217 protein-coding genes, 1 tRNA gene and 6 pseudogenes (2 of these 224 only partly in view) are annotated in these 226525 nt (G+C 57.0%); 114 read left to right on the top strand and 110 right to left on the bottom strand.

Going from position 1 to position 226525, the window contains the following annotated elements:
* The 7 genes from BMZ32_RS12785 to BMZ32_RS12755 form a co-directional block, all read left to right on the top strand.
* A protein-coding gene (locus tag BMZ32_RS12785) for an alpha/beta hydrolase (RefSeq protein ID WP_090242548.1) crosses the window boundary here: on the top strand, positions 1-348 show its final stretch. The gene continues 582 nt to the left of window position 1, outside the view; the window shows 348 of its 930 coding nt (coding positions 583-930); the start codon falls outside the window, past its left edge; the stop codon is at positions 346-348.
* A complete protein-coding gene (locus BMZ32_RS12780) occupies positions 348-1109 on the top strand; it encodes an SDR family oxidoreductase (RefSeq protein ID WP_090242546.1) in 762 nt (253 codons plus the stop codon). Before BMZ32_RS12785 ends, BMZ32_RS12780 begins: the two co-directional genes overlap by 1 nt.
* Before the next feature lie 338 nt (positions 1110-1447).
* A complete protein-coding gene (locus BMZ32_RS12775) occupies positions 1448-1783 on the top strand; it encodes a ribonuclease E inhibitor RraB (protein ID WP_090242544.1) in 336 nt (111 codons plus the stop codon).
* A 282-nt stretch (positions 1784-2065) separates the two neighbouring features.
* Positions 2066-2773, top strand: a complete 708-nt coding sequence (locus BMZ32_RS12770; protein WP_090242542.1) for a type 1 glutamine amidotransferase — start codon at positions 2066-2068, stop codon at positions 2771-2773.
* Between the two features lie 167 nt (positions 2774-2940).
* A complete protein-coding gene (locus BMZ32_RS12765; RefSeq protein WP_090242540.1) occupies positions 2941-4359 on the top strand; it encodes a circularly permuted type 2 ATP-grasp protein in 1419 nt (472 codons plus the stop codon).
* The gene (locus tag BMZ32_RS12760; RefSeq protein WP_090242539.1) at positions 4353-5303 is read left to right on the top strand and encodes an alpha-E domain-containing protein; all 951 of its coding nucleotides are present in this window, start codon (positions 4353-4355) and stop codon (positions 5301-5303) included. The genes BMZ32_RS12765 and BMZ32_RS12760 overlap by 7 nt, the downstream gene beginning before the upstream one ends.
* Positions 5300-6097 carry a transglutaminase family protein gene (locus BMZ32_RS12755; protein ID WP_090242538.1) on the top strand — a complete coding sequence of 266 codons (798 nt, stop codon included), beginning with the start codon at positions 5300-5302 and terminating at the stop codon, positions 6095-6097. The genes BMZ32_RS12760 and BMZ32_RS12755 overlap by 4 nt, the downstream gene beginning before the upstream one ends.
* A 392-nt stretch (positions 6098-6489) precedes the next feature.
* Here the strand turns inward: BMZ32_RS12755 and BMZ32_RS12750 are convergent, their stop codons facing one another.
* On the bottom strand, positions 6490-7299 hold the full coding sequence (locus tag BMZ32_RS12750) for a cytochrome c (RefSeq protein ID WP_090242537.1): 810 nt from the start codon (positions 7297-7299) through the stop codon (positions 6490-6492).
* Positions 7296-7655 carry a rhodanese-like domain-containing protein gene (locus BMZ32_RS12745; protein ID WP_090242536.1) on the bottom strand — a complete coding sequence of 120 codons (360 nt, stop codon included), beginning with the start codon at positions 7653-7655 and terminating at the stop codon, positions 7296-7298. Before BMZ32_RS12745 ends, BMZ32_RS12750 begins: the two co-directional genes overlap by 4 nt.
* Before the next feature lie 671 nt (positions 7656-8326).
* Between BMZ32_RS12745 and BMZ32_RS12740 the strand changes: the two genes are divergently transcribed.
* Both BMZ32_RS12740 and BMZ32_RS12735 read left to right on the top strand, forming a co-directional pair.
* A complete protein-coding gene (locus BMZ32_RS12740; RefSeq protein WP_090242535.1) occupies positions 8327-9532 on the top strand; it encodes an acetyl-CoA C-acetyltransferase in 1206 nt (401 codons plus the stop codon).
* Between the two features lie 164 nt (positions 9533-9696).
* Positions 9697-11841: a 3-hydroxyacyl-CoA dehydrogenase NAD-binding domain-containing protein gene (locus BMZ32_RS12735; RefSeq protein ID WP_090242534.1), complete on the top strand. Its 2145-nt coding sequence runs from the start codon at positions 9697-9699 to the stop codon at positions 11839-11841.
* Between the two features lie 98 nt (positions 11842-11939).
* Here the strand turns inward: BMZ32_RS12735 and ptrC are convergent, their stop codons facing one another.
* Complete coding sequence (gene ptrC / locus BMZ32_RS12730) at positions 11940-12134, bottom strand: type III secretion system co-regulatory protein PtrC (RefSeq protein ID WP_090242533.1); 195 nt, start codon at positions 12132-12134, stop codon at positions 11940-11942.
* 26 nt (positions 12135-12160) lie between these two features.
* Positions 12161-12295, bottom strand: coding sequence for a hypothetical protein (locus BMZ32_RS19655; RefSeq protein ID WP_279626728.1), 135 nt, complete (start codon positions 12293-12295; stop codon positions 12161-12163).
* A 221-nt stretch (positions 12296-12516) separates the two neighbouring features.
* On the opposite strand from BMZ32_RS19655, the gene BMZ32_RS12725 reads away from it, so the two are divergent.
* Positions 12517-13245 carry an amidotransferase gene (locus BMZ32_RS12725; RefSeq protein ID WP_090242532.1) on the top strand — a complete coding sequence of 243 codons (729 nt, stop codon included), beginning with the start codon at positions 12517-12519 and terminating at the stop codon, positions 13243-13245.
* A 118-nt stretch (positions 13246-13363) separates the two neighbouring features.
* Here BMZ32_RS12725 and BMZ32_RS12720 read toward each other — a convergent pair.
* The 3 genes and pseudogenes from BMZ32_RS12720 to BMZ32_RS12710 all read right to left on the bottom strand — a co-directional run bounded on the left by BMZ32_RS12720 (position 13364) and on the right by BMZ32_RS12710 (position 16078).
* Positions 13364-14335, bottom strand: a pseudogene (locus BMZ32_RS12720) (magnesium and cobalt transport protein CorA).
* 144 nt (positions 14336-14479) lie between these two features.
* On the bottom strand, positions 14480-15205 hold the full coding sequence (locus BMZ32_RS12715; RefSeq protein ID WP_090242531.1) for a 1-acylglycerol-3-phosphate O-acyltransferase: 726 nt from the start codon (positions 15203-15205) through the stop codon (positions 14480-14482).
* 183 nt (positions 15206-15388) lie between these two features.
* The gene (locus BMZ32_RS12710; RefSeq protein WP_090242530.1) at positions 15389-16078 is read right to left on the bottom strand and encodes a crotonase/enoyl-CoA hydratase family protein; all 690 of its coding nucleotides are present in this window, start codon (positions 16076-16078) and stop codon (positions 15389-15391) included.
* 400 nt (positions 16079-16478) lie between these two features.
* Between BMZ32_RS12710 and BMZ32_RS12705 the strand changes: the two genes are divergently transcribed.
* Positions 16479-16568, top strand: a tRNA-Ser gene (locus BMZ32_RS12705).
* Between the two features lie 1196 nt (positions 16569-17764).
* Here the strand turns inward: BMZ32_RS12705 and BMZ32_RS12700 are convergent.
* The 6 genes from BMZ32_RS12700 to BMZ32_RS12675 all read right to left on the bottom strand — a co-directional run bounded on the left by BMZ32_RS12700 (position 17765) and on the right by BMZ32_RS12675 (position 25948).
* On the bottom strand, positions 17765-19852 hold the full coding sequence (locus tag BMZ32_RS12700) for a tape measure protein (protein WP_090242526.1): 2088 nt from the start codon (positions 19850-19852) through the stop codon (positions 17765-17767).
* A 381-nt stretch (positions 19853-20233) separates the two neighbouring features.
* On the bottom strand, positions 20234-20794 hold the full coding sequence (locus tag BMZ32_RS12695; RefSeq protein WP_090242524.1) for a recombinase family protein: 561 nt from the start codon (positions 20792-20794) through the stop codon (positions 20234-20236).
* Positions 20795-21111: 317 nt separating this feature from the next.
* Positions 21112-21426 carry a hypothetical protein gene (locus BMZ32_RS12690; RefSeq protein ID WP_090242523.1) on the bottom strand — a complete coding sequence of 105 codons (315 nt, stop codon included), beginning with the start codon at positions 21424-21426 and terminating at the stop codon, positions 21112-21114.
* Complete coding sequence (locus BMZ32_RS12685) at positions 21423-21671, bottom strand: hypothetical protein (protein ID WP_090242521.1); 249 nt, start codon at positions 21669-21671, stop codon at positions 21423-21425. The genes BMZ32_RS12690 and BMZ32_RS12685 overlap by 4 nt, the downstream gene beginning before the upstream one ends.
* 1 nt (position 21672) lies before the next feature.
* Positions 21673-22143 carry an SPFH domain-containing protein gene (locus BMZ32_RS12680; RefSeq protein WP_090242519.1) on the bottom strand — a complete coding sequence of 157 codons (471 nt, stop codon included), beginning with the start codon at positions 22141-22143 and terminating at the stop codon, positions 21673-21675.
* A 2347-nt stretch (positions 22144-24490) separates the two neighbouring features.
* On the bottom strand, positions 24491-25948 hold the full coding sequence (locus BMZ32_RS12675) for a DUF6538 domain-containing protein (RefSeq protein WP_090242517.1): 1458 nt from the start codon (positions 25946-25948) through the stop codon (positions 24491-24493).
* Between the two features lie 348 nt (positions 25949-26296).
* On the opposite strand from BMZ32_RS12675, the gene BMZ32_RS12670 reads away from it, so the two are divergent.
* Genes BMZ32_RS12670 through efp form a run of 3 tightly spaced genes read left to right on the top strand, consistent with a single transcriptional unit; the run spans position 26297 to position 28653 of the window.
* Positions 26297-26869, top strand: a complete 573-nt coding sequence (locus BMZ32_RS12670; RefSeq protein WP_090242516.1) for a hypothetical protein — start codon at positions 26297-26299, stop codon at positions 26867-26869.
* A gap of 31 nt (positions 26870-26900) precedes the next feature.
* The gene (earP, locus tag BMZ32_RS12665; RefSeq protein WP_090242515.1) at positions 26901-28034 is read left to right on the top strand and encodes an elongation factor P maturation arginine rhamnosyltransferase EarP; all 1134 of its coding nucleotides are present in this window, start codon (positions 26901-26903) and stop codon (positions 28032-28034) included.
* Between the two features lie 46 nt (positions 28035-28080).
* A complete protein-coding gene (efp, locus tag BMZ32_RS12660; RefSeq protein WP_090242510.1) occupies positions 28081-28653 on the top strand; it encodes an elongation factor P in 573 nt (190 codons plus the stop codon).
* Between the two features lie 144 nt (positions 28654-28797).
* On the opposite strand, the gene BMZ32_RS12655 is transcribed toward efp, so the two are convergent.
* Entirely contained in the window at positions 28798-29754 is a 957-nt protein-coding gene (locus tag BMZ32_RS12655; protein WP_090242508.1) for a LysR family transcriptional regulator, read from the bottom strand.
* Between the two features lie 106 nt (positions 29755-29860).
* On the opposite strand from BMZ32_RS12655, the gene BMZ32_RS12650 reads away from it, so the two are divergent.
* Complete coding sequence (locus tag BMZ32_RS12650; protein WP_090242507.1) at positions 29861-30616, top strand: sulfite exporter TauE/SafE family protein; 756 nt, start codon at positions 29861-29863, stop codon at positions 30614-30616.
* On the opposite strand, the gene BMZ32_RS12645 is transcribed toward BMZ32_RS12650, so the two are convergent.
* Complete coding sequence (locus tag BMZ32_RS12645) at positions 30606-31460, bottom strand: LysR substrate-binding domain-containing protein (RefSeq protein ID WP_090242506.1); 855 nt, start codon at positions 31458-31460, stop codon at positions 30606-30608. The genes BMZ32_RS12650 and BMZ32_RS12645 overlap by 11 nt on opposite strands.
* Positions 31461-31557: 97 nt before the next feature.
* Here BMZ32_RS12645 and BMZ32_RS12640 point away from each other — a divergent pair, with 97 nt between their 5' ends.
* The 4 genes from BMZ32_RS12640 to queF all read left to right on the top strand — a co-directional run bounded on the left by BMZ32_RS12640 (position 31558) and on the right by queF (position 34113).
* The gene (locus tag BMZ32_RS12640) at positions 31558-31791 is read left to right on the top strand and encodes a DUF1127 domain-containing protein (RefSeq protein ID WP_090242505.1); all 234 of its coding nucleotides are present in this window, start codon (positions 31558-31560) and stop codon (positions 31789-31791) included.
* 100 nt (positions 31792-31891) lie between these two features.
* The gene (locus BMZ32_RS12635; RefSeq protein WP_090242504.1) at positions 31892-32362 is read left to right on the top strand and encodes a DUF3291 domain-containing protein; all 471 of its coding nucleotides are present in this window, start codon (positions 31892-31894) and stop codon (positions 32360-32362) included.
* Positions 32363-32486: 124 nt separating this feature from the next.
* Positions 32487-33185: an orotidine-5'-phosphate decarboxylase gene (gene pyrF / locus BMZ32_RS12630; protein ID WP_167376756.1), complete on the top strand. Its 699-nt coding sequence runs from the start codon at positions 32487-32489 to the stop codon at positions 33183-33185.
* Positions 33186-33282: 97 nt separating this feature from the next.
* Positions 33283-34113, top strand: coding sequence for an NADPH-dependent 7-cyano-7-deazaguanine reductase QueF (gene queF / locus BMZ32_RS12625; RefSeq protein ID WP_090242502.1), 831 nt, complete (start codon positions 33283-33285; stop codon positions 34111-34113).
* Between the two features lie 106 nt (positions 34114-34219).
* Here the strand turns inward: queF and BMZ32_RS12620 are convergent, their stop codons facing one another.
* Both BMZ32_RS12620 and pcrP read right to left on the bottom strand, forming a co-directional pair.
* The gene (locus BMZ32_RS12620) at positions 34220-34486 is read right to left on the bottom strand and encodes a DUF4404 family protein (protein ID WP_090242501.1); all 267 of its coding nucleotides are present in this window, start codon (positions 34484-34486) and stop codon (positions 34220-34222) included.
* Positions 34487-34621: 135 nt separating this feature from the next.
* Positions 34622-35332 carry an HAD superfamily inactivated hydrolase PcrP gene (pcrP, locus tag BMZ32_RS12615; RefSeq protein ID WP_090242499.1) on the bottom strand — a complete coding sequence of 237 codons (711 nt, stop codon included), beginning with the start codon at positions 35330-35332 and terminating at the stop codon, positions 34622-34624.
* A gap of 233 nt (positions 35333-35565) precedes the next feature.
* Between pcrP and BMZ32_RS12610 the strand changes: the two genes are divergently transcribed.
* Positions 35566-36267, top strand: coding sequence for an MlaA family lipoprotein (locus BMZ32_RS12610; protein WP_090242497.1), 702 nt, complete (start codon positions 35566-35568; stop codon positions 36265-36267).
* Positions 36268-36331: 64 nt separating this feature from the next.
* Here the strand turns inward: BMZ32_RS12610 and BMZ32_RS12605 are convergent, their stop codons facing one another.
* Positions 36332-36631, bottom strand: coding sequence for a PilZ domain-containing protein (locus BMZ32_RS12605; RefSeq protein WP_090242496.1), 300 nt, complete (start codon positions 36629-36631; stop codon positions 36332-36334).
* Positions 36632-36846: 215 nt separating this feature from the next.
* Here BMZ32_RS12605 and rssB point away from each other — a divergent pair, with 215 nt between their 5' ends.
* A complete protein-coding gene (gene rssB, locus BMZ32_RS12600) occupies positions 36847-38031 on the top strand; it encodes a two-component system response regulator RssB (protein ID WP_090242495.1) in 1185 nt (394 codons plus the stop codon).
* Between the two features lie 8 nt (positions 38032-38039).
* Positions 38040-38522 (top strand): anti-sigma factor antagonist RssC, encoded by a 483-nt coding sequence (gene rssC / locus BMZ32_RS12595; RefSeq protein WP_090243060.1) that lies wholly within the window; start codon positions 38040-38042, stop codon positions 38520-38522.
* A 48-nt stretch (positions 38523-38570) separates the two neighbouring features.
* Here the strand turns inward: rssC and tal are convergent, their stop codons facing one another.
* Both tal and dusA read right to left on the bottom strand, forming a co-directional pair.
* Positions 38571-39497: a transaldolase gene (gene tal, locus BMZ32_RS12590; protein ID WP_090242494.1), complete on the bottom strand. Its 927-nt coding sequence runs from the start codon at positions 39495-39497 to the stop codon at positions 38571-38573.
* A gap of 41 nt (positions 39498-39538) precedes the next feature.
* Positions 39539-40519, bottom strand: a complete 981-nt coding sequence (gene dusA, locus BMZ32_RS12585) for a tRNA dihydrouridine(20/20a) synthase DusA (protein ID WP_090242493.1) — start codon at positions 40517-40519, stop codon at positions 39539-39541.
* A gap of 264 nt (positions 40520-40783) precedes the next feature.
* Here dusA and BMZ32_RS12580 point away from each other — a divergent pair, with 264 nt between their 5' ends.
* From BMZ32_RS12580 to mobV, 4 genes are all read left to right on the top strand, one after another.
* On the top strand, positions 40784-41821 hold the full coding sequence (locus BMZ32_RS12580; protein WP_167376755.1) for a tyrosine-type recombinase/integrase: 1038 nt from the start codon (positions 40784-40786) through the stop codon (positions 41819-41821).
* 104 nt (positions 41822-41925) lie between these two features.
* Positions 41926-42201 carry a hypothetical protein gene (locus BMZ32_RS19350; protein ID WP_139213957.1) on the top strand — a complete coding sequence of 92 codons (276 nt, stop codon included), beginning with the start codon at positions 41926-41928 and terminating at the stop codon, positions 42199-42201.
* A 365-nt stretch (positions 42202-42566) separates the two neighbouring features.
* Positions 42567-42986 carry a hypothetical protein gene (locus tag BMZ32_RS12575; protein WP_090242488.1) on the top strand — a complete coding sequence of 140 codons (420 nt, stop codon included), beginning with the start codon at positions 42567-42569 and terminating at the stop codon, positions 42984-42986.
* A 5-nt stretch (positions 42987-42991) separates the two neighbouring features.
* Positions 42992-43972: a MobV family relaxase gene (gene mobV / locus BMZ32_RS12570; RefSeq protein ID WP_090242484.1), complete on the top strand. Its 981-nt coding sequence runs from the start codon at positions 42992-42994 to the stop codon at positions 43970-43972.
* 24 nt (positions 43973-43996) lie between these two features.
* On the opposite strand, the gene BMZ32_RS12565 is transcribed toward mobV, so the two are convergent.
* Entirely contained in the window at positions 43997-44374 is a 378-nt protein-coding gene (locus BMZ32_RS12565) for a hypothetical protein (RefSeq protein WP_090242483.1), read from the bottom strand.
* 107 nt (positions 44375-44481) lie between these two features.
* A complete protein-coding gene (locus BMZ32_RS12560; RefSeq protein ID WP_167376754.1) occupies positions 44482-45906 on the bottom strand; it encodes a replication endonuclease in 1425 nt (474 codons plus the stop codon).
* Between the two features lie 456 nt (positions 45907-46362).
* Between BMZ32_RS12560 and BMZ32_RS12555 the strand changes: the two genes are divergently transcribed.
* The 4 genes from BMZ32_RS12555 to BMZ32_RS12540 all read left to right on the top strand — a co-directional run bounded on the left by BMZ32_RS12555 (position 46363) and on the right by BMZ32_RS12540 (position 51104).
* Entirely contained in the window at positions 46363-48228 is a 1866-nt protein-coding gene (locus BMZ32_RS12555) for a DUF7380 domain-containing protein (RefSeq protein WP_090242476.1), read from the top strand.
* A gap of 289 nt (positions 48229-48517) precedes the next feature.
* Positions 48518-49255, top strand: a complete 738-nt coding sequence (locus tag BMZ32_RS12550; RefSeq protein WP_090242474.1) for a hypothetical protein — start codon at positions 48518-48520, stop codon at positions 49253-49255.
* A gap of 35 nt (positions 49256-49290) precedes the next feature.
* Entirely contained in the window at positions 49291-49752 is a 462-nt protein-coding gene (locus BMZ32_RS12545; protein ID WP_208598717.1) for a hypothetical protein, read from the top strand.
* Positions 49753-49907: 155 nt separating this feature from the next.
* Positions 49908-51104 carry a hypothetical protein gene (locus BMZ32_RS12540; protein WP_090242473.1) on the top strand — a complete coding sequence of 399 codons (1197 nt, stop codon included), beginning with the start codon at positions 49908-49910 and terminating at the stop codon, positions 51102-51104.
* A 58-nt stretch (positions 51105-51162) separates the two neighbouring features.
* On the opposite strand, the gene BMZ32_RS12535 is transcribed toward BMZ32_RS12540, so the two are convergent.
* From BMZ32_RS12535 to BMZ32_RS12495, 9 genes are all read right to left on the bottom strand, one after another.
* Positions 51163-51987, bottom strand: a complete 825-nt coding sequence (locus tag BMZ32_RS12535; protein WP_090242471.1) for a hypothetical protein — start codon at positions 51985-51987, stop codon at positions 51163-51165.
* A gap of 507 nt (positions 51988-52494) precedes the next feature.
* The gene (locus BMZ32_RS12530) at positions 52495-53274 is read right to left on the bottom strand and encodes an IclR family transcriptional regulator (protein WP_090242469.1); all 780 of its coding nucleotides are present in this window, start codon (positions 53272-53274) and stop codon (positions 52495-52497) included.
* 58 nt (positions 53275-53332) lie between these two features.
* The gene (locus BMZ32_RS12525) at positions 53333-53890 is read right to left on the bottom strand and encodes a sarcosine oxidase subunit gamma (RefSeq protein WP_244153985.1); all 558 of its coding nucleotides are present in this window, start codon (positions 53888-53890) and stop codon (positions 53333-53335) included.
* A gap of 128 nt (positions 53891-54018) precedes the next feature.
* A complete protein-coding gene (locus BMZ32_RS12520; RefSeq protein ID WP_090242465.1) occupies positions 54019-56925 on the bottom strand; it encodes a 2Fe-2S iron-sulfur cluster-binding protein in 2907 nt (968 codons plus the stop codon).
* Positions 56922-57233 carry a sarcosine oxidase subunit delta gene (locus BMZ32_RS12515; protein ID WP_090242463.1) on the bottom strand — a complete coding sequence of 104 codons (312 nt, stop codon included), beginning with the start codon at positions 57231-57233 and terminating at the stop codon, positions 56922-56924. The genes BMZ32_RS12520 and BMZ32_RS12515 overlap by 4 nt, the downstream gene beginning before the upstream one ends.
* A 10-nt stretch (positions 57234-57243) precedes the next feature.
* Positions 57244-58485 carry an FAD-dependent oxidoreductase gene (locus BMZ32_RS12510; protein WP_090242461.1) on the bottom strand — a complete coding sequence of 414 codons (1242 nt, stop codon included), beginning with the start codon at positions 58483-58485 and terminating at the stop codon, positions 57244-57246.
* A complete protein-coding gene (folD, locus tag BMZ32_RS12505) occupies positions 58467-59390 on the bottom strand; it encodes a bifunctional methylenetetrahydrofolate dehydrogenase/methenyltetrahydrofolate cyclohydrolase FolD (RefSeq protein WP_090242460.1) in 924 nt (307 codons plus the stop codon). Before folD (BMZ32_RS12505) ends, BMZ32_RS12510 begins: the two co-directional genes overlap by 19 nt.
* Positions 59387-60253 (bottom strand): formyltetrahydrofolate deformylase, encoded by an 867-nt coding sequence (gene purU / locus BMZ32_RS12500; protein WP_090242458.1) that lies wholly within the window; start codon positions 60251-60253, stop codon positions 59387-59389. Before purU (BMZ32_RS12500) ends, folD (BMZ32_RS12505) begins: the two co-directional genes overlap by 4 nt.
* 384 nt (positions 60254-60637) lie before the next feature.
* Complete coding sequence (locus tag BMZ32_RS12495; RefSeq protein ID WP_090242456.1) at positions 60638-61234, bottom strand: helix-turn-helix domain-containing protein; 597 nt, start codon at positions 61232-61234, stop codon at positions 60638-60640.
* Between the two features lie 376 nt (positions 61235-61610).
* Here BMZ32_RS12495 and glnT point away from each other — a divergent pair, with 376 nt between their 5' ends.
* The 5 genes from glnT to BMZ32_RS12470 all read left to right on the top strand — a co-directional run bounded on the left by glnT (position 61611) and on the right by BMZ32_RS12470 (position 66481).
* Complete coding sequence (gene glnT / locus BMZ32_RS12490; protein ID WP_090242455.1) at positions 61611-62945, top strand: type III glutamate--ammonia ligase; 1335 nt, start codon at positions 61611-61613, stop codon at positions 62943-62945.
* A 72-nt stretch (positions 62946-63017) separates the two neighbouring features.
* On the top strand, positions 63018-63923 hold the full coding sequence (locus BMZ32_RS12485) for a class II glutamine amidotransferase (RefSeq protein WP_090242454.1): 906 nt from the start codon (positions 63018-63020) through the stop codon (positions 63921-63923).
* Between the two features lie 11 nt (positions 63924-63934).
* On the top strand, positions 63935-64618 hold the full coding sequence (locus BMZ32_RS12480; RefSeq protein ID WP_090242453.1) for a GltB/FmdC/FwdC-like GXGXG domain-containing protein: 684 nt from the start codon (positions 63935-63937) through the stop codon (positions 64616-64618).
* A gap of 15 nt (positions 64619-64633) precedes the next feature.
* Positions 64634-65971: an FMN-binding glutamate synthase family protein gene (locus tag BMZ32_RS12475; protein WP_090242452.1), complete on the top strand. Its 1338-nt coding sequence runs from the start codon at positions 64634-64636 to the stop codon at positions 65969-65971.
* Positions 65972-66139: 168 nt separating this feature from the next.
* Positions 66140-66481 carry a DMT family transporter gene (locus BMZ32_RS12470; protein ID WP_090242450.1) on the top strand — a complete coding sequence of 114 codons (342 nt, stop codon included), beginning with the start codon at positions 66140-66142 and terminating at the stop codon, positions 66479-66481.
* Positions 66482-66670: 189 nt separating this feature from the next.
* Here BMZ32_RS12470 and BMZ32_RS12465 read toward each other — a convergent pair whose 3' ends face one another.
* The 13 genes and pseudogenes from BMZ32_RS12465 to BMZ32_RS12415 all read right to left on the bottom strand — a co-directional run bounded on the left by BMZ32_RS12465 (position 66671) and on the right by BMZ32_RS12415 (position 79536).
* Positions 66671-67315 (bottom strand): phenylalanine--tRNA ligase beta subunit-related protein, encoded by a 645-nt coding sequence (locus BMZ32_RS12465; protein WP_090242448.1) that lies wholly within the window; start codon positions 67313-67315, stop codon positions 66671-66673.
* 49 nt (positions 67316-67364) lie between these two features.
* On the bottom strand, positions 67365-67538 hold the full coding sequence (locus BMZ32_RS19450) for a hypothetical protein (RefSeq protein WP_167376753.1): 174 nt from the start codon (positions 67536-67538) through the stop codon (positions 67365-67367).
* A gap of 57 nt (positions 67539-67595) precedes the next feature.
* On the bottom strand, positions 67596-68969 hold the full coding sequence (locus tag BMZ32_RS12460; RefSeq protein WP_090242446.1) for an ammonium transporter: 1374 nt from the start codon (positions 68967-68969) through the stop codon (positions 67596-67598).
* 282 nt (positions 68970-69251) lie between these two features.
* Positions 69252-69506 (bottom strand): annotated as a pseudogene (locus BMZ32_RS19845) (methyl-accepting chemotaxis protein); the annotation flags it as partial.
* Positions 69495-70037, bottom strand: a pseudogene (locus BMZ32_RS19840) (PAS domain-containing protein); the annotation flags it as partial. The pseudogenes BMZ32_RS19840 and BMZ32_RS19845, both read right to left, overlap by 12 nt.
* Before the next feature lie 281 nt (positions 70038-70318).
* A complete protein-coding gene (locus BMZ32_RS12450) occupies positions 70319-72664 on the bottom strand; it encodes a trimethylamine N-oxide demethylase (RefSeq protein ID WP_090242442.1) in 2346 nt (781 codons plus the stop codon).
* A 47-nt stretch (positions 72665-72711) separates the two neighbouring features.
* Positions 72712-74082 (bottom strand): flavin-containing monooxygenase, encoded by a 1371-nt coding sequence (locus BMZ32_RS12445; protein WP_090242441.1) that lies wholly within the window; start codon positions 74080-74082, stop codon positions 72712-72714.
* Positions 74079-74981: a bifunctional methylenetetrahydrofolate dehydrogenase/methenyltetrahydrofolate cyclohydrolase FolD gene (gene folD / locus BMZ32_RS12440; RefSeq protein WP_090242440.1), complete on the bottom strand. Its 903-nt coding sequence runs from the start codon at positions 74979-74981 to the stop codon at positions 74079-74081. Before folD (BMZ32_RS12440) ends, BMZ32_RS12445 begins: the two co-directional genes overlap by 4 nt.
* Positions 74978-75844 (bottom strand): formyltetrahydrofolate deformylase, encoded by an 867-nt coding sequence (gene purU / locus BMZ32_RS12435; RefSeq protein ID WP_090242439.1) that lies wholly within the window; start codon positions 75842-75844, stop codon positions 74978-74980. Before purU (BMZ32_RS12435) ends, folD (BMZ32_RS12440) begins: the two co-directional genes overlap by 4 nt.
* 39 nt (positions 75845-75883) lie before the next feature.
* Positions 75884-77014, bottom strand: coding sequence for an aminomethyl transferase family protein (locus BMZ32_RS12430; protein ID WP_090242438.1), 1131 nt, complete (start codon positions 77012-77014; stop codon positions 75884-75886).
* A gap of 34 nt (positions 77015-77048) precedes the next feature.
* On the bottom strand, positions 77049-78065 hold the full coding sequence (locus tag BMZ32_RS12425; protein ID WP_090242437.1) for a heme-dependent oxidative N-demethylase family protein: 1017 nt from the start codon (positions 78063-78065) through the stop codon (positions 77049-77051).
* A gap of 11 nt (positions 78066-78076) precedes the next feature.
* Positions 78077-79006 (bottom strand): PDR/VanB family oxidoreductase, encoded by a 930-nt coding sequence (locus BMZ32_RS12420; RefSeq protein ID WP_090242436.1) that lies wholly within the window; start codon positions 79004-79006, stop codon positions 78077-78079.
* Positions 79003-79536, bottom strand: a complete 534-nt coding sequence (locus BMZ32_RS12415) for a dimethylamine monooxygenase subunit DmmA family protein (protein ID WP_090242435.1) — start codon at positions 79534-79536, stop codon at positions 79003-79005. The genes BMZ32_RS12420 and BMZ32_RS12415 overlap by 4 nt, the downstream gene beginning before the upstream one ends.
* A gap of 260 nt (positions 79537-79796) precedes the next feature.
* On the opposite strand from BMZ32_RS12415, the gene BMZ32_RS12410 reads away from it, so the two are divergent.
* Positions 79797-80468, top strand: a complete 672-nt coding sequence (locus BMZ32_RS12410) for a LuxR C-terminal-related transcriptional regulator (RefSeq protein WP_090242434.1) — start codon at positions 79797-79799, stop codon at positions 80466-80468.
* Between the two features lie 186 nt (positions 80469-80654).
* On the opposite strand, the gene BMZ32_RS12405 is transcribed toward BMZ32_RS12410, so the two are convergent.
* The gene (locus BMZ32_RS12405; RefSeq protein WP_090242433.1) at positions 80655-81611 is read right to left on the bottom strand and encodes a LysR substrate-binding domain-containing protein; all 957 of its coding nucleotides are present in this window, start codon (positions 81609-81611) and stop codon (positions 80655-80657) included.
* 151 nt (positions 81612-81762) lie between these two features.
* Here BMZ32_RS12405 and BMZ32_RS12400 point away from each other — a divergent pair, with 151 nt between their 5' ends.
* The 8 genes from BMZ32_RS12400 to BMZ32_RS12365 all read left to right on the top strand — a co-directional run bounded on the left by BMZ32_RS12400 (position 81763) and on the right by BMZ32_RS12365 (position 89919).
* A complete protein-coding gene (locus BMZ32_RS12400; RefSeq protein WP_090242432.1) occupies positions 81763-82326 on the top strand; it encodes a TRAP transporter small permease in 564 nt (187 codons plus the stop codon).
* The gene (locus BMZ32_RS12395; RefSeq protein ID WP_090242431.1) at positions 82319-83617 is read left to right on the top strand and encodes a TRAP transporter large permease; all 1299 of its coding nucleotides are present in this window, start codon (positions 82319-82321) and stop codon (positions 83615-83617) included. The genes BMZ32_RS12400 and BMZ32_RS12395 overlap by 8 nt, the downstream gene beginning before the upstream one ends.
* Positions 83618-83659: 42 nt before the next feature.
* Positions 83660-84661, top strand: a complete 1002-nt coding sequence (dctP, locus tag BMZ32_RS12390; protein ID WP_090242430.1) for a TRAP transporter substrate-binding protein DctP — start codon at positions 83660-83662, stop codon at positions 84659-84661.
* 107 nt (positions 84662-84768) lie between these two features.
* Positions 84769-85893: an NAD(P)/FAD-dependent oxidoreductase gene (locus BMZ32_RS12385; RefSeq protein WP_090242429.1), complete on the top strand. Its 1125-nt coding sequence runs from the start codon at positions 84769-84771 to the stop codon at positions 85891-85893.
* Positions 85871-86203 carry a (2Fe-2S)-binding protein gene (locus tag BMZ32_RS12380; protein ID WP_244153968.1) on the top strand — a complete coding sequence of 111 codons (333 nt, stop codon included), beginning with the start codon at positions 85871-85873 and terminating at the stop codon, positions 86201-86203. The genes BMZ32_RS12385 and BMZ32_RS12380 overlap by 23 nt, the downstream gene beginning before the upstream one ends.
* Complete coding sequence (locus BMZ32_RS12375) at positions 86200-87600, top strand: FAD/NAD(P)-dependent oxidoreductase (protein WP_090242427.1); 1401 nt, start codon at positions 86200-86202, stop codon at positions 87598-87600. The genes BMZ32_RS12380 and BMZ32_RS12375 overlap by 4 nt, the downstream gene beginning before the upstream one ends.
* A gap of 40 nt (positions 87601-87640) precedes the next feature.
* Entirely contained in the window at positions 87641-87994 is a 354-nt protein-coding gene (locus BMZ32_RS12370; protein WP_090242426.1) for a RidA family protein, read from the top strand.
* Positions 87995-88470: 476 nt separating this feature from the next.
* A complete protein-coding gene (locus tag BMZ32_RS12365; RefSeq protein ID WP_090242425.1) occupies positions 88471-89919 on the top strand; it encodes a PucR family transcriptional regulator in 1449 nt (482 codons plus the stop codon).
* Positions 89920-89974: 55 nt separating this feature from the next.
* On the opposite strand, the gene BMZ32_RS12360 is transcribed toward BMZ32_RS12365, so the two are convergent.
* The 4 genes from BMZ32_RS12360 to BMZ32_RS12345 all read right to left on the bottom strand — a co-directional run bounded on the left by BMZ32_RS12360 (position 89975) and on the right by BMZ32_RS12345 (position 94741).
* On the bottom strand, positions 89975-91486 hold the full coding sequence (locus BMZ32_RS12360; RefSeq protein WP_090242424.1) for a CoA-acylating methylmalonate-semialdehyde dehydrogenase: 1512 nt from the start codon (positions 91484-91486) through the stop codon (positions 89975-89977).
* Between the two features lie 61 nt (positions 91487-91547).
* Entirely contained in the window at positions 91548-91898 is a 351-nt protein-coding gene (locus BMZ32_RS12355; protein ID WP_090242423.1) for a cupin domain-containing protein, read from the bottom strand.
* 12 nt (positions 91899-91910) lie between these two features.
* The gene (locus BMZ32_RS12350; protein WP_090242421.1) at positions 91911-93293 is read right to left on the bottom strand and encodes an NAD(P)/FAD-dependent oxidoreductase; all 1383 of its coding nucleotides are present in this window, start codon (positions 93291-93293) and stop codon (positions 91911-91913) included.
* Positions 93294-93352: 59 nt separating this feature from the next.
* A complete protein-coding gene (locus BMZ32_RS12345) occupies positions 93353-94741 on the bottom strand; it encodes an amino acid permease (protein ID WP_090242419.1) in 1389 nt (462 codons plus the stop codon).
* Between the two features lie 742 nt (positions 94742-95483).
* Between BMZ32_RS12345 and BMZ32_RS12340 the strand changes: the two genes are divergently transcribed.
* The 8 genes from BMZ32_RS12340 (at position 95484) to BMZ32_RS12305 (ending at position 103112) form a co-directional block, all read left to right on the top strand.
* A complete protein-coding gene (locus BMZ32_RS12340; protein WP_090242417.1) occupies positions 95484-96260 on the top strand; it encodes a transporter substrate-binding domain-containing protein in 777 nt (258 codons plus the stop codon).
* Between the two features lie 34 nt (positions 96261-96294).
* A complete protein-coding gene (locus BMZ32_RS12335; protein WP_090242415.1) occupies positions 96295-96972 on the top strand; it encodes an amino acid ABC transporter permease in 678 nt (225 codons plus the stop codon).
* Complete coding sequence (locus BMZ32_RS12330; protein WP_090242413.1) at positions 96969-97703, top strand: amino acid ABC transporter ATP-binding protein; 735 nt, start codon at positions 96969-96971, stop codon at positions 97701-97703. Before BMZ32_RS12335 ends, BMZ32_RS12330 begins: the two co-directional genes overlap by 4 nt.
* Positions 97704-97721: 18 nt before the next feature.
* A complete protein-coding gene (locus BMZ32_RS12325) occupies positions 97722-98969 on the top strand; it encodes a cysteine desulfurase-like protein (RefSeq protein WP_090242411.1) in 1248 nt (415 codons plus the stop codon).
* 6 nt (positions 98970-98975) lie between these two features.
* Complete coding sequence (locus BMZ32_RS12320) at positions 98976-99863, top strand: MurR/RpiR family transcriptional regulator (protein WP_244153966.1); 888 nt, start codon at positions 98976-98978, stop codon at positions 99861-99863.
* Positions 99864-99908: 45 nt separating this feature from the next.
* Positions 99909-100820 (top strand): allantoinase PuuE, encoded by a 912-nt coding sequence (locus tag BMZ32_RS12315; RefSeq protein ID WP_090242407.1) that lies wholly within the window; start codon positions 99909-99911, stop codon positions 100818-100820.
* 112 nt (positions 100821-100932) lie between these two features.
* Positions 100933-102369 carry a dihydropyrimidinase gene (gene hydA / locus BMZ32_RS12310; RefSeq protein ID WP_090242405.1) on the top strand — a complete coding sequence of 479 codons (1437 nt, stop codon included), beginning with the start codon at positions 100933-100935 and terminating at the stop codon, positions 102367-102369.
* A 2-nt stretch (positions 102370-102371) separates the two neighbouring features.
* Complete coding sequence (locus tag BMZ32_RS12305) at positions 102372-103112, top strand: fumarylacetoacetate hydrolase family protein (protein ID WP_244153964.1); 741 nt, start codon at positions 102372-102374, stop codon at positions 103110-103112.
* Positions 103113-103164: 52 nt separating this feature from the next.
* Here the strand turns inward: BMZ32_RS12305 and BMZ32_RS12300 are convergent, their stop codons facing one another.
* Entirely contained in the window at positions 103165-103296 is a 132-nt protein-coding gene (locus BMZ32_RS12300) for a 6,7-dimethyl-8-ribityllumazine synthase (protein ID WP_090242401.1), read from the bottom strand.
* Between the two features lie 409 nt (positions 103297-103705).
* Here BMZ32_RS12300 and BMZ32_RS12295 point away from each other — a divergent pair, with 409 nt between their 5' ends.
* From BMZ32_RS12295 to BMZ32_RS12285, 3 genes are all read left to right on the top strand, one after another.
* On the top strand, positions 103706-104443 hold the full coding sequence (locus tag BMZ32_RS12295; protein ID WP_167376752.1) for an AraC family transcriptional regulator: 738 nt from the start codon (positions 103706-103708) through the stop codon (positions 104441-104443).
* 442 nt (positions 104444-104885) lie between these two features.
* Positions 104886-105629, top strand: a complete 744-nt coding sequence (locus BMZ32_RS12290) for a metallophosphoesterase (protein ID WP_090242397.1) — start codon at positions 104886-104888, stop codon at positions 105627-105629.
* Positions 105630-105672: 43 nt separating this feature from the next.
* A complete protein-coding gene (locus BMZ32_RS12285; RefSeq protein WP_090242395.1) occupies positions 105673-106446 on the top strand; it encodes an ABC transporter ATP-binding protein in 774 nt (257 codons plus the stop codon).
* A 129-nt stretch (positions 106447-106575) separates the two neighbouring features.
* Here the strand turns inward: BMZ32_RS12285 and BMZ32_RS12280 are convergent.
* The 3 genes and pseudogenes from BMZ32_RS12280 to BMZ32_RS12270 all read right to left on the bottom strand — a co-directional run bounded on the left by BMZ32_RS12280 (position 106576) and on the right by BMZ32_RS12270 (position 108508).
* Positions 106576-107725, bottom strand: a pseudogene (locus tag BMZ32_RS12280) (IS3 family transposase).
* Positions 107726-107928: 203 nt separating this feature from the next.
* Positions 107929-108216, bottom strand: a complete 288-nt coding sequence (locus BMZ32_RS12275; RefSeq protein ID WP_090242394.1) for a DUF3509 domain-containing protein — start codon at positions 108214-108216, stop codon at positions 107929-107931.
* A gap of 70 nt (positions 108217-108286) precedes the next feature.
* Positions 108287-108508: a hypothetical protein gene (locus tag BMZ32_RS12270; RefSeq protein ID WP_090242392.1), complete on the bottom strand. Its 222-nt coding sequence runs from the start codon at positions 108506-108508 to the stop codon at positions 108287-108289.
* Between the two features lie 460 nt (positions 108509-108968).
* Between BMZ32_RS12270 and dnaX the strand changes: the two genes are divergently transcribed.
* The 4 genes from dnaX to BMZ32_RS12245 all read left to right on the top strand — a co-directional run bounded on the left by dnaX (position 108969) and on the right by BMZ32_RS12245 (position 113341).
* Positions 108969-110987, top strand: coding sequence for a DNA polymerase III subunit gamma/tau (dnaX, locus tag BMZ32_RS12260; RefSeq protein WP_090242389.1), 2019 nt, complete (start codon positions 108969-108971; stop codon positions 110985-110987).
* 17 nt (positions 110988-111004) lie between these two features.
* Positions 111005-111331: a YbaB/EbfC family nucleoid-associated protein gene (locus BMZ32_RS12255; RefSeq protein WP_090242388.1), complete on the top strand. Its 327-nt coding sequence runs from the start codon at positions 111005-111007 to the stop codon at positions 111329-111331.
* 154 nt (positions 111332-111485) lie between these two features.
* Positions 111486-112085, top strand: coding sequence for a recombination mediator RecR (gene recR, locus BMZ32_RS12250; RefSeq protein WP_090242387.1), 600 nt, complete (start codon positions 111486-111488; stop codon positions 112083-112085).
* A 107-nt stretch (positions 112086-112192) separates the two neighbouring features.
* Positions 112193-113341: an acyl-CoA dehydrogenase family protein gene (locus BMZ32_RS12245; RefSeq protein WP_090242385.1), complete on the top strand. Its 1149-nt coding sequence runs from the start codon at positions 112193-112195 to the stop codon at positions 113339-113341.
* 75 nt (positions 113342-113416) lie between these two features.
* On the opposite strand, the gene BMZ32_RS12240 is transcribed toward BMZ32_RS12245, so the two are convergent.
* From BMZ32_RS12240 to BMZ32_RS12225, 4 genes and pseudogenes are all read right to left on the bottom strand, one after another.
* Complete coding sequence (locus tag BMZ32_RS12240; protein ID WP_069516724.1) at positions 113417-113629, bottom strand: cold-shock protein; 213 nt, start codon at positions 113627-113629, stop codon at positions 113417-113419.
* Between the two features lie 323 nt (positions 113630-113952).
* Entirely contained in the window at positions 113953-114381 is a 429-nt protein-coding gene (locus BMZ32_RS12235; RefSeq protein WP_090242383.1) for an organic hydroperoxide resistance protein, read from the bottom strand.
* A 233-nt stretch (positions 114382-114614) separates the two neighbouring features.
* On the bottom strand, positions 114615-115064 hold the full coding sequence (locus BMZ32_RS12230) for a MarR family winged helix-turn-helix transcriptional regulator (RefSeq protein ID WP_090242381.1): 450 nt from the start codon (positions 115062-115064) through the stop codon (positions 114615-114617).
* A gap of 153 nt (positions 115065-115217) precedes the next feature.
* Positions 115218-116101, bottom strand: a pseudogene (locus tag BMZ32_RS12225) (SDR family NAD(P)-dependent oxidoreductase).
* 374 nt (positions 116102-116475) lie between these two features.
* Between BMZ32_RS12225 and BMZ32_RS12220 the strand changes: the two are divergent.
* Complete coding sequence (locus BMZ32_RS12220; RefSeq protein WP_090242379.1) at positions 116476-118035, top strand: cation:proton antiporter family protein; 1560 nt, start codon at positions 116476-116478, stop codon at positions 118033-118035.
* Between the two features lie 98 nt (positions 118036-118133).
* Here BMZ32_RS12220 and BMZ32_RS12215 read toward each other — a convergent pair whose 3' ends face one another.
* The 16 genes from BMZ32_RS12215 to ccoN (BMZ32_RS12140) all read right to left on the bottom strand — a co-directional run bounded on the left by BMZ32_RS12215 (position 118134) and on the right by ccoN (BMZ32_RS12140) (position 133310).
* Positions 118134-118682: an adenine phosphoribosyltransferase gene (locus BMZ32_RS12215; protein WP_090242377.1), complete on the bottom strand. Its 549-nt coding sequence runs from the start codon at positions 118680-118682 to the stop codon at positions 118134-118136.
* 28 nt (positions 118683-118710) lie between these two features.
* Positions 118711-119445, bottom strand: coding sequence for a fumarate/nitrate reduction transcriptional regulator Fnr (gene fnr / locus BMZ32_RS12210; protein ID WP_090242375.1), 735 nt, complete (start codon positions 119443-119445; stop codon positions 118711-118713).
* Positions 119446-119586: 141 nt separating this feature from the next.
* A complete protein-coding gene (hemN, locus tag BMZ32_RS12205; protein WP_090242373.1) occupies positions 119587-120969 on the bottom strand; it encodes an oxygen-independent coproporphyrinogen III oxidase in 1383 nt (460 codons plus the stop codon).
* A gap of 104 nt (positions 120970-121073) precedes the next feature.
* Positions 121074-121757, bottom strand: coding sequence for a sulfite exporter TauE/SafE family protein (locus BMZ32_RS12200; protein WP_090242371.1), 684 nt, complete (start codon positions 121755-121757; stop codon positions 121074-121076).
* Entirely contained in the window at positions 121750-121968 is a 219-nt protein-coding gene (gene ccoS, locus BMZ32_RS12195; RefSeq protein WP_090242369.1) for a cbb3-type cytochrome oxidase assembly protein CcoS, read from the bottom strand. Before ccoS ends, BMZ32_RS12200 begins: the two co-directional genes overlap by 8 nt.
* 39 nt (positions 121969-122007) lie before the next feature.
* Complete coding sequence (locus BMZ32_RS12190; RefSeq protein ID WP_090242367.1) at positions 122008-124407, bottom strand: heavy metal translocating P-type ATPase; 2400 nt, start codon at positions 124405-124407, stop codon at positions 122008-122010.
* Positions 124408-124415: 8 nt separating this feature from the next.
* Positions 124416-124940 (bottom strand): FixH family protein, encoded by a 525-nt coding sequence (locus tag BMZ32_RS12185; RefSeq protein WP_090242364.1) that lies wholly within the window; start codon positions 124938-124940, stop codon positions 124416-124418.
* A 12-nt stretch (positions 124941-124952) separates the two neighbouring features.
* Positions 124953-126365: a cytochrome c oxidase accessory protein CcoG gene (gene ccoG, locus BMZ32_RS12180; RefSeq protein WP_090242362.1), complete on the bottom strand. Its 1413-nt coding sequence runs from the start codon at positions 126363-126365 to the stop codon at positions 124953-124955.
* A gap of 136 nt (positions 126366-126501) precedes the next feature.
* Positions 126502-127491: a cytochrome-c oxidase, cbb3-type subunit III gene (gene ccoP / locus BMZ32_RS12175; protein WP_090242360.1), complete on the bottom strand. Its 990-nt coding sequence runs from the start codon at positions 127489-127491 to the stop codon at positions 126502-126504.
* On the bottom strand, positions 127488-127688 hold the full coding sequence (locus BMZ32_RS12170) for a cbb3-type cytochrome oxidase subunit 3 (RefSeq protein WP_090242358.1): 201 nt from the start codon (positions 127686-127688) through the stop codon (positions 127488-127490). The genes ccoP (BMZ32_RS12175) and BMZ32_RS12170 overlap by 4 nt, the downstream gene beginning before the upstream one ends.
* Positions 127689-127694: 6 nt before the next feature.
* Positions 127695-128303, bottom strand: a complete 609-nt coding sequence (gene ccoO / locus BMZ32_RS12165) for a cytochrome-c oxidase, cbb3-type subunit II (protein ID WP_090242354.1) — start codon at positions 128301-128303, stop codon at positions 127695-127697.
* Positions 128303-129745 carry a cytochrome-c oxidase, cbb3-type subunit I gene (gene ccoN / locus BMZ32_RS12160; protein WP_090242352.1) on the bottom strand — a complete coding sequence of 481 codons (1443 nt, stop codon included), beginning with the start codon at positions 129743-129745 and terminating at the stop codon, positions 128303-128305. Before ccoN (BMZ32_RS12160) ends, ccoO (BMZ32_RS12165) begins: the two co-directional genes overlap by 1 nt.
* A gap of 380 nt (positions 129746-130125) precedes the next feature.
* A complete protein-coding gene (ccoP, locus tag BMZ32_RS12155; RefSeq protein ID WP_090242350.1) occupies positions 130126-131064 on the bottom strand; it encodes a cytochrome-c oxidase, cbb3-type subunit III in 939 nt (312 codons plus the stop codon).
* Positions 131061-131246 carry a cbb3-type cytochrome oxidase subunit 3 gene (locus BMZ32_RS12150; protein ID WP_208598716.1) on the bottom strand — a complete coding sequence of 62 codons (186 nt, stop codon included), beginning with the start codon at positions 131244-131246 and terminating at the stop codon, positions 131061-131063. The genes ccoP (BMZ32_RS12155) and BMZ32_RS12150 overlap by 4 nt, the downstream gene beginning before the upstream one ends.
* 4 nt (positions 131247-131250) lie before the next feature.
* Positions 131251-131859 (bottom strand): cytochrome-c oxidase, cbb3-type subunit II, encoded by a 609-nt coding sequence (ccoO, locus tag BMZ32_RS12145; protein WP_090242348.1) that lies wholly within the window; start codon positions 131857-131859, stop codon positions 131251-131253.
* A complete protein-coding gene (gene ccoN, locus BMZ32_RS12140) occupies positions 131859-133310 on the bottom strand; it encodes a cytochrome-c oxidase, cbb3-type subunit I (RefSeq protein ID WP_090242346.1) in 1452 nt (483 codons plus the stop codon). Before ccoN (BMZ32_RS12140) ends, ccoO (BMZ32_RS12145) begins: the two co-directional genes overlap by 1 nt.
* Positions 133311-133416: 106 nt before the next feature.
* On the opposite strand from ccoN (BMZ32_RS12140), the gene BMZ32_RS12135 reads away from it, so the two are divergent.
* Together BMZ32_RS12135 and nfuA are read left to right on the top strand one after the other, a co-directional pair.
* On the top strand, positions 133417-134097 hold the full coding sequence (locus tag BMZ32_RS12135; protein WP_090242343.1) for an alpha/beta family hydrolase: 681 nt from the start codon (positions 133417-133419) through the stop codon (positions 134095-134097).
* A 110-nt stretch (positions 134098-134207) separates the two neighbouring features.
* Entirely contained in the window at positions 134208-134792 is a 585-nt protein-coding gene (nfuA, locus tag BMZ32_RS12130; protein WP_090242341.1) for a Fe-S biogenesis protein NfuA, read from the top strand.
* Positions 134793-134889: 97 nt separating this feature from the next.
* On the opposite strand, the gene BMZ32_RS12125 is transcribed toward nfuA, so the two are convergent.
* Positions 134890-135921 (bottom strand): RNA methyltransferase, encoded by a 1032-nt coding sequence (locus BMZ32_RS12125; RefSeq protein WP_090242338.1) that lies wholly within the window; start codon positions 135919-135921, stop codon positions 134890-134892.
* Between the two features lie 154 nt (positions 135922-136075).
* Between BMZ32_RS12125 and BMZ32_RS12120 the strand changes: the two genes are divergently transcribed.
* From BMZ32_RS12120 to BMZ32_RS12075, 10 genes are all read left to right on the top strand, one after another.
* The gene (locus BMZ32_RS12120; RefSeq protein WP_090242335.1) at positions 136076-136378 is read left to right on the top strand and encodes a DUF1883 domain-containing protein; all 303 of its coding nucleotides are present in this window, start codon (positions 136076-136078) and stop codon (positions 136376-136378) included.
* 324 nt (positions 136379-136702) lie between these two features.
* Positions 136703-136957, top strand: a complete 255-nt coding sequence (locus BMZ32_RS19345) for a hypothetical protein (RefSeq protein ID WP_139213956.1) — start codon at positions 136703-136705, stop codon at positions 136955-136957.
* Positions 136958-137079: 122 nt separating this feature from the next.
* Positions 137080-137394, top strand: coding sequence for a hypothetical protein (locus BMZ32_RS12110; protein WP_090242331.1), 315 nt, complete (start codon positions 137080-137082; stop codon positions 137392-137394).
* A gap of 10 nt (positions 137395-137404) precedes the next feature.
* On the top strand, positions 137405-138808 hold the full coding sequence (locus BMZ32_RS12105) for a TolC family protein (protein ID WP_090242329.1): 1404 nt from the start codon (positions 137405-137407) through the stop codon (positions 138806-138808).
* A gap of 15 nt (positions 138809-138823) precedes the next feature.
* Positions 138824-140236 (top strand): multicopper oxidase family protein, encoded by a 1413-nt coding sequence (locus BMZ32_RS12100; RefSeq protein WP_090242327.1) that lies wholly within the window; start codon positions 138824-138826, stop codon positions 140234-140236.
* A gap of 70 nt (positions 140237-140306) precedes the next feature.
* Positions 140307-140807, top strand: a complete 501-nt coding sequence (locus BMZ32_RS12095) for a cupredoxin domain-containing protein (RefSeq protein ID WP_090243055.1) — start codon at positions 140307-140309, stop codon at positions 140805-140807.
* Positions 140808-140834: 27 nt separating this feature from the next.
* Positions 140835-141155, top strand: a complete 321-nt coding sequence (locus BMZ32_RS12090; RefSeq protein ID WP_244153963.1) for a copper-binding protein — start codon at positions 140835-140837, stop codon at positions 141153-141155.
* 390 nt (positions 141156-141545) lie between these two features.
* Positions 141546-141803 carry a heavy-metal-associated domain-containing protein gene (locus tag BMZ32_RS19645; RefSeq protein ID WP_090242325.1) on the top strand — a complete coding sequence of 86 codons (258 nt, stop codon included), beginning with the start codon at positions 141546-141548 and terminating at the stop codon, positions 141801-141803.
* 85 nt (positions 141804-141888) lie between these two features.
* Entirely contained in the window at positions 141889-142308 is a 420-nt protein-coding gene (locus BMZ32_RS12080; RefSeq protein WP_208598715.1) for a hypothetical protein, read from the top strand.
* Positions 142309-142353: 45 nt separating this feature from the next.
* Positions 142354-144750, top strand: coding sequence for a heavy metal translocating P-type ATPase (locus tag BMZ32_RS12075; protein WP_425272877.1), 2397 nt, complete (start codon positions 142354-142356; stop codon positions 144748-144750).
* A 55-nt stretch (positions 144751-144805) separates the two neighbouring features.
* Here the strand turns inward: BMZ32_RS12075 and BMZ32_RS12070 are convergent, their stop codons facing one another.
* The 4 genes from BMZ32_RS12070 to BMZ32_RS12055 all read right to left on the bottom strand — a co-directional run bounded on the left by BMZ32_RS12070 (position 144806) and on the right by BMZ32_RS12055 (position 152859).
* On the bottom strand, positions 144806-147079 hold the full coding sequence (locus BMZ32_RS12070; protein WP_090242323.1) for an ATP-dependent DNA helicase: 2274 nt from the start codon (positions 147077-147079) through the stop codon (positions 144806-144808).
* A complete protein-coding gene (locus BMZ32_RS12065) occupies positions 147076-148716 on the bottom strand; it encodes a VRR-NUC domain-containing protein (RefSeq protein WP_090243047.1) in 1641 nt (546 codons plus the stop codon). The genes BMZ32_RS12070 and BMZ32_RS12065 overlap by 4 nt, the downstream gene beginning before the upstream one ends.
* A gap of 154 nt (positions 148717-148870) precedes the next feature.
* Positions 148871-151321: a YbcC family protein gene (locus BMZ32_RS12060; RefSeq protein WP_090242320.1), complete on the bottom strand. Its 2451-nt coding sequence runs from the start codon at positions 151319-151321 to the stop codon at positions 148871-148873.
* Positions 151318-152859: an NADH-quinone oxidoreductase subunit L gene (locus tag BMZ32_RS12055; RefSeq protein WP_090242318.1), complete on the bottom strand. Its 1542-nt coding sequence runs from the start codon at positions 152857-152859 to the stop codon at positions 151318-151320. The genes BMZ32_RS12060 and BMZ32_RS12055 overlap by 4 nt, the downstream gene beginning before the upstream one ends.
* A gap of 103 nt (positions 152860-152962) precedes the next feature.
* On the opposite strand from BMZ32_RS12055, the gene BMZ32_RS12050 reads away from it, so the two are divergent.
* Positions 152963-153835, top strand: a complete 873-nt coding sequence (locus BMZ32_RS12050) for a LysR family transcriptional regulator (RefSeq protein WP_090242316.1) — start codon at positions 152963-152965, stop codon at positions 153833-153835.
* Between the two features lie 80 nt (positions 153836-153915).
* On the opposite strand, the gene BMZ32_RS12045 is transcribed toward BMZ32_RS12050, so the two are convergent.
* The 5 genes from BMZ32_RS12045 to BMZ32_RS12025 form a co-directional block, all read right to left on the bottom strand.
* Positions 153916-154659, bottom strand: a complete 744-nt coding sequence (locus tag BMZ32_RS12045; protein WP_090242313.1) for an ABC transporter permease — start codon at positions 154657-154659, stop codon at positions 153916-153918.
* Entirely contained in the window at positions 154652-155638 is a 987-nt protein-coding gene (locus BMZ32_RS12040) for an ABC transporter ATP-binding protein (RefSeq protein ID WP_090242311.1), read from the bottom strand. The genes BMZ32_RS12045 and BMZ32_RS12040 overlap by 8 nt, the downstream gene beginning before the upstream one ends.
* Positions 155635-156762: an ABC transporter permease gene (locus BMZ32_RS12035; protein ID WP_208598714.1), complete on the bottom strand. Its 1128-nt coding sequence runs from the start codon at positions 156760-156762 to the stop codon at positions 155635-155637. Before BMZ32_RS12035 ends, BMZ32_RS12040 begins: the two co-directional genes overlap by 4 nt.
* Before the next feature lie 111 nt (positions 156763-156873).
* Positions 156874-157794, bottom strand: a complete 921-nt coding sequence (osmF, locus tag BMZ32_RS12030) for a glycine betaine ABC transporter substrate-binding protein OsmF (RefSeq protein WP_090242307.1) — start codon at positions 157792-157794, stop codon at positions 156874-156876.
* Positions 157795-157958: 164 nt separating this feature from the next.
* Positions 157959-158495, bottom strand: a complete 537-nt coding sequence (locus tag BMZ32_RS12025) for a DUF3087 domain-containing protein (protein ID WP_090243044.1) — start codon at positions 158493-158495, stop codon at positions 157959-157961.
* 129 nt (positions 158496-158624) lie between these two features.
* On the opposite strand from BMZ32_RS12025, the gene BMZ32_RS12020 reads away from it, so the two are divergent.
* Positions 158625-159197 (top strand): COG3904 family protein, encoded by a 573-nt coding sequence (locus BMZ32_RS12020; RefSeq protein WP_090242305.1) that lies wholly within the window; start codon positions 158625-158627, stop codon positions 159195-159197.
* A gap of 146 nt (positions 159198-159343) precedes the next feature.
* Here BMZ32_RS12020 and BMZ32_RS12015 read toward each other — a convergent pair whose 3' ends face one another.
* Entirely contained in the window at positions 159344-159886 is a 543-nt protein-coding gene (locus tag BMZ32_RS12015; RefSeq protein WP_090242303.1) for a hypothetical protein, read from the bottom strand.
* 309 nt (positions 159887-160195) lie between these two features.
* Between BMZ32_RS12015 and BMZ32_RS12010 the strand changes: the two genes are divergently transcribed.
* The 4 genes from BMZ32_RS12010 (at position 160196) to BMZ32_RS12000 (ending at position 161884) form a co-directional block, all read left to right on the top strand.
* On the top strand, positions 160196-160426 hold the full coding sequence (locus tag BMZ32_RS12010) for a CsbD family protein (RefSeq protein ID WP_090242301.1): 231 nt from the start codon (positions 160196-160198) through the stop codon (positions 160424-160426).
* A gap of 36 nt (positions 160427-160462) precedes the next feature.
* On the top strand, positions 160463-160603 hold the full coding sequence (locus BMZ32_RS19445) for a hypothetical protein (protein ID WP_167376751.1): 141 nt from the start codon (positions 160463-160465) through the stop codon (positions 160601-160603).
* Positions 160604-160709: 106 nt separating this feature from the next.
* The gene (locus tag BMZ32_RS12005) at positions 160710-161114 is read left to right on the top strand and encodes a DUF4398 domain-containing protein (RefSeq protein ID WP_090242299.1); all 405 of its coding nucleotides are present in this window, start codon (positions 160710-160712) and stop codon (positions 161112-161114) included.
* Positions 161111-161884, top strand: a complete 774-nt coding sequence (locus BMZ32_RS12000; protein WP_090242297.1) for an OmpA family protein — start codon at positions 161111-161113, stop codon at positions 161882-161884. The genes BMZ32_RS12005 and BMZ32_RS12000 overlap by 4 nt, the downstream gene beginning before the upstream one ends.
* A 124-nt stretch (positions 161885-162008) precedes the next feature.
* Here the strand turns inward: BMZ32_RS12000 and cysW (BMZ32_RS11995) are convergent, their stop codons facing one another.
* The 4 genes from cysW (BMZ32_RS11995) to BMZ32_RS11980 all read right to left on the bottom strand — a co-directional run bounded on the left by cysW (BMZ32_RS11995) (position 162009) and on the right by BMZ32_RS11980 (position 165570).
* Positions 162009-162839 carry a sulfate ABC transporter permease subunit CysW gene (gene cysW, locus BMZ32_RS11995; protein ID WP_090242295.1) on the bottom strand — a complete coding sequence of 277 codons (831 nt, stop codon included), beginning with the start codon at positions 162837-162839 and terminating at the stop codon, positions 162009-162011.
* Positions 162836-163684 (bottom strand): sulfate ABC transporter permease subunit CysT, encoded by an 849-nt coding sequence (gene cysT / locus BMZ32_RS11990; protein ID WP_090242294.1) that lies wholly within the window; start codon positions 163682-163684, stop codon positions 162836-162838. The genes cysW (BMZ32_RS11995) and cysT (BMZ32_RS11990) overlap by 4 nt, the downstream gene beginning before the upstream one ends.
* Before the next feature lie 68 nt (positions 163685-163752).
* Positions 163753-164766 carry a thiosulfate ABC transporter substrate-binding protein CysP gene (gene cysP, locus BMZ32_RS11985; protein WP_090242293.1) on the bottom strand — a complete coding sequence of 338 codons (1014 nt, stop codon included), beginning with the start codon at positions 164764-164766 and terminating at the stop codon, positions 163753-163755.
* Positions 164767-164988: 222 nt separating this feature from the next.
* Positions 164989-165570, bottom strand: coding sequence for an alpha/beta hydrolase (locus tag BMZ32_RS11980; protein WP_090243042.1), 582 nt, complete (start codon positions 165568-165570; stop codon positions 164989-164991).
* 364 nt (positions 165571-165934) lie between these two features.
* Between BMZ32_RS11980 and BMZ32_RS11975 the strand changes: the two genes are divergently transcribed.
* The 4 genes from BMZ32_RS11975 (at position 165935) to BMZ32_RS11960 (ending at position 169787) form a co-directional block, all read left to right on the top strand.
* Entirely contained in the window at positions 165935-166933 is a 999-nt protein-coding gene (locus tag BMZ32_RS11975) for a sulfate ABC transporter substrate-binding protein (protein ID WP_090242291.1), read from the top strand.
* Between the two features lie 156 nt (positions 166934-167089).
* The gene (gene cysT / locus BMZ32_RS11970; protein WP_090243040.1) at positions 167090-167908 is read left to right on the top strand and encodes a sulfate ABC transporter permease subunit CysT; all 819 of its coding nucleotides are present in this window, start codon (positions 167090-167092) and stop codon (positions 167906-167908) included.
* A gap of 10 nt (positions 167909-167918) precedes the next feature.
* Complete coding sequence (cysW, locus tag BMZ32_RS11965) at positions 167919-168791, top strand: sulfate ABC transporter permease subunit CysW (protein ID WP_090242289.1); 873 nt, start codon at positions 167919-167921, stop codon at positions 168789-168791.
* A gap of 3 nt (positions 168792-168794) precedes the next feature.
* A complete protein-coding gene (locus BMZ32_RS11960; RefSeq protein ID WP_090242287.1) occupies positions 168795-169787 on the top strand; it encodes a sulfate/molybdate ABC transporter ATP-binding protein in 993 nt (330 codons plus the stop codon).
* Between the two features lie 61 nt (positions 169788-169848).
* Here BMZ32_RS11960 and BMZ32_RS11955 read toward each other — a convergent pair whose 3' ends face one another.
* The 3 genes from BMZ32_RS11955 to BMZ32_RS11945 are packed head-to-tail and all read right to left on the bottom strand — an operon-like array spanning position 169849 to position 173016.
* Complete coding sequence (locus BMZ32_RS11955; RefSeq protein WP_090242285.1) at positions 169849-170193, bottom strand: YdbL family probable chaperone protein; 345 nt, start codon at positions 170191-170193, stop codon at positions 169849-169851.
* Between the two features lie 11 nt (positions 170194-170204).
* Positions 170205-170396 (bottom strand): YnbE family lipoprotein, encoded by a 192-nt coding sequence (locus BMZ32_RS11950; RefSeq protein WP_090242284.1) that lies wholly within the window; start codon positions 170394-170396, stop codon positions 170205-170207.
* A gap of 22 nt (positions 170397-170418) precedes the next feature.
* Positions 170419-173016: an intermembrane phospholipid transport YdbH family protein gene (locus tag BMZ32_RS11945; RefSeq protein ID WP_090242282.1), complete on the bottom strand. Its 2598-nt coding sequence runs from the start codon at positions 173014-173016 to the stop codon at positions 170419-170421.
* A gap of 585 nt (positions 173017-173601) precedes the next feature.
* Here BMZ32_RS11945 and BMZ32_RS11940 point away from each other — a divergent pair.
* Positions 173602-174009, top strand: coding sequence for a tetratricopeptide repeat protein (locus tag BMZ32_RS11940; RefSeq protein ID WP_090242280.1), 408 nt, complete (start codon positions 173602-173604; stop codon positions 174007-174009).
* Positions 174010-174186: 177 nt separating this feature from the next.
* Positions 174187-175551, top strand: a complete 1365-nt coding sequence (locus tag BMZ32_RS11935; protein WP_167376763.1) for a DNA recombination protein RmuC — start codon at positions 174187-174189, stop codon at positions 175549-175551.
* 68 nt (positions 175552-175619) lie between these two features.
* On the opposite strand, the gene BMZ32_RS11930 is transcribed toward BMZ32_RS11935, so the two are convergent.
* Positions 175620-176876, bottom strand: coding sequence for an MgtC/SapB family protein (locus BMZ32_RS11930; RefSeq protein ID WP_090242276.1), 1257 nt, complete (start codon positions 176874-176876; stop codon positions 175620-175622).
* 149 nt (positions 176877-177025) lie between these two features.
* On the opposite strand from BMZ32_RS11930, the gene BMZ32_RS11925 reads away from it, so the two are divergent.
* The 4 genes from BMZ32_RS11925 (at position 177026) to BMZ32_RS11910 (ending at position 181073) form a co-directional block, all read left to right on the top strand.
* Complete coding sequence (locus tag BMZ32_RS11925) at positions 177026-177742, top strand: AzlC family ABC transporter permease (protein WP_090242274.1); 717 nt, start codon at positions 177026-177028, stop codon at positions 177740-177742.
* Positions 177739-178068 (top strand): AzlD domain-containing protein, encoded by a 330-nt coding sequence (locus tag BMZ32_RS11920; RefSeq protein ID WP_090242272.1) that lies wholly within the window; start codon positions 177739-177741, stop codon positions 178066-178068. Before BMZ32_RS11925 ends, BMZ32_RS11920 begins: the two co-directional genes overlap by 4 nt.
* A gap of 107 nt (positions 178069-178175) precedes the next feature.
* Positions 178176-180050 (top strand): MFS transporter, encoded by a 1875-nt coding sequence (locus BMZ32_RS11915; RefSeq protein ID WP_090242270.1) that lies wholly within the window; start codon positions 178176-178178, stop codon positions 180048-180050.
* A gap of 237 nt (positions 180051-180287) precedes the next feature.
* On the top strand, positions 180288-181073 hold the full coding sequence (locus BMZ32_RS11910; RefSeq protein ID WP_090242269.1) for a dienelactone hydrolase family protein: 786 nt from the start codon (positions 180288-180290) through the stop codon (positions 181071-181073).
* A 281-nt stretch (positions 181074-181354) separates the two neighbouring features.
* Here BMZ32_RS11910 and BMZ32_RS11905 read toward each other — a convergent pair whose 3' ends face one another.
* The 3 genes from BMZ32_RS11905 to BMZ32_RS11895 form a co-directional block, all read right to left on the bottom strand.
* The gene (locus BMZ32_RS11905; protein ID WP_090242267.1) at positions 181355-182146 is read right to left on the bottom strand and encodes a DUF4394 domain-containing protein; all 792 of its coding nucleotides are present in this window, start codon (positions 182144-182146) and stop codon (positions 181355-181357) included.
* A gap of 152 nt (positions 182147-182298) precedes the next feature.
* Complete coding sequence (locus BMZ32_RS11900) at positions 182299-183012, bottom strand: anti-sigma factor (protein ID WP_090242265.1); 714 nt, start codon at positions 183010-183012, stop codon at positions 182299-182301.
* The gene (locus tag BMZ32_RS11895; RefSeq protein WP_090242263.1) at positions 183009-183557 is read right to left on the bottom strand and encodes a sigma-70 family RNA polymerase sigma factor; all 549 of its coding nucleotides are present in this window, start codon (positions 183555-183557) and stop codon (positions 183009-183011) included. The genes BMZ32_RS11900 and BMZ32_RS11895 overlap by 4 nt, the downstream gene beginning before the upstream one ends.
* Positions 183558-183774: 217 nt before the next feature.
* Here BMZ32_RS11895 and BMZ32_RS11890 point away from each other — a divergent pair, with 217 nt between their 5' ends.
* From BMZ32_RS11890 to BMZ32_RS11880, 3 genes are all read left to right on the top strand, one after another.
* The gene (locus BMZ32_RS11890; protein WP_244153961.1) at positions 183775-184797 is read left to right on the top strand and encodes an amidohydrolase family protein; all 1023 of its coding nucleotides are present in this window, start codon (positions 183775-183777) and stop codon (positions 184795-184797) included.
* Positions 184798-184859: 62 nt separating this feature from the next.
* Entirely contained in the window at positions 184860-185324 is a 465-nt protein-coding gene (locus BMZ32_RS11885) for a DUF3859 domain-containing protein (RefSeq protein ID WP_090242259.1), read from the top strand.
* Positions 185325-185500: 176 nt separating this feature from the next.
* The gene (locus BMZ32_RS11880; protein WP_090242257.1) at positions 185501-187126 is read left to right on the top strand and encodes a methyl-accepting chemotaxis protein; all 1626 of its coding nucleotides are present in this window, start codon (positions 185501-185503) and stop codon (positions 187124-187126) included.
* 150 nt (positions 187127-187276) lie between these two features.
* On the opposite strand, the gene fabB is transcribed toward BMZ32_RS11880, so the two are convergent.
* From fabB to BMZ32_RS11855, 5 genes are all read right to left on the bottom strand, one after another.
* Positions 187277-188497 (bottom strand): beta-ketoacyl-ACP synthase I, encoded by a 1221-nt coding sequence (gene fabB, locus BMZ32_RS11875; protein ID WP_090242255.1) that lies wholly within the window; start codon positions 188495-188497, stop codon positions 187277-187279.
* Between the two features lie 12 nt (positions 188498-188509).
* Positions 188510-189025, bottom strand: a complete 516-nt coding sequence (gene fabA, locus BMZ32_RS11870; RefSeq protein ID WP_090242253.1) for a 3-hydroxyacyl-[acyl-carrier-protein] dehydratase FabA — start codon at positions 189023-189025, stop codon at positions 188510-188512.
* Between the two features lie 176 nt (positions 189026-189201).
* A complete protein-coding gene (locus tag BMZ32_RS11865) occupies positions 189202-191145 on the bottom strand; it encodes an ATP-binding protein (protein WP_090242252.1) in 1944 nt (647 codons plus the stop codon).
* Positions 191142-192023, bottom strand: a complete 882-nt coding sequence (locus BMZ32_RS11860; RefSeq protein ID WP_090242251.1) for an ABC transporter substrate-binding protein — start codon at positions 192021-192023, stop codon at positions 191142-191144. Before BMZ32_RS11860 ends, BMZ32_RS11865 begins: the two co-directional genes overlap by 4 nt.
* Positions 192024-192061: 38 nt before the next feature.
* Positions 192062-194185 carry a TonB-dependent receptor plug domain-containing protein gene (locus tag BMZ32_RS11855; RefSeq protein ID WP_341862937.1) on the bottom strand — a complete coding sequence of 708 codons (2124 nt, stop codon included), beginning with the start codon at positions 194183-194185 and terminating at the stop codon, positions 192062-192064.
* A 154-nt stretch (positions 194186-194339) separates the two neighbouring features.
* On the opposite strand from BMZ32_RS11855, the gene BMZ32_RS11850 reads away from it, so the two are divergent.
* The 10 genes from BMZ32_RS11850 (at position 194340) to BMZ32_RS11805 (ending at position 203030) form a co-directional block, all read left to right on the top strand.
* Positions 194340-195362: an NAD(P)H-dependent glycerol-3-phosphate dehydrogenase gene (locus BMZ32_RS11850; RefSeq protein WP_090242249.1), complete on the top strand. Its 1023-nt coding sequence runs from the start codon at positions 194340-194342 to the stop codon at positions 195360-195362.
* A 32-nt stretch (positions 195363-195394) separates the two neighbouring features.
* Positions 195395-195742, top strand: a complete 348-nt coding sequence (locus tag BMZ32_RS11845) for a DUF4389 domain-containing protein (RefSeq protein WP_090242247.1) — start codon at positions 195395-195397, stop codon at positions 195740-195742.
* A gap of 25 nt (positions 195743-195767) precedes the next feature.
* Positions 195768-196226: a phosphohistidine phosphatase SixA gene (gene sixA, locus BMZ32_RS11840; protein ID WP_090242245.1), complete on the top strand. Its 459-nt coding sequence runs from the start codon at positions 195768-195770 to the stop codon at positions 196224-196226.
* Between the two features lie 120 nt (positions 196227-196346).
* On the top strand, positions 196347-198014 hold the full coding sequence (locus BMZ32_RS11835) for an AMP-binding protein (protein WP_090242243.1): 1668 nt from the start codon (positions 196347-196349) through the stop codon (positions 198012-198014).
* Positions 198015-198078: 64 nt separating this feature from the next.
* Positions 198079-198525, top strand: coding sequence for a hotdog fold thioesterase (locus BMZ32_RS11830; RefSeq protein ID WP_090242241.1), 447 nt, complete (start codon positions 198079-198081; stop codon positions 198523-198525).
* A gap of 144 nt (positions 198526-198669) precedes the next feature.
* Entirely contained in the window at positions 198670-199479 is an 810-nt protein-coding gene (locus BMZ32_RS11825; RefSeq protein WP_090242238.1) for an alpha/beta fold hydrolase, read from the top strand.
* Complete coding sequence (locus BMZ32_RS11820; protein ID WP_090242236.1) at positions 199476-200339, top strand: alpha/beta fold hydrolase; 864 nt, start codon at positions 199476-199478, stop codon at positions 200337-200339. Before BMZ32_RS11825 ends, BMZ32_RS11820 begins: the two co-directional genes overlap by 4 nt.
* A 49-nt stretch (positions 200340-200388) precedes the next feature.
* Positions 200389-201051 (top strand): glutathione S-transferase family protein, encoded by a 663-nt coding sequence (locus BMZ32_RS11815; RefSeq protein ID WP_090242235.1) that lies wholly within the window; start codon positions 200389-200391, stop codon positions 201049-201051.
* Entirely contained in the window at positions 201048-201860 is an 813-nt protein-coding gene (locus BMZ32_RS11810) for a DUF4892 domain-containing protein (RefSeq protein WP_090242233.1), read from the top strand. Before BMZ32_RS11815 ends, BMZ32_RS11810 begins: the two co-directional genes overlap by 4 nt.
* A 90-nt stretch (positions 201861-201950) precedes the next feature.
* Complete coding sequence (locus BMZ32_RS11805) at positions 201951-203030, top strand: AI-2E family transporter (RefSeq protein ID WP_090242231.1); 1080 nt, start codon at positions 201951-201953, stop codon at positions 203028-203030.
* A 71-nt stretch (positions 203031-203101) separates the two neighbouring features.
* On the opposite strand, the gene BMZ32_RS11800 is transcribed toward BMZ32_RS11805, so the two are convergent.
* Positions 203102-204127 carry a patatin-like phospholipase family protein gene (locus BMZ32_RS11800; RefSeq protein WP_090242228.1) on the bottom strand — a complete coding sequence of 342 codons (1026 nt, stop codon included), beginning with the start codon at positions 204125-204127 and terminating at the stop codon, positions 203102-203104.
* 231 nt (positions 204128-204358) lie between these two features.
* On the opposite strand from BMZ32_RS11800, the gene BMZ32_RS11795 reads away from it, so the two are divergent.
* On the top strand, positions 204359-204637 hold the full coding sequence (locus tag BMZ32_RS11795; protein ID WP_090242226.1) for a hypothetical protein: 279 nt from the start codon (positions 204359-204361) through the stop codon (positions 204635-204637).
* Entirely contained in the window at positions 204637-205242 is a 606-nt protein-coding gene (locus BMZ32_RS11790; protein WP_090242224.1) for a flavin reductase family protein, read from the top strand. Before BMZ32_RS11795 ends, BMZ32_RS11790 begins: the two co-directional genes overlap by 1 nt.
* On the opposite strand, the gene BMZ32_RS11785 is transcribed toward BMZ32_RS11790, so the two are convergent.
* A complete protein-coding gene (locus tag BMZ32_RS11785) occupies positions 205239-207929 on the bottom strand; it encodes an HAD-IC family P-type ATPase (RefSeq protein ID WP_090242222.1) in 2691 nt (896 codons plus the stop codon). The genes BMZ32_RS11790 and BMZ32_RS11785 overlap by 4 nt on opposite strands.
* Before the next feature lie 166 nt (positions 207930-208095).
* On the opposite strand from BMZ32_RS11785, the gene BMZ32_RS11780 reads away from it, so the two are divergent.
* From BMZ32_RS11780 to BMZ32_RS11760, 5 genes are all read left to right on the top strand, one after another.
* A complete protein-coding gene (locus BMZ32_RS11780) occupies positions 208096-209013 on the top strand; it encodes an AAA family ATPase (RefSeq protein WP_090242220.1) in 918 nt (305 codons plus the stop codon).
* On the top strand, positions 209013-209966 hold the full coding sequence (locus tag BMZ32_RS11775; RefSeq protein WP_090242218.1) for a DUF58 domain-containing protein: 954 nt from the start codon (positions 209013-209015) through the stop codon (positions 209964-209966). The genes BMZ32_RS11780 and BMZ32_RS11775 overlap by 1 nt, the downstream gene beginning before the upstream one ends.
* On the top strand, positions 209963-211957 hold the full coding sequence (locus tag BMZ32_RS11770) for a transglutaminase TgpA family protein (protein WP_090242216.1): 1995 nt from the start codon (positions 209963-209965) through the stop codon (positions 211955-211957). Before BMZ32_RS11775 ends, BMZ32_RS11770 begins: the two co-directional genes overlap by 4 nt.
* 71 nt (positions 211958-212028) lie before the next feature.
* A complete protein-coding gene (locus tag BMZ32_RS11765) occupies positions 212029-212802 on the top strand; it encodes a CHAD domain-containing protein (protein WP_090242214.1) in 774 nt (257 codons plus the stop codon).
* Positions 212803-212900: 98 nt separating this feature from the next.
* Positions 212901-213698 (top strand): acyl-CoA thioesterase, encoded by a 798-nt coding sequence (locus BMZ32_RS11760; RefSeq protein WP_090242212.1) that lies wholly within the window; start codon positions 212901-212903, stop codon positions 213696-213698.
* An 18-nt stretch (positions 213699-213716) separates the two neighbouring features.
* Here BMZ32_RS11760 and BMZ32_RS19835 read toward each other — a convergent pair whose 3' ends face one another.
* The 3 genes and pseudogenes from BMZ32_RS19835 to BMZ32_RS11750 form a co-directional block, all read right to left on the bottom strand.
* The gene (locus BMZ32_RS19835; RefSeq protein WP_425272880.1) at positions 213717-214472 is read right to left on the bottom strand and encodes a methyl-accepting chemotaxis protein; all 756 of its coding nucleotides are present in this window, start codon (positions 214470-214472) and stop codon (positions 213717-213719) included.
* A gap of 114 nt (positions 214473-214586) precedes the next feature.
* Positions 214587-214748, bottom strand: a pseudogene (locus BMZ32_RS19830) (HAMP domain-containing protein); the annotation flags it as partial.
* A 552-nt stretch (positions 214749-215300) separates the two neighbouring features.
* The gene (locus BMZ32_RS11750; protein WP_090242208.1) at positions 215301-216119 is read right to left on the bottom strand and encodes a TatD family hydrolase; all 819 of its coding nucleotides are present in this window, start codon (positions 216117-216119) and stop codon (positions 215301-215303) included.
* 237 nt (positions 216120-216356) lie between these two features.
* On the opposite strand from BMZ32_RS11750, the gene BMZ32_RS11745 reads away from it, so the two are divergent.
* Together BMZ32_RS11745 and BMZ32_RS11740 are read left to right on the top strand one after the other, a co-directional pair.
* Positions 216357-217742 carry an MltF family protein gene (locus BMZ32_RS11745; protein WP_090242206.1) on the top strand — a complete coding sequence of 462 codons (1386 nt, stop codon included), beginning with the start codon at positions 216357-216359 and terminating at the stop codon, positions 217740-217742.
* A 122-nt stretch (positions 217743-217864) separates the two neighbouring features.
* The gene (locus BMZ32_RS11740) at positions 217865-218299 is read left to right on the top strand and encodes a DoxX family protein (protein WP_090242204.1); all 435 of its coding nucleotides are present in this window, start codon (positions 217865-217867) and stop codon (positions 218297-218299) included.
* 58 nt (positions 218300-218357) lie between these two features.
* Here BMZ32_RS11740 and BMZ32_RS11735 read toward each other — a convergent pair whose 3' ends face one another.
* The gene (locus BMZ32_RS11735; protein ID WP_090242202.1) at positions 218358-219383 is read right to left on the bottom strand and encodes a lipase secretion chaperone; all 1026 of its coding nucleotides are present in this window, start codon (positions 219381-219383) and stop codon (positions 218358-218360) included.
* Between the two features lie 81 nt (positions 219384-219464).
* Positions 219465-220409, bottom strand: coding sequence for a triacylglycerol lipase (locus BMZ32_RS11730; protein WP_090242199.1), 945 nt, complete (start codon positions 220407-220409; stop codon positions 219465-219467).
* 537 nt (positions 220410-220946) lie between these two features.
* Here BMZ32_RS11730 and BMZ32_RS11725 point away from each other — a divergent pair.
* The 3 genes from BMZ32_RS11725 (at position 220947) to BMZ32_RS11715 (ending at position 224103) form a co-directional block, all read left to right on the top strand.
* A complete protein-coding gene (locus tag BMZ32_RS11725) occupies positions 220947-221255 on the top strand; it encodes a hypothetical protein (protein WP_090242197.1) in 309 nt (102 codons plus the stop codon).
* Positions 221256-221332: 77 nt separating this feature from the next.
* Positions 221333-222820 (top strand): polyphosphate:AMP phosphotransferase, encoded by a 1488-nt coding sequence (pap, locus tag BMZ32_RS11720; RefSeq protein ID WP_090242195.1) that lies wholly within the window; start codon positions 221333-221335, stop codon positions 222818-222820.
* A 98-nt stretch (positions 222821-222918) separates the two neighbouring features.
* On the top strand, positions 222919-224103 hold the full coding sequence (locus tag BMZ32_RS11715; protein WP_090242193.1) for a thiolase family protein: 1185 nt from the start codon (positions 222919-222921) through the stop codon (positions 224101-224103).
* 149 nt (positions 224104-224252) lie between these two features.
* On the opposite strand, the gene BMZ32_RS11710 is transcribed toward BMZ32_RS11715, so the two are convergent.
* The gene (locus tag BMZ32_RS11710) at positions 224253-224462 is read right to left on the bottom strand and encodes a DUF6316 family protein (RefSeq protein WP_090242191.1); all 210 of its coding nucleotides are present in this window, start codon (positions 224460-224462) and stop codon (positions 224253-224255) included.
* Positions 224463-224749: 287 nt separating this feature from the next.
* Between BMZ32_RS11710 and BMZ32_RS11705 the strand changes: the two genes are divergently transcribed.
* Positions 224750-225712 (top strand): DMT family transporter, encoded by a 963-nt coding sequence (locus tag BMZ32_RS11705; protein WP_090242189.1) that lies wholly within the window; start codon positions 224750-224752, stop codon positions 225710-225712.
* A 16-nt stretch (positions 225713-225728) separates the two neighbouring features.
* Here the strand turns inward: BMZ32_RS11705 and BMZ32_RS11700 are convergent, their stop codons facing one another.
* Complete coding sequence (locus tag BMZ32_RS11700) at positions 225729-226349, bottom strand: NAD(P)H-dependent oxidoreductase (RefSeq protein ID WP_090242188.1); 621 nt, start codon at positions 226347-226349, stop codon at positions 225729-225731.
* Positions 226342-226525: the end of a class II fumarate hydratase gene (locus BMZ32_RS11695; protein WP_090242187.1), read on the bottom strand. It continues 1211 nt past the right edge of the window; 184 of the gene's 1395 nt are visible here — the last part of the coding sequence; its start codon lies off the right edge, out of view; it ends in the stop codon at positions 226342-226344. The genes BMZ32_RS11700 and BMZ32_RS11695 overlap by 8 nt, the downstream gene beginning before the upstream one ends.

The raw sequence follows: 226525 nt of genomic DNA, 5'->3' as shown, positions 1-226525 counted from the left end.
CAGTTGCATGAGCCGCCAGCCGGTGACCCGCTGATTCACCCTAAGTGGATAGAGCAGGCGCTGGCGTTGTATTGCCCGGCCGACGTGGCACATGACGACCCCGGCTTGTCGCCGCAGTTTGCCGACCTGCACGGCCTCGCTCCACTGCTGATTCAGGTGGGCGAAGACGAAATTCTGCGCAATGACAGCCTGCGTTTTGCCGACAAGGCCCAGGCCGCCGGTGTTGATGTGCAGCTGCAGCGTTACCCAGGCCTGTGGCACGTGTTCCAAGCGCACGCCGGTATGCTCAATGCAGCGGATTTTGCCCTGGCTGAAGTGGTGAGCTTTCTGCGCGCGCGGGGCTGCTGATGAACAATATTCTGATTACCGGTGCAGCCTCTGGCATCGGTGCCGCAACGGCCCGGTTGTTTCATCAACAGGGCTGGCAGGTGGGCTTGCTGGATATAAACCCGCAAGCCCTGGCCGAGTTAGCTAGCGAACTGGGCAATGCTTGGCATGCCCAGCTGGATGTGACTGACGCGGCGGCGGTTAAGGTTGCCCTGGCAAACTTCTGTGCCTTGCAGAGCGGCCAGTTGCGCCTGCTGTTCAACAGCGCCGGTGTTCTGCAGTGCGGTCACTTTGAGGCAATTGAGTTGAGCGAACATGCGCGTATTTTGCAGATCAATGTGCAGGGCACGCTAAACATGACCCATGCGGCGTTTGCCTACTTAAAAGCCACACCGCAGGCCCAGGTGATTAATATGGGCTCGGCCTCCGGGCTGTATGGCGTGCCGCATTTGGCCAGTTATTCGGCGTCCAAGTTCGCCATACGCGGGCTGACCGAGGCGCTGGAGTTGGAGTGGGCCAAACATGACATTCGCGTTGGCGACCTGATGCCGCCCTTTGTCAGCACGCCGATGCTCAACAACCAGCGTTTCCAAGCGCCAGTGCTGCGCCGCCTGGGCGTCAAGCTGGAGGCTGAGGCAGTGGCGCAGGCGGCTTGGCTGCAGGCGCAGCGTAACCATGTTCACCGGCCGATCAGCCTGCAGTTTCAGTTTTTGTATTGGTCGGGGCAGTTAACCCCGTCATGGCTGACGCGGCGCATCATGGCCTGGCTGGGGCGTGAGTGATGTTTCAGTCAGGCGGAGTTAAACCCATGATGCATAGGCGCTTACAAGTTTCGCTGGGCAAGCGCCGTGTGATAGGACTAGTCTGCAAATAACGCTCCTGACTTGCTCGCTCTGAGCAAGCCTGCGTTGGCCAGCCTTGGTTTCAGGTCTGGCTTATGACACATCAAGCGGCGTGATCGCTTGATTCTCGGGCGGCACTGCCACTGGTGCCGCGACATCGCTGAAGCTCAAGCGGTAGCAATGGGAAAGCGTTTAACAGGTCTTCGCACTGCAGTATCGACATCGAGTTGGTTCTTTAGCGTCCTGTAAATTTATCCATCGCCTGAGGAGTTCACTTCATGAGCACAGCCTTGCACGACGATGTTAGCAATGGGGTTCTACGGCGGATGAAGGAAGGTGGCTTCGACTTCGCCAGCTTCCATCCCATCGAGTTCTACGCCCTTTTCCCTGATGAGGCGCGAGCCCGCCAGGCCACCCGTAAATTTCGCGGTGAGTCGTTACACGCCTTGGTGACCGAGCGCGATGACGGCGTTTGGCACCTGCAAGTCAGTAAAGTGATGTTTGCCACCTGTTATGGGATTGATGACTTTGAGCATGACCTCGGGTCAGTCGTGATCCCTCTCGGCGGCAAGTTGGATGGGTGGGGCGTAACCCAGGAGGTGAGGCAGCCCTGAGAACCGGCTTACGGTCTGCTGCGCGTCGGCCTTGCTGGGTTAAAAACAGGTTCGGAATGCTCATTTACAACCCGTAAACTCCGCTTGGTCGTCGTTTTGACCAGCCGGAGGCTGTTACTAACGTAGCGCCTTGCATGACTCTAGCTCGCGAGATCGTAAACAGGTTCTGCAATCCATACACCGGCCAGCCATACGCTGGCCGGTGTCATTTCTACCTCGCTAACTCACGCCTCAATCAATCGCCCCTCGACCCCAACCTGCGCTTTGCTTCAGACTTGGCGCATGACCGACATCCTGATTTTTACCCATATTGATTACTGCCCACCGGCCCACCTCGGCAAGGTGCTGGAGCAAGCAGGCCATGCCTTTACGGTGTTACGCGCTGATCTTGGCGAGCTGGAGGGCATCGACCTCGACCGCCCCAAAGCCGTGGCCATTATGGGCGGGCCGATGAGCGTGAATGACCCGCTGCCCTGGATAGCCACTGAAGTGGCGGCGCTGCAGCATTTAATCCGCCGCGATATCCCGCTGATCGGCCATTGCCTGGGCGGTCAGTTGCTGGCCAAGGCTTTGGGCGCGCAAATCCAGCGCATGCCCTTTACCGAAAGTGGCTGGCAGCCGCTGAGGCGGCTCGATCAGGCCGCACCAAGCCCGTGGCTGGCGCATTTGCCCGACAGCTTTGCGGTGTTTCAGTGGCATGGCGACAGTTTCGCCATCCCGGCCGGTGCGCAGCCGTTGCTCAGCAGCCCCTGGTGCAGCAATCAGGCGTTTGCCTGGGGCGATAAAGTGCTGGCCCTGCAAGGCCACCCGGAAATGAATGAAGCCCTGGTACGCCAGTGGCTCGGCGATTGGCACCACCTGCTGGATGACACCCAGGCGAGCCAGCAGAGTAGGGCGCAGATGCTCGACGACCTGCCGGCTAAGATCGCTGAGCTGAATCGCGTGGCCGAAGGCTTCTATCGCCACTGGCTGCATTTGGCCGGTTTGTAGGCCGCCGCCATAAAATGGCGCGGCCTGTCATGGGCAAATCAGTGGCGCGTCTCATCTTGGTGCGTAATGAACACGAGTTTTATTTAACCGATTGAAACGTAAGGTTTTTAAGTAGTGGCGCGGGCTTTGCAATGTTGACTCCATGACCGGCTGACAAGGAGTACGGCATGGCCCGCACCTTTTATGATGAGATGTACGACGCGAGTGGTGCAGTCCGCCCGCACTATCAGGCCTTTTCCCGTTGGCTGGCGGACACCCCGGAGGAACTGCTGGCCCAGCGCCGCCGTGAAGCTGACCTGCTGTTCCACCGCGCGGGGATCACATTTACCCTTTATGGCGATGATCAGGGTACCGAGCGCCTGATTCCATTCGATATCATTCCGCGCAGTATTCCGGCCAGCGAATGGCGCATCGTCGAACGCGGCTGCATCCAGCGCGTGCAGGCGCTGAATATGTTCCTTGGCGACCTCTACCACGACCAGCGCATCATCAAGGCCGGCATTGTGCCGGCCGAGCAGGTGCTGGCCAACGAGGGTTACCAGATCGCCATGCAGGGCCTCAACCTGCACCGCGACCTCTACGCGCACATCGCCGGGGTCGATCTGGTGCGTGATGGCGACGGCAGCTACTACGTGCTGGAAGACAACCTGCGCACCCCCAGCGGCGTCAGCTACATGCTCGAAGACCGCAAGATGATGATGCGTCTGTTCCCCGAGCTGTTCGCTGCCCAGCGCGTGGCACCGGTCGACCACTACCCCAACTTGCTTCTCGACACGCTGAAATCCTCCAGCCCGCTGGATAACCCCAATGTCGTGGTGCTGACGCCGGGGCGCTTCAATAGCACGTACTTCGAGCATGCCTTCCTCTCCCGCGAGATGGGCGTGGAGTTGGTCGAGGGCGCGGACCTGTTTGTGCGCGACGACAAGCTCTTTATGCGCACCACCTCCGGGGCTGTTCAGGTGGATGTGATCTATCGTCGCCTCGACGATGCCTTCCTAGACCCATTGGCGTTCAACCCGGGCTCCATGCTCGGTGTGCCCGGCTTGCTGGCCTGTTACCGCAGCGGCAACGTGGTGCTGGCCAATGCCGTCGGCACCGGCGTGGCGGACGATAAATCGGTCTACCCCTATGTCGACGACATGATCCGCTTCTACCTGAGTGAAGAACCGATCCTGAAAAACGTGCCGACCTTTCAATGCCGTAAACCGGCCGAGCTGTCCCACGTGCTGGCCAATCTGGAACAGCTGGTGGTCAAGGAAACCCAGGGTTCCGGCGGCTACGGCATGTTGGTGGGTCCTGCGGCCAGCAAGGCTGAGATCGCAGAATTCCGCACGCGGCTGATCGCCCGCCCAGAAGCCTATATCGCCCAGCCGACCCTGTGCCTGTCGACCTGTCCGACCTTTGTTGAGCGCGGTATTGCACCGCGGCATATCGACCTGCGCCCGTTCGTGCTGTCGGGCAAGGAAACCCGCATCGTCCCTGGTGGCCTGACCCGCGTGGCATTGCGCGAAGGCTCGTTAGTGGTCAATTCGTCTCAAGGTGGCGGTACTAAAGACACCTGGGTCGTGGAGGATTCATCATGCTGAGTCGAACGGCCTCTGACCTGTACTGGATGTCGCGCTACCTGGAGCGTGCGGAGAACCTGGCGCGCATGCTGGATGTCAGCTACTCGCTGTCGTTGATGCCGCAAGACGGTCGCGGCGACGGTCTAGAAGAACTGGCCCTGCCGCTGCTGATTACCGGCACCCTGGATGACTACCTGGAGCGCCACGGCCCGATGCACGCCGAACGCATGCTGAATTTCTTCGCCTTGGATGCGAGCAATCCGGGCAGCATTTATTGCTGCCTGCAGGCCGCACGCAGCAACGCTCACGCCGTGCGCGGGCGGATCACCGCCGACATGTGGGAAAACATCAATGCCACCTGGCTGGAGATTCGCGGCATCGCCGAACAGGGCCTGGGCCGTTACGGCATCAGCCGCTTCTGTGAGTGGGTTAAGGAACGCTCGCACCTCTTTCGTGGCGCCACTTTCGGCACCATCATGCGTGGCGACCCCTACCGTTTTATCCGTTTGGGCACCTTTATTGAACGCGCCGACAACACCCTGCGCCTGATCGATGCACGCTATGAAATGCTCGGTGAAGACATCGATGAAGTCGACGGCCGCCCGGCCCGCAGTTACTACCAGTGGACCGCGCTGTTGCGAGCCTTGTCGTCATTCGAGGCGTTTGCCGAGATCTACCGTGGCTCGCCTGATACGCGCAAAGTCTCCGAACTGTTGCTGCTGCGCGCCGATATACCGCGCTCGCTGCGCGCTTGTATGGACGAGCTCAACCTGATGCTCGCCAGCCTGCCCGGCGATAACGGCCGCCCAGCCCAGCGCCTGGCCGCTGAGCTGGAAGCACGGCTGCGTTACACCAGCATCGAAGAAGTGCTCGACGAGGGCCTGCACGCCTGGCTCACCGATTTCATCCTGCTGGTTCGCCAGTTAGGTCAAGCCATCCAAAGCTCCTACCTGGAGGTCGCATGAGACTGTCAATTAGCCACGACACTACCTATCGCTATGAAGATCAGGTACGCAACAGCATTCAGTATTTGCGCATGACCCCGCACGACAGTGAGCGCCAGCATGTGCTCAGTTGGACGTTAAGTTTGCCGCGCCCAGTGCGTGCGCAGATTGACCCCTACGGCAATATCCTGCATGTGCTGACCCTGGATGAACCGCACGAATCCATCGTCATCGGTGCCCGTGGCCAGGTGGAAATTGACGAGTCGCGCGAAGCCGAGCACGAAAGCCAGTCGGCCTGGCCGTTTCTGCGCTTTACCCGCCTCACCGAAGCCGACGCCGCCCTGCGCGAGTTCGCCCAGTTGCAAAGCCACAGCCGCGCTGACCGCAGCGGCCTAATCGACCTTATGTACGCGCTGAATGCGCACATCAGCTACCAGCCCGGCACCACCGCTGTGGAAACCAGCGCCAGCGAGGCCTTCGCCGGCGGCAGGGGCGTCTGCCAGGACCACGCCCACGCCTTTCTCGCCTGCGCGCGCAGCCTGGGTGTTCCGGCGCGTTATGTGTCGGGCTATCTGTTTACCGACAGCGAAGACCATCTGGCCAGCCACGCCTGGGCCGAAGCCTGGCTGGATGGTGCCTGGTACAGCTTTGACGTAACCAACTGCCTTGCCAGGCCGGAGCGGCATTTGAAGTTGGCAGTAGGCCTGGATTATCTGGATGCCTGCCCGGTACGCGGCATGCGCCGCGGTGGCGGCATCGAGCAGATGCACGCACAGGTGGATGTAGCGCCGTTGTTGCAGGTGCAACAGCAGTAAAGGCGCTGCGCTGGCTTCGTAGGGTGGGTTAGTGGCGCTGATTCGAGCTTAATCAAACCGCACGGTATTTGTGCGACACGTAACCCGCCGAGCGATGGTCGCCGCTATCCCGCGGTGCCTGCTGGAGTTTTTAGTCCGTAGGGTGGGTTGAGCGCAGCGATACCCATGCTGCATGGCAATTTGATAAGTATCGTGTTAATCAACCTGCGCGGCCCGCCACATCCTTCGAGCTGGCAGGCTCTGCAAAACCTTTAGGAACGGCAGGAACGCCTAGTTATTGGCCGCGCTGTTTTTTTATTCAGCTCGATTTGCCGGTAAGCCCGCGCCTACAAAAACACAGCGTGTCGAAAACTGTTGGTGGTTAAACAACGTGCTGTCCACGGGTGAAGCCCTCAAGGCTTCACCTTCCGGCCCGCCATATGCCGCAAATACTCAACCAACTCCCCCAATGCCTTATCACTCAACACTTCAACCGCAAATCCCGACATTTTGCCTTGCGGCCAGCGCCGCAAGCTCTGTGGATCGCGGATATAGCGGGTTAGAAAGTCACTGCTGAAGTACTCCGTCGGGTTATGCGGAATATTCAGGTCCGGGCCGAACTGCGAGTCGCCGGCACCGTTAAGGCGGTGACAGGCCATGCAGTTCTTCTGGTATTGAGCAAAGCCCGCTGTCGCCGCCGGGCTGGCGGCGACAGCGGGGAGGAGTTGCGGGAAGCGCTGCGCCACGGGGGGCAGTTTGCGAATGGCGGCCAGCTGGAACGGCCATTGCTCCGGGCCGATATGGCTGGCGGCTGGTTTTAGCCAAACCAGGTAGAACGGCCCGGCACTGGGTTTACCTTTACCCAGAGGCGGCCAGGGTTGTGCCGGGTCTTCAATAGCCAGCCAGGCTTGGCTGCCGGTTTTACTCAGCACAGGCGCAGCGGACAGTTCGGCGGCAAAGCCGTCGCTGGCCACCAACTGCAGGTGATCACCCGGCTGCACGCCTTCCAGCAGCGCCGCCAGTGGTATGGCGCGGTAGTGCATGCGGCGTTTGTAGCTGACGTCGTTGTTGATCTCGACGGTTTGCGCCTGTGGGTGGGCGAGCAGTTGGGCGCTGCTCAGGCGCTGGCTGCCGTTGCCCAACTCCAGGGTCAGTTCGGCGGCGTGCAGCTGGCTGAAGGGCAACAGACTGAGCAGGGCAATGCAGGCGATGCGGGGATTCAATCCTGCGACTCCAGGGCGAATTTCAGCTCATCATAGCCGCCGGCGTTGATCAAGTTGGTGTAACCCATAGCCTGCAGGCTTTTTTCGGCGATGCTGGAACGGCGACCGCTGCGGCAATAGAGGACGATGGGGGTGTCTTTGTCTGGAGCCAGGGCGCTGATTTGGCTGGCGATCTGCTCGTGACCAATTCGCTCGGCGTTCGGCAACGCGCCGGCTTCGAATTCCTCTGCGGTGCGTACATCGATCAGCAGCGTGTTAGGGGATTGCAGGGCGGTGACCGCGGCGTTGAGTTCAGCTTCTCCGGCCATCAGCGGCATGCAAATGAGTAAACCCAGAGTGGCAATTAAACGGCGCATGGCAAGCTCCTAGGATGATTGTGGCAACCCTAGCATAGGCGCTGGTCTTCTCGCTTTAGTGAGGTTTGTGCTGCCGCTGCCAGCGCACTCCACGGTGGCGGGCAGGGCAGGAACGCTGATGATTAGCTGACCAGGCGGGTCAGGTTGGGAAGGATCAGGATCACGGTGGTGGCAAAAACGATCATGCCTGCCTGACGCATTTTTATCGAATTGAGCATGGCGATTGGCCTTGTTGTTTTTTGCGGCGGGCGGTCACTGTCCGATTGACTGCGCGGATGTACCGTCTCGCCTCATGCGATCATTCAAAACATCCCGGCAAAACCCGGCGACGACACCTACAACGGCCGACCTGCAGAGCATTTCAGGTGGCTTGAATCAACTGTAGGAGTGAGCAGTGCCCTCCTATAGACGTCTTAACTCCTAAGGTGCACGGGCTAGTTTCAAGCAGTTATTACGCCAGCCTTGTCGCCGACTGGCGGGCCTTGAGCTAGACGCCCTTAGGCGCACTTGCTCAGTGATTGACCGTTGGTCTGAGCTGAGTGGTCAATAGGCCTGAGCATTTCGGTCATTGAGACTGTGTTGGTGCGGCGTATGGTGGGGCCACTTAACAAAAACAGGTGCAGGTTCAACCTGCGCCGCCAGCCACCCTCCATTGGAGGTCTGAGGACGCCATGACCGAAGCATTTATTTTCGATGCGGTGCGCACGCCCCGCGGTAAGGGCAAGAAAGACGGCGCGCTTTACAGCGTCAAGCCCGTCGACCTTGTCGCTGGCCTGCTCAAGGCGCTGCAAGCGCGCAATAACCTCGATACCAGCCAGGTCGATGACATCGTGCTCGGCTGCGTAACGCCCGTGGGCGATCAAGGTGCTGACATCGCCAAAACCGCAGCCATGGTCGCCGATTGGGATGTCAGCGTATCGGGCGTGCAGCTCAACCGTTTCTGCGCCTCAGGTCTTGAAGCGGTGAACCTCGGCGCAATGAAGGTGCGTTCCGGTTTTGAGGATTTGGTGGTGGTCGGTGGCGTCGAGTCGATGTCGCGCATCCCTATGGGCTCCGACGGCGGCGCTTGGGTGATGGACCCGGCCACTAATATGGCCACCCACTTCACCCCGCAGGGTATTGGTGCGGATCTGATATCCACCCTCGAAGGTTTCAGCCGCAGTGACGTCGACAACTACGCCCTGCGTTCGCAGCAAAAAGCGGCCCGTGCCAGCAAAGACGGTTCCTTCAAAAAGTCGCTGATTCCGGTCACGGATCAGAATGGCATTGTGCTGCTCGATCACGACGAATTTATCCGTGGAGACTCCACCCTCGAAGGCCTTGGCAAACTCAAACCGAGCTTCGAGATGATGGGTCAGATGGGCTTCGACAGTACTGCGCTGCGCGTTTATAGCCATGTTGAGCAGATCACTCACATGCACACACCAGGCAACAGCTCGGGCATCGTCGATGGTTCGGCGCTGATGTTGATTGGCTCCGAAGCCAAGGGCCGTGAGCTGGGCCTCAAGCCGCGCGCACGTATTGTTGCTACTGCAGTCACCGGCACCGACCCTACCATCATGCTCACCGGCCCCGGGCCGGCCACGCGTAAAGCACTGGCCAAGGCCGGGCTGAACATTGCGGACATCGATCTGTTCGAGGTCAACGAAGCGTTTGCCTCGGTGGTGATGAAGTTTATGAAGGACATGGGCGTTAGCGAAGACAAGGTCAACGTCAACGGCGGCTCCATCGCCATGGGCCACCCGCTGGGTGCTACTGGTTGCGCCATCCTCGGTACCTTGCTCGACGAGATGGAGAAGCGCCAGTTGCGTTACGGCCTGGCCACCCTCTGTGTGGGCGGCGGTATGGGTATTGCCACCATCATTGAACGAATTTAAGGCGCTATCACGGGCTGCTGCGCTCGGCCATGCTGCGTTGGAAATCCCCCGGGAATGCTCATTTGCATCAGCAAACTCCGCTTTCCGAATGCTTTCCGCCTTGCCTGACCTTGACTCGCGACGCCCCTGAAGCGCTCCCCCGACACCTGGGAAGAGAATTTAAAATGACTGACGCCATCCGTTACGAAAAAGGCCAGGACAACATCGTTGTACTGACCATGGATATGCCCGGCCAGAGTGCCAACACCATGAACGCGGTCTACCGCGAGGCCATGGGTGCGATCGTTGCCCGTTTGGAAGCCGAGAAAGAGTCCATCGCCGGGGTGATTGTTACCTCGGCGAAGAAGACCTTCTTCGCCGGCGGCGATCTGGGTGAGCTGATCAAGGTCACCAAGGCCGACGCAAAAACCTTCTACGAGATGATCCTCAACATCAAAGGCCAGCTACGCCGCCTGGAAACCCTGGGCAAGCCTGTAGTGGCTGCCATCAATGGCGCAGCACTGGGCGGCGGCTGGGAAATTGCCTTGGCCTGCCATCACCGTATTGCCTTGGACAATCCCAGCGTGCAACTGGGCTTGCCGGAAGTGACCCTTGGCCTGCTGCCGGGCGGCGGCGGTGTGGTGCGCATGGTGCGCCTGCTCGGTCTGGAAAAAGCTCTGCCGTATCTTGTCGAAGGTAAGAAGGTGCGCCCGGATGCTGCGCTCAAGGCTGGGCTGATTCATGAGCAGGCCTCTGACAAAGATGACCTGATGGTCAAGGCGCGTGCCTGGATTACCTCCAATCCAAACGCGGTGCAGCCTTGGGATGTTAAGGGTTACAAGATTCCTGGTGGCACGCCGTCCAGCCCTAACGTGGCGCAGATGCTGGCCATCGCTCCGAGCGTGCTGCGCGACAAAACCAAGGGCTGCTTCCCCGCGCCGGAGAAAATCATGTGCGCCGCTGTCGAGGGCGCTCAGGTCGACTTCGACACCGCGCAGATCATCGAAGCGCGCTATTTCACCGAGCTGACCACCGGGCAAGTGGCGAAGAATATGATTGGTACCTTCTGGTTCCAACTTAACGAAATCAATGCAGGTGGTTCGCGCCCGCAGGGCTTTGAACCCTACGTGACCAAGAAGGTCGGTGTGCTCGGTGCCGGCATGATGGGGGCTGGGATTGCCTATGTGTCGGCGGTGGCAGGCATCGACGTGGTGCTCAAGGATGTCTCCATCGAAGGCGCCGAGAAGGGTAAGGACTACTCAGCCAAGCTGCTAGAGAAGAAGGTCGGCCGTGGCCAGATGAGCGCCGAGAAACGTGATGGCATCCTGGCGCGGATCAAACCGACCATCAGTGATGCTGACTTTGAAGGTTGCGACCTGATCATCGAAGCGGTCTTTGAGGATCGCGACCTCAAAGCCAACGTCACCGCTGCGGCTGAGCGTGCGGCGATGTCTGATGCGGTGATCGCGTCCAACACCTCGACCTTGCCGATCACCGGCCTGGCTGGCGCGGTGCAGAAGCAGGACAAGTTTATCGGCCTACATTTCTTCAGCCCGGTAGACAAGATGCCGTTGGTGGAAATCATCAAGGGCGAACACACCAGCGACGAAACCTTGGCGCGCGGCTTCGATTACGTCATGCAGATCAAGAAAACCCCGATTGTGGTCAACGACAGTCGCGGTTTCTTTACTTCGCGGGTGTTTGGCACCTTCACCAATGAAGGCTTGGCCATGCTGGGTGAAGGCGTAAGCGCCGCGATGATCGAGAACGAAACGCGCAAGGCCGGTATGCCGGTCGGACCGCTGGCGATCAGCGATGAAGTATCGATGAGCCTGATGAACCATATCCGTCAACAGACCATCAAGGACCTGGCCGCCGAAGGCAAACAGATTCCCGCGCACCCAGCGTATGCGGTGATCGACATGATGCTCAACGAGTACAAACGCCCCGGCAAGGCAGCCGGTGCAGGCTTCTACGACTACCCCGTGGGCGGTAAGAAGCACCTGTGGCCAGAGTTGAAGGCGCGTTTCGAGAAGGCCGATGCACAGATTTCACAGCTCGACGTGCGTGACCGAATCCTATTTATCCAGGCTATCGAAACCGTACGCTGCATGGAGGAGGGCGTATTGAAGTCGGTCGCCGACGCCAATATCGGTTCAATATTCGGCATTGGCTTTGCCGCCTGGACCGGCGGTGCGCTGCAGTTCATCAACCAGTACGGAGTTAAAGATTTCGTCGCTCGCGCCCAGTACCTGGCCGAGCAGTACGGCGAGCGCTTCCTGCCGCCGGCATTGCTGCTGGAAAAAGCGGCGAAGAACCAGCTGTTCTAAGGCTGCGTTGGTGATGCATATAAGAGCCGGCTCCCTGTGAGCCGGCTTTTTTATAGGCCGGCAAAGGGCCGTAGCAGCGAAGAAGGTGAAGCCTAATTTCAGCAGACTTGGCGACCGCAAACCAGCTGCTGGATAGCCTGGCGCTCGTTCAGCTCAGTCGGCATGCGTAAGGTGGTCAGGCTGCCATTACTAAGCTGGATGGTCAGCTCGGACTCAAAGTGGATGCCACTGCTGTCGACCGTGGCGTAGGTCACGCCGTAGACGTTCTGATTGCTCAGTGATGGGCTGTTCATGACAATGCTCCTGGCGAGATACGCAGTTATTTGCCGGCGCGTTGGTCTGCGTTGAGTTGTGCGGCTTGCAGGTTGCGGGTTTGGCGTTGGCTGCTGGTGCTGAGGCGGCTATTGAAGGCCGAGGCGGCCAGCAGGCTGGCGATAGCGGAGAAACGGCTCATGCGGGTGTTCTCTTAAGTGGTAGGGCGATGTGCCCGATGCCCCGATCATCCGCGCCTACTGCTATCGACAGAAGTAAAGGGTGCTCATGATGACTATCGAGGCCGCTGATGGGGGGAGGCTAATTGGTCGGGTTTAGCCCTGAGCTATTGCCTTGCGGGCTGTCAGCAGGCACGCTGGCGCGCTGAACAACAACCCTCCTGCGCCCTAGGTAACCGCCCATATGCCGCTGCAGATCTGCATCCTAGAAACCGATGTTCTTCGCCCTGAATTGGTCGACCAATACGACAGCTACGGTCGTATGTTCGAGCAGTTGTTCGCCCGACAGCCGATTGCTGCCGAGTTCAAGGTGTACAACGTGATGGAGGGGTACTACCCGTCAGACAGTGAGCGCTACGACGCTTATCTGGTGACGGGCAGTAAGGCGGACTCCTTCGGAAGCGACGCCTGGATTCAGACACTGAAAACCTACCTGCTGGAGCGCTACCGCTGTGGCGAAAAGCTGTTGGGCGTATGTTTCGGTCATCAGATTTTGGCGCTGCTGCTCGGCGGCAAGGCTGAACGCGCCGTGCAGGGCTGGGGCGTAGGCATTCACCAGTACCACATGGCCAACAAGCCGGGCTGGATGAGCCCCGACCTAGAAGACCTGACCCTGCTGATCAGTCATCAGGACCAAGTCACTCAGCTGCCGGAGAATGCTACGCTGCTGGCCAGCAGTGAGTTCTGCCCGATTGCTTCTTACTGCATTGGCGATCAGGTGCTGTGTTTCCAGGGCCATCCTGAGTTTGTCCATGACTACTCGCGTGCGCTGCTCGACTTGCGCCAACAGCACATCGGTGAGGCGGCCTACACCAAGGGTGTTAACAGCCTGCAGCATGACCACCAGGGCCACACCGTTGCTGAGTGGATGATGCGTTTTGTTGCGCAGGGTCGTGCCGGCCTTGCTGAGTAATAGCTGATTGAATGAAAAAGCCCGGTCAGTGACTGGGCTTTTTTATGGCGTGCCATCCATGGCCGCCACCCTTCGGGCCGCGGCTACGCGACGTTAAAAAATCGCTCCAGACGATTTTTTATAGCCAGCCTGAACGCTTGAAGCTGGCGTAGAGCCCGACGCAACCGGTGGCGATCAGGCCAAGCACGGCGAAGTAACCGTATTGCCAGGCGAGCTCTGGCATGTTGTTAAAGTTCATCCCATAGATACCCGCCACCGCGGTGGGAAACGCCAGGATAGCTGCCCAAGCGGCGAACTTGCGCTGGGTCACGCTTTGCCGGGAGGATTCCAGCAACAGGCCAATTTCAATGGCATGGTCAGCCATCTCACGCAGCGCAGTGAGGTCTTCCAGCAGGCGATTCACGTGGATTGCCACGTCACGGAAATAGGGGCGCATGTTTTTATCGATAAACGGAAAGTCGAGGCGCTGCAGTTCCTGACAGATTTCCGCCAGAGGCCCGATATAACGGCGCAGCCGAAGCAGATCACGGCGCAAACCCTGAATGCGCTCGACATCGGCCTGGCTCAGCGGGTTTTTCAGCACGCGCTGCTCCACGTCCTCCAGTTCGCTGTAGTAGTTGTCCATCAGTGGACGATAATTTTCTATGACGAAACTGAGCAGGGCGTACAGCACGAAATCTTCGCCATGCTCAAGCAGTAGCGGGCGTGCCTCGCAGCGCTGGCGTACCTGCGATTAGGGCGCGGATTCACCGTAACGGGCGCTGATGATGTAGCCGTTGCCGGCAAACAGCTGGGTTTCCACAAAGCTCAGTTCGTTGTTAACCAGAACCGGCGAGTAGAGCACCAAAAATAGCGCATCGCCGAAGGTCTCCAGCTTAGGCCGGGTGTGCCGCTGCAGGGCGTCCTCTAGCGCCAACTCATGCAGATCAAACTGTTGCTGCAGCTTGCCCAGCTCTTCGCTCGCAGGATCATGCAGGCCAATCCAGACAAAGTGTCCAGGCTTTTTTGCCCATGGTTTGCCTTCATCAAGGCTAATAGTGGCGACCTTCAACCCCTTGCTGTACACGGCGGCGGCAACGACGCGACCCATGATGCATCCCTTATTAGCGGTAATTTTGGCACCCAGCTTAGCGGTTTGTCCGTCCTTGATGTGACTCAACCTTTGCATTCAACCCGCCGCGAAAGATAAAAAAATGCCCGGCATTAACCGGGCATTTGGATTGCTAGCAGGCCGTTAGGCGTGACCTTCAATCTCGGCATCAAGGCTGTCGATGCAGGCACGCATCTGTTGCTGACACTGCTCCATCAACGCGGGCAGATCAGCTTGGGTTAAGCCGCAGGTGGGGATCGGTGCGAGGGAGCGAATCTTGACAGTGCCGCTGTTCCAGCGATTCAGCTGCATGTGTTTGACGTAGGTGCTGGTACACACCTGAATAATAGGTACGCCGGCGGCAATGGCCATTTGAAAGGCGCCTTTCTTCAGCGGCAACAGCCCCTTGCCCAAATTGCGCGTGCCTTCGGCAAACACCCATATAGAGGTGTCTTTATGCTGCAGGGTATCAGTGGTGGTGAGCATCGCCTGCTTGGCCCGCGCTGGATTGCCACGGTCGATAAGGACATTGCCCGACAGCCAAAACAGTTGGCCGAAAAAAGGTACCCATTTCAGGCTTTTTTTACCCAGGCACACCGTACGCTCAGGTACTACGCTGCCGACCACGAACAGGTCGTAGTTGGACTGGTGGTTGGCGACTATCACTGCGCTGCGCACGTGGTCACGCAAGCTGGTGGTGTCGGTTTCAACCCGCAGGCCGAGAATGCACAGGGCTGGCCAGGAATAGAACCGTGCACACAGGCGGCTGTTATCCGGGTTGAACGGCCGGCAAATACCAAGTAACAAGCCGAGGATGCCAGCAATGATGAAGTGAACGCCCATGGCGAGCATGCGCAGAAGAAAAAGCATTTGGTACGCCCGTCATAGGAAAAAGGCGCGCAGTGTACGGGCGTGCACTGCTTTCGGCAATTTATGCTGATTAGCGGATGTTGCCTGTTGCGCCAGCCTAAGAATTACCTGGGTTGGCGACGGTTTTTCTTTAAATAAAAAGCCCGGCGTTTGGCCGGGCTTCAGGGTGTTGCGCAGGGTGTTTTACAACAGCTGCTGCTTATCCAGCTCAACAGCTCGGTCGAGGGCTTCGAGCAGCGCCTTGCGCACTTTCAGTTTGGTGTTCTTGTGCGCGGTCATGTTGATCTTCTTCATCTGCTGAGCAACCGCCAGCGCAGTGGCCTGCAGTTGATCGGCTGGCACCACCTTGTCGAGGAAGCCCGCGTCCACAGCACTTTGTGGGTCGAACATCTCACCGTTGATCACAGAGCGGTGGAACGCCGACTTACGCAGGCGGTCACGGGCCAGTTCGATGCCGGCGTGGTGCATGGTCATGCCTATTTGCACTTCATTAAGGCCGATACTGAACGCACCTTCGACGCCGATGCGGTAGTCGGATGACAGCAGAATAAAAGCACCCTTGGCCACCGCGTGGCCTGGGCAGGCGACGATGATCGGGAAGGGGTGGGCGAGCATACGCCGCGCCAGGGTCGAGCCGGCGGCAACCAAGTCGATGGCGTTCTGCGGGCCGGAGGTCATCACTTTGAGGTCGTAACCACCAGAGAGAATGCCCGGTTGGCCGGTGATAATAACGATAGCCTTATCTTGCTCGGCGCGGTCCAGCGCGGCATTAAAGGCCGTGATCACATCCGGGGAAATGGCATTTACCTTGCCATTACACAGGGTCAGGGTGGCAATGCCATTGTCGAGTTGGTAGCTGATCAGGTCGCTCATGCTGGGTTCCTTATGCTGAAGTGCAGCAGACGTTACTCATCCGCACCGGCCAGGTAAAGCGCGGCGGCTGACTGCTCGGTCAGTGATATTCTCTTGATCGCGCTATAGAGCGACCAGCATCGACACTGAGTCGGCGTTACCGGCACGCACTAAGGTCAGCGCTTTATTATTAAGAGAGCCGCTTGCATGACATAACTCGCCTTATCTCGTTATGGCGTGTCTTACTGGTCTTACTGTTGTCGGATGCTTTGCTCTGGTTGGCCATCAACCCATACAACCCAAGCCCTTATGGCGTGCATCGAGCTTAAGCGCATGAATTTTTTGAAAAAATATTTTGCCTTTGGGCGGCTGTTCGGCTACATTTGCGCGCCTCGACAGACAGCAATGACCGTCGAGACCCGGTGAAGTGTCCGAGCGGTTGAAGGAGCACGCCTGGAAAGTGTGTATACGAGAAATCGTATCGTGGGTTCGAATCCCACCTTCACCGCCAGATAAAAAAAGCCCTGTAAATTCAACGATTTACGGGGCTTTTTGCTTTTCGATTGTACGTACCAATTGTACGTAATCCCTCCCCATATTTTCGTCTGCTTTGATGTAGTGCCCGACTGAGTCTTTGAGCTGCTCAGTTGGCGCTTTGCCGTGCAATTTATTCGGGTCATCTCGGCTAGGTGGTAATCATTTTGGACAGTAAGAATGTGCCAGTTTTTGAGGGGAAGAAGGCTAGCGCCACGAGCCCGGGTATAGTGCCTGAGCAGGCCTAGCACGCCCGGGGGGCGGGCTTCTATCTGCCATTGCAGAAAAATTCAGCAAAACACATGCCACGGCGACGAACGGTATATAGGAGGCAACCCTAACAACTGCGTGGCCTTGCGACAGTTAACCCGAAGTAACCCCCAAAGTTATCCACAGGCGGCGCAGATTTAGCGACTTGCCTTCCCTCAGATGGCCCTTTATCGTGAGTGAACTTTTCGGAGAGCCAAAGAGTACGGGGCTTTGAGGGCTGAACTACAGTCTGTCGGACGTGTTTGCGGGCTGTGCTTTACTGGCTCATTTTTGGCTGGAATTTGCTGTTACTATGCGCGAACTGCCGTATGTAACCAGCTTATTGAACGCTAGGCCTTTTCAGTGGGTATGGCAGTTTTCCAGCGTCAAAGAACACTGTTCAGCCGTACAGTAAAAAGAGCTTGAATCTTGCAAGGAATGCAGGGAGAATTTCTACTGGCAGCATTTTTTGTGCCAATAGAGAAACACTGGCCCTTACGGGCCAGAGCAGTACTCAACGTCAAATTAGGGCCGGAATCTTCTCACGGACTAGCTCTAAGACGACAAAACCCCAGACCAGAAGCATGAGGTTTAAGCGAAACGAAGTATAGGTTCACACCATAACTTAATACAACAGCGTGTTGTCAGTTGCTGATGATTGGTGTGGGCTGGCCTTGTGCCATGGTGATTCGTAGGAACGCATCATGAGCCACCGCAGCAGCAGTACCCGTCGCACCCGTCGTAGCAGCCCGCGTAGTCTTAGGACTGTGCACGTTAATCCTTATTACCGCTGGCGTTTTCAGCGGTGGGAAACAGTCTGTGAACACTGGCGCACACACCCGGGGCAAATGGCATTTGATTTCAATGTCTAGTGTCTAGGGCGCTGTAACGCTAACGGGAGCCTTTGGGCTCCCGTTGGTTTTATCAACCCCCGGCGTCTAGTACGTTGATCGCTGCTCCCTGAAGCAGGATGCCAACGGTGTTCTTGGCGGCGCTTTCCATTTCACCACGAACCACCCGCAACACGTCATCAGCTACGGCTTTGCTGTCTGTGGCGTTACTGTGGACAACGATATCTCCCACCGTGAACGTGTTGCTTTGATTACTGGCCGTAGGGATTGGGAAAGGGACGGCTGCGCCTTGCTTAGAGAGCCCAACTAGAAGCCGGGACTGCGACGCAAGCAACACGTTTAGCTGGGATTGGAACGTGTTTGCCAGTGCCTGTACGTCTGACTGGCCTACGCCTCTTAGAGGGTCATCAGCAACGCGCTTGATAGCATCCATGCCCAATGTATTACGTAGGAAATTAATCCACGCGTACATTGCATCTAGCAGCGTATCAACGGCCATGCCTAACGCATCAAATCCAACTGTTAGCACTGGGAAGGCTTTACCTAAACCATCTGCTAGACGGCTGAACAACTCCACCAACACCTCGAAGCTACCCGACCACAGGGTGTTCACATCTTGAACAAAAGACGTCTGTCGCAACTCGTCCAACCAATGCACTGCGTCGGCTGCCAAATCAACGAATGAAGTGTTGAGATTGAGCGCGCTTGTCTCGAGATCGCTGAAGCGAGGTACAAGGGTTTCTAGGGATTTCTGGAAGCGCTCCTTGGCTTGGAATAACTCTGTGGAAGCTTGCTTGAGTTGAGAAGCATTGTATTCAGCTGTGGCAATGCTTCGTTCTACGGCCATGTTAGTGATGCGTGCTTGGCTGCTTTCAGCGCTGGCGCTGGCAATGTCTAAGCGACCTTCTAGGTTGGCATTTCCTGCCATTTTCTTACCGAGAGTGATTAGGAAGGCATTCAACACCTCACCACTGATAACACCGTCTGCCATATCGCTTGTGAAGGCTGTCTTGGCGGCTTTGCCTTTGAGCTTGCCCCCTGTGGCTTCTTGATAGGCTTCAATGCCTAGCTTATCGGCCCCGCTGATACGTTCTGCGAATTGGCCCTTCCACTCTTCGGCGTACAGCTGCCCCTTGCTCACCATCTGCTGAATGGCCCTTAACGCTCCCGCCATATCGTCTGTGGTGGTGCCTGTACCTTTGGCAAAGCTCATAATTCCTTGAATCAGCTCTGTGGCTTGGGTGCGTTCAATCCCTCCGTCTTTGAGGTTGATAGCTGCCATGGTGTAAGGCTTGGCGATGCTGGTGCGTAGAACACCCAACTTATCCGCGAACTTGGTTAGCTCAGCTTCTGCCTTCAGGGCTGCTGAAGTATCACCCCCAGTAAGAACGCGCATGTTCGCCCGCTCTACGTTCCTTGTATCACTCGCAGCGACATCCACACCGGCTAGCTGTGTAAGTTTCATTTGTAAGAGAATTGCAGCACCTGCAACACCGGCAAAAGCAGCAACTACAGGGTTTACCGCCATTGGAATAGCAGAAAGGCTACCTGCTAGGCCACCTGCTGCACCTGCTGGGAGAACACTTCGAAGGTGATTGAGGGTTTCACGCATAGCTCCATAACTTGGGCTGGCTGCAACACCACTACGAATACGGGCGCTTTGCTGTTGCGCTCGCTGGGCAAGCATTTGGCCCCTAACAACAGTTTGACTTAGGCGATGCTGGGCGGCTGTTGTCTGGAGTTGGGATCGCTGTAATGCAAATGCCTGTTGCTGGCCTAGGTGTTGCTGGCGCTGTGTGCTGGTGACAAGGCGGGACTGAGCCAGGGCGGCTTTATATTGCTGGGTTTGTAGTGCGGCCTGTTTGGTTTGGGTGGCAAGGGTGAGTTTGCTGCCTTCTAGCTGCGTTTTAAATTGCTGAGCTGTCAATTTAGCTTGAGCTGTCTGGAGGCGTAGTGCTTGGGCTTGGTTTGCTACGGAGGCTTTACTCGCCTTCAGTGCTGCGGGGGATAACCCTGCATTGGCCATAGCTTTATTAGCATTAACTTGGAAGGCTTTGAGTTTGGCTTGCAAGGCTGTCAGGCGTTTTTCAAAGGCGATTAGGCCGCTCTGATCCACCTTGAAGCCTAGGGTTGCGTACAGAGACGCGATGTTCTGTGTCATTTTTATTGATCCATTTTCTATGGATATCCCTTCCCCGCGAAAATTTGCAGATGTGTTTTTAGAGAACACCCTGTAAGCGCAGAGGAGAAATATCGGGGGGGAGTTGCTGGGGAATTGCTGAAATTTGCCCGGGGTGCTTAACAACCCGCCAAGGGGCACTGCCAAGCGCTGGATGATTCTGAAATATCACAGGCTATATGCTTGGCATGCTCTGTAAGCTCCTAGGAGGCTGTTACAGAGGCTTTGCTAGCAAGGCTATGGCAGTGGTGCTGTTATTCGTAAACGTTGCACAGAGAGCCTTGTAGGAGCTTACAGGGCTTCTGTGCTACTGGGAGGGGATGCTAAGAGGGCTTGAGGCTAAACACAGAGGGCCATAGAGGGTTAAGCCCATAACCGTTTTACTGTGGAAAGGCTAACCCCTAGCTTCTCTACCACCTGACTCTGGCTCAGTCCCTCAAGCTTCAAGGCTTGCACAGCGTCCTTTGAGGTGGCCTGTGGACGGCCTAGGGTTTTACCTTCTTGCTTGGCACGTTCAAGCCCGGCTTGGGTGCGCTCTATCAATAGGTCACGCTCAAACTCTGCCACAGCAGCCAGAACGCCCATAGTCATCTTACCGGCTGCACTCGTGAGGTCTACGCCACCAAGGGCAAGGCAGTGAACACGGATGCCCTGAGATTCAAGCTTCTGCACTGTCTGTTGTACGTCGATTGCGTTACGGCCTAGGCGGTCTAGTTTGGTCACAACCAACACATCACCACTTTCCAAGCGTTCCAGAAGCTTCTGAAAGCCTTTGCGCTCGCTGGCGCTGGTGCTGCCTGAAATAGTCTCTTCAACTATGCGCTGGGCTTCAATGGCAAACCCTGCTGCCTTCACTTCCTGCACTTGGTTGGCTGTGGTTTGGTCACTGGTGCTAACACGGCAGTAAAGGAAGGTGCGGGACATGGTGGCTACTCCTAGGTGGTATCAATAACGTGGTGTCATTATACATACTAGGTTCAGAATTGAAATCCCTACTTTGTGACACCAGAAGAAACTGGTTTTGAGCTAGGGCCATAAACACTCGTATTTGACACCATAGCTAGCGAGGGCATTGCACCAACGTAGCTAGGGAAGCTTCACACACATCTGATTCCAGTCTTAGGAGGCGTACAGCCTGCTGGCGCTGTTCCAGCTCAACACTGGCTTGGGGCTGAAGCTGAGGGGCTTCTACTGAAGACGTACAGGCTGACACGAGAAGGAACATCACCACGGCCAAGGCCTTAGCCAACGTGAGCACCTTCTAGGAGGATGCTAGCCGCTCCTAAGAGCGAAACTTGCAGGGCGTCACGCTCAGAGCGCAATGCTTGGGCTTCTTGTTCCAATTCTGAAATAAGGAGATTGGTTAGAACACCTGCCACTGTCTGACTTAAGCAAACACCGCCTTCATTGTTAGCGAGAAGGATAGCGATAGTTTCGCGGATAACTTTGCGTGTGGCTTTCTCTGAACCAATATATTCAATGAGAGAGGCGTAAATGTAATCAGGGATGGTTACTGTGCTACGTGTCTTGTTTGGTGTGATGTATGTGATTCTCATTTAGTTGATTTCTCCTTTGATTGATTGATCAAGCGGGACACCATATCGAGTTGAATCTGCATGGTGTTGAGGGATGACTCAGTTGTAGGCGCTGCTAAGTTATGTTCGGCAATAAGTTTGTGTGCCAAGTCTTTGGCTTCGTCTGGCGTTAAGTGTGTTGTGCGTTCTGGGCTTGCTGTTTGTTTGGTCTTTCTGGCTTTGGCTTTGGCTTTAGCGATGCTTCCTGCGTTGTAATTGATAGGCATGTTAGTCGCTCTCTTGAATGTTTAGAATACGCATAGCTTCAGCTCTGGCTTCAGCTCGAGTTTCTTCTGCTTCTTGTGTTCGGGCTTTAGCTTTTTTTGCTTCAGCCTCACCAATCAAGCGATTCGTCATAGCGTCTACAGCTCGTAACTTCTCAGCTTCTAAGTGTGAGGTATATTCAGCAGTCACTTGTTCGGTTATAGCGGCCAACTCCTTCTTCACTAGAGTAGCTGGTTTTAACAGACGGGCGTGGATGATGGCAAAGCCACTCTGTGTAGGGATAAGCAATGGAAGGTACGACCAGTCGATTTTGTATCCGGCTGATTCCTTCTCTTTTAGGTCACGCAGGAAGGTTGCAATATCTGCTGCTTCGAGGAGGATTGTATTGTTGTAACGTGTGTGAGCTGAGGCTATACGCTTATCAAGTTCTTCTTGGTTGAAGGTGGAAGGGATGAATGTGTCATATTTTTTCATATATTCTATTTCCTTTAATTAAAGTGTTATGCAGTGTGTTATCTGGAAACACCTAGCAAAAGGTGAAATCCGGGTATTGAGGCCACGGGAGACTAAGTCTGTAGAGGTGCAAAAGTGGCAAGCCATAGGGTAGCTAGGGGTGGCAGAATTAACGCTCTACAAGCCCCTGAATACGTTGTTAGCGTAGGCGTGTAAGTACAGGCTTAGTTGTGCCTGATCTATCACCTGTCACAATATCGAGGGTATAAGGTGACACAGCCATTAATTGGCCAATGTCGGGGAATATTCCGGGGGAGTGTTCTAGGAGCTTGTAGTAAGAGTCTAAAGCTTTGTCAGAGGCTTTGATAAACCGTACGTCTTGACTGTCTGTAGGAGTGAAGCTTGAAGCGATAACACCAACAACTAGGTTGCTGGCTCTGTCTAGTACAAAGTAATTCATTGTTTGTATTGTTCCTTTCTTTCGTTCCTCTTGTCGCCATGGGGAAGTGGTGGTGTTGCTTGTGTGTTGTGTAGGGGATACTTTTATTAAGTGTGGGGTGTATATATCTGTATATCTTCTTCTTTAAGCTTCCCCCTAAGAGAATCTTAAAAGAGACTTGAGAACTACCTGAAGAACATTTAGTGAGGAGTATTAGCTTTGATACTCCGTATCTTCAGCTACTACTTGGAACGCTTCGCTCCACTCCCTTCGGTCGTATACACCGATCTAACGTTATGAACCTTTCGACCATCCGGTCTCAGATTCGTATGCCACAGGAAGCCTGTAAGTTACCCTGTAACAGAAAGATAAATAGATACATATAGACGAATACCTACTCACGATGCTTACGCATAGCTACTAGGTAGAGAGAATAGATGAATATATATGGTGTTAAGATTAAAGGGTAATGGGCACCTTTAGACACCACTCACCAATAGCTATGCACAAACCCTCTAAGGAATGTTATTCCGCGTCAGAAAGTGTAATGCACTTTCTACTACCCTTAAAGAGTAGTCCAAAAAGTGCATTTAGTCAGGTGCCTGAAGAGTAGCCTCTCCTATCCGACGTTTAATTCGTAACCCCTTAATTATATCCGGCGTTTAATTCGTAACCCCCGAGATAGAGCGGTTTGCTGTTGTTTCTAGTCGCCAGATTCTCTAGTCGGCTTCTAACCTCTGGGTTTCGCTCTAGGTATAACTCGATTCCACCTAGTGCGTGTCTAGCCACCTGTGCCGTCCTTTGTTTGGCTCTTAGTGAACAACCAAGTCCAAAGCCCACGGTTTCTATGCTGATGCTGGGGCGTGTTAGCGTTCGTAGCACGTGGCGTGGGCAGCAGTTCATCTTGCCATTTGACACCCCTCCAGACGTTACGCATGCGCCATAGACAATATCCTCCAGCCACGGGAGACCTAAGTCAGCTGCTTCGCTGATCAGTGCGTAAAGAGGATTAGGAGTGCTGGTGATTGCTCCAGCTGGCCTACCACGCTTAGCGGGGCGATCAGTGGAAGGTGTTGCGCTTGGTGTTTCGTCCGGGGCGTAACAGACAAGGTCACCGAAATCGTTAACTAGGTAGGTGTAACTGCCGATTGTCTTCCTTTGCATGGTTCCTCTTATGGGTGACTGGGAGCGCTGTGTGGGCGCTGGCTTCTTTACTGCTGTAGTAGTTGTTTCTGCTTCGCCCTGTAGGCCACTGACTGGCAGCGGCTAGAGCAAACTTTCTTTTGTGCTGATTTGGTTTCCATGCGCTTACCGCAAATGCAGCAGGCACGGAGAATCACGATTGCCAATAAGGCCTCCTTGTGAGTGCGTGAATTGTTTTTTGGAGCCAATAAAAAAGCCCCTGAGTTTGGGGCTTCTTAAGAATGGGGCTGTAACCAAAACGGAGGGAAGTGGCTACAGCGGTCTGTTGCCTCTTTCGAGGTGCGTTACCGCAACAGAAACGGCCTAAAAGGAACGCGATAAGCAGAAGCGAGGAAGACATGAATATTCCTGATCTACATATACAAGTATAGCACGAATCACTGATTTGTCAAGGTAAATCTGTTAATATTTCACACTTGAATGTGTTTTACAAGAAATTTCTTTGATTTGGGAGAAATAAATCACCCTGTGAGTGGTGTTTAGGGGCTGCTGTTCGAGAAATCCAAGGGCCACGGAGGCGGGAGAATTGCTGGAATTTTCTTCAAAACGATAAGAAGGGCGCTACGGGTGTGCTTGAACCTGAGGCAGGCAACGCTAGGAAACTCGGGGCTTGGAACTGGGAGGGCGTTAGATATCCTGACTACTTGGTCAAGTATTTAGGGGGAATTTCTAGTATTTAGGGTATTAAAACAATGATTTATATATCATTTGGTTATGTTGTAACGTTTAAAACTCAGGCAGCTTTGAGATAGCTTCCAGCTTCTGTTTGGAGCTTGCCCCTTGGCTGTACACGTCGAAAGTGACTGTCCCTGTTTCGTGGCCCACCAGTTCAGCAATGAGGGTGCCTACCACGTCAGCCTGCACGAGCTGAGTGATGGTGGTCATTCGTAAACTATGGAACACATAGTTGGAGCTGAACCCTAGCGAGGTGCGAAGTCTGCCGAATTTTTTGGACAGGGAATCAGAGCGCTTACCGTATTTGTTAAGGGCTTTGATTGATAGCAGCCAGCCGTCCTTGGAGGCCTCAGTTAGCCGATCTACTACAGGCAGTAAGGCGGGATGTACAGGAACCTGACGAATACCTGCTGCTGTCTTACTGTCTGTGATGTCGAACGTGAGTACCCCTGCGACCTTAATCAAGTGCTCTTGGCGAAGCTGGCAAAGTTCTTCAATGCGAGCGCCCGTGTAGTAACCCAGAGAAATTAGATCGGCCAGCACGGGTTGATCGGTAGAGAGTGCGCCAGCGTGGAGCTTGGAGATTTCAGCTAGTTCGTAGTGTTTGCGGCTGGCTTCAACCTTTGCTTTGCCCTTGAGCTTCGGGAAAGCATGATTGGCAAAAGGGGACGGGGAGTTCTTGAATTCGGCTCGCCAACTATCGCTGTATCTCATAGCCCATTTCCAAAATGCACCACCAGCCAAAACGTATTGCTGCTGCGTTGCGGGGGAGCGTTCGATGGTTTGGATAAAGCTCGCCACACTATTAAAATTCAGTTCTTTGCCTTCTTTGGCTAGGTAGGAACTGAGCTGATTCAGTCGTGACTCTTGAGTATCAATGTTCTTGGCTGAAATATTGTGAGCTGTCCTGTACTCCCGAAACTGGCGAAGTAAAGCCTTCGTAATGGGTGAGCGGTGCTTAAAGTCTGCTGGGTCTGACAGTACGGCGTTCACTTCTTCCTGCTGCTCGGCAGAGAGATTGAAGTTGCGGATATAGGCTTTTGGGATCATTCCTTGAAAGGCCTTAGCCAGCGTGTTCATTAGCCTAACCTTGCCCTCAAGCCCATCTTTCAGATGTTCCTCAGCTAGGTTTTCAAATGCAGCAACGAGTCTGGGGTTGCTCTTCATTCGAGCTTCAATATCTGGATTGATAGTTGGGAGTGGTGGGGCGGGTACACCAACAAGAGCAAGTTTTTGGTTCGAGAACATCTGACCTATATCGGTGTGGAGGGATATGAGGTCGTTCTGCCAGCCTTCTGGTAGTGGGATTCCTTCTCTGGCTGCCTTTATCTTGGCTTTCCATTCAGCAAGGATAGGGAGGCGACGATCAAGAGCTTCTTTGCGACTACCAGTCTTCAGGGATTGGGACAGTATCCGACGACCGCCGAACGCCTTCTGTACGTCCTTAGGGACTGCCAAGCGCACGTGGTAGGTTCCGCCTTGAAGTTCGAGATTGTTTGCCTTTGCCATGCGCCACCCTAGAGCTAAATTGTACGTAACAATTGTACGTAAAAACTGTATGATAGCCAGCAATATAGGGGCTTATAGGGGTGTGGGGGTGTTTGGTTCGAATCCCACCTTCACCGCCAGATAGATTCAGCTAAAGCCCTGATGACTAACAAGTTGTCGGGGCTTTTTGCTTTCTGGCGTTTGGCTAAGTCGGTGGCGTGTCGAACCGACTATCCGGCCTTTGGCTTTACGCAGTGTACAGCAGGGTAACTTGCCGGTTACTTCAGGCTGCATAGAGGGTTCAGGTTCAGCGTGAGCAGCAGGTGCCGTAATATTTACTGACGCCGGACTTACTTCAAGGAAGAGGATATGAAATCAGATTGGGAAGATGCACCCGACTACATACGCTACAAGAAGAAGGAGTCCCCCTGGCAGATGGTCGCGATCCTGGGCGTTGGTTCAGTCATCACGTTGGGGCTGATCGCGCTGTTGGCTAAGCCTATGGTGATCGACCTTAACCAGCTTAAGCAGGGCATCCGTATTGGCGGTCAGCCGATCTTCAGCCAGCAGAGAGCCCAAACGTATAGCGCGCCTTTGCACACCATTAAAGAGGTGCCGGCACCTTTCGAACCTGCGCCACAAGTGGCGGGAACGCCGCTTAGCCAAGCGGATATTGAGTGGTCTAAAAAACAAGCTGAGTTTGCTGTAGAGCGGATGCAGAACGCTTTCAACGATAACAACTACACGCCCAAAGGTGCTACCAACATTGTGCCTGCGACGCCGGTGACGAGAGAGCCCGTGGCGAGGCAACAAAAGCGGCATGAAATCGTAGTAGTAGGTAAAGAACAAATACGGCTTCGGGACTACTGCCCATACCCCAGAGGGAGTATCGAGCACCGAAACTGCAAGATGCGGGCGGATCTGGATAGCAGGAATCGTTAAGCAGCGAGTTCAGCATTTAACGGGGCGGTATATGCGCGCGACATGGGATATTTTCTGCAGCGTTGTCGATAACTATGGGGACATAGGCGTGACCTGGCGTCTGGCCAGACAGTTGGTGGCCGAGCATGGCTTGGCGGTGCGGCTGTGGGTGGATGACCCGGCTGCCTTTGTGCACCTGTGTCCACAAGCGGATAGCCGACTGTTGAGGCAGGAGCAGCAGGGCGTTGAGGTGTGTGCCTGGGCCGCTGATTGGCATGCCGTTGAGCCGGCGGATGTGGTGATTGAGGCCTTTGCCTGTGAGCTACCGGCGGTTTATATCGCGGCGATGGCCGGGCGTGAGCAGAAAGTCCTCTGGCTTAACCTGGAGTACCTCAGCGCCGAGGATTGGGTCGAGGGTTGCCATGGCTTACCGTCGATGCAATCCAACGGGTTGTCGAAGTTTTTCTTCTTTCCTGGGTTTACGTCGGGCAGCGGTGGTTTGCTGCGTGAGCGGGGGCTGTTAACGCAGCGGCGAGCATTTCAGGCTGATGAAGGTGCGCGTGAGGACTTCCTGCGCCGCCTGGGTGTTGAGCCGGTGGCCGGGGCACTGCTGATTTCGTTGTTTGCCTATGAGAATGCAGCCTTGGGTCGGTGGCTGCAGGTATTGGCGGCTGGGCCGCAGCGCGTTCAACTGTTAGTGCCTGAAGGACGCATTTTGAGCAGCTTGCAAGATTGGCTGGGCGGCCCGGCATTGCAGGTCGGTGATACTCGCCAGCGTGGCCAGTTGCATATCCAGGTGCTGCCGTTTATCCCGCAGGACCAATACGATCGGTTGCTGTGGAGTTGCGATTTCAATGCGGTGCGTGGCGAGGACTCTTTCATTCGTGCGCAATGGGCCGGGCGGCCGTTGCTTTGGCATATCTATGAGCAGGCGGATCATGCACATCTAGAAAAGCTCGATGCGTTTCTGGCGTTCTATAAGGAAGGCTTATCTGCCGATGCGCAGGTAGCGTTGGTTGCGTTATGGCATGCCTGGAATAGCAACGGGCCGATAGGCGAATGCTGGACGCAGCTGCTGAAAAGCTGGCCAGAGCAGACCACACATGCCGAGGACTGGTGTCTAGAGCGGGCCTCGCAGGCCGATCTTGCTGAGGCGCTGGTGCAGTTTTACCTAAATTGGCTATGATACGCGGCCAAGAATTCTGTAATTCCATCCAAACCCGGATATTCGTATGAAAACCGCACAAGAAATGAAGCCCAACAGTGTGGCCCTGATCGACGGCCAGCCTTGGCTGATCCAGAAGGCCGAATTCACCAAGTCCGGTCGTAACAGCGCCATCGTTAAAATGAAGCTGAAGAACCTGCTGAGCGGTTCCTCGACTGAAACTGTGTACAAAGCCGACGACAAGCTTGAGCCGGTTATTCTGGACCGCGTAGATGTGACCTACTCCTACTACAGCGAGCCGAACTATGTCTTTATGGACAACGAGTTCAACCAGTACGAGCTGAACAAAGACGACCTGGAAAGCGTAATGCCGTACATCGTTGATGGCATGACCGACGTCTGCGAAGCCGTCTTCTTCGAAGGCAAAGTGGTTTCGGTCGATCTGCCGACCACCATCGTTCGCCAGATCACCTACACCGAAGGTTCCGCTCGCGGCGATACTTCCGGCAAGGTGATGAAGCCAGCCAAGCTGAGCAACGGTACTGAAGTTAAGGTTGCTGATTTCTGCAACATTGACGACTGGATCGAGATTGACACCCGTACCGGCGAGTACAAATCCCGCGCTAAAGCTCCGGTCTAAGACTGGCTTTAACGGCGAGAAGAAAAGCCCGACCTGGTGTCGGGCTTTTTTATGGCCAGCCATCCATGGCGGCCCCCCTTGGGTCGTCGCTGCGCGACGCTAAAAATGATTCCCGATCATTTTTTCTGCCTGCTGTTTTTGTGCTCAGCTGCGTTGTAGGCCGCTCTGCAGCGCCAGGTCCCAGGGCGCTATTGGGCCAAAGCGAGCTTTGAGAAACTCCAATAACAAGCGGCTGCGCGAGTCGGTTTCGCGCTCCAAGCGCAGGGCGTAGATGCCGCTGGGTTCGGGCGCGGGCAAGCCGTTCTCGCAGAACAGGGGGAGCAATTCACCGCGAACCAGATAGTCGCTAATCAGCCAGGTGGGTAGGTGGGCGATACCCAGGCCGGCGAGGGCGCTGAATAGCAAGGCTTCGGCGTTATTTGCGGTCATGCGCAGGCGCTTGGGGCGGCACAATTGCAACTTACCGTTCTGCTCGAAACGCCATGCATAGGGCGGGGCGAGGCTGTCCCAGTCGAGGCCGTCATGCTCCAGCAGTTCTGCAGGTGTGCGCGGTACGCCGCGCTGTGCCAGGTACGCGGGGCTGGCGCAAACGATTCGCACCATCGGTGATAGCGCGGTAGCAACTAGGCGCGTATCGGCCAGCGGGCCGATGCGCAGCACCAGATCGACTTCGCCCAAATGCGTGCCGTGCAGATCGACGAAGCTGTCGATCAAACGCAGTTGTACATCCAGCCCCGGATAGGCAATGAGAAACTCGGCAATCGCCGGCGCGAGATGTCGGCGACCGAACGGTGCGGGTGCATCGATGCGGATCAACCCTTCCGGGGCGCTGCTCAGTGATACCGCTTCGGCGCGGGCCAGGTGCAACTCAGCAAGAATGCGCTTGGCTCGCTCGGCAAACGCCAGGCCGGCGGAGGTGGCGCGCACGGCATGGGTGCTGCGGCTAAACAGCTGGCTGCCCAGTGAGCGCTCCAGCGTATCAATGCGCCGTGCCACGGCAGAGGGCGTGAGTGGATGGCGACGAGCGGCGGCGGAAAAGCTGCCCGTTTCCAGCACATCGAGAAACAGGCTGAGCTGGTCGGTTAGGTAGTCAGGGTTCATGCGTTGCTTCTGCTGTGCGTTTGAGGCATAGCCATTTTGCTTCGCTATGCGTTTCGCGGCCAGTGGCGAAATACTAAGGTGTGCAACATCTTTGTGGAGCGTGCCGATGACCGTGCTCGATTTTGTCTTGAACCTGCTGCTCGGACTCGCCCTTGGCACCTTGGGTGGTTTGTTTGGGATTGGTGGTGGGCTGATCGCCATTCCTGCGCTGGGCGTGTTGTTTGGCCTGGATCAACAGTTGGCTCAGGGTACGGCGCTGGTGATGGTGGTGCCCAATGTATTACTGGCGTTGTGGCGCTATCACCAACGCAATCGAATCGCATGGCGGCATGCATGCGCGTTGGCGGCCACGAGTCTGGTTTTTGCTGTGCTGGGTGCGGGGTGGGCGGTCACTTTGGAGGCGGAGCGCATGCGCCTAGGCTTTGTGATTTTCTTGGTGTTACTGGCGGCGTACAACTTCTCGCGCCTCTACAGTAAGCCCGTCATGTTGTCGGTGGGGCTGCGCTACCCCTGGCCCTGGCTGACGCTGCTGGGCAGTGGTGCAGGTTTGCTGGGTGGGTTGTTCGGCGTCGGCGGCGCGGTGCTGGCGACGCCCGTTTTAACCACGGTTTTTGGCACCAGCCAAGTGGTGGCGCAGGGGTTGTCCCTGGCACTGGCGGCGCCGAGCACAGCGGTGACCCTGGTCACCTATGCGGCCCATGACCATGTTGATTGGCTCCTGGGGGCCCCCTTAGCATTGGGCGGTTTGTTGAGCATCAGCTGGGGTGTGCGTTTGGCGCATGCGTTGCCCGAGCGCTTGCTGCGTGCGCTGTTCACGGTCTTTCTACTGCTCTGTGCCGTGTCGCTGGGGCTTAAGCTTTAAAGCCTTCGGCGATCTGCTCGGCCAAGGTTTCGGTAACATGGGTTTGCGTGTTGCTGTTACGCAGCAGCACGATGCTGGCCGAGGGCAGGGCTGGCATGCCTTGCGCTTCGCCAATGACCTGCAAGTCCGGAGTAATAAGACTTTGCAGCTGGGCGGTAATGGCCAGGCCGGCGCTGACTGCGGCCATGATGGCCGACAGGCTCGGGCTGGTGTAGGCGATACGGAAGTTACGGCCCATCGCATCCAAGCCATTGCTGGCCCAAGAGCGGCAAAAACACTGTGAGTTGAACATCGCCAGGGGCAGGGTTTCCAGTTCATGCAGGTTGCTGTTGCGGGCCTGGGCCCACACTAGGTGCTCCTGACGCAGCAATTGACCGATCTCAGTACCAGGCTCGCGGGTGACGATCGTCAGGTCGAGATCCTGGCGTTGCAGCAGCTGGAATGACGGTTCGCAATGCAGCTCTACCTGCACCAACGGATAGGACTGAGCGAAGCGCACCAGAATGCCCTGCATAAAGCGCATCACATAATCATCTGGCGTGCCGATGCGCACGGTGCCGACCATGTGTGGCTCGCGCATGCTGTTCATCACTTCGGCATGTAATTTCAATATACGTCGGGCGTAGCTCAGTAGCAGTTGGCCTTCGGCGGTAAGACTGAACTGGCGACCATCGCGAATAAATAGCGCGCGCTGCATCACGTCTTCTTCCAGGCGTTTCATCTGCATGCTGACGGCCGACTGGGTGCGGTTAACCATCTCCGCGGCGCGGGTAAAGCCGCCCTGATCAGCAATTGCAACAAAGGTGCGCAGCAGTTCACTGTCGATACTCGGATAATTGGCCATTCATCAATCTCTGAGATGTATTGCATAAGAAACATTCGTTGGATTGATCATAAGCCCAGCGCGAGACTGTCGCCAACCCCACAAGGAGGGCGACGAGATGAAAGGTCAAAAAGGTTGTGCGTTAGTTGGAACTGGGCGCTTGCTGGGTCGGCGGCCGCTTGAAGTGTTGCGTGCAGTCGGGCGCCAGCTCTATCGTTGGTGGCAGTTGTCAGAGCAGCGCCGACGTTTATCCATGCTCGATGAGGCGGCGTTGAAGGATCTCGGCCTGAGCCGTGGCGATGTACTGCAGGAAAGCGAGCGGCCCTTCTGGGATGATCCGCTTTCGCGTTGAACCGCTGAGTTGCAGCCCTACGTTGTACGGCTGCACGGCGTTGGGACTGTGCGCTAAGGGCAATGGTTAATCAGGAAACTACTTAAAAAGGAGCGTGTCGATGTCTGCCTACCAACTTGCGCAGTTGAATATTGCAACGATGAAGGAGCCGCTGGAGTCGCCGAGCATGGCCGATTTCGTCGCCAATCTGGAGCGCATTAACGCGCTTGCTGAAGCATCGCCAGGCTATATCTGGCGATTGCAGGACGAGGCGGGCGACGCCACGGCGCTGCGCCCGTTTGGTGATGAGGTGCTGGTGAATCTGTCGGTGTGGCGCGATGTACAGGCGCTGAGCGATTACGTGTACAAGTCCGCGCATACCGAGATGCTCAAGCGCCGCCAGGAGTGGTTCAGCAAGGTCAGTGCGGCGCATATGGTGTTGTGGTGGGTGCCGGCGGGGCATCGTCCGTCAGTGGTCGAAGCGGCCGAGCGTTTGGCCCTGCTGCGCGACCAAGGTGCGAGCGAAGACGCGTTCAGTTTCCGTCAGGTATTTGCGGCGCCCAATGCGCCTGTGGCTCAGCCTGTCGAATAACCGCAACTCATATCTTTTGCGTGCTGCTTTAGCCGTGAGCGAGGCTGGCGGATCACCGGAGCGGCAAGCGCGCTGTGCATCCGCTACAATGCGCGCCGAATTTGTCATGCCCGAGAGCCCGCCCATGTCCGCTTGCCAGACCCCGATCATCGTTGCCCTGGATTTCCCGACCCGTGATGCCGCGCTGGCATTGGCTGATCAGCTCGATCCTGCGCTGTGCCGGGTCAAGGTCGGCAAAGAGCTGTTCACCCGCTGCGGGCCGGAGATCGTCAACGTGCTGGCCGGTAAGGGCTTCGAGGTGTTCCTCGACCTGAAGTTCCACGACATCCCCAACACCACGGCTATGGCCGTCAAAGCGGCGGCCGAGATGGGCGTGTGGATGGTCAATGTGCACTGCTCGGGCGGCCTGCGCATGATGGCGGCTTGCCGCGAAACCCTGGATAAGCTCGCCGGCGCCAAGCCACTGCTGATTGGCGTGACTGTGCTGACCAGCATGGAACGTGAAGATTTGGCGGGTGTTGGCCTTGATGTTGAGCCGCAGGCCCAGGTGCTGCGTCTTGCCGGGCTGGCCGCGCAAGTCGGATTGGATGGCTTGGTGTGCTCGGCCCAAGAAGCGCAGGCGCTAAAGGCCGCTCATCCGGCGTTGCAGTTGGTGACCCCCGGGATTCGTCCGGCCGGCAGCGCTCAGGATGATCAGCGGCGTATTCTGACCCCGCGTCAGGCATTGGATGTGGGCTCGGATTATCTAGTGATTGGCCGCCCAATCAGCCAAGCCGCCGACCCGGCGCAGGCCTTGGCCGCTGTTGTCGCCGAGCTGGCCTGAGGCATTGCCGTGTGGCAGAAGCTTTAATGCGCCTGCCGCGCTGAAGTCACTTTCAAGCTCTACTCACTATCGCGTTTCGACTAACCAGGTTCTCTCTATGCATCCCGCCGCCGAAGATTCGCCACTGGGTAAATCCAGCGAATATATCGCTACCTATACGCCCGCATTGTTGTTCCCCATTCCGCGTGCGGCGAAATGGGCCGAGCTGGGGCTGAGCGCTGAAACGCTGCCGTATCAGGGCGTGGATTTCTGGAATTGCTTCGAGCTGTCCTGGTTGCTGCCGTCGGGCAAACCGGTGGTGGCCATGGGCGAGTTCGCGATTCCCGCCGACTCGCCGAATATCATCGAGTCGAAATCATTCAAGCTCTACCTCAACTCATTGAACCAGTCGGTGTTCAACACGGCTGACGAACTGGTGGTCGTGCTGGTGAAGGACCTCTCGGCAGCGGCGGGCAAGCCAGTGGGCGTGCGTGTGCGCAGCCTAGCCGAGGTAACGGCTGACGGTGTGACCGCTGCGCCCGGTACCTGCATTGATGAGCTGGACGTGAGCATCAGCAACTATGCGCAGCCGCAGCCTGAGTTGCTGCGTTGTGACTCCGCGCGAGTGGTTGAGGAAAGCCTGCATAGCCATCTGCTCAAGTCCAACTGCCCGGTCACCGGTCAGCCGGATTGGGGCACGCTGGTGGTGCAATACCGTGGCCTAGCGCTGGATCACGCCAGCTTGCTGGCCTACCTGGTGAGCTTTCGCCAGCATGCGGATTTTCACGAGCAATGCGTTGAGCGGATCTTTCTCGACCTGCAACGCTTGCTTAAGCCCGAGCATTTGACGGTGTATGCGCGTTACGTGCGCCGCGGTGGGTTGGATATCAATCCCTATCGCAGTACTGGGCCTATCAGCCCGGATAATCAGCGCTTGGCGCGCCAGTAACGAAAAACCCCAGCCGTTGAGCTGGGGTTTTCTTGGCGTCGCTCTCGGCAGTTTTGCCTCGACCCGCATGAGCTTGCGATGTACGCCCCGCGCTTACTGATAGCGCTTAAATGCCCATGTTAGCTAAGCTCTGCACGATGTTGCGCAGGGTGCCCGCAATGGTCGGATGGCTAGCTTCGAAGCGCTCTACCGCCAGGTTGACCCCGTCGATCAGCGTCGCATCGGGAGCCGCGGCGGCCTGGCGGGCCAGTTGCAGTTCAATTTCCTGGGTCAGCACAAACAGCTCGGCGCTTTCTTCTTCGGTCAGTGGCGGTTGCTGCGCCAGTTGGTCGCGGAGGTCTTGCAGTTGTTGCTGGAGGCGGCTTGCAGGCATGGAGTTCTCCCTTAAATGATCGACAGGTTGACTGACCTTGCGCAGAGGCGAAAGGTTCTGCATACGTTTAGGGTAATCCAAGCACGCAGGCTTTGCTTGCTTTGGATCAAGCGTCGGCCCTGGCTTGGCGCTGGATCAGGGTCTCTCGCCCTTGTGCCGACGCAGGCTGAGGTCTGCTAGGCAGGTGGGCAGATCGCTGAGTTGATCAATCACCGAGTGCACACCGAGTCGGTACAGGCTTAGGGTGGCCTGGCTGCGCAATCGATCACGTTCAGTCATGGTCAGGCTCTGCCAGTCCGCCAGCGCCAGTCCGCACAGCGGGCCGCTGATGGCCAGTCCTATGGTCCAGATGCCGGCATTAAGCGCCGCCTGTAACAAGCGTGGTTCGCCACTGACCAGTACGCAGCCTTCGAGCTGATTCACCTGCAGTTCCATCAGGCTAAGCCAAATTGCGTCCGGCGCTGGCCACGGGCGGCAACCGCGGCTGGGTGTGCCGCGCAGCCAGCCCGGTAACACGCTGGCCAGGCAAGTGCTGGCATTGAGTGGCAGTTCATCCAGCCAGGCGCAGGGCACGCCTTGCTGTTGCAAGTGCTCCAGCAAGGGTAAGGCTGCGTGCGCGGCTTGCGCATGCGCGCGCGCGGTCTCGCAAAGTGCTTGTTGGTAAGCCAGGTATTCATCGGGCAGGGCTTCGCGCCCCAATACTTGTTCAAGACTCTGGGGATTATGTGCATTGGGATAGAGGCGTTGCAGGGCCAGCGCAATGGTGCGTGCGCCAAAGTCAGCCAGGCAGCCGGATAGACTAAATAATAGGGCGTTGAACGCGGGCGAGGTGGTAGGCGTTTGCATGGGCCTTCCTTGAAATGATCTAGTCCAGGCTATTCCTCGCAGGTTACAGGCAGATGAATAGATTATTTTCGTGCAGTGTCGCTGCCAGTCAGCACGGTGTAAGGCCTTACCAGGTCGGTTTTTCAGGTGCTTGTTCGTCCGCTATGCTGCCCATTTAGCCAGCTGTCGCCTTATACTGCGCCACCTGATTTGGCCGCCTGCGGCAGCCTGAGCATTTTCAAGGAGTGACTGTGATGCGTATGACCGGTGCGAGCTGGATTAAACGATTGAGCCTATTGGTTGCCTGTACCGGCGTGCTATCGCTGCCTGTACTGGCGCAAGCCAACGAAGAAGACCCTTGGCAGGGCTACAACCGTTTTATGTTCCGCATCAACGATAACGTTGATATGTATACCCTCAAGCCTCTGGCCAAAGGCTATCAGGCTGTAACGCCGCAGTTTCTCGAAGACGGTGTGCATAACGTCTTCCGCAACATCGGTGATGTTGGCAACCTGGCCAACAACCTGCTGCAAGCCAAATTTCATGATGCCGGGGTTGATAGCAGCCGTTTGATCTTTAATACCACCTTCGGTCTGCTGGGCTTCTTTGATGTCGGCACCGCCATGGGCCTGCAGCGCAGTGATGAGGACTTCGGGCAGACCATGGGCGCGTGGGGGCTCAACAGTGGCCCATACGTAGTGCTGCCACTTTTGGGCCCCAGCACCGTGCGTGATGCCTTCGGTAAGGTGCCAGACAGCATGCTTGTCGCGCCTGCGTTTATCGATCATGTGCCGACACGCAACGTGGTGCGTGGAGTTCAGTTGGTCGACCTACGCGCCAGCTTGCTCTCGGCAGAGCGCCTGATTAGCGGCGATAAGTACATCTTTGTCCGCAATGCCTACCTGCAGAATCGCGAATTCAAAGTAAGTGATGGTGAGGTTGAGGACGATTTCTGATTCGTCTGTGCATAATAAAAAGGCGGCCATCTGAATGGCCGCCTTTTTATTAACTGAGTACCTGTCAGTTCATGGAGATAATCGCCAGGCCCAGCGCCTGACGGCCGTCGTCCATGGGGCTGACGCGAACCACCTCAGCTTGTGCGTCAAGTCCGCGCAGTTCGTTGTGATCGGACGCGATGTGAATGCGTACCTTGTCACCCATCTTCACAGCGCTTTCGGCCTCTAACTGCATGCCGGTGCTGGATAGGTCGAGGCACAGTGCGGGAATCTCTTTGCCGTCATGGTGCAAGGTGACCGGGGCCTCAAGGCGCATACGGATGTAATCGCGTTTTTCGCTGTAGTCTCGATCATTTTGGCTCATGGGCATTTTCCTCATGTTGTCAGGGCTATCCTACCGTTCTTATAACCTTGGCTGATTTGAGGTGTAAAGGCGTGTTTCGACGGCCGGCGTGCGCTTGAATCACTTAGCGGATGGGAGTACCGTCTGCGCCTTGAAGCAAGCTGAGTTCGCGCGTCCAGGCAGTTGCCCTGACGTATAAGCCAACCCATACCCGGCGCAGTTTGCCTGGATACCTCATGCACAAAACCAGTGCCACGCTGCTGATAATCGACGACGACGACGTAGTGCGTGCAAGCCTCGCCGCCTACTTGGAAGACAGTGGTTTTCATGTGCTCCAGGCCGCCAATGGCTTGCAAGGGCTGGAAGTCTTTCATGCCGAGTCGCCGGATCTGGTGATCTGTGATCTGCGCATGCCGCAAGTCGACGGCCTTGAGCTGATCCGTCGTATCAACGCCCTGCATGTGGAAACCCCGGTGATCGTGGTGTCCGGTGCGGGTGTCATGAGTGATGCCGTTGAGGCTTTGCGCCTGGGTGCCGCCGACTACCTGATCAAACCATTGGCGGATCTCGCGGTACTTGAGCATTCAGTTCACCGGGCGCTTGATCGCGCTAATTTGCGCTTGGAAAACCAGCGCTACCGTAACGAGCTGGAAACCGCCAACCGCGAGCTGCAAGCCAGCTTGCACCTGTTGCAAGAAGACCAAAACGCCGGTCGCCAAGTACAAATGAACATGCTGCCCATGACGCCCTGGCAGGCTGACGGCCTGAACTTCGCGCACCAGATAATTCCTTCGTTGTATCTCTCTGGCGACTTTGTCGACTATTTTCGCGTCGACGACAGCCGTATCGCTTTTTATCTAGCGGATGTCTCCGGTCATGGCGCCTCTTCAGCTTTTATCACCGTGCTGCTGAAGTTTATGACCACCCGTTTGCTTTACGAGTCGCGCCGCGCTGGCAGCTTGCCGGACGTCAAACCGTCCGAAGTGCTCGGCCATATCAATCGCGGCCTGATCGACTGTAAGTTGGGCAAGCACGTGACCATGCTCGGCGGTGTGATTGATCATGTCAGCAATCGTCTGACCTACAGCATTGGTGGGCATTTGCCGCTGCCTGTGTTGTACAGCGAGGGCCAAGCGCATTATCTGGAAGGCCGTGGCTTACCGGTCGGGTTGTTTGTGGAGGCCGAGTACAACGATTTGGAGCTGGAGCTGCCTGATGCCTTCAGTTTGACGTTGCTCTCCGATGGCATCCTTGATCTGCTGCCGGGCGATACCTTGAAAGACAAAGAAGCGCTGTTGCCGCAATTAATCAGCACGGCAGGCGGCACTCTAGATGGCTTGCGCAAGGCTTTTGGGCTGGCCAATCTAGGGGATATGCCGGATGATATTGCCTTGCTGGTGTTAAGCAGGAACCTTGCATGAGCCTTGGGATAAGCCCCGGTAGAATTCAGTTTGCTGAGCAAGATGGCACCTTCATCTTGAAGTTCGTCGGTGAAGTGCGCCTGACCCTCTGCTCGGCTCTGGATTCGACCATTGAGAAGATTTTCACCGCGCTGAATTTCTCAGCCATCGTGATTGATCTAACCGAAACCCGCAGTATTGATAGCACTACGCTTGGACTATTGGCCAAGCTGTCGATTTTATCGCGGCAGAAGGTCGGCCTATTGCCGACTGTGGTGACCACCCACGCCGACATTACCCGGCTGCTGCAATCCATGGGCTTCGATCAGGTATTCAATATCGTCGACACGCCGTTGCCATGCCCAGATTGTCTGGATGACTTGCCATCGCAGGATCAGTCCGAAGAGCTGGTGCGCGCCAAGGTGCTCGAAGCGCACCGTATTCTGATGGGCTTGAATGAGTCCAACCGCGAAGCCTTCCACGACCTGGTCAGCGCCCTCGAGCATCACTGATGCTTGCTTGGCAAAGAAACGGGGCGCTTATAGGCGCCCCGTTTGCATTTAGCCTCGGCCAGTTAGGAGTTTTTCCAGCTTTTCCTGATCACGAGCAAACTGGCGAATACCTTCGGCAAGTTTTTCCGTGGCCATGGCGTCTTCATTCATACCCCAGCGGAATTGGCTTTCACCGAGGCTCTGCTTGGCCTCAGCGGGCTGATCTGGTGTGAGTAGACGAGCCAGCGGCTGTTGATCATCGGCCAGTTGCTGTAACAGCTCAGGGCTGATGGTCAGGCGATCACAGCCGGCCAGTTGTTCGATCTGGCCGATATTGCGAAAGCTCGCGCCCATCACCACGGTTTGGTAGGCGTTGGCCTTGTAGTAGTTGTAGATGCGCGTGACTGACTGCACGCCGGGGTCTTCTGCGCCGACAAAGTCACGACCTTCGGCCTTCTTGTACCAGTCATAAATGCGCCCCACAAAAGGCGAAATTAGAAACACGCCGGCATCGGCGCAAGCCTGAGCTTGGGCGAAGCCGAATAGCAGCGTCAGGTTGCATTGAATGCCGGCCTTTTCCAGCTGCTCGGCGGCACGGATGCCTTCCCAGGTTGAGGCGATCTTGATCAGCACGCGTTCGCGGCCGATGCCAGCCTCTTCATACAGGCCTATCAAGCGTTCGGCGCGGCGTAGCGTGGCTTGAGTGTCAAAGGACAGACGTGCATCCACCTCAGTGGAAATCCGCCCGGGGATGACCTTGAGGATTTCGCCACCCACCGCCACGCCAAAATGGTCGCAGGCCATGCCCAGGTCGCCTTTGCTGGCGGTGACGGCGTTTTTTAGCAGCTCGCTGTAGCCTGGCATGGCTGCGGCTTTAAGCAGCAGGGAAGGGTTGGTGGTGGCATCGACCGGCTTAAGGCGGGCGATGGCATCAAGGTCGCCGGTATCGGCGACCACGGTGGTGAACTGCTTGAGTTGATCCAGCTTAGAGGTCATGACACGGCCTTGTCGTTGCAGATGCACCGACCTTACCCGAGTCAGCGACCTTGCAGCAATTGCGCCGCTTGATCGAACAACGCCAGCGGCTCGCTGGTCTTATGAATATCCACCGAGAGCAGCTGGCGAAAGCGTCGCGCGCCGTTAAAGCTCTGACCCAACCCGAGCAAATGGCGGGTGATGTGGTGCATGCTGCCGCCCTCGGCGAGATGAGCGGCGATGTAGTCGCGCATGCTATGCATGGCTTCGAAACGGCTCATCACCGCGCGCTCCGAGTCGAACAGCAATTGATCTACCTGAGCGAGCAGGTAAGGGTTGTGATAAGCCTCGCGGCCGAGCATCACACCGTCAAAGGTTTGCAGGTGTTGCTGGCAATCCCCCAAGGTCTTGATACCGCCGTTGAGGATGATCTCCAATTCCGGAAAGTCCTGCTTGAGCTGGGCGGCTACGTCATAACGCAGTGGCGGTACCTCGCGGTTTTCCTTGGGCGATAGCCCTTCGAGAATGGCGATACGTGCATGCACGGTGAAACTGCGGCAGCCTGCATCACGTACCGTACCGACAAAATCACACAGCTCGGCATAGCTGTCGCGACCGTTGATGCCGATGCGGTGTTTCACCGTTACTGGGATCTCGACGGCATCCTGCATCGCCTTAACGCAATCAGCCACCAGTTGTGGATGGCCCATCAGGCAGGCGCCGATCATGTTGTTTTGTACCCGATCACTGGGGCAACCGACGTTAAGGTTCACCTCGTTATAGCCCGCTTCTTGTGCCAGCTTGGAACAAGCCGCCAGATCTGCAGGCACGCTACCACCTAGTTGCAAAGCCAACGGGTACTCCGCCGCGCTATGACGTAAAAAGCGCGCGGTATCGCCATGCAAGATGGCGCCGGTGGTAACCATCTCGGTGTACAGCAAAGCGTGATGTGAGAGCTGGCGCAGGAAAAACCGGCAATGGCGATCCGTCCAATCCATCATCGGCGCGACGCTGAATTTCCTGCTTATATGTCTTTGATTCATATGGATATTTTTCAAATTGACGACCAGGGAAAAAGCTATGTTTTGCTGTATTGGTGCACACGAGGTGCACACAAGGTGCATAGCGGATACAAGTGCTAGGCATTATACAGATGCACCGTAGCGCACACGCTGGTTGGGTCGAGTGCTGGAGGTTCAACGGGGGAAATGGAGTTTTTTTCTGGATTTCCCTCCTCTTCGGATTTAGCAAGTTTTCTCAGAATCATGGCGGCAGGCAGTTAACCGTTAATGAATGAGGAATTGAATATGGCAACTTTCAATAAACTGAAGAGTGGGAAATGGCGCGCGCAGATCAGGAAGTTTGGCGTCTATCGAGGGGCGACATTTACGACAAAAACAGAAGCTAAGGCTTGGGCCGAATTGGTTGAGCGGCAACTAATGCATATGGCTACTGTAGGCTACTCTCAGCCGCCGAAGGATGCGACTGTCAATGATTTGATTTGCAAATACATTGAAATTTCGGTTGCTCGCTTTGGAAAAACTAAAGCAGCCACTCTCGATATGCTAATTAAGAAAGTTGGTCATGTCCGCTTGAGGGAATTGAATGCGCTGGTTATGCGTGACTTTGTGGACTCTAGGATTGAGGACGGAGCCGGTGGGGTGACAATTGCGGGGGATTTGTCTTTTCTGTCTTCCGTACTTAAGTGGGCACGATACTCGCGGCGGCTTGATATTCCTGTTCGGCTAGCGCTTGAAGCTAGAGAAAGTCTTAAGCATATGGGGCTTATGACGAGAAGCTCTGAGCGGTCAAGGGAGCCCACAGATGCGGAACTTGATCTACTTTATGCACACTGGGCGCAAAATTCCAGGCAGATTATTGATATGACTATCATGGTGAAATTTGCACTTGCTACCGGGATGAGGCAAGGGGAAATAGCCCGAATTAAAGTTGAGGATGTTAATAAGAAATTAAGGACTGTTTTAATCAGGGATAGGAAAGATCCCAAGAAGAAACATGGCAACAATCAATTGGTTCCATTGCTCGGTAATGCTTGGGAAATACTGGAGCCCTATTTCTCTAATAGGACGCGCGGCAGTATTTTTGGTGTTAAGGAGGCTTCAGTTAGTGCGGCATTTACTCGTGCCTGTAAACAGCTGGGAATCCAGGACTTGAGGTTCCATGACCTACGGCATAAGGCTACAGCGGATTTCTTTCGTCATGGGCTGGGAATTCCGCATGTGGCGCTTATGACGGGGCACAAGACCTGGGCAATGCTTAAGCGCTATACCGAGATAAACGCAGCGGATGTGCACAGCGCTAGCGCCCGTCTGACAAAGGCCTAAATGACGAGGAGGGAAAACTTGGATTTTTTCTGAATTTCCCTCCTCTGCCTACAGCGGCTGCTTGGTTAAATTGGGGCCATCAGATCGAGTTAGGGTGAGATAAGATGGTAAATGAGCCGAATTTTAATATTGAGAAGCGCCAAGAAATTGCTCGATCACTAGGATTTCTGACAGCTAGTGAACTGGCTATTCTGGGAGGGGTTAAAGTTACTACTATTGAGGCTTGGAGAAAGAGAAGGCAGGGGCCAAAATACGTACAGTTTGGTAATGAGCCCCTTTATCCGATCAATGGGGTTAAAGAATTTCTTGATGAAATGTATTCAGCAATTGAGGGCGTCAAGGAAAGTGCTAGACGTCATCGTGTAAGGGCTGTTCTGTAACCTGTCACGAATATTGCATTTAGTGATTGATGTGGTCAATGACAGGCTTTCTGTTCTTTTCCTGATCAACCTCGAAGCCGCTTTTAAAAACATCACAATACAAAGACGGCACGCAGTGGCGTCGCGTAGTAGCACCGGGGCTTTCCCCGGTCGCCGTGTGGGGGCGATACCCCACGCCGGCTGCGCACAAGGAGCGCGACCTTGCAAGGAGCATCGCTCCGCGCAGATACCCCAGCGGCACGCTGGCCCACCATCGGCTTGCCGATGTGTAGTGGGTTACACATTTGTGTAATGTTTTTAAAGCGTTGTACTTCTCTCGGATCATAATCATAATACTGTATATATACAGTCGACGGAGAAGCGACATGAATAAAGATATATCCTACCTAACCATTTCTGATACTCATTTGTTCACTCAAGCAGCTTTAGAAATTCGGCTCAGTGAGCTTAAAGAGTTAATCAATAACTGTATTCAGCATGGCCCAGCTATTTCATTGAGCGGGCGGTTGCATCGTATTGATCAGAAGGTAATCCCTCCATTGTGCTGGGAGGCACTTATGGAGTTTGTAGATTGGGGCGCTGGGATTATCGCTTGTGATCCGAATGACCAATTTAATTATCTACTGGCCGACTCAAATCACATAGAGGGCGTTCTACGGTTAATCATGAAGCGGCTCGATAGCGATTCGGGCCAGAGTGAAGAACAGGCATCACTGAAGCGCCAGAGGCAGATTCCGTCAATTAGGCCGTCAAAAAAACATGACGACTCACTAGCGTTAGGGTGAGCGATATGTACGCAATACTTCGCGCTCAAAAGCACAAATCCTTGGCTGGGGTCGCACGTTCGGCACGCCATACATTCCGTGAGCAGTTGACGTTTAACGCCGACAGTAACAACACATATAAGAATCGATTTTCCGGTTGTCGAGGCACGAAAGACTTACTCAACAAGCTCACAGATCGGCTCCCAGCATTACGACGGCGGGATGCTGTCTTGTGCATCGAATACTTGATCACAGCATCGCCAGAGGCTTTCAGCAGGCATGGCGGCCATCTGGACGACCTAGGCTCAGGCTATTTTGCAGATGCGCTTAATTGGCTTCGGGCGCGGCATGGCGAAGAAAATGTGATTAGTGCTGCACTGCATCTTGACGAGACAACGCCGCACCTCGTCGCTTATGTGACCCCGATAACTCGTGATGGACGCCTCTGCGCGCGTGAGTACTTGGGTGGGCCAAAAGTCATGCGAGGGATGCAGGATAGCTTTCATCTTGTTTGCGGAGAGCCGCATGGGCTAGTGCGTGGTGTTCAAGGCTCGAAAGCGCATCACACAGAAGTTGCGCAATTTTATACAGCGCTTCACGGGCATACCCCAACCATTAAATTGACCGCTCGGGACTATGCAGCCAAGGCTCTGGGACATGAAACTGAAGTCTGGAGGCAAGCCCAGGCACTGGCAAACCAGCACGCTCAGCAAGCAGCGGTTGTATCTCTACAGCGCAAGGCATTGAGCTCACGCTTTCAGGCCCTAGCTGACGCAGAGCAACAGGCCGAACAGGCTGTACGCCGATTGGATCAGTTCGCTCGGGATCTGGAGAAACGTGACCGGTCATTAGCGCAGCGCGAGCGGGAGCTAATGAGGCGTCAACCAGCGCTAGATATAGCTATTGCAAGGGCCGAGTCATTGGAGCGGCTGTGGGGCGAGCGTGAGAAGAAGGCCGAGCCTGAAAAGTATCTGAACTTTCCCAGGCCCGCTCCATGCCCTAGCTGAGTCAGAAATACTTCTCAGGGAGCCTTACAGAGGTTTGACTATAAGCTTTGAAAATACGTTGTTTAGCCCCTCGATCATTAGTGCCATGTGCTCTACATAGCCTTCTTGTATCATGTTTTTTTGCTCGATAAAGTCATTATCTATGACGATAGTATTTCCATCTCCGATTGAAATCGGGAGTCCAGATACTATTTCGTACGAGTCTCCATCCCTGCTCAAGAAAAATAATTCTTCTATGGCGTGTGACATGGACTTTATTGATAGAGACCCCGTAATGGCTCGGATATTTGACTTCTTTGTTTCAATAGAATCCCTCTGCTCAACGTTAAGGCATTCAAGGTTGACCTGATCTAGCACTTGAAGTCTGATTTCCAGATGATGCTTTTTGTAGAGTGCTTGCATGTTGGTTTCCTTGTGGTGGTGTGACGTTATTGCGTCTGGTTAGCTTTCACACTGCTTTTTGCTGGAGAGGGTTTTCCCTCTCCAGCCTTGGATAACTATGTGTAACTCTAATTATTCATTTGGCTGATCCTTTCGATCTTGTATTCGGATTCGGTGCTAACCACCATGCTTCCTATTTTGATAGCTATTACCCTCTTCGTCGGTTCGCCATAGCTATTGCGTGAAGGTTCAGTAACTAGGCTTATGTTTCCTCCGTTTTGAAATGGCTCGTTATTTTTTAGCATGTAGTAAAAGCCAAGCTTGTTCCTCCAGATTTTTTCCTTTATTAGCTCTGCTAGGCTTCCTGTGGGTATGTCTAGCTTGTCCATATTTAGCTTATTTATTTTCCTGTACATTGTGATTAGGTTGTTTACTCCAATTGATTGATACTGTCGCGCCCCGATTGCTTTGATTGCTGCTTGTACTCGATGTTTGTTTCTTATGGTTGCCAAGTCACTTTTTTCTCGGGTGTCGTCGTCTATATCATTTTGTGCACTTTTTGCTTGTTCTTTTTTGGACAGTGATTTTGAGATATATTTGTAAATATATGACGCTGCTTTTGCGCTTCCTTTTTCCGCATGTTCTCTGCCGATCACAATTGTTGCTGATGCTTTGGTCTTGAATTTTTCTCTTATAGCTTTAATTATTTTTTCAATCAGTTCTGCATTTACGAATAACAGCATGTGCCAATGCATGCTTCCGTCTTTGTGAGGCTCCACTGTTCTTAATCCAAAATATGTTTCAGGTGATGCAGGAATGCCTCGTGTGTTAAGTACTGACTGAATTCGTGCCCATTGGCATTTTATATATTCGTGGCTTGCGCCTACTGATAGCTTATAGTCATATCTTCTTTTTCCTTTTGCAGGGTTGGGGTGGTACTTGGCCGGTGCTGTTAAGGTGATAAATACCCATTTAAAGCCTATTTCATCTGCAAGGTGTTCAAGGTTTTTGACTATGTGGTACGTTTCCGAAGCTCTGTTTTCTTCGTTTCTTTTTGCAACCTCCAGAAGGTTTTCGGTTTTCCCAGTTTTTATGTGAGTTACAAAGCATTTGGAAAGTGTTTTTTCGTTTCTATCTGACTTTTCTTTGGTTCTTTTAAGGGTTTTGTCAGAGCAGTAGAGCTGGGTTTGTTTATTAGAACTGTTTTTTTCATTTTGTTGTTCCCCTACGATTTTATTTCTTGCCTCATAATTTAGGCGACTTTCGTTTACCTTTTTCTCGATTGATCTTGTCCAGAATTTTTTGCATTTTGCACGTGCAATTACGCCTTCTGGATTTTTTGACTTTATGGTTATCCCATATATTCCACTATTATATTCATAGGTTTTTTTAATTTCTGTAGGTGTTGGTGGTCGGGTAGTAAAGTGTTCACTGATTCTGTGCGCATACATACGGACAAAATCTATGGAAAGATGTCGTGCGTCTGGAAGATCATATGTCTCTAGCGAGATTAGAAATTTTTCAAAATTATATTTGAAGATAGGATTTGTCATTGCTGTGAGCTCCGTCTGTTGAACGGCTCTTACAGTGATGTTTCTTTGAGATATTGCAGAGAAGTGAGAACTAGGAAAAAATCCTGAAAATCCTTCTTCCATACTTGTCGACGAACAGATTGAAAATTTGGGTTGTGTGGGTAATTGCACGAATCGCCCACCCGCTAGCATCGGATTTGACCAACTCGTCTCGTGGCAGTGACGGGCTGAAAGCGATCATTAACTGTCGGTGGTGTCAGACCCAAAACGGCAAAAGCTGCTGGTCGAGTCCGGGGCCTTAAGGCCAGAAGTAGGCACTCAAGAACTCTTCAGGTTGGCATCTCCGTTGTCAGCTTGACCTTCTGCATCGGGATTAATTTGTCTCGATCAGAATCCAATAGGGATTTAGAATCATTTATGGCTGGTTTGGCCACTGAAGAGACCCAGTAAATCAACCGGGGCGAGTGAGGTGAGTTTGTGTCGATCAAGGATGAAGATAAAAAGAAGTCGCTGATGGATCTGGCGACTCTGGAAGATTTCTCACATATCAATCCAGCCTCAATTATGGCGATGAGCAACTCGTTGCACTTTCATACGCTGGAGCAGGCGTTTAGAGAGGCGGCTCAGACCGCAGAAAGCTCTGGCGATGCCGCTGCTTTTAGGGCGTTCAACGTCTTGGCGGTTGTCTGTAGCTACCACTTCAATCCCAGCAGACCAGACACCTTCTCTCCCCAGATCATTTTTAAGGGCAAGCGGACGCTTATCCCGAGTGATTTCCTGGGCGAGCAACAAGGAATTCTTGTCCAGATAGCAGAGCAGATTGACCACCCATTGATTCGGGCTCGGATCGCCGATAGCTGTTGGTACGTCAACCGAAGGCTCCATGCTGTCGCCGCGCTTGCCGCGAGATCGTATTTGAATGCGGTAGAGCTCTTTTTCAAAAGAGAGCTACTTGATCAGTACGAAACAGACTTTGCAGTTCCATTCAAGGTAGCTGATCTAATTGATCGGGCTTTCGCTATCTACGCCTCTGCTGGCAAGCGTAAAGAGATCCCGGACAGTGCCAAGGAGGTGCTTAAACTGGCTTATGAAACGGCCAAGGACAATGAGTGCCTTGTCACCTTCGTGAGGTTGTCATCAATTGCCCAGTCCAATGGACTGCTTGAATGGCAGCAAATCGCGGCTGCGGCCGAAGCATTGGCGCAATCGACGAAAGATAAACAATATGCTGAGGCCGTGAAGAGAGTATGGCTTCATGCGGCTCGTGCTTATCTCAAGGTGGGCGACAAGGAATCTGCTGTCAGATGCAGGGTGAATGCCGTCGAGCAGACGTTACGGATGCGGGACGCAGTCAGCACCGCCATGGCGAAAGCCTCATGGACGCGCAGTGCAATCGGTGAACTCCGTGCAATTGGTGGTATGACGCAGAGAGTCGAGAGCCTCAAGACGGAGCTCCAGCAACATGAGGAGGATTCGCTTTCCGAATTTGGCTCGTTCAGTGTGCCGATGGACTTAACGGATGAGCGTCGGGCGACGATAGAAGAATTCGAGCCCCTTGATGTTCACGAAATGCTGCTGCGGCTGGCATTCACAAGTCGCGCCCCAGACAAAATAGCGCTTCATAAAAACTGCCTGGAGAAGAGAGACAAATACTTTTTTTTGTCGATGTCCGGCAAGTCCTATACCGATGAACGAGGAAAGGTGATCGCGACAGCGGCGCACTTGCCGCATGGCATAGAACCGCCAGGGGAGTGGTTTGATCACGAAAGCCTTAGTGAGGCGGGACTTCATTACCATATAGCGACAGAGGCTTTTATTCGGCCAGCCTGCATCACGATGAGCCGTTGTCAGCTCATTGATGATCGGCATTTTGAGCCAATTGTCTGTAGCAGTGAATTCGTGCCGCCAGGGTTCGAGGCAATTTTCTCCCAGGGTTTTTCTAAGCTTGTACAGGGGGACATGGTCTCGGCAGCTCACCTGTTGATCCCGCAGATTGAGAACGCCCTTCGACATGTGCTGAACAATCGCAGATCGAATACCGCCAAGCTAAATGTGGATCTCACGCAGGAAGATCAGTCACTCAAACAGTTGCTCTCGAACTACTGGGGGGAAATAGAGCAGGTGTTCGGGGTAGATAACACGTATCTATTCCATATCCTGTTCAACCTAAAAGGTGGCCCCATGCTAAGGCACGTAGTGGCGCACGGTAAGCTCTCAACGGCGCAATGCTATGAGCCTTCATGCATTTATGCGTGTTGGTTTATTTTCCACCTTACGTGTGCCCCTCTCGCCCAGCAGTGGAGCTCAGCAATAGCGGGAGCGATTCAAGAATTTGCGAGCTAAGAGGCGGTGCTTAGGAGTTGCTAAATCTGAATTTTGCAATGAGCTCCACTTCGTTTGCGCCCCAAAGCTTGTGAAGTTGAGCCTGCCTTGCTTGAATGCTTCCGTACGAAACAAGCATTCAAGCTGGGAATCGATCCAAGCTAATCCAAGTCAGCTGAAAATTATAATTTCATGTATGTATTTTGAAACTAAAAGGTCACCTGAATGGCTAAGAAATTTGAAATATCGTTTGACGGCGTAAATAGCGAAGCGAAAGTTAAAAGAACAAAGAAAGGTCTGGTTGTAATTTATGGCCAAGATACGACATTTTTGTCGAAGCTTATTCTTATCGCTTTTTTTTGTTTTCTTGTTCTACTCTGCTTTTAAAAACGGGAACACCAATATTCTCCTGACGTCAGTTGTCTCTCTTTTTGTCTGCGGAATAGCTTATTTAGTTTTGAAGATTCTAGCTTTTATGCTCGGGCCTGTAGGCAGGTTCTTCATCAATCCATCAAAAATTACTATTGAAAAAGATCTTATTTTTGCAAGCGGTTCTTCCGAAGAGTCAGATAAGCTTTCAAAGTTGGGAGTGGCGACGAAGTTTGCTTCGCTTGCTATGGCCGGAGCTATGTCTGAGAAAGGAAGGAAGATCGGTAGAAATGTTTACTTGGGTGCTGCAACTATGATCCCCAGCTCTTACAAGAAAACGAATAATTTCATTACTTTTTTCCATAAAAATGGGTTGTCCGGTAGTTTTTCAGCAGACGCGAAAACTTGCGAAAGTATAATTACAGCGGTAAATCAAGAAGATATTAAGCTGGTTGCTGAGTATACGATTTATCTCAAGGACGCTAAGGTCAATCCAGTGCTTGTCAAAGAGGAAGTAAAAAATGAGTTACAAGCGCTGATGCTGGAAATAACTAAGCAGGCTGATATTGCTAAATCTGGTTCTAGTGCAAAGTCCAGGCAAGGTGCTGTTTCAGTGCACGAAAGCCTTCTAAAGAAGTCTAGAAATCTTAATATGCTTCTAGATTTTATAAGTGCATAGGTAGCTAACGTTAAGCAAAAATAAAGAGAGTAATTGTGCAAAGATACCAGTGGTCACATCTGAATAGGCAGCAGGTCGGCGCTTACGCTGAGTATTTCGTTAAAATGGAATTAACAATGTATGGCTTTCAAGTGTATGAGACAGAAGTTGATGATCGAGGAATCGATTTTATCATAAGATTTAATGAGCTTCCATTTCTGGAGATTCAAGTAAAATCACTCCGGTCATTAGGGTATGCTTTCGCACAAAAAGAAAAATTTAAGATTCGTGATAATATATTCATGGCGTTAGTTTTGTTCAAAGAGGGTGAGGCGCCATCACTTTTTATTATCCCGGCTACTGCTTGGCTCGAACCAAACGAACTTATTGTGAGTCGCGATTACACCGATCTAAAGAGCAAGCCGGAATGGGGCATAAATATCTCGCAGCGAAACATGCCAATATTGGAGCAGTATCAGTTTGAAAATATGATTTCAGTTATTCGCGGTGAGCTTTGACGTTCACGGATGGCCGGGGCATCTCGCTCATCAGTTTTGTTGGCGGCCAGTTTGTCTTGATTACATAAACTTTGAGTGACCGTCTTTCGCTGATTAGTGCTGGTCGGGAAGGGTTGCATTGGTAGCGCTCAGTTCAATCATCTTGGGTATTTCGCATGACCAGTGCCCTGGTTACAGTAAAACTTGATGGCAGTCTGCTTGTGAATGGTATCGTTCAGGATCTTGTTACGCCTGGCATAACGCCGGTTCTTGCTATTGAGCGCGCCCTGGAAATTTATCTTTATCAAGCGTTCTCGCGCGCATTCTCTGAGCTTCTGATCAAGCCGCCGAAGGTCAAGTTTCACTCGATGTACTTTAAGCAACGTTTCGCATCGCTTGCTGAGCTGCTTGAAACCGGCTACGAGACTTGGTATCCGGAAGTCACAATAGCAACAAGGCCAGAGGATTGTTTTGACGAGCTTATTCTCGACTCGAAAGATCTTGAGTTGCTCCCGATTAGCTACGGCTGGGGAATATCCAGAATTCACCAGGTCAAGGTTAAGGAGATGAAGAAGCAGACGAATCATGTTGTACGGATCAATCATATCCGTATCGGCGAGGCAGTCATTCGGATGATTTTGGACGGACTGATTGAGAGTCCACCGGTACAACCACTGATTGCCAATTTTGATTCTATGGCCAGCTGTTCGGGGATGCGGATCGTTTCGTTCGATCACATGCTGTCTGGCCAAAAGTTACTTTGCGAATGCGCAAGACCTTTTCATTTATCTGCTGCTGCACCAACAGATAATGACGGCAATTTCATCAAAGCATTACGCGCCTATCTTGTTCAGTGTGATTACAAGCTGGGTATTTGCCATCTCTGCATTGCTAAGTCTTCACCAGAAGACGAACGGTATGGCACGAGCATAGAGACGAGTTTCAAGGCATACGTTGATCAGGTGATGTTCGACCTTGGTGTTGACGGCCGAACAGCTCAAGCAGAAGTGATGCACATCCTCGGGCTGAGTCGCTGGCAGCGCGAGTCCGAGCTTTACGGCATTGTGCGTGACCTTTTCCCCGACTATAGAGTACTTCGTGAAGCTTCACCGGATTGGTTAGGTAGGATGCGTATAGATATTTACGTGCCAGATTTAGGGTTGGCTGTAGAGCATCAGGGTGAGCAACACTACCGGCCAATCGCTGTTTTTGGTGGGGAAGAAGCGCATCGTAGAGTGGTTGAGCGCGATGGGCTAAAACGTAGGCTGTGCGCCGAAAATAGTGTTGAGGTCTTTGATTTCAGGTTTGATGCACCAATAACTAAAGCATCAGTGAAAAACAGACTCAAACGGTTCCTGGCATTAGATAAATAAAAACGCCTATCTCGGGCACTGCCGCTTTGACGGTGGCACTTTAGAGTGCGGCTTAGCTTCAATTAGAGTCATCAAGCTTCAAGCGTGTTTCGAACCAGCTTGGATCAGCTGTCAGGCAGGGATTTGGGCTTTTCTTGAGAGAGAGGTTTGCTTTCCTGATGATGTCGGTGTAGCTGGAGCGCTCACTGGTATCGCCCCCAACCTTAGTGTGTCTGAAATAGGTATCGACGATTTCAGTAAATCGGCTGGTAGTTGTGGGGGAGGGGTCGATGCCATAAGTCTGGCACTGTTCCGCGATGTACATGACCGCATAAAGAGTGGGGTCTATCTTTGCGCTTTTTTCTGGTGCTTCGAACTCAATCCATCTCTGAGCTGCGCCAACTAAGAGATCTAGCATCTCTGTATCTAGTCCCCACCGCTCATGTTTGCGTTGCCTCAATGCTGCCGAGCGCCATGGCGCAATGTCTTGGGTTAGCCTGAAAGATGTGAGGAGGGGCTCAAGCCCGATCTCATCAATAATGGCGTGACCTGAGTCGATCTCTGACATGCATTTTGTCAGGGCGTGTTGGTCGTCATTCTCCATCTCCATCCAGATATCTCTAGCCTTTTTAAGCGCGTTCAAATAGCGCTCGCCAAGTTCATTGCGCTCACGGGAGGGAAGGAATTTGTTCAGTTGTTCAGCTCGTATTTGCTCGTCCAGCGTACTTTGGTGAGCTATCAGCGCGGCCAGCTGGTTTTTGTAACCTATGAGTACTTTGGGTGTGTACCCAGTGTCGTTGGGCTCGCCTTCGCCGATGCCTCCCCAGTTGTGGAAAAGTTCCGCGAGGTCTTCATAGAGGATGTGATTAACAGTGACGTTCTTGTGGTTGATGAGGCGAGGCATACGGGGGTGTCCGTGAGGGCATTATCGGGGCATTATAGAGTAGTGCGGGTGTGCACACCTTGCGCACACGCCAGCTTGTAAGCTATTGATTTATGAGGAGTTTGCTAACGATCCATCATGGGGGCACAGGAAAAACGGCGGGAAAGGGAGGTAGGTTGCTGCATTGAAAATGCCGGTAATAAATGTTGGAGAATTTTATCAGCCTACGCTGTGCCTGTCCGCGTCCTGCTCTGGCTCAACGGTAATTAACCACGGGTAATTCTCGACCCACAGCGGTTATTGGGTAAAAGCTGAGAGCAGCAAAAATAGTCACCTACATCAGGCTATTTTCGACCCGCGTGTGTAAAAAGCCGCTGAAACTAATTAGCCGACAGAACCAGCCCTAGAAGCGAAAAGAGGCTAGCCAGTGGCGACTCATCGGTCAGATTGAGACGTTAGGTTTGTTGGATCATCCCATCAACCAGAAGAAGCCTGGCCAGTTTTTCAGTGCATGCATCCAACCGATCTCTAGCGTTTACCTGCGCCAAGCTCTTTAGATATAGCTTTTGCCGTGTCTAGCAGATGCTCTGTATAGCTGAGTTGAGTTTTCGGGTTGTCGAGAATGGCTTCTGGCCCGGATAGATTGATTGCCGCAACCACCTTACCGCTGTGATCGTTTATGGCGCAGGCGATGGCGGTGGAGTAATCGGAGCGGTGCAATACCCAACCGTTTTCGCGGTCGCTGGCGAGCATGTTGATCAACTCAGGCAGTGTTTTCGGTGCGGGTGGCGGGTAGTCGTCCAAGCGCACGTGGCGGTATAGGTTATCGAGTTCGAGTTGCGACAAGTCACTGAGCAGCACGCGGCCCATCGCCGTGCAGTGGCAGGGCAGGCGCGAACCAATCGGGATGTTGACCGAGAGGCGTTGTGCGGCGAAGGCACGGTAGATATAGAGGCTATCCGTTTGCTCACGGATGCTTAAGTGGCAGGTCATAGAGGTGCGGTCGCGCAGGTTGTTCAGGTGCGGCATTGCGATTTCGACAATGTCACGGCTGGCTAAGTAACTGAAGCCGTTGCACATCACCTGAGGCCCAAGCTCGAAGGTGTTCTTGCTGATTTTGTTCAGGTAACCCATCTCTAACAACGTGTGCAGAATGCGATAGATCGCTGAGACGCTAAGGCCCAAGCGTTCTGCAATGTCGTTACTGCTCAGTTGGCGCTGCTGGCTGCTGAACATTTCCAGCACCATCAGGCCGCGTTGCAGGGCGGGTACGCGATAGTCAACGTCGCGCTCAATGTCGAGGTTCATAAGGGCTCATCCCTTCCATGATTTACCGACGTGTTTCACAACACGCCAGTTTCTGGCCTCAGTCGAGGAGGACTGCGATACCTGCTGGCTTACCACCAAACTCCAGCATGGCATCCAATACGGCGTCCCAGAAGTAACTCGCAGAAGCGCGATCGCAGAGGATGTGAAAACTAGGCAGCGCTGTAGCGTGATTATTGATGACGATCACGTTGATTCGCGCTGCCGACGTTTGCGCCACTGCACCCTGCGTGAAATTGCCATTGCGCAGGTCAACGCCACAGAGTTTGGCCATTACCGCGGCGCAGTGTTCGCCGGTGAGGAGCAGCCACGCGTGGCTGTCCTGACGAGGGAGCAAATAGTTTGCCTGTTCGCTCAATTGCCACTGCGCCTCCAAATCCGCCACCCGAGTGCCGGCATCGCGCAGGCTACCCAATACTAGGTACTCGGTTTGCGATAAGCGCGCGACCATGCTGCCGTCATCCTGCGCGTTGGCACGGTTAGGTGTTTCTGGCAGGTCGTAGCCTTTGCTGTGCAGAAAATCTGCAGTATCAGTGCCACGAAAACAGACGCGGGGCAAATTGCTGAGGTCGACCAGCGCACAGCGCGCTAATTGCATGTTTTCTGCAGCCTTGCTGTAGCGTGCGACGGCTACAGTGTCAGCAAGCGCTACCAGCGAAGCATCCTGATGCTTGGCGTATAGCGGGCTGCGTTCTTTGAAGGCTTCTGCTGTCAGGCTGTTCATGCTTACAACTCCTGGCGTTGATTAGCGGGGTCGAAGAAGGGCAGTTCGACAACGGTGGCGTGCACCATTGCCCCGCCTTCCACGCGGATCGGCAGATGGCTTCCGGGGATACTCTGGTTGGCGCCGGCATAGGCCAGGCCGATGATCTGGCCGAGGGATTCGCTGAACTCGCACGAGCTGACATTGCCTGTAATGTCATTGCCATCAAGTACCAGATGACCCTCCAGCGGTTGGCGACTGCCTTTTTCCAGGGTGAAACCCACCAATTTACGGTGCTGGGGTTGCTGCTCGAGAATCTCAACCGAGCGCTTACCAACGAAGAAAGGCTTGGTGCGGCTGATTGCCCAGGTCATGTCGATCTCGCCCGGGGTGGTCATGCCGTCGGTGTCTTGGCTGATGATCACATGGCCTTTCTCCAGGCGCAGCAAGCGTTGTGTCTCGACACCAAACGGACGGATGTCCTCCGTTGCGCCGGCCTCCATCAACACGTCCCAGAGGTATTCGCCGTAGCGCGCGGGAACGTGGATTTCAAAGCCCAGCTCGCCGACAAAGCCCACGCGCATCAGACGCGCCGGGATACCTGCAACCGTGCCCGTGCGCACGCCAAGATAGGGGAAGCCCTCTGGCGAGAGGTCAACATCGCTACACAGCTTTTGCAGCACGTTGCGTGACAAGGGGCCTGCCAGGTTGACGGCTGCCAGTGCCGCGGTGACGTTGGTCACATCGACATTCAGGCGCCACTGGGCATTCCACTTGAGCATCTGTTGGTAGATACGGTCGACACCGCTGGTGGTAGCGGTGACATAGAAATGGTTATCGGCGAAACGTGCGCACACACCGTCATCAATCACCACACCGTGCTCGTTGGTCATCAGTGCATAGCGCGAACGGCCAACGGGCTGCTTAAGGAACGCAAAGGTGTAGATGCGATTGAGGAACTCAGCAGCATCTGGCCCACGCACATCCAGCCCGCCCAGCGTCGATACGTCAATCAGGCCAACTTTGTTGCGCACATGTTTAGCTTCCGCCTGCATGCACTTATCGCGCTCTGCGCTAGCGCCGTAGTAGGCCGGACGCTGCCAGACGCCCGCCGGCATCATCTTCGCCCCAGCCGCCAAGTGGCGACGATGCATAGGCGTTTGACGGTAAGGGTCAAAGCCGCGACCCGCGACATGCGCCAGCTTTTCCGCAACGAAAGGCGGGCGAGCAGTGGTCACCCCGGTTTCGCTGATATTGCGTTGGGTCGATTGAGCGACTAAGCGGGCGGTCGGTAGGGCTGAATGGCGACCCTGCGACGGGCCCATGCCGACGGTTGAGAAACGCTTGACCAGCTGTACATCGCGGTAGCCGATTTTGGTGGCATTGATAATGTCGCGTACTTGCAGGTCTTCATCGAAGTCGACGAAGTCCTTGCCTTTAGGGTGGGCAAAGATAGGCCACGGGAAATTGACCTGCGCTTCCGCTTTCAGCTGGGCGCGGCCAGGGTCGTCGTTCAGGCCCAGTGCCGCGATGATATCGAGTGCGCAGTTCGTCGCATCAGCCAGCACGTTATCCAGTGCATGGCAGCCGTTGGCCGAACCGCTCACGTGGAGAATCTCCGGTAGGCCGCTGAGGGTGAACTCGGCCAGTTGATCGTCATACGCCAGCTTGCCGCCCGCCTGACACAACAGTTGGTAGACCGGCATATAACCGCCAGACATACACAGCAGGTCGCAACCGAGTGTCAGTGAATCACTGGCCACTTCGCCCTGACTGGTGATTTTGCGCAGATCGACGCCGCTGACATGACGCATGCCTTTTGTGTGCAGGGCCTCAAATACGGTGGTGCTCAAGTGGCAAGTAATGCCGCGCGTTTGCAGGAGCGTGAGCAGTTTCGGGTCAGCGGGCTGGGCACGCATGTCGACCAAGGCTGCTACTTCTACGCCTTGCTCGTGCAAGTCGAGAGCCGCCAGATAGCCGTCGTCGTTGCCGGTCAAAACGACTGCACGCTTGCCTGGCTTCACGGCATACAATTTCATCAGTCGTTGTGCCGCGCTGGTCAGCATCACGCCCGGCAGGTCATTGTTGCGGAAAATCACCGGCTGATCGAACGAGCCGCTGGCGACCAGGCATTGCTTGGCGCGCACTTTGTAAAGGCGCTTACCCTGAATCACCGGCAAGTAGTTGTCGGTGAACCAGGCGTTGCAGGTCGCTTTTTTCAGAATCTGGATATTGCAGTGGCCTTCAACTGCGGCGATCAGTTCCTGGCGCAGGTTTTCAGCACGCACGCCTTCGGCGTCGAAGCGGGCATAGGTCAGCGAGCCGCCGAGAATCGCCTGTTCTTCTACCAGCAGTACCTTGGCCCCGGCATTGGCAGCGGTCAGTGCGGCCTGCAAGCCTGCCGGGCCAGCGCCTACTACGGCGAGGTCGACGAACAGAAATTGTTTGTCGTAGTACTCAGGTTCGAATTTTAAGTCGAGCACACCGAGGCCGGCCTTTTTGCGAATGATCGGCTCCCAAACCTTCCACATGCCCTTTGGCTTATAGAAGGAGCGGTAGTAAAAGCCCACCGGCATAAACTTGGAAAACTTGCCCAGGTAGGCGTCGCGGTCGTTGTCCAGTGAACCGGACACATTCTGTGCGCTGACCTGCATGCCGGCTTCAACGTTAGTGATGTCGGCCAGAACATTAGGTTCGCTGGGCAGTTGCACCAGGGTGTTAGCGTCCTGTCCGGCTAGTGTCAGCGGGCCACGCGGGCGGTGGTACTTGAACGAGCGAGACATCAACCAGCGACCATTGGCGATCAGGGCACTGGCGATGCTGTCACCGTCCAGAGCGCTAAATGATTGACCGTCGAACTGAAAGTTGAGCGCCTGGTTACGGTCGATCAGCAGGCCCATAGGGGCGGGCAAACGGTTCGAAGAACTCATGCTGTGACTCCCTTGAGCGCGGTGCTATTGGTGTGAAAATCGATGCGCTGGTTGAATACTTCTTTCGGGTCGAAGGTGCGAATGATCTGGTCTGTCACGGTGTGACGCTCGGCCAGAAACCAGTAGCTCGAGGGTGTGTGCATCCACCATTCAGTCACTACGCCGGCAGCGTTATCGCTGTTGAACACATAGTCAGCCCACTCGATATCGCTGCAGGTAGCCGAATCGGGCATGGCTTTGAGTTCGCCGCCATAGGTGAATTCACTGATGTTGCGCGGCCCGTTGAGCGGGCAATTCATGATTTTCATTGTCCGGTCCTCAATGGCTGGCGGCGGTTGCGCCCATTTCGTTGACTTGCTGAAAGCGCGAGAAGCGTTCCAGGGCAAAAGGCTTGATCAAGTCAGGCACCTTGCCGCCGCTGGCAATCAGTTCAGCCATGGTCTTGCCGCAGATCGGCGTGGCCTTGAAGCCCCAAGTGCCCCAGCCCGCGTCGAGGTAATAGTTCTTCACTGGCGACAGCCCCATGATCGGGCTGTAGTCCGGCGTCATGTCGGTGATCCCGGCCCACTGACGCATCAGTTTGGCGTTGGCCAGGAATGGGAACATTTCGATGGCATGGGCCAGCAGACTTTCCTTGAGATCCAGGGTCGAGCGGCTGTTGTACAGCGGGTAGGGGTCGGAACCGCCGCCAAACACCACTTCGCCACGGCTGGTTTGCTGCACATAGCAGTGCAGTGCCGAGGAACTTACCAGGGGGTCAAGGAACGGCTTGAATGGCTGCGTAACCATGGCTTGTAATGGGAAGGTCTGGATCGGCGAGCGGATACCGGCCTTGGCCATCATCAGCGAGCTGTGCCCGGCGATGGCTTGTACCGCACAGCCGCACTTGATGGTGCCACGGTTGGTTTTAACCGCGGTAATAGCACCATTTTCGATGACCAGGTCTTGCACGTCGGTCAGTTGGTGGATTTCCACGCCGCGCTTGGCCGCCTGCTTGGCGTAGCCCCACGCCACGGCATCGTGACGCGCGGTGGCGCCGTCCATGTGCCATAGCCCGGCGAGTACTGGCAGGTGACCTGGGTCGAGATTGAGGCTCGGTACCAGTTCGCGAATTTGCTGGCGGTCGATCATTTCGGTGCGTCCACCGAAGTGCTTATTAACCTCGGCGCGCTGGCGGAATGCGCGCACGGTTGCATCCGTGTGGGCCAGGGTCAGCTGGCCGCGCTCGGAATACATGATGTTGAAGTCGAATTCGTTGGACAGGTTCTGGAACATCTCCACCGACTCGGCGTAGAAGCGCACGCCCTCGGAGGTGAGGTAGTTGGAGCGGATTACTGCGGTGTTCCGTGCAGTATTACCGCTGCCGAGGTAGGACTTTTCCAGCACGGCGATGTTAGTAATGCCGTGATATTTCGACAGGTAGTAGGCGATGGCCAGACCGTGGCCGCCAGCACCGATGATCACCACGTCGTAGGAGCTCTTCAGCTCTTTTGGCGCGGGAAGATCCACCTCAACCGGGTATTCGGAACTTAGGCCGTATTTCAGGAGATTGAAAGGCATGGTGCCTCCGCACGTGTGGAGTGGGTGGACAGGGCAGGTTGCTGCAATTGGGTTGCGCTGACGGTGTTCTTCATCAATAGCGCAATGGTCATTGGGCCTACACCGCCGGGAACCGGAGTGATGGCCGAGACCACGCTCAACGCGCTGTCGAAGTCGACGTCACCGACTAAGCGTGTTTTGCCACCTTCGTCGATCCGGTTGATGCCGACATCGATCACCACGCTCCCCGGTTTCAACCAACTGGCATCGAGCATGCGCGGGCGGCCGACGGCAGCGACCACAATGTCGGCCTGACGGCAGAGTTCACGGGCGTTGACGCTGCGTGAGTGGAGTACGGTAACGGTGCAGTTGGCCTGTAGCAGCAGTGCTGCCATCGGTTTACCGACGATGTTTGAACGCCCGACCACTACGGCGTGTTTGCCGTTCAAGTCACCGAGTGTGTCGTGCAACAGGTGCATGCAGCCGCTGGGTGTGCAGGGCGTAAGCACGTCACGGCCCTGGCTGAGGCCGCCGACGTTTTCACTGTGAAAGCCGTCAACGTCTTTCAGTGGATCAATGGCTTGCAGTACGCGGTTCTCGTCAATGTGCGCGGGCAGCGGAAGTTGCACGAGGATGCCGTTAATCGCTGGGTCCGCATTGAGGCCTGCGATCAGATCAAGCAGTTCGGCTTCTGTCGTGTCGACCGTTAGCTTGTGCTCGACTGAGCGAATGCCAGTCTCTTCAGCGCGCAGCACCTTGTTGCGTACATACACCTGGCTGGCCGGATCATGGCCGACCAGCACCACGGCCAGAGCCGGGTGCAGATCGTATTCCTTGAGGGCGCTGACAGCGTCGCGAACGTCGTTCAATACGCGGGCGGCGGCGGCTTTACCGTCGATGATGGTGACACTGGAAGGGCTGTTCACCGGAATATCACCGTACGGTCCTGGTTGAGGAAAACCCGGTGCTCGAGGTGATATTTCACCGCCTTGGACAGGGCCACGGTTTCGGTATCACGGCCGATGGCCACAAGGTCGTCGGGCAAATAAGCGTGATCAACGCGCTGCACTTCCTGCTCGATGATTGGACCTTCGTCGAGGTCGCTGGTGACGTAGTGGGCGGTGGCACCGATCAGTTTCACGCCTCGTGTATACGCCTGGTGGTAAGGCTTGGCGCCTTTGAAACCAGGTAGGAAGGAGTGGTGGATGTTGATCGCGCGACCGGAGAGCTGCTTGCACAGGTCGTTTGAGAGGATCTGCATGTAGCGGGCGAGCACCACCAGCTGGGTCTGGGTCTCGTCGACGATCTTCATCAGCGCAGCTTCCTGCTCGGCCTTGGTGTCCTTGGTCACTGGCAGGTAGATGAAGCGGATGCCCTCACGTTCGGCCATTGGGCGTAGGTCGAGGTGGTTGGAGACAATCGCGGTGATCTGCATGTCGATTTCGCCTTTCTGGTGGCGATACAGCAAATCTGTCAGGCAATGGTCGAACTTGCTCACCATCAACAACACGCGCATCGGCTGTGAGGTGTTACTCAGTGACCATTCCATATCAAAGCGTGCGGCTACATCAGCGAAGCCTTGTTCAATCTCGGCGATGTCGCCCTCTATACCCTGGTTAAAGCGGAACACGGCACGCATGAAAAAGCGGTTGCTGATGTCATCATCAAACTGCGCCATCTCGCCGATGTAGCAACCTTTATCCGCTAGATAGGTCGTCACTGCCGCGACAATACCGGAGGCCGCCGGGCAGCTGATCTTAATAATGAAGTGGCTGTTGGCGTGTTGCATGTCATGTCCTCGATAGGGGGCGGCAGCTGATTTCAAAGCGTAAATACGTGGGTGAAAGTATTTTTTATAGGTGAATGCTTTTAACTGGAAGGAATATAAATTTCCCTTGGCGCTTTTATATGCGAAGTAATCCTGCTGGTCTAGCGTTTTGTGAAAATTTATATCCTGCCAGGAAACTTTGCCGGTGCTGGTCTAGCCAGTGAGGCTGTTCAGGGCATCAAAGGTGGGGTGCACGAGATCGAGGGTGAGAAGAGCATTTTGCAGCGGGGGTATCAGAGGTCAGAGGCGTCGAAGGAGGAGGTAGCTCAGCGCTTATAGGGATAAGCGCCATGAGCCTGCGATGCAGCCTTTGTAGATTGTGTAATGCAGTCACAGCCGAATGGCTCATGAATCCTTACTGTAGTTCATGATCGAGAGCAGGCGGATTGGGACGTGCAGCAATTGCTCGGGTCCGTGCGGGACTTCGCCCTCAAAAGTCAGGCTGTCCCCAGCCTGCATATGATAGAGCTGATTACCGTGACGGTAGACCAACTCACCTTCCAGCAGGTGCAGGAATTCGGTGCCGGGGTGGGCGAAGGTGGGGAACTCCTCACTGGCGTCATCCATGCTCACCATATAGGCCTCGAAGTTCTTCTTCGGCCCTCGCGTATGGTTAAGCAGCCGATAGGTATGACCCTTCTCTGTGCCACGGCGGACTACTTCAAGGCCTTCACCGGCTTTTACCAGCAGCGCACTGCCGTCAGGCTGGTCGTACTGGCTGAAGAGTTTTGACATCGGCATGCCGAGCACGTCGCAAAGCCGGCTGAGAATCTCCAGGCTGGTCGACACCTGGGCATTTTCAATTTTACTCAGCATGCCCTGACTGATGTTGGCGATGCGCGCCACATCCGCCAGCTTCAGCTCCTGCTCCTGGCGCTGCCGTTTGATCTGCATGCCCAAGTATTGCTCCAGCCTAAGGCGGGGTTGGGTGTCATTCGACATAGAGCGATATTCCTGCACAATTTAGGTTCAAGAAATTTAATTTTGCACAAGGAAAGTGCGAGCTAGGCATCTCAGTCTTCGGCCACCCCCCAAGCTTTCCCTCTGGGAAACGTATATTCCCATATAAACAGAAGGCTGACCGCTCCTCAGTGTTTTTTTAGTGGCCGACGCATTCTGGCAAGGTGATTGCATTCCTGTAGGGAAATAAAGTTTCCCTCATGGAATTAGCATACCGATATGAGCCTGACCTCCTCGAATCAACTGCTTCTCGCAGTAACAGCCTTCTCCCGGTTTTTAGCGGTTCGGGCATTTCAAAGTGCCCACGTTTACCTGCCGCTCTTTAACTGCTTTGCCTCTAAATTAGGAGTGAAATCTCATGTTGCCATCTGAAACGCAGCGGCTCATTGATCAGCACGGCATCAAGTATGTGCTGGCCCAGTTCGTCGATATCCATGGTGCAGCGAAGACCAAGTCTGTCCCCGTTTCCGGCCTCATGACTGTGGCTGAAGAAGGGGCCGGTTTTGCGGGCTTTGCTATCTGTGGCATGGGGATGGAGCCTCATGGCCCGGACTTTATGGCGCGTGGCGACCTGTCCACATTAACCCCTGTCCCTTGGCAGCCTGGTTATGGTCGCGTGGTGTGCGTGGGTCATGTCGAAGGCAAGCCGCATCCGTATGACAGCCGCTACGTACTGCAACAACAAGTCGCGCGTTTGAGCGATAAAGGCTGGACCTTGAATACCGGGCTTGAGCCCGAGTTCAGCCTGTTCCGCCGTGACGTCGACGGCAAGCTGCAGCTGGTTGATGGTTCAGATAATTTGGACAAGCCTTGCTACGACTATAAAGGCCTGTCGCGCTCTCGCGAGTTTCTGGAGCGTTTGACCGAGGCGCTGCAGCCGGTAGGTTTCGATATTTATCAAATTGATCATGAAGACGCCAACGGCCAGTTCGAGATCAATTACACCTACAGCGATGCCTTGGAGTCGGCTGACCGCTTCACCTTCTTCCGCATGGCCGCCGGCGAGATCGCCAACGATATGGGCATGATTTGCTCGTTCATGCCCAAACCGGACCCTAAGCGCGCCGGTAACGGCATGCACTTCCATCTGTCGATCAGCAGCGACACGAACAAAAATATGTTCCATGACGCCAGCGATCCAAGTGGCATGGGCTTATCGAAAATGGCCTACCACTTCGCTGCAGGTCTCCTGGCACATGGGCCGGCGTTGTGTGCCTTTGCTGCACCAACGGTTAATTCTTACAAGCGTTTGGTGGTCGGCAATTCACTGTCCGGCGCTACGTGGGCACCTGCATTTATCGCCTTCGGCTCCAACAACCGCTCGGCCATGGTGCGCGTGCCCTACGGTCGACTTGAGTTCCGCTTACCAGATGCAGGCTGTAACCCTTACCTGGTGACAGCCGCAATCATCGCCGCCGGTTTGGACGGCATCGACCGCAAGCTAGAAATCGACAATGTCTGCAACGAGAACCTCTACAAGCTCAGCCTTGAGGAGATTGCTGCCCGCGGTATTAAAACGCTGCCGCAGTCACTTAAGGAAGCCTGTGACGCACTGGAAGCTGACCCGCTGTTTCGCGAAGTTCTGGGCCCCGGGATTGTTGATGAGTTCATCAAGCTAAAGCGCATGGAATGGGTGGAGTACAGCCGTCACGTTTCTGATTGGGAACTGAAGCGCTACACCGAATTTTTCTGATCATTTGATCTATTAACTGTTTTCGACGGCCTGCGAAATGGGTGGGCCGTCTTCTGCCGTGGAGTTTTGACTATGTGTGGAATTGTTGGTCTTTACCTGAAAAATCCGGCGCTCGAGTCTCAGTTGGGTGCGTTGTTCGAGCCGATGCTCGAGGCGATGACTGATCGTGGCCCCGACAGTGCCGGCTTCGCCATTTATGGTGATGAGGTCCCTGACGGCTGGGTCAAGCTGACCTTGCAAGCCACCACTGAAGACTATGATTTCAAGGCGCTGGTTGCAGCTCTAGAAGGCACGTTAGGTGCAGCGCTGGATTGGTTCCAGAACGCCAGCGCCATCGTACTGAAAATCAAGGCTGGAGAAGCCACCGTGCGCGCTGCCTTGGCTGAGCTGGCGCCAACGATACGCATCATGAGCGCGGGTAAAAGCATTGAGATCCTCAAGGGCATGGGCCTGCCGAAGGAAATCTCCGAGCGCTTCGGTCTTAAAAATATGCAGGGCAGCCACATCATTGGTCACACCCGTATGGCCACTGAGAGTGCGGTGACCATGGAAGGCAGCCACCCGTTCTCTACCGGTGCCGACCTGTGCCTGGTGCATAACGGCTCGCTGTCCAACCACTTCCGTTTGCGTCAGGAACTGCGCCGCGAAGGCATCAACTTCGACACCGAAAACGATACCGAAGTCGCTGCCGGTTATCTGGCCTGGCGCCTGCAGCAGGGCGACTCGTTGAAGACCGCGCTGGACAGCTCCCTTGAAGCACTGGACGGTTTCTTCACCTTCGCCATCGGCACTCGCAACGGCTTTGCCGTGATCCGCGATCCGATTGCCTGCAAGCCGGCGATCCTCGCCGAAACCGATGACTACGTGGCCATGGCCTCGGAGTATCAGGCGCTGTCCAGCCTGCCAGGCATCGAGAACGCCAAAGTATGGGAACCCATTCCCGCCACCATGTACATCTGGGAACGCGCGCCGGCTTAAGGAGCTCACACATGAAAACTATCGATCTATCCAACGCCACCGTGCGTGACCTCAATCAGGCCCTGCACGATCAGGTCAAGCAACTCGAAGAGCGCGAGTGGGTGGTCACTCATCCCAATGGCGCGCACAACCTAGCGGTGGGCGTCAATGAAGCGGTGTCCGTCGATATCCAAGGACATGCCGGCTATTACTGCGCAGGCATGAACCAGAAAGCCTCGATCACCGTGCATGGCAACGTCGGCGTAGGCTGCGCCGAGAACATGATGTCTGGTTACGTTCGTGTTAAAGGCAGCGCTTCGCAAGCGGCCGGTGCTACCGCTCACGGCGGTCTGCTGGTTATCGAGGGCGATGCCGGTGCGCGTTGCGGCATCTCCATGAAAGGCGTCGACATCGTCGTCGGCGGCAGCATCGGCCACATGAGCTGCTTTATGGGTCAGGCCGGCCGTTTAGTGGTCTGCGGTGACGCCGGCGATGCGCTGGGCGATTCGCTGTACGAGACACGTATCTACGTTAAGGGCACGGTTGAATCCTTGGGTTCGGACTGCATCGCCAAAGAGATGCGTGCCGAGCATATCGAGGAGCTACAGGCGCTGCTTGATCGTGCCGGTTTCAACCAAAAAGCGGCGGACTTTAAGCGCTATGGCTCAGCCCGTCAGCTGTACAACTTCAAAGTCGATAACGCCTCCGCGTACTGATCCAGGAGCAAGAACATGAGCGTCCAAATTACCCAGAAAGCAGCCCCACCCGTGCTGCGCGAGTCCGCGACTTTCGACCGCCTGACGATCCAGGAAATTCAGCGTGCTGCCGAAACCGGCATCTACGACATCCGGGGTGGTGGCACCAAGCGTAAGCTGCCGCACTTCGATGACCTGCTGCTGCTCGGCGCCAGCGTGTCGCGCTATCCGCTTGAAGGCTACCGCGAGAAGTGCGGCACCGATGTAATTCTCGGCAACCGCTTTGCCAAGAAGCCGCTGCACCTGAAGATCCCGGTAACCATCGCCGGTATGAGCTTCGGCGCACTGTCGGCCAACGCCAAAGAAGCCCTGGGCCGCGGCGCTAGCATCGCCGGTACCAGCACCACCACCGGTGACGGCGGCATGACCCCGGAAGAGCGCGGTCAGTCGCAGCACCTGGTGTATCAGTACCTGCCATCGCGCTACGGTATGAATCCGGATGACCTGCGCAAGGCCGATGCCATCGAGATCGTCCTCGGTCAGGGCGCCAAGCCGGGCGGCGGCGGCATGCTGCTGGGCATGAAAGTCACTGAGCGTGTAGCCGGCATGCGTACCTTGCCGATTGGCGTTGATCAGCGCAGCGCCTGCCGTCATCCCGACTGGACCGGCCCGGATGACCTGGCGATCAAGATCGCCGAGATCCGCGAGATCACCGATTGGGAAAAACCGATTTACGTGAAGATCGGCGCTAGCCGCCCGTACTACGACGTCAAGCTGGCCGTTAAGGCCGGTGCTGATGTGATCGTCCTCGACGGCATGCAGGGCGGTACTGCGGCGACCCAGGAAGTGTTCATTGAGCACGTCGGTATTCCTATCCTGCCGGCCATCCCACAGGCGGTGCAGGCTCTACAGGAAATGGGCATGCACCGTAAGGTGCAGCTGATTGTCTCCGGCGGCATCCGCAACGGTGCCGACGTGGCCAAGGCCATGGCCTTAGGTGCTGATGCTGTAGCCATCGGTACAGCGGCGTTGATCGCCCTGGGCGACAACCATCCGCGTTTGGACGAGGAGTTGAAGAAGATCGGCTCGGCTGCCGGTTTCTATGACGACTGGCAGAACGGTCGTGACCCAGCGGGTATCACCACCCAGGACCCGGAGCTGTCTAAGCGTCTGGATCCGATCGAGGGCGGTCGTCGCCTGGCTAACTACCTGCGCGTGCTGGTGCTGGAAGCCCAGACCATGGCTCGCGCCTGCGGCAAGTCGCACCTGCACAACCTCGATCCTGAGGATCTGGTTGCGTTAACCGTAGAGTCTGCGGCGATGGCCCGTGTCCCGTTGGCGGGTACCAGCTGGATTCCGGGTAAGGGTTACTAGCCGCTGATCTGCAGTGTTAGGCCGATTCGCAGTGTGCCAACACCGCTGCGATCGATTATCAAAAGGGCCCGCTTCGGTGGGCCTTTTTTTGCATAGCGATTATTTCGCTGAGCGAGGTGCATGAAGCTCTGCTCACTGCGTGATCCCGTTTTATATAAAGGAGCTTATATGACTACTTATGGTGCATGGATGGTCTTGCTGGCGGCCGGCGTTTGCGAGGTGATGTACGCCGCAGCAATCCCGCGAACTGAAGGCTTCACCCGCCTGTGGCCCAGCCTTTACTGCGGGCTATTCATCGTTATCAGTCTGTACCTGCTGTCGCTCGCGGTGCGCACCCTGCCGGTAGGAACAGCCTATGCGGTATGGGTTGGCATCGGTGCATTGGGTACGGCGATCTATGGCATCGCGGTGCTCAATGAGCCTGCCCAGTTGGCGCGTTTGGGCTGTTTGGGCCTGATCATCGCGGGTGTGGTGGGGCTCAAGCTCGTCAGCACGACAACGGTGGTCTGAACAACCTAATGCAATAGCCGCCGGCTGCGGGTCGTGCATAGCGCATGGCCCGCAGCCGGTTTCGCCTTTGCGTCACTGGAGTGCAGTTGTGAAAAATTGGCCATTATTCTGGCCCTGAAGGTGGGCGTGAACGCCGTAAGTACCTGCCAATAACGTTAATTACCCAATGGCGGGATAACGCTTCGGACGTCAGGCCGCCCGGCTGGCGCAGCAGCGCATCAGATCGTTTTTGAGACCAGCAGCGACCTGCTGCAGGTATTGCGGGTCGGTGTCGGGATGGCCCTGGACGATAAACAGGGCGGAGTCGCTCGTTTCATCTAAGGCGGTGGCCGCACATTGACGGTATTCCATGCGGCAAAGCACCTGGCCTTGGGCGTCTATGTAGGCGTATTCGCCAGTAGGTAGGGGATGGCCGGTTTGGCTGCCCAGTGCCTGAAAGCATTCACCGCCCTGGGTTAGGGTCAAGCTGGCCGGCAGCTGTAGATGCCGTAAATCATGGGCGCCAATCGATAGGCCACTGTTCAATGACCATTGATTATAAAGATCGACGATCGGTGAGATTGGCCGTAGGCAAGAGTGACGTTGGTACTGGTCGAGTAGGGCCTGCGGCGACGCTGGAAAACGTTTGGGCGAACGGCCCATACGCAAGCGTAATGCAGTGAAACCCGCCATCTGCCGTTGGCTGTGCCGGAGGTTTAGTTGATTTCGCAACCGCGCCAGGCTGACCTGCAACGTATTGCTGTAGTGCAGATTACTCAGTGAGTGCAGGCTGAATGCGATGGCCTTAAGGCCAAGGTTGGGAGGTGTGAGTAAACAGAAAATTGGGCTAAACATGGCTGACTCCAGGCCGTCCGACGCCCCGTAGGGCGGCGGACGGCTGAACTTACTTCTTGATCATCGGGCTTTTATAGCTGACCTGCTCGTGACGCACGGTGGCGTAAATGGCGAAGATCGTTAGGGCAACGGCTACGACGAGGATGAAGCCCAAAACCATTGGCTTGTCGGCGAAAGTGAAGACGGTGCTGGCACCTTCCCAGCTGCTTATTGGACTGCTCATGACATTTCTCCTAGATGGTGTCACCCGGTCGTAAATACCGAGTGACGGGGTTCAAACTCACGCAGGTTTAGTTTCACCAATGATCGTATTAGGGCGCACTTCGCTCTCCGACACAGTGGTGATGCTCGCACCCGTGATGGCCCATTCTGGATAGGCTTGAGCCGGTACTTCTACCAGGTCCAGGCCACGTTCTTCAGCATGCGCAGGTACGCGCAGAACGCCCATTTTCTTCATCAGCAGCGAGATGAAATAGCCAGGGATGAAGCCCAGTGCAGCCAGTACGATTGCGCCACCGGTTTGGCCGAGGAAGTTGACGGCGGGGGAGCCTTCGATCACGTTCGGGTAGCCCGCGATGAAAATACCGCTGAGCACCAAGCCGGCAAAGCCACCGAAGCCATGGACGGCGAATGCGCCAACGGCATCATCGATACCACGCTTGCCCAAGAACTTGTGCACCAGCGGCGCGGCAGCGGCAACCCCCATACCAATAACAAAGGCCAGTGGCGGGTAGTAAACGTCCAGACCTGGAGCCACGGAAACGATGCCGATCAGTCCACCAGACATCATCCAGAAAGGCTCGCGAGTGGTCAGGTAAGCACCGATCAAACCGCCGGAAAAACCCATCAAGGTGTTGAAGGCAAATGCCGAGAGGGTAGCTGGCTGACCGTAGATGTTGGTCCACTGACCGCCGCCGTTATAGATGATGCAACCACCGAGGAAGCCGAAGAAACCGACGATAACCAGCATCAGGCCAATCACGCTCATCGGCATGCTGTGACCAACGATGTTATTCGAACTGCCATCGGCATTGAAGCGACCAATACGGGCACCTACGTTCATCACCACACCTAGGGTGAAGAAACCGGCGATGGTGTGCACGCAGCCGGCAGCACCGACGTCATGGAAGCCCCACTCGGTGGTCAGCCAGCCGGCTGGATGCCAACTCCACGCGGCCCCCAGGATCCAGACGCCGGAGCCCAGAATGATGGCTAATACGATAAACGCACTCATCCGTGTACGCTCGATAAGCGCACCGGACATGATCGATGCCGTGGTGGCGGCGAACAGGACAAAAGCGGCCCAGAAAATACCGGTGGCGTTGTCAGTGATGTTCGGTCCCATGCTGCTGGCCCACGGCAAGCTGGCGGCGGCACCGTCTAGGTCAGGGATCAGTCCACCGGAAAAGCCGTTGTAGATCCACCAGCCGAAGAAAAAGAACGTCGGCACAATAAAGGCGAACGCCAGAATGTTTTTGACACCCGCGGTCAGGGCGTTTTTCAGGCGTGATGCGCCAATTTCATAGGATAGAAATCCAGCGTGGATCACCATCATCAAGGCGATACACCACCAATAAAATATTTCCATATTGATGGTGTTAGACATCTGAATGAGCTGTTGTAGCTCTTCCAGTGTGGGGGTGGCCTGTTCCATTGTTGAGTCCTCGATGCAGTTTTCAGAAGTGGATTTGTATTCGCCAGGTCGAGTGTTGAGTGCGTGCGGGTGATCTTTTAATTTATCTCGGGTTAATAAAAGTTCCCTTTGAGAAAGTGCAAGGCCTGTGCCATTTCTCTATTCGTCCGCAAAAAGCGCAACTCTGCGGGTTAGTGCTACTGGTTGGCGGCGAAAAAGCCCTATTACTGTTCGTTTCCCGTGGCGCGCGCCTGCTCTTGGGTCATCGGGCAGCTCAGATCACAGCGTTTAGTTGCGTTGCTGCAACATGGTTTGAATCTGTTGCACCGAATCCTGAGTGCGCTTGGCCAGCGTGCGCACCTCATCTGCGACTACGGCGAAGCCACGACCTTGTTCGCCAGCGCGAGCGGCTTCGATGGCAGCGTTGAGTGCGAGCAAGTTGGTTTGATCCGCAATGCTCTTGATGACGCCTGCTACTTGGGCGATCTGGGTGTAGGTGCTTTTGATGTTGCTCTGTTCGCGCATGCGTAAATCTTCAGCGGCTTTCTCATCGGTGATTTCGCGTACCGCGCCGATCACACGTTGCAGTACACCTTGGCTGTTGCGTAAGCAGCGACCCCGCTCGCGGAACCAAAGCTCGCCGCGCTGCTTGTGTTGCATGCGGTATTCAACGACGTAAGCGGGCTCACCTTTGGGGTTAGCAATGAAGTCAGTGAAGACCTGCATAACTTTCTTCAGGTCGTCGGGGTTGACCACTGCAAAGAAGCTATCCCAGCCATCAGTAAACTCGGTGCGGTTGTATCCGATCAGGTTGCGGAACTGTTCGGACCAGCAAATCAGGTTGTCGGGATGATCGGCATCACCCTTAACAACGGTCAGATCCCAGCAGCCTTCTGTGAGGGTTTGCTTGGTCAGTTGCCACGCCTGTTCATCCTGCTGCCATTGCACCTGTTTTGCCTCAGCGTTTGCGAGTTGCACATGGCTTTGTTGAAGTTGCTGTTGAAGTTGTTCGTGATGCCGGTTTGCATCGTCGAGTTGTTGCTGTAAGAGCTGATATTGCTCAGTAGTGCACGGTGGCTGCGCTTGCATCTCGGCTTGGCGCTGCGCATTGTGTGTGTGCCAGCGTTGGCTGAGCCGTTCGATGGCAGTGAGCAAATGGGGGTAGCGTTGCAGCGCAGAAGGCTGCTGTTCCAGATGGGCGTGCTGATCTGGTAACTGGGTCAGCACGTTGGCGATGTCGCTAGCCAGCTGCCGGGCGTTATTGTTGAACCACATGGATTAATGCTCCTCTTAGGGAAACTGCGTTGCTGGCAGCCGTTGCCAAAGCATGACGACCAGAGCGCTAGCAATTTCCCCGCCGTTCCTTGCGGTTAACTCCGGACCCTTGATTTATCCGGGTCGTAGGCAACTGTTCCGCTGGAAACGCGTGCGCTAATGCGCTTCTGCAGACCGTCGAGTTTGCCGATTTCAACGGCCGTACCGGCTTCGCAGTAGTCGATTGCCAGGCGGCACAGGGCGATGTTCTTGCCCAGTACTGGTGAACGTGTGGCACTGGTAATCACACCGACTTGTGCCCGACCAACGCGAACACAATCGCCATGCGCGGCCGGCTCGTTGCCCTCCAGTTCCAGCCCAACCAAACGTTGTTGTGGGCTGGCATTGCGCCGTAGCAGGGCAGCGCGGCCGATAAAGTCGTCCTGCTTGCTCTTTAGCGGTACACAAAATCCGATACCTGCTTCGTAAGGATCGGTCTGATCGCTAAAGTCATACCCCGCAAATACCAGCCCGGCTTCGATGCGTAGCATGTCCAGCGCTTCCAGGCCGAGGGGTACCAAACCGAGTGGTTTGCCGAGCTGCCACACGCGCTCCCATACACGCATGGCGTCGCTTGGGTGGCACCAGATTTCAAAGCCCAACTCGCCCGTGTAACCGGTGCGCGAGATCATCAGTGGGCAGCCGTTGTAATCATCAAGGCGACCATTTAGGAAGCGAAACCAACCCAGCTCGCTCACCGTTGGCTGACTGGGCGGCGTCCAGATCATCTGGCTTAGCAACTCGCGACTGAGTGGCCCTTGCACGGCAATGTTATGGATTTGCTCGGAGGCCGATTTTATCCAGACCTTCATGCCGAGTTTTTCAGCCTGCTCGCGCAACCACACGCCGCCGTGGTCTTCGCCGCAGATCCAGCGGAAAGCATCCTGGCCAAGGCGCAACAAGGTGCCGTCGTCGAGCATACCGCCGTGCTCGTAGCACATCGCTGAATACACCACTTGACCGATAGCCAACTTGCGCACATCGCGGGTCAGGCAGTGGTTGAGCAGGGCTTCGGCATCGGGGCCGAGGATTTCAAATTTGCGCAGGGCCGAGAGGTCCATCACAGCCACATGCTCGCGGCAGCCGTGGTACTCCTCCAATGCTCCAAAGCCTTCGAAGTGAGTGGGCGTCCACCAACCGCGATAATCGACAAAATGGCGGGTGAGGGCGCTGGTGCCTGCATGGAAGCCGCTCTCGCGAGTCAGCACAGGATCGGAATCTGGGGATATGCGCGTGGCCATGGCGATACTGAAGCGCTCCTTTGCAGAATAAACGCGGATGTGGATGTCGGTAGGTTGCCAGCCGTTGGCCGGGTCGATGTCGTCCGGGCAGGAACTGTTAGCGCAGATCAGGTCATTACTGGCGCGCATCAGCACGTAGTCGCCGGGGCGTGACCAAGGCTCGTCCATGGTCAATTGCTGATGATCATCAATCGCCGTGTTGAAGAAGAAGTTGATCGCGGGCCAGCCCGATCGCGCCGCAACACCATGTTCTGCCAGCGCACGGCTGATGTTGTCGCTGCAGTTAGCGTGGCCAAAGTAGCCCTGATTTTCGTAATAGCGGGCAGTGCAGGCCAGGGCGAAGGTGTCGTGACGCCCCACTGTGTCGCGGCAGACTTCGAGCATCGGCTGCATATTGCGATCAAAGAAACGGCTAAATAATCCTGGGCCGGGGTAGGCGTGGTGATTAATCGTGCGCGTGACGGTGGGATCGAGGTCGATCTCCCGGCCCGCATCGAGGCTTCTGCGGTCGAAGGCGACGAAGTCCGAACACTGTCGGCCGGCCACGTCGAGCACTTGAATGTATTGACCGGCGGCTACGGCATACGCCTGCGCTGTGCCGGGCTTGATGGTGAATTCATCGATCACCTCGCCAAGCGGCTCTGGCAACGGCGGCGCAAGCACTTGGCGCGGGTTAGCACGCTGGATGAATAGACGCAGTTCACTGGCGCGTAGCTGGCTGAACACCGGGCTGTCTTCACCGGGTGCGGCGACCATAACCACTAATGCTTCGGCCGCATGCAGGGTGCGACTGTATCCAGCAGGTGTGCTGGCGGGCCACAGATTAACCGCGGTTTGCATGGCGGCGGTATTGATACCTAGGCCCAATAGCCTGCGCTGGCTGCGGATTGATTCGGTGCTGCCATTGGCGAGTAAGCGTTGGCTGAACTCGGCGTGCGGTGTTGCGTTAAGCCCTAGCGCGGCAAGTGCTGGCTGGCCATTTTTGGCAAATGCATGCAGCTCGGCGCGCTGATCACCCTCGAGGTCAATTACTTGCAGCGTATCGCCGGGCTCGAGGTTAATCAGCGTAAGGCCGCCGGGGGCGACTCGATGACGCTCTAGGCTAGGCGCGCAGGCAAACAGGGCCGGTTCCCAGGGACGAGAAATGACAGGTTGGCGCATGGTGAGGCTCCACATGGGCGGGAGGGGGGTAACGCCCCCGCACGGCTTCAGATAGCGGTTACTTGGCTAACGGCCGGAGTCTCGCTGAGGTAGGCGTCTAGGGAGTCATCAAGTGCTTCCAACCACGGCGTGTGATGCGGTGTGGCCATGGTGCCGCTGATCAGCGAGCGGAAGCATTTGTTGCGATACCCCATGATGTCCTCGTACTTGTCATGCTTCCAATCAAGGAATGTCTGATTGACCGCGGCAATATCAAAGCTCGGATAGTCCGTGGCTTCGATCAGCTGACGGATGTACTCGCCCTGAAACTCAAACATTTGCTGCGCCGTTTCGAGCATTTCCTCTTCTTGTCGCCACGCCAGATCTTCAGCTTTCATTTGCGCGAGATCGGGCAGATTGATGCGCCCGAGAATGACGTCGCGGGCATACCAAGCCTGCGCGTCGAACATGTTGAAGCTGTACCACTGATCCTGCATGCCGAGGTAAATCAGCTTGGGGTTTTGCTCCCAGAACACGCCCTTGTACAAGCTCAGTGGCCACAGCCGGTTATCAGTCTTCAGGCGCAGTTCTTCGGCGAGGAAGGGGAAGTGGTGCTTGTAGCCGGTGCACAAAATGATCGCGTCGACATGGTGGTGCGTGCCGTCGGCAAACCAGGCAGTTTTGCCGGTCATGCGTTGCAGCAGTGGCTTCTCTTTCCAGTTCTCCGGCCAGCGGTAGCCCATCGGCGCACTGCGGTAACAACTGGTGATCGAGCGGGCGCCGTACTTGTAGCACTGAGAACCGATGTCTTCGGCTGAGTAGCTGCCGCCAACGATCAGTACATCTTTGCCTTTGAATTCCAGCGCATCGCGGAAGTCATGGGCATGCAGCACACGACCGCCAAAGCTTTCGAAGCCTTCGAAATAGGGCACGTTGGGGGTGGAGAAATGACCGCTGGCGACCACCACATAATCAAAGACTTCGGTGCTGGTTTGGTCATTGTCGTAGCTGTGCACGGTGACGCTAAAGAGGCTGCTGTTTGCGTCATAGGTAACGCCGCGCACCGTTGTATTGAACTGGATAAACTGGCGAACGCCGGCTTTTTCGACGCGGCCCTTTATGTAGTCCCACAGCACTTCGCGTGGTGGGTAGGAGCCTAGGGGGCGGCCGAAATGCTCGTCGAAACTGTAGTCAGCAAACTCCAGGCACTCTTTCGGTCCGTTGGACCAGAGGTAGCGGTACATGCTGCCGTGGACCGGTTCACCGTGCTGGTCGATGCCGGTGCGCCAGGTGTAATTCCACATGCCGCCCCAATCCGACTGTTTCTCGTAGCAGACCACTTCCGGACAATCTGCGCCTTGCTCCTTGGCTGACTGAAATGCACGCAATTGGGCCAGGCCGCAGGGGCCAGCACCGATGATGGCAACTCGCTTTTTCATGCTGGAATCTCCATAGAAGGTTTAGCCTGGCGAGCAGCCGGGTATTGCAGCTGCGCCGCAGTAACGGTGTTTTTCATTAGATAGGCGATGGTCATTGGGCCGACGCCACCAGGTACTGGAGTGATCGCTGAGGCTGTGGCTTTGGCGCTGTCGAAATCGACATCACCGACCAGGCGACTCTTGCCGTCTTGCTCGATGCGATTGATCCCTACGTCGATCACCACGGCGCCGGGTTTGAGCCAGCTGGCATCGACCATTTGCGGGCGGCCGACAGCGGCGATCACAATATCGGCCTGGCGGCAAAGCTCGCGGATGTTGTGGCTACGCGAATGAACCACCGTGACGCTGCAATTGGCCTGCAGCAGCAACGCGGCCAACGGTTTGCCGACGATATTCGAGCGGCCAATGACCACCGCGTGCCTACCACTGAGGTCACCGCACGTCTCTTTGAGCAGGCGCATGCACCCGGCAGGCGTACAAGGTGTGAGGACCTTGCGGCCTTGGCTCAGGCCACCGACGTTTTCACTGTGAAAACCATCGACGTCTTTAAACGGGTCAACGGCCTGCAGGACGCAGTTCTCATCGATATGCCCAGGCAGCGGCAGTTGCACCAGGATGCCGTGCACCTGTGGGTCGGCATTGAGGCGCTCGATCAGGTTGAGCAACGCTGTTTGCGAGGTGTCGGCGGCCAGCTTGTATTCAAACGAGCGAATGCCGGTCTCTTCGGCGCGCAGTACTTTGTTGCGCACATACACCTGGCTAGCCGGGTCGCTACCGACTAACACTACGGCTAGGCCCGGATCAATGCCCACGTCCTTGAGTGCCTTGACCTCGGCACTCACCTCACGAATGACTGCTGCGGCACAGGCCTTGCCATCGATCAGCGTCGCGGCACTCATGGCAGGATTACCGTTTTGTCGCAGTTAATGAAAACGCGGTGCTCGAGGTGATATTTCAGCGCCTTCGACAGCGCTACGGTTTCGGTATCACGGCCAATCGCTACTAGATCTTCCGGCAGGTAGGCGTGATCCACGCGTTGTACTTCTTGCTCGATGATCGGGCCCTCATCGAGGTCGCTGGTGACGTAATGAGCGGTTGCGCCGATCAGCTTCACACCCCGTGCATAGGCCTGGTGATAGGGCTTGGCACCCTTGAAACCGGGCAGGAAGGAGTGATGGATATTGATGGCACGCCCGGCCAGTTGCTTGCACAGGCTGTCCGAAAGTATCTGCATGTAGCGGGCGAGCACCACAAGGTCGGTTTTGGTTTCATCGACGATCTGCATCAACGCAATTTCTTGCTCGGTTTTCGTCTCTTTAGTCACCGGCAGATAGACAAAGCGAATGCCCTGACGCTCGGCCATAGGACGCAAGTCGAGGTGGTTGGAGACGATGGCGGTGATGGTCATGTCCAGCTCGCCTTTTTGGTGGCGATAGAGCAAATCGGTTAAGCAGTGGTCGAACTTGCTGACCATCAGCAGGACGCGCGGCGGCTGGCCGGCCTCGAATAACTGCCAATCCATGTCGAACGGTACGGCAACGTCTTCGAAACCCTGACGCAGCGATGCGGTGTCACCCACGCAGCCATTGTTGAAGCGAAATACCGCGCGCATAAAGAAGCGCCCGGTGAACTCGTCATCGAACTGAGCCAGTTCGCTGATGTAGCACTCATGCTCAGCCAGGTAGGTGGTCACAGCCGCGACGATTCCCGAGGTTGCCGGGCAACTGATCTTGAGGATGTGTTGGGTTGATACGGGAGCCATGAAGCTCTACCTCTCTATAAAAAGAATGACTTAGGGTGGTTAGCCTTTGGCTGTGCGTTTCTTTTTTTCCGGATCATCGAAGGGCAGCGTGTGAGAAATCGCGTTGGTTTGCAGGCTGCCGCGGACCTCCAGTGCCACGCCTTGTTCGGCGTAGCCCGGCTCGAAGCGGGCAATTGCCATCGAACGATCGGTGAGGCGTGAGTACATGCCGCAGGTGATCACACCGACCTGGTGGCCTTCGTGCCAAAGGGTGTCGCCGCCTTCGGCCGCCTGCTGACCGTCGAGCAGTACGCCGAAAATCTTGAAGCGCTCTTTGCCTTGCAGACGCTGGTGCTCGCTGGCGCCACGGAAGTCCTGCTTGCCTGGTGATACGGTGAAGTCCAGGCCCAGCTCCCAAAGGGTGTCGCCGGCTTTCTGATCGGCGAAGGGGTACATCTGCGAGTTGTCGTAGGGAAAGAACAGCAGGGAACTTTCGACCCGCAGCCAGTCCAGCGCAATAAAGGCACACGGGATAATGCCCATGCCCTTGCCGTGTTCGAGGATGCCGTCCCAGATGGTCGGTGCATCGGCGGCTTTGCAGAAAATCTCATAGCCGCGTTCGCCGGTGTAACCGGTGCGCGAGATCATCACCGGGCGGCCAAACAGCTTGCCTTGCAGGTGATGGAAGTAAGGCAGGTCACGGATCCCAGGTACGTGCTCGGCCAAGAAATCGACAGCCAGTGGGCCTTGAAGGGACAGATCGTGCAGGTCGTCATCGAACAAAACAGCGACCTGGCGGCCCTGGGCTGAGCGGATCAACATCTCGTAGCCGGTGCCGGCACCATGCACCACCATGAAGGCGTTGGGACCGGTGCGATAGACGATGCAGTCATCAACAAACTTACCGTCTTCATCGAGCATGCTGGCGTAGACCGATTTACCCGGATAAAGCTTGCTCATGTCGCGTGTGGTGGCGAAGTCGAGCAGGCTTTCGGCGTGAGGGCCGACGTAGTGCACTTTCTTTAGACCGGATACATCCATCAGGCCGGCGCGGGTACGGATCGCTTCGTGTTGGTCAGCCAGGTCACTGGAGTAGGTCCAGGGCGTGCCCATACCATTCCAGTCCTCAAGGGAGGAGCCGAGCGCTAGGTGACGGTCGCGTAGAGCAGTGATGCGCCATGAATTAGCCATGGTTAATGTCCTTTTCTGAGGTCGTAAGTAGGGTTCAGGCCTGGCTGTCGAATTGGCTGAGCCAATCCACCAGTGTCTGGCGATAGAGGGTCATGCCCTTGTAGTCGGCAATAGCGTCCGGCAGGTCGCGCAGCACGCGGTGCAGGCGTTGGGCCCAGGCGGGCTGGGTAACCAGTTCGTCCATGCTGATCAGGTAGGTGCGGATGCTGAACATCATTGCGTTGGAGCGCGGTAAGCGGACCATGACCTGGAGCTCGACGCGCAGATGGACGAGGCTGCCGACGTTTTTCGGGGTGATGCTGGCGCGATCGCTTCCCCACTCGTGGAAGGTTTCCGGCGAGGTGTCGAGGCGCGGGTTGATAGTCAGTGTCCAGTTCAGGCGGCGCACTGGCTGGCCGACCTGGATGTTCACCAGGTACTTCAACGCACGGTCGAATACGCCCATCTGGTGTGCCATTGGCACCGGCGAGTGCCATTGCTTGAAGCTCATGCCGGCATCGAATGCCAGGGACCAGTCGGCCGGGCAGGTGACAATGCCGGCATCCATGAACAGGTCACCGTCGCGCTGGTCGAGCAAGGCGAAGTCGCCCTGCACCTGACGGCCGATATATTCCAACGGCTCGCATGGCAGCGTATCGGCATCGCCATAAGTGAAGCGTTGCTCGATACCCAGTGCGTGGTTTTGCCACTGCCATTGATCACCGTTACGGGCCAGTTCAAACCACTGCGGATAATCTTGGCTGAGGTGCTCCATCAAGATGGCCAGGGTGTCCCAGGCCGATGTCTGCATATGCGGCATCACTAAGCAGCGGCGCGGATCGCGCTCCAGTACTCGGCCGCGCTCAGCCATTTCCGAGCGGTAGTGCTCATCGATGTCGAAGCAGTGCTCGAAAATAGAACCGGGGTCGCGCGAGGTGGCCGGTTCCAGATTGACCGAGTACATGTAGTGGTCTTCCGGGAACGGGAATGGAAAGCGCTGTATGGCCTCTTCGCTGTTACGGAAGCTGAAATCCTGGTGATAACTCTCCAGCGGTTTAAAAGTCAGGCTCATAAATACGTCTCCTAAAGGTCGAGCAAAAGGGGCTGGCCGCAACCGCGCGAGACGCAGGGCATCAGGCTGGCGGTTTGTTCTTCAGGGCTCAGAAAGTGATCACGGTGCTCAACATCACCTTGCAGGTAAGCGGTTTGGCACTGGCCGCAAACGCCGCCGCGACACAGGTTCGGTACCTCGACGCCGGCGGCTTCGAGGGCCTCGAGCAGACTTTGATCAGCGCCGACGCTCAGCTGTTGCTGACTGCGCAGCAGTTGCACGCTGAATGGCTCGCCAGATTGCGCCGCAGTAAAGGCTTCGCTGTGAATACGGCGGTCACTCCAGCCGAGCGTTGCCGCTTGCTGGTGCAGGTCATCCAGCAGGCGCTGTGGGCCGCAGGCATAGATGTGACTGCCTAGTGGTCGGTTGCTGAGCACGTACTTGAGGTCAAGGCGCTGCTGCGGGCTGTCATAGCAGTGCAGGCGCTCACCGATGAGCTCACGCAGCTGTGCCACATAGGCATCGCTGACTCCGCCGCGGTAGGCGTAATGCAGCTCGAATGGCGCGCCGCGTCTTAGCAGCTCTGCGCAGTAAGGGATGAATGGGGTAATACCAATCCCAGCGGCGAGCAGAATGTGCAGGTGCGCCTCGTTGTGCAGCGGGAAGAGATTGGCGGGCGGTGCAATGCGTAATTCATCACCGACCTGCAACTGCTCATGCACATAGCGTGAGCCACCGCGCGAGTCGTCCTGATGGCGCACTGCGATCCGGTAGTGGCGCGTATCCAGTGGGTCGCTGAGCAGCGAGTAGGCGTTACGCTTGCCGTTGGGCAGCAGCACTTGGATGTGACTGCCCGCCGAGAACGCGGGCAATGCGCTGCCGAGTGACTGCAGGCTGACTTCTCGAATCACCGGGGTGACTTGGCGTATGTCGGTTACGCGCACCGGAATAAAACCGCTCATGCTTGCACCTGCGCAAAAGGCTGGCGAGCGTCGGCGCAAACGCCGAGATAAGCACCCAGGCGCCTGGAAAAATGCTGGCGAATCTCAAGCACCACGCCACATTCAGTACAGGTGTGAGGACTTTCGAGGGCGCCATGTTGGGTGGTTGAGCAATGCACGCAGTAGATTGAATGGCCACCTGCGACACTCGGGATTACCTCGATTTCTTCAGCCTGCAAGCCAGCAACTCTGGCCAATGCATGCAGGGGCCAAATGAAGTCTTCATCGCCCAACAAGTAAACGCGCAAACCTATTGTGGCTTCACGCAATGTGCTGAGCATGACCCGTTGCAGCTCGGCTGTACTCGAGTAATCAGTCAGTGTCAGGTGAGTCATCGGCACCGACGTGCGGTTCAGGCTAGCACAAATGCGGTCTTGCTCCGTACATCCCCTGCCTTGTGAAACCAGCAGGTGATGTGTCGCCAGCTGGTTAGGTTCGCCGTTGTAATAGCGCGGTATGCTGGTCGAAAACTGTTTGGCTGTAGTGCTCATGTCGATCCTCTTGCTGGCTTGCGCCAATCGCCATTTTTGCCCCGTAGTAATGCGTTGAAGCATTCAGTTGGTGCATGAGAAACACGGTTGAGCTAGGTCATTCGAGTTTCCTGCTTGGGAATATAATTTCCTTAAGGGAATTAGTTGTCGATCTGCAGGAGGGGGTACGCACAAAGGGGTAGTGCGAGGTGAAAGGCACGTAAATTGCTGTTCTCTTGGGGTTGTTGAGCCACGGCCACCCGCCGCCGAGGGGGAGAGTGATGATTAACACCAGCCTGTTGCTGACCGCTGCGCGGCCTCAGCTTGCTGCGCCACCTGCTGCGTTGCCGAATGAACTGACCGAGCGTGAAAGCCAAACGTTAGCGTTGATTGCCAATGGCTGTAACAACAAACAAATTGCCCGCGAACTGGGCATTAGCGATGGCACTGTGAAAATTTACGTGCGTAATTTGCTACGTAAATTTCGACTTAATTCACGCCTTGAACTGGCAACGTGGGTGCACCGTAGTGACGTCCAACAGCAACCACTCGAAGAGCCGAACGCTAGGCTTAATCAAGCGCAAAATTCCGCGCTGGGGTTTGGCGGGCTCATTGATGAGCTGCCGGGGCTGATCTATCGGGGAGATAATCAGCGTAACTGGCCGATGCAATATGTCAGCGCGGGCTGTAAGGACCTGACCGGTTATTCCCCGGATTACCTCTCGAACAACCCTGAACATCACTATGGCGCGCTGATCCTGGCTGAGTATGTGGATTACATCTGGTACTGCGTGCAATGCGCATTACTGCGTAATGAGCCCTATCAGCTGAGCTACCGTATTCGCTGCGCTGATGGCCAGATCAAAGATGTGTGGGAAAAAGGAGTGGGCATCTACTCAGCCTCAGGTGAGGTGCTGGGCGTGGAAGGTGCCATCTTTGAAATGCGCGGATGAATATCCAATTGAGCACGGCACATAGCAGCGGGTCATGAACTTCTGCTTTCGGCCAAAAGCTGCCTGTCGTAATCGGCTGAAATCGACGCTTTGCAGTCGTTGGCGGACATATTGGAACTAGCAAAAAAGAGACTTGAAGGCGGTTACCGAAATAGAGTTGATTCAGCTGACCTGACTCATGTCGAATCAAGTGCGCACATCCTGATCGTGTGGCGGTGCTTCGAAGTCTAATAAACCGGACGAAGACTCTGCCAACTGCGCCAGCTTGAAACGCAGCGTGTCGGTAAAATCAAGGGTCATTTGCGATTTCGCTCTTTGTCCTGGATACAGGACGTTGAAAACGAAACTAATCCTCGGCTCGAACCGTTTTACCACCAAGCCTTGCGGCGCAAAGTGTAGAGCTGTCAGTGGGTCGACGAGGGTGACGCCGCTGCCCGCCAGCACGAACGAGCACGCCACGTAGCATAGTTGCGTGTCCACAATCAGCTGACGACTTACCTCTGCGCGATTGAACACCTCATCGATCTTGTAGCGCACGCTCTGCTCTGTGCCGAGTGAAATGAAGGGCTCGTCTCGCAAGTCCTCGGGCGTGATCACCGACTGATCAGCAAGCCGGTGACCGACAGGCAGTGCGCAGACCATGCGGCAGTCGGCCAGCAGTTGTACCTCAAGGGCGGGGTCGGAGACGTTAGTGGCGACTATGCCGACATCGTAATGCTGGGTAGCGATCCAGTCGGCGACCTGCTGCGAACTGCGGACCTGCAAGGTCACTGAGACGCCGCGGTGATCGCTGATGAAGTTCTGGACCACATTCGGCAGGAAGCCTATGGACACAGCTGGCATGGCTGCGATCCTCAAGGAGCCGCGATGATAGCCGCGCAGCTCATCGGCGGTTCTGGCCAACTTCTCGATACCGACGAAGGATTTTTCCACCTCTTCGAACAGAATCAACGCCTCTGGCGTCGGCGTTAGACGTTTCTTGTGACGCTCGAACAGCCTGAGTTGAACGGCATCCTCGAAGTCCGCCAGCAGTCGGCTCACGGCCGGTTGCGATACGCAAAGAATCTCTGCTGCGCCGGTAATAGTGCCGGCGATCATCACCGCACGGAAGGCTTCGGCCTGCCGATGACTTAATTTCGCCACATACCCTCCAGCTGGCCCTGAGGCCTAAAAGCACGATAGATGCAAAGCAAGATCATAACATTTAGTTATCTAGTGCTAACAATAAACGATTTGATGTTATCAAGTTGACCAAGCAACATCTGCATCACAAACGTCCAACAAGAGAGAAAAAATGGAGACGTTCTTCCGGTATGCGCTGGCATTGCTAATCAGTACTGTTGCAGGCTTCCAATTCGTGCAGGTAATCACCCGCTACGTCTTTGAAACTCCAGTCATGGGGCTAGAAGAGGTATCGATCATCCCAATCATGTGGCTTTACATCCTCGGCAGCGTTAACGCATCGCGGGAAGACACCCAAATCCGTGCCAACGTGCTGGAGATTTTTCTCGACACCGAAAAGGCGCGACGCCTGCTGATGGTCATCTCTGAATCCCTCAGCATCATCATTTCCGCCTGGCTGACCTGGTGGGCGTGGGATTACTTCCGCTACGCCTTTAAGGTATGGAAGGAAACTCCCACCCTCTACCTACCAACGTTCATTTATGAATGTTCGCTGTTTCTCGGCCTGCTGCTGATGACGTTATACGTCTGCATGCACCTCTATAAAAACCTTCGCGTGCTGTTCAAAGACGGCGCCGCACTGAACGCGTCAATAGGCCATGACTACCCAGAAACGACCGAAGTTGCTGAGTTCCAGGTGCTGACCGAAAAACAAGAAGGAAACCGCCATGATTGAAGTCGCGCTGCTCGGTTTTGCCCTGCTGATTATTCTGCTCAGCCTTGGGGTGCCGCTGCCTTACTGCTTCGGCGCCGGGCTAATGGTCATGGTGCTCGTCGGCGATGCCACCATGAAAGGCACGATGCTTTGGGGCTTTAACCAGCTGACCAACCCGGTGCTACTGGCTATCCCTCTGTTTGTGTTTGCCGGGACCATCATGAGTGTCAGCGGCATTGCGGCCAGTCTGCTGAAGTTCGTCAATATCTTCGTTGGCCGGATCCGCGGCGGTCTCGGTGTGGTGGCGACTGTCAGTTGCGCGATTATCGGTGCGATCTCCGGCAGTGGCCTCACCGGCATTGCAGCCATTGGGCCGCTGCTGATCCCCGAAATGGAGCGTAAAGGCTACCCACGGGCCTATGCCACAGCCTTGATCGCCAACTCCTCGATTCTCGGTTTGCTGATCCCGCCGAGCGTGACCATGATCGTCTACGGCTGGGTCACAGAGACCTCAATCCTGGCCAGCTTCCTCGCCACCTTGGGCCCCGGCCTGCTGATCATGGTCAACATTGCCGTGGTCAACCTGGTGATGTCGCGTAAGTTCCCGCTGGTGCTGGATGAAACCATGTCCATGCCCGACCTTTTCAAGGAAGGCATGTCGCGCACAGTGAATGCCCTGCCAGCATTGATCATGCCGGTGATCATCCTGGGCGGTATATACGGCGGGATTATGACCCCTACGGAAGCGGCCGCCGTCGCGGTTATCTACGCCTTGCCCGTCGGTTTCATGATCTACAAGGGCCTGACCTGGCGCACGTTTATCGAGTCAGGCAAGGAGTCGGCCACTGCCGTGGGCTCGATCATGATCATGATCCTGTTCAGCCTAATGCTCAGCCAGATCTACGTCATGGAAGAGATTCCGCAAGCGTTGGTGGCCGCGATTTTCGAGATCACGTCTGACAAAACTACGCTGCTGATTTTGGTGACGTTGTTCCTGTTCTTGATCGGCATGGTAGTGAATGACATCACCGCCATTATCCTGACCGCGCCATTGCTTTTGCCACTGATGATCGCTCTGGACGTCAGTCCGATCCAGTTCGCCGCAATTGTTGGGGTGAACACTGCGATGGGCGGTGTTACGCCCCCGTACGCCAGCATCCTTTATTTGGGCGCTCGTATTGGCAAAGTGAAATTCACCGATGTCGTTAAACCCGCCATGTTGATTTTACTATTCGGTTACTTACCGGTCGTAGTTCTAGTCGCTGCATGGCCCGACCTCTCCGAATATATCCCTAGGCTGTTTGGTTACTGATTTCCCTACTCCGGCCCTAGAACAACAACAAGGAAACCTAAAGTGAACCTAGTACTCGTAAAAAAAACCGCCCTCGCGCTGGCTCTTACGCTCGCGACTACCGGCCTGATTCAGGCCGAAACTTTGAAGCTTTCTCACGTCCGCCCTCAAGGCACGGTCATTGATAATGAAGTCAAATGGTTCGCTGAGAATGTCCAGAAAGCGACCGACGACAAGATCAAAGTCAAGATATACGCCGCCAACGCTCTAGGTGATTACACCGTGGTGCAGGAGCGTGTGGGTCTCGGCGCTATCGACATGGCGGTTCAACCGCCAGCCTCCGGCGCAGACAAACGCTTCCAGATTATTTACATGCCCTACATGGTAAAAAATTGGCAAGAGGCACAGGAAGTGTTCGGTTCGGGCACACCACTGCGTGACACTGTTGCCGAGCTGTATAAAGAACAAGGCATCAAGGTGATGGGCGCTTGGCCGGTGTATTTCGGCGGTATCGCGCTGAACCGCGAAGTACAGGGCGCTGGCGATCCGAATGCCGTTAAGGGCATTAAGCTGCGCGTGCCACCCATTAAAACCTTCCAGCTGTTGGCGAATCAGGTGGGCTACATTGCTTCGCCACTGCCGTTCTCTGAAGCCTTTACCGCCGTGCAAACGGGCGTGGTTGATGGGGTGATGGGCTCAGGTGCCGAGGGTTACTACTCCTCCTTCCGTGACGTGACTAAGTACTACGTACCTTCAAATACCCATTTCGAAGTGTGGTATCTGCTGCTCAATCAGGAGCGTTACGACGACCTCGATCCAGTGCAACAAGCGGCGCTAGATAAGGTTGCTCTGGAGTTTGAAAACCGTCGCTGGCTAACCGCCCAAGCTGACCAGGCCGCCAACGAGCAACTGCTAGCTAAAGCCGGCGCCACCATTGTCGACGTGTCCGAGGCAGAGCTTGAAGCCACGGCCAAGAAAGTCCGTACAAATGTATGGCCTGAAATCATCGATGACATCGGCAAAGAGTGGGCCGAGAAAGTACTCAAGGCCGCGTTGAAGGACTGAGCCTGGCTGAGCAAGGCACCCGGAATATAAGCGTCCGGGACGGCCTTGCCGCTTTCATCCCGCAGGTCCTATGCCTGCACCCTCAATATTTTCAAAAGGAGTAGGCCATGTCGGTTCGCTTACGGGCAGACTGTCGCGAAACGGATGTCACCGTGATCGGCGGCGGACTTGTTGGCCTGGCCATTGCGCTAGGCCTTATCCGCAATGGCCTGAAGGTCACCGTGCTGGATGAGGGCGACATCGCCCTGCGCGCTTCGCGGGGAAACTTCGGCCTGGTCTGGGTGCAGGGCAAGGGCGATACCTGTCCCGAATACGCCCAGTTGTCACGTTTGTCGGCGCGCTTGTGGGGAAGCTTTGCCCAGGAGCTTGAGTCCTGCACAGGCATCGATGTTCAGCTTTCCCAGCAAGGTGGGCTGCTGATTTGCCTGGACGACGCCGAACTGGAACAACGCCAGCGCATGCTTTGTGCTATGCGCGAGCAGGCGGGCGGCGATTACCCGTTCAAGGTGCTCGACTATGCACAACTCAAAGCTCTAGTGCCCGCGGTCGGCCCCCGTGTTGCCGGCGCTACACTGGGGCTGGAGGACGGTCACCTGAATCCGTTACTGCTGTTGCGGGCCTTGGCCGAGGCTTTTATCGCCCGAGGCGGTAAGTTGCTCAGCAATGCCTCCATCGGCGAGATCCGCCAGCAGGACGGTGGCTTCAGCGTAGTGGCCGGGGATGACTGCTGGAACTCTGCAAAGGTGGTGCTGGCTGCCGGTCTCGGCAATAAGGCATTGGCCCCCCAGCTGGGGCTGTCGGCCCCGGTTCAGCCCAATCGCGGGCAGATTTTGGTCACCGAGCGCATACAGCCGTTTCTCCATTATCCCACCGGTCATGTGCGTCAGACAGGGGACGGCACCATGCAGCTGGGCGACTCCAAGGAAGACGTCGGCTTTAACAGCGGCACCACCACCGAGGTGATGGCGCAGATTGCTCATCGGGCAACGCGGATGTTTCCGCTGCTGGAAAACGTACGCATGGTTCGCGCCTGGGGCGCATTGCGGGTGATGACCCCAGATGGCTATCCAATCTATGAAGAGTCGCGTGTCTGCCCCGGGGCATTTCTAGTGACCTGCCATAGCGGTGTCACCCTTGGTGCTGCTCATTCGGGACCGATCGCCGACTGGATAGCAGGAAAACCTGAATCCTTTTCTTTGGAGGTGTTCCGTGCAGCACGATTTGATGTTTAAACGCCTGGAAAACGAAGGCTGTGGCACGGTGCTGGTAGAGATCGACGGCGCGGCATTCCATGCCCGAGCGGGAGAAACAGTGGCCGCAGCAGTGCTGGCCGCGGGCATGATCCCTTCACGCACGACTCCCCTGTCCGGCAGCTCGCGCGCACCATACTGCATGATGGGTGTGTGCTTCGAGTGCCTAGTGGAGGTCGATGGCGTGCCCAATGTGCAGGGCTGCATGACGCTGGTGGTCGAGGGTATGAAAATCCTCCCGCAGACCGGCGCCAGACACCTCTCGATGGCAGAGCAGGAGATGTACTCGTGAGCGAGCGGATATATGACTTGGTCGTAGTCGGCGCCGGACCCGCCGGGATGGCCGCCGCGACTACGGCCTGCCAGCATGGCCTGGATGTCGCCTTGCTTGACGAACAAGCCGCCCCGGGTGGGCAGATCTACCGCAGCGTAGGCAAGCCTGCTCCGGCTGACACCCGAGTGCTTGGCCCCGATTACTATTACGGGCGCAAACTGGTGGATGCGCTGCAGCATACACAGATCGATTACTTCAGCTCGACCACGGTCTGGGACATCAGCTCGGAGCGCGTACTCAGTGTGTCCATCGGCGGACATAGTCGCACCTTGCGTGCGGCGAAAATCCTGTTGGCCACCGGCGCACAGGAACGGCCGGTCCCCTTCCCGGGCTGGACCCTGCCCGGCGTGATGAGCTGTGGCGCCGCGCAGATTCTGTTGAAGAGCAGCGCCCTGACCCCGCCAGGCCCGCTTGTGTTGGCAGGCAGTGGTCCGTTGTTGTTGTTGATTGCCTGGCAGCTGCATAAGGCCGGAGTGTCGATCAGCGCAGTGCTGGATACCACGCCGTCAGCCAACTACTTCAAGGCATTGCGCCATGGGCTCGGCGCGCTACGGGGCTGGCGCATGCTGCTCAAGGGCCTTGGCTATCTGGTTTCGCTGCGCAAGGCTGGGATCAACATGCTCAGTGGGGTGACGAAGCTGCGCGCCGACGCTGACAGCAGCGGCCGCCTGGCGCAAGTGCACTTTCAGCAGCAAGGCCATAGCCGCGTTATTAACTGCAAGTCACTTCTGGTGCATCAGGGTGTGGTGCCCAATGTGCAATTAACCCGTGCCATGGATGCTCGGCATTTATGGCACGAACAACAGCAATGCTGGCATCCGCAGACAGATGCCTGGGGCGAAACCTCGATCGACGGTGTCTTCGTCGCCGGCGACTCCGCTGGGATAGGAGGCGCACTGGCTGCAGAGCACTTCGGGCGTCTGACGGCCTGGCAAGTCGCCTGCCAGCAGGGGCGCCTCGGCAGCACTGAACGGGACATGCTGGTACGGCCGGTGCGTCAGACCCTGGATAGGTTGATGGTTATCCGGCCGTTTCTAGATGTGCTTTACCAACCGGCTGTCGAATTCCTGCTGCCGGTCGATGAAACCATCGTCTGTCGTTGCGAGGAGGTCAGTGCCGGCGATATCCGCCGTTTCGTGGGGCTTGGCTGTAGCGGTCCGAATCAGACCAAGGCGTTTAGTCGTGCCGGCATGGGCCCCTGTCAGGGCCGCATGTGCGGTCTCACCGTGGCGCAGATCATCGCCGCCGAGCGCAATGTCGCCATCGACCAAGTGGGTTATTACACTATCCGCGCGCCGATCAAACCGCTTTCCCTGGGTGAACTGGCTTCGCTGGTGAGCCACGGGGACAAGTAGTAGCGTGTCATTTCAACATGAAACACCAATAGGAAAAGTGATGAGCATTAGCCGATACGAAACAGCCGCGCGGATGAGCCGAGTCGTGGTGCATAACCAGACCGCCTATTTATGCGGCCAGGTCGCAGAAGATCGTAGCGCCGGCATTCAAGAGCAAACCCGCACCATGCTGGCCAAGGTCGATGCGCTGCTGGCGTCGGTCGGCAGCAATCGTGAGCAGCTGCTGTCAGCCACCATCTACCTGAAAGATATGAGCCTGTTCGCCGAGATGAATAGTGTATGGGACAACTGGGTTCCAGCAGGCTTCGCCCCTGCGCGTGCCTGCGTCGAGGCTAAGATGGCCAGCCCTGAACTGCTGGTAGAAGTCTCGGTAATTGCAGCCATTCCGCAGTAGTTAAATTTCCTGCGTGCAGGTTCATATTCACTTTCTGGCCTGCTCAACTTTGAGAGTAAGGCAGCGGCGGACACAGTAAGAAGCACGGCTTACTTGTAGACGAGGAGAAGCTGAGTTACTAGTCCGCCTCTGCTTTTGTAACCAATTTCGAATGACCGCTCTTGGCCGATTCTCGCCTGTCATGATCGGCAAAGATCGGCCAATAGCAACCACTCCTATTCGTTGGCAACATGGCTGTTTCAACGTTGGGAAGCGTGAATCGCTCCTAATTTAAGCCAACTCGCGTTCGGCTAATCAGCAGATCTGACATTTGCGTTGAAGCGAGTTTTCATTTCTTAACGCTGCACCCGTTCAATAGAGGCTTGACGCCGTCTCGATCGAAAACACTCATTCACCATCATGTGCGCCCCCGGAGCATGGTTCACCTCGGCTATACCCGGTAGCATGACAACTCAAATCTGCGGAACGACAATTTCATGCTAACGGTACAGGACCTGATCAATGTCGAGCTGCTGAAACTAAAGGCAATCGCAGGCCAGGCCGCCACCAGCAGACCAATAACTTGGGCCCATGCCGTTGACTTGCCCGACCCATGGCGATGGATTTCTCCCGGCGACTTGGTCATGACCACCGGGGTGGGCATTCCTCATGCGGCGAAAGATCAGGTTGCTTGGCTGGAGCAACTGGCGCAATGCAATGCCAGTGCGTTGGTGGTCGCCCCCAGACACGATGCCCCAAAACTATCGCGCCAGATGCTGAACGCCGCGGATCGCATGCTGTTTCCGATTCTTCACGCCAGCTTCGAGCTCGAATTCGTCAAGCTTTCTCACTATGTGATCGAAAGCGTGCTGAATGCCCAGCGCGAACGCTTTAACGCCAGCGAGCGGCTGTTCCAGACTTACGCCGATGCACTGCGCAAGGCACCCGACATGGCAGGCCGCCTCGCCATCCTCGCCAACACGCTGGACCTTGATTTGGCTATTGAGGATGCGGTCAGTGGCATCAATATCGTCGATACCAAACCATCCGGGCAGCAAGATCTAGAAGGGGTTGAGCGGATAGCGATCGCTGGCCGAGCCCGAGCCAACCTTGTCATGACCCGCAACGGCAAGCGCACACTGGATGACGCCATCCTAGTACGCTCGCTGGTCGGCCTGCTCGGCGTTGAACTCGAACGTTTGATGATCCAACGTGACCTGCAGCGCGAGGAAGGATCGGCACTGTTACGCAGCCTGCTGGAGAGCGAGACACAGTTCATTCTCGCGCGCCCCTTACTGGAGCGCCGCGGTCTCACCGGCACGTTAGTAAGTCTTGCTATACGCCCAGGTCTTGAGGGGTTTTGGTGCGCCGATGAGATCCACCATGCCCCAGCTCTGCACATTGCCACGCCCCTATTACTCAGCGACAAAGGTCTGCTGCTAGCCATCAGTGCTGATGACAACGCGACCCTCGATGCCCTGCGCAGCAACCTCGGTGATTGCACTGTGATTGGCATCAGTAGACCGATCGCAGAGGCCACGGGCTTTCGTGAAAGCGTCAGGCAGGCGCGCTTAGCGTTAACCCAGGCGCAGGAAGTCGGCACGGACAGGCTGCGCTACGGCGATACGGAGACGGGGCTGATCATGGCGCCAAAATCGTTGACCGAAGCGCGCGCATTAATAGCGCGATACCTGGGGCCGCTGATGGAGCATGACCGCACGCAAGGGGCGGCACTCTTGCCAACATTAATGAGTTTTCTAGCAAACGATGGCAACTGGAAAGCGACCGCCTTCGACCTCGGCGTTCATCGCCAGACACTGGTCTATCGGCTCAAGTTGGTGGAGCAATTGACGGGAATCAAGCCCACCACAACCAATGGCATTGCGCGTTTTTGGATCGCAATCCAAGCCGGTAAAAATACTGAGCTGCTCGACAGCAATCATTAAACGCAAAAGGCCCCGCACTGAGTGCGGGGCCTTTTGCGCGACTTAACCGATAGCCTTAATGGCTGGTCGGCATCGCGAACTCAGCACCCTTTGCAGTAGCCTGCGGCCAGCGCTGCATGATGCTCTTTTGCTTGGTATAAAAACGCACACCTTCTTCTCCGTAAGCATGCATGTCGCCGAACAGGCTCTTCTTCCAACCGCCAAAGCCGTGCCACGCCATGGGCACCGGAATAGGCACGTTGATACCGACCATACCGACCTGAATACGACGACCAAACTCACGTGCAACGTGACCGTCACGGGTGTAACAGCTCACGCCATTGCCGAATTCGTGATCATTGATAAGCGCCACTGCCTCGGCGAAATCCTTGACCCGCACACACGCCAGCACCGGCCCAAAGATCTCTTCCTTGTAGATGCGCATGTCCCGGGTGACATGATCGAACAACGTGCCACCCATCCAGAACCCATCGCCGCAGCCTTCGCCTGCGGCCTCGCCATCAAAGCCACGGCCATCGACCAGTAGCGTTGCGCCTTCCGCGACACCTTGCTCGATATAACCGGTGATGCGTTGATGTGCAGCACGGCTGACAATCGGCCCCATCTCGGCGTCGTTGTTGGTACCGTTTAGCACTTTCAGTGCGCGGGTACGCTCGATCAGCTTAGGAAGGACCTGTTCTGCTGTGTTTTCACCCACGAAAACTGCCACGCTGACGGCCATGCAGCGCTCGCCTGCCGAACCATAGGCTGCACCCATGAGCGCATCCACGACTTGATCCATATCGGCGTCTGGCATAACTACCAAGTGGTTCTTGGCACCGCCTAAGGCTTGAACACGTTTGCCGTGGCGAGCGCCAATCTCGTAGATATGGTTGGCGATGGGCGTGGAGCCCACGAACGAGATAGCCTCAACATCCGGGTGTTCGAGCAGCGCGTTGACGGCCTCCTTGTCACCCTGCACCACGTTGAACACCCCATCGGGCAGACCGGCCTGCTTAAGCAGTTTGGCCATAAACAGGCTGGGGCTTGGGTCTATCGGGCTGGGCTTGAGCACGAAGGTATTACCCGTAGCCAGCGCCAGCGGGAACATCCACATCGGCACCATTACTGGGAAGTTGAACGGCGTGATACCTGTGACCACGCCCAATGGCTGGCGCAGCGTCCAGTTGTCGATATTGGTGCTGACCTGGTCGGAGAAGTCAGTCTTAAGTAACTGCGGTGCGCCACACGCGAATTCGACGATCTCGATACCCCGCATGACCTCACCTTGGGCGTCGCTGAACACCTTGCCATGCTCGGCAGTGATCAGCCGAGCCAGATCATCACGATGCTCGTTGAGCAGTGCCAGGAATTTATTGAGAACACGTGAGCGGCGCAGTGGCGACAGGTTGCTCCACGCCGGAAAGGCCGCTTTGGCTGAGGCAACGGCAGCGTTTACGTCAGCGTGGCTGGCCAGTTGCACTTGGCCTGTGACCACGCCAGTGGCAGGGTTGTAGACCGGCAATTGCTGGCCGCTGGTGGAGTTCACAAGGGCACCGGATACCCAGTTTACGATCGTATTGGTCATTGGAGTTTCTCGAAAATAGGATGGCGGCGGGTTGCAGTTCCCACCATGAAAGCGGCGCTGGTCAGTAGATCGCGTAGACCTTTCTGACGGTTTCAAGCACGTCCCAGCGCCCCGTCCAGCCAGGCGGGAGAATGATCAGGTCACCACCCGTGACCTCTACCACTTCACCGCTCGCGTCATCCGTCAACAGCGCAACGCCGGAGATGATGTACGTGAACTCGGTGTCGGGACGGTTAACCACCGGCCATCCGCCAGGTTGGCATTCCCAGACACCCAGGCTGCCAGTGGCTTCTGGTGCCAGTTGCTGGAGCGCTATTTGTGGGTCGCCCTTGTCTGCACCGGCACGCTGGCCGGCGGGATTTAATGGCAACGATTGGATCGCGGCAGACTTGATAATCGTGAAAGTAGTCACGGCATGCTCCTATTAATGTGCACCTGTTAACTTTTCCAGCAACATTGCAGTGCGAGATGGACGATGGGTGATGCGCTCTTCGATATCGCTGAGCGAGGCCGCAGCTAGCCCGCTGTTGATACCCAGCCAGCGCAGCGGCTCGCGCTCCCAGGACGGGGAGCAGTGATTGACCAAGGGCAGGGCGTTGATGTCCTCGTCTTGCTCAAGGATCAGGTTGCGCAGAATGCGACCTGCCAAGTTGCTGGTGGCGACACCGTCGCCGACGTAGTTGCCAGCCCAGGCCAGCCGGTTTTTCCGATCGATACTCACCGTAGGGCACCAGTCACGGGAAACACCTAGGGCACCACCCCAGCGATGGGTGATTCGCGTGTCGGTCAGGTCCGGGAAAAACTCGACCAAGGTCTCGTGGATCTTGGCGTGAATGTTGTCCACCAGATCAGCGTCTTCGGACATTCGTGAGCCCCAGTGATAGGGCGCGCCCCTGCCACCAAACACTAACCGTCCCTCGGCCGTGACTTGCCCATAAACACGCAGATGGCGCATGTCATTGAACGCCATGCGGTGGTCAAGATTGAGCTTGGCAAGCAGGTCTCTTGGCAGTGGCTCGGTGGCCAGCACCAATGAGTACAGCGGGATGACAAAGCGCGAGTGTCCAGGCTGCTGCGAGGTGAATGCCTCGGTGGCGCGCACCGTGAACTGGGTCGTAACCGAACCCTGTTCTGTGCGCACGCTGCCAGGAACAAGCTCTGTTACGGCAGAGTGCTCATAAATTTTGGCACCCATCTGCTCGACCAACCGTGCCAAGCCACGCACCAGTTTGCCTGGGTGGATGAGGGCGCAGTGCTCAGTGTAGAGCCCGCCCAGAACGCCTTGTGCTCCGGCCTTGGCGCCGGCTTGCGCGCCATCGAGAACTTGCCACTGGTTCGGTAATCCGAAGCGCGCTGAGGCCTCGACTGCGGCACGGGCGCGGGCCATTTGCGGATCGCTACGGGCTAGCGAGAGGAACCCTTGCTTCGAGTAATCCGCGTCGACGCCCTCAAGGGTCAAAACGCGACCGATTTCATCAACCGTATCGTTCATGGCCGCCTGCAGACTCAAGGCGGCATCATGGGAGTACATCTCGGCCACCCGAGGAAGAGAAATCGGGAATATCGCCGAAGCCCAGCCACCGTTTCTACCTGAGGCGCCAAACCCAACCTGATGTTTCTCAAGAAGCACCACGCGCAGCGAGGGATCACTCTTGAGCAAGTAGTAGGCCGTCCAGAGCCCGGTATACCCAGCACCTACGATGGCTACGTCGGCGTGTGTTGCGCCGTCCAAGCGTTCGCGAGGCGAGTCCTGCTCAAACCACAGTGGTTTGTTGGGTAGCTGACTTAATTCGATCTTTGCTGGCATGTGGTTGGCTTCCCAATGAATACTCTGGATATGGGTGTGCTTTTGTATGGCTGGGTCTGCTAAACGACTTTCGCCGGTAGCACGTCCTGTCCACGAACACGGGATAGCCGCATGAGTACGTATGAGGCAGCTATGGCGGCAATAGCGAGGACGCATTGCAGAAGACTGATCTGCATGGTGGGATCGAAGGCCATGCTGACTAAGACAGCCACGATCGAAGCGGCCACCATCAGTGGTAGCCATGGATGGCCCCACATCGCGAACTTCAATGTCCCTTCCGCTACCCATTTACGGCGCAACTTGATTTGCGACAGGCAGATCATCAGGTAGACGAAAAGAAATACCGTGCCGGACGAGTTGATGAGGAACTGAAACACCGTATCGGGCCAAATCGCCGCTATCACGACACATCCATAACCCACCAGTGTCGAGGCGATGACACCACGCACAGGCACACCATTGCGGCTTACAGACGCCAGCCAGCTTGGTGCCTCATCATTGGAGGCCAGGACGAACAGCAGTCGAGACGAGATGTATAGACCCGCATTCAACACTGACAGCACCGCCACCAAAATCACCGCAGTCAGCATGGTGCCGGCACCCGGAATACCGATGTGCTCAAGCGTGGTCACAAAGGGCGATTTACCTGGAACGATGTCAGTCCATGGTTGTGCTACCACGATGAAGAAGGTCGCCAGGACAAAAAACACCAGGATGCGAATCATCACCGTATTAACGGCCTTACGAATGTTGCGAGACGGATCTTCCGACTCCGCCGCAGCGAGAGTCGCGACTTCAACGCCGGTCATCGAGAAGATCACCACGACCACGCCGGTGAACAGTGATGACACCCCGTGAGGTAGGAAGCCGCCATGCTCGGTAAGGTTACTGAAGCTAGCGGTCGAACCCGGCCAGAGGTTGAAGACATAGGCGCCCACCACGACCAGGAAAGCGATGATGGCCACTACCTTGATACCGGCAAACCAGTACTCGGCCTCGCCGAAGGAGTGCACCGACATCAAGTTGAGTAATGTCATGCTTATCATCAGGCCAAGCGCGATGACCCAGACCGGAATATCCGGTAGCCAACCATTGATGATCTGGCCGCCGACGACCGCTTCAAAGCCAACCACGATGACCCAGAAGTACCAGTAGAGCCAACCGGTCATGTAGCCTGCTGGGCGTCCAAAGGCCATGCGGGCATAGTCGACGAACGACCCTTTTGAGGGGTGTGCAGCGGCCATTTCACCCAGCATTCGCATCACCAGGGCCACGATGAGCCCGGTGATGGCATAGGTAATAAAAGCACCCGGGCCGGTTGATGCGATAACAGCGCTAGAGCCTACAAAAAGCCCAGCGCCTATGACACCGCCCAGTGCCAACATACTGATGTGTCGCGTCTTTAATGTGCGTTTCAACCGCGGGTCGTGCTCGGTCTGAATAGGCATTGGTTATCTCCTTTTATTGTTAGTGATCAACGGAGCCTGCTCAGAAGGTTATGCAGATCAAACAGGGCTGAACATCGTCAAAATTCATGCGACGTGCTGCGCGCCTGTACAAATGTATGAATGACATGGTCATGGGGGAAGGGCGTGATTCGCCGTCACTCGTCAGCGAAGGATCACAACTGAGTTGCGACGAGTTGATTGGTAGGTATTACGAATCTCTATTTCTGGCCGGTTACTGCCGAGGCTGTGTAAAAACGTTTTTGAGCCTGTTTGATGGTCTGAGGCGGAACATAAATCGCGGTCCTACGCAAATTTCAAGTCTGCTGATTGACCAAGCTGCGGTAGATTTTAAGTAGCAACGTAGACTTCAAAATGGAGCCTACGTTTTTACACAGCCTGGGCCAGAAGCGATCACCGAGAGCCTAAGAAATTCGGGCCGATTCACAGACCATCTCTCCGCGAGGCAATGCGCCGCATAGTCAAAGCTTGGGTGACAGCTATTTGAGCGCCCTGGATCAGTGCGCCTTTCATCGTTGAGGTAGGCAGAGACTTGGTTCAATGCCTGCCGCTTGTACGTTGCATCCAATGCACCGTTTTAAGTCAGATCCGCACTCGGCTGGAGCATTTAATTCATTATATAAATAAATTGAAATATTTAATTCAGATGCTTATGCTCAATCTCGAAACGTCTGTTTATGTAGGCAGGCGGTCTGTAGGACTGACTTGAATCGAGGAGCTAGACATGAACGTTAAAGTACTCATAGGCATGGCGATGGCCACTGCATTTTCAACATCGACTATGGCCGCTGATTGGACGGTAGGTGCTAACGTTGGCAACGTGCCATGGGAGTTTCAGAATGCTGAAGGCGAGATTGTTGGCTTCGAAGTAGATGTCGTCAAAGAAGTCGCAAAGCGCGCTGGCAAGAGCGTCGAGTTCGTTAATATTCCTTTCAACGGTCTGTTCAGCGCCGTGCAATCCAAGCGTGCTGACATCGCTATTTCATCGATCACCATCACCCCTAAACGTCTAGAGTCGGTTGGTTTTGCCCAGCCGTATTACGACAGTGACCAGTCGTTGTCAGTACTGACCAAGTCGGGCATCAAGGGCCTAGACGGCATGGCTGACAAAGTCGTTGGTGTTGATACCGGTTCCACCGGTGACATGTGGGTTGGTGAGCATAAGAGTGCATACAAGTTCAAGGATGTATCGCGCTACGAAGGGTTATCACCTGCGATGCTCGATCTGGCTTCGGGCCGCTTAGATGGCTATGTCAGTGATATTCCTGCGGTGCTGTATTACATCAAAGATAAGCCGCAGTACGCAGTGGTTGCGAGGATTCCGACCGGCGAAAAGTACTCGCTGATGCACGCTAAAGATTGGTCTGACAGCGCCCAGGTTAACGACATCATCACCAATATGAAGAAGGACGGTGTGATTGCTGACCTGCATAAGAAGTGGTTCGGTGCAGATGCAGCTGCAGACTCGAGCACAATTAAGGTCACCGACGTACCTAAATAATCCCGATTAACTGCTCACGACCAAGGTGTTTTTTATGGAGCTGCTAGACACATTCTTCAATTGGGACGTATTTGTAGATGCGTTTCCACTGATGCTTCGCGGCCTTGGCGTGACGGTGTTGTTGGGCGTGGTGAGTATTATTCTCGGCTTGGTTGGCGGCTTACTGCTGGCCATGCTCAGACTTTACGGTTACGCCCCGATTCGTTGGTTTTCGCGAGCGTATATCGATGTAATGCGTTCGATTCCGCTGCTAGTACTGCTGGTGTTGATTTATTACGCATTACCGTTCGTGGGGATTCGCTTGTCGTCATTCGCGGCCGCCGCTGCAGCCTTGTCGCTGGTGTCATGTGCCTATTCGGCGGAAATTTTTCGCTCGGGTATCGAAGCTATTCCGCGCGGACAATTTGAAGCTTCGGCTTCTCAAGGCATGAGTTTTTTTAACACCATGCGTGATGTGATTCTGCCGCAAGCAATGCGTATCGTCATGCCGCCGATGACCAGTAACTGCATCAACGTGATGAAAGACACGGCGCTGGCTTCCGTGGTGGCAATGCCGGACTTGCTTAAACAGGCGACCCAAGCCCAAGCGCTGTCCGCCAACCCGACGCCACTAGTAGGTGCGGCGGTGATGTATCTGTTGCTGCTATTGCCAATGGTGCAGTTGGTTAGCTGGGTGGAGCGGCGCAATGCAGCGGGAGGTAAACGCGCATGAGCAACGTCATTGAAATCGAACACATGAATAAGTTCTACGGTCAGTTTCAGGCCTTGAGCGACATCAATATGACGGTTGAGCAAGGTGAGGTAGTGGTTATTCTCGGGCCTTCAGGTTCGGGTAAATCCACGCTGATTCGTTGCATCAACCTGCTGGAGGCGTATCAGGACGGTGACGTTCGAGTCGCTGATCAACGCGTAGAGAATGGCCCTAAGCTGGCAGGCATTCGCTGTGAGGTCGGCATGGTGTTTCAGAATTTCAATCTGTATCCGCACCTGACTGTGCTGGCTAACGTTGCGCTAGCTCCGGTACGGGTACGGGGCATGTCACGCCGCGATGCGCAGGTGCGAGCCCGAGCACTATTGGAAAAAGTAGGCATGGCAGCACATGCCGACAAGTACCCGAGCCAATTATCCGGCGGCCAACAGCAGCGTGTGGCTATCGCCCGGACCATGGCAATGGAACCGCGCGTCATTCTATTTGATGAACCCACTTCAGCCCTGGATCCAGAAATGGTCGGTGAAGTGCTCGACGTGATGCAGAGCTTGGCGCGCTCTGGTGTGACCATGATCGTGGTCACACATGAGATGGGTTTTGCCCGCAAAGTCGCCGACCGGGTGATCTTTATGGAGAACGGACGAATCATCGAACAGAACAATCCGCAGGACTTTTTTACAGCCCCGCAAGAGCCTAGAACGCAGGCTTTCTTACAGGCGATCCTGCATCACTGATAACCCGGGAGACTCATTTTGACTTTGCTCGATATTAATTACGTTCGCAGCCAGTTCCCCGTTCTGGCCGACGGCTATGCCTATCTCGACAACGCTGGTGGTTCGGCGGTACTGAAACCCGTCGCTGAGCGCATCAGCCACTATTTGCTCAACCATTCCGTGCAGCTGGGGGCTTCTTATCAGCCGTCTGTGCAGGCCGGGGCTAAGGTGTTAGAAGCGCGGGAGTCGGTGGCCCAGTTGATCAACGCGTATCACCCTGAAGAGTGCGTGATGGGCGGTTCGACCACGCATTTGCTGCAAATACTGACGCGTGCAATTGCGCCGTCTATCAAACCCGGTGATGAAATTATCGTCACTCACAGCGACCATGAAGCCAACATTGGCCCTTGGCAGCGCTTGTGCGAAGAGCGCGGTGCGGTACTGCGGGTATGGCACGTTGATGCGCAAACCTTAGAGTTGGAATTGGCTGACCTTGATACTTTACTCTGCGCCAAAACACGTTATGTGGCGATGACTCACGCCTCGAATATTTTAGGCAGCGTTAACCCTGTCGCCGAGGTTGCACGCCGGGCGCACGCAGTTGGCGCGCAGTTGTGCGTCGACGCCGTGGCCTACGCGCCGCATCGCTTGGTCGATGTTCAGGCCAGTGGCGCAGATTACTACGTGTTCAGTTTCTACAAAGTATTTGGTCCGCACTTCGCCGTGCTGTGGGGTAAGCGCGAATTGCTGTTGGAGTTGCCAAGCCTCAACCATTTTTTCATTGGTGCCGAGGTACTGCCTTACAAATTACAGCCGGGCAATCTCAACTATGAGCTGTCTTATGGCTGTATCGGTATCAGCGATTACTTACTTGATATTGGCCGCCGTATTGGCGCTAAAGGCAGCCCGCGTGAGTTGATGCAAGCGGCGTTTGATGCCTTTGAAATACAGGAAGATCTGTTGGCTGAAACGCTGCTGGCTTATCTGCGTGAGGCACCGGCTGTTCGTATCATCGGCAAACCACGGGTTACCCAAGGTGACCGAGTACCGACCATCAGTTTTGTGGTTGAAGGCGTACAGTCCGAAGCGATTGTGCGGCGTATTGATGAGGCACGTATCGGTATCCGCTTTGGCGATTTTTACGCGCGTCACCTGATCGAAGAATTGGGTTTGGCGCAACAGGGCGGAGTGGTGCGCGTATCGATTGCACACTACAACACCGTCGAAGAAATGACGCGGTTAGTCGCTTGCTTGGCAGAGGCCATTACCGAACTGCGCCACACCTGATATTTAATGAGCGATCTGCCTATGCCACTACCACAAACCCTAGTTGAATTGCGCTCCGCGATTGCGCTGGGTCAGGACAAACTCACAGCACGTATGCGTGACGCCGCCCACTATTTGATTGAGCACCCACATGACGTGGCGCTTAACACGTTAGCGGCATTGGCTAAGCGCTCGGCTATTCCTGCTTCGGCGTTTATTCGCTTGGCGCAGGCGTTAGGTTATGGCGGCTTTAGCGACCTCCAGCGAGTCTTCAAAGCACCGCTGGAAAAGGCCGGGCAGGGCAGTTTCAAGGAACGTATTCGTCACTATCGTGGTGAGCAGTTACTGGATGATCCTACGGATATTGGGGCCATGCTCAGTGCATTCAGCCAAGCCAATATAGTCTCGCTTGAACACTTGGCTGAAGGTGAGCAAGTGCAGGCGCTGGAGCAGTCGATTGCCTTGCTGCAAAAAGCCCGGACCACGTTTGTGGTGGGCATGCGCCGCTCTTTCCCAATGGCTGCTTATTTGAGCTATGCGCTCAGCCGAGTAGGGCGCCGAGCAGTGCATATCAGTGGTTTAGGCGGCAGCCTGCGCGAGCAGGTCGGAGCGTTACACTGCGATGATGTTCTGGTCGCCGTAAGCTTCCCGCCTTATGCCCAAGAGACTATCGATGCTTGTGAACAGGCCGTCGCTGCGGGCACACCGATTGTGGCAATCACCGATAGCATCCTCAGCCCAGTCGGCCAATGCGCCTCTGTCATGATCGAGGTAAACGATGCAGAGTTGCTCGGTTTTCGCTCGCTCACTGCCGCGTTTTGTATTGCCCAAACATTGGCCATGGGTTTGGCGTTTGGCGATGGCCAAACGTTCACCGGGCCTGATCATGAAGCATTGAAAGATATCGATTGCTGAGCCTGAGCGGCTGAGCAGTTTGCCAAACCTGTAGGAGTGTTTCCCATGGCGTTACCCCTTCGAGATCTTGTTGGCTATGGCCAGCAACGCCCGCAAGGCACTTGGCCCAATGGTTCGCGGTTGGCTATCAGTGTGGTGATCAACTACGAGGAAGGCTCCGAACGCTCACTGGCGATGGGGGATCCTGACCAAGAAAGCATGACCGAATGGGGCAGTTATCAATTCCCCGATGGCGTGCGCAACTTGGCCATGGAGTCGATGTATGAATACGGCTCGCGTGTCGGTATTTGGCGGATTCTCGATATTCTGCAGCAAGCTAATGTTCCCGCGACCTTTCATGCTTGCGCGGTCGCCTTCGAGCAAAACCCAGACGTTGCTAAAGCGGCGGTTACTTTGGGTCACGAAGTTTGCAGCCATGGTTATCGCTGGGAAGAGGTATTTCGCCTTAGCGAAGAACAGGAACGTGAGCATATTCGCTTAGCGGTTGAGTCATTTGAGCGTACCTGCGGTAAGCGCCCAGTGGGTTGGTATTGCCGCTATGGAGCCAGTGTGCGCACGCGTCGGCTGGTCTGCGAAGAAGGCGGTTTTTTGTATGACTCCGACGCCTACAACGATGACGTTCCGTACTTTGTTGAGGTCGAAGGCAAGCGCCACTTAGTGGTGCCGTACACCAGCGACGTCAATGACTTTCGCTACTGGAACTCGCCCGGTTTATCGCAAGCGTCAGACTTCCTTGAGTACATGAAAGAAAGTTTTGAGGTGCTGCACGAAGAGTCCGCAGACGGCCTACGCATGATGTCCATTGGCCTGCACCCACGCATGGTTGGCCGTCCAGGCCGGGTACGCGCATTGAAGAAGTTCATTGAGTACGCCCAAGCCCACGAAGGCGTGTGGTTTGCCACGCGCGAACAAATCGCGGAAGCCTGGCTGCAACGCGACGCGGCTGCTTCGGCCTAAAACACGCTGAAGTTTGGCAAGGTGACGGCATCCTCACCTCGCTAATTGCCCATTTACTGCGGTTCAATCGGCTTCACTTGCTGAGGCCAAGTCCTGTTTGATGAGGCCTACTATGCAACCTTTCGATACGGTCATTCGCAATGCTCGCGTGGTTACCGCGGCTGACACATTTACCAGCGATATTGGTATTCGTGATGGGCGCATCGCAGCGCTAGCGTTGGACTTGTCCCAGGGCCTGAAAGAGATCGACGCAGCTGGCCGTCATGTCACGCCGGGCGGTATCGACAGTCACGTGCATTTTGATCAACCGACCGGCGATGGCTCGCTAATGGCCGATGACTTCTTCAGTGGTACGGTTTCGGCAGCTTGTGGCGGTACCACGACGGTGATCCCGTTTGCCTGCCAGCAGAAGGGTGAAACGTTGCGCGCTGCGGTGGATGATTATCACCGGCGTGCAGGCAACAAGCCGGTGATCGATTACGCGTTCCACTTGATCGTCACAGACCCGACGCCGCAAGTGCTGCGTGAAGAGTTACCCGCGTTAATCGCTGAGGGCTACACCTCGTTCAAAATCTACATGACCTACGATGCTCTCAAGCTGGGGGATCGTGAAATTCTAGAAACCCTGTCAGTTGCTCGGCGTGAAGGTGCGATGGTCATGCTCCATGCTGAAAACAGCGACTGCATTGCTTGGCTGACTGAACGCTTGTTAGCCGCTGGTTTAAGTGCGCCGAAATATCACGCCAACTCACGGCCGATGTTGGTGGAGCGTGAGGCGACTCATCGTGCCATTGCCTTAGCTGAGTTGGTGGATGTACCGATTTTGATTGTGCACGTCTCGGGCCGAGAAGCGCTTGAGCAAATTCGTCGGGCGCAAACTCAAGGCCTGAAGGTGTACGCTGAAACCTGTCCCCAATATTTATTTTTGACGGCTGACTCGCTTGGCTGCGATGACAGCTTTGAAGGTGCAAAATGCATTTGTAGCCCGCCACCACGAGATACGGCTAATCAACAAGTGATCTGGGACGGGTTGGAAAATGGCTCGTTTGAGATTTTCTCATCTGACCACGCGCCTTTTCGCTTTAACGGCCCAGACGGTAAGAAAGCCCATGGCGAAGATGTGTCGTTCGACCAGATCGCCAACGGCATTCCCGGGGTCGAAACACGCATGGCCCTGCTCTGGTCCGAGGGTGTGCGAAGCGGGCGAATCAGTGCACAAAGCTTTGTCGCGCTGACGGCGAGCAACGCCGCAAAAATGTACGGTTTATACCCACGCAAAGGCAGCATCGCGATTGGCTCAGATGCAGACTTAGTGATTTGGGATGAAGGCCAAACGGTCGAACTGAGTAATCAAATGCTCCATCACAACGTCGATTACACGCCGTATGCCGGTATGCAACTGAGCGCGTGGCCAGCCATGACCTTGTCACGCGGCGAGGTGGTGTGGGATGGCCAGCCACGTGGCGCAGCAGGGCGTGGTCAGTTTCTGGCTTGTCAGCGACCGGTTCCGGCGCAAAAGCGCAGACGCAAGACGGAGTTACCGCTGTGAGCATGGTTGAGCAAGTTGTCGAGTGCTTAATTCGCAGTTGGCGCAGCGGTGAGCGCCAGTCGCATCAAGGCTTGGTCCTCGCAAATGAAGCCCAAGCTTATGCCGTGCAGCAACACGTAGCGCAAGCGCTTGGATGGTTTGCAGACGGCCCTGCTCAAGCTTGGAAACTAGGTGGCGCTCCGAACACGTTTATCAGCGCCTCTGGTGTACCGTCTAAGGCTATTCACATGTCAGGTTGGCAGGTGCCGCCCGGCTATTGTCATGCCTTTGGTATTGAGAGCGAATTGTTAGTGCGCTTGGGTTGCGACCTCGATGAACATACTGACATGGCCGCTGCATACAAAGCGGTTGAAGAATGGCTTCCAGCTATCGAGTTATGCGATACGCGTTGGGTGCATGCTGAGCAAGCTTCAGCGCTATTGCGCTTGGCTGATCAACAGTTAAACCGTGCCCTGATTACGGGACAGCCCTTTACGTTTGAACATAAGCCTGACTGGTCAAAACAAACGGCTGAAGTTCGAGTGAACGGTGTAATGCAGATTCATAACATCGGCACTCACCCGTTTGCTCAGCCGCTAAACTCGCTGCCTTGGCTAGCAAAGCATGCCGTAGCGCAGGGCAATCCATTACGTGCCGGGGATATAGTCGCTACAGGTAGCTGGACCGGTATTTATTGGGCACCAGCGGGGGCGAGGGTTGAAGTTGAGTTTACCGGTCTTGGGCGCGTTACTTTAAACACCTAAAGTGCGCTGAGTGAGCAAATAAGATCTGTCGTATTCTGAATACGTCCTTAACTTAGTCGATACTTTGATGATCTGCATTTGATGCAATGATTGCATCAAACTCTCCTATTTGTGCGAGCTTTTTGACGTGCAACGGCAGTTCAAATGCGCCAGGTAATATATAAATGGCGATTTCATCGCTCATAAATCCATTTTTTCAAAAAAATCCCTAGAATCTTTCACGGCATTTTCAACTATAGGTTGATGCCAGGTAGGGTAGGCAAAAGCTATATTTTTAGGCTGTCTAAAAATATAGTTTCTGAAGTTTTATTTAAAATAAGCTGACTCATAAGGCTCTCATAGCAAGTTGGGTTTAATCATTTCTCCAAAAAAATAGTTAATGTATTAAAGTATTTGCGGAGCCGAAATAATAACTATGCGCTCAAGCCATACTTGTTATTTAAAATCGGCGGAGCATGGTGTGTGCATCACCTGAGTTATAATGCTACGATTCGCTAAAGTTCGTCTAGCGACCAATTAGCACCAGTCATCGAATAATGGACATATCAAAGCATTTACCATCCAGTGATAGCGTAGCTGCAACGGCAAGCGGTGTGTCGACCCTCACTTTGGATCTCAACGATGGTACTGATATCGACGTGCACCATCATCAGCAGGCTCAGGTGCTGCTCACCACTCAAGGGGTGTTGATGGTCACCACCCAGAGTGGCTGCTGGATAGTGCCGAGCAACTATGCGTTATGGATACCTGCCGACGTTCAGCACCGCACTAGAACGCTCGGTGCCGTAAGCATTAAAAGCGTCTATCTTGGCGAGCGAACGATTAGCCTGAGCAGCGACTGCGTGGTGCTAGAGATAACACCGTTAACCAAAGAACTCATGATCACAGCGTCACAAATTGATGGAGGCGAGCTCCCCGATCGGCGTAACGAGCTTGTGTTCAACCTGCTGCTTGAGGAGCTTTCTCGAGCTAAAATTGGATCGGTTTTTTTACCGCTTCCTAATAAAGGTCCGCTACGCGAGCTATGCCATCGTCTCGTGGCTGCGCGGACTCTGGATTGGGGGCTGGCTGAATGTGCCTCGCATCTGGACGTCAACGTAAAAACCATTCAACGATGGTTCGCCAGTGAACTCGGTATCACCTACGGGAAATGGCGAACGCAAGCTCGATTGCTCGTGGCACTCGAAGAGCTTGCGCTGGGACGAAGCATCCTTAATGTTGCGCTGGACGCCGGATACGCCAATCCAAGTGCCTTTTCAGCAATGTTCCGTCGCGAGTTCGGTATCGCTCCAATGGCTTTCCAGCGATCGCAGCACAAAACATCGGATTGATGCGCCCTACAAAGCTAATAAGCGAGTTTGCTCACGGGTTGAGCCGGGCTTGTCTGTCTTTTCGGTGGGTCTACCAATAACGCGTAATTCATCCGAAAATGTCCATTAATCGACGATCTAGGTCTATCCGTCGTTAGACGGGAGTGACAGCTGTTGGCAAGCTTAAAACTCATCGAGAACCCAGGTTACACGCAATGATCGCTAATCAATCTACGCCCTTTGAGCACGAGCCTCTGAAACAGTTAGCGAGCATTGCGGACGCTCTGGAGCGCGCATACCCCAATAGGCAGGATCAGCAATTAGACCCCGATGTCATCGCTTTTAAATCCCTGGACAACCCAAAGAGGCTCCCGTCCTGGACGTATTGCAGCTCAATTTGCTCGTGACTATGCCGGACAACTTTCTTGATCTTTGCGTTTAAAGTCCCGACAGGTAATGCGAGATGAGCGATTTCCTGAAGCTGGGTAAGAATACCAGTGGCCGTGATTTTATCGTCGGCGATATACATTTCAAAATGCCGGATTTTTTCTATGGCCTTAACGCGCTTAATTTTAACCCCACGCGCGATCGTATTCTTTCTGTCGGGGATCTAGTCGACCGAGGTCCGGATCCAGCGAGTGGGTTAAAGCTATTAGATCAGCCTTGGTTTCACATGGTTATGGGTAACCACGAGCAGATGCTCATTCAGGCCTACGATAATGATCCGTATGGATCTTCTCCTGCACGAGGGGCAGCTTGGTGGGACCTAATAGATGAGCGATCTCGCTACCAGATAGTCCAGCGACTTAAATCGCTTCCCATTGCGATCGAATTGGAGGCTGAGCAGGGGTTGATTGGTATTGTTCATGCTGACGTCCCTATTGGGATGGGCTGGTCCGACTTTAAGAACGACATCGTCAATGATGAAACGAAACATTACGCGCTTTGGGGTCAGGAGCGAGTCAGAGATGCAATAGTGTCAGGCGTTCATGAGGTATGGCGTGTTTGTGCGGGCCATACTAAAGTTCAAGCACCGCTCCGGCTTGGTAACTATCTCGCCCTCGACTGCACTGGTGGAAACGAAGGTGCTCTCGCTTTCTACGCTGTTAAGGAGGATCGCATCTACAGTTTTGATAAGAGCTTCGAGGGCGAGGAGTGGGATGGGTCCTTATCACCTATATCCTCATGCAATACGCTCAGAAGTTGATAACAGACTTTTAACCAGTAACCAGCCAAACCTCTGGAACCTCATGATCGACATCCACAACATCACCGCTTATCAGCAACAGACTCGTGTGTTCAGCGGTTTTTCCCTACACATCGGTGCCCATGAACGCATGGCTATCCTTGGCCCCAACGGCGCCGGCAAGAGCACGTTACTCAAGTTGATCGACCGTGAACTGTATCCGCTGCACCAAGAAGACAGTTGGCTGAAACTGTTTGGCGATGATCGGGTGAATATCTGGGAACTACGCAGCAAGATCGGCTTTGTCTCCCAAGACCTACAAGAAGATTACACGCCCTCCACCAGCGCTCTTGATGTGGTGATTTCTGGTTTCTTTGGTGCCATCGGCAGTCACGGGCATCTGCAGGCAACGGCGGAGCAAATAGCCCTAGCCAAAGAGCAGATGGCGGCAATTGGCCTCACCGGCATTGATGACAGCATGTTCCAGCGCCTGTCCACTGGGCAGAAACGTCGCTTGTTGCTGGCAAGGGCGTTGGTGCACAAGCCGCAGGCGCTGTTTCTCGACGAGCCGGCCAACGGCCTTGATATGGGTTCCGGCCTAGCACTGCTGACATTGCTGCGCAGTTATTGCAGCAGCGACCGGGCGATGGTCATCACCACCCACCATATCGACGAGATCATTCCAGAGATCGAGCGCGTGGTGTTGCTCAAGCGCGGCAAGATTGTCGCCGATGGCCCTAAGGCCGAAATCCTCACTAGCGAAAATCTGTCGGCGTTGTACCAAACACCGTTGCGCGTCACTGAGCAGGATGGCTGGTACCGCTGTTGGCACGGTTGAGAAGCGCTGCGCTGATTCTGAGAAAAATGAGTAAAGGCTCAGGCATCTAGCTGATAGTTAGCCTTCACCGTCCGCTTTTGGCCCAGAGCGTGTAAAAACGTCACGGTAAACTGAATCGCCCCGGATTTCTTAGACACTTTCCAGGCTCAGTAAATGTCGCTTCTTAAACTCTACCGGTGACAGCTGGTTGTTGAAACCATGTCGGCGTTTTGGGTTGTAAAACATCTCGATGTAGTCGAACACATCAGCGCGGGCATCCTGCCTAGTGCTATAGATCTTTCGCCTGATCCGCTCGCGCTTCAGAAGCTGGAAAAAGCTTTCCGCTACTGCGTTGTCATGACAATTTCCGCGTCGACTCATGCTGCCAAGCAAGTTGTTGGCTTTCAGGAAACTCTGCCAGTCGCCGCTGCTGAACTGACTACCCTGGTCTGAATGGATCATCACTTCCTGCTTTGGCTTACGCCGCCAAACCGCCATCAGCAATGCATCAATAGCCAGGTCGCTGGTCATCTGCGGCTTCATTGACCAACCGATTACCTGCCGCGAAAACAGATCGAGCACTACCGCCAAATACAACCAGCCCTCGTAAGTGCGGATGTAGGTGATGTCCGTGACCCAGACTTTGTTAGGTTCGGTGACATTGAATCGGCGCTCCAGATGATTTGGTGAAGCTACTGGAGGCTTACCGCCATAACGGCCTGGTCGACGCCGATATCCTGTCTGCGAGCGCAGTCCTTCCAAACGCATTAGTCGAGCAACACGGTGCTTGCCGCACGCCTCTCCAAGCTCACGCAGGTCGTCATGGATTTTGCGGTAGCCATACACGCCGCCGCTCTCTAGCCATGAGTGCTTGATCAGACCAAGCAGGCGTTGGTCATCCTGGCTCGCGCCGACGTAGGCTCTGCCAGCCAGGCGTAGTAACCGCTGGCATGTACTTTCAAAGTCAGGCACAGACGGCGAACCGTATAGTCTGCGGATAGCTGATTGATGAAGGCGTACTTCAGCCGCATTCCTTGGCAAAGTACGCGGCGGCCTTTTTTAAGATGTCTCGCTCTTCGGTCACGCGCTTTAGTTCGGCACGCAGGCGACGCAACTCAGCTTGCTGATCGTCTTCTTGCGCTCGTTGTTCTTGGGGTTTGCTGTAGCGCTTCACCCAGGCATAAAGGCTGTGTGTCGACATGCCCAAACGAGCAGCTACCTCAGCCACCGGCAGACCCCGCTCGGTAACTTGTTTGACTGCTTCAATTTTAAATTCTTCGGGATAACGCGGGTTGCTCATGGCACCTCCTAATGGGCCGTATTATGAGGCATGGAGGTGTCTACGAAACTAGGGGCGATTCACTAAGCCGGCAGCCAATGTTCCGGCTCTCGCCTGCTCATGGCTCTCGATCAAAAAACGCTTCGTGCAGCGATGCTTTGCGCGGTGATGGGGTAAGGAAAATTATGTTGCAGGCCCTGCAGTGAGCGGGGCCTCGAGTGTCTTCAGTTTGTCTGGTAGCTGAGGACGCTGTCCTGTTCCTTAAGCGCTTTGCGCATGTCGGCGGGTATGTTGCCAGAGCGCATTGCAAGCTCTAGGCGGATGTCTTCAAGGCTTTGTATGAAGGCTTGTGAGTCAGCGCGTTGAGCGGCGCTGAGTACGCGGCTATAGGCTGTGGCGTCGCTTGCATCCAGTAATGAGAGGACGATTCCGCCATCTGGGCGGGGCGGGCTGAATGTGGCGCGCAGTGGAGAAAACAACTGTTCGACGAGTTGGCGATTAATGCTATCCATAACGGTGCTCCATCCTGAGGGTGATAGATTCAGACCTCAAGATAGCTCGATGGTTCGCCGCTTTCGGTGATCAGGCCGCCAGTGATTGTCGGGCACGCTCAATGACTTGCTGCAGGTGCGCGGCACCGTACTGGCCGGGATATAGGCGCTGACTGTGCTTGGCGATGCCAGCATCGTTGACGATGGTGAAGCTAAAGCTGCCTTTGCGGGCGGCAAGGATGCGGCAATCAAGCGGTGCAAATGCACTGGATAGGGTGCGAATGGCATCCTGAATTTGGTGTTGAGTATTCATTTTTTGGTATTTCCTAAAACAGCAGGCGCGTCATTGCGCTAAATAGAGCTCCAGGCGGTCGACTTGAATTGTCTATTGCATGTGCAAATTGGAGCTGGACTGCGCGCACAAGTTCCCATTGAGGTTGCTATGTGCGGGTCGGTACTTCGGAGGCGGGCTTGAGTCAGCGCTTGCGCGGGACGGCCAGATCAGTCAGCAGGTTGGGTCAAGGGCTCGAGCTGTGCGGCATTACCTTTGGGTTATGCGCTCTTACCTGGAAACCATCGAGGCGGCCAAAAGGCCTGATTGACTTACAGCGTGGTACGAACAGTGCGGATAATACTCGTTTGGTTAATTATTAGCCAGCTCATTTGTCAGTAATGTGCTGGGCGGTCATTCGTGGGCTGCGCATCAGATGCAATTTAGCCCATGCTCCGTTAGCATTAGCGCCACTTTTGCTTTCCTCTCGTGACGGGTTTCGATGAGTTATCAGGTTCTTGCACGTAAGTGGCGTCCGCGCTCGTTCAGCGAAATGGTTGGCCAGACTCATGTGCTTCGTGCGCTTATCAATGCGCTCGATAGTCAACGTCTGCACCATGCCTATTTGTTTACGGGCACGCGTGGTGTGGGCAAGACAACGATTGCGCGGATTATTGCCAAGTGCCTGAATTGTGAAACTGGCATTAGCTCGACACCTTGCGGTGTTTGTTCGATCTGTAAAGAGATTGACGAAGGTCGTTTTATTGACCTGATTGAGGTCGATGCAGCCAGCAGGACCAAGGTTGAAGACACCCGCGAATTGCTTGATAACGTGCAGTACTCGCCCAGTCGTGGACGTTTCAAGGTCTACCTGATAGACGAAGTACATATGCTCTCTACCAGTTCCTTCAACGCATTGTTGAAAACACTGGAAGAGCCGCCTCCTCACGTCAAATTCCTTTTGGCTACAACTGATCCACAGAAGCTGCCGGTCACAGTGCTGTCGCGTTGTCTGCAGTTCTCGCTGAAGAACATGCCGCCCGAGCGGGTGGTCGACCACCTTAGTCATGTTTTGGCCGCCGAACAGATTCCATTTGAAAACGATGCGCTCTGGCTGCTCGGCCGAGCGGCAGATGGCTCCATGCGTGACGCCATGAGCTTGACCGACCAGGCGATTGCCTTTGGCGAGGGCAAGGTTTTAGCGGCTGATGTGCGCGCCATGCTGGGGACTCTCGACCATGGCCAGGTTTATGGCGTGTTGCATGCCTTACTTGAGGGCGATGCCCGTGGCCTTATTGAGGCCGTTCGGCACTTGGCTGAGCAGGGGCCTGACTGGAATGGTGTGTTATCCGAAATACTCAATGTACTACACCGTGTGGCCATTGCTCAGGCGTTGCCCGAGGCCTTGGATAACGGCCAGGGCGACCGTGAGCGGGTTCTTGAGCTGGCTAGCGTTCTGCCCAGTGAGGACGTGCAGTTCTATTATCAAATGGGGCTGATTGGACGACGCGATTTACCATTATCGCCAGATCCGCGTAGCGGCTTCGAGATGGTGTTGTTGCGTATGCTGGCCTTCCGCCCTGCGGATACCCGTGATGCGCCCAAGATGGTGCTAAAGCCGCTAGGGATTAGCCAGGCCACTGCTGATCCCACGACCAACCAAGTGGCCGGTTCTGCTCATGTAGGCCCGGTCAGCGATTCTGTTGCGATTGTCGCCGAATCTCAGCCAGCCCCAGTTATCGAGGCTACACCCGCTGCTGTTGAGCAGCACGTTGTGGTTGCGTCAGAAATTGTCAAAGAGCCCGCTGCGCAGTCTGCGCTTGTCGGCATTGCGCCTAAAAAGGTTGTTGATTTGCCCTGGGAAGAGCCGGTTCAAACGCCGGTTTCTAATGCGCTTGAACCTGTCGTGCCTAATACTGGCGATGTAATTGTTGAAGTGCCACAGCCCGCAGTACCTGAGCCGATCCCCGTGGCATCGCTGGTTGACGACGACGATGAGCCGCCGCTGGGCGACTATGACTATGTCGAGATGGATGCCGAGTCGTTTGATTATGATTTTGACGCCGTAGAGCGCAGTGAGTCTGCCGAGCCAGAGGTGTTGCCCGCCGCCCAGCCCGCAACAGGACTTGCTGCTGAGTGGCTGGAATTATTCCCTAGGCTTGGGCTGTCTGGGATGACCGGCAGTATCGGGGCCAACTGCACGCTGATTTCTGTTGAGGGCGATAACTGGTTGCTGCACCTTGATCCTGCGCAGTCGGCGCTGTTCAATTCAACTCAGCAGCGACGTCTTAATGAGGCGCTTAATCAGTTTCACGGGCGCGAACTCAGTGTATTGATTGAGTTGAATAAGCCTGAGCAGGAAACACCTGCGCAAGCTGCGGCGCGTAAACGTGCTAATCGACAGCGTGATGCAGAGGCGTCTATCGAGAAAGATCCTTTGATCCAACAGATGATTCAGCAATTCGGTGCGGTGATTCGCGCAGACAGCATTGAACCCCTAGATACTCCTGTTAACCCCTAATTACCGAGGATTACCCCATGATGAAAGGTGGCATGGCCGGCCTGATGAAGCAGGCTCAGCAGATGCAGGAAAAAATGCAGAAGATGCAGGAAGAGCTGGCGAACGCCGAAGTAACCGGTCAATCCGGTGCTGGCTTGGTCAGCGTGGTCATGACTGGGCGTCACGATATCAAGCGTGTCAGTCTGGATGACAGTCTGATGCAAGAAGACAAGGAAATCCTTGAGGACCTAATTGCCGCTGCGGTGAACGATGCCGTGCGCAAGGTTGAGCAGAACAGTCAGGATAAGATGTCTGGTGTGACGGCGGGTATGCAGATGCCTCCAGGCTTCAAGATGCCGTTCTAAAAAGCTATCCCGGCTAGCGCAGATGACTGCGCTGCAAGCGCGTGTAGGCGTCCTCAGTCTGCACTCGCTCATTGTTAGCTCTGCAAGTCTAAACAACCTGTAGGGTGGCTGACTAGCAAGCGCTTGAGTCTTTGTCGTCGTTGAGTATGCCCCTATGAGCTTTAGCCCGCTGATCCGCCACCTGATTGACTCTCTACGCATTCTTCCCGGCGTTGGGCAAAAGACCGCTCAACGTATGGCGTTACAGATGCTTGAGCGTGATCGGACTGGGGCGCTGCGTCTGGCCCAGGCGCTAACCCAAGCGATGAACGGTGTCGGGTACTGCAAGCAATGCCGCAGTTTGAGCGAGGAGGATGAGTGCCAGATTTGTCTTGATCCGCGTCGTGATGATCGTCTGCTGTGCGTCGTTGAAGGGCCAATGGATGTTTATGCCGTCGAGCACACCGGGTTTCGTGGGCGCTACTTTGTGCTCAAGGGGCACTTGTCGCCACTCGATGGTCTAGGGCCGGAGGCGATAGGCATTCCCGAACTGCTAGCGCGCATCGCAGTAGGAAGTTTCGATGAAGTGATTCTAGCAACCAACCCAACGGTCGAGGGTGAGGCTACAGCGCATTACATCGCTCAGCTGTTGGCGGGAAAAGGTCTGATTGCTTCGCGCATTGCCCACGGTATGCCGTTGGGTGGTGAGCTGGAATTGGTCGACGGGGGTACCTTGGCGCACTCGATTGCTGGGCGGCGACCTATTCTGCTTTAGGCTGCGATTGGCGAGCGACTCGATTACCGTTGGCGCCGTTTTAAGCATTTCCTTGTAAACCAAGCAAGCGCTTGGTAATTTCGCTGAAATCTCAGCGGAGTCGCCTCATGTCTGTCTTCCAGGAATATTTTGATGACTCGCACCAGTTGGTGCGCGATTCAGTTCGGCGTTTTGTCGAGCGTGAAATTCTGCCGCATATCAATGAGTGGGAGGAAGCTGAGGAGTTTCCTCGTGAGCTATATCTGAAGGCCGGTGCGGCTGGGATTCTCGGCATCGGTTACTCGGAAGCGTTTGGAGGTAGTCATGAGGGTGATGTGTTTGCCAAGGTTGCTGCCAGTGAGGAGTTGATGCGCTCCGGCTCTGGCGGTCTCGTGGCTGGGCTTGGCTCGTTGGATATCGGCTTGCCACCCGTGGTGAAGTGGGCCAGGCCTGAGTTGCGTGAACGCATTGTTCCGCAGGTACTTGCGGGTGAAAAGATTATGGCGCTGGCGGTGACCGAACCATCGGGTGGTTCTGATGTGGCCAATCTAAAAACACGAGCTGTGCGTGAGGGTGATTTTTACCGTGTTACAGGTAGCAAAACTTTTATTACCAGTGGTGTGCGAGCCGATTATTACACGGTTGCCGTGCGTACCGGTGGTGATGGTTTTGGCGGCGTCAGCTTGCTGGTGGTGGAGAAGGGTACACCTGGCTTCACCGTTGGCCGCAAACTGAAGAAAATGGGCTGGTGGGCATCTGACACGGCCGAGTTGTTCTTCGACGACTGCAAGGTTCCAGTCGGTAACCTTATTGGTGTTGAAAACATGGGCTTCGCCTGCATCATGGCTAACTTCCAGAGTGAGCGCTTGTCATTGGCCATCATGGCCAACATGACTGCGCAACTGGCACTCGAGGAGGCATTGGGCTGGGCCAAGGCGCGTGAAGCGTTCGGCAAGCCGATCGGCAAGTTCCAGGTGCTCAAGCATCGCTTGGCAGAGATGGCCACTCAGCTGGAAGTGTCGCGTGACTTTACCTACAGACAAGCTGCGAAGATGGCTGCCGGTAAGAGTGTGATCAAAGAGATATCCATGGCCAAGAACTTTGCTACGGATATTGCCGACCGCTTGACGTACGACGCAGTGCAGATCATGGGGGGCATGGGGTATATGCGCGAAAGCCTGGTGGAGCGGCTTTACCGCGATAATCGTATTTTGTCGATTGGCGGTGGCTCACGTGAAATCATGAACGAGATCATCAGCAGGCAGATGGGCTTATAGATTCGGTCGGGGTTTCAAAAAGCAGACAAAACAAACCCCGCGAGCGCGGGGTTTGTTTTAAAGCAGGACAGAGGCTTAAGCCACCTGTACCTCTTCAGCTTGCATACCTTTCTGACCGCGAGCGGCCACGTAGGTAACAGTCTGGCCTTCTTTCAGGCTTTTGAAACCGTCGCTTTGGATAGCTTTGAAGTGAACAAAGAGATCATCGCCGCCGTTAGTCGGGGTAATGAAGCCGAAGCCTTTCTCATCGTTGAACCATTTGACGGTGCCAGTTTCGCGATTTGCCATGGTGTGTCTCTTAAATCGATACGAATTGCGGTGCCAGAGTGCTCATAGCACCTATGCGGTTTTGCTGAATACTGCAAGTCAGCTCAGCCATAATAGGCCGTTTTTACGGATAGTGTTGGTTTTAACTTTAAATAATCGCATTTTTATCAGAAAAAAATGCGACAGCCCTCTATTTGACTGGGCTGTAGGCCATTCAAGCATCTAGTAAATGATGTTGCCTACGCCCCGCATAGTGAGTTTGCTGCCCAAAAAGCTGAATGCAACGCGTCTCATTAGTGCTTTCTTGCCTGGTATAGGAACGGTACCAGCCGCTGGCTAGCTTATTAGTCGAGCAGTGTGAGGGTCACATCGATATTGCCGCGGGTGGCATTGGAGTAAGGGCAGACGATATGTGCGCGGTCGATCAAGGCCTTGGCTTGCTCGCGATCCATGCCCGGCAGGCTAATACGTAGCTCAACTTCGATACCGAAACCGTTAGCGATAGCACCAATGCCCACCACGCCTTCAATTGACACTTCAGCAGGTATAGCCAGTTTGTCGCGACCGGCGACAAATTTCATCGCGCCAATAAAACAGGCCGAATAGCCGGCTGCAAACAGCTGTTCAGGGTTGGTGCCCTGGCCACCTGCGCCACCAAGCTCTTTTGGCGTGGTCAGAGCGACATCGAGCACGCCGTCAGACGAGATGGCGCGGCCGTCACGACCGCCGGTGGCTTCTGCATAGGCGCGATAAGCAACGGTTTGAATTGACATAGTGATGTTCCTCTGCGGCGTTTAAATTCGAGTAGGATTTTAGATTGCTCACTAAAGTATTGTGCGCCAACTAAATCCTCGATAACGAATATATCGACCAACTGTTTTGCGTGCAAAGTAGTTTTATGATTATTTTGCGATAAGAAACTTCTTACCCGTTATAAGCGGGTGCTCTCGCGGGTGATGGCAATATAGAGGCGAGGTAATCGGGCGATTGGCTGATCGCCTAGCGTTTAAATAGCCTTTTGCAGGTTGTCACGCAGCGCGATCAGCTCATTTTTCAGCGTACTCAGCTCAGCCATCGATTGCTCGCTAGCACTGAGGATGCAAGTGGGAATGGCTTTGGCGCGCTCTCGCAGGGTGAGGCCTTTATCCGTTAGAAAAAGTTCTACAACGCGTTCATCGACACTGCTGCGGGTTCGCTTGAGTAGGCCTTCGGCTTCGAGGCGCTTGAGCAGGGGAGTGACAGAGCCTGGATCAGTCAGCAGGCGGCTGCTAACGTCGCCTACGGTGATGCCATCGTCTTCCCAGAGCACCATCATGGTCAGGTACTGCGGGTAGGTCAGCCCCAGCTCTTGGAGCAGGGGTTTGTAGACCTTGGTCATCATCAGCGACGTTGAGTAGAGGGCGAAGCACAGCTGATTATCGAGTAACAGTTCAGCGCAAGGTGCTTGCGTGGTCATGGAGTGCTCCGAAGGCGAAGTGCGAGTGCAGATAATTTATCGCGCTAACTACCGTTATACCAATTGAATGCGCATTGCCTTGGTTAGGGTCGGCTTCGCACCAGGTATAAATAAGCCTAGACACCCATAGCGCTGGGGCTTATTGGCTTGGCATTACTCCATGGCCTCTGGTGCTTGCTTACTGGCTTTTTTAGTCGAAAAGCGGGCGGCCAAGCGCATCGAGGCGGTCATCATTCGCTGATAGAACGCTGGACACAAGCGCTGTAGGGCATCCAATAGGTAAGCGTCTGTACCGATCAAAATGCGTCGCTTATTCGCCAGCACGCCGTTGATAATGACTTGCGCAGCCTTCTCTGGCGGGGTGCACAGCAGTTGGTCGTTAAACTGCTGGCGACCCTGATCGATATCTTGCCCGGTGACGCTGCTCAGGCTGGCGTTCATTCGTGCGGTGGTGGCGATATTGGTCTTGATCCCGCCAGGGTGAACGCAGCTCGCCGAGACACCACACTTGGCCATGTCTAACTCCTGGCGTAGCGATTCGGTAAAACCGCGTACGGCAAACTTGCTGGCGTTGTAGGCGCTCATGCCCGGTTGCGCGAATAGTCCGAAGACGCTGGAAATGTTAACGATATGACCATTACCCGACGCCTTGATATGCGGCAGGAAGGCTTTGGTGCCGTTGACCACCCCCCAAAAGTTAATGTTCATGATCCATTCATAGTCGGCGTAGTCGTTGCCTTCCACCGTGCCGCCCTGGGCCACGCCAGCGTTGTTGAAAATCACATTGACCTTGCCGAGCTCACTCACGATCAGATCGGCCCAGGCATGCACAGCTGCGCGGTCAGCAACGTTAACCACGGTTTCACTGACCTGCACCCCCAGTGTGCGAAGTTGTGCGGTTGTCTCTGCCAGCGCTTGTGCGTCAACATCGCAAAGGGCTAGCTGGCACCCTGGCGGGCCAAGCCGAAGGCCAGCGCGCGGCCGATGCCGGAGCCTGCCCCCGTGATAGCAGCTACCTTGTTTTCAAACGACTTCATGCGCGGGTCTCCTGGCTCGTTAATCAGTAGCGCTGTTCTACGCCGAATATGTTGCGTGTGACTGACAGGATAGATTGCTAGGTGAGAGTCGCGCCGAATACCTAATCTATGCGCGATTTGAGCCCAGACACCCTCGAAGTTTGCCGCAAGTGCGTTCTCGGCCAGATTACTTAACGATGCGCTAAACGGGTCTTGCCGGTTGGTGATTACCCCTTAACCGCTAAAAGCCTGGAGCTACTGAGACGGCTATGACCTGATACGGGTCAATGTCGTTGAGGAGCTGCGCACGTATGCTAGGAGATGAATTCGCTTTGCGTACCTGAGTTGTTTTATGTTGCTCGGCAGATACTTACCTGCGCCGATAAGGATTGCCGATGATTGAAGCCGCCTGGATCGCCTTTGCTTTTGGCATGGGATTGGCTGCACGAGTTGTAGGTCTGCCACCATTGGTTGGTTACTTGGCTGCAGGTTTTGCTTTGGCTGCTGCCGGTGAGCTGCTTGGGTTTGGTCCACGTGACAGCGCTGCGTTGCAGCATATTGCCCATTTGGGCGTATTGCTGTTGCTGTTTACGGTGGGACTCAAGCTTAAGCCGAGTAATCTTGTGCGCCGTGAGGTAGTGGGTGGCGCGCTGCTGCACTTTGTTATTTCCAGTGTGGTGTTTCTCCCCGCGATCATGTTGCTGCTTGAGTTGCCTTGGCACCAATGCCTGTTGCTGGCCATGGCCTTGTCGTTTTCCAGTACGGTATTGGCGGCCAAGGTACTTGAAGCCAAGCGAGAGCTGCGGGCGTTCCATGGCCGAGTGGCGATTGGCGTATTGGTGATTCAGGACATGATCGCCTTGCTGGTAATGAGCCTGGCTGCGGGGGATTTACCGTCTCCTTGGGCGTTACTGGTGTTTGGCTTACCGTTGCTGCGGCCATTTTTATTTCGCCTACTCGATGCCAGCGGCCATGAGGAACTGATGCTCTTGCTAGGCCTGCTATTGGCGCTAGCGGTTGGTGGTTTCGGTTTTGAGCAATTGGGGCTGAGCTCAGAGCTGGGTGCGCTGGCGTTCGGTGCGTTGTTGGCCAAGCATAAGCGCGCCACCGAGCTGTCTAACTCCCTGTGGGGGATCAAAGAAGTCTTCTTGGTCGGCTTCTTTCTGCAGATCGGTATTGGCGGGCTTCCGGATGCTGACGCCCTGAAGTTTGCCCTGGTCATGACGCTGTTATTACCGCTCAAAGGTGTGTTGTTCTTCTTTCTGTTCCTACTTTTTCGCTTGCGCGCGCGCAGCGCCTTCCTCACCAGCATTAGCCTGACCAATTACAGTGAGTTCGGCTTGATTATGGTTAGCGTGGTCATGCCTCAGTGGCTGATACCGCTGGCCATTTCGGTGGCGTTATCCTTTGTTATCTCGGCACCACTCAACCGTGTTGCTCACCCGCTTTACGAGTGGCTGGCTAAGCGACTGATCCCCTTTGAACGCAATATTCGCCATCCCGACGAGCAGCCCCTGTCTTTGGGTGATGCGCAGACCCTGGTGATGGGCATGGGGCGAACCGGGCGCGCTGCTTACGATTATTTAACCGAGCAGGGCTATCGCGTGGTGGGGCTGGACTCCGACCCGGTGGTGATTGAACAGAGCAAGGTTGCTGGGCGTGAAGTGCTGTTCGCCGATGGCGAGGACTCGGTGTTTTGGCAGCATTTGGATATGCCCGGGATTGATGCAGTGATTCTTACGCTCAACGATGAAGAGGCAAAGATTATTGCGACGCAGAAACTCCGCGCGCGTGGCTTTAACGGCCTGGTGGTGTCCCATGCCTTGTACGAAGACATTGCTAGGCGTATCCAAGATGCAGGAGCAGACCGGACCTACCTGACCATGAGCGAAGCTGGCTCTGGCTTGGCTGAACATGTGATCAGAACGCTGGAAACCCGCACCGAGGCCTCCTGAAGGCCTTGATCTCAGCCTACGTGAGGTGAGAAGGCCACGGATACGCCTGCTGAGAAACGCAAACGCCCGCAAAAAGCGGGCGTTTGTCTGTATGACGATTACTGATCGTTTAGGGCGAAGCAGGTCAACGCGAACGTTGGGATGCCACTGTCCTGCAGCTTCTGCGAGCCACCAAGCTCGGGTAGATCGATGATTGCTGCCGCCTCGATGATGCTTGCGCCCATGCGCCGGACTAATTGTACGGCCGCGAGCAGGGTACCGCCGGTGGCGATCAGGTCATCGAAAATAAGCACTTTGTCGCCTTCGCAAAGGCTGTCGGCATGCACTTCAAGCTTGGCTTCACCGTATTCGGTTTTATAGCTCTCGCTGAGTACGTCGGCGGGTAGTTTACCTTCCTTGCGAAACAGAACCAGCGGCTTGTTCAGCTCATAAGCGATGATCGAGCCAATCAGAAAGCCGCGTGCATCCATGGCTCCGATGTGGCTGAAGTCTGCTTCAACGTAACGCTGAATAAAACTGTCAGCAACCATGCGCAAGGCACGTGGCGACTGAAAAAGCGGCGTTATATCGCGAAAGATCACCCCTGGCTTGGGGAAGTCCACCACCGGGCGGATCAGTGTTTTGATGCTGAATTCGTCGAAGGTCATGTGTTTGGTCCTGCGCTGGGCGGTTCTGTCAGCCGTCGAGATTACCGCCGGCCAGGGCGCACAGTTCGATGGGGTCGAGGATCTGTACTTCTTTGCCTTCGGCTTCAAGCAGCTTGTTCTGTTGGAAGCGGGTGAAAACCCGCGATACGGTTTCGACCGCAAGACCTAAATAGTTGCCAATTTCGTTACGCGACATGGCCAGGCGAAACTGATTGGCCGAGAAGCCGCGTGCGCGGAAGCGTGCTGAGAGGTTAACCAAGAAGGTGGCGATGCGTTCATCGGCAGTTTTCTTCGACAGCAGCAACATCATCTGCTGATCGTCGCGGATCTCTCGGCTCATAACGCGCATCAGCTGGCGGCGCAGTTGCGGCAGTTGTACCGACAACTCGTCGAGACGCTCGAAGGGGATTTCACACACCGAGGTGGTCTCTAGCGCCACAGCCGAGACGGGGTAGGCTTCACTGTCCATGCCCGACAAGCCGACCAGTTCGCTGGGCAGATGAAAGCCGGTGATCTGCTCATCGCCGCCGTCGCTCAGGCTGAATGTTTTAAGCGTGCCGGAGCGCACGGCGAACACCGAACTGAAGGTGTCGCCCTGGCGGAACAGAAACTCGCCCTTTTTCAGTGGTCGACCGCGTTTGACGATGTCGTCGAGAGCGTCCATGTCCTCCATGTTCAGCGAGAGTGGCAGGCACAAGCTCGACAGGCTGCAATCCTTGCAATGCGCTTGATGGGGTGCGTGCAACTTGATGCTTTCGGACATCACGGGTGATCCTGGATAAACACACAATAGCCGTAAGGTTACAGCAGGGCGCATTGCAGGGCCACTAGGACGCAAGTCTTAAGAGAATCTCCAAAATCTTGAGGGGTTATCCGGGTGCGACAGCGTCCGCACCGTTAAAGGTTAGATCACCCGGGAAAAACGTTGCCGGCTGACATCACCCATGTAGCGATCAAATAGCATGCACAACGAGCGCACCATTAGACGACCGGCGGGCTGCACGTCGATGCCTTGGGCGCTCAACTCAATCAGGCCATCACTGGCCATCTGCTGGAGTGGCGGCCAGATCTCGGCAAAGTAACTGCGAAAGTCGATGGCATAGACCTGCTCGATATCGGCAAAGCGCAGCTGGAAATGACAGATCAGCTGCTGGATCACCGCACGCCGTAGGCGGTCGTCGGCATCGCAGTGCAGGCCACGCAGGGTAGCCAGCTCGCTATGGCCGAGGCTGTCTTGGTACTTGCTCAGGTCGCTGCTGTTCTGGCAATAGAGGTCGCCAATTTGGCTGATCGATGACACGCCTAGGCCAATCAGGTCGCAATGGCCGTGGGTGGTATAGCCCTGGAAGTTACGTTGCAAGCTGCCATCTTCCTGAGCGCTGGCCAGTTCGTCATCGGGCAGAGCGAAATGATCCATACCGATATAGCGGTAACCGGCGGCGTTAAGTTGCTCGATGCTGGCCTGCAGCATAGCCAGCTTGTCGCCTGGGCTGGGCAGGTCGCTGGTGTTGATGCGCCGCTGCGGCATAAAGCGTTCGGGCAAGTGGGCGTAGTTGAATAGCGATAGGCGATCGGGTTGCAGGGCTATGATTTCGTCCACCGTGCGGGCGAAGCGTTCTGGCGTTTGCAGCGGTAGACCGTAAATCAGATCGATATTTACCGAGCGGAACTGTAGGGTGCGCGCGGCTTCGATGATGGCGCGGGTTTCTTCCAGAGTCTGTAGGCGATTGACTGCTCGCTGTACGGCCGGGTCGAGGTCTTGCACGCCTAGGCTGACGCGGTTAAAGCCCAATTCACGGAGCAGGCCCATGGTCGACCAATCCGCTTCACGCGGGTCGATCTCAATGCTGTAATCACCAGAATCGTCATCGAGCAGATTGAAATGCTGGCGCAAGTGAGTCATCAGATGGCGCAGTTCATCGTGACTAAGAAAAGTCGGCGTGCCGCCGCCGAAGTGCAGCTGTTCAACCTTTTGTTTTTGGTCGAGATGACGGCTGATGATCTCGACTTCGCGTTCGAGCTTTTCCAGGTAAGGCTGAGCGCGCCCGCGATCCTTGGTGATCACCTTGTTACAGGCGCAGTAGTAGCAAATGTGCGCGCAGAACGGGATGTGCACATACAGTGACAGCGGGCGCAAGGCTTTGCGGCTATCACGCAGGGCGTGCAGCAGATCGAACTGGCTGACGCGCTCATGGAATTGCACGGCAGTCGGGTAGGAGGTGTAGCGCGGTCCGGCCTGGTCGTAGCGACTGATCAGATTGCTGTCCCACTGGATAGCGTTGAGCATGCGGGTATTCCCGGTTTGGCTTTCAATACCGGGGAGTCTAAGTGCGACACGTTGGGGGTGTTTTGACCTGTATCAAGCGGCTGCGTGCTTTGGTCGATTGCCGATCAGTGGCCCATTAGCCAGTGTTGGTGCGGGCCGGGCAGGGTCCACAGGCCGAACAAGATAACCAAAATACCGCCGGCCATGCGGATGCCTCGCTTGCGCAGCAGGGCCGTTAGACGTTCGGCGGCTAGGCCGGTGGTCAGTAGAACTGGCAAGGTGCCCAAACCGAAGGCTAGCATCAGTGCGGCGCTGTCGAGCGCGTTGCCCTGGCTCGCGGCCCATAACAGGGTGCTGTAAACCAAGCCGCAGGGTAGCCAGCCCCACAGGCTACCCAGTACTAACGCGCGGGGCAGGCTGGTGACCGGCATAAAACGTCGGGTTAGGGGTTGGATGTAGCGCCATATGCCACGACCGAGTGCTTCGATACGGGTCAGGCCGCTCCACCAGCCGGCAAGGTAAAGGCCCATGGCAATCAGCAGCAGTGCGGCAACAACGCGTAGGCTGGTAACCAGGGGGCTGCCGGCTACTACCCAGCCGGCCAGACCGAGTAATAGACCAGCCAGGCTATAGCTGAAAATACGCCCTAGGTTGTAGGCCAGTAGCAGCTGAAAGCGCCGTGCGCGTTGCTCGGGCGGAATGGCCAAGGTGAGGGCGCTCATGAGGCCGCCGCACATCCCTAAGCAATGGCCGCCACCGAGCAGGCCGAGGATCATGGCCGAGACCAGCAGCGGTAGCAGTTCAAGCACGTGGAGGTACCTGCGGTTCTTTCTCCGCGTCTTGCTGCTGGACTTGGGTAACAGCTGCTTTGTGCTTAGGGTCTTCGTCGTCGAACAGAATGCTGTGTGCCGGGCCGTCGAGGTCGTCGTACTGGCCGCTGTCTACCGCCCAAAAGAACAGCCAGATGGCAAAGCCTACTAACGCAATTGCGACCGGAATCAGGATATAGAGGGCGGGCATAAGGTCTCCAGGTACGGCTTGGGTGAGGCGTGAACCACCCTAAGGGCGCGTCAGCCTTAAGGCATTAAGGACGACCAGCAGTGAGCTGACCGACATGCCCAGCGCGGCCCAGATCGGGGTAATCCAGCCGATGGCGGCGAAGGGCAGCACCAGGCCATTGTACAGACTGGCCCAAGCGAGATTTTCGATGATCACCCTGCGGGTTCTTTGCGCCATGTGTAGCGCCTGCACCAGGCTGCTCAGCCGGTTGGAGAGCAGTACTGCATCGGCGCTGGTTTTCGCCAGGTCGGTGGCGCTGCCCATGGCCACGCTGATGTCGGCAGCGGCCAGGACGGGCACATCATTGACCCCGTCACCCAGCATCAAGACTCGGCGGCCCTGACTGTGCAGCCGTTTCAGTTCGGTCAGTTTGGCATCGGGCGTTAGTCCGCCACGTGCATCATCGATACCCAGTTGACGCGCCACTTCGGCGACCATGGGCGAGCTGTCGCCGGACAGCAGCATAATCTGCCAGCCCTTGGTTTTGGCCATGGCGATTAATTGCGGTGCATCGTCACGCAGGCGGTCATCGAGCACAAACCAGGCCAGCGGCCCATGCTCGTCGCCGAGCAGCAGCCATTGACCGTGCTCACCGGTAATCGCGGGGACGGCATGAGCGCTCAGTACGCAGACGAAGTCCGCCTGACCGATACGCAATAAACGCTCCCCGACACGGCCCTGCAAACCGAGACCTGGATGGCTGTCGACTTGCTCAGCCGCTTCGGGGGCCTGGCCGAAAGCGCGAGCAATCGGATGTTCTGAACGATTTTCTAACGCTGCAGCCAGGGCCAGACAGCTGTCTGCATCTAGTTCGCGCAGAGGATGGATGGCGCTAAGTGTCAGGCGACCTTCAGTCAGGGTGCCGGTCTTATCCAGCACCAAAGTGTCGATCTGATTAAGGCCTTCAAGTACATGGCCACGGGTCAGCAACATGCCCAACTTGTGTAGCGAGCCAGTGGCAGCAGTCAGTGCGGTGGGCGTTGCCAGTGCGAGGGCGCAAGGGCAGGTGGCGACCAGTAGGGCGAGGACAATCCAGAAGGCGCGTGATGGATCGAGCTGCCACCAGACCAAGCCGACTAAGGCGGCAACCACCAACACAATCAGCAGGAACCACTGCGCGACCTGATCGGCCAGCACTGCGAGGCGTGGTTTGTCGTTCTGTGCGCGTTCCAGCAAGCGAACGATGGCCGACAGTCGAGTTGCGTCACCTAGGGCCTGTACTTCGACCGTGAGCGGCCCGTCAACGTTGAGGGTTCCAGCGGTCACGGCATCGCCAGGGTTGCGTGCGAGTGGCAGGTATTCGCCGGTCAGCAGTGACTCATCGACACTCGACTGACCTTGCACAATGCGCCCGTCAGCAGGCAGTAGGGCGCCTGGTGGTACCAGTACCTGATCGCCTACGTGCAGCTCGCTGAGCAGAATGCGTTGGCTCTGACCCTGGGCATCCAAACGCAGGCAGGATGCGGGTAACAGGTTGACCAGTTGAGCGGTCGCCGCGGCCGTGCGCTCGCGGGCGCGGCGCTCCAGGTAACGGCCGGCCAGGAGGAAGAGGGCGAACATGCCGACGGCGTCGAAATACAGCTCACCTTGGCCGGAAATGGTTGACCAGATACCGGCGATGTAGGCACCGCCAATTGCTAGGGATACCGACACATCCATGGTCAGGTGGCGGGTGCGCAGGTCGCGCAGCGCGCCACGGAAGAATTGACCGCAGCAGTAGAAAACAATCGGGGTGGTCAGAAACAGGCTGACCCAGCGCAGGATCTTATCCAGCTCGGGAGATAGATCGATATTGAATTCCGGCCAGGTCGCCATGGTCGCCATCATTACCTGCATCCACAGCATGCCGGCAACGCCCAGCTCACGCATGGCGCGGCGGTTCTCGCGTTGCAATTGTTCGGCGGCCGCGTCGGCCTGCCAGGGGTGGGCGGCGTAGCCTATCTTACGCAGCGCCTTGATTAGGCTGCTGAGTGGTAACTGGCTGTCGGCCCAGCGTACCTGCAGGCGGTGGTTGGAGAGGTTGAGATGCGCTTCGCTGACGCCTGGGATGCCTCGCAGGTGCTTTTCAATCAGCCAGCCGCAGGCCGCGCAGCTGATGCCCTCAATCAGCAGGCAGGTTTCACTGAGTTCGCCGTCATGCTCGACAAAGGGCTGCTGCACATCGCTGCGGTCATATAAGGCCAGTTCGTCCGGCAAGGCCTGGGGCAGGCTCTGCGGGTTGGCGGCGCTTTCACTGCGGTGCGTGTAGTAATGCTCCAGGCCGCCACTGATGATGGCTTCGGCCACTGCCTGGCAACCCGGGCAGCACATCTCACGGGTTGCACCCAGTACCTGGATTTGGAAACGGCCGCCGCTTGGGGCCGGCAAGCCGCAGTGGTAGCAGGGGGTTGGATTGGTCATCGTTGAGCTTATTGGGCATCCCCAAGGAGGATGTTCTGACCACTTTGTACGTTTTCTTCTTCGAATAGACGCCAGTCTTTGCCGCCTTCCTGGCCGATCAGTTCGATAAAGCGCCGGCCCTGTACGGGATCGATCATCTGCCCGCTGTAACTGCCGTCGGCCTGAGGTTGCAGGATTACCCGGCGGTCACGCTCCGGTTGGGTCGGCGAAATCAGGTTGAGCACTAACTGCTGAGGGCGGCTGTTGCCGTTCAACTGCAGGGTGGCGGTACCGTTGTCATCGTTGAGTAGCAGGCTGGCATGCAGCTTGAGGCGGATCGCATGGTTCTCCCGCTCCAACGACTGGTTGATGCCTTTGCCGACATCGTAATAGTCATCAGAAATCAGCCCTGGCGGGTTCCGCGTGGCGATGGTCAGCAGGGTCAGCCCCTGAATCACTGAATAGGCCAGCAGGCCAATCAGGAACCAAGGCCAGAACTGCTTGTACCAAGGCTTGATGATCTCGGCGTTTTTTTCAGCTATGGGCTCGGTCATGATCTTCTCTGGTCAGCGTACGCTGGGGCCGATAAAGCGGCTGGCGGCGTGGGTTTGGATACTTGGATCATCCACCGCGTGCAGGCGGAAGCTGATTTCATTGGCGCTCGAAGGCAGTTTTTCCGGCTCGATGGACAGTTCCACAGGCAGCGAGAGCACTTCGCCAGCCAATGCTTTGATCTCACGCTTGCCCTCATACACCAGGCCGTCTAGGCCGTCGGCTTCGATCCGGAAGGTCACTTCGTGCTGGGCCTTGTTCATGATCTTCAGGGTGTAAACGTTTTCGATCCGGCCTTCTTCGTTTTCGCGGTAAAGCACACGGTCTTTGAGTACATCCAGTTCCACCAGTGAGCGATCAACGATGGCCCAGCTAAAGACACAAAACATGGCCAGCAGGGCGATGGCGTAGCCAATCAGGCGTGGCCGTACCAGCTGGGTCTTTTGTCCGGAGAGGTTGTGTTCGGTGGTGTAGCTGATCAGACCTTTCGGGTAGTTCATCTTGTCCATGATGCTGTCGCACGCATCGATACAAGCCGCGCAACCGATGCATTCGATTTGCAGTCCATCGCGAATATCAATGCCGGTGGGGCAGACGTGCACGCACATCTTGCAGTCAATGCAGTCGCCTAAGCCGTCAGCCTTGTAATCAGTATCACGCTTACGTGGACCGCGCTGCTCGCCGCGCCGAGGGTCATAGGAAACGATCAGGGTGTCCTGGTCGAACATCACGCTCTGGAAACGTGCATAGGGGCACATGTAAATGCACACCTGCTCTCGCAGGTAACCGGCATTGCCATAGGTAGCCAGGGTAAAGAAACCGACCCAGAACAACGCCCAGCCGCCAGCTTGTAGGGTGAACAGATCAGGGATTAGCTCGCGAATTGGGGTGAAGTAGCCGACAAAGGTGATCGCAGTAACAAGTGACACGCCGACCCAGATGCCGTGCTTGCCTAGCTTGCGCAAGAACTTCTGCGAGGTCATCGGTGCCTTGTCGAGTTTCATGCGCTGATTACGATCACCTTCGGTGACCTTTTCCGCCCACATGAATACCCAGGTGAAGACGCTCTGTGGGCAGGTGTAACCGCACCAGACGCGGCCAGCAAATACGGTGATAAAGAACAGGCCGAAGGCAGCGATGATCAGTAGAGCCGAGAGCAGGACAAAATCCTGTGGCCAGTAGGTGGCACCGAAGATATGGAACTTGCGCTCCGGCAGGTTCCACCAGACGGCCTGACGGCCATTCCAGGTCAACCATACGGTGCCGAAGTACAACAGGAAGAGGGCTGCACCACCGAGCATGCGCAAGTTGCGGAAAATACCGGTGAAGGAGCGGGTGTAGATTTTCTCGCGGTTGGCGTACAGGTCAACAATTTCGACCTTGGCCTGGGCAGGGGTGACGTCTTTAACGGGGATCTGTGCGCTCATCAATGGGTACCACGGCGAATGATTGGCTGCTCCTGCCGATACGTGTCGGTGGGAGTCATACGGGCTCTTGCGCTATGGTACGCCTGACGATTGCCCGACAGGTGCGACCTGCGGTCGCGCCTGTCGGGCCAGAGAATTACTTCTCGGTTTTACCTTGCGACAGGCTGTACACGTAAGCCGCTAGCAGATGCACTTTGTCATTGCCGAGGAAGTCTTCCTGGGCTGGCATCTTGCCGTTGCGACCATAGCGCAGCGTTTGTTGCACTTGAGCGAAGCTGGAACCGTAGAGCCAGACTTTGTCGGTCAGGTTAGGTGCGCCCATGGCCTGTTGGCCCTTACCTTCAGCGCCATGACAGACTGCACAATTGGTCGCGAAGATGTTTTGACCTGCGGCAAGGTCGACCTCAATATTTTCTGGATTTTTCAAGCCAGAAAAGGTGCGGATATAGCCGGCAACGTTGCGGATGCCTTCTTCACCAATGCTGTCCTTCCACGCAGGCATGGCAGCCTGGCGCCCCTTCAGCAGAGTGGTTTTGATGGTTTCTGGCTCGCCGCCATACAGCCAATCGTTGTCTGTCAGGTTAGGGAAGCCGTAGGCACCCTTGGCATCGGAACCGTGGCAAACTGAGCAGTTGGACGCAAACAGGCGGCCGCCCATTTTCAGCGCTTGCTCGTCCTGAGCCACTTGCTCGATCGGCATGGCGGCGTATTTGGCGAAGATAGGGCCGTACTGCGCATCAGCTTTGGCCATCTCTTTTTCCCACTGGTGCACACCGGTCCAGCCCGCATTACGCTCTGCGCCGCCAGCGATTTCGATGTTAGTGGCGAAGGGCGTCTTGGCCTCGGTATCGAGGTGCTCGTAGCCAGGCAACAAACCTTTCCAGTTACCCAAGCCCGGGTAGAGCACGAGGTAGCCGAGGGCAAAGATGATGGTGCCGACAAACAGCATGAACCACCACTTGGGCAGCGGGTTGTCGAACTCTTCGATACCGTCAAAAGAGTGGCCGACGGTTTCTTCGGTGGTTTCTTCGCGCTGGCCCTTGCGGGTGCCGAAGACCAACCAAGTCAGGGCAAAGATGGTGCCCAGAGACAGAATGGTTACGTACCAACTCCAGAACGTGGTCATTGGTTATTGCTCCTGGAAGATTGCTCGTCACGATCAACGGGTTTTGGGTCATCGGCAAAAGGCAGGTTGGCAGCTTCATCGAAGTTCGATTTACGCTTGCTGCTGTAGGCCCAGAGCACCACAGAAATAAAAGCAATGAACACCACTGCAGTGCCTATGCCGCGAATGGTCCCGACGTCCGTGAGGAAAGAAGGCATCGTGAGTTACCGCTTATTCTTGATGGAGGTGCCAAGAACCTGTAGGTACGCCACCAGTGCGTCCATTTCGGTCTTGCCTTTCACCGCGTCCTTGGCCCCTGCGATGTCTTCATCGGTATACGGGATGCCAAAGCCACGCATGACTTCCATCTTTTTGGCGGTGTCCTTACCGTCAAGCTTGTGCTCGACCAAGAAGGGGTATGCCGGCATTTTGGATTCAGGCACCACGTTGCGCGGGTTGTACAGGTGCGCACGCTGCCATTCATCCGAGTAGCGTCCGCCAACACGTGCCAGGTCTGGGCCGGTCCGCTTGGAACCCCACAGGAATGGGTGATCCCAGACGCTTTCACCGGCTACCGAGTAGTGACCGTAGCGTTCGGTTTCCGCACGGAATGGACGGATCATCTGCGAGTGGCAACCAACACAACCGTTAGCGATATATACGTCGCGGCCTTCCAGTTGCAACGCGGTGTAGGGCTTAAGGCCTTCCACCGGCTCATTGGTCACGTCCTGGAAAAACAGCGGAACGATTTGAGTCAGGCCACCGATGCTGACGGCCAGAACCATCAGCAACGCCATCAGGCCAATATTTTTCTCAATGATTTCGTGTTTCATCAGTGCGCTACTCCGACTGGAATCTGTGCAGCCACTTCGTATTCCGAAGCTTTCGCGGCACGCACGGTACGGTAAGTGTTGTAAGCCATCAGCAGCATGCCAGTGACGAAGAACGCACCACCAATCATGCGCACCACGTAGCCTGGATGGCTGGCTTCCAGCGCTTCAACGAAGGAGTAGGTGAGGGTGCCGTCTTCATTGACTGCACGCCACATCAGGCCTTGGGTGATGCCGTTAACCCACATCGAGGCGATATAAAGAACGGTGCCGATGGTGGCCAACCAGAAGTGTGCGTTGATCAGACCAACGCTATGCATCTGCGGGCGACCAAATACTTTCGGTAGCAAGTGATACAGCGCGCCGATGGAAATCATCGCAACCCAGCCGAGGGCACCGGCGTGAACGTGGCCGATGGTCCAGTCGGTGTAGTGAGACAGTGCGTTGACGGTCTTGATGGCCATCATCGGACCTTCGAAGGTCGACATGCCGTAGAACGCCAGCGATACCACCAAGAAGCGCAGGATTGGGTCGGTGCGCAGCTTATGCCAGGCGCCTGAAAGGCTCATCATGCCGTTGATCATGCCGCCCCAGCTTGGAGCCAGCAGAATGATCGACATTGCCATGCCCAAGGACTGTGCCCAATCCGGCAGTGCGGTGTAGTGCAGGTGGTGCGGGCCCGCCCAGATATACAGGGTGATCAGCGCCCAGAAGTGCACGATAGACAGGCGGTAGGAGTAGATCGGACGCTCTGCCTGCTTGGGGACGAAGTAGTACATCATGCCCAGGAAGCCAGTGGTCAGGAAGAAACCTACGGCGTTATGGCCGTACCACCACTGAATCATCGCGTCGGTCGCACCAGCATAGGCCGAGTAGGACTTGAACAGGCTGACCGGTACGGCCGCGCTGTTGACGATGTGCAGCATTGCGGTAACCAGAATGAAGGCACCGTAGAACCAGTTGCCCACATATATATGCTTGGTTTTGCGCTTCACGATAGTGCCGAAGAACACCACGGCATAAGCGACCCAGACAATCCCGAGAAGGATGTCGATTGGCCACTCGAGCTCAGCGTATTCCTTGGAACCGGTGTAACCCATAGGCAGAGTGATGACCGCTGCAACAATGACTGCTTGCCAGCCCCAGAAGACGAAGGCCGCAAGGCCGTCGGAGATCAGGCGAGCCTGGCTGGTGCGTTGCACTACATAAAAGGATGTTGCCATCAACGCACATCCGCCAAAGGCGAAGATAACCGCGTTGGTGTGTAGCGGACGCAGACGGCCGAAGGTCGTCCATTCCATGCCTAGGTTAAGTTCAGGCCACACGAGTTGCGCGGCGATGAAAACACCAAGAGACATGCCAATGACTCCCCAAATCACCGTCATTACGGCGAACTGGCGAACCACCTTGTAGTTATAAGCAGTCTGACTGATTGCTGTGCTCATTATGGGTTCCACGGTTAATGGATTTTTTAGGGGCAAAAATCGGCGGCAAGTATGTATAAAGCAGGTGCTCATTGCAACGACACAAGCCGGTGCGATAGGCGCTTTCAGCGCTGTAGACAAGCATGCACAGGGGTAGCTACATGGCATTGCCGCAGGTAACAAATGCCTTAATAGGCGTAGCGCAAAGATGGGAATCGCCTTGGAGTTATGGCAGGTGGCGACTGTGGACAAGATTAGCTCAACTCAAACGTTGCGCGTGTACTTGATCTGATGGGTGCGACTCTGGGTCGCACAGTTCGGACGGGCACCCAGGTGCTGGGAGAGGCGTTTTAGTACGCCTGGCGACATCAGGCGCCAGGCGCATGTTGCCTTTTGATCGGTTACTGCGCAGCAGCGCTCTGCTGATTCTGGCTTAGGCTCAGTACATAAGCGGCCAGCAAGTGCACTTTATCGTTACCCAGGTATTGCTCTTGCGCCGGCATTTGGCCGTTGCGACCGTGGCGGATGGTTTGCTGCAACTGCACCAGGCTGCTGCCGTAGATCCAGCCCGCTGGGCTGGTCAGGTCCGGCGCACCGAGCACGGCCATACCTTTACCTTTGGCACCATGGCAAGCCAGGCAGTTGGCGGCATAAATAGCAGCGCCCTTGTCGAGGTCATACGGTTTATCGGCGGGTAGCGACAGGTCGGCTAGGTTTTTACGCACATAGGCCGCGACTTGTTGCACGCCGTCTTCGCCGATGACCGGCGCCCAAGCGGGCATTGCGCCCATGCGGCCATTGAGAATGGTGGTCTTAATGATGGATGGCTCGCCGCCCCAGCGCCAGTGGCTGTCGGTGAGGTTAGGGAAGCCCACTGCGCCCTTGGCGTCGGAGCCATGGCAGACCGAGCAATAGGTGGCAAACATGCGGCCGCCCATTTTCAACGCCTGCTCGTCTTTGGCCACTTCCTCCAAGGGCATGGCAGCGTATTTGGCGAAGATCGGCCCGTACAGCTCATCGGCCTTGTCGACTTCGTGCTGCCACTGCTTGACCTGGGTCCAACCACCTTCGTAGCCCGGCAGCACACCTTTCCAGTTGCCCAAGCCGGGGTACAGCACCAGGTAGCCAATTGAGAAGACGATGGTGCCGACAAACAGCATGAACCACCACTTGGGCAATGGATTGTCATATTCCTCGATGCCATCGAAGGCATGACCCATGGTCTGATCTGTTGGATTCTTGTGAACTTCGCTTTTGCGGGTGGCAAAAATTAGCCAGGACAGGGCGAGCAGGGTGCCGACAGTCAGCAGGGTGATGTACCAGCTCCAGAACGTGCTCATGGGGTCTTGCTCCTTATTACTGCCAGCGGGGGTTCATCGGCAAAGGGCAGTTGTGCTGCCTGGTCGAAGGCCACGCGGCGCTTGCCGCTGTACGCCCACAGGGTGACGCAAACAAAGGACAGCAGAACCAGTGCCGTACCAATGCCGCGCATCGTGCCGATATCAATAAGTTCGAATGACATAGCCCTACCTCTTGTTCTTCACGGCAGTGCCAAGCACTTGCAGGTAGGCAACCATGGCGTCCATTTCGCTCTTGCCTTTGACGGCGTCGCTGGCCCCGGCAATGTCTGCGTCGCTATACGGCACGCCAACCATGCGTAACGCCTTCATCTTGGCCGGGGTGTTATTGCCGTCCAGTGTGCTTTCCACCAGCCAGGGGTAGGCAGGCATCTTTGACTCCGGCACCACATTGCGCGGGTTATACAGGTGTGCACGCTGCCATTCATCTGAGTAGCGACCGCCTACGCGGGCCAGGTCTGGCCCGGTGCGCTTGGAACCCCAGAGGAAGGGATGGTCGTAGACGCTTTCACCGGCCACCGAGTAATGGCCGTAGCGCTCGGTTTCGGCGCGGAATGGGCGGATCATCTGCGAGTGGCAACCGACGCAGCCTTCGCGGATATAGATGTCACGACCTTCCAGTTGCAGCGCGGTATAAGGCTTGAGGCCCGCTACCGGCTCGTTGGTGACATCCTGAAAGAACAGCGGCACGATCTGCGTCAGGCCGCCGATACTCACGGCCAGGACCATCATCAGCGCCATTAGGCCGATGTTCTTCTCGAGTATTTCGTGTCTCATCAGTGAGCTCCCTCAAGCGAAAACTGCGCAGCGGCGTCCATTTCAGCCGCCTGGGTATGACGCACGGTTTGCCAGACGTTCCAGGCCATCACCAACATGCCAGCAAAGAAGATCGCGCCGCCGATCACCCGCACGACAAAACCGGGGTGGCTGGCTTCCAATGCTTCGACGAAGGAGTAGGTGAGGGTGCCGTCTTCGTTGACTGCACGCCACATCAGGCCCTGGGCGATGCCGTTAACCCACATCGAGGCGATGTAGAGCACGGTGCCGATGGTGGCGAACCAGAAGTGCACGTTGATCAGGCCGATGCTGTGCATCTCGTCGCGGCCAAAGACCTTGGGCAGCATGTGATACAGCGAGCCGATGGACACCATCGCCACCCAGCCGAGTGCGCCGGCATGGACGTGGCCGATGGTCCAGTCGGTGTAGTGGGACAGGGCATTCACGGTCTTGATCGCCATCATCGGGCCTTCGAAGGTCGACATGCCGTAGAACGCCAGCGATACCACCAAAAAGCGCAGGATCGGGTCGGTGCGCAACTTATGCCAGGCGCCCGAGAGGGTCATCATGCCGTTGATCATGCCGCCCCAACTGGGGGCCAGGAGAATCAGCGACATCACCATGCCCAAGCTCTGCGCCCAATCGGGCAGGGCGGTGTAATGCAGGTGATGAGGGCCGGCCCAGATGTACACGGCAATCAGTGCCCAGAAGTGCACAATCGACAGGCGATAGGAGTACACCGGACGACCCGCCTGCTTAGGCACGAAGTAATACATCATGCCGAGAAAACCGGCGGTGAGGAAAAAGCCCACGGCGTTGTGGCCGTACCACCACTGAATCATCGCATCGGTCGCACCGGCATAGGCCGAGTAGGACTTGGTCAGGGTGACTGGGACTTCCAGGTTGTTGACCAGGTGCAGCAGGGCCACGGTGAGGATAAAGCCACCGAAGAACCAGTTGCCCACATAGATGTGGCTGACGTTACGCTTCATTACCGTGCCGAAGAAAACCACCGCGTAGCTGACCCAGACAATGGTGATCAGAATGTCGATCGGCCATTCCAGCTCGGCGTATTCCTTGGAGCTGGTCCAGCCCATCGGCAGGCTGATCGCTGCCAGGACAATCACCAGCTGCCAACCCCAGAAGGTAAAGGCGGCGAGCTTGGGCGCGAATAGCGTGGCCTGCGAGGTGCGCTGCACGGCGTAGTAACTGGTGGCGAACAGTGCGCAACCGCCGAAAGCGAAGATGACCGCGTTGGTGTGCAGCGGGCGTAGGCGCCCAAAGCTGGTCCACGGCAGGTTGAAGTTGAGTTCGGGCCAAGCCAGTTGCGCGGCGATAAACACGCCGAGCCCCATCCCGACAATGCCCCATACCACTGTCATGATGGCGAATTGGCGCACCACCTTGTAGTTGTAGGCGCTGCTGCTGGTTGTGTTCCTGGTTGTGTTCATCTGTGCGGGCTTCCATCCACGGTTATAGACCGATCATCGAAAATCAGCGGCTGCGGACCTGTACGATCTGTTCCGCAGTCCAACTGATTTTTTAAGCGAGGCAAGCATGAGCAAAGGGCGCGAGGCAGGTATTGACGAGGATCAATGTCAGCAAGGTCAGGACGGAGGCAGTTGGTTGTGGGATCGCCCGGTAGGCGAGCCGCGCGCGACCTTGATCCTGGCCCATGGTGCAGGTGCGCCGATGGACAGCGCGTTTATGCAGGAAATGGCGCAACTGCTGGCTGCGCGCGGAATTGCGGTGCTGCGCTTTGAGTTTGCTTATATGGCGGCGCGGCGTTTGGACGGCAAAAAACGTCCGCCTAATCCACAGGCCAAACTGCTCGAGCAATGGCGCGCGGTCTATCTGCAAGTGCGCCAACAGGTCGCAGGACCATTGGCCATCGGTGGCAAGTCGATGGGCGGACGCATGGCCAGCCTGCTGGCTGATGAGTTAAACGTGGACGCGTTGGTGTGTCTGGGTTATCCCTTCTACGCCGTTGGCAAACCGGAGAAACCACGGGTAGCGCACCTGGCCGAGTTGCAAACGCCGACACTGATCATCCAAGGCGAGCGTGATGCCTTGGGCAATCGTCAGGCGGTTGCCGGCTATAACCTGTCGGAGTCGGTCAGGCTGCACTGGTTGGTCGCCGGTGATCACGACCTGAAACCGCTGAAAAGCTCAGGCTTTACCCATCAACAGCACCTGCTTAGTGCCGCTGATGCGGTTGCAGCTTTTCTCTGCCGATAACCGCGTGCTGGGATAATTAGGCCGATTGAATGCTATTCCTACTAAAACACTAGGACTTTGCCGGCGCTGGCGAGTGGCGTACACTGCGCCCATGTTTGCGAGGAGTTGCCATGAGCACCATTATCATTACCGACGCTGCCCACGATTATCTGGCTGATCTGCTGAGCAAGCAGAACACCCCAGGCATCGGCATTCGCGTGTTTATCACCCAGCCAGGCACCCAGTACGCCGAAACCTGCATTGCCTACTGCAAGCCGGGCGAGCAGAAGGCTGAAGATACTGCCTTGGGCCTGGCTACCTTCACCGCTTGGATTGACGCCGTTAGCGAGCCGTTTCTCGACGATGCTGTGGTCGATTACGCCACCGACCGCATGGGCGGCCAGCTGACCATCAAAGCACCGAACGCCAAAGTGCCGATGGTTAATGATGACAGCCCACTTAACGAGCGCATCAGCTACTACCTGCAAACCGAGATCAATCCCGGTTTGGCCAGCCATGGCGGTGAAGTTAGCCTAATCGACGTGGTTGAAGATGGTATTGCGGTGCTGAAGTTCGGCGGCGGCTGCCAGGGCTGCGGTCAGGTCGACCTGACCCTTAAGGAAGGCATCGAAAAAACCTTGCTGGAGCGTATTCCTGAGCTCAAAGGCGTGCGTGATGTGACCGATCACAGCATCAAGGAAAACGCCTACTACTAAGTAGATGGCCATAAAAAATGCCCGCGCACTGCGGGCATTTTTTATGGTGCTGGTTGTTTGATAAAGCGCTGGTTCGCGGAAACAGTGCAGTCATCACTTATGTACGGCTTATACGGCGCTCCAGTACTGCGGTCGCCCGGGCCCGTAGCTGCCCGCAGCCGCCATCAATATCCTGACCCGCCGAGTTGCGTACCTTGGTCAGTACGCCACGGCTGTGCAGGTAGCGCACGATTTGCACGATACGGTCGCCCTCGGGGCGTTGGAACTCGTCTGCTTCCAGGCTGTTGTAGGGGATCAGGTTCATGATCGCGTACTTGCCCTTGAGTAGCCGCAGGATGCCGTCCATTTCCTCTTGGCTGTCATTGATGCCCTTGAGCAGTGTCCATTGGTACTGGATCGGATAGTCGATTTTCCGTGCGTATATTTCACCCAGCTCAACCAGTTCTTCAGGGTCAATTCGCGGTGCGCGCGGCAGCAGCTGCTGGCGCAGTTCGGCATCGGTGCTGTGCAGCGATAGCGCTAGGGCCGGTTTGACTTGCTGCTGCGGCAAGCGCTCGAATACCCGAGGGTCACCCACGGTGGAGAACACCAAGTTGCGTTGACCAATGCCGCCCTCTGTGCCGAGTAGGTTGATCGCCTCCAGCACGTTGTCGAGGTTGTGTGCCGGCTCGCCCATGCCCATAAACACCACTTTCTTTACCGGGCGAAAGCGCCGGGCTAGGGCCACCTGAGCAAGAATCTCAGTGGTGCTCAGCTGGCGCAGCAGGCCGCTCTTGCCGGTCATGCAGAATACGCAGCCCACCGCGCAACCGACTTGGCTGGACACGCACAGGCCATCGCGCGGCAGCAGCACGCTTTCCACCATTTGCTTGTCGGCCAAATCCACCAGCAGGCGTGCCGAGCCATCTGCAGCAGGGTGTTCGGAGCTCAAACGGGCCAGAGCGTCGAGTTCGCGGCTCAGCTCGGGCAATGCGTTACGCACCGCCAACGGTAGAAAGTTCTCGGTTTTCTGATTACGCGTACCCGTATCCAGCGGCTTGCCGCCCAGCCAGGCACGGGTAATCCGCCCGATGTGCATAGGCTTGGCACCGAGGTCGGTAAGGCGCTGGTGGAATTGGTCAATATTCATGGGGCGCGCATGCTATCACCGGTCAGGCGGCGGCGGTATGCGTTGAACTAGACAAGCGTTGAGCGGATACAAAATGGCTTAGCCTTTGCTCAACCTGTGCCTGACACTCATACTAGCGGCCTGATAAGCCTGACCCAGCTGTGCGGAGCGGTAGATGAAATTTATACACCAGCGCGAACACCTCAATGAAGACGACGTCGTCGAGATTGTATGCTCGCAAACCTGCAATATTCGACTGATGAGCGATGCCAATTTCCGCAGCTTTAAGAATGGCGGCCGCCACACCTACCACGGTGGCGCATTTGACACCTTTCCGGCGAAGATCACCGTACCTAGCAGCGGTTTCTGGAATATCACCATAGATACGGTGACCCGAAAAGCCATCAGCGTAACGCGCAAGCCGACGCTTAAGCACTCGATCAAAATCGTTCGCAAGTCGACGTCACGCTTGAGCTGATGCTTGGTTTGCCGGTACCAATAGCCTGCACGACAGCAGGTTATTGAGCGGTTCGTCGAACCCCCTCATGCATAAAAACCTTGTTCTTATTGTCAGCGGTGTACAAATGGACTAATCGGTGGATAATCGCTTACCCATGTTGCTCGCAGACGCCTGATTATTATGCGCTCACTGAAAACTGTCCTGATCTGGATGCTAATGCTCGCCCTCCCGGCGCAGAGCATGGCGGCTATCAGCATGCAGTTATGCGCAGTTACGCAGTCCAGTGGCTCGGCGGCTCAAGATGATCCGCAAATGGCTGCGCATCATCCAGGCGCCATGCTCATGCCCCAATCTGCCGTTGCTGATCACGCTGTGCATCACGCCAGTAACCTCGACAGTTCAGACACGGGTGCGCCTACCGCGGATAACAGCCTGTGCAGCCTCTGTGCGTTCTGCGTCGGTGCTGTGACCCTCAGTTCGTTGACCAGCAGTGCTTCCCCGTTGCACGCCATTGAGCCCTCGATGGCACGCCTGAATCAGTTTGTCGGTTTTATCGCCGAAACCCCGGAAAGACCCCCCCGCCTGTTTCTCGCCTAAGCCAAACCATGCGTTGACGTACCGGCCTAAGTTTAAGCCGTTTTGCGTACTCCGTGTATTTAGCTCATAGCGGTCGCTCGCCTGTCCTACGCAGGCAACGCCGCTGCATGCGAGATGTTTCGATGAAGTGTTGTCTTTTTTTTCGTCAGCAGGCGCTTGCCTGTCTGGTGTTGCTACTTCCCGTCGGCGCTTGGGCTGAATTGCCCGATCCGCTTGACAGCACGGCTGCCACCACGGCCCTGGACTATCAATCGCCGCTCAAAACCTACCAAGGTTTTCGCGAGCAACCGCTGCAAAACTGGCGCGAGGCTAATGACCTGGTGGGTCGCATCGGTGGCTGGCGCACCTATGCCATGGAGCCCTGGGAACAGCCGAGCGAAAGTGCGCCTGCGCCCTCTGCAATGCCGATGGGGGATAACCCGCATGACCATCATTGAGGCGCGACCTATGACGCTCTTTTCACGCGCTAAGGGCGGATTGCTCTTTGCATTGCTTGCGCTGCTCGGCGGTTGCGCCAGCTTTACCCCGGATGGCGGCTTCACAGCCGTGGAGCAGGCTGGCGCGCAACTGGATAAACAGGTGGTGTGGGCGAAAACCCCAGAGCAGCGCAGCCAGCTGGCCGATCGCGTCGCTGAGTTGTTGGCGCAGCCGCTGACGGTAGAAACGGCAGTGCAGGTTGCCTTGCTGAATAACCGCAGCTTGCAGGCCAGTTTCGACGAGCTGGGCATCAGCGAAGCCGAGCGTGTGCAGGCGGGGCGTATCCCTAACCCTGGGTTTTCCTTCGGCCGGCTGGAGAAAGGCACCGAGGTGGAATATGAACGCGGTCTGCATATCAACCTGGCGCGCCTGATTGCCATGCCGCTGACCTCCGGCATGGAGGCCAAGCGTTTCGAGCAGGTGCAACGGCAAACCAATCTAGCCCTGTTTGAATTGGCTACACAGACGCGCAAGGCCTGGTATGGCGCAGTAGCGGCGCAGGAAAGCTTGGGCTTTATGCGCCAAGTGATGGACTCCGCTGAGGCGGGTGCTGAACTGGCACGGCGCTTAGCGGCAGTGGGCAACTACACCCTGCTGCAGCAGGCGCAGGAGCAGAGCTTTTACGCCGATGCCGGCTTGAATTTGATTCGCGCTGAACAAGCACGGGTGCAGGCGCGTGAGCAACTAACGCGGTTACTGGGATTGTGGGGCGAGCAGATCGATTATCGCCTGCCTGAGCGTCTGCCGGAGTTGCCGGCTATGGCCGAGCAGCTTCCAGATGTTGAGCGCCTAGCGATGGCGCAACGCGTGGATATTCAGGCCGTGCGCCTGGACGCCGAACGGCTGGCCAGCAACCTGGGACTCAGTAAAACCACGCGTTTTATCAACGTGCTGGAGCTGGGTGTAGTGAGCAACCGCTCAAACGAGGAGCCAACTCAACGCGGTTATGAGATCAGCGTCGAGTTGCCGCTGTTCGACTGGAGCGGGGCCAAGGTCGCCAAAGCCGAGGCGCAGTACCGGCAGATGCTTAATCGCGCGGCCGCGACGGCGGTCAATGCCCGCTCACAGGTGCGCGAAGCGTACCTGGGCTATCGGGCGGCCCATGACATCGCGCGGCATTACCGCGATGAGGTGATACCGCTGCGGGCGCGTATCGCCGAAGAAAACGTCCTGCAATACAACGGCATGTTTATCAGCACCTTCGATCTGCTCGCCGATGCGCGCAAACAGATCCTCGCGGTCGATGGTTACCTGCAGGCGCAGCGTGACTTCTGGACGGCCAAGGCCGATCTGGATATGGCCATGTTAGGCACTCCCAGCCTGTCAACCAGTATGGCGGTCACCACCGTTAGCGACGAGCCCGCCGGGCACTGATCAAGGATATTTCCCATGGTTTCACGACGTGATTTTTTCCTCGGTGCCAGCGCTATAACCGCCGCTGTCGCCACCTCTGCCGTTAGCCGGGTTTCGCTGGCAGGTATTCCCGAGGCTGTGTCGCAGAGCAGTGCCGACACCATGCCGCCTTTACAGCCGCAAAGTGGCCGCCCCTATAACCCGGTGGTCACGCTCAACGGCTGGACACTGCCGTGGCGCATGAACAACGGCGTCAAGGAGTTCCACCTGGTTGCCGAGCCCGTGGTGCGCGAGCTGGCGCCCGGTTATAAGGCGCATTTGTGGGGCTACAACGGCCAGTCACCGGGGCCGACCATCGAGGTGGTGGAGGGCGATCGGGTGCGCATTTTCGTCACCAACAAGCTGCCCGAGCACACCAGCATTCACTGGCATGGCCAGCGCCTGCCCAACGGTATGGACGGGGTGTCGGGGCTGACCCAACCGGCAATTCCGGTGGGCAAAACCTTTGTCTATGAGTTCGAGGCGCGCCGCCCCGGCACCTTTATGTATCACCCGCATGCCGATGAGATGACGCAGATGGCCATGGGCATGATGGGCTTTTGGGTCACCCACCCCAAGGGTCATCATCCGCTGATCAGTGAGGTCGATCGTGATTTCTGCTTCCTGCTTAATGCTTACGACATTGATCCGGGTGCCCATACGCCGAAGATCATGACCATGCTTGATTTCAACTTGTGGACCTTCAACAGTCGCATCTTTCCCGGTATTGATCCGCTGGTGGTGCGCCATAACGACAAGGTGCGGATCCGCGTCGGCAACCTAACCATGACCAATCACCCCATCCACCTGCATGGTCACGAGTTTGAGGTGACCGGTACTGATGGTGGACCGACACCTGTTGGCTCGCGTTGGCCGGAGGTCACCACCGACATTGCCGTGGGGCAAATGCGCCAAGTCGAGTTCCTCGCCGATGAGGAGGGCGATTGGGCGTTCCATTGCCACAAGAGCCACCACACCATGAATGCCATGGGCCATGACGTGCCGACGTTGATCGGTGTCGATCATCGCGGCATGACGCGCAAGATCGCCAAAATCATCCCGGACTACATGGTGATGGGTGAGCGCGGCATGGCCGATATGGCAGAAATGCAGATGCCGCTGCCGGCCAACACCGCGCCGATGATGACCGGTGACGGTCCCTTCGGTTCAGTGGAAATGGGCGGCATGTTCAGCATGCTCAAGGTGCGCAAGGACCAGCCCGCCGGTGATTACCGCGACCCCGGTTGGTACAAGCATCCAGCCGGCACGGTGGCTCATGAATGGACAGGCGAGCTGGCTAAACCGGCGCGCTCAAGTGAGGCGGGTGGGCAGTCGATGCCGCTTAAACAACCGCTTAGCGAGCCGGTCGAAGTGCAGGTGCGTAAGCCCAGCGGGCATGACGGCCATTGATTGACCCAGTAGCGGCACTAGCCGCTCTAACGCTGCATATGCAGCCTGTAGCTTATTTGAGGTGTTAATGATGAATGGATTTATAAACCTGAGTGTCCTGATTCTGGGCTTTGCCGGCATCGTTGCGGTCAGCCCGGCCATGGCGCATAGCGAGAAACACACCCAGCCTAGCGCTGCCGTAATCAAAGAGCAGAAGGACTGGGGCATCGCCGGAGACCGCGAGCAGATCACGCGCACCATTGAGATCGGCATGAGCGACCAAATGCGTTTTAGCCCCGATCAGCTGGAAGTTAAACAAGGCGAGACCATCCGCTTTGTACACCGTAATGCGGGCAACATGATGCATGAGTTTGTGCTCGGTACTCAGGCTGATCTGGATGCGCATGCGGCCATGATGGTCAAGTTTCCCGGTATGGAACATGACGAGCCCTATATGGCTCATGTCGCTCCAGGGCAGGACGCAGAGATTATCTGGACCTTTAACCGCGCAGGCGAATTTGAATTCGCCTGCCTGATTGCCGGTCATTACCAGGCCGGTATGGTCGGTAAAATTCGCGTGCTGGCGGAATAACGTTTTACCCAATCGAGAGGAATCAAAATGAAAAAGCTATTAAATGCGATCGCTATGGTCGGTATGTTGAGCGGTCCAGCCCTCACCACTGTTCAAGCCGCTGAAACAGCGTCCAGCAATGCCGTGGCCATGAGCCAGGCAGAGGTGCGCAAAATCGATTCGGCTAACCAAAAAATTACCCTGCGCCATGGCCCGTTAGCCAACCTGGGCATGCCGCCGATGACCATGGTGTTTACCGTGCAGGATGCCACTCAGCTTGAAGGGCTGAACGTCGGCGACAAGGTGCAGTTTGTTGCGCAGCAGCAAGGCAGTCAGTTTGTCGCAACCGAGTTGCAGCCTGCGCAATAAGGGCTGGATGGGGCTGTTATACGGCCCCGTTTGCCTATTCAGGCCCTCGCGCAGCGTTCGCTCAAGTGGGCGATGTTCGCCTGAACACTGCCGCCAGGCACTCTTGCTGCTTTATCAGCTGGCGCCAGCACAGACACTGATTCTATTGCCGGCTTAAGTGTTGCAGCGTACAGACCGGCAGCCTTGACGCGACGGATTATCTTTAATGAAACGCTGAATATCGCCTGAGTTCATTGTTGATGAGCTCAGGCGATACCTTTTCATCATGACAAGGCTAATAGCGGCGCTTGGCATTATAAGTTTCAGCGCCGAGCAAATTTTTGCTTGACCTTGCCGCGATGGTAAGGCCGAAAGTTGAATCATCAACCATTGCTCTTAAAGGAGCGCGCGATGACTACCTTCGAAGTAAAAGACATGACCTGCGGACACTGCACAAACGCTATTACCCAGGCCGTGCTGGCCTTAGACCCAGCCGCCAGCGTGCTAATCGACCTGCCATCACACCGGGTGAAAATTGAGTCGGCATGCGCCGAAACTGATCTTAGCCAAGCTATTGAGAAGGCCGGCTACTCCCCAGTTGCGACGAGCATAGTCCCGGCACCTTCAGCGCCGATCAAGAAGAGCAAGGGCGGTTGCTGCTGCAATTAAGCAGTGCCAACTCAGCACGTTGACACCGATCAATACGGCCCGACCATTCAGCCCTAAGCTGATCCCAATTCCAATGGAGAAAGCCATGAACACTAAACAACTTATCGCCACCCTGGGACTTGCTTTCGTTGCCAGCGCCCATGCTGCGACTCCGATCACGCAGGGCAGCCAACCGGTTCCGGCTGCCTCTGCCGTACAACCTGATGACGCGAAGATTGAGCAGCAGACCAAAGCCATGCAGGACATGCACGAAAAGATAATGGCGGCCAAGACGCCCGAAGCGCGTGCCGCTTTGATGCAGGAAGGCATGACCTCGATGCAGAGCGGCATGACGATGATGGGGCACATGCGCCGTGGCATGGGTGCCGGGATGGGCAGCCATATGGGCGGCATGGGCATGTCCAATGGCATGCAAATGGACTGTACTAACCTAGATAAGCACATGGACATGATGGACGCGATGATGCAACTGATGACGGACCTGCAAGCGCCTGCCAAGCAATAAGGCGGTCTGTCACCACCCCTTTGCCAAACCGGGATAGATGAACGCATGGACACCAACGCGAGCACGAACCACGACGAGCACAGCGAGCAGAAACCGGCCGGTTCATCCGAGATGCCGGTGCTGAAGGATCCCGTATGCGGCATGACGGTCACCGCTAAGTCGTCGCACCATGTCGAGCATGCGGGCAAGCCTTTCTACTTCTGTAGCGCCAAGTGCCTGGCTAAGTTCAGCGCCGAACCGGATCAGTTCACGCAAGCGTCAAAGTCGGCTCCGGTTGCTGCGCAGGAACCGGCAGGACAGGCAAGCACGGCTTACACCTGCCCCATGCACCCGGAAATCCTTCAACATCACCCAGGCAGTTGCCCGAAGTGCGGCATGGCGCTAGAGCCGCTTGTTCCCGAGCTTGACGATGACGAGAGTCCCGAACTCGCCTCTTTTACCCGGCGTTTTTGGTGGACGTTACCGCTGTCCTTAATCGTCATGATGCTGGCCATGTTTGGCCATCAGCTCCGCTGGTTCGACATGGCTACCCAGAGTTGGATCGAGCTGGTCCTGTCATTGCCGGTGGTGTTATGGGCGGGTTGGCCATTCTTTGTGCGTGGCGTGCAGTCTGTCATCAAGCGCAGCCCCAACATGTGGACGCTGATCAGCCTGGGTACCGGGGCGGCCTTTATCTACAGTGTGGTAGCGACCGTGGCGCCCGGTGTATTCCCGTCTTCATTTATTTCGATGGGGCGCGTGGCGGTTTACTTCGAAGCGGCCGTGGTGATTATTTCCCTAACGCTGTTCGGCCAGTTGCTGGAGCTGAAGGCGCGCTCGAAAACCTCAGCGGCGATCAAATCCTTGCTCGGCCTGGCCCCTAAGACGGCGCGCCGGGTTAACGCCGACGGCAGTGAAGAAGACATCCCGCTGAGTAACGTGCATGAGGGCGACAGCCTGCGCGTGCGGCCGGGCGAGAAGGTGCCGGTGGATGGCGTGGTACTCGAAGGTAGTAGCTCTTTGGATGAGTCGATGCTCACCGGCGAGCCCTTACCCGTGAGCAAGCGCGCGGGCGACAAGCTTATCGGCGCCACGCTCAATACCAGCGGCGCCTTACTGATGCGCTCCGAGCACGTCGGCTCGGCCACCGTACTCGCGCAGATCGTGCAGATGGTGGCGCAGGCGCAGCGCTCCAAAGCGCCAATGCAGCGCATGGCCGATACCGTGGCCGCCTACTTCGTTTATGGCGTGGTCGGGGTCGCGTTGCTGACGTTCTTTGCCTGGGGCTTTTTCGGCCCGCAGCCAAGTTGGGTCTATGGGCTGATCACAGCGGTAACGGTGCTGATCATTGCCTGCCCCTGCGCACTCGGCCTGGCCACGCCGATGTCGATCATGGTCGCCACAGGCCGTGGTGCCACCCAAGGCGTGCTGTTTCGCGATGCCGCCGCCATCGAAAACCTGTGCAAGATCGATACGCTGATCGTCGACAAGACCGGCACGCTGACCGAAGGTAAACCGGCGTTTGAGCGGGCGCTGGGCGTCAACGGCTTCGATGATGACGAAGTATTGCGCCTGGCCGCCAGCCTCGATCAGGGCAGCGAGCACCCTTTGGCCGCCGCCATCGTCAACGCCGCGCGTGAACGCAAGCTGGACCTGGAAAAAGCTGAACAATTCGACTCCGCCTCGGGTATCGGCGTTAAGGGTGTTGTGGGCGGCAAGTCCCTGGCTATTGGCAACACGGCATTGATGGCGCAGTTGGGCATCGATGTGGCGTCGTTGGCCAGCCAGGCCGAAGAGCTGCGCGGGCAGGGTGCTAGCGTCATGCATCTGGCGGTGGACGGCAAACTGGCAGGGCTGCTGGCGGTTTCCGACCCGATTAAGGCGACCACCGCAGATGCCTTGGATTCGCTACGCAAGTCGGGGCTGCGCATCATCATGGCCACCGGCGATGGCCTGACTACGGCAAAGGCCGTGGGCAAGCGCTTGGGCATCGAGGACGTGCACGGCGAGGTCAAACCGGCAGACAAGCTGCAACTGGTCGAACGCCTGCAGAAAGAAGGTTGCATCGTGGCGATGGTGGGTGACGGCATCAACGATGCGCCGGCGCTGGCCAAGGCCAATGTCGGCATTGCGATGGGCACCGGCACCGACGTGGCGATGAACAGTGCGCAGCTAACGCTGGTTCAAGGTGATTTGCGCGGTATTGCCACCGCGCGGGCGCTGTCGGTGGCCACCGTGGGCAACATGAAGCAAAACCTCACCTTCGCCTTTGTCTACAACATGCTGGGTGTCCCGCTGGCCGCTGGCGTACTGTTTCCGTTCACTGGTTGGCTGCTATCGCCAATGATCGGCGCCCTGGCGATGAGCTTAAGTTCAGTCTCGGTGATCAGCAACGCCCTGCGGCTGCGCTTCACCGCACTCAAGCCGGACTCATCCCCCTCCAAAAAAACTGAATCGAGCTGATTGTTTTCGACGAACCTGACTGTTCGCTGTGGGCCGACCCGCCTCTGCTCAGGCGTCATAAGCGGTAAGGCTCCACCTTCCACCACGCAGGCAATAGGTCTTTGACCTTGCTCTGGCCGAAACGATCATCCAGCAGATACACCACACCCTGATCATCGGTGGTGCGGATCACTCGGCCTGCGGCTTGCACCACCTTCTGTATGCCAGGGTATAGATACGCGTAGTCATAGCCATTCTCTTTGCCGAACATCTTCTGCATGCGCGCTTTGACTTCTTCATTGACCTCGTTAATTTGCGGCAGCCCAAGGGTGGCGATAAAGGCGCCGATCAAGCGTTTGCCGGGCAGGTCGATGCCTTCACCGAAGGCGCCGCCGAGCACGGCAAAGCCAATCCCTTCGGAGTGCAGGGTGAAGCTGTCGAGAAAACTCTGGCGCTCGCCTTCGTTCATACTGCGTGTTTGCACGCTGGTGGGAGTGTTCGGGTGCAGTGTTCGGAATAGCTCGCGCACCTGTTCCAGATAGGCATAGCTGCTGAAAAACGCCAGGTAATTGCCTGGCTCATGCTGGTATTGTTCGGCCATCAGCCGGCAAATAGGCGCCAGACTCGACTCACGATGCTGGTAGCGGGTCGACAGGTTGCGCACCACGCGCACGCTGAGTTGCTCGGCGGCAAAGGGTGAGGCCACGTCGATCCACTGTGCTTCGTGCGGCAGGCCGAGCAAGTCGCGGTAATAGTTATCCGGGCGCAGCGTGGCCGAGAACAGCGTGGTGGTATGCGCATCGCTGAAGCGACTGGCGAGAAACGGCGCGGGCACCACGTTGCGCAAGCAGAGGGTGGTGTCGATGCTCAGCGCCTGCTCTGTTTGCCGGGTGATATCAAACAACGAGTGTGGGTCGTAGGCTTCGCTCAAGCGGCAGAACAACATGGCATCCAGATAAAACTGCAGCAGGACGCGGTCGTTGCCGTTGGGCTGTTCGCTCAGGTGGTCGGTGATCGCGCTGACGGCTTTTTGCAGGGTCGCGACGAACAGCTCGGGCACCAGCGGATAAATCTGGTAATCCCCTTCTTGAACTCGATTGAGTTGCTCCCAGTGTCGGCTGACGCGCTGCAAGGCGCTGCGTAAACCCGCCGGCGCGCGTTGGCAGAGCTGGTGGAACAGCCCTTGATCAAGCTCGGCGGTGTACATCCCGCGAGCACGGTCGACCAAGTTGTGCGCCTCGTCCACCAGCACCGCGATGCGCCATTCATTGAGTAGCGTCAGGCCATAGAGCAGGGCGTTCATATCGAAGTAGTAGTTGTAGTCACAGACCACCACATCGGCCCAGCGGCAAAGCTCTTGGCTCAGGTAGTAGGGGCACACTTGATGCTGCAGGGCGATGCGCCGAACCTGCTCATGGGTTAGCCAGCTTTGTTCAAGAGCCGCTAAACGCGCGGCGGGCAGACGGTCATAAAAGCCTTTGGCCAGCGGGCAAGATTCGCCATGGCAGCTTTTGTCCGGGTGCTCACACGCCTTATCACGTGCCACATGTTCTAGCACCCGTAGCGGTGCGTCTTGCGCCTGCTCGCGCAGGCTGTGCAGAGCGTCTAGGGCTAAGCGCCGACCGGGGGTTTTCGCGGTGAGGAAGAACAGCCGATCCAGTTGCTGACCGGGCATTGCCTTGAGTTGCGGGAACAGCGTGCCCAGTGTCTTACCGATGCCCGTGGTGGCTTGCGCCAGCAAGGTGTGACCGTCACGGGCGCCGCGATAGACCGCCTCGGCCAGTTGCCGTTGCCCGTGCCGGAAGGTCGGGTAGGGGAAACTCAGGGTCTCTAGGTAGCGGTCACGCCGTTCGCGATGGGCGTGCTCCTGCAGTGCCCAGCTCAAAAAATGCTGGCACTGCTGCGCGAAGAAGACTTGCAGTTGATCGGCGCTGTGCTCTTCGACAAAGGCATGCTCGGCGTGGCTCATTACGTCGAAATACACCACCGCCAGCTCGACTTTTTGCAAGTTGAACTGCTGGCAGAGTAGCCAGCCATACACCTTGAGCTGCGCCCAGTGCAGCAGCCGATGATTGGCCGGGATGCGGCTGATGTCGCCGCGATGGGTTTTGATCTCTTCTAGGCGATTGGCCTCGGGGTCATAACCGTCAGCGCGGCCACTGACCAATAGCGTTTTATAGCTGCCGCTCAGTGGTAGTTCGGCCAGGTAGTGTTCACCGCGCCGGCCGACCACAGTCTGGTGCCCGGCCATGCCTTCTTGCGCCGTGGGCGATGGCGTGAAGCGCAGATCAAGATCGCCCTGTTTGGCGGTGAACTCACACAGCGCGCGCACCGCCACCCGATAACTCATGCCGCCTGCCAGCTGACGTAACACACGTCCACGGCAATGCCTTGCTGCGCGGCGAAGGCCAACCAGCGTTTCTGGTTGTCTTGCAGGCGATCGCCGGGGCCTTTTACTTCGATCATGCGGTAGCGCTGCTGTTGCGGGTAAAACTGGATCAGGTCGGGCATGCCGGTACGATTGGCTTTGAGGTCCAACAGCATGCGCCTGAAACAGGCCTGTAGATGCTGCGCCGGGATGCACTGCAGGGCCATCTTCAGCAAGGGCTCATCGAGCAGCGTCCAGAATACAAAGGGCGATTGGATGCCGAATTTATCGCGGTAACGCTCAAGCAGCAGTTGCGCATAGTCGGGCTGCTCAAGGCGCGCCAGACACGCCTCGAACAGCACTTGGCGACGCGGATAGAACTCCGCGCTGTACAAATCTACGGGGCCGTTGTGGAACGGATGAAAGAACGCTCCCGGCAGCGGCGCGAAAATCGCATCCCAACAGAGCAGGCCGAACAAGCTACAAAGCAGAGTGTTTTCCACGTAATGCACCGGCGCATCGTCCTGATGCAGGTGATCACGCACAGCGATTTCCACACTGCCTCGTTCCGGTAAGGGTAAGACCAATTCGATGCGTGACTCTGCGACTGCCTTGGGTCGCTTCACCACCGGCAAACCTAACGTGCGACCCAGGCGGTTAAGGGCGCGCTCAAGACGCTGACTTTCTTCATCACTGCTGGGCAGTTGGCTGAAGGCGCTTGCCCGTTGATGCGCCTCAGCATGCCGACCTAAGGATTCCAGCACCCGAATCTGCCGCCAGCGCGCCTGACCGTGCTCGCTGCGCGGATAAAGCGTTAGGGCAAGTTCCAGCTCGCTTTGTTTTTCCACGTGCTGAGCGATTTGAAATAACAGCCGCGATTGTCGGCTGCACAGATAAGGGTTGCTCGATGAGAACGCCAGCAGCGGCGCTAGAATCGTCTCGAAGGCTTCGCCTTCCTCGAAGCGCACTCGCAGTTCACGTAAATGCAGGTAGTCATCAATATCTTGCCGAGACTGAAAGCCGCGTGACTGCGGGCTAATGTTCACCGCCTCGTAGCGGTAGATGCCCAGATCTGCCAAAACAAACTCGGACCAGTCTTGAGCTAGGTTGCCAAAAAACATCAGGCGCAGGCGGTCGCACAACGCGCCCACCAGCACGCTTAATAGCTGATCATCCAGAGCAGGGCACCAGTCAGTGAAGGTCTGCGTGGGTAAGTCTTGCGCTAGCAACTGCTCGACCAGCTCGCTCTTCTTCTGCGCGGCGCGTTGCCCAGGCATGGGCAGGTGCAGCAGCAGTTCATCCTTGCGTAGCAGCTCGACAATTTCGGCCGGCGCCAGCGGCGCTTGGTCAGTCAGCCAGCCGAGTTCGAGCAACGGTTTGGCGGTGCTTAGGCAATCGCCCAGTTCCGGGTAGTCGAGCTTGCTCAGACGAAAGTGACAGCCGCGGCGCATGATCATCCGCACTAGCAGCGCTTGGGCCTGCCACTGCAGATGGTGGAAAGCCGCAATAAACGCTTGCTCCTCGGCCGTCAGCAAATCGGCATAGCGCTCGCCCACCCAGGCGAGCGCAGTACGGAAGTTGCTGAGGTAATAAAGTTCAGGAGGGAGCGGGGTGGGCATGGCGGCATCACTGTATTCTTGTACAGGATTGTCCGCGTTGTAGCGGGATTGATCAACCACCTAGGGTGCAGCCTTTTCAAGGCATGTTGATGGGTATTGTGCATACGAACCCCGGTAAGTTGAGCGCTGTACTGCAGTCTCTGAGCGGCGCTGATTAACGCTCGCCCAGAGATTGCCAGCCCTCAGGCGTGCGCCGCTCAAGCCTGTTTACGCAGTCGCCATCAATGCGCAGCAGATGAAGCCAGCCGTTTATAACGAGGTCACGGACCGCAGAATGCTCGGCGATGACGTTATCAATCAAGCTTTGCGGCGCGTCAATAATCACGGTCAACCGCAGTGGTCGATGCACCCAGCGCTTGCCGTTATGCAGCGACTGGTGCGCCAGGCCGATACGCAGGTCGCCGCCGTTGCCTTCGAATACCCCAATGCAACCGCCGACAACGTTGTGCAGCACCTTGTTGCCGCTGCCAAAGCGCAGGTTGTCGGTGGTGGAGGTCAGGTACTGCAGGTTGATCCAGTGCGCCACCACCATAGGCGCGGTCATGATCAACTCCAGCACCTTGCCATCGGCATCCTGACGCCAGTCGTAGTCATGCAGGAATACGCGCCCCTGCAGGTTTTGACCGAGGGTCCGTGAGCGCGGCGCGGCGATAAACCCCGCATTACCGGCCAAGCCCCACTCTGGCCGGGTCTGCGCCCAGTCAGTGGCACGCTGGCGTAGGCTGCTCAACAGCTTTGCGGGCTTTTCGCTCAGGTGCGCGAGCCCTAAAAGACTGGCGCGTTCGCGCCGCGCGATGACACCGGCATCATCGAGTGCCTGACGCAGAGTCAGCCACGCTGGCTGCAGTGCAGCCGGCAGCGCTGTGTTGTCAAATACCTGAATCTCGTCGGTGCTGGTGTTGTGCAGCCCTGCCAGCACACAGCAGTCTGTTGGCAGGTGGATACCCTGCTCGCGAAGCAGGCAGCGCACGTCGGCGTCATTGAGCAATTCGGCCAGTAAGCGTGCATTGATCTCGCCACTCTGGCCGCAACAGGCACCGCAATCCAATCCGGCTGCCTGCGGATTGTTGGCGCTTTGGCTACCATGCCCCAGCAGTAGCACCAGCGGCGGGAAATCCTGGGTCAGGCCCATTGCGCGCAAGATACGCGCTGCCACACTCACACGCTGTTCAAGCTCAAGCACCGGGAGAGTAGGTCTCAACTGCTGCCATTCATGCGGCCGTAAAGCCATGCGATCAGGCGCGGCCGGGCGAGAGAAGAGACCGCCGACGCGTCCAAGCAGTGCACCGGCATAGCCCACGCCCAGCGCCTCAACCAATGTGAAGGTCGAAGCAGGCAGCCGCTCAAACAACTGCCAGCGCCCGGCGCGCTGCAAACGGGTTTGTCGCTGGTTGGCCAGGCGCAGGTCGCGGGTGGCATCGCCGGTGCTGTCCGTAGCGGTTAATTGGGCCGCCAGCAGTCCAGGCAGTTGCGGTCGCGTGGTCTGAGTGCCCAGTGGGGTGTAGGCGATCGGTAGGCCAAAAAAACCGGCGAATCCGCTGGTCTGCACCTGCGGGCTGACCTGCTCAATGGCACGTCGCATCACCTCCGAGCGCACATCGATGCAGAAATACACGCGTGCCACCGGGGAGCTATAAGCCTGAGCGGCAGGGGGCTGGCACAGCAGCCCTTGCAACTGCTCCTGCCAGGCCAGTTCTTCGGCCCGCTGCCATACCTGCAGCGCCTGCCAGCCCGGCGAAGGTGACGCACTGCGCGCAGCCTGCCATGCCAGGCGCCAGGCGCTCCAGCGGCTGTCCGCATCACGCCGGCGGTCGTCCACTAGCCACTCCCAGGCGGCCCGGATCGCCAGTAATTCCATGAGTATGGGGGCGTCGCCCGCTTGCAGGCGCGCCTGCCAACGCAGGTAGGCACACCAGGATGCCCAGCCAAGGCTGCGCAGCAACAGGCAGTCGAACCATTCGGCTAGCTCATCCTCGGCAAGCCCCAAGTGCTGCACAGCAGTCTGTAAGGCTGCGTGCGGTTCAAGCGGCAGCTGAGCAATCCGCTCACTCAGCGCGCTGCAGGCGCTTAGCACACTCAAGCCGCGATCCTGCACCATGGCCGAACGCCAACTCTGATAAAGCCCATGCTGCGCATCAGGTCGCCAGTCAGCCTGGTTTTCATCGAACCAGGCCGCGCAGCACTGGCCTATTTGCTGGGTAATTAACGCGGGCCAACCGGGTAGGGTGATTTGGGCCTCAGCCATGTCTTCGAGCAACGGCAGGCGTTGGCTATTGCTCGGCGACTCATGCAGTAATTGCAGCAACTGCTCGGGTGTCCAGGCGAGCGATGTTTCGGTCAGCGCCTGCTGGAGATGACGCTCGGCTATGCGTGCCTCCTCCCAGGCTGCTCGGTAGTCAGTTGCGGTCAGCGTTAGGCCGCTGCCAGCGCGCCTGTGAAGTTGCTCAGCGACTGTGGCCCAGGGCTGGTCACGCCGCTCCCACAAAGGGTTGACGGCGATCATGCGGTCTAGCGGCCAGGTCGGTGCAATGCGTTCGCAAGCCTCGCGGGCGAGGGTATTTAGGACGTCCTGATCAAGGCTAAGTCCGTGTTCGAATGCGCTCATTGGCTGTCTCCAGTTGCGTCAACGGAACTCGGTGCATGGCGTACCGGCCACAGGCGGAAAGTCAGACGGGTAAAGTGTTCATCCAGATAAAAACCGGCAAAGGCCAGGGGATACAGCCGCCGCGCTAATGCGCCATTGGGGCGAGTGATGATCAGCCCCTGAAACACATAGAGCGTGACGAACAGCAGCAGCGCCAACAGCCCCAGGTAATGCTGCAGAACGCTTGGCGCAGGGCTGCTGCCCAACACGTGGGCGGCGGCGAGGTGCCATAAGAGGTAGAGGCCGAGTACCAGTGTGAGCATGCCCAGGCTGTGCCACGCACCGCTCAGGCGCAGGCACCAGGGGGCCAGGCCAATGGCCAGGATGACCAGCGCCATGAGAGGCAACGAGTGGGCCGGCAGTAGCATGTTCCAGAGACCATGCAGCAGCGCGACCCAAAGCGTGGCCAGACCAAGCGCCAGCAACACTTGTTGCAGCCCAAGCGCTGGACGCGGGTCACACAATGCTTGGCGTCGCACCTGGGTGACCGTTTCACCTGCACCGAGGAAGGCATAGGCCTTGTACAGCGAGTGGGCCAGTAGGTGCACCAGCGCCAATTCATAGAGGCCCAAACCGCACTCGAGTAGCATCAAACCCATCTGTGCACAGGTGGACCACGCCAAACGGACCTTGATGCTGATGCGGGTCATCATCACTAAGCCTGCGAGTACCGCCGTCCCGCCGCCGACCACCACTAACAAGGTCTGCGCCGTGGGGGCGGCTGACAGCAAGGGGGCGAAACGCAGCAACACAAAGCCGCCCAGGTTGACTAGGCCGGCATGCAGCAGCGCTGAGACCGGCGTGGGCGCTTCCATGACCTGAATCAGCCAGCCGTGTAGCGGTAACTGAGCGGATTTTAGAATCACCGCCAACACCAGCAGCACGGCCGCCAGTTGCAGGTCCCAGCCCAAGGTGGCGTTTGCTTGCAGGCGCATGGCGACCTCATCGAGGATCACCGTAATCGCGCTGTCGCCGCCTGCGCGCACCAGCAAGAGGGTCGCCATCATTAAGCAAATATCAGCCAGGCGGCTGGCAATGAACTTCTTGTGCGCCACCACCTGGGCCATGGGGCGGTCGCGATAGAAGGTCAGTAACTGATGCAGGCACAAGCTGGAGGTAATCCAAGCGCCGACCACTACGAACAGGTCGCGGCTGGTAACCACGAGAGCCACCGCAGCCAGCGTGCCAAGTAGCGCTAGAACGTAGCGACGTTGACCCGGCTCACCCTCGAGGTAGCGTTGCGAGAAGTCGATGATAACCAGCGCGAGTAGGCTGATCAGGGAGGCCATGGCCAGACCCAGCCGATCGTTTTCACGTCCGTCCAGCGTGGCCTGCAGTAGCGCTAACAGCACTAAGGCAAAGCCCAGGTAGCCCGCGATTCGCGCGGGCCACCAGAAGCGTGCAACTGGCGAGTTGGATGCACTCATGGCCACAGGTAGTAAAGCCAGCAGGTAAAGCCAGGGCAGCAAGGTACTCAATTGAGAAAGCAGAAAAGGCATTAGAGAACCTCCGCAGATGGTCGGTAGGTTCAGTCTCTAGCAGTTGCTTTTTTAATTAAAATAGATTGAATAGAACTTAATTATCTTAAATAAAGAACGAATCATGCGTCGGCTGAACTTTCATCACCTGCACTATTTCTGGGCCGTGGCCAAGGAAGGCAACCTGACCCGCGCCGCACAGTCGCTGCATGTCGCTCAGTCGGCGCTGTCGAGCCAGATCCGCGCCTTGGAAGATCAACTCGGCTATGCGCTGTTCATCCGTTCAGGCCGCAACCTGCTGCTCACCGAGGCCGGTCGCCTGGCGCTGGATTACGCAGAAAGTATTTTCGCCCTGGGCAATGAATTACAAATGACCCTACAGGGTGCCCAACAAGCCAATCAGCCACTTCGCATTGGCGCGGTGGCCACGCTCTCGCGTAACTTCCAGGAGAACCTGCTGCGGCCTTTTTTGGGCCGCCGTGATGTGCGCATAACCCTGGAGTCGGGCAGCTTGGGCGAATTGCTGGAGCGCCTCGCACTGCACAAGTTGGACATCGTGCTCAGTAATACGCCGGTCAGTTCGGATGCCCAGCGGTCTTGGCGCTGTCGGCTGTTGGATCGCCAGTCGGTGTGTTTGGTCGGGCCACCGCGTATTGATCAGCCACCTTTCGACCTGCTCCGCGACCTCAATCAGGTGCGCTTAATCGTGCCAGGCCGTAGCAGCGATATTCGCAGTCAGTTCGAGCTGTTCTGCGATAGCCAGGGCTTAAACCCGATGATCTGCGCTGAGGTCGATGACATGGCCATGCTACGCCTGCTGGCGCGCGACTCCGGCGACGTTGCGCTACTGCCGGCGGTGGTTGTGCAGGATGAATTACAGGCGGGCGTGTTACAGCTTTATGCACAAATCCCAGAGATTGCTGAGCAGTTCTTCGCGGTAACCCAGCAACGGCACTTCAACTTGGGGATTCTCGATGAGTTGTTATCGGCTCATTGAGCATGATGACGTCGTGATTCAAGCCCTTTCAGTCGCGCCAGCACTGGGGTTTGCTTGCATCGAGCAGGCGCAGAGCCCGCTCAGTGCGCCCAGTCTACTCGGCGGGCCAGGCGCTCAAAGCCCATGTCCACCACCACGGCCAGCATGCCTACGACCACCGCGCCTTGCAGTACGTAGGCGGTGTTGAAGCCGCTCAAACCGACGATGATGGGTGAGCCCAACGTTTTGGCGCCTACGGTGGAGGCAATGGCTGCGGTGCCAATATTGATGATGACTGAGGTGCGCACACCTGACAGCCACACCGGCATGGCCAACGGCCCCTCGACCTGACGCAGGCGCTGCCACGGCGACAGGCCCATGCCATTGGCCGCTTGCAGCACGGGCGCAGCCACGGCTTGCAGACCTGTGATCGTGCCCTGTACCACCGGCAGCAGCCCGTATAACGCCAGCGCGATCAAAGCGGGCAGTTCACCAAAGCCCACCGCCGGCACCGCCAGTGCCAACACGGCCACTGGTGGCAGCGTTTGCCCCATGGACACCAGCGTTTCCAGCACCGGGCGAAAGGCCCGTCCTGCGGGGCGGGTTACCCAGATCCCCGCCAGAGTGCCCACTAGTACGGCGGCCGCGCCCGATGCGCCCACCAGCAACACGTGTTGCCAGAGTAATTGGGTGAACGGCTCCTGGCGGTATACCGGGCGTTCCAACTGCGGGAACAGGCTGGCGAATAGCGCTTCGCTGTGGGGCAGGCCGAACACCAAGGCCGCCAGCAGCAAGACGGCCCAGAGCAGCTTGTCGCCCAGCCAGGCGTAGCGCGGCTTAAGCATGCTGCCCCTGGTCATCGCTTAACGGCAGAGAGCCAGTGTGCCGGCGATTGAATAAGTCGGTCGCGTGCAGAACCCCCGCGTGCGCGCCCGTATCGTCCAGCAGGTTGAGGCTCTGGCAGCCGTGCAATGCCAGGGTCGAAACGGCTTCGCGCAGGCTGGCGCTGGCAGGCAGAAAGGGCGTGCTTTGTGGCGCCTCAACGCGTGCCAGGCTGCCTGCGCTCTGCAGTGACAACAGCTTGATGCCGACGTCGCTGCGGCCGATAAAGTCAGCCACCTGCTTATTGGCGGGCTGGCTCAGCAGAGCCAACGGTGAGCCGACTTGTACAATCCGACCCTGCTCCAACAACACGATCTGGGTGCCCAGGCGCAGTGCCTCGTCGATGTCATGCGTGACCATGACGATGGTCTTGCCCGAGGCTTGATGAATGCGCTTCACCTCGTCCTGTAAGGCCGTGCGAATAAGCGGGTCCAGCGCGCCGAAGGGCTCATCCATCAGCAGCACCTCCGGGTCGCCCGCCAACGCGCGCGCCACGCCCACACGCTGCTGCTGACCACCCGACAACTGGTGCGGGTAGCGCGGGCCGTAGGTGGTAGGGTCAAGGTCAAACAGGCTCAGCAGCTCGGTCACACGGGCGGCAATGCGCTCGGGTTTCCAGCCGAGCATGGTTGGCACCACGCCAATATTGCGCGCCACCGTCCAGTGCGGAAACAGCCCCACCGACTGAATCACATAGCCCATGCGCAGGCGCAGCTCACGCAGCGGCATATGCACCATGTCCTGGCCGTCCAACGCTACAGTGCCGGTGTCGGGCTGCTCCATGCGATTGATCATTTTCAGCAAGGTAGATTTGCCCGAGCCCGAGCCGCCAATCAACACCACCAGCTCACCGCTGCCAATGCGCAGACTCACATCATCGAGGGCTTTAGGCGCATCAGCCGTATGGCCATAGGTTTTCGAAACGTTTGCAAATTCAATCAATGCGCCGACTCCATGTTGGGGGTGGCTGGGCGGGTGCGGGCGATCAGCAGTTTGAACACGCCGTCCACCAAAACGCCCAGCGCGACGATGGGCACCACACCGAGCAACACCAGATCCTGGGCGCTGCTGAACAAACCTTCAAACATCAGGCTACCCAGGCCACCCGCGCCAATCAGCGCCGTGACTGCGGCCAGGCCCACCGCCTGAATGCTGGCGATGCGCACACCACTCAACACCACGGGCAGTGCCAGCGGCACTTGCGCCTGCCAAAACAATTGCGCCGGTGAAAAGCCCAGGCCTTGGGCGGCCTGTGTCACTGCAGACGGCACCTGCGCCAGCCCGGCCAGCGTGCCACGCACCACCGGCAACAAGCTGTACAGCGTCAGCGCCAACACCCCTGGCGCCAGGCCTACGCCACTGATGCCGGCGCGGCCTAGTGCCGGCCAGCTCGCGGCCAACCAGGCCAACGGCGCCATCAGCAGGCCAAACAGCGCAATCGAGGGGATGGTTTGGACGATATTGAGCAACGGGAACATCGCCCGTCCCACACGTACGTAGCGGTGGGTGGCCCAACCGAGCGGCAGGCCAATGGCCAGGGTGAAGAGCAGCGCCAGCGCGACGATCTGACAATGGCGCGCAATCACGCCCCAGTACTCATCGCTGCGATTGGCGTATTCCTTCATGATCGATAACTCATCGGCACCGCCGCTGACCAGCATGAGTCCCAGCGGTAGCAAAACCGCCGTAGCCACACCCAGGCGTGCCAGTGTGCCGGCTCGCAGCGCTTGCAGTGCATCGGCCAACACCAAGCCCAACAGCAGCCACACCAGCCACAGACCACTGCCCAATGCCGTGCGGGCAAACGGCGTGCTTGCCTGTACCACCTGGGTGGCGTGGTTGGCGGCCTGAATGCCGAGCCCCACCGCCAAGACGGTTGCCGCCACTACGGTCAGCCACAAACAGATGCGCCTAGGCGGTGCTAGCGAGAGTAATAGCAACCCGATCAGCAAGACGGCCAAACCCCATGCCGAGCCTTGCAGCAAGTCGAAAAATGAGACCGCCTCACCTGACACCAGACGATTGGGCGCCACCCGCACCAGCGGCAGGCTCCATAAAGCAACCACAGCCAACAACGTGAGGACGGCTTGGGCCGTTCGCCAGCGAGGGTGGGCCGCTGGGTTCGAGATTCTAACCACGGTTATTGCCGCGCCAGTGCGCTGCCAGCAGCGGGCTTATTACAGCAGCCCTTTGGATTTGAGGAAGTCTGAGGCGACTTTCTTCGCGTCCTGGCCTTCGAGCTGAATCTTGGCGTTCAGGCTCTGCAGCGTGGGGCCGTCCAGCAGTTCGAATACCGGCGCCAGGGCGTCGGCGATTTGAGGGTGTTGCGTGAGGGCGTCTTCGCGAACAATAGGTGCGGGGGCATAAATAGGCTGAACACCTTTGGGGTCTTCGAGAATTACCAGGCCTAAGGCAGCCACGGCGCCGTCTGTGCCATAGGCCATGGCCGCGTTGACGCCGGAAGTTTTTTCACCAGCCGCACGAATCGTTACCGCCGTGTCGCCACCGGCCAACGTCAGCAGCTGCTCGGGTTTGAGGGTGAAGTTGTAGGCCGTTTGGAAGGCTGGCAGCGCGTCCGAGCGCTCGACAAACTCAGCCGAGGCGGCCAGCTTGAACTGCCCACCTTTGCCCAGCCATTGGCCCAGGTCGTCGAGGGTTTTCAGTTGGTTGGGGGTGGCCACATCTTGGCGAATGGCAATCGCCCAGGTGTTGTTGGCCGGCGCAGGCGTCAGCCAGACAATATTATTCTGCTCGTAGTCCAGCGCCTTGACGCGTTCGTAACCAGCTTTAGCGTCTTTCCAAACCGGGTTGGACTCTTCGGCAAAAATGAAGGCGCCGTTACCGGTGTATTCAGGGTACAGATCAATCTCGCCGGCGGTCAGCGCGCCGCGCATCACCTTGGTGTTGCCCAGGCCAGATTTGTTCTCGGTCTTGATGCCATTGGCTTCCAGTGCCAGCACAATCATATTGCCCAGCAACTTGCCCTCGGTATCGATCTTGGAGCCCACCCGCACGGGTGTATCCGCTTGAGCGAAGGCGCTGCCCATGGCCAGTAAGCCAGCCAAGATGAGCGCAGTTCTACGTTGCATGAGAGTCATGGTGAGGCTCCTGTAAAGATAACGAGTAAAACAATAGCGGTCTTTCAGTTAGAAACCCACCGACCAGGCATTACCCAGCGCAGAGACCATGATCGATTGCAGCGCCGATGCAGGGGGCTAGCCGCTGCTGTTTTGCGTGCAGCAAGGTTGTGGGTTTGCGATGTTTAGCCGGGCAGCACACTGATTTTTTTCACGGCTTCGATCCAGTTGGGGTTGAGTTGCGGCTGATCGATGTCCATCCCCAGGCTTTCCATGCGCTCTTTGTGCCGGTTGATCTCCGCCACGGCTTCGCTGAGTGCGCTGGAGTTACCGTCCAGCTGGTGCATTTGGGTCAGGCCGAGATGATAGAAGCGCAGCAACTTCATGGCGTCCGGGTCATGTGCAGCCACTCCGGGTTTGACGTGGTGCATCACATTGGTGATGCGCATCAGGCTGCGCTTGAGTTGCCAGCCATAGGCCGCTGCGGCCATCCAGGGTTGTGACCACATAAAGCAGCGCACCAGGGCCACAGTCAGCAGCAGGGCGATAATCACGCCGGCCAGGTTCCAGCGGAAATTATCCCCGCCCGGTTGGCCAAACAGCATGACGGTGGCGGTGGACAGCAGCATGGCCAGCACAACGAACGTCAGGGCGATGATTACCGTGCTGCGGCGGGTCTGTTGGCGGTAGCGCTCTGGGTTCTGTTGTTGGATTTCGAACATCGTGGCCACGGGGCTCTCTCTGCGGTGAAGTGGGTGCGTTGATTGAGGTTGATTCGGCGTATGCGCGATCGCTGCTGCAAGGTATCTTGCCCACCCACGGGTGACGTTGCTTAAGGAATTGTCGGATTTATGGGCCGTAGTGTGTTTCAGGCTGTAATTATTGGCGTGGTGACGCTGTGTGCGAGCGCCGCGCAGGCCAAGGTCGAAGTGCAGGCCGGCCAGCATAAGACGCTGGGGCGGATCCTGGTGGCTAAGGTTTCCGAGGATATTGCGCCGGGCGATTATGAGGCCTTGCTCAAAGGCATCAAGGCCAATCCGGGCACATTTGCCAGGAAAATTGTCATGCTCGACAGCATTGGTGGCAGTGTGGAAGAGGCCATGCGTATCGGCCGCCTGCTGCGCGAAACCCGCTTTGACAGCCTGGTGCCATCCACCGGGGTATGCCAAGGCAGTTGCGTGTACCTGCTGGCGGCGGGGCAGCGTAAAACCGTGCGTGGCTATGTGGGTATTCACCGGCCCTATTACGCGGGCAGTGACTCGGTGCATTCGGCCTCCAGGCACGGTGTTAATCGTGCCAGTCAGGTGGCTTACTTCAAGGATATGCAGGTGCCGCTTGCGCTGCTTGAGGCGATCAACCGCACCGAGCCGCAACGCATGCGCGTGCTGAGCCCTAGCGAGCTGGCGCACTTCCGCTTGCAGTGAGGCGCGGACAATTGCCAGCGTTAGACCGGCTCGTGATGCCTGGTGAAGACGCTTTTGCCCGGCTTACTGGCAGCCGCGCGGATCATCTGCTCGCACTGCTGCCTTGCACTGCGGACCCTGAGCGAGAAGGCCGGTGGGGGCAGCGTCTATGGCGAGCGGGTAGTGGCCATATTGATGTCCTTGACCAAACCGGCAGTGGCTTTGATCACTTCACGGGCCATGCTGGTTTGCTGCTCGTTGTCGGTTTGCGCCACCAGCACCACATCGCCGTGAGTAATGCTTTTGCTCACCAACGCGGCAAAACGACCGTGATGCGCGCCGGCGGCCGATGACGCCCCGATCACGCTGCCAAGAAAACCCCCGATAAACCCGCTCATGCCCATTAGCGTTAGCGGTGCGAGCAGCGGGCTTGCATAAAACAGGCTCACCTCGCTGACAATCATTGCCACCGCAATCAACGCGCCGATGCCAATACCGATCCCTGTGCCAATGGCGATGTCGATCAGCATGTCCTTCAACACCTTGTTGCTTCTGGCCTGGGGCGCGGGGGCGGGTGGGGCATCTGCGTTGCTGGCGACTATCTGCAATTGCTCGCTGTGCATGCCCCGCTGAATCAACTGGGCCAGCGCCTGTTCGGCGGTGCTGCGTTGGCTAAAGAAGCCCGATACGTGGTGGCGGTAGAGGTCCATCGTGTTGCTCCTGCTCATGAACCGTCACTGACGGCCGAAGCACCAGCTTAGGCAGCACTGCCAAGCCCGTCTGTGCGCCGCCGTACGCAGGCCAATAGCCATATCTGAGCTATTTGTGCGCCTATGCGTGCCAGCGTACCGACAGGCCTATGCGCCGCGGTGATTCTGTCCCCAGTGAGCTGCGTCCATGCGTTGAGAGCAGTGTTGCACTGGGAGACACAGCATGTGTAAGGCCATTCGAGCTGATTGCTCAACCTGCTCTGCAAGGTGTGATGCCCACGTTTTTGCGCGTGCTGCGGTGAGGCGCCCATGAGCTTGCAGCGGTTGCAGTTCCTGCATGGGCAATGGCGTCAGTCCGTGGGCGCTCTGCAGATGACTTGGGCGCGTTTGAACCATAACCCCGCGCTGCACCATGCCGGCCACATGCAGCGCCTAGCAGGCTTGCTGCAGGCGCGTTATGGCTTCTCCCGCGGTGATGCAGATGCTCAGGTCAGAGGTTTTTTTGCCCGTAAAGGCCCGCGCGGTAACGGCGCGGCTTGAGCCCTTATCGCCTTGTCCACTGATTGGAGATACGTGATGAACATCGATTACCGCCCGCTTTTATTAGTGTTTGCGATTGCCTATGCCGGGATCGCCGTGGGCAGCCTGCTGATCGCCATGAACCTGGCACAAAGTGCGCCGCCCGGCTGCGTCGTCAGCCAGTGCGCGGGCCGCTAAGAACGCTCTCTGCAGCGCTTAAAGAACGCTGTGGTCTAGCCAACCTGAGCTGGCACGCGGATACCTGCGCGGCGCGCTCATCCTTCATTGTTTTGAGGACATACCTATGAACAGGACTTCATCGATGCTTTCTGGCAGGGCCGCGTTGCGCCTGGCCGGCGTTTTTAGCGGGCTGCTGTTGCTGAGCGCCTGCGCTACGCCGCCGGTTGCGCCGAACCTGGCGTTGCAAGCGGCAAAAACCGCAATCAGCAATGCCGAACAAGCGCGTGTGGCCGACTACGCCTCGCCGCAGTTGGGCGTTGCACGGGAGAAATTGGCGTCGGCCAATTTGGCCGTGCAGCGCGAAGAGATGCTGCTGGCTGAGCGTCTGGCCGAACAATCGCGGGTTGAGGCCGAGCTGGCCCTAGCCATGTCACAGGCGACCAAGGCCAAGGTGGTCAATGACGAAATGCGCAAAAGCACCAACAGCCTGAAGCAGGAAATGCAGCGCAACACGGGAGCACCACAATGAACACTGCCTATCACGTTAAGTACCTGCTGGCCGCTGCGATCAGCCTAAGTGTGGCCGGTTGTGCCTCGCCACCCAGCATGCCGCAAGGCGCTGCCGAAGTTCGCAACAAGCTCACGCAACTGCAAGCCGATCCACAACTGAATACGCGTGCACCGGTTGCGCTCAATGCGGCCGAGCAAGCGGTGATCGTGGCCGAGCAACCGCGTAAGGACCAGCCTGAAGAGCAGGCATTAGGCCAGCATTTGGTCGTGATGGCAGACCGCCGGGTAGAAATTGCCAATGCCTTGGCGCAAACGCGCTTTTATGAAGACCAGCGCAAGGTACTCAGCGAACAGCGCGCAGGCGCGCGCTTGGATTCACGCACTCAGGAGGCCGACCAGTTGCAGCGCCAGCTTGATGAGCTCAATGCCAAGCAAACCGAGCGTGGCTTGGTCATGACCTTGGGTGACGTGTTATTTGCCACGGGGCGCTCCGAATTACGTGCGGGCACAGCGAATAACCTGGGCAAGCTGGCGATTTTTCTTAACCAGAACCCTGAGCGTCGCGTGATGATTGAAGGGCATACCGACAGCGTTGGCAGCGAGGAAAATAACCTGAGCTTGTCCCAGCGTCGTGCCACGTCGGTGATGCGTTACCTGACCATTCAAGGCATTGCGCCAAGCCGTTTGAGTGCGTCGGGCAAAGGCGAGAGCATGCCGGTTGCCGGTAATGAATCGGCCTCGGGCCGGCAGATGAATCGCCGCGTGGAACTCATCATCAGCGAAGAATAAAGCGCGCAACGTCTGTATGCCGGCCCGCGCATTAGCAGCCCGGCATTACGTACAACTCTAAGCGTGCTCGCGCAGTGGCAGCGTCTGACGTTACAGGTGTTGCCACTGCGCCGAGTAAAAACGCTTAAACCGCCTCGGCGCGCTGCATCAGCGTGCGTTGCCGCCATTCCATAAAGGTTTTCAGCAGCAAGGTCAGCAGTGCCATGCAAGCCAGCAGCGCGGCAGCGGTAAAGGCGGCGGCGGGTTTGTAATCGTTGTTGAGCTGATCGACCAGCAAGGGCAGGGTCAGGGTCTGGTTGATGATGGTGCCGGACACCACCGACACTGCACCGAACTCACCCACCGCGCGGGCATTGGTGATGACCACGCCATACAGCAGCGCCCATTTGATCTTCGGCAGGGTGATATGGCGGAAGATCTGCCAGCCATTGGCACCCAGGCACAGCGCAGCGGTCTCTTCATCTTGACCTTGGGACTGCATCACTGGAATCAATATGCGCGCGACATAGGGTGCGGTGACAAACACCGTGACCATGACGATGCCCGGCCAGGCAAACATCAGCTGCATGCCGTTGTCGTAGAACCAGCGCCCCAGCGCGTGTTCCAGCCCATACACCACCAAGTAACAGAGCCCGGCGACGACCGGCGACACTGCATAAGGGATGTCGAGCAGAGTGGTCAGTAGCTTGCGCCCGCGAAAATCGTAATGGGTTACGCACCAGGCCAGCAGAATGCCGAAACACAGGTTGATCGGCACCGTCAGCGCCGCCACCAGCAGGGTTAGGCCGATGGCGTGGAGCATGTAGTCCTCGCCCAGGTTGCCCCACAGCAGGGCCAGGCCACCGGAGAAGGCTTTACTGAAAATCAGCGCCAGCGGCACCAGCAGAATCAGGGTGATCAGGCTCAGCCCGAGGCCGATCAACAGCCATTGGTGCCAGTATTGAGGTTTTTTCATATGCCTTGCCGTTGCCATTTGAACAGGCGGCCTTGCAGCACTTGCAGGCTAAACAGCAGCACCAGTGAGGCCAGCAGAATGATCGAGGCAATTGCCGCAGCCGCGGGGTAGTTGAACTCCTGCAATCGCACGAAAATCATCAGCGAAGTCACTTCAGTTTTGAACGGGATGTTGCCAGCAATCATGATCACCGCGCCAAACTCGCCCAGGCTGCGGATAAACGATTGCGAGGCTCCGGTCAGCAGCGCCGGGATCAGGGTGGGCAGCACCACGTAAAAAAACGTTTGCACCCGATTAGCGCCCAAGGTGCTGGCGGCTTCCTCATAGTCGCGGCCTAGATCCTGTAGCACCGGCTGCACCGTGCGCACCACAAACGGCAGGCTGGTAAACACCATGGCAATCAAAATGCCGGGGTAGGCGTAGGCCAGTTTGATGCCCATGGGTTCCAGCCATTGGCCTAACCAACCGCTTGGGGCGAGCAGGGTGGCCAGGGTCAGCCCGGCCACCGAGGTCGGCAGCGCGAAGGGCAGGTCGATCAGCGCATCCACCAGACGCCGGCCAGGGAAGTCGTATCGAGTGATGATCCACGCCAACAACAGGCCGATCAGCACGGTGGCGATGGTGGCGTAGAACGCACCACTGATCGTCACCTTATAGCTTTGTACCACGCGCGGATCGCTGATCGCCCGCCAGTACTGCGCCCAGCTCATGTCGCTGACATACAGCAGCAACGCCGAGAGCGGAAACAGGATCACCAGCGAGATGTAAAAGGTGCTGAAGCCGAAACTTAGACCAAAGCCTGGTAGCAGCGGGTTCTGCAGAAAGAAGCGAGGTGTCTTAGGCACACGTAAATCCCTGAAAGCACAAACCGCCGTAAAGACGGCGGCTGTTTGTTGCTCAAACCGATGAGGTCTTAGCGACCTTCGGCCAAAAGTTGGTCAAGGATACCATCGGCATCGAAGTGCTTGGCAGTGATCTCATCCCAGGTGCCGAGGACTTCGGTTGGGTTGATCAGGCGAATCTGCGGGAACTGCGCCGCGGTAGCCGCTACTACTTCCGGGTTATGCACACGGTAGTTGTAGGTTGTCAGCAGCTGCTGGATGTCCTTTGTGTACTGGAAGTCCAGGTAGGCTTTGGACACTTCACGGGTGCCTTTTTGATCGACCACCTTGTCGACCAGCGCTACTGGGAACTCGGCGAGCACGCTAACCGGTGGCACGACGATTTCGTATTCGCCGGATTTGAATTCCTCACCATTGGCGATGTTGACCACTTCCGATTCGAAGGTCAGCAGCACGTCACCTTGGCCGTTCTGGGCGAAGGCAACGGTGGCGGCGCGGCCACCAGTGGGGAAGTTTTCGACGTTGCGCAGCACGTTGCCGACAAAGGTTTTGATCTGGCCTTCATCGCCTTTGAACTGCTCGTTGGCATACAGCCAAGCGCCCAGGTAGCTGTAGCGCGCGTTACCGGAGGTTTTCGGGTTAGGGAACACCAGCTTGACGTCTTCACGGGCCAGGTCGTTCCAGTCCTTGATGTTCTTCGGGTTGCCCTTGCGCACCAGAAAGGCTGTGGTGCTGTAGTACGGCGAGCTGTTGTTGGGGAACTGTTCGGCCCAGTCCTCACGCAGCAGGCCGCGCTTGGCCAAGATGTCGACGTCGGTGACTTGGTTGAAGGTTACGGTATCGACCTTCTTACCCTGGATAATGTCCTGAGCCTGGCGCGAGGAACCGGCGAACGACTGGTCGATCTTCTGCTCTTTGCCGGTTTGCGCTTGCCAGTGAGCGACGAACTTGGGGTTGATTTCGGCAAACAGCTCACGGGCGATGTCGTAGGAGGCGTTTAGGATCGGCGCGTCTTCGGCCAGTGCAGCGGCACTGACCAGCAGACTTGAGGTGATGGCGCTGGCCAGCAAAATTTTCTTGAGCATGATGCAGACGTTCCTCGTCACGGCGCCGGCAGGCAGCGCGGGGTAGAGCCTGACCTGTTGGCCAGAATGTGGCGCCGATACTGCACAAGTTTTTTATTCTTAAAAAGAAACTTTTAATGCTATTGATATAACTAAAAGTGATTTTCGTGCCAGCATTTTTGCAGCCTTAAGCCGCTGGCTTGAGCGGCTAAAGATCTGTCGTGACAGCTTAGGCGCCGGCAGTCAGGCGCTGCGAAGCCTGTGCTGGTCAACACGGTTTTGTAGGCGGTACAGGTAGGTGAAGCCCTGCTCCCAGCGCTGATGCCCGGACTGCACATTAATATGCCCGGCGCCGCTAAGGATCGTCACATAACTGCCCCAGTCGCGGGCCAGCTCGATCGCGCGCGCCGCGCTGGCGGCAGAGTCGTTGTCCGAGCCGACCAACTGGCTGGGAAACGGCAACGGCTGCTGCGGTATCGGTGCGAAGTTCTGCAATGCTGACGGGCAATTGCTCCGTTGCACATCGGCTGGGGCGACCAACAAGGCGCCTTGTACCCGACCCAGCAACTCGGCTGGCGCTTGAGCCGCCCAGTGCGCCACGGTGATGCAGCCCAGGCTATGGGCGATAAGAATGGTTGGGCACGGGGCGCTATCGATGTTGCGTTGCAGCTTGGCCACCCAGTCTTCGCGATTAGGGGTTAGCCAGTCGGCCTGCTCCACACGTGCACTGTTCGGCAGGCTACGGTGCCAGTGACTCTGCCAATGCGCGTCGGCCGATCCTTGCCAGCCCGGCACTATCAGGTGACGGATAGTTTGGTTGCGCATCATGCGCTCTCCAGTAGGTGTGAATGGCTGCAGTGTAGGGAAGCGCTAAAGATACTAAAAAGACTTAAAAATTATTTTCTTATTCCATAACTGTTTTTAATGCGGTTGGTCGGTGGGCGTTTCGTTTATTCTAAAAATGCATATCAATGTTCTTAAATGGTATTTTTAAGAATATAAATCTATCACTAGCATCCGCTCCACACCCACTGCTCACGGCACTTATCAGCCGTTGCAGGTGGGGATTTCAAGGAGCAAGACCATGACCCTTTATTACTACTGCAGCTGTTATCCGCGAATGCGTTGTTGATCGCCCCTGTCTGACAGACCGAGCACACACATATTCGAAGAGTTTAGGAGCTGCACCATGTCCATTCGCCGTTTTGCCCTCGCTGCCCTTGCCAGCGCCCTGATTACCGGCCCGGTGGTCGCTGCTGAAACCCTGCTCAACGTCTCTTACGACCCGACCCGTGAGCTTTACAGCGACTTCAACAAAGCCTTCAACACGCACTGGCAAGCCCAGGGCAATGCAGCGGTGACCATCCAGCAATCCCACGGTGGTTCGGGCAAGCAGGCCCGTGCGGTAATCGATGGTCTGCGTGCAGACGTGGTGACCCTGGCCCTGTCCGGTGACATCGACGAACTGTACAAACTTGGCAAGTTGATCCCGGAGGACTGGCAAACACGGCTGCCAGACGCCAGTACGCCGTATACCTCAACCATCGTGTTCCTGGTGCGTAAGGGCAATCCCAAGGGGTTGAAAGACTGGGATGACCTGGTCAAGCCGGGCGTTGAAGTGATCACCCCGAACCCGAAAACCTCTGGCGGTGCGCGCTGGAACTTCCTCGCGGCCTGGGCTTACGCCCAGCAGAAGTTCGGCAGCGAGGCGAAAGCCCAAGCGTTCGTGGGTCAGCTCTACAAGAACGTGCCGGTTCTCGATACCGGTGCTCGTGGCTCGACCATCACATTCGTTAATAACCAGATCGGCGACGTGTTGCTGGCCTGGGAAAACGAAGCCTTCCTGGCGCTTAAGGAAGAGGGCGGCGACAACTTCGAGATCGTCGCGCCGTCGCTGTCGATCTTGGCCGAGCCGCCGGTGGCTGTAGTGGATGCAAACGTCGATAAAAAGGGCACCCGTAAAGTGGCTGAGGCCTACCTCAACTACCTGTATAGCGATGAAGGTCAACGTCTGGCGGCCAAACACTTCTACCGTCCGCGTAACCAGGCCATTGCGAGCGAGTACGCCAAGCAGTTCCCGCAACTGAAGCTGGTGACCATCGATAAGGATTTCAACGGTTGGAAAACTGCCCAGCCGAAGTTTTTCAATGATGGTGGGGTGTTCGACCAGATCTACCAGGCCCAGTGAGTTTGACGCGCGAACGTAGGATGGGGCGGGCCGCGTAGTTTAGCAAAGCGATACCCAGCAATGTGCTGCATGGGTATCGCTGCGCTCAACCCACCCTACGGGCTACGGATTCGTCACGCGCCATTCCTTCATCGTTTAACCCGCCAAGGCCAAACCATGTCTCGTCGTACTTCCCCCGTCATACCCGGTTTCGGGCTGACGCTGGGTTACACCCTGGTGTACCTCAGCCTCGTGGTATTGATTCCGCTGGGCGCCATGTTCATCCACGCCGCTCAGCTCAGCTGGGCGGAGTTCTGGGCAATCATCAGCGCCCCTCGGGTTTTGGCCGCACTCAAGTTGAGCTTTAGCGCTGCGTTTGTCGCAGCATTGATCAACGGCATTATTGGTACGCTGCTGGCTTGGACGCTGGTGCGGTACACCTTCCCAGGACGCAAGGTTATCGAGGCAATGATCGACTTGCCCTTTGCTTTGCCTACCGCCGTTGCCGGTATCGCTCTGACCGCCTTGTATGCCCCAAGCGGCCTGGTGGGCCAGTTCGCCACTGACCTGGGTTTCAAAATTGCCTACACCCCCATCGGTATCACCCTGGCACTGACCTTTGTCACCCTGCCGTTTGTGGTGCGCACCCTGCAGCCGGTGCTGGCGGATATTCCACGTGAGGTCGAAGAGGCAGCGGCCTGCCTGGGCGCAAAACCCTTGCAGGTGTTCCGTTATGTATTGCTACCGGCGTTGCTGCCGGCCTGGCTCACCGGCTTTTCCCTGGCCTTCGCCCGTGGGGTCGGGGAGTACGGCTCGGTGATTTTTATCGCCGGCAATATGCCGATGAAAACCGAGATACTGCCGCTGTTGATCATGGTCAAACTCGACCAGTACGACTACCACGGCGCCACGGCGATCGGTGTGCTGATGCTGGTGGTGTCCTTCATTCTGTTGCTGCTGATCAATCTGCTGCAGCGGCAAATCGCTAAGCCCTGAGGTGGTCGCTATGTCTTCTACTACTCTGACGCTGGCCACTAGGGCGAATGCCTCGCGGCGCGGTAATAAGCTGGGCCGGCGCTTGCTGATTATCAGCGCCTGGTTGGTGTTTGTACTGTTCTTATTGCTGCCGCTGTTAATCGTGCTGAGTGAGGCACTGAAGCAAGGACTGGGGACTTTCTTCAGTGCGATTTTTGAGGCTGATGCCCTCGCGGCCTTGCAGCTGACACTGCTGGCCGTCGGTATTTCGGTGCCGCTTAACTTGGTGTTTGGCGTGGCCGCTGCCTGGTGCGTGAGCAAGTACGAATTTCGCGGCAAGAGCATTCTGGTGACCCTGATCGACTTACCGTTCTCGGTCTCGCCGGTGATTGCCGGGCTGGTCTATGTGTTGCTGTTCGGCGCCCAGGGCTTTATTGGCCCTTGGCTGCGTGAGCATGATATTCAGATCATCTTCGCTTTGCCGGGTATCGTCTTGGCCACCATTTTTGTCACTGTGCCCTTTGTCACTCGCGAGCTGATCCCGCTGATGCAGCAGCAAGGCACCCAGGAAGAAGAGGCCGCGCGCCTGCTCGGGGCCAATGGTTGGCAGATGTTCTGGCATGTGACCCTGCCCAACATCAAATGGGGTCTTATCTACGGCGTGGTGCTGTGTACCGCACGGGCCATGGGTGAGTTTGGTGCGGTGTCGGTGGTGTCCGGGCATATTCGTGGTTACACCAATACGCTGCCGCTGCATGTCGAGATTCTCTATAACGAATACAATCACGTCGCCGCGTTCAGCGTCGCCAGCCTGCTGTTACTGCTGGCGCTGTTTATCCTGCTGCTCAAGCAGTGGAGCGAGTCACGTATCAACCGCCTGAAAGCCAATGCTGGCGAGGAATAAGCCATGTCGATCGTAGTGTCCAATGTCAGCAAGAACTTCAATGCGTTCAAAGCGCTGAACGACATCAACCTGAATATCCAGAGCGGTGAGTTGGTGGCTCTGCTCGGCCCGTCTGGCTGCGGCAAAACCACCTTGCTGCGCATCATTGCCGGTCTGGAAACTCCGGACAGCGGCAGCATCGAGTTTCACGGCGAAGATGTCTCCAGCCACGATGTGCGCGACCGTAATGTCGGCTTCGTGTTTCAGCATTACGCCTTGTTCCGCCACATGACGGTGTTCGACAACGTCGCCTTTGGCCTGCGCATGAAGCCTAAAGGTGAACGGCCGAACGAGAACGTGATCAAGAAAAAGGTCCATGAACTGCTCGATCTGGTGCAGCTCGACTGGTTGGCGGACCGTTACCCGGAGCAGCTCTCCGGCGGCCAGCGCCAGCGTATCGCCTTGGCCCGCGCCCTGGCGGTAGAGCCGAAAGTGTTGCTGCTCGACGAGCCCTTCGGCGCGCTGGATGCCAAGGTGCGCAAGGAGTTGCGCCGTTGGCTGGCGCGCCTGCATGAAGAAGTGCACCTGACCTCGGTGTTCGTCACCCACGACCAGGAAGAGGCCATGGAAGTCGCCGATCGCATCGTGGTGATGAACAAAGGCGTGATCGAACAGATCGGCTCGCCCGGTGAAGTCTATGAAAATCCGGCCAGTGACTTCGTTTATCACTTCCTCGGCGATGCTAATCGCCTGTATGTCGGCGACGATCATCATGTGCTGTTCCGTCCGCACGAGATTCACCTCTCGCGCCAGGCGGAAGAAGGCCATCAGGCCGGTGAAGTGCGCGATATTCGCCCGTTAGGCGCGATCACCCGCGTGACCCTCAAGGTCGCCGGGCAGAGTGAGCCGATCGAGGCCGAAGTCGCCAAGGATCACCTCAGCCTGGCCAACCTGAGCCGCGGTGAAACCCTGTACTTCAAGCCCAAAGCAGGGCAGCCGGTGATTCAGCAACGCTGAGTTCAGGCGGATAAAACCAACAAGGAGCGCATCGCGCTCCTTGTTGGTTTTGGGCTTCAGGCTATTTGCGTTGCCACTTACCTTGCCGCTGGATGTACTGCCCGGGCGGGGTTTTATCCATAGCTTTCTGTCCGGCTATGACCTCCACATCACTCAATTGAATGCCATTCTGGGCCGCCAGTTTTTGATATTCGGCGCGCCGCGCTTGGTTGATCAGTTTGGCGATTTCGGCGGCCTGGCCGTTGCTACTGACAACCCCCAGGTATCCGTTAGGCATTTCGCCCAGCTGACCGCTGGCTTTAGCATCGCCCAGAGCTGACATGGCATCGTTAAGATTAAGCGCGACGGCTGGCAGGCTCAGGCTGAGCAGCAGTAACAAGCCGGCAAGGCGTTTATAAATAGTCATGTTCGGGCTCCTTAGAACAAACCGCTGGATTCGCTGAACATGCTGTCCAGGGCTTTATCCACCTTGATATAAATTTCGTGCTCGATCTTCACATTAAGGTTGATGTTGATCGGCTCATTGGGCATCGCTAGCTGCACAGTCGGGGTGCAGGCTGTGCTGATCAGGCCGAGCAGCAGAGCGGCGAAACAATTACGCAAGCGCATGGCGCTTCTCCTTGATCATGAATCAGGGCTCTGTCGGAGCCGTCTTGGCATTGCGTTCCAGCATACGCTGTTGCACGCGTTGCCTGATGATATCGCTGACTTTGTCAGTCAATTGCAGGCTGGCCAGCAGGGTAGGGATGTCTTCTTCTAGATTGATATTGAAGTGGATCGGTCGGCCCTGTTCGATGGCCGGGTTCTGCCCCTCAAGGCGCATGGCTAGGTTCAGCTTACCGTCTCGGGTGTAGTCAACTTGGCTACTGAGGACGGTGAAACGAAAGTCCTCCAGCGATTGGGTCACCAGTTGCATCGCCGGGTTGCTGCGACCCAAGGCGCGGATGCGTTCGGAATGAAACTGTAGCTGGCCGCCAGGCTTGCGTGCGCTCAGTTGGCCTTGTCCGATGGTCACGCCCTGGCGGCTAACGTGCAGCGGTAAGCGGCCATCCAGGGTACCTGTGCCGGCCAAACCCTCTGTGGGGTAGAGGGTAAACAGTTGCTCAAGTTCCAGGCCTTGCACCTCGACGGGAAATAGCAGCGGCTCAGCGGCCAGGTTCCACTGCCCAGCGGGGAGATGCAGGTTGCCGCCCATCAGCGCTGCGTCCGCTTGGCGTAGCTCTAAGCGGCCTTGTGTCGGGGCTTGTAACGAGGCGCTGTAGCGGCCGCTGAGCTGCACTGGGCCCAGCGGTATGCCCGGGTCGGCTTGGGCCAGGCGCAGATCAGACAACTCAAGTTGCAGCTGTTTTGGGCCGATTCGCAGATGGAGATGGCTGTTCAAGCCTTCCAGCGCGGTACGGTCATAAATCCCGGCCAACCCCTTGCCGGTCAGCTCAAGCTTAAAAGTGGGCAGCTGCTGGTCGCTGGCCAGGCTCAGGTTAGCGTTGGCGCTCAGGCGGCCGTTATTCAGCTCGAGCAGGGCAGGCCAGGCGGTGAAGCTGGCTTGTAATGGGTTGCCGCTGCGCAAAAACACTTCGTTGAGTTTCGCTTGCAGGTTGAGGCTCTCAGCGCTGTTGTGTTGTGCCTGCAGCGTGAGCTGCAGCCCGGCGTCGTTGCGCAGTGTGCCATTCAATTCTGTCCGCTCTTGGCTGGCATTCAAAGGGCCTTGCCAGTACCAACGCTGGGGTTGCAGTTGTTCGTGCTGCAGCTGTGCATTGAGGTCGAGGGGGCCTTGCAGCTGCCAGTCGAGCAGCGTACCGGCTGCTAGCTGTGCCTGGAGTTGTAGTGCGTTGCTGCTGGCCGTGAGCTGTTGGGCGCGAAAGTCACCATTATTTAGGTGCTGCAGGCTGAGTTGCGAACCTTTACCCAGTTTCAACTGCAGTTGCTGTTGATCGACATAGCCGTCGAGGTGCACCTGCGCCTGCAGCGGGCCTATATCCCAACCCTCTAGCTGCAATGCAGGGCTGCTGGCGCTGAGCGTACCCTCCAGCAGTTGCAAGCCCCAGGGCAATCCATCGGCCAGAATCAGGGTGCCCTGTAATGCAAATGGGCTGGGCCCTTTGCCCGTGAGTTGAACCTGCAGGGGCAGGGCGCGGCCGCTCAACGCTTCGGCAATCAACGCTGGCATGGGCGTGGCCTGGATCTTCAGCTGCAAGGCTTCGGGATGCAGGGGTGTCGGTAAACCGCTAACCAGCGCCTGGGCGATGTGCTGCAGGCTAAGGTCGGCGCTAAGGCTATCGGCCAGCCACTGCCCATCCAGCCCACGTGCAGAAAGCTCAACGCTGCCCTGCAGCTGCCCGATAGCAGGCAGCGGCCAGGGTTCTTCCAGGCTGGCGCTGGCTTTGATCTGGCCGCTGGCCTGCTGCAGCAGCGCCAGGCTAATCGGGCCAGACGCCAGTTGCAGCTGCCAGCTCGCTTGAAACTGTGCCGCCGTTGGCGCTTCCGGCAGCTCGCGACTGCTGGGTAGCCACTGGCTAAGCCAGCTGTGCAGTACCGTGCTGTGCTGTAGGTCACCACTCAGATCACCTTGCCAGCGCTGGCCGATGGCCGTGCGTTGCAGGCGGCTGTTGAGCTGCAATTGCGCTTGCTGGTTGACAGCCAGGCTTAGCTGCAGTGCTGCCGCTGAAGCATCACCTTGTAATTGAGCGTGCCAGCCCAGCTGATCTTGCTGGTGCTGCAGGTTGAGTTGCACGTCGAGCTGCTGCCCAGTTTCTGATGGCTGTTTGAGAAGGCGCAGATCGCCCTGCAGTTGGCAGCGCGTTGCAGCGCAGGGCAGCTCGATTTGTAGTGCATCGATCTGCAAACGTTGCGGCATCAGGCTGATGACTGCGCCAAGCTGTTCAAGCAGCGCGTCCAGATTGCTGCTGTCAGCGCTTGTTGGCTCGGGGCGAGAGGGCAGGCTCAGTTGCAGCTGGGCAATATCAATCTGCTGCCAGAACGGCAGCGCCAGGCTGAAGCCGCGCCACTTAAAGTGCAGCTGCTGCAGGGCTACTGCGCCGTTGGGGTGCTGCAGGCTCAGTTGCTCAAGCTGGATGCCCTGAGTGGTGAGGCCCAGACCGTGCCATTCAACGTTTTCTATTTGCTCGCGGTCGAGTACGCGGCTGAGGCTCAGGTAGCCGTATGCGCCAAGCAATATAAGCAGTAAAACCAAGCAACCAATAAGTCGCAGCCAGGTGCGCCGGCTGGGCATAAGCACTGATCCATAGTGGGGAGTGTGGCGTGGCAGGACGTTAACCCATGTCCACCATGCTGCCAATCACGGCTGCTGTGTGACTGGGTTACGTAGGCTGTTCAGTTGCAGCCTCCACTGTGGGCGGATTTTAAGCGAAGCACCATGCGCCATGCCTGCGGCTGCTAACCCTGACAAGCCTAAGGTATTGCCACCCTCTGCATAGACGGGGTGGCGATTACAGGCTTTTTTGCGCTGAAAAAGGGCAGTGCGACGGCTTGCCGCAGCGACTTGTGCACAATTGCGATGCGTCTCGTCAAGTTAAATTCAGTGTTTGACGTAAACCCTTGATTCTTTTTAATGATTTTATAAGTCAATGAAATATATGAGTTTTTTATGCTGGTGAAAAAATCACCAGTTTGACCTCAGGCCCCACGGGGTAAGCGATAACGACGCTTGATCCCATGTTATCCACCAAGTTATCCACAGCTTCTGTGGATTAACCCGAGCGCTTGCTCTAGACCGCGGGTTTGCGCTTTTTACAAGGCTTTACCTTGGCGAAAATAAGAGTAGAGTGGCGCGCCTTTCCAGCTACCTCTGCTTTTTATGCCACGCGTAATTACTCGTATCCCTGCTGCTCACTCTGTTGTCACGCCTCGTTTGCCTGCGCGCGTTGCACTCTGGTTGCTGGACAGCCCGCGCCTGAGTGAAGCGCCGAGCGTCAAACGCTTTGCCGGTCGGCTGCTCAAGCAACCCGCCTTACAAGGTGTTGTGCAGGCGCAAAGCCGTTTGGGCCAGCTGCTCTGCCGCGATTGCGGCAACCCGCGTGATCGGCGCATGGGCTTTGAGCTGCTGCGTCAGGCGGCGCGCGCCGGTGATATGGGGGCTCAGCTTGAGCTTGGTCAGTTGTATTGCCAGTCTCGCCACAACGAGCCGAAAAAAGCGCGGCATTGGCTGGAGTTAGCAGCTGGGCAGGGCTCGCTAGAGGCGCAACAACTGCTTAAACAGCTCTGACTCTGCTTAGGGTACTGGTTATACTGCCAGTACTTTTCTGCGGAGCTGCTTATGCCCATTGATCTATCCACCGCGCTGGCGCCTGCATTACTTGGCATTGCCGCTGCAGCCCTTCCCCTTATTTATCTCGCTTGGTCGCTGCAGCGCCGCCTGGCGCGCCAGCAGCTGGAATTCAGCTTGTTGCAGGAGCGCCTGAGTAACGCGCAACTGGCCCAGGCCGGCCTGGCAGCGCAGCTGGACGATTGCCGTGAAGAAATCGCCGAGATCAGTGAGATCAAGGCCGATCAACAGGCCGAACTGGCGGCGCTGCGCCGTGAAGCTGACCTGCTGCAACAGGAACGGCAGATCGCCCGTGACGCGGCGCAGTCCTGGACGCGCCAGCGTGAACAGCAGGAAGCCGAAATCCGCCGCCTGGATGCATTGCGCGCTTCGCTGAGTGCTGAGCTCAAAGAACAGCAGGACAGCCATCAGCAGCGCCTGAGCGATCTGCAAGGCTCGCGCGATGAGTTGCGTGCGCAGTTTGCCGAGCTGGCTGGGAAGATTTTCGATGAGCGCGAGCAGCGTTTTGCCGAGACCAGCCAGCAGCAGCTCGGCCAGTTGCTCGACCCGTTGAAAGAGCGCATCCAGTCGTTCGAAAAACGCGTGGAAGAAAGCTACCAGCAAGAGGCCCGCGAACGGTTTTCTCTCGGTAAGGAGCTGGAGCGTTTGCAGCAGCTCAATCAGCGCTTGAGCGATGAGGCGACTAATTTGACTCGCGCCCTCAAGGGCCAGAAAACCCAAGGCAACTGGGGCGAGCTGGTGCTCGAAAGAGTGTTGGAGCACGCCGGCTTGGAGAAGGGCCGCGAGTACCACACCCAGGTCAGCCTGAAGAGCGCCGACGGCGAGCGCTTCCAGCCGGATGTGCTGATCCAGCTGCCGGGCGACAAGCAGGTTGTGGTGGACGCTAAGGTCAGTCTGACGGCCTATCAACAGTTTATTGCCGCCGATGACGAGCCGACTCGGCAGCTGGCGTTGAAGCAGCATGTGCTGTCACTGCGTAATCACTTGAAAGGCCTTTCGCTCAAGGACTATCAACGTCTTGAAGGCCTGCACAGTCTGGACTTCGTGCTGCTCTTCGTGCCGATTGAGGCGGCCTTTGCCGCAGCGCTGCAGGCGGATCCCGGCTTGTTTCAGGAGGCCTTTGATCAACATATCGTCATCGTTAGCCCGACTACCTTGCTTGCCACGCTGCGGGTGATTGACAGCTTGTGGCGGCAGGAACGGCAAAGTCAGAATGCGCGCGAGATTGCCGAGCGCGCCGGGGCGCTGTACGACAAGTTCGTTGCCTTTATTCAGGACCTCGATGAAGTCGGTGCACGCCTGCAGCAGCTGGACAAGGCCTATGCCGGGGCGCGTAACAAGCTTTGTGATGGCCGGGGCAATATCATCAGCCGGGTGGAGAACCTCAAACTGCTGGGCGCGCGTGCCAGCAAGAGTCTACCTACCGAGCTGCTCGAACAGGCGGCTGGGGTGATGGCGCTGGATGATCAAGTGGCCGAGTAGGGCGTATTAATCAGGCTGTTGGGCGAGTATTCGCTCAACAGTCTGAGGGTTTATGGCGCGGCGTTGCTTTAAAGCAGCAGTAATACCGCGGCACCGGCCAGCAGGCCGGCCGCCATAACGGGCAGGGTCATCAGCGCGAGCTTGCGGCCGCCAATCAGCGCGACGAGACAGGCCTTGACCACGCTGTTGCTGAGCGCGGCAAGAAAGATCCCCTGCACAGCGACCTGGGCATTTAGCTCACCTTGCGCGCTGCGCGCCAGCGACAGGGTGATGGCATCGACATCGGCCAGCCCCGAGAGCAGTGCGACCAGGTAGACGCCGACATCGCCGAGCCAGCGCTGCGCCGCTTCAACCAGTAGCAGAATCAACGCCAGCAGCGAGGCGAAACGCAGGGCAGGACCTAGTTCAAACGGGTTTTTCAGCGGCGGTTCGGCCGCTTCCTCACTCTCGGTGCCGGCGCGACGGAAATACAGCAACGCACCGCTGGCGTATACCAGAGTGGCGACGCCCAGTGGCCAGACCAGCTGTGGCAAAAGGCTGGCGTTGACGATGCCGACTTCCAGCAGGATGCGCGGAAACATCAGGGCCGAGGTGGCGAGTAGGCCGCTGGCCAGGATCGCTTGCAGGTTAGGTCCTGCCGCCAGTCGGGCCAGGGTTATGGTCATGGCGGTAGAGGAGACCATGCCGCCGAGCAGTGAGGTGATCAGCAGGCCACTGCGCATACCCACCAAGCGGATTGCCACATAGGCAGCAAAGCCGATGCTGGCGATCAGCACCACCATCCACCACATAGCGTAGGGGTTGAATACCTGCCAGGGGCCGTAACCCTGATTAGGTAGCGCCGGCAGCAGCACCAGGGAAATAAACAGCAGCTTCAGCGCGCCGGAGAGCTCCGCCTCGCTGAGGCGCTGCAGGGCACTGTGCAAGGATTGCTTGAGGCTCAGCAGCAGTGCCACGGCCACCGCGCCCCCAGCGGCCAAACCGGCATAACCGGCCATGGCCAGGCTACCCAGCAGAAAAGTGATCAGCAGCGCGACTTCGCTGGTCATGCCCATATCACCCAAGCGTTGCAGTTCGCCAAAGTAAGAAGCCACCACCAGCAGAGCAAAACTGGCAAAAATCACTGCCCAGGCGATGACGCTGAAGTGTTCGCCAAGCAACATGGCAAAGGCCCCGAGCAGGCTGCTTAGGGCGAAGGTGCGAATTCCCGCCACCAGCGTGGTGTCATCGGCATTGCGTCCCTGCCAGCCGCGCTCGGCACCAATCAACAGGCCGGCGGCCAAGGCGCTGGCAAAATTGAGCAAGGTGTCGAGAGCTTCCGGCATGAGCGCGTCCTAAGTGAGCAATGCTGGCAGTTTAGCCAGTGAGTGTCAGGCTGTATTGCGGCACGTCAGTGTGTGGTTGCGTCAATGCGCAAGATTGTTCAAGACGTTGCGGCTGGGATGCGGCAGGCTGTCCTGCTCAAGGAGGGCGCATGAGCCGTTTACAGCATTTTCTCTATGGTAGTCGCGACAGTATTCCAATGATCGTAGGGATTCTGCCGTTCGGTTTGATCTACGGTGCGTTGGCCAGCCTGGCCGGGCTGAGCCTCGGGCAGGCGCTGGGCATGTCATTGCTGGTGTATGCCGGCTCCGCGCAATTTATTGCCATCAGCCTGCTGACATTGGGCAGCGGTACGTTGGTGATTTTGCTCACCACCTTCGTCGTCAACCTTCGCCATGTGCTTTACAGCGCAGCGCTGCAACCTTATGTGGGTGGGTTGGCGCAGCGTTGGCGGGTGTCGTTGGCGTTCGGTTTGACCGATGAAACCTTTGCCGTGGTGCAGCGCCGTTACCTGGCGCGCGGAATGGCTGAGCATGGCCAGTGGTACCACGCCGGTGTGGCACTGGCGCTGTATGTGTCGTGGGTGAGCAGTTCGCTGGTGGGCGCACTGTTTGGTCAGAGCGTGCCGAACCTGGCGGGCTGGGGGCTGGATTTCGCCATGCTGGCGACCTTTATCGGCATTGTGGTGCCGGCGCTGCGCAGCCAACCGCAAATTGCCGCCGCATTGGTCGCGGGCGCAGTAGCCCTGTTGTGCCATAGCTGGCCCTACAAGCTGGGGCTGATGGCAGCGGCGCTCAGTGGTATTGCAATTGGCGTGCTGCTGGAGCGCTATAAAACGCCAGCCAGTGGCGAGGACGGTGGGGTATGAATACTTGGCTGCTGATTCTCGGCATGGCGCTGATTACCTTTGCCATTCGCTACAGTTTGTTTGCCTTTCCTGATCTGCGTTTTCCGCCATTGGTGCGCCAGAGCCTGCATTACGTGCCAACGGCCGTGTTGAGCGCGATTGTACTGCCGGGCATGCTCATCCCCGATGGTCAGCAGTGGGCGTTTAATCTGGATAACGCCTACTTGCTGGCAGGCATGGTGACGATTGCCATCGCCGCACTCACCCGGCACTTGCTGGCCACCATCGGTGGCGGTTTGTTGGTGTTCTTTGTGCTGCGCGGGTTGCTGGGCCAATTGCCGTTGTAGGCGCCATTAATTTGCTGCGGGTGCAGCAAAAAGTGCGCGTGGCTGTGGCTTTGTCAGGTGTTCTTGCAGTCAAATGCCTGACCTCCTCGCAGACAGGTACACGGACGATGACCGAACAATCACAATTCGCATTGCTGGGTAAGAAACGCTTTTTACCGTTTTTCATTACCCAGCTTTTGGGCGCCTTCAACGACAACATCTTCAAACAATCACTGATTCTCGCCATTCTGTTCAAGATCAGTTCCGGCACCGACAAGGCTTTGCTGATCAACCTCTGCGCCTTGCTGTTTATCCTGCCGTTCTTTCTGTTCTCGGCCCTCGGCGGGCAGTTTGGCGAGAAGTTCGCCAAGGACGCGCTGATCCGCAAGATCAAGTTCGCCGAGATTGTGATCATGCTGTTAGGGGCCGCCGGTGTGCTGCTCGGCAGCCTGCCGCTAATGCTCGCGGTGCTGTTTGCCATGGGCACGCAGTCGGCGCTGTTCGGCCCGGTGAAGTACTCGATTCTGCCGCAGCACCTCGAAGAACAAGAGCTGGTGGGCGGTAACGCGCTGGTGGAAATGGGCACCTTTTTGGCGATTCTGGCCGGCACCGTTGGCGCGGGGATCATCATGGCCAGCAGCGGTTATGCGTCTATCGTCGCCGCCTGCGTAGTGTTGGTAGCCGTGCTCGGGTATTTGGCCAGCCGGGGGATCCCCGCGGCTTCGCCGGCCATGCCAGAGCTCAAGCTGGATTGGAACATCCTGCGTCAGTCCTGGCTGATCATGAAACTCGGCCTGGGCCAGCGTCCGGCGGTGTCGCGCTCGCTGGTGGGCAATTCCTGGTTCTGGTTCCTGGGTGCGGTGTACCTGACGCAGATTCCGGCCTATGCCAAAGAGTGGCTGAACGGCGATGAAAGCGTTGTCACATTGATCCTCACCATGTTCTCCCTGGGCATTGGCCTGGGCTCGATGCTGTGTGAGCGCATGAGCGGGCACAAGGTGGAAATTGGTCTGGTGCCCTTCGGCTCAATCGGCCTCACGGTATTCGGTATTTTGCTGTGGTGGTTTTCCGGCGGTTTCCCGGAGGCCGCGGTGGCGCATGACTGGCTGACGGTGTTGAGCTACAGCCAGGCGTGGTGGATTCTCGGCTCGATTCTGGGCATCGGTTTGTTTGGCGGCTTCTATATCGTGCCGCTGTATGCACTGATCCAGTCGCGCACGGTGGAGCATGAGCGGGCACGGGTGATTGCCGCCAACAACATTCTTAACGCGCTGTTTATGGTGGCTTCGGCGATTGCCTCGATCCTCTTTCTCAGCGTCGCCGAGTTGTCGATCCCACAGCTGTTCCTGACCATTTCGCTGATGAACATCGCGGTCAACAGCTACATCTTCAAGATCGTCCCCGAATTCAGCATGCGCTTTATGATCTGGCTGCTCAGCCACTCGATGTACCGGGTTGAGCACAAGGGGCTAGAGGCGATTCCGGATGAAGGCGCGGCGGTGCTGGTGTGCAACCACGTATCGTTTGTCGATGCGTTGTTGGTCGGTGGTGCGGTGCGCCGGCCGGTGCGGTTTGTCATGTACTACAAGATCTACAACCTGCCGGTGCTCAATTTCATCTTCCGCACCGCCGGTACCGTACCGATTGCCGGGCGCAACGAAGACCTGCTGATCTACGACGCCGCCTTCAAGAAAATCGCCGAATACCTGCGCAATGGCGAGGTGGTGTGCATCTTCCCGGAAGGTAAGCTGACCACCGATGGCGAGCTTAATGAGTTTAAAAACGGCATCGAACGCATCATCGAAACTAACCCGGTGCCGGTGATTCCCATGGCGTTGCAAGGCTTATGGGGCAGCTTTTTCAGCCGTGATCCGCACAAGGGTTTATTCAAACGCCTGTGGTCGCGCATCACCCTAGTAGCGGGCACACCGGTAGCCGCCGAGTCGGTCAAGCGCGAACTGCTGCAGGCGCAGGTGGCTGCGTTACGCGGTGATCGGCTGTAGCACGGCTCAATTAACCCTCAGCCACTGGGGGTTACTCGGTGGCTGATTGACAGGTTGGTCGAGCTGTTTATTCAGCAATTGCCGGCGACTCTGGAAATCAAAGAGCGCTGGGCTGAACAAGCGTAACTGCGAAACAGGCTGAAACCTTTGCCCCGTGTGCTGTCTGCTGCTGCGCTTGGTCATCCGGACACTGCGGACTATGGTTGTTGTTCTGCTCAACCCCATCAGGAAATCGCCATGTCTACGAAAACTCTATTGCCCCTGTTATGTGCTGGGATGATCGGTATGGCCGATGCGGCCATAGTGGTTAAGCCGGTGCCGTATGAAATTGACGGTGAAGCGTTCGAAGGCCTAGTGGTCTATGACGATGCGGTCACTACGCCGCGTCCGGGTCTGCTGATGGTGCCTAACTGGATGGGCGTTAGTGAAAACGCGGCAACCAAGGCCGCGCTGCTGGCTGGCGACAAATACGTCATATTCGTTGCTGACATGTACGGCAAAGCTATTCGTCCGACTAATGCCGATGAAGCCAAGGTAGCGGCCACGACGGTGCGCAGCGATAGGCCGCTGATGCGTAAGCGTGCGCAGGCGGCGGTTGATGTGCTCAAAGCGCAGGCTGGGCAGCTGCCATTGGATACCACGCGGTTAGGCGCTATTGGTTTCTGCTTTGGTGGCGGAACCGTACTGGAACTGGCCCGTTCTGGTGCGCAGCTGAAAGGCTTTGTGTCTTTCCACGGCAACTTGGATACGCCTGATCCGCGTGATGCACAAAACATCAAGGCGCCGGTGCTGGTGCTGCATGGCGCGGATGACCCGGCGGTGCCGCAGGAGCAGGTCGATGGCTTTATTGCGGAAATGAAAGCGACGAAAGCCGATTGGCAATTGGTCAGCTACGGCGGTGCGGTGCATTCCTTCACCAACCCGGAGGCCAATGTGCCGGGGCGCAATGAGTACCACCCGCTGGTGGCCGCTCGCGCGTTCAAGGCCATGGATAATCTGTTCGATGAAACCTTTGCCAAATAAACCGTGAACGGGAAGGCCAGGCGGCCTTCCCGCATCCTTGCTTAGAACCTGTTTCGAGTCTCGCCAGCTAGATCGAGACAAGGCGCTACGTAGTAACAGCATCTGGCTGGTCAAAGCGCCGAGGAAGCGGACTGGGCTCGCACACGAGTTTACGAGCTGTAAATGAGCATTACTCGTTTCACTCGCCCTGCGGGCCGCGCTAAAGCGCGTTAGCCGCAAGCGGCTTGCCGGGGCCATTTGTAACGCCGTATCGCCGACGCGCAGCAGACTCGATATAGGTTCTACATGCCTGGCAGTACGGCGATATCAATGATATTGCCCGGCAGGTCGGCAACATCGCCTAGCGTCATTGGCTTACCGCTGGCCAGGTCCACGGTATGCAGCGTGGTGCCGGTCAGCAGGTAGGCGGTGTTGCCGCCTTTGCCGTCGCTGGCGATGTCCATCGCAGCGTTTTTCAAACCATCGGCGACCATGCCAACCACTTGCTGAACCCCATCGTTTGGCGGGTTTTGCAGCATCAGGCTGCTGCTGGCCAGGTCGACGTTGTACAGCGACGTCGCCTGGGTGCCGGCATAGGAGTTGGTGTAGGCCCCAGCCACCACTTGTGCACTTTTGCCTGCATAGGCGCCGTCAGCGGCGTAGGCCACTGAACCATCGACCGTTACTTCACCGGTGTCGACATTGACGCGGAAGTTGGTGCCGTCGGCGGCCAGCATGCGCATTTTGTCAGCCACCGGATTGAAGTCGATGACCGCCTGGCCGCTGCCTGGTAGCTGCTTGTTCAGGCTGGCGACCTTGCTGGCTGCGCCAGTGGTCAGGTCCAGGGTGTAGAGCTGATTGTCACCGCCTAGCGCATAGAGCATGCCGTTGGCCGGGCGCACATCGATGCCGCGCAGTGGGCTTGGGCTGCTGGCAGGCATGGTCGCGATGACTTTGTGGCTAGCGCTGTCAATCTTGAACAGCTGGCCGTCGGCGCCCAGGGCCAGTAGGGTCGCTGCGCTGGCAGTGCCAGCGGCGAGGCTGAGGGTGGCAGTGGTAACGGCAGCGGTCAGCAGGGTATTGAGGCTGTTCATATGCGTTCTCTCATCTGTGGTTATCCAGCATCGATGCAAGGCCGAACATTGCCTGCCTTGCAGGTGCCTCGATGAAACACCTGATAGCTATACCCACGAGAGAACGTCTGGATGTCGTCGCCTGAAAATAAATTCAGTTTTTGCAAACAACCTCAGTTGATCGATGCCATCACCGCACGACCGATATACAGCACCTTACCGGTTGGCCGGTCCTTGGGCGAGCCGCCGGCCGGTTCCAAGGTCAGTTCGAACAGCTGGCCGGGTTGTACCGCGCCAATCTGTTCGGCAGACAGTTGCAGCGGTTTACCCGGTTCGACCAAGCCTAGGGAGCGCGGGCCGATGGCTGGGTCGATGAGGGTCCAGAACTGCACGGAACGATCGGTCGGGATCTGATCTTCCAGCAGCGGTTGCAGGCGCAGGCTGCCACTGCCATCCACATGCACTACCCAACCTGGTTTAGCCGCTTCACCTGGGGCTTGCAGGACTACGGTGTAGCTGTTGGCGGCAGTATCCGTGCGCCATAGATCAGGCAGCACGGCGATGATCAGGGCGAAGGCCAGGGCGGCGCTGGTGAGGCGCCAGGTGGTCAGGCTCTGCCACCAGGCCAGCCAGCTGTTGACGCGGCTGACGGCTGGCGTCAGGCCGAGGCTGTTCTGCAGGCGTTGCCACAATTGCGCTGAGGGTGTCTGTGGGGGCAATTGGTCGCTCAGCTCAAGAAAGTGCTGCTGCCACTGCAGGGCCATTTGCGCGGCTTCGGCATCGTGCTCAATCAGCTCGTGCACCTCAGCGGCTTCGGCCTCATCGAGCAGGCCCAAGACGTATTCGCCGATCAATGCGCGGCGTTCGGCAGGTTGCTGCGTAATCATGCGTGCAAACACTCCTGCAGCGCGCGCAAACCGGCGCGGATACGGCCTTTGATAGTGCCCAGCGGGGTGGTCAGGCGGTTGGCGATTTGTTCATGGGTCAGGCCGCGATAGAAGGCCAGCAGGATCGGGTGACGGCGATTGCGTTCGATGTTCTGCAGGCAGCGACGAAGCTCTCGATGTTCGCCTTGTTGTTCCAGCAGTTCGGCGGCCTGCGGGCTGTCATCGGCGGCGCGTTCGATAAAGTCGTCATCCAGTTCCACCGTGCGACCCCGGCTGCGTAGCTGGTTCAGCGCGCGGTAGCGCAGGATGCTGTAGATCCACGCACGACCGCTGCCAAGTGCCCGCTGAAAACGCTGGGCGTTGCGCCAGATCTGCACAAAGGCATCGTGCACACAGTCTTCGGCTTGATCACGACGGCCGAGCAAGGTGATGGCCAACCCGAGCATCTGCGCGGCCTCCTGTTGGTAGAGCGCCTGGAATGCGCGGTCGTCCTGCCGAGCACAGGCTTCCAGATGGCTTTCGTAATCAAACAGCGGCTGCGCCATGCACCGGGTTCCTGAGTGTGTGAGCGTGCCAAGGGTTATACCCGAGTGCGACCTGTTTGGATGTCGCGCGAGTGCAACAAATGTTCTCTGTCAGCTTGCAGCCGGCGGTGCGATAGCTGTAACTCGGTTCGCGAGTTGCCAGTTGGAGGACAAACCGGGATGAACTTGCGCTTAATACGTGGAGTCTATGTGCTCAGTCTGTCAGGAGGACGCCCACTTGCATGCCCTACGAATCAGTTTTGCCTTAATCCTGGGCCTTACCGCTCAGTTTGCCCAGGCTCGCGAGTATCGTTACAGCGATGCGCACCTGCACTACGTCGATTTCTTTCAAGAAAGCGCCGGCATGACCGAGCTATTTGAGCAAATGGCCGCTGGTAACATTGAGCATGTGATGCTCTCGGGCATTCCAGTGGCGAAGAAGTGGCATGAGGACGAGCCTAAGCGCCCGCGTTACTACGCCGGCGATGATGCCGACGCCTATTGGTACAGCGCCACCGATGTGCTGGTGGCGCATGCATACAAACAAGTGCCCGCCGAACAGCGTACGCGCCTGCACCCATTTCTCTCGGGCTTCAACCCGAATGACAAGAATGCCGACGCTCATATACGCCGCATGCTCGAACTCGATCCAGGGCTGTGGCAGGGTATTGGTGAGGTATTTACCCGGCATGATGACCTCACGGCGCTGATTAATGGCGATACCCCACGGGCCAATAACGAGGCCCTGGCGCGGGTTTTCCATCTGGCGGCCGAGTACGACCTGCCGGTGATGTTGCATTCCAATATCACCTCCAAGCGTGAGCGTAATCCGTTGTACCTGCAGGAGATCGAAGACCCGCTGCGCAACCATCCGCATGTGCGGTTTATATGGGCGCATGCCGGCACCAGCATGGAGATTCATCGACATCAGGAAAAGCTGGATTTCCTTCTGCCGACTCTTCAGCGAATGCTCAAGCAGTACCCCAATCTGTATATCGACCTGTCTTGGACCATGCTCCAGCCCTACCTGCTGGACGCCGAGGGTAAGCCTGATCCGGCTTGGGTGAAATTGGTCAGCAGTTACCCGGCGCGCTTTATGTTGGGTTCTGACGTGGTTGGCCGTTTTAATGGCCTGGCTGAAAATATGACGGGTTTTAAGCCGTTTCTCGACGCCTTGCCCGAGGATGTCGCCCAGCAGGTGGCGCGCGATAACTTCCTGGCCGTGCTGCCACGCAAGGTGCAGGCCGAGCTGGCAGAGTAAGCCTGTCATCGCGCTGTCACATCGGTGTCATAGGCTCGCGCTCATCTAAAAAGGAGCGCGACATGCACTACACCCGTTTCAGCGGCCTGGCCGCACTTGCCCTGATCAGCAACCTGGCTCATGCCGAAGTCCATGTTGAGGGTCCGGTCGAATATGGTGTGTTCGTCAGCGATTATCAGGACTTCCAGGCGGGCGAGCGGGTGCTGGCCCGTAGCAACCAGCAGATCGAAACCGCTGAGCTGATCCCCGCCAAGCTTGGCAGCAAATTCGGTCTGCGCTACAGCCTGGCGGGTAAGCAGGCCAATGACTCGCCGCTGACCCTGCTTTATCTCACCCCAGGCGTTGTCACCCCGGATGGCAAGCGGCATGACAAATTTGTCGTGACGCAAAAGCTGGTGCCCGCTGCGCCGCAGGATGTCATGGCCTTCGAATTCACCGAGGCGCATGAAGTGGTGCCGGGTGAATGGCACTTTATGGTGTTTCAGGATGACCGCATGTTAGTGGAGCAGCGCTTTATTGTGCGTTAATTGACCTAGAGCAATGAATGTAAACCCGGGTTATGCTCGGGTTTTTTATTTTCAGGCCTAAAGTAAAGCGCGCGTAAGCCGTTAGTATGTTGAGTAACATTTTGCGTCAGGTTGTAAGGCGACTTTAACTATAAAGCCCTTGTGCGGCTGACATCACGACTATGCAGGACGGCCCTATGACTCTAAGAAACCTCAATATCGCGCCCAGAGCATCACTTGGCTTCGGCTTGTTAGCCTTGCTGGTGTTACTGCTTGGCAGCTTTTCACTATTGCAGATGGCTGAGATCAATAAAAAGTCAGAGGAAATTAACGGTAACTGGTTGCCGAGCATTCTCAGTCTGGGTGAGATTAACCAGGATATTTTGCGTATTCGTGCACTGACCCTACGCTCGATGCTTAATCACGACGACGGCATGACCCAGCAAAACCTCGCAAGTATTAATGAGCTCGTGGGTAAATTGAACGTTGCTCAGGACAGTTATGAGCGGCTGATTGCTAGCAGTGAAGAAAAAGCTATATTCGATCGTTTCAAACAAGCCCAAGGCGGCTACTTCCAAGAGCAGCGTAAGATTTTGGAGGCGCTGCGTCAGAACGATCTCGACGCTGCCTTGGCGGTGGCTAGTGGCTCACTTAATGCGCATGCTGACGGTATGGCCAAGGCCCTGAGTGATTTGTCCGTGCTCAATCGAACAAGCGCTACCGCGGCTGCCGACAGTGCCGCCGAAGTGTTCGCAAGTGCCCAATTCTGGGTCGTTGCGATGATTGTGTTGGCGCTTTTGCTTACCGTGGTTCTGGCACTGCTGCTGACCCGCAGCATCGTCGCGCCGCTGATCGAAGCCGTGAAGGTTGCCGAAGTGGTGGCCAGTGGCAATCTAACGCAGTCCATCAATGTATTGGGTACGGATGAGCCGGCGCGCTTGCTGGGGGCGCTGAAAAGCATGCAGCAAAGCCTGCGTAGCACCATTCAGAATATTTCTGACTCGTCCAACCAGCTGGCTTCAGCCTCAGAAGAGCTTAATGCGGTCACTGAGGATTCAACTCGCGGCTTGCTGCAGCAGAATAATGAAATCGAACAGGCCGCGACGGCCGTTAATGAGATGACCAGCGCTGTCGAGGAAGTGGCGCGCAATGCGGTCAGTACCTCCGAAGCGTCCAGCGAGTCCAACCGGACGGCGCTTCATGGGCGCGAGCAGGTGCGTCAAACTGTTGATTCGATCAGCTCTCTAGCGGATGACGTTACCCATACTGCATCCGAAGTCGAGCAACTGGCTGGTCAGGTACGTGATATCAGCAAGGTCTTGGATGTGATCCGTTCGATTGCCGATCAGACCAATCTGCTGGCGCTGAACGCAGCTATTGAAGCAGCTCGGGCGGGTGATGCGGGTCGCGGCTTTGCTGTGGTAGCGGACGAGGTACGCGCCTTGGCTCATCGTACTCAGCAGTCGACAAGTGAAATCGAGCAGATGATCAGCGGCATTCAGCAGGGCACCGATAAGGCTGTTAATGCCATGCAGAATAGCAACACGCGAGCCCGCTCGACGTTGGACGTGGCTAAGGCTGCGGGGCAGGCTCTGGAAGAAATTACCGCGGCCATCTCACACATTAACGAACGTAATCTGGTGATTGCCAGTGCTTCTGAGGAGCAGGCCCAGGTGGCCCGCGAAGTGGACCGGAACTTGGTGAATATCCGCGACTTGTCGATGCAGTCGTCGGCAGGCGCCAATCAGACGACAGCTGCCAGTCAGGAGTTGTCACGCCTGGCAGTGGACCTAAATACATTAGTGTCGCGTTTCTCTATCTGATACGGGTTGCGCCGGCTGTAACAAGAGTTATACCTGAGCCGGTTGTTGTCGGCGCTCAGCTTTACGGCGTTGCAGGGCACGCGAGAGAACCAACAAAAAAGGCCACTCCAAGGAGTGGCCTTTTTCATGGTGCAAACAACAGGTGTTGGCTTATTTGCCAGCCCAGCGCTTGAGTACCAGTGTCGCGTTGGTGCCACCGAAGCCGAAGCTGTTGCTCATCACGGTATCGAGCTTGGCGTTCTCAACGGTGCTGCGCTGAATCGGCAGGTCGGCGATTTCCGGGTCGACTTCGTCGATGTTGACCGAGCCGGCGATGAAGTTGCCTTCCATCATCAGCATGCAGTAGATCGCTTCCTGCACGCCGGCGGCGCCCAAGGAGTGACCGGACAGGCTCTTGGTCGAGCTGATGGCGGGGGCCTTGGCACCGAACACTTCACGTACCGCGCGACTTTCCGCAACGTCGCCAACTGGCGTCGAGGTGCCGTGGGTATTCAGGTAGTCGATAGGCGTATCTACAGTGGCCAGCGCTTGCTGCATGCAGCGCACAGCGCCTTCGCCGCTCGGCGCGACCATGTCGTAGCCATCGGACGTTGCGCCGTAACCGATGATTTCCGCATAGATTTTCGCGCCACGCTTGAGGGCGTGTTCGAGCTCTTCGACTACCACCATGCCGCCACCACCGGCGATGACGAAGCCGTCACGCTTGGCGTCATAGGCGCGCGAGGCCTTTTCCGGGGTGTCGTTGTATTGGGTGGAGAGGGCGCCCATGGCATCGAACAGGAAACTCTGGCTCCAGTGCTCTTCTTCACCGCCGCCGGCAAAGACGATGTCTTGCTTGCCCAACTGGATCTGCTCCATGGCATTGCCGATGCAATGCGCGCTGGTGGCGCAGGCCGAGGAGATCGAGTAATTGACGCCTTTGATCTTGAACGGCGTGGCCAGACAGGCGGACACGGTGCTGCCCATGGTGCGGGGTACGCGGTAGGGGCCGACACGCTTGACGCCTTTCTCGCGCAGGATGTCCATGGCCTCCATCTGATTGAAGGTCGACGCGCCGCCGGAACCTGCAATCAAGCCCACACGTGGGTTAGAGATGTCTTCTGCGCTGAGCCCGGCATCCGCGATGGCTTGCTGCATAGACAGGTAGGCAAAGGCGGCGGCATCACCCATAAAGCGATAGACCTTACGGTCGATCAGCTCTTCGAGATTAAGGTCAACCGAGCCCGATACGTGGCTACGCAGGCCCATTTCGGCATAAGCAGGGTTGAAGCGGATACCTGACTTGCCCGCACGCAGGCTGTCAGAGACGGTGGCTTTGTCATTGCCTAGGCAGGAAACGATGCCGAGGCCGGTAATTACGACGCGACGCATGCAGAGAGTCCTTTAGAAATTGTCGGTGGAGGTGAACAGGCCAACACGTAAGCCTTCAGCGCTGTATATCTCGCGGCCATCAACGCTGACGGTACCGTCGGCAATAGCCAGGACCAGGGAGCGGGCAATGGTGCGTTTGATATGGATGTTGTAGGTGACTTTCTTGGCGGTTGGCAGCACCTGGCCGAAGAATTTCACATCGCCTGAGCCAAGAGCGCGACCGCGGCCGGGCTGGCCTTGCCAGCCGAGGTGGAAACCCACCAGTTGCCACATGGCGTCAAGACCGAGGCAGCCAGGCATCACCGGATCGCCTTCGAAATGGCAGGCGAAGAACCACAGGTCTGGAGTGATATCGAGCTCGGCGACTATTTCGCCCTTGCCATACTTGCCGCCGGTGTCGCTGATATGGGTGATGCGATCGATCATCAGCATGTTCGGCGCGGGCAGTTGCGCATTACCTGGGCCGAACAGTTCGCCACGGCTGCAGCGCAACAGGTCTTCCCGGGTGAAGGCGTTTTGTTTGGTCATGCGAGCTCCTCAATATGTCCCATGCGCCAAGGCTGGGCGAATCGTCCTGGCTGGCGGCGCAGTTTGCTGCGCCTGCCAATAACCTAGTCATAGACTGTTGCGTTGTAGTGAAAGTCACAGCCTTGTGAGTACAGTTGTACTCCGCTCTTGTTGGCCTGTCATAACGGCTACATACGTTAGCCTGCAGCACTTCGATCTTCTTGACTACCCGTCGAAGGTCGAGAAGGTAACCAGCGCTGCAGTATTCGCTGCAAATCCGCCCGTTTGAACGGCTTTGCCAGGTAGTCATTCATACCGCACTCCAAGCAGGCTTCGCGGTCACCCTGCAGGGCGTTGGCGGTCAGGGCAATAATCGGTATGTCAGCGCAACCTGGCAGCTGGCGGATCCGTCGCGTGGCTTCGTAACCATCGATAACCGGCAGTCGGCAATCCATCAAAATCGCCGCATAACGCTGTCGGCTGACCTGATGTACGGCCTGTACGCCGTCTGCGATCAGGCTGACCTGGTAACCCAGGCTGCGCAGCATGGCTTCAATCACGGTCTGGTTGACCGGGTTATCTTCGACTAACAGCACTGACTGACCGCTGCCTTGGTCTGACGATTGCTGGATATCGCTGGCCGTAAGGACGATTTGCTGAGTAAACGGCAGGGGTATTTCTAGGGTAAATACCGAGCCATGACCTTCCTCGCTGGCGGCTCGCAACGTGCCGCCCATACGCTCTACTAGCGTGCGCGCGATAGGTAAGCCCAGACCAGTACCTCCGTAACGTCTTGAAATAGAAGAGTCGGCCTGCTGGAAGGCGTCGAACATGCGCTCCAGACGCTCGGGGGAGATACCAATACCACTGTCCTGCACCGCGCAACTGAGCCACAGCACCTGGTTATCCAAAGCTTGCCAGGTGCAGTGCACACGGATGCTGCCGGTTTCAGTAAATTTCAGCGCATTACCGATTAGGTTGACCAAGATTTGCCGGATACGTGTCGGGTCGCCTTGGACCTGCAGCTGCTCCAGGCCGGCCTGAGCATCCAGTTGCAGTTGCAGACCGCGCTGCTGGGCGCTGTGCTGGAATACTTGAATTGAGCTTTGTAGCAGCACCTGCAGGTTAAAGGGGATGTGCTCCAGCTCTAATGCGCCACGCTCGATGCGGGAGAAATCGAGGATATCGTTGATGACTTTAAGCAGGTGTTCGGTGGACTCGGTGGCCATGGCCGCATACTCCGCCTGCTCCTGGGTCATTTCGGTGGTTTCCAAGAGCTGCAACATACCCAGTACACCGTTCATTGGAGTGCGCAGTTCATGGCTCATCATGGCCAGGAAGTCAGACTTGGCACGGTTAGCCAGTTCTGATTGTTCGCGTGCCTGGATCAGCAATGTCATGGCCCGCTGCTGTTCTTCACTGGCATTGGCAAGGCCGTGGGCAAGGCTGTTGATGTGCCGCGCCAGGGCCTGCAGTTCGCCTTCGCCGACCTCTGGCAGGGTCGTTTGGTAATTGCCAGTTTGAATCGCTCTGACGGCTTCGCCCATGGCGCTAAGGGGTTGCGACAGGTGGCGGGCAAGGCGACGGGCAAGAATAAAGGTCAACGCCAAGGCAAACAGGGCGAGCAGGGCGGCCTTGAGGAGAATTTCCTGCTGACGGGTGTTGAACGCGTCGTTTGCGATGCCAACCACCACACGGCCCAGGTAGTCATCGGATAGGGGGGCAAGATTGGCGTTATCACTGTGCATAAAGTCTGCGTTGAGGGTGACTTTCTGCAGCAGGATCGGTGCCTCGAATACGCTGATCTCGGTACGGCTAAGGGCATCAATGTTGGGCTGCTCGACGTAAATAAGGATGCGATTGTCGCGATCGCGTACTTCGAGAAAACGCACATGCGGGGTCTGCAATGTCACCCCGAGTAGCGATTTGAGCACCGTCAGGTTTCCAGAAATAACCCCGTACTCAGTGGCTGGAGCCAGTTGGCTGGCGATCAGTTGGCCCGTTTGCTTGAGCTCTTGCTGCAGTTCCTGAATACGCGTGAAGGTAAAGAACCCTGTCAGCAGCAGGGTTAACAGCAATGCTGGCCCCACGCTGATTAGCTGCGTGCGGGTATGGATATTCCAGTGGCGTGGCAGCTTCATGGGTGTTCTCCTTCAGCGAGCTTCTGCGCCAGTGATTCGTTGCTGGGCAATTTAATTGCCAGTGAGCGCGCGACCTGGGGGTTGCTAGTGACCTTAAAGTGACTGGGATAGCCGCTCTGCGGCCAACTGGCTGGAGGCTGATCGAGGCGTTCCTCTAGGCTGTCCAGCCAGTCACTTTGGTCGCTGTAAATACTTGCTAAGCTGCCCGCTTGGACGAAGCTGGCGCTGGGGCCAATTACCGGGCGCTGATGCGTGTAGCTGGTGAGCAATAGGTTTTTTACTGTGTGTGAGTTAAACAACTCAACGTTGTTCATACCCAGCAGCAAGTCGCTGTGTGCCAGCAGGTAAAGCAGCGGGCGGCCGTCGCGCGTATCACTCCAGCGCCGGGTTACGAGCGTCATGCCTTGAGCCCTGGCGGCCTGGCGGTATTCATCCAAGAGGAAGGCGCTGTTGGCGTCATACAACAGCCCGACCCGTTTCGCAGCGGGCAGCAGTAAGCGCGCCAAGCGCATCTGGCGCTGCGGTGAAGGGTCGCTCCAGAGCAGGCTGAGCTGAGCGGGTAGGGGGGCGGGTAGGCTATTGGCTTGTAGGCGACTGATGCGTAGGGCCAGGGTAGGCGGGCCTGCAGGATCGGCTAGGCGCCAATCCAGTGATGGTCTATCGAGCAATACCAGGCGACTCGTATCAGGTAACTGCGCGGGCTCTGGCAGATCCTTTAAAGCTACAAACCTGATCAGGTCGTCCGGTCTGCGCTGTTTCAGCTCGTTGACGAATGCCTGAATTGCAGGGTTGTCCGTGCTGCTGCTGAAGATGATTTCAGCTGTCCAGGCGGGCAGTGCAATCAGGAGGCAGCAGCAGAACAATAGTAGGCGGCTCATCCATTGGCCTCAGTAGTGATCCTTGAGCGCTCGGGCATCTAAAATTCTAGCTGCGCACTGACATACACCAAGCGGCGCTCGTCGTACAAATTCTCACGCCATGTCAGTGCTTCGTCATCAAGGCGCTGTTGCATCATTAGCGCCAGCTCCAGATCGCTTTTGCCTAGGTTAAAGCGCTTGGCAATACGCAAATCGGCCCGTTCGAAACGGCGCTCATTGAGTAGGTCCGCACCATAATAGAAGAGACTACTCGACCAGCCGCCGCCCCATTCATGTAGCCAGCCTGCAGAACCACTGTAGCGTGCGGTTAGGCGTCGGTAGGATTTCTCCGAGGTCTCGTAATCAACATAGGCATAGGTCAGGCGCAGGCGATCTGAAGTGGTGAACGTCCAGTCGATTTCGGTTTCCGCCCCGCGCAGCCACATATAGTTGTCATTGTTTTGGCTGAACTCCTTGATCTTCAGGGGCTCAGCGATCATCTGGTGAATTTCGTCGTTGAACAGTTTGATGTCGATCTGTAGGCCAAAGTCGAACTGGCCGTTATAGCCAATTTCTCGCGAGCGCATGATTTCTTGCTGTAGGTCGCCAGGGCCTTGTGCAGTCGCGTAGTAATACGCTGAGTTTCTGCCGTTAACGGGTTGGGACAGGTTCTCCAAGCGGTAAGTCCAGTCGACGTTATTTTCCTGCATGTCCGGTGAGCGGACCGCTTCGGAATAGACAAAACGTAGACCGTGGCGCGGGGTAATCAGATAGTTAAGGGCGATTCGTGAGGTCAGCGAGCTGCCGCTCAGGGTGTCGTCCTCGTGCATAGCCCCGCCCTGCAGGACGAAATGTTCGCTGAGGTGCCATTCCAAGTGCCCAAACAGGCGCCAGATCTCATTATTCAGACTGCCTTGAAAATAGCTCTGTGAGTCGCTGCTGTCCTTACGGTAGCTCAGGCCGCTGAGTAAGCGCAGGTCATCGCTCAGGCTGAGGGTGTCCTGCAGTTCGAAGTCATAACGGGTTTCGTTGATGTTGTTGTTGATGTCACCACACACTGGCGCCTGCAGTGCTCCACCGTTTTTGTAAAAATTATTACCGATGGTGAACGCCAGTGGCCCTGCGGATGCGGGTATTTGTTTCCCATCCCGAAGTAACCGAGCGACTGTATCGAGCAGATCCGGATTTAGCTTTTGCAGCGCCGCTACTTCTGGGGTGAAGGACAGCTCCAGATCGCAGGTGCGCCATTCCTGGGTACGCTCCCAGCGCTGAGCATAGGCTTGTAGCTGCAGGTTGTGCGTGCTGCTGGTGTCCAGGCTCCAGCGTACCGAGCCGGAAAAGTCGCGTGCGTTGATGTCCTTATTGCTATCGCCCTTGGGCACTATGCCTTTGACCAACGCCTCTTCATCGGAATAGAAGTTTTTTTGGTTGCTGCCTTCTTTGGCGGACAGTTGCCAGTCGAGAACCTGACTAGCGTCCAGTGCATGGGTAGCGCTGAGCTGCATACGCGTACTACGGCGACTGTCGCGGTATCGCTCATCTTCGTCGGTGTGGTCAAAACCGCTGTCTTGTTGACCGGACAACGACAGGCGAAAGTCACCGTTACCGCTGCTGAACCCCTGACTGCCATACCAATCATCAATACCGCGCTGGCCGTGGATGTATTTCAGGCGGGTGCCGTGGCTATTGGCGGGGTTGCGTGTGGTGATGCTGATGACCCCAGTCAGGGCATTGGCACCGTAGCTGACGGTGTTGGGGCCGCGAAAGACTTCGATTCGCTCGATATCCTCCATGGCCAGCGGCAGGTCGGTCCAGTCAACGGTGGCCAGGCCTGGTCGATACACCGAGCGCCCATCAATCAGCACCTGCATGCGCCGGGCTGTGCCTACTTGGCCGCCGTGGTAGTTGACCGTCATTTCGTTGCCTTTGACATAGCCGACCATCATGCCTGGCACTAAGCGCATCAACTCTGGAATGTCGCGAGCACCACTGGCGTCGATCAGCGCGCGGTCAATCACTGAAACACTCCCCGGTACCGCCGCAGGTGACTGCTTCAGACGGGTCGCACTGAGAATTTCAGGTAGCGCTTGGCCCTGCTCGAACAGGTCTTCGGCTACGACCAGTGTGGGGGCCAGCAAGGACAATACGCCAATCAGTGACGCCAGGGAGTGAGTGTTAGCCACGCAAAACGCTCGGATGGTATTCAAAGGCCAGCATGTTAACCGAGGCACCAGGCTTTTGCAGTGGTCTCGGCCAAGGGCTTAAATTGGTCGCGCGCGCTCAGCACCGTATAATGCGTTTAATTTGACCCTTTCAATGGTTCACCACGGATGCGTTATGACTGATCAGCAACCCATCGCAGTGCTTGGCGGCGGTAGCTTCGGCACTGCAATTGCTAATTTGCTGGCGGAAAACGGCCAGCACGTTCTGCACTGGATGCGCGACCCACAGCAAGCTGAGTCAATTCGGCTGAACCGGGAAAACCCGCGTTATCTCAAAGGCATCAAAATCCACCTGGGCGTAGAGCCGGTGACCGATCTCGCCGGGGCGTTGAGCGCCTGTCAGATGGTGTTCGTGGCATTGCCCTCGAGCGCCCTGCGTCAGGTCTTACAGCCAGTGGCCCAGCAGCTTGCCGGTAAGTTATTGGTGAGCACCACCAAGGGTATCGAGGCGCAAAGCTTTCTGTTGATGAGCCAAATTCTCGAAGACATTGCCCCGCAGGCGCGGATCGGCGTGCTTTCTGGGCCGAACCTGGCGCGTGAAGTGGCTGAGCATGCGCTCACCGCTTCGGTGGTCGCCAGTGAGGATGAAGACCTCTGCCAGCAAGTGCAGGCGGCGCTGCATGGCCGCACCTTTCGTGTCTACGCCAGCGGCGACCGTTTTGGTGTCGAACTGGGCGGTGCACTGAAGAACGTCTACGCCATCATTGCCGGCATGGCTGCCGCCATGGGCATGGGCGAAAACACCAAGAGCATGCTGATTACTCGCGCCTTAGCTGAGATGACCCGCTTTGCCGTCAAACTGGGCGCTAACCCTATGACCTTCCTCGGCCTGGCCGGAGTGGGCGACCTGATTGTGACCTGCTCCTCGGCGAAAAGCCGTAACTACCAGGTTGGTTTTGCCTTGGGTGAAGGCTTGAGCCTGGAGGATGCGGTTGAGCGCTTGGGCGAAGTGGCGGAAGGCGTTCACACGATTAAAGTATTAAAAGCCAAAGCCGAGGAGTTGGATGTCTACATGCCGCTAGTGGCTGGCTTACATGCGATTGTGTTTGAGGGGCGGACGTTGGATCAGGTGATTGGTGCACTGATGAATGCAGAGCCGAAAACTGATGTCGATTTTATCCCCACCACTGGTTTCTGAATTTCACCTTTAAAACCTGCAAGGAGATGAGCATGAGTGATGGCAATCAGGAGCTGCAGCGCGAGTCGATTCTGCTGCGCATCCTCTGGATGGTGATTTTCACCATCGTCTGGCAACTGGCGGAAATACTTTTGGGATTAGTGGTGCTGCTGCAGTTGGGCTATCGCCTGTTCTACGGTGCACCAAATGCCGGCCTGCTCGGTTTTGGCGACAGCTTGAGCCAGTACCTGACGCAGATCGGTCGGTTTGGCACCTTTAATAGCGATGAAAAACCCTGGCCGTTTGCTGATTGGCCGACGCCGCAAGCACCACAAGGCGAAACCCCGCACAGCATTCCACCGGCTGCTCACCCGGTACGTGATGAAGAACCTAAGTTGTGAAGAATCTGACTGTGGGGGCTGAGCGATGAAGTTATGGCTGTTGCGTCACGGTGAGGCTGAGTCAGCTGCGCGTACTGATGCCGAGCGCAACTTGACTGCCTATGGCCGGCAGCAGGTGCGCGAGGCGGCTGCGCAGTTGCAAGGCCGGCCGTTGCAAGCGGTACTGGTTAGCCCTTTTGTCCGGGCTCAGCAAACCGCGGATTTGCTCTGCGAGGTGCTGGCTTTTAGCGGTGCGCGGGAAACTGTGGCCTGGCTGACGCCGGAAAGTGATGTGCGTCAGGCCATGCGTAAGCTTGATGGCTACCCATTCAAGGAGCTGTTGTTGGTGACCCATCAACCGTTGGTTGGTGCCTTGGCCGGGCTGCTAATACATGGTCATCGCCAGCAACCATTAGCCATGAATACCGCTAGCCTGGCCTTGCTTGAGGGGGATGCACTTGTCGCTGGGCTAATGGCGCTGTCTGTTCATCAACACCCCGCGTAGCTCTGGCGCGACACTACACACCGAAACATTTCTCCTCTTGCGGGTCGTCTTTGTGCGTGGAATAGTCCAACCAAGCAATTGCTTGGTTGGCTCCACAAAAATAACAAAGGAGGAAGCCCTGTGACAGACGCAATCCGTTTGCCGCTTGAGATGTTTTATGAGCGTGAGGCTCGTCACCCGAATAAACGCTACATGGTGCAACCGCTGCCCGGCGGTCAGCTGCAAGAGCTTAGCTGGGCTGATGTCGGTGAGCAGGCGCGCCGTGCGGCCAGCTGGCTGCGTAGTCGCGAGCTGCCGCAGGACAGCCGGATTGCGATTATTTCCAAGAACTGCGCGCACTGGATTATCAGTGATCTGGCGATCTGGATGGCCGGCCACGTTTCCGTGCCGCTCTATCCGAATCTTACCGCCGAGTCGGTCGGCCAAGTGTTGCGCCATTCTGAGGCGGCGCTGGTGTTTGTGGGTAAGCTGGACGACTGGCCAGGCATGGCCCCAGGTGTACCGGATGATATTCCGACTATCGGTCTGCCACTGCGCCCACAGGGCGAGTTCAGCTTTACCTGGGCTGACTTGCAGGCTTGCGCGCCGATTCAGGACAGTCCTAGGGTGCCAGCCGATCAGCTCGCCACCATCATCTACACCTCGGGTACCACCGGCACCCCGAAAGGGGTGATGCACCACTTTAGCAACTTCGGCTTCGCCGCCAGTCACGCCACCGAGCTGTTCGGTGTAGGCGAAAATGACCGGGTGCTGTCATACCTGCCGCTGTGTCACGTGGCCGAGCGCATGTTTGTCGAACTGGCATCGATTTATTCGGGGCAGACGATCTTCTTCGCCGAGAGCCTGGACACCTTCCTTGAGGACCTGAAACGCGCCCGTCCCACAGTGATATTCGGCGTGCCGCGGATCTGGACCAAGTTCCAGATGGGCGTCTACAGCAAGATGCCGGCTGAGAAACTTAATCGCCTGCTTAAGCTGCCCATCATCGGCCGCATCGTCGGCAAGAAGGTACTGGTCGGTCTGGGCCTGGATGCCGTGCGCTACGCCTTGTCGGGTGCGGCGCCAGTACCGGAGGCCTTGCTCAACTGGTACAAGCGCCTGGGCCTTGATGTACTAGAGGTGTACGGCATGACCGAGAACTGCGGGTACTCGCATGTCTGTCGGCCGGGTAAATTCCAGCAGGGCTGGATCGGTCAGAACAGCCCGGGCGTTGAAGTACGGGTTGCCGACGATGGTGAGGTGCAGGTGCGCAGCGGTGCGACCATGCAGGGTTATTACAAAGATCCGGAAAAAACCGCAGAAACCATGACCGCCGACGGCTACCTGCGTACCGGCGATAAAGGTCAGCAGGATGCCCAGGGTAACCTGCGTCTAACCGGGCGAATTAAGGAAATCTTCAAAACCAGCAAAGGCAAGTACGTTGCGCCGGCACCGATTGAAAACCGCCTGGGCGAGCATTCGCGTATTGAGCAGGTGTGTGTGGTTGGCGATGGCATGGCTCAGCCGATGGCCTTGTGTGTGCTCTCCGATGTGGGGCGCAGCGAAGCGCTCAATAGCGGTCGAAGCGAGCTGGAAAGCAGCTTGAGAACCCTGCTGGAACACGTCAATCAGAGTCTCGATAAGCATGAGCGCCTGCAGCGCCTGGTGCTGGTGAAGGACGTCTGGGCGGTTGACAACGGCTTCCTCACCCCAACCCTTAAAATCAAACGTGCAGTTGTCGAAGGCACCTACGCTGAACGCTTTGGCGAGTGGGCCGAACGCAGCGAAACCGTGCTCTGGCACGAGTAAACAGACGAAGTGCCGGCATGTGTGTCGGCGACTTTATCGCCCAACATCTCTTCAAGGACTGACTATGGCCCTCTGGCAGCAAACGCCGAATCTTGAACAGCTAAATGGTTTTCTGAAGAACACCATTGGCGAACAATTGGACATTCGCTTCGAGTCTTTCGATGACGAATCGATCACGGCCAGCATGGCGGTCGACTCGCGCACTCACCAACCCTACGGGCTGCTGCATGGCGGCGCGTCAGTGGTGCTGGCGGAAACGCTGGGCTCCACCGCCAGTCATCTGTGCATCGATAGCGGCAAATTCTATTGCGTGGGCCTGGAGGTCAACGCCAACCACCTGCGCGGTGTACGTAGCGGCCGCGTGACGGCAGTGGCGCGACCGATACACCTCGGGCGGACCACCCACGTCTGGGATATCCGCCTGAGCGGGGAAGACGGCAAGGCCAGCTGCATTTCTCGGCTGACCATGGCTATCGTGCCGCTGGGTGAAAACGGCCCTGGCCAACGCTAAGGACACACTCCGTCAGTGCTGCTGAGGCTGACGGGCTCTCATTAGGTTTGGCTGCAGTGCCATCATTCACTGGCCGTTATGTCGTTGCTGCAGGGACGGTGCTGCAGGACAATCTCAGTCAACTATTTAGATAAGCCATGTGCCATGACCCCAAACGTGTTCTTCGCTCATGCCAACGGCTTTCCTTCGGCCACCTATGGCAAGCTGTTTGCCGCGCTAGCCCCTGACTACCGGGTACAGCACCTTGAGCAGCATGGCCACGATCCGCGTTTTCCGGTGAATGATAACTGGAGCAACCTGGTCGATGAGCTGATCCATCACCTCGAAGCCAATCAGCAGCCGGTATGGGGCGTGGGCCATTCGCTGGGCGGGGTGTTGCATTACCACGCCGCTTTACTGCGCCCTGATCTGTATTGTGGGGTGGTGATGCTCGACTCACCGGTGCTGACCCTGGCCGACAAAATAGTGATTCGCGCCGCCAAGCGCTTTGGCTTTATCGACCGCATCACCCCGGCTGGGCGAACCTTGGGCCGGCGTGAGGAGTTTGTCGACTTGGCCGAAGCGCGCGGCTATTTCGCCGCAAAAAACTTGTTCAGCCGCTTCGATCCGGAATGCCTGGATGCCTATGTTGAGCACGGTTTGAAGGTAAGCGCGAACAACCTGCGCCTGCGCTTTGATCCAGCCACGGAAATCAGCATCTATCGCAGCGTGCCGCATACCAGCCCTGGGCGTCCGCAGCAACTGCAGGTGCCGCTGGCCATGGTCAGGGGTCGGCACAGCCGGGTGGTGATGCCGCACCACACCCATCTGGTGCGGCGCGTACCGAAAGGTGAATACCTGACGCTGCCGGGTGGCCATATGTTTCCTCTGGAGCGCCCGCAGGATACCGCAGACCTGCTGAAGAAACTCTTCCAGCGTTGGTCCGGTCAGCCCATAACTGAGCAAACTGCATGAGCCTGAATTTTGAAGAGGTGCGCCTGCGCCTGCCGCATATAGAGCTTGCCGCCCATGTTTACGGACCAGAAGATGGTAGGCCAGTGATTGCCTTGCACGGCTGGTTGGATAATGCCGCCAGCTTCGCGCGCTTGGCTCCGTTGTTGCCAGGATTGCGTATCGTGGCTTTGGATTTCGCCGGGCACGGTCATTCCGACCACCGTCCGCCCGGCAGCAGTTATGCCATTTGGGATTATGCCCACGATGTATTGCAGGTCGCCGAGCAGTTCGGCTGGCAGCGTTTTTCCCTGCTTGGGCACTCCATGGGCGCGATTGTCTCGGTGTTGCTGGCAGCGGCCATGCCTGAGCGTGTAGAGCGCTTGGCGTTAATTGATGGGCTGATTCCCTATACCGGTGAAGCCGACAGCTCACCGCAGAAACTCGGTGAAGCGCTCAAGGCGCAGCTGGCTCTGGCAGATAAGAGTAAACCGGTATACGCCGAGTTTTCTCGTGCGGTTGAAGCACGCATGCGCGGCGTTGGCGCGGTCAGCCGTGAGGCCGCCGAGTTGCTTGCTCAGCGTGGCCTGATGCCGGTGCCGGGTGGCTACACCTGGCGCACCGACAGCAGCTTGACCCTGCCGTCGCCACTACGCCTGACCCATGCCCACGCGTTAGCGTTTGTAGGTGGCTTGCAATGCCCGACCAAACTGCTACTGGCGCAACAAGGCATGCTGCTGGCGCAGTCGAGCATTAGCCAATTGCTCGAGGGCTTGGCTATTGAGGCGGTGCAGTTGCCCGGCGGGCATCATTTGCACTTGGATGACGACCAAGGCGCAATGCTGGTAGCAGACTGTTTCAAAGCTTTCCTGGGTGCGCCTTGACTTGATCTAGGTAACTGGGGAAGGTGTTGCGATAGCCACGGAGATTCGCATGATCGACCTGTATACCGCCGCCACCCCCAACGGCCATAAAGTGTCCATCGCACTGGAAGAGTTGCAGTTGCCTTACAACGTGCAGGCATTGAGTTTCGACAAGCAAGAACAGAAGGCCGCGGCCTTTCTCAAGATCAACCCCAATGGTCGTATCCCGGCGATTGTTGACCGCGATAACGATGATTTCGCAGTGTTCGAATCCGGTGCGATTCTGATGTACCTGGCCGAGAAAACCGGGCGACTGCTGCCCAGCGATGCCAAAGCGCGTTCACGGGTGATCCAGTGGCTGATGTTGCAAATGGGCGGCGTCGGTCCGATGCAGGGGCAGGCCAATGTGTTCTTTCGCTACTTTCCGGAAAAGCTACAAGGCCCCATCGACCGCTATCAACATGAAACCCGGCGCCTTTATGAGGTGCTCGACACGCGCCTAGGCGAAGCGCAGTACCTGGCCGATGACTACAGCATCGCTGATATCGCCACCTATCCTTGGGTGCGTATTCATGAGTGGTCCGGTGTTTCGGTCGACGGGCTGGAGCATCTGCAGCGCTGGATGAATGAGCTGGCTGCACGCCCAGCGGTGCAGCGTGGCCTGTTAGTGCCGCAGCGCGAAGAAGACGGCGAGAAAATCGTCAAAGCCGCCCAGTCGATGTTGATCAAATGAGCCGGTTTAATGGTTATTGCCTCGGTCTGAGCCTGCTGCTGGCCAGCGCTGTTGCGGGCGCAGAGGTGCCTGGCAGTCACGACCTTGACGTGCTGCCGCGTTTTGCTGGGAGCAAAATTGTCAGCTTCAAGGATGTTGCCGAGCAGGAACGCACTTACCCGCAAGGGTCGATACGGCGCATCAGTGGCACCTTGCGGTACGAGCGAGAAGTCGCCGTTAAAGGCCAGCTAACTACCGTGACCTATGAGTTACCGAGTACCCACTCGGCCAATGAGGTGTTCGCCAACGCCCGTACCGCACTGCAAGCGCAAGATGCCGAACTGCTGTACTGGTGCGTGGGTCGTGAGTGCGGCTCAAGTAGCTTGTGGGCGAACGCGGTATTCGACAATACCAGGCTGACGGGCGCTGATGACGAGCAAACCTATGCGTTGATGCGTCTGGCTGAACCGCGCCACGACAGCTTGGTGGCGTTGTACAGCATTACCCGCGGTAACAAACGTGCCTACCTGCATGCCGAATTACTCACGGCCAATGCAGCGCTGGGTGAGGTGTTACCAACACCGGCCACCTTGCAGCGCCAGCTAAAAAGTACCGGTGAACTGCGCCTGGCCAAGCAGGTCGAACCCAGCGCTGCCTGGGCTGAACTGCTAGCGGGTAGCCTGCGCCTCGACAGCACCTTACGGGTCAGCATCAGTGGTGCGCAGGCTGAAGCTTGGCGTGAGGCGCTAGTTGCACAGCGCGTGCGTGCCAGCCGCCTGGAGCTGGGTGAACCAGATGTCAGCGGCGTGCAACTCAACGTGCTGCGCTAGTCATTCAGCGGCGTTACTCTTGTCGTTATAAATTCCTCCGGCTCTGCCCCTTATGGCAGAGCCTTTTTTGTTGTGCAGGGAGCTGGGTGAATGGCCAATAACGATCGGCTGCTGGTGCAGATACTGCTTCTGTTCTTATTAGGCGCCAGCCTGTGGGTGCTGGCACCGTTTTGGTCGGCACTGTTTTGGGCCGCGGTGTTGTCGTTTGCCAGTTGGCCGGTGATGCGCGTGCTGACGCGCTTACTCGGGGGGCGCCAGTCCTTGGCGGCTGGGCTGTTGACCCTGGTCTGGACTGTAGTGGTTGCAGTGCCGTTGGTGATGCTCGGGTTCAACCTGGCGGATCACATCAAGGATTTCACCGCTTTGCTCAAGGGTTTCCAGGTCGAGGGATTACCCCCAGTTCCTGCTTGGCTGGCTGGCGTACCGCTGGTGGGCGAGCGCCTGGTGGGCTTCTGGCTGACCATCGACCAGCAAGGTGCAGCGTTTTTTGCGACCGTACGCCCGTACCTGGGGCAGGTGGGTAATTGGCTACTGGCGCGCAGTGCGCAGATCGGTAGCGGTATGCTGGAGCTGGCCCTGAGCTTGATTCTGGTGTTCTTTTTCTACCGCGACGGGCCGCGTTTGGCCGCGTTTGCGCAAAGTCTGTTGAAACGCTTGATTGGTATGCGCGCCGACCACTACTTGGAATTAGTGGCTGGTACCGTACAGCGAGTGGTCAACGGGGTGATCGGCACTGCGGCCGCGCAGGCCATTCTGGCGTGGGTAGGCTTTGCCATCGCGGGTGTACCAGGCGCGTTGGTGCTGGGGGTTTTGACCTTCGGTTTTAGCCTGATCATGGTGCCGCCATTGATCTGGGGTCCTGCCGTAGCTTGGTTGTTCTGGCAGGGAGAGGTCGGCATGGGAATTTTCTTGCTGATCTGGGGCATTTTTGTGATCAGCGGGGTCGACAACATCCTCAAGCCTTATCTGATCAGCCGTGGCGGCAACCTGCCGTTGATCGTGGTGCTGCTCGGGGTGTTTGGCGGCATCCTGGCGTTTGGCTTTATGGGCCTGTTTCTCGGCCCAACCTTGTTGGCGGTGGCCTACAGCCTGCTGAGTGATTGGGTTGGCACGCCCGTCGGCAGCATAATGCTCAGCAGCACTGAGCCGGCTGAAAAGACGCAGCGCTGATTTTCACTGGCGCCACCCAGGTATGCGAGCAGACACCCTCAAACACAGGGCGTCTGGTCGTTTGTTAAGGCTTAGCGCTCGCCGCGCTCGTATTTATCTAGGGTATCGCTGGCGATCTGCCGGCCGAGCATGATCAGCTCCGGGGCCTTGTAGAACTCGAAGAAGCGACACACGCGCTTGGGCACGTTGATCAGGATGTCTGGCGGGTAGCCGGCAATCTTGTACTGCGCCAAGGAGGTTTGCATGACCTCGAAGCTCTGGTTAATCAACTCAAGCAACGAAGCGGGGCCGCTGAGGTCTGCTACCCGCGAGCCACTGGCTGATTTCGGTGCGGCGGGCTTGTCCATGTTGCCGCGGGCGTTATGCTGCCAGGGATTGATGGCTTCAGGTTGCAAGCTGTTGTCGCGCTCTTCCAGCAAGAGCATTTCGTCGTCTTCGCCATGTTTACGTTTGAACGAAGGCAGGTGCGATCCCAATGAGCTCATGAGCAGGTCGAAACGCCCTTTGAGTGCGGGCGTGCGCTCTATTATCGGCAGCTCGTAGTGCCGCTGGTGGGTCGAGTTAAGATTGACCGCGACAATCAAATCGCAGTGGCTGGACACCACAGGTACGATGGGCAGTGGGTTGAGCAGGCTGCCATCGACCAGCATACGGTTGCCTTGGACCACTGGGGTGAACAGGCTGGGAATGGCCGCCGAAGCGCGCATGGCCTGATGCAGGCAGCCTTCTTGAAACCAGATTTCCTGTTGGTTGGTGAGGTCGGTGGCCACTGCAGTAAAAGGGATACGCAGGTTTTCGATGTCGATCTCGCCGACCATTTCACGAATCTTGCCGAAGACTTTCTCGCCGCGAATCGCGCCGAGACTAAAACTCACATCGAGCAGGCGCAATACATCCAGATAATCCAGGCTTTGGGTCCACTCACGGTATTCCTTGAGTTTACCGGCAGCGTAGATTCCGCCGACCACCGCGCCCATGGAGCAGCCGGCAATGCAGGCAATTTCATAGCCGCGTGCTTCCAGTTCTTCAATTACACCAATGTGCGCATACCCACGCGCGCCACCGGAGCCTAATACCAGCGCAATGCGCTTACTCATTGGTAGGTCCCTCGTAACGGTTTATGCAGCGAACATACGCGCGGCAAAGCGCGCCGCCAAGGCGCGATTTGCTAGTATCCTCAGCATGCGTGTTTGAGTGCGATGTTGACTGGGCTGTGGGCACTTTTATCTGTTTCGTGCGTCTTAAAGGCTGTGTTGATGCGTGGCGATCAGGTGTGACAAAACGTCCTGATACGCAAGCAATGTACGTCTCTCTTCTGGAGTTACCTGATGAAACTGTGGATCGTGTTGCCTATGATGTTGCTGGTGCTCAGTGGTTGCGCCGGAAAAACTGCTTATCGCGACAGCTGTGCCAACCAGTTGGATGCCGCTTGGCGTGAAATGGACTTGGCCAAGGCCGAGGGATTTGCTGGCACCGTGAGTTATTCCAAAGCCTTGTCGCTGCTGACCGCGGCGAAAACGCAGCAGCAATTTGAAGCCTATAAAGGTTGTACGGCGAAGTCCGAACGGGCGCGCTTCTATATTCGTGAATCGCGAGCGGGGCGTTAATGCAACTGGACTTCAGCACCCTTGAGCCGCTTGAACGTTACCGCTGGTTAGCCTCGACCATCACGCCGCGGCCGATTGCCTGGGTCTCCAGCCTATCGACAGACGGAAACAGTAACCTGGCGCCGTTCAGCTTTTTTACGGTGATCAGCGATGACCCAGCGACCCTGCTGATCAACGTCAATCACCGTGGTGATGGCAGCCTGAAAGATACTCTGCTGAATGTGCAGGCCAGCGGCGAATTGGTGATTCAGTTGGTGTCTTTCGAGCAGGCCGAGGCCATGAACGCCAGCGCGGCGGTCTTACCGTACGGCATCAGCGAATTCGAACACTGTGGCATCGCCAGCCTGCCATCGGTGCAGGTTAAACCGCCGCGGGTAGCGGCGGCGGCGGTGGCGTTCGAGTGCCGGCTGGTAGACGCCATGCCTTATCCAGCCACGATGCCCAACTGCCACCTGCTGTTTGCCGAAGTATTGGTGGCGCATATCGATAAGCGCGTGCTCAACGAACAGGGCCGCATTGATGCCAGCAAGCTCGACGTGGTTGGTCGTCTCGGTGGCGCAGCTTATACCCGCACCACCGAACGTTTTGATCTACAGCGGCCTTAACCTATGCGTTTAAGCCTGCGCAGTAGCCATTTCTCCGCTTCGACACTGCCGCACACCCCTAGCGCCACCAGCAGGCACCAGCCCCAGGCGAGCGCTGGTAGGGCGGCAGTGGCAAACACCTGCTGCATGGCTGGCCAGTAAGTGAGCAGCAGTTGCAAACTTAGAAGCAGGCCTACCATGCACCAGACCATCGGGTTATCGCGCAGGGCGAAGTTGGCTCGCCCTTCAAGGCGACGACTGCTGAACAGGTAGCCAATTTCGCAGGCGACTACGCTGTTGACCGCCAGCGTGCGGCTGCTGTCCAGGCTCCAGCCTAGCGTTTGGGTAAAGAGAAACAGGCCGAGGCTGGCCAGGGTCATCAATAAACCGATAAATACCACCCGCCAAAGCAGGTGTGGGCTGAGTAAATTGACCTTTGGATCGCGCGGCGGCCGGCGCATTAAATTGGCTTCTGCCGGTTCAAACGCCAGCGCCAGTGCCAGGGTTACGGCGGTGATCATGTTGATCCAAAGAATCTGTAGCGGGGTGATCGGTAAGGTCAGTCCCAAGGCAATGGCGGCCAATAGAATCAGTGCTTCGCCGCCATTGGTGGGAAGGATAAATAAGATAGTTTTTTTCAGGTTGTCGTAGACCGTACGACCTTCCTCGACCGCATGAGCGATGGAGGCGAAGTTGTCGTCGGCCAGCACCATCTGCGCGGCTTCCTTAGCCGCTTCAGTGCCTTTGATGCCCATGGCGATGCCGATATCTGCGCGTTTTAATGCGGGCGCGTCGTTGACCCCGTCGCCGGTCATGGCCACCCGTGCACCACAGGCCTGTAGCCGCTCGACTAGACGTAGTTTGTGCGCCGGGCTGGTTCGCGCAAACACGCTTGTGGTCGGCAGTAACTGATCCAGTTGTGAGTCGCTGAGGCTATCGAGGTCGGCGCCGGTCAAGGGCTTACCATCACCCAGGCCAAGGCGTTGCGCGATGGCGCTGGCGGTGCCGGCATGGTCGCCAGTGATCATTTTCACAGCGATACCGGCTCTGTGGCATTCAGCGATCGCGGTTATGGCTTCCTGACGAGGTGGATCAAGCATGCCGACCAGGCCGAGCAGCACGTAATCGCCATTTAGATCCTGATAGTCGAGCGTTTGCTGCGGCGCGTTAAGCGGTCGAATGGCCATGCCGAGCATACGCAATCCTTGGCGAGCGCCGCTGTCCAAGGCCTGATGCCAGTGCCTCAGGTCGAGCGGTTCGGGATGGCCGTCACGCCATTGGCGGTTACAGGCGGCGAGCAGGCGTTCAGGCGCGCCGATCATATAAATCAGCCCATGACTGGCGTGGTCATGATGCAGGCTGGCGGTGCAGCGCTGTTCTGAGCTGAAGGGGATGGTATCGACCTGCGGTAGGTTACGTGCCTCATGCTCCAACTCCAGCCCGGCTTTACCTGCCAGAGTTAACAGGGCGGCCTCGGTTGGGTCACCGGTGATGCTCCAGCCATTCTCGCTGCTGCGCAGGCTGGCGTTATTGGCCAGCAGGCCGGCACGGGCCAGTTCGCGTAGGTCATCGGCGGCGTCAAGTTGGCATAGCTGGCCGTCATCGCAGTGAATGCTGCCCTGGGGGGCATAGCCAACGCCCTCGACGCTGTAACGGTGGGCGGCGGTAAACACTTGCTGCACAGTCATCTCGTTGCGCGTCAGCGTGCCGGTTTTATCCGAGCAGATCACCGTGACCGCACCCAGGCTCTCCACTGCGGGTAAGCGGCGAATGATCGCGCGGCGCTTAGCCATGCGCTGCACGCCCAGGGCAAGAATAATCGTCAGTACCGCCGGCAGGCCTTCCGGAATAGCCGCTACCGCCAGGCTGACAGCTGCCAGCAGCATGGCGTCGACACTGTAACCACGCAGCAGTACGCCGAAGACAAAAGTCAGCACCGCCAAAACGATAATGGCCAAGGTCAGATGGCGGGCAAATTTAGTCATGTCGACCAGCAGCGGCGTCTGCAGGCTGACCACGCTTTCTAGCATGTGACTGATCTTGCCCAGCTCGGTTTGCTTGGCCGTCGCCACCACCACGCCAGCGGCGCTACCGGCACTTATCAGAGTGCCTGAGTAGGCCATACAGCGACGATCGGCAAGGCTGGCAGCCACATCAACGGCGCCGTGATGTTTATCCACGGGTAACGATTCGCCCGTCAGTGCGGCTTCATCAATACGCAGGTCGCGGGTTTCCTGTAGGCGCAAATCGGCGGGTACGCGGTCACCCGCCTCCAGCAGCACCCAGTCGCCGGGCACCAACTGTTCGGCGGCAATGCTGTGCACCTGGCCATTTCGGCGCACCCGGCTTTCCAGGCTAAGCATCTGCTGAATCGCCAGCATGGCGTGTTGCGCTTTACCTTCCTGGATAAAGCCGACCACGGCATTGATCAGCACCACGGCAAAGATCACCGCACTGTCGAGCCATTCACCCAGCAGCAGGGTAAGTAGGCAGGCACCGAGCAATACGTAGATCAGCAGGTTGTGGAACTGCAGGGCAAAGCGTTTTATCGGCCCGGTGACTTGCTGTTGCGGCAGCAGGTTGGGCCCATATTGAATAAGGCGTTGCGCCGCATCATCAGCATTTAGGCCCTGAGCGCTGCTGCTGAGGTGGTCCAGGCTTTGCTGCGCCGACTGAGCGTGCCAACTGTGGCCAGGTGATGCTTGCATGATGGGCTCCAGTGCTGTTCGGAGCTTCAGCTTAGCCACCTTCATGAGGCTAGGCGCTGGCCTAGATCAATTGAATGGCGCACAAGTTCGTCAGTAAAGGTTTCCAGGCGCTATGCCGTAACAGCGCCACGCAGTAGCATCGCCGTTGGTCTTAAAGGAGTGGTTTATGCGCGCTAAACTGGAAACTGTGCTGCAGACGGTCAATCACGTGCTCTTAGGCAAGGAGCCGCAGGTGCGTCTGGCCTTGACCTGTCTGTTAGCCCAGGGCCATCTGTTGATCGAGGACTTGCCCGGCATGGGCAAAACCACTCTTAGCCACGCCCTGGCCAAGGTGCTGGGGCTGAGTTTTCAGCGCATCCAGTTCACCTCCGACTTATTACCCGGCGATATTCTTGGCACCTCGGTGTTCGACAAGGACACTGGGCAGTTCGTCTTTCATCCCGGGCCGATCTTCGCCGAACTGGTGCTGGCCGATGAGATCAACCGCGCCACGCCGAAAAGCCAGAGCGCGCTGCTCGAAGCCATGGAGGAAGGCCAGGTGACTATCGAAGGTGCGACCCGGCCCTTGCCCGAACCTTTCTTTGTGATTGCCACGCAAAACCCGGTGAGCCAGGGCGGTACCTTCGCTTTGCCCGAATCGCAGCTAGACCGCTTCCTAATGCGCCTGTCGCTGGGCTACCCCGGTAAGGCGGCGGAAAAAGCACTGCTGCTGGGTGAGTCGCGGCGCTCTTTGCTGCCCACTTTGCCCGCGCTGCTGGATCACGCTGAATTGGCGCTGATTCAGGCTGAAGTGCCGAAAGTACGCGCCAGCGATGCCTTGGTTAATTATGTGTTGCGCTTAGTTGATGCCACCCGCACACAGCCGCAGTTCGCTTGGGGCTTGTCGCCACGCGCCAGCCTGGCACTGCTAGCGGCGGCGCGTGCTTGGGCTTTCTTGGCGGGGCGTGATTATGTAATTCCGGAAGACGTGCAGGCCGTGTTGCCCTCGGTGGTGGGGCATCGCCTGCGTGAGCGTGCTGACCCGGCCGGGCATGGGGCTGGCAGTTTGGTGCAGTGGCTGCTGCGTGAGGTGCCGGCGCTTTGATGCATTTGTTCAAGTCGCGCTGGAAGCGCTGGTTGGCGCGGCGTATTCCAGCTGCTGCCAACGTGCGCTTAAACCAGCGGCGGATTTTTATCATTCCGAGCCGGGTTGGGGCGGTCTTTATCTTGGCGTTGCTGTTGATGCTGCTGGCGGCGATCAATTACCAAAATAGCCTGGCTTATGGTCTGACTTTTCTGCTGGCCTCGGTGTTTGTGGTCGCCATTCTGCATACCTACCGCAACCTGGCTGGGCTGATGCTCAAAGCGGGCAGTGCGCCGGCGGTTTTCGTCGGTGAGCAGGCCGGCTTTCGTGTGCGCTTGGAAAGCAGCCAGCGGCCTCATCAGGCCGTTAGCCTGGGTTGGCCGCCGGCCGAATTACAAACCCAGGATGTGCCCGCGCAGGGCATCAGTGAGTGCCAGTTAAACCTACCGGCGCTGCGGCGTGGCTGGCTGCAGCCGAGTCGACTGCGCGTCGAGAGCCGTTTTCCGCTGGGCATTCTGGTGGCTTGGAGTTGGGTTGATCTGGATCAGCGAGTGCTGGTTTATCCACGCCCCTTGCCGGGTGATCTGCCACTGTCTACGGGTGCCAGTGAGGATCAGGACGAGGAGGGCAGCCGCCCGAGTGGCCAGGGTGTAGATGATTACCAAGGCCTGAAAAGCTATCAGCCGGGTGACTCCAAACGCCGCCTGCACTGGAAAGCCTATTCCCGTGGCCATGGGCTGCTGGTCAAGGATTTTGCTTCACTCACAGGGCGTGACGTGCAACTGGATTTCGAGGCCTTGGCGGGTGATGTGGAGACGCGTTTATCACTGCTCTGCCATTGGACCCTGCAGTTGTCTGAGCGCCATCAACCGTTTGCCCTGAGCTTGCCGGGCCAACTGCTGCCTGCCGACAGTGGTGAGTTACACCGTGATGCCTGCCTGCGTGCGCTGGCATTGTTTGGACGTGCGCCATGAGCCGTATGACTTCAATCCCGCGCGTGAGCCTGACTTGGTTGTTGGTGGCGCAGGTGCTGGTGATCATCCCGCACCTGACGCATTTGCCGTTGTGGATCATCGGTCTGTGGCTGGGCAGTGCCGCGTGGCGTATTCAGATTTTCCGTATGCGCGCACGCTATCCAAACGCCTGGGCCAAGGGCGCGTTAATGCTGGCGGCGGCGGTTGGAGTGTTTCTCTCGCGCGGCAGCCTGATCGGCCTGGATGCCGGGGTGGTGTTGCTGATTTCGGCTTTTGTCCTGAAGTTGCTGGAAATGCGCACGCGGCGTGACGCGCTGGTGCTGATCTTCCTCGGCTTCTTTGTGGTGGTTACCGCCTACCTGTTCGACGACAGCATGCTGATGGCCTTCTACAGCCTGTTGCCGGTCACCGCTTTACTGGCTGCGCTGATTGGCCTGCAGCAGAGCAGCTTGGCCGCCCAGCCGTGGCCAACTGCGCGCCTGGCTGGCGGGCTGCTGTTGCAGGCGCTACCGGTGATGGTGCTGCTGTTTGTGTTCTTCCCACGGTTGGGCCCGCTGTGGTCATTGCCGGTGCCCAATGACAAGGCCACGACGGGCCTGTCGGACAGCATGGCGCCGGCGGATATCGCCGAACTGAGTCGCTCGGCCGCCTTGGCATTTCGCGCCAGTTTTAACGGAACAACGCCGCCGCGCAGTGAGTTGTATTGGCGCGCATTAACCCTCGATCGCTTTGATGGGCGACGCTGGTCGCAGTCCGATTACGCCGAGTTTGCCCCCGACGCACAGTGGCAGAAGCAGGGCGAAGCCTTGAGCTACAGCATCGTCATGCAACCGAGTGCGCAGCGCTGGTTATTTGCCCTTGATGTGGCGCAAACCAACCTCGCGCAGACTCGACAGATGAGCGACTTTCGCTTGCAGCGCCGGCAGCCGGTGGATCGTTCCTTGATCTATCAAGTCAGCTCTTGGCCGCAGGCATTACGTGAACTGCAACCGGCTCAGCAAACCCTACGCCGCGCCTTACAACTGCCGGCGCAGGGCGAGCCGCGCAGCCGAGCCTGGGCCGAGCAGCTCAAGCGCGACTACCCGCAGCCCGAGCAACTGGTGCAGGCGCTGCTCAATCACTTTAACCGTGAACCCTATGCCTACACCCTGCGTCCGCCCACGCTGGGGGAGAACAATATTGATGATTTCCTCTTTGAAACCCGCAGCGGCTTCTGTGCCCATTACGCAGGAGCAATGACCTTTGTTTTGCGCGCTGCCGGTATTCCGGCGCGGGTGGTGGCCGGTTACCAGGGCGGCGAGTTCAACCCGGCGGGCAACTACGTCCAAGTGCGCCAGTTTGATGCGCATGCTTGGGTTGAGTATTGGCAGGCGGAGCAGGGCTGGGTCAGTGTTGACCCAACGTTCCAAGTGGCCCCAGAGCGGATCGATATGGGGCTGGAAGAAGCTCTGGCTGGCGAGCAGAGCTTCCTTGAAGACTCGCCTTTTTCCCCGCTGCGCTATCGCAACCTCAGCTGGCTGAATGAACTGCGCATGGCATGGGACAACATCAACTACGGTTGGCAGCGCTGGGTTCTGGGTTATCAAAGCGAGCAGCAACTGGAGTTTTTAAAGCGCTGGCTGGGTCGCGTGGATGCGCAGTCATTGGTGCTAGGGCTGGTGGGCGGTGGTGGACTATTGCTAGGGCTGCTTGCGCTTTGGCTGTTCAAGCCCTGGCAGCGTGAGCGTGATGTGCAGCAGCGCCTGTTCCGTCGTTTTGAAGGGTTATTGGCGCGTCATGGAGTGGTACGTCAACCAGGCGAAGGGCCGCGTGACTATGCCGCCCGCGCAAGCCAACAATTACCTGCGCAAGCACACGCAATTGCTGACTTCGCCGCTGCATTCGAAGCGCAGCGATATGCCGGGCAAGTGCTTTCAACCGGGCAATTACACCAGCGCCTGAAGGCGCTACGGCGTGCATTACCTTGGCGCTTCACCCGTGCACAACCTTAGAGCGACCATTGGCCACTTGTGGCAAATCAATAAGGGCATAAGCTGGCAAGAGTTTTCAACGGAGTGAGACGATGCAAGGCTTGATTGATGAAGTACAGCAGCACGTAGTGCGTATCCAGGTTCGCCTGTTCGCCTGTCGTGAGCGACTGCTGGCGAACACCGATGACGAGGCCTTGCATGACCTGCGTATCGCCGTGCGCCAGCTGCGCAGCCTGCTGCGCCCGCTAACGGCGGCTCCGGTTTGTGCTGATCTGCAGCAGTATGCGGCACAGGTGGGTCGAGTTACTGGGCCATTGCGTGACCTTGAAGTGTTGCAGGGGTATTTGCAGCAACAAGGTTTGCGTGCGGCGGCGCAATCACGCCAGCCACTGCTGCTGCAGGGCTATAACGAACTGCTGGGCAGTCCGCCGCTTGTAAACCTCCTTAATGCCTTAGATGATTGGCCGCAGCAATGGCGAGCGGCAGCCAGTAACGGAGCGTTGCGCGGCCTGAACCGGCTGATAAGGCAGCGCTTGCGCAAGGACCGCAAGCGGCTCGTACAGGCGCTGCTTGATCCCACTCATGATCGTCATCGCTTGCGTCTACTGGTTAAGCGTCTGCGCTATGCGGCTGAGGCGTATCCACAGTTGAGTGCGTTGTCCAGGCGCACACGCCTGCGCCTTAAGCAGGCACAGGCGGCGCTGGGCGACTGGCACGACCATTGGCAGTGGCTGCTGCGCACCGAGACTGAAGCTGACCTACAGCCGTGTGTGCCGGTCTGGCGCGCAGCCATGCAGCGGGCTGAGCAAGAGGCAGATCTGGCCTTAGAGCAATTGGTTACGGCCTTTGCCCGCCCTAAGGGCTGATCAGCGGATATACCTTCGGCTTATTTGGCTGAAATGCCGTGCCAATCATCGCTGTCTTTGTCCTAAGATCACCGGCATCTTTAGTGGTTGAGGTGGTTATGGGCTTTTCTGAGTTACTTCAAGCTGTGCGCGACAATCCGCAAGCCGTGAGCATTCCTTCGCAATGGGGGCAGGGCCGCGCCAGTTTCGGTGGCTTGGTGGCGGCGTTGGTGTATGAGGCCATGCGCGCTCAGGTGCCGGCTGGGCGTCCGGCGCGTTCCCTGGCGATTACCTTTGTCGGCCCTGCCGCGCCGGATGTGCCGATCAGCTTTGAAGTCGAAGTTCTGCGTGAAGGTAAAGCTGTTAGTCAGGTACTAGGGCGCGCCGTGCAAGATGGCCACGTGGTGACCATCGTGCAGGGCAGCTTCGGTGCTGGGCGCGAGTCGCGCATTGCCGTTAAGGCCGAGGCAGCTCCAGCAGCCAAGGCTGTGGATGAGTGTCAGGAAATGCCTTATATCCCCAATGTAACCCCGGAATTTACCCGCTTTTTGGCCATGCGCTGGGCGTTCGGCGGTATGCCGTTTACGGGCAATCCATCGCGGGAGATGGGCGGCTGGGTGCGTCTGCGTGATCAAGACCGTGTCGAGCCGGCCAATGAAGCGCATTTGCTGGCGTTGGTCGATGCCTGGCCACCGGCGGTGTTGCCGCATTTGAACGCGCCGGCACCGGGTAGCTCATTGACCTGGACCATTGAGTTCGTTCAGCCCATGAGCGAGTTAAGCACCCTGGACTGGTGCCTGTACCGCGCGCAAATCGAGCACGCACGTGATGGCTACGGCCATGTTGCAGCTGCGCTGTGGTCGCCCGCAGGCGAGCTCCTGGCGATTAGCCGGCAGACCGTGGCGGTATTTGGCTGAGCCTGATTGCTCGATGTGTTAGAGCTTGAGCTGGCGAATGGCTGTGTTCAGCTCGCCCGCCAAGTTGGCCAGATCGGCACTGGTTAATGCTGATTGGCCAACTTGGCTGACGGTTTGCTCGGTGACGTCACGAATACGCATCACTGCGCGGTTCATTTCTTCGGCCACCTGGCTTTGTTGTTCAGCCGCCACGGCAATCTGCGTATTGCTTTCACGCATGTGCGCCACTGAGTCGGTGATGGCGGCCAGGGCTTGGCCGGCCGCATCAGCCTGTTTCACGCACTCATCGGCTTTGATCGAGCTGTCCTGCATAAAGTCCACGGCATCACGTGTACCGTTTTGCAGGGTGTTGATCATCCGCGTGATAACGGTGGTGGAGTCCTGCACGCGCTTGGCCAGGTTGCGCACCTCATCGGCCACCACGGCAAAACCGCGGCCCATCTCGCCTGCACGGGCCGCTTCAATAGCCGCATTGAGGGCGAGCAGGTTGGTTTGTTCGGCGATGCCATGAATTTCACTGACCACACCGCCGATCTTCTGACTGTCGGCAGCCAGTTGCTCGATCATTTGCGCGGTTTGTTGCACGCCGCTGGACAGCCCGGAAATCGACAAGGCCACACGATTTACTACCTGCTGGCCGCTGCGGGTCAGTTGTTCAGCGGTTTTTGCTTGGTCGCGGGTATCAGCGGTGTGCTCAGCAATATGATGCACCGTGGCGGACATCTGATTGATGGCCGTAGCGGCTTGTTCCGTTTCGCTTTGCTGCTCAAGCATGCCGTGGCGCACATCACGCATATTGCCCGCCAGTCGTTCGGCTCCCTCATCCAGCTGCGCCGCTGATTGCGCGACAATGCTTACCACCCGTTGATAGCCAGCTTGCATTGCATTGAAGGCACTGGCCATCTGGCCCACCTCGTCACGGCAGTTGAGCGGTACACGGGCGCTCAAGTCACCACTTTTTTCCACCTGCAGCATCACGTCTTTAAGGGTGTTGAGGTGGCTCAGGAGGAAGCGAATCAGTAACTGCGACGCGCCCAACAACAGCAGCATCAGCAAGGCGACGACCCAGGCATAGCTGAGCGCGCGGTCGAAAAAAACCTCACTAAGGCTCGGTGCTGAGGCACTTATGGCCAGACGCTGGCCGTCTTCACGACCGATGACTTCGACGCCGATCAGGCCTTCGCTGCCGTTCAGGTCGACCCAGCCTCGGGCATTGGCTAAGGCGTGGCCCTGATTATCCGGCAGGCGCGGCGGCTGGCCTGCGATAAAGCTCAGCAGGTTGTTGGCACGCGGCAGGGGCTGGCCTAGCGGCCACTGGTTGAGCAGATGGGCTTGTTGTTGCACGGCCTGCTTGGCGGCGGCGTGCTGCGATTGCTGTTCCAGATGCAGTGCATAGAGCACCAGCAATAGGGTGGTGAAAAAGGCCACGGCATTTACGGCCCAGAATTTGTATTTCAGGGAAAGGTCGCTGATCCAATGGCCCATGCAGGTGTCTCTGTGTGAAGTGTCGATACTTGGCTAAGTGCCAGTAGTGTCGACCAACCGCACGGAGGCTCTATTGATCCTCATCAACAAGCGTGTATTAACTGCAATATGGGCTGGTTACTCGGCAATGGCTTTGAACATCGGCAGTTTGAAGAAGTCCTGTGCGCTGGCGTTGCTGTGGGCGGCTAAGTCCTGTTCGGTTTCACCGCGGTGCAGGGCCACTTCACGCAGCACCTCGAACAGGTAGGCGGGCTCGTTGCGGCCGCTTTTCGGTTTTGGCCGCAGACTGCGCGGCAGCAAAAAGGGCGCATCACTCTCCAGCATCAGGCGACCACGCGGTATTTCCTTGACCAGCGGATGCAAGTGGCTGCCACGGCGCTCGTCGCAAATCCAACCGGTGATACCTATGTGCAGGTCCATGTCCAAGTAGTTGAACAGCGCCCGTTTCTCTCCGGTAAAGCAGTGCACCACCGCGGCCGGTAGCTGGTCACGAAAGTGGCGCAGGATCGCCAGCAGACGCTCGTCGGCGTCGCGCTCATGCAAAAACACCGGCAGTTGCAGTTCCACTGCCAGGGCTAACTGCTGTTCCAGCACCTTCTCCTGTTGCGGCCGGGGTGAGAAGTCACGGTTAAAGTCCAGCCCGCATTCCCCTACCGCACGCACCCGCGGTTCGGCCAACAGACCCTTGAGCTCGGCATAGCTGTCGTTGTTCCAGCTGCTGGCATCGTGGGGGTGGATGCCGGCGGTGCTGAACAAATGCTCAGCGCTGTCATCCAGCTGCTGGCAAAGCGTCAGGGCGTGCTGGCTTTCACTGAGGCTGGTGCCGGTCAGCAGCATTTGCTGGATGCCCGCTGCATAGGCGCGCTCAAGGAGTGCTTCGCGTTGGCCGGCAAAGCTTGGGTGAGTCAGATTGACGCCGATGTCGATGAGTTGCATGGTGCTACCTGCTTAATTGATCGGGCAGCATAGCAGAGCTATTTGCAATAGATTAAAAGTCAATAAATACAGTTACTTAAAGTCTATACATGATGTTGTGTGTGATAACTGGCTGGTATCCATAGGCGGGCTGTGCGAATCTCCGCGCCCCGCGCGAGCCGTCAGTTGTCCTGTACGCAGTCCTTTTTAGATGAGCTGCTGTACTGACCTGTTGGTCGCCTCTGCTCTGGAGCCTTGATGTTACGAGTGCTGCTCACCTGCTGCCTCTTGCTGCTGTCTTGGACCGCGGTCGCACGCGTGGCTGGGCCGCTGGAGGTCGAGCAACCCAAGGCTGCCCGCGACCTAGCGAGCATTCGCAGCAGCGGTGAGTTGCGCGTACTGGTCAATCAGAGCCGTAACAGTTCGGGCGAGGTCAAGGGTCAGAGCATTGGCGTTGAATACCAGCGTATGCGCGCCTTCGAGCAGTACCTCAACCGTAACTCGCGCGATGGTCGCACGCTCAAACTCAAGATTCTCCCCCGCGCCAAGGATCAGCTGCTGGCCGCCTTGCAGCGCGGCGAAGGCGACTTGGTTGCTCCCGGTGAGCTGCTGAATATACCGCGCGGCAGCAAGCTCAGTGCTAGCGCGGCCATCCGCAGCAATGTGCCGCTGATCATTGTTGCCAAACAGGGTAACCGGCGTTACCAGAACCTTGAACAGCTCTCCGGGCGCAGCTTGGCCTTGCCTGCGGGTAGCGTCGCCGGGGAAGCAGTACGGGCGGTCAACCAACGACTGATTAACAGCCAGCGCTCACCTATCATCGTCGAATGGGTCGACCCAACGCTGGCCGTCGAGGATGTGCTGGAAATGGTCCAGGCTGGCATCTTCAGCGTCACGGCGGTCGAGCAGCCGATTGCCGAGCGCTGGGCCAAGGTAATGCCCAAGCTGCGCCTGGATCGTCACCTGCAACTGTCTAATGACGGTGACATGCGCTGGTACGTGCGCCGCGATACGCCGATGCTCGGTACGAGCATCGATCGCTTTCTCAAGGGCTACCGTGACCCGGCGGATCAGGATGCAGCCTTTCAGCGTGTTTACCGGCGCTTGTACAAGGTGCATTACCCGCTGGGTCGCACCGAGCGCCAGCGCCTAGAGAAAGTCCGCCCGGTGTTGCAGCGTTATGCCAGTCAGCATGATTTTGACTGGCTGGCCCTGGCAGCTTTGGCCTTCAAAGAGTCCACCCTTAACCCGGCAGCGCGAGGAGCGGGTGGCGCGACTGGACTGATGCAGATTACTCCGGCGGCTGCGCGCACTGTGGGCGTGAGCAACATCGGTGTGCTGGATAACAATGTTCAGGCCAGTGCCAAGTACCTAGCGATGATTCGCCGCAACTACTTCAACAGTCCGCAGCTCAATGAACGTGAGCGCATGGCCTTTATCCTGGCGGGCTACAATCTGGGACCGCAACGGGTGCAGAGCATGCGTGCGGAAGCGCGCCGGCGTGGCCTGAACCCCAACCAGTGGTTCTTCCAGGTCGAACGGGTGGCCATGGAGCAGATGGGCATGGGTGTAGTCAGCTATGTGAATAGCGTGAATAAGTACTACCTGGCCTATAGCCGTGAGCGCTATTTGCTAGAACCATAGTTCATGCAGGCGTTTAATATATTGATTTATTAGATACTTTATAGCGAATTTATCGGCTTTAAATATCGAATAATTGATTTATTATTTGCTTCATCAACTCCCGCCTATAAGGACCTCTGTCGATGAATACGCTGATCACATCTGTTGTTGCGACCCAAGCAGGCTACGGCTTAACCGTGCTGCGCATTATTGCCGGCCTGACTTTTGCCGCCCACGGTGCGCAGAAGCTTTTTGGCTGGTTTGGCGGTTACGGTCTGGGAGGCGTGGGCCAGTGGATGGAAAGCATCGGTCTGGCCCCTGGCTACCTGATGGCGCTGATGGCGGGCAGCGCCGAGTTCTTCGGCGGTCTAGCCTTGGTCATCGGACTATTGGCACGCCCTGCGGCTGCCGTGTTGGCAGTGACTATGGTGGTGGCGATTGCCACGGTGCACTTGGCCAATGGCTTCTTTATGAGCAACAACGGTTATGAGTTCGCTCTGGCGCTGCTGGCCATCAGCGTGGCGATTCTTATTGAAGGTGCTGGCAAGCTGTCGCTGGATAAGCGCATCGCTGGTTAATCGTTAAACGACTCGGCAGCAGCCCGCTAAAAGCCCACTTCGGTGGGCTTTTAGCGTTTTAGGGTTGTGGCTTGTTTGGCGTCGCCAACTGTTCGGCAGCGTCCAGCCGCAATTGTTCGCGTTGATCGAAGTTTTCTACAGCCAGCTGGGCAATGGCGCTGCGCTTGTCGCCCGCGCTCAGTCCGGCATTGTTTTCGATGGCCGCTTTGTCGGTGCGGTACTGGGCGATACGCTTTTTCCAGGTCTGCCGTTGCTGATCAAGCACCTCAAGACGTTGTGTGGCTTCGGCGCCGACCAGTTGCTGACGCAGTTGGCGGATCTGTGCTGGCTTGGCTCCGCTGGCCTGCAGTCGTGTAGTTTGCTGACGCAGTTCGTTTTGCAGTTGCGGCAAAACCGCGTCCTGCATGTCGGCGGGCAAGCTGTTGCGCAGTTGATCGACGGCGGCGGCTTTGCCGGCATCGTCCAACTGACTGTTTTGCAGAATGGCCAGGCGCTGCAGGGTGAACTGGTTGTAGGCCGCTTCGCGGGAAAAAAAAGCCTGCTGGGTTTGGCTGTCGAAAATGCGCGTCCTTAACGCTTGAACGGCCATTTCACGATGGCGCAGGGCCTCGAGATTGGCCATCTGTGGCAGGTCGCGCTCGAGTAAGACCAGTTCGCGCTTGTAGTCGAGGTATTGGTTGAGCAGGCTCAGCGCTTGTTCCCGGGCATTGGCCGGCAGTTGCGCTGCAATATAGGCACGCAGCCGTTCGACACTGCTAAGCAGCGGCTCTTCACCCGCCGCTGCGAGGAAGTAATCGAAGATTTGACGGATGTCTTCGCTGATCAGCAAGTTGCCATCAGCATCAAGGCGAAAGGTGCCATCCACTGTGGTGCCGCTGAATGAGGCGGGCAGGTTTTTCAATGGCTGCGTTGTGTTTTTCGGGGGGCTTCGGCTTTGTTTGCCTGGTTGTATGTAAGCGCTTTCTTTGGGCGCGGGCGGCTTGTCGAGCCCGAGTTGCTGCGTAATGCCTTCGGGTTGCAGGTACAGCGCTAAAGCCAGGCATGCAGCGAATAGCAAAGGGGATAGCAGCAGGAGTTTTTTCACAGGGACTCTTTAATACGGGTCATCCAGTTGAGCGATTGGGCGCAATGACGCCAGGGGCTGCATCCAGCCCCTGACGAGTCTTTACAGGCCGTCGTTTTTCAGGCGATTGGCATGTTGGCGATAGACCGTGATCGGGTCGGTCTCGAACAGGCTGGTCAACCCGAGAGTCTGGTTGACCTCGTCGAGATGATTCATCCGGTAGTTGTCACGGATCACCTTGCCCATATGTGAGCTGCAGCGGCCGACCAGGCCATCGTTGGCTTCGCCGTTGAAGGTCAGCGAAGTGGCGCCCAGCAACAGGTCGCTCGGATCGATGATGTTGGTTACTGGGCTGGTGCCACTCCACGAGTAGTAACGCACGCCGCCGACCTTGTAAGCGCCTTCGCCGCAGGCTGTGGTGGGAATGCCCTGCGGAAACTTAGCATTAAAGCGGGCTGCGCCTTCACTGTTGAGCGACTCCAGCGTGCCCAGTGCGTTCTGCGGGCTGGTGCTGGAGCTGCCCGAGAGGAAGTTGATCAGGGTACCAAGGCCGTTGACGATGCCGGCCAGCAAGAGTTCACCAGCCGAGCCCGGCGGCACCTGGCGGATAAAATCAGCCGTGGCCGAGCCTTTGTGTGGTGCGCCGACACTGGTGGCGGATGCGACTAGATTGGGGCTCACGGCCGCAACGTAACGAATGGTTGGGCCGCCATGGCTATGGCCGATCAGGTTGACCTTGGACTTGCCGCTGATAGCGACAATTTCTTCTACTTGGGCCAGCAGTTGTTCGCCTCGCGCCTCAGAGGTATCGAGTTGGCTGACTTCTGTGACGTACACGCTGGCGCCGTCGCGGCGCAGCGCGCCAGGAATGCCATACCAATAGTCCACACCGAGAATGCTGTCGAAGCCGAGCATACCGTGGGCCAGCACCACCGGGTACTTGGTCTGGGTGTAACCGGAGGAGCCGAACCAGAAGGCGTGGGTGTTGCCTGAGGCCAGTAAACCAGCCCCCAGGCAGAGGGCGAGCAGAGTTTTATTGTTGTTCATTGGTGCTCTCGCTAGGGTTGATCGGACAGTTCTATGCACTCCATGCCGCTAAAACGCCCATCCCGTGGCGCGTGCTTCAGCCTCTAATTGATGGCACAAAGCATGCCAGCAGCCAAAAATTCAGCTGAAGAGCTCTGTTTCAGCTGTTTTCGTCGAATTTAAAGGATTTTTACGGTTTATCGGCTGGCGTGCTTGTTACGCAGCGTAACGGTACAAGGGTTAAGTCAGGCCCCAATTGCGTGTCGCACGGCACCGTATGCGTCAGCTAACTGCAGATAAACGCGCTGTTTTTTGCGCCTACCGAGCAGCGATGGATACCGCTGGCTGTTGGGGTTGTGTATTGACAGCTTTGCGCGAGCTTCTCTAGGATGCCAACCCATGCGCCGATTTAAACAGCTACTTGCGGGGCGCCGGGTTGCTTGCTCAATGCACAACCCTCAGAAGTCCTCTACTGAGGCTTCGAAATACCGCTAAAGCGCTGGTTCGGTGTCGCCTCTCACCGCTGCCCAGCGGACCCAATGAGGCGGAGACACACCGATGCTTTGTCCCCAACCGCTTATCCGTTTGGCCCCCATCACGTCCGGGCTGATTCAGCGCAACCCCAATATCCTTCTTGGTGGCAGTCACCAGCCAACGCTGCTGCGTTATCTCGACGGCTGGCCGAAGCGCTGGGCGGGGCCGCGCACCTTTCTGATCAATTTTGTCCACGATGGCGAGTCCTTGGCGCGCTTTGCCAGCAACCACTTTGATATGGCGGTGATTCAGGCGCCGACGGCGGCGCAGCTGGAAGAAACTGTGCGCCAGCTGACGCGAATAGCTAAGCAAGGACTGATTACTCGGCGTTAGTCGTGTTGACAGTGGCTCGGCCCACCCTAGCCACTGCTTATCCACTAGGCTTAAGCGATATTGTCAGGGAGTGAAGCATGTTCGAATCTGCCGAGATTGGCCGCTGCATCGATAAAGACACCTACGACGCCGAGGCGCCAGCCCTGCGTGAGGCACTGCTGGAGGCCCAGTACGAGCTGCAGCAGCAGGGCCGCTTTGCCGTGCTCATCCTTATTAATGGCATTGAAGGGGCGGGGAAGGGTGAGACGGTCAAGCTGCTCAACGAGTGGATGGACCCTCGGCTGATTCAGGTCAACACCTTCGACCAGCAAACTGATGAGGAGCTGGCGCGTCCGTCCGCCTGGCGCTACTGGCGACAACTGCCGCCCAAGGGGCGCATCGGCGTCTTTTTTGGCAACTGGTACAGCCAGATGCTGCAAGGGCGCGTGCATAAGCGTATCAAGAATGCGGTACTCGACCAGGCCATCGACACCACGCTTGGGATGGAGCGCATGCTCTGTGACGAGGGCACGCTGATCTTCAAGTTCTGGTTTCACCTGTCCAAGCAGCATATGAAGGCGCGCCTTAAAGCGCTGCAGGACGATCCGTTGCACAGCTGGCGGATTAGCCCACTGGACTGGCAGCAATCGAAAACCTACGACAAGTTTGTGCGTGTTGGTGAGCGCATATTGCGCCGAACCAGCCGCGATTACGCACCCTGGTATGTGGTTGAAGGGGTGGATGAGTATTACCGCAGTCTGACTGTCGGGCGCATCCTGCTCGATGGCCTGCAAGCCGCGCTGAAGGCAAAGAGCAGGCCGCTGCCCCATCCCCATGCTGCACCGCTGACCTCCAGCCTGGGTGAGCACGGGCTGCTTGATAGTCTGGACATGAACCAGGCATTGGACAAAGACACCTACACCGAGCAACTGATCAGTGAGCAGGCGCGGCTCTCCAGCCTGATGCGTGACAAACGCATGCGTCGGCATTCGCTGATCGCGGTGTTCGAAGGCAACGATGCCGCGGGCAAGGGCGGGGCGATTCGCAGGGTGATTGGTGCGCTCGATCCACGCCAGTACCGTATCGTGCCGGTGGCTGCGCCGACTGAAGAAGAACGTGCGCAGCCGTATCTATGGCGTTTCTGGCGGCATATTCCAGCGCGCGGTAAGTTCACCGTGTTCGACCGCTCTTGGTACGGCCGTGTGCTGGTGGAGCGGGTCGAAGGCTTCTGTGCACCTGGTGACTGGCTGCGGGCCTATGGCGAGATCAATGACTTTGAAGAGCAGCTCAGCGAAGCCGGCGTGGTGCTGGTGAAATTCTGGTTATCGATTGATCAGCAAACCCAGTTAGAGCGCTTCAAGGCCCGCGAGCAGATTCCCTTCAAGCGCTTCAAGATCACCGAAGATGACTGGCGAAATCGAGAGAAATGGCCACTGTACCGCGATGCAGTAGGCGATATGGTTGACCGTACCAGCACGGAAATTGCCCCCTGGACGCTGGTGGAAGCCAATGACAAACGCTTTGCCCGGATCAAGGTATTGCGCACCATTAATGAGGCGCTTGAGACAGCATTCGGCAAAGACTGAGGATGGACGCGCATACAGCGAGTGAATGATCGTCGCCGCTTGAGATTGTTCGGTCTTATTCTCTTGGGCAACTTAACCCGATGACAATGAGGTGCAGCATGCGTGAAGTGGTGATCGTTGACAGCGTACGGACCGGTTTGGCTAAGTCTTTTCGCGGCAAGTTCAATCTGACCCGTCCAGACGATATGGCGGCCCATTGCGTTAATGCCCTGCTGGCGCGTACCGGCATTGATCCGGCGCTGGTCGATGACTGCATCGTTGGCGCCGGTTCCAATGAAGGCGCGCAAGGCATGAACATCGGCCGTAACGTTGCTGTGCTGTCGGGCCTGGGTACCAACGTGGCGGGTATGACCCTCAACCGGTTTTGTTCATCGGGTTTGCAGGCTATCGCCATCGCCGCCAACCAGGTGGCGTCCGGCTGCAGTGATGTGATCGTGGCTGGCGGCGTCGAGTCGATCACCATGACCATGAAGAGCATGAACACGCAGAACCTGTTCAACCCGCGTCTGCAAAAAGAGGTGCCGGGCATCTATTACCCGATGGGGCAGACCGCGGAAATCGTCGCCCGTCGTTACAACGTCAGCCGTGAAGCGCAGGATGCCTATGCTCTGCAAAGTCAGCAGCGCACCGCTAAGGCTCAGGCCGATGGCTTGTTCGACGATGAAATCGTGCCAATGCACGTTAAGTACCAGGTTGAGGATAAGGCCACCGGTGACAAGAGCATCGTCGATGGCATCGTTGCCCACGATGACTGCAACCGTGCTGATACCACGCTGGAAAGCCTGGCCGCGCTCAAACCGGTATTTGCCGATGACGGTTCGGTAACCGCGGGTAATGCGTCACAGCTGTCCGACGGCGCGTCGATGACCCTGGTCATGAGCCTGGAAAAAGCCCTCGAACTGGGCCTCAAACCATTGGCGTTCTTCCGCGGTTTTGTTGCTGCCGGTTGTGAACCGGATGAAATGGGCATTGGCCCGGTGTTCTCAGTGCCCAAGCTGCTCAAGGTCAAGGGCCTGAGCATTGCCGATATTGACCTGTGGGAACTCAATGAGGCGTTCGCCTCGCAGTGCCTGTACGCGCGCGACCGGCTGGAGATCGACAATGCCAAGTACAACGTTAATGGCGGTTCGATCTCCATCGGCCACCCGTTTGGCATGACCGGCTCGCGCCAAGTCGGCCATCTGGTGCGTGAGTTGCAGCGGCGCAATCTGCGTTACGGCATTGTGACCATGTGTGTGGGCGGCGGCATGGGCGCAACCGGGTTGTTCGAAGCGGTGCGCTGATTCGCTTCTACGAGCTTTCCACCGGTCTGTAGGCAAGGGCTGTGGGCGAGAAGCGGCTGCCCATCCAAAGACTCTGTGCAAGACCCATCGCTGTATAGCCAATAAAAACCGCGAGTAATCGCGGTTTTTATTGGCTGAGATTCGGGGGTTTAAAACGCGCGACTTTCAATTATTTCGTTAGCTTGAATCATTCGCCGGATATAAAAAGCAATCTCACGTTCAGCATCGGTTCGGGTGAAGTATGGGCCCTCCAGTGAACCTTCGCGGGTGGAGAAGAAGTATTGGCCGTTGACCGCACTGACGCGTTCGCTGCGATAGTGGGTGCCAGGGCTGTGATCGATAGTACGTTGACCGAACATGGGTGAACCTCGCGCAAAATGAACAACTGAATGCAGTCTAACCCCGACCTGGCTGTCTAACTGAGTTGGCGATGGATGGTTGCTTTTGCCGATTATTCGCCGTATTTGTGCGCTTTTTTACGATTTTGACGTCAATGCAATGGCCTGATTCTACTCGGCCATCAGTACAGTTGCCGTGCATGCGGATACTTTGCTGTGGCTGTGCCGGTTGCTGCTGGCGACCTAGAATGCGCCTCGCGCTATAACCTGCATCGGGCAAAGGTTGAGGCGTTGGTTGCGGAATAAACATGCATATTTCTTCTGGTCGCTGGCTCTATGGTCTGTTTCTCGCGCTGCTAACTGCTCTGTTGTGGGGCGTGCTGCCGATCAAACTCAAGCAAGTGCTGCAGGTACTGGACCCAGTCACGGTGACTTGGTATCGCCTGCTGGTATCCGGTTCGATTCTGCTGGCCTATCTGGCCGCCAGCAAACGCCTGCCGGCATTTCGCCCACTGGGCAAAAAGGGCGCCTGGCTGCTGGTGTTGGCGATAGCCGGTTTGACCGCCAACTACGTGCTTTACCTGATTGGCCTTAATCTGCTTAGCCCCGGTACGACCCAGTTGGTAATTCAGGTGGCGCCGATTCTGTTGCTGGTCAGCAGTTTGTTTGTCTTCCGCGAGCGTTTCAGCTTTGGCCAAGCACTGGGTTTGCTGGTGTTGCTGGCTGGTTTCGGGTTGTTCTTTAACCAACGTCTGGATGAGTTGCTGAGTTCGCTGACGGCGTACACCACCGGAGTACTGACCGTTTTAATGGCAGCCTTTGTCTGGGCGTTTTACGGCCTGGCGCAGAAGCAATTGCTGACGGTGTGGAACTCGTTACAGGTGATGATGGTGATTTATCTGGCCTGCGCCTTGTTGCTCACGCCCTGGGCGCATCCATTGCAGGCGCTGGAGTTGAGCCCGCTGCAAGGCTGGTTATTGCTTGCCTGTTGCCTGAACACCCTGGTGGCTTACGGTGCGTTTGCCGAGGCGCTGGCCCATTGGGAGGCTTCGCGGGTCAGCGCGGCATTGGCGCTTACGCCACTGGTTACCTTTGCTTCTGTGGCACTTGCAGCCAGCTGGTGGCCTGAGTATGTGCAGCCGGAGCAGATCAATTGGTTGGCTTATGGCGGAGCGCTGTTGGTGGTGCTGGGGTCGGCACTGACGGCTCTTGGCCCTTCATTACTAGCCGGTTGGCGCGCACACAAGGTGCGCGTGGTCGCACAGCTTTAGCGGCTGTGCTAGCACGTTAGGCGCGAGCGCCCAGTGCTTCAGCACGGCGTAGCCAGCCCTGGCGTTGCTCTTCGGAGGAGGGGCGCACCGGCGCGAACTCGGCTAAACGACGGGTTTTGATGCCACTGAAACCGAGGATGGTACGCGTCATCTGCCGATGTGCGGGGGCACCGTAAATCCAGCGAAAGTACCAAGGCGGCGTGTCCATGGTCACCAGCAGGTCAGCGGTGCGCCCGCTGAGTAGCTTGTCCCAGAGTGACGAGCGGTTGCGGTACTTGAACGCAAAGCCGGGCAAGAATGTGCGGTCAAAGAAACCTTTGAGCAGTGCGGGAATACCGCCCCACCAGACCGGGTAGACGAATACTAAGTGCTCGGCCCAGTGAATTTGCCGCTGGGCTTCCAGTAGGTCGGGCTCCAGTTGCTGGCTGTGCTCATAGCCGTCTCGCAGTACGGGGTCGTAATTCATTTCGCCCAGCTTCAACTGACGCACCACGTGACCTTTGCTGCGCGCGCCTTGAGCATAGGCTTCGCCCAGTGCATGGCAGAAACTGCTGCTTTTCGGTGTACCGAGGATCATCAGGATGCGCTTGCCGTCGCCTTCCAGTGGCGTTGCACCGCTCTTTGCTGCGTCACTCATGTTGTCCTGCCTCCAGCATATTTTCCGGGCGTACCCAGGCGTCGAATTGCTCGTTACTCAGGTAGCCAAGTTGCAAGGCGGCCTCACGCAGGGTGGTGCCATCGTGATAGGCCTGTTTTGCGATGGTCGCGGCTTTGTCGTAACCAATATGTGGGTTCAGCGCAGTCACTAGCATC

Origin of the sequence: Pseudomonas guineae (genome assembly GCF_900113745.1) — a bacterium.
Taxonomy (GTDB): Bacteria; Pseudomonadota; Gammaproteobacteria; order Pseudomonadales; family Pseudomonadaceae; genus Aquipseudomonas; species Aquipseudomonas guineae.
Note: the sequence above shows the minus strand (reverse complement) of the source record. Positions and strands in the feature narration are given on the sequence as shown.

Excerpts from the sequence above, each read along its gene's own strand:
- BMZ32_RS11775 (WP_090242218.1), top strand. The coding sequence starts at position 209,013 with ATGCATTTGTTCAAGTCGCGCTGGAAGCGCTGGTTGGCGCGGCGTATT.
- BMZ32_RS12475 (WP_090242452.1), top strand. The coding sequence starts at position 64,634 with ATGAGCGTCCAAATTACCCAGAAAGCAGCCCCACCCGTGCTGCGCGAG.
- BMZ32_RS12345 (WP_090242419.1), bottom strand. The coding sequence starts at position 94,741 with ATGCCTATTCAGACCGAGCACGACCCGCGGTTGAAACGCACATTAAAG.
- BMZ32_RS12285 (WP_090242395.1), top strand. The coding sequence starts at position 105,673 with ATGATCGACATCCACAACATCACCGCTTATCAGCAACAGACTCGTGTG.
- BMZ32_RS12070 (WP_090242323.1), bottom strand. The coding sequence starts at position 147,079 with ATGAGTTATCGGGTGGCGGTGCGCGCGCTGTGTGAGTTCACCGCCAAA.
- BMZ32_RS19655 (WP_279626728.1), bottom strand. The coding sequence starts at position 12,295 with ATGAGCCGTTTCTCCGCTATCGCCAGCCTGCTGGCCGCCTCGGCCTTC.
- BMZ32_RS12365 (WP_090242425.1), top strand. The coding sequence starts at position 88,471 with ATGCTAACGGTACAGGACCTGATCAATGTCGAGCTGCTGAAACTAAAG.
- cysT (WP_090243040.1), top strand. The coding sequence starts at position 167,090 with ATGTCTCGTCGTACTTCCCCCGTCATACCCGGTTTCGGGCTGACGCTG.
- BMZ32_RS12050 (WP_090242316.1), top strand. The coding sequence starts at position 152,963 with ATGCGTCGGCTGAACTTTCATCACCTGCACTATTTCTGGGCCGTGGCC.
- BMZ32_RS11845 (WP_090242247.1), top strand. The coding sequence starts at position 195,395 with ATGAGTGATGGCAATCAGGAGCTGCAGCGCGAGTCGATTCTGCTGCGC.
- BMZ32_RS12120 (WP_090242335.1), top strand. The coding sequence starts at position 136,076 with ATGAAATTTATACACCAGCGCGAACACCTCAATGAAGACGACGTCGTC.
- ccoO (WP_090242354.1), bottom strand. The coding sequence starts at position 128,303 with ATGAAACACGAAATCATTGAGAAAAATATTGGCCTGATGGCGTTGCTG.
- pcrP (WP_090242499.1), bottom strand. The coding sequence starts at position 35,332 with ATGCAAACGCCTACCACCTCGCCCGCGTTCAACGCCCTATTATTTAGT.
- BMZ32_RS12470 (WP_090242450.1), top strand. The coding sequence starts at position 66,140 with ATGACTACTTATGGTGCATGGATGGTCTTGCTGGCGGCCGGCGTTTGC.
- BMZ32_RS12080 (WP_208598715.1), top strand. The coding sequence starts at position 141,889 with ATGAACACTAAACAACTTATCGCCACCCTGGGACTTGCTTTCGTTGCC.
- BMZ32_RS12430 (WP_090242438.1), bottom strand. The coding sequence starts at position 77,014 with ATGGCTAATTCATGGCGCATCACTGCTCTACGCGACCGTCACCTAGCG.
- BMZ32_RS12685 (WP_090242521.1), bottom strand. The coding sequence starts at position 21,671 with ATGCCTATCAATTACAACGCAGGAAGCATCGCTAAAGCCAAAGCCAAA.
- sixA (WP_090242245.1), top strand. The coding sequence starts at position 195,768 with ATGAAGTTATGGCTGTTGCGTCACGGTGAGGCTGAGTCAGCTGCGCGT.
- BMZ32_RS12495 (WP_090242456.1), bottom strand. The coding sequence starts at position 61,234 with ATGTCGAATGACACCCAACCCCGCCTTAGGCTGGAGCAATACTTGGGC.
- BMZ32_RS19445 (WP_167376751.1), top strand. The coding sequence starts at position 160,463 with ATGAACATCGATTACCGCCCGCTTTTATTAGTGTTTGCGATTGCCTAT.
- BMZ32_RS12005 (WP_090242299.1), top strand. The coding sequence starts at position 160,710 with ATGAACAGGACTTCATCGATGCTTTCTGGCAGGGCCGCGTTGCGCCTG.
- ccoO (WP_090242348.1), bottom strand. The coding sequence starts at position 131,859 with ATGAGACACGAAATACTCGAGAAGAACATCGGCCTAATGGCGCTGATG.
- BMZ32_RS12675 (WP_090242517.1), bottom strand. The coding sequence starts at position 25,948 with ATGGCAAAGGCAAACAATCTCGAACTTCAAGGCGGAACCTACCACGTG.
- BMZ32_RS11940 (WP_090242280.1), top strand. The coding sequence starts at position 173,602 with ATGCCACGCGTAATTACTCGTATCCCTGCTGCTCACTCTGTTGTCACG.
- BMZ32_RS11760 (WP_090242212.1), top strand. The coding sequence starts at position 212,901 with ATGGGCTTTTCTGAGTTACTTCAAGCTGTGCGCGACAATCCGCAAGCC.
- BMZ32_RS11750 (WP_090242208.1), bottom strand. The coding sequence starts at position 216,119 with ATGCAACTCATCGACATCGGCGTCAATCTGACTCACCCAAGCTTTGCC.
- BMZ32_RS12460 (WP_090242446.1), bottom strand. The coding sequence starts at position 68,969 with ATGGAACAGGCCACCCCCACACTGGAAGAGCTACAACAGCTCATTCAG.
- BMZ32_RS12760 (WP_090242539.1), top strand. The coding sequence starts at position 4,353 with ATGCTGAGTCGAACGGCCTCTGACCTGTACTGGATGTCGCGCTACCTG.
- BMZ32_RS12255 (WP_090242388.1), top strand. The coding sequence starts at position 111,005 with ATGATGAAAGGTGGCATGGCCGGCCTGATGAAGCAGGCTCAGCAGATG.
- dnaX (WP_090242389.1), top strand. The coding sequence starts at position 108,969 with ATGAGTTATCAGGTTCTTGCACGTAAGTGGCGTCCGCGCTCGTTCAGC.
- BMZ32_RS12645 (WP_090242506.1), bottom strand. The coding sequence starts at position 31,460 with ATGGCCAATTATCCGAGTATCGACAGTGAACTGCTGCGCACCTTTGTT.
- BMZ32_RS12670 (WP_090242516.1), top strand. The coding sequence starts at position 26,297 with ATGAAATCAGATTGGGAAGATGCACCCGACTACATACGCTACAAGAAG.
- BMZ32_RS11805 (WP_090242231.1), top strand. The coding sequence starts at position 201,951 with ATGGCCAATAACGATCGGCTGCTGGTGCAGATACTGCTTCTGTTCTTA.
- earP (WP_090242515.1), top strand. The coding sequence starts at position 26,901 with ATGCGCGCGACATGGGATATTTTCTGCAGCGTTGTCGATAACTATGGG.
- BMZ32_RS12725 (WP_090242532.1), top strand. The coding sequence starts at position 12,517 with ATGCCGCTGCAGATCTGCATCCTAGAAACCGATGTTCTTCGCCCTGAA.
- BMZ32_RS12650 (WP_090242507.1), top strand. The coding sequence starts at position 29,861 with ATGACCGTGCTCGATTTTGTCTTGAACCTGCTGCTCGGACTCGCCCTT.
- BMZ32_RS11880 (WP_090242257.1), top strand. The coding sequence starts at position 185,501 with ATGACTCTAAGAAACCTCAATATCGCGCCCAGAGCATCACTTGGCTTC.
- BMZ32_RS12420 (WP_090242436.1), bottom strand. The coding sequence starts at position 79,006 with ATGAGCGGTTTTATTCCGGTGCGCGTAACCGACATACGCCAAGTCACC.
- BMZ32_RS11745 (WP_090242206.1), top strand. The coding sequence starts at position 216,357 with ATGTTACGAGTGCTGCTCACCTGCTGCCTCTTGCTGCTGTCTTGGACC.
- BMZ32_RS11930 (WP_090242276.1), bottom strand. The coding sequence starts at position 176,876 with ATGCCGGAAGCTCTCGACACCTTGCTCAATTTTGCCAGCGCCTTGGCC.
- BMZ32_RS11785 (WP_090242222.1), bottom strand. The coding sequence starts at position 207,929 with ATGCAAGCATCACCTGGCCACAGTTGGCACGCTCAGTCGGCGCAGCAA.
- BMZ32_RS12370 (WP_090242426.1), top strand. The coding sequence starts at position 87,641 with ATGAGCATTAGCCGATACGAAACAGCCGCGCGGATGAGCCGAGTCGTG.
- efp (WP_090242510.1), top strand. The coding sequence starts at position 28,081 with ATGAAAACCGCACAAGAAATGAAGCCCAACAGTGTGGCCCTGATCGAC.
- BMZ32_RS12530 (WP_090242469.1), bottom strand. The coding sequence starts at position 53,274 with ATGAACCTCGACATTGAGCGCGACGTTGACTATCGCGTACCCGCCCTG.
- BMZ32_RS12335 (WP_090242415.1), top strand. The coding sequence starts at position 96,295 with ATGGAGCTGCTAGACACATTCTTCAATTGGGACGTATTTGTAGATGCG.
- BMZ32_RS12525 (WP_244153985.1), bottom strand. The coding sequence starts at position 53,890 with ATGCAATTAGCGCGCTGTGCGCTGGTCGACCTCAGCAATTTGCCCCGC.
- BMZ32_RS12480 (WP_090242453.1), top strand. The coding sequence starts at position 63,935 with ATGAAAACTATCGATCTATCCAACGCCACCGTGCGTGACCTCAATCAG.
- BMZ32_RS12000 (WP_090242297.1), top strand. The coding sequence starts at position 161,111 with ATGAACACTGCCTATCACGTTAAGTACCTGCTGGCCGCTGCGATCAGC.
- ccoN (WP_090242352.1), bottom strand. The coding sequence starts at position 129,745 with ATGAGCACAGCAATCAGTCAGACTGCTTATAACTACAAGGTGGTTCGC.
- recR (WP_090242387.1), top strand. The coding sequence starts at position 111,486 with ATGAGCTTTAGCCCGCTGATCCGCCACCTGATTGACTCTCTACGCATT.
- hydA (WP_090242405.1), top strand. The coding sequence starts at position 100,933 with ATGCAACCTTTCGATACGGTCATTCGCAATGCTCGCGTGGTTACCGCG.
- BMZ32_RS12055 (WP_090242318.1), bottom strand. The coding sequence starts at position 152,859 with ATGCCTTTTCTGCTTTCTCAATTGAGTACCTTGCTGCCCTGGCTTTAC.
- ccoS (WP_090242369.1), bottom strand. The coding sequence starts at position 121,968 with ATGCCCGCCCTCTATATCCTGATTCCGGTCGCAATTGCGTTAGTAGGC.
- BMZ32_RS19345 (WP_139213956.1), top strand. The coding sequence starts at position 136,703 with ATGCCCCAATCTGCCGTTGCTGATCACGCTGTGCATCACGCCAGTAAC.
- ccoP (WP_090242350.1), bottom strand. The coding sequence starts at position 131,064 with ATGAGCACGTTCTGGAGCTGGTACATCACCCTGCTGACTGTCGGCACC.
- BMZ32_RS12025 (WP_090243044.1), bottom strand. The coding sequence starts at position 158,495 with ATGTTCGAAATCCAACAACAGAACCCAGAGCGCTACCGCCAACAGACC.
- BMZ32_RS11925 (WP_090242274.1), top strand. The coding sequence starts at position 177,026 with ATGAGCCGTTTACAGCATTTTCTCTATGGTAGTCGCGACAGTATTCCA.
- BMZ32_RS12780 (WP_090242546.1), top strand. The coding sequence starts at position 348 with ATGAACAATATTCTGATTACCGGTGCAGCCTCTGGCATCGGTGCCGCA.
- cysW (WP_090242289.1), top strand. The coding sequence starts at position 167,919 with ATGTCTTCTACTACTCTGACGCTGGCCACTAGGGCGAATGCCTCGCGG.
- BMZ32_RS12575 (WP_090242488.1), top strand. The coding sequence starts at position 42,567 with ATGAATAAAGATATATCCTACCTAACCATTTCTGATACTCATTTGTTC.
- BMZ32_RS11800 (WP_090242228.1), bottom strand. The coding sequence starts at position 204,127 with ATGAGTAAGCGCATTGCGCTGGTATTAGGCTCCGGTGGCGCGCGTGGG.
- BMZ32_RS12410 (WP_090242434.1), top strand. The coding sequence starts at position 79,797 with ATGATTAACACCAGCCTGTTGCTGACCGCTGCGCGGCCTCAGCTTGCT.
- BMZ32_RS12655 (WP_090242508.1), bottom strand. The coding sequence starts at position 29,754 with ATGAACCCTGACTACCTAACCGACCAGCTCAGCCTGTTTCTCGATGTG.
- BMZ32_RS12510 (WP_090242461.1), bottom strand. The coding sequence starts at position 58,485 with ATGCCTTTCAATCTCCTGAAATACGGCCTAAGTTCCGAATACCCGGTT.
- BMZ32_RS12680 (WP_090242519.1), bottom strand. The coding sequence starts at position 22,143 with ATGAAAAAATATGACACATTCATCCCTTCCACCTTCAACCAAGAAGAA.
- ccoG (WP_090242362.1), bottom strand. The coding sequence starts at position 126,365 with ATGAGCGCACAGATCCCCGTTAAAGACGTCACCCCTGCCCAGGCCAAG.
- BMZ32_RS11920 (WP_090242272.1), top strand. The coding sequence starts at position 177,739 with ATGAATACTTGGCTGCTGATTCTCGGCATGGCGCTGATTACCTTTGCC.
- BMZ32_RS12240 (WP_069516724.1), bottom strand. The coding sequence starts at position 113,629 with ATGGCAAATCGCGAAACTGGCACCGTCAAATGGTTCAACGATGAGAAA.
- BMZ32_RS11740 (WP_090242204.1), top strand. The coding sequence starts at position 217,865 with ATGAATACGCTGATCACATCTGTTGTTGCGACCCAAGCAGGCTACGGC.
- dusA (WP_090242493.1), bottom strand. The coding sequence starts at position 40,519 with ATGAATCAAAGACATATAAGCAGGAAATTCAGCGTCGCGCCGATGATG.
- BMZ32_RS12220 (WP_090242379.1), top strand. The coding sequence starts at position 116,476 with ATGATTGAAGCCGCCTGGATCGCCTTTGCTTTTGGCATGGGATTGGCT.
- BMZ32_RS12230 (WP_090242381.1), bottom strand. The coding sequence starts at position 115,064 with ATGACCACGCAAGCACCTTGCGCTGAACTGTTACTCGATAATCAGCTG.
- BMZ32_RS12105 (WP_090242329.1), top strand. The coding sequence starts at position 137,405 with ATGACGCTCTTTTCACGCGCTAAGGGCGGATTGCTCTTTGCATTGCTT.
- BMZ32_RS12565 (WP_090242483.1), bottom strand. The coding sequence starts at position 44,374 with ATGCAAGCACTCTACAAAAAGCATCATCTGGAAATCAGACTTCAAGTG.
- BMZ32_RS12735 (WP_090242534.1), top strand. The coding sequence starts at position 9,697 with ATGACTGACGCCATCCGTTACGAAAAAGGCCAGGACAACATCGTTGTA.
- BMZ32_RS19350 (WP_139213957.1), top strand. The coding sequence starts at position 41,926 with ATGGTAAATGAGCCGAATTTTAATATTGAGAAGCGCCAAGAAATTGCT.
- BMZ32_RS11980 (WP_090243042.1), bottom strand. The coding sequence starts at position 165,570 with ATGCGCAACCAAACTATCCGTCACCTGATAGTGCCGGGCTGGCAAGGA.
- BMZ32_RS12135 (WP_090242343.1), top strand. The coding sequence starts at position 133,417 with ATGAGCAAAGGGCGCGAGGCAGGTATTGACGAGGATCAATGTCAGCAA.
- fnr (WP_090242375.1), bottom strand. The coding sequence starts at position 119,445 with ATGTCCGAAAGCATCAAGTTGCACGCACCCCATCAAGCGCATTGCAAG.
- folD (WP_090242440.1), bottom strand. The coding sequence starts at position 74,981 with ATGAGTGCCGCGACGCTGATCGATGGCAAGGCCTGTGCCGCAGCAGTC.
- BMZ32_RS11710 (WP_090242191.1), bottom strand. The coding sequence starts at position 224,462 with ATGTTCGGTCAACGTACTATCGATCACAGCCCTGGCACCCACTATCGC.
- BMZ32_RS12275 (WP_090242394.1), bottom strand. The coding sequence starts at position 108,216 with ATGGATAGCATTAATCGCCAACTCGTCGAACAGTTGTTTTCTCCACTG.
- BMZ32_RS12125 (WP_090242338.1), bottom strand. The coding sequence starts at position 135,921 with ATGAATATTGACCAATTCCACCAGCGCCTTACCGACCTCGGTGCCAAG.
- ptrC (WP_090242533.1), bottom strand. The coding sequence starts at position 12,134 with ATGAACAGCCCATCACTGAGCAATCAGAACGTCTACGGCGTGACCTAC.
- BMZ32_RS11885 (WP_090242259.1), top strand. The coding sequence starts at position 184,860 with ATGCACTACACCCGTTTCAGCGGCCTGGCCGCACTTGCCCTGATCAGC.
- BMZ32_RS12090 (WP_244153963.1), top strand. The coding sequence starts at position 140,835 with ATGAAAAAGCTATTAAATGCGATCGCTATGGTCGGTATGTTGAGCGGT.
- hemN (WP_090242373.1), bottom strand. The coding sequence starts at position 120,969 with ATGCTCAACGCTATCCAGTGGGACAGCAATCTGATCAGTCGCTACGAC.
- BMZ32_RS11850 (WP_090242249.1), top strand. The coding sequence starts at position 194,340 with ATGACTGATCAGCAACCCATCGCAGTGCTTGGCGGCGGTAGCTTCGGC.
- BMZ32_RS11790 (WP_090242224.1), top strand. The coding sequence starts at position 204,637 with ATGCAACTGGACTTCAGCACCCTTGAGCCGCTTGAACGTTACCGCTGG.
- BMZ32_RS12075 (WP_425272877.1), top strand. The coding sequence starts at position 142,354 with ATGGACACCAACGCGAGCACGAACCACGACGAGCACAGCGAGCAGAAA.
- pyrF (WP_167376756.1), top strand. The coding sequence starts at position 32,487 with ATGTCCGCTTGCCAGACCCCGATCATCGTTGCCCTGGATTTCCCGACC.
- BMZ32_RS12315 (WP_090242407.1), top strand. The coding sequence starts at position 99,909 with ATGGCGTTACCCCTTCGAGATCTTGTTGGCTATGGCCAGCAACGCCCG.
- BMZ32_RS11960 (WP_090242287.1), top strand. The coding sequence starts at position 168,795 with ATGTCGATCGTAGTGTCCAATGTCAGCAAGAACTTCAATGCGTTCAAA.
- BMZ32_RS12445 (WP_090242441.1), bottom strand. The coding sequence starts at position 74,082 with ATGAAAAAGCGAGTTGCCATCATCGGTGCTGGCCCCTGCGGCCTGGCC.
- BMZ32_RS11725 (WP_090242197.1), top strand. The coding sequence starts at position 220,947 with ATGCTTTGTCCCCAACCGCTTATCCGTTTGGCCCCCATCACGTCCGGG.
- BMZ32_RS12305 (WP_244153964.1), top strand. The coding sequence starts at position 102,372 with ATGGTTGAGCAAGTTGTCGAGTGCTTAATTCGCAGTTGGCGCAGCGGT.
- BMZ32_RS19450 (WP_167376753.1), bottom strand. The coding sequence starts at position 67,538 with ATGAGCAGTCCAATAAGCAGCTGGGAAGGTGCCAGCACCGTCTTCACT.
- tal (WP_090242494.1), bottom strand. The coding sequence starts at position 39,497 with ATGACCTCTAAGCTGGATCAACTCAAGCAGTTCACCACCGTGGTCGCC.
- fabB (WP_090242255.1), bottom strand. The coding sequence starts at position 188,497 with ATGCGTCGCGTCGTAATTACCGGCCTCGGCATCGTTTCCTGCCTAGGC.
- BMZ32_RS12415 (WP_090242435.1), bottom strand. The coding sequence starts at position 79,536 with ATGAGCACTACAGCCAAACAGTTTTCGACCAGCATACCGCGCTATTAC.
- BMZ32_RS12330 (WP_090242413.1), top strand. The coding sequence starts at position 96,969 with ATGAGCAACGTCATTGAAATCGAACACATGAATAAGTTCTACGGTCAG.
- BMZ32_RS12270 (WP_090242392.1), bottom strand. The coding sequence starts at position 108,508 with ATGAATACTCAACACCAAATTCAGGATGCCATTCGCACCCTATCCAGT.
- BMZ32_RS12540 (WP_090242473.1), top strand. The coding sequence starts at position 49,908 with ATGACCAGTGCCCTGGTTACAGTAAAACTTGATGGCAGTCTGCTTGTG.
- BMZ32_RS19645 (WP_090242325.1), top strand. The coding sequence starts at position 141,546 with ATGACTACCTTCGAAGTAAAAGACATGACCTGCGGACACTGCACAAAC.
- BMZ32_RS12300 (WP_090242401.1), bottom strand. The coding sequence starts at position 103,296 with ATGAGCGATGAAATCGCCATTTATATATTACCTGGCGCATTTGAACTG.
- BMZ32_RS12395 (WP_090242431.1), top strand. The coding sequence starts at position 82,319 with ATGATTGAAGTCGCGCTGCTCGGTTTTGCCCTGCTGATTATTCTGCTC.
- BMZ32_RS12065 (WP_090243047.1), bottom strand. The coding sequence starts at position 148,716 with ATGCCCACCCCGCTCCCTCCTGAACTTTATTACCTCAGCAACTTCCGT.
- purU (WP_090242439.1), bottom strand. The coding sequence starts at position 75,844 with ATGGCTCCCGTATCAACCCAACACATCCTCAAGATCAGTTGCCCGGCA.
- BMZ32_RS11700 (WP_090242188.1), bottom strand. The coding sequence starts at position 226,349 with ATGAGTGACGCAGCAAAGAGCGGTGCAACGCCACTGGAAGGCGACGGC.
- BMZ32_RS12235 (WP_090242383.1), bottom strand. The coding sequence starts at position 114,381 with ATGTCAATTCAAACCGTTGCTTATCGCGCCTATGCAGAAGCCACCGGC.
- BMZ32_RS12515 (WP_090242463.1), bottom strand. The coding sequence starts at position 57,233 with ATGAAAATCATGAATTGCCCGCTCAACGGGCCGCGCAACATCAGTGAA.
- BMZ32_RS12710 (WP_090242530.1), bottom strand. The coding sequence starts at position 16,078 with ATGAGCGACCTGATCAGCTACCAACTCGACAATGGCATTGCCACCCTG.
- glnT (WP_090242455.1), top strand. The coding sequence starts at position 61,611 with ATGTTGCCATCTGAAACGCAGCGGCTCATTGATCAGCACGGCATCAAG.
- mobV (WP_090242484.1), top strand. The coding sequence starts at position 42,992 with ATGTACGCAATACTTCGCGCTCAAAAGCACAAATCCTTGGCTGGGGTC.
- queF (WP_090242502.1), top strand. The coding sequence starts at position 33,283 with ATGCATCCCGCCGCCGAAGATTCGCCACTGGGTAAATCCAGCGAATAT.
- BMZ32_RS12110 (WP_090242331.1), top strand. The coding sequence starts at position 137,080 with ATGAAGTGTTGTCTTTTTTTTCGTCAGCAGGCGCTTGCCTGTCTGGTG.
- BMZ32_RS12465 (WP_090242448.1), bottom strand. The coding sequence starts at position 67,315 with ATGTTTAGCCCAATTTTCTGTTTACTCACACCTCCCAACCTTGGCCTT.
- BMZ32_RS12700 (WP_090242526.1), bottom strand. The coding sequence starts at position 19,852 with ATGACACAGAACATCGCGTCTCTGTACGCAACCCTAGGCTTCAAGGTG.
- BMZ32_RS11795 (WP_090242226.1), top strand. The coding sequence starts at position 204,359 with ATGAAACTGTGGATCGTGTTGCCTATGATGTTGCTGGTGCTCAGTGGT.
- nfuA (WP_090242341.1), top strand. The coding sequence starts at position 134,208 with ATGAGCACCATTATCATTACCGACGCTGCCCACGATTATCTGGCTGAT.
- BMZ32_RS12020 (WP_090242305.1), top strand. The coding sequence starts at position 158,625 with ATGGGCCGTAGTGTGTTTCAGGCTGTAATTATTGGCGTGGTGACGCTG.
- BMZ32_RS12340 (WP_090242417.1), top strand. The coding sequence starts at position 95,484 with ATGAACGTTAAAGTACTCATAGGCATGGCGATGGCCACTGCATTTTCA.
- BMZ32_RS12360 (WP_090242424.1), bottom strand. The coding sequence starts at position 91,486 with ATGACCAATACGATCGTAAACTGGGTATCCGGTGCCCTTGTGAACTCC.
- BMZ32_RS12745 (WP_090242536.1), bottom strand. The coding sequence starts at position 7,655 with ATGCGCCGTTTAATTGCCACTCTGGGTTTACTCATTTGCATGCCGCTG.
- ccoP (WP_090242360.1), bottom strand. The coding sequence starts at position 127,491 with ATGACCACGTTCTGGAGTTGGTACGTAACCATTCTGTCTCTGGGCACC.
- BMZ32_RS12290 (WP_090242397.1), top strand. The coding sequence starts at position 104,886 with ATGAGCGATTTCCTGAAGCTGGGTAAGAATACCAGTGGCCGTGATTTT.
- BMZ32_RS11955 (WP_090242285.1), bottom strand. The coding sequence starts at position 170,193 with ATGACTATTTATAAACGCCTTGCCGGCTTGTTACTGCTGCTCAGCCTG.
- BMZ32_RS11900 (WP_090242265.1), bottom strand. The coding sequence starts at position 183,012 with ATGATTACGCAGCAACCTGCCGAACGCCGCGCATTGATCGGCGAATAC.
- BMZ32_RS11950 (WP_090242284.1), bottom strand. The coding sequence starts at position 170,396 with ATGCGCTTGCGTAATTGTTTCGCCGCTCTGCTGCTCGGCCTGATCAGC.
- BMZ32_RS11915 (WP_090242270.1), top strand. The coding sequence starts at position 178,176 with ATGACCGAACAATCACAATTCGCATTGCTGGGTAAGAAACGCTTTTTA.
- BMZ32_RS12450 (WP_090242442.1), bottom strand. The coding sequence starts at position 72,664 with ATGCGCCAACCTGTCATTTCTCGTCCCTGGGAACCGGCCCTGTTTGCC.
- BMZ32_RS12095 (WP_090243055.1), top strand. The coding sequence starts at position 140,307 with ATGAATGGATTTATAAACCTGAGTGTCCTGATTCTGGGCTTTGCCGGC.
- BMZ32_RS12770 (WP_090242542.1), top strand. The coding sequence starts at position 2,066 with ATGACCGACATCCTGATTTTTACCCATATTGATTACTGCCCACCGGCC.
- fabA (WP_090242253.1), bottom strand. The coding sequence starts at position 189,025 with ATGACCAAACAAAACGCCTTCACCCGGGAAGACCTGTTGCGCTGCAGC.
- BMZ32_RS12385 (WP_090242429.1), top strand. The coding sequence starts at position 84,769 with ATGTCGGTTCGCTTACGGGCAGACTGTCGCGAAACGGATGTCACCGTG.
- BMZ32_RS12150 (WP_208598716.1), bottom strand. The coding sequence starts at position 131,246 with ATGTCATTCGAACTTATTGATATCGGCACGATGCGCGGCATTGGTACG.
- cysP (WP_090242293.1), bottom strand. The coding sequence starts at position 164,766 with ATGCTCAAGAAAATTTTGCTGGCCAGCGCCATCACCTCAAGTCTGCTG.
- BMZ32_RS12560 (WP_167376754.1), bottom strand. The coding sequence starts at position 45,906 with ATGACAAATCCTATCTTCAAATATAATTTTGAAAAATTTCTAATCTCG.
- BMZ32_RS11770 (WP_090242216.1), top strand. The coding sequence starts at position 209,963 with ATGAGCCGTATGACTTCAATCCCGCGCGTGAGCCTGACTTGGTTGTTG.
- BMZ32_RS11730 (WP_090242199.1), bottom strand. The coding sequence starts at position 220,409 with ATGAACAACAATAAAACTCTGCTCGCCCTCTGCCTGGGGGCTGGTTTA.
- BMZ32_RS12045 (WP_090242313.1), bottom strand. The coding sequence starts at position 154,659 with ATGCTTAAGCCGCGCTACGCCTGGCTGGGCGACAAGCTGCTCTGGGCC.
- BMZ32_RS12010 (WP_090242301.1), top strand. The coding sequence starts at position 160,196 with ATGAGCTTGCAGCGGTTGCAGTTCCTGCATGGGCAATGGCGTCAGTCC.
- BMZ32_RS12100 (WP_090242327.1), top strand. The coding sequence starts at position 138,824 with ATGGTTTCACGACGTGATTTTTTCCTCGGTGCCAGCGCTATAACCGCC.
- BMZ32_RS12185 (WP_090242364.1), bottom strand. The coding sequence starts at position 124,940 with ATGACCGAGCCCATAGCTGAAAAAAACGCCGAGATCATCAAGCCTTGG.
- BMZ32_RS11780 (WP_090242220.1), top strand. The coding sequence starts at position 208,096 with ATGCGCGCTAAACTGGAAACTGTGCTGCAGACGGTCAATCACGTGCTC.
- BMZ32_RS11910 (WP_090242269.1), top strand. The coding sequence starts at position 180,288 with ATGTCTACGAAAACTCTATTGCCCCTGTTATGTGCTGGGATGATCGGT.
- pap (WP_090242195.1), top strand. The coding sequence starts at position 221,333 with ATGTTCGAATCTGCCGAGATTGGCCGCTGCATCGATAAAGACACCTAC.
- BMZ32_RS12690 (WP_090242523.1), bottom strand. The coding sequence starts at position 21,426 with ATGAGAATCACATACATCACACCAAACAAGACACGTAGCACAGTAACC.
- BMZ32_RS11975 (WP_090242291.1), top strand. The coding sequence starts at position 165,935 with ATGTCCATTCGCCGTTTTGCCCTCGCTGCCCTTGCCAGCGCCCTGATT.
- purU (WP_090242458.1), bottom strand. The coding sequence starts at position 60,253 with ATGCAACACGCCAACAGCCACTTCATTATTAAGATCAGCTGCCCGGCG.
- BMZ32_RS12320 (WP_244153966.1), top strand. The coding sequence starts at position 98,976 with ATGAGCGATCTGCCTATGCCACTACCACAAACCCTAGTTGAATTGCGC.
- BMZ32_RS11945 (WP_090242282.1), bottom strand. The coding sequence starts at position 173,016 with ATGCCCAGCCGGCGCACCTGGCTGCGACTTATTGGTTGCTTGGTTTTA.
- BMZ32_RS12635 (WP_090242504.1), top strand. The coding sequence starts at position 31,892 with ATGTCTGCCTACCAACTTGCGCAGTTGAATATTGCAACGATGAAGGAG.
- cysW (WP_090242295.1), bottom strand. The coding sequence starts at position 162,839 with ATGAAAAAACCTCAATACTGGCACCAATGGCTGTTGATCGGCCTCGGG.
- osmF (WP_090242307.1), bottom strand. The coding sequence starts at position 157,794 with ATGACTCTCATGCAACGTAGAACTGCGCTCATCTTGGCTGGCTTACTG.
- rssB (WP_090242495.1), top strand. The coding sequence starts at position 36,847 with ATGCACAAAACCAGTGCCACGCTGCTGATAATCGACGACGACGACGTA.
- BMZ32_RS12765 (WP_090242540.1), top strand. The coding sequence starts at position 2,941 with ATGGCCCGCACCTTTTATGATGAGATGTACGACGCGAGTGGTGCAGTC.
- BMZ32_RS12640 (WP_090242505.1), top strand. The coding sequence starts at position 31,558 with ATGAAAGGTCAAAAAGGTTGTGCGTTAGTTGGAACTGGGCGCTTGCTG.
- BMZ32_RS12715 (WP_090242531.1), bottom strand. The coding sequence starts at position 15,205 with ATGCTTTTTCTTCTGCGCATGCTCGCCATGGGCGTTCACTTCATCATT.
- BMZ32_RS12775 (WP_090242544.1), top strand. The coding sequence starts at position 1,448 with ATGAGCACAGCCTTGCACGACGATGTTAGCAATGGGGTTCTACGGCGG.
- BMZ32_RS11815 (WP_090242235.1), top strand. The coding sequence starts at position 200,389 with ATGATCGACCTGTATACCGCCGCCACCCCCAACGGCCATAAAGTGTCC.
- BMZ32_RS12170 (WP_090242358.1), bottom strand. The coding sequence starts at position 127,688 with ATGCCTTCTTTCCTCACGGACGTCGGGACCATTCGCGGCATAGGCACT.
- BMZ32_RS19835 (WP_425272880.1), bottom strand. The coding sequence starts at position 214,472 with ATGCTTGAGCAGCAAAGCGAAACGGAACAAGCCGCTACGGCCATCAAT.
- BMZ32_RS11905 (WP_090242267.1), bottom strand. The coding sequence starts at position 182,146 with ATGAACAGCCTCAATACCCTGCTGACCGCTGCCGTTACCACTGCCACC.
- BMZ32_RS11765 (WP_090242214.1), top strand. The coding sequence starts at position 212,029 with ATGCAAGGCTTGATTGATGAAGTACAGCAGCACGTAGTGCGTATCCAG.
- BMZ32_RS11820 (WP_090242236.1), top strand. The coding sequence starts at position 199,476 with ATGAGCCTGAATTTTGAAGAGGTGCGCCTGCGCCTGCCGCATATAGAG.
- BMZ32_RS12215 (WP_090242377.1), bottom strand. The coding sequence starts at position 118,682 with ATGACCTTCGACGAATTCAGCATCAAAACACTGATCCGCCCGGTGGTG.
- BMZ32_RS12190 (WP_090242367.1), bottom strand. The coding sequence starts at position 124,407 with ATGACCAATCCAACCCCCTGCTACCACTGCGGCTTGCCGGCCCCAAGC.
- BMZ32_RS11895 (WP_090242263.1), bottom strand. The coding sequence starts at position 183,557 with ATGGCGCAGCCGCTGTTTGATTACGAAAGCCATCTGGAAGCCTGTGCT.
- BMZ32_RS11705 (WP_090242189.1), top strand. The coding sequence starts at position 224,750 with ATGCATATTTCTTCTGGTCGCTGGCTCTATGGTCTGTTTCTCGCGCTG.
- BMZ32_RS12350 (WP_090242421.1), bottom strand. The coding sequence starts at position 93,293 with ATGCCAGCAAAGATCGAATTAAGTCAGCTACCCAACAAACCACTGTGG.
- BMZ32_RS12605 (WP_090242496.1), bottom strand. The coding sequence starts at position 36,631 with ATGAGCCAAAATGATCGAGACTACAGCGAAAAACGCGATTACATCCGT.
- BMZ32_RS11860 (WP_090242251.1), bottom strand. The coding sequence starts at position 192,023 with ATGAGCCGCCTACTATTGTTCTGCTGCTGCCTCCTGATTGCACTGCCC.
- BMZ32_RS12520 (WP_090242465.1), bottom strand. The coding sequence starts at position 56,925 with ATGAGTTCTTCGAACCGTTTGCCCGCCCCTATGGGCCTGCTGATCGAC.
- BMZ32_RS12535 (WP_090242471.1), bottom strand. The coding sequence starts at position 51,987 with ATGCCTCGCCTCATCAACCACAAGAACGTCACTGTTAATCACATCCTC.
- BMZ32_RS11715 (WP_090242193.1), top strand. The coding sequence starts at position 222,919 with ATGCGTGAAGTGGTGATCGTTGACAGCGTACGGACCGGTTTGGCTAAG.
- BMZ32_RS11830 (WP_090242241.1), top strand. The coding sequence starts at position 198,079 with ATGGCCCTCTGGCAGCAAACGCCGAATCTTGAACAGCTAAATGGTTTT.
- BMZ32_RS12580 (WP_167376755.1), top strand. The coding sequence starts at position 40,784 with ATGGCAACTTTCAATAAACTGAAGAGTGGGAAATGGCGCGCGCAGATC.
- BMZ32_RS12015 (WP_090242303.1), bottom strand. The coding sequence starts at position 159,886 with ATGGACCTCTACCGCCACCACGTATCGGGCTTCTTTAGCCAACGCAGC.
- BMZ32_RS11825 (WP_090242238.1), top strand. The coding sequence starts at position 198,670 with ATGACCCCAAACGTGTTCTTCGCTCATGCCAACGGCTTTCCTTCGGCC.
- BMZ32_RS12695 (WP_090242524.1), bottom strand. The coding sequence starts at position 20,794 with ATGTCCCGCACCTTCCTTTACTGCCGTGTTAGCACCAGTGACCAAACC.
- BMZ32_RS12755 (WP_090242538.1), top strand. The coding sequence starts at position 5,300 with ATGAGACTGTCAATTAGCCACGACACTACCTATCGCTATGAAGATCAG.
- BMZ32_RS12610 (WP_090242497.1), top strand. The coding sequence starts at position 35,566 with ATGCGTATGACCGGTGCGAGCTGGATTAAACGATTGAGCCTATTGGTT.
- BMZ32_RS12550 (WP_090242474.1), top strand. The coding sequence starts at position 48,518 with ATGGCCAAGATACGACATTTTTGTCGAAGCTTATTCTTATCGCTTTTT.
- BMZ32_RS12740 (WP_090242535.1), top strand. The coding sequence starts at position 8,327 with ATGACCGAAGCATTTATTTTCGATGCGGTGCGCACGCCCCGCGGTAAG.
- BMZ32_RS12425 (WP_090242437.1), bottom strand. The coding sequence starts at position 78,065 with ATGAGCCTGACTTTTAAACCGCTGGAGAGTTATCACCAGGATTTCAGC.
- ccoN (WP_090242346.1), bottom strand. The coding sequence starts at position 133,310 with ATGAACACAACCAGGAACACAACCAGCAGCAGCGCCTACAACTACAAG.
- BMZ32_RS12620 (WP_090242501.1), bottom strand. The coding sequence starts at position 34,486 with ATGCCTGCAAGCCGCCTCCAGCAACAACTGCAAGACCTCCGCGACCAA.
- BMZ32_RS12060 (WP_090242320.1), bottom strand. The coding sequence starts at position 151,321 with ATGAGCGCATTCGAACACGGACTTAGCCTTGATCAGGACGTCCTAAAT.
- BMZ32_RS12485 (WP_090242454.1), top strand. The coding sequence starts at position 63,018 with ATGTGTGGAATTGTTGGTCTTTACCTGAAAAATCCGGCGCTCGAGTCT.
- BMZ32_RS11865 (WP_090242252.1), bottom strand. The coding sequence starts at position 191,145 with ATGAAGCTGCCACGCCACTGGAATATCCATACCCGCACGCAGCTAATC.
- BMZ32_RS12400 (WP_090242432.1), top strand. The coding sequence starts at position 81,763 with ATGGAGACGTTCTTCCGGTATGCGCTGGCATTGCTAATCAGTACTGTT.
- BMZ32_RS12245 (WP_090242385.1), top strand. The coding sequence starts at position 112,193 with ATGTCTGTCTTCCAGGAATATTTTGATGACTCGCACCAGTTGGTGCGC.
- BMZ32_RS11810 (WP_090242233.1), top strand. The coding sequence starts at position 201,048 with ATGAGCCGGTTTAATGGTTATTGCCTCGGTCTGAGCCTGCTGCTGGCC.